Origin of the sequence: Paenibacillus sp. FSL R5-0766, assembly GCF_037971845.1 — a bacterium.
Lineage (GTDB): Bacteria > Bacillota > Bacilli > Paenibacillales > Paenibacillaceae > Paenibacillus.
Genome location: NZ_CP150227.1, coordinates 3402265 through 3632950, shown reverse-complemented (window position 1 = coordinate 3632950; position 230686 = coordinate 3402265). Strand labels below are relative to the sequence as shown.

Below are 230686 nucleotides of genomic sequence, written 5' to 3'. Positions count from 1 at the left end.
CTCTATTCGTCAGGAGCTGGAACAGAACCTCAGTTATATTGCTTCCGCAACCGAGGAAACTTCAGCCATGGCCGAGGAAGTCACGGCTAGTGCTGTGGAGCAGCAGCGATCGGCAAACGAACTGTCGAACATCTCCGGGGAACTCGCCGGTCTTGCAGGCAACCTCAAATCATATTCCGATCAATTTCAGATCGAAGTCACTAAATAAGTTCCCAATCCCAACATGAACCTGCCAATAAAAGATTCCTTATTCAAGATAACGGTGACATTGCTGCGGTGATGACCTATGTAATCTCGAGTCCAGAGCTATACATCATTGATCACACTTTGGTGGAAAATGCTTACCGAGGACAAGGGCTTGGCGATATGCCCGTTTGCCAAGGGACGTTTCGAACGTATCTCTGAATATGCGGATGTTCTCCATCAATAACGAATATTCATGTGGTTACACAACAATAAAAGGCGTCTATATCATTCAGACCATGATATAGACGCCTTTTTCCTTTTACGTATCCTACTTTACTTTATTGCTTAATCCAACAATGGTTTCAAACGGTCGCAACACCAGTGGCAGCAAGCCATTCTCATAGTTGGTAAGCCAGATCTCTGAGAAGTCGAGGCCAAGCTCATCTTCCTCAAGCTCCACCATGTGTTCAGTAAGGTTGATGACTACCAGCACCTGTTGGTCTGCCAGTGTACGTGTATATGCATATACACTCGGATGATCCGGCATATGAAGCTCATAGATACCATAAGTCAACGTATCGTGCTCTTTTCGCAGCTGAATCATTTGTTTATAAAATTGAAGAATGGAACCTGGTTCCTGGAGTTGTTTCTCTACATTAATATGGATGTAATTGTCATTCACCTTCAGCCATGGTGTACCACTGGTAAACCCCGCCTCTTTGGCCGAGGACCATTGCATCGGCGTTCTGGAGTTATCGCGACTCGAAGCCCAGATGATGTTCATGATCTCCTCATGTGACATCCCCTCTTCGCGTTTGATCTGATATAAATTCCGATCAGCGATATCGTTATAGTCCTCTATGGAAGGGAATGCCACGTTTGTCATGCCGATCTCTTGCCCCTGATATATGAAAGGTGTGCCTTGCATGAAAAAGTACATGGTTCCAAGTGCTGTGGCACTTTCATACCAATACTCTGTTTCATTTCCCCAAGATGAAACTTTGCGAGGCTGATCATGATTTTCAATAAACAATGCATTCCAACCGACGCCTTCCAGTGATTTTTGCCACTTGGTCAAGACGTTTTTCAGTTTGGGAACATCCAGTTGCCTGTCTGTGCTGTTTTTCCAAAGGTCCAGGTGTTCGAATTGAAAGACCATATTAAATTTCCCTCTGACTTCACAGATCCAATCCAGCAGATCTTCTTGGTCCTCTACCTTAACTCCATTTGCTTCCCCAACAGTCACGACGTCATATCTGGATAATGTGTTCTCTTTCATTTCTTGCAGATAACTCTGGATTCCCTTCACATTCATATGCTTTTCAAAAGAAGAGACGTATTTGACACCTTCTCGGATTGGCATATCCAAGAGGCCCTCTTCTTTGTGAATATGGCTGATTGCATCCACACGGAAACCATCAATCCCTTTATCCAGCCACCAATTCATCATTTCATATATGGATTTCCGAACTTCCTGATTTGCCCAATTCAAATCCGGTTGTTTCTTGGAGAACAGATGGAGATAGTACTGTCCGGAGACTTCATCATATTCCCATGCAGAACCGCCAAAGATGCTCTCCCAGTTATTCGGTTCGTCTCCATTCTTCCCATCTCTCCAGATGTACCAATCTCGTTTGGGATTATCCAGTGAAGCTCTGGATTCAATAAACCACGGGTGTTCGTCACTTGTATGATTGATCACCAAGTCCATAATGAGTTTCATGCCGCGAAGATGAACTTCATTCAGTAATTGATCAAAGTCCGCCATCGTGCCGAATTCATCCATAATGGAACAGTAATCACTGATGTCATACCCATTATCATCGTTGGGTGACTTATACATTGGGCAGATCCATATCAGATCAATACCGAGATCTTGAATATAATCCAGTTTAGATAGGATCCCCTTGATGTCACCAACCCCATCTCCGTTGGAATCCATAAAACTTCTCGGATAGATTTGATAAGCTACTGCTTCTTTCCACCATACTCTTTTCATTGAATACAATCCTTCTTTCTTGAGAACTGAACATTATATAACGTATTATGCTTTAATTATGAATAACGTACATTCTTGCTTCATATGGACGTAATTCACTCTCCGAGAGTTCACCTGTATAGTTAGCTATCAAAAGCTGATGGGACCCTGTCAATTGCTCCTGAAGCGGAAGTTCGGTCGTATATCCCTGGAAATTGCATACCACAAGAATTGTCGTACCATTCAGCGTTCGGGTATAAGCAAACACATCTGGGTTCTCTGGAAAGATCAGCTCATAATCGCCATATACAATGACTTCATGTTCTTTTCGTAAATGAATTAACTTCCGGTAATAATGAAATATGGATTCAGGGTTATTCAAACTTTCCTCGGCATGGATCTGCTTATAATTTGGATTCACCTTAATCCAAGGTTCGCCTTGTGTAAAACCCGCGTTATCGGAAGTATCCCATTGCATAGGTGTGCGTGCATTATCACGTCCCTTGGCGTAGATCGACTCCTTCACACTTTGTTCAGGATAACCTTTCCCCATTCTTTCCTTATAAAAATTGAGCAATTCAATATCCCGATAATCCTCGATCGCATATTGAACATTCGTCATCCCCAGCTCTTCACCTTGATATATGTAAGGCGTACCTTGCATGCCATGAAGAAGGGTAGCTAACATTTTAGCCGATTCAACTCTGAATTCTCCATCATTTCCCCAACGTGATACGATACGTGGCAAATCGTGGTTGTTCCAGAACAGACTGTTCCAGGCATCACCCTTGAGCTCCGTTTGCCACTTGGACAGCACTTTTTTTAATGCCATCACATCCAAAGGTTTAAGATCCCACTTTCCTTTGCCTTCTTGTTCATCCAAACTGATGTGTTCAAACTGGAATACCATTGAAAATTCACTGCCGTCCGGATTGCTGTACAGTTTGGCGATCTCCGGAGTGGCGCCCCATGTTTCTCCAACCGTTAGCAAGTCTTCTGCTTTTTGAAACGTCTCCTTGCTCAGTTCCCTGATGTATTTATGCAGATTAGGTCCGTTTCCCGTAATTTTCAAATCCGGTTCTTTACCAATTAAGTCGATCACGTCAAGTCGAAAACCACCCACACCCTTGTCGATCCACCAATTGATCATGTTATATATCTCCTGCCGGACTTTGGGGTTTTCCCAGTTGAGATCTGGCTGTTTTACGGAAAATAGATGCAAATAATATTGCCCGATCTCAGGCACCCATTCCCAGGCTGAACCACCAAAGGTGGACCCCAGGTCGTTTGGAGGCGTTCCTTCCACGCCATCTCTCCAGACGTAGTAGTCATGGTACGGATTGTCTTTGCCTTTTTTGGCTTCTTGGAACCAGGGGTGTTCATCCGAGGTATGGTTCAACACCAAATCCATAATGATCCGGATCTCTCGTTTCCCGGCTTCATCAATTAATGTTTCCATATCTTCCAAGGACCCAAACATCGGATCGATATCCTGATAATCTGAAATATCATATCCGTAATCATCTTGAGGAGACTTGCACACGGGTGATAACCAGATCGCACCGATGCCGAGTTGCTGCAAATAATCCAATCGTGACACAATGCCCTTCAAGTCTCCAATGCCATCCCCGTTTCGATCTTGAAAGCTGCGTGGATATATCTGATATACAACGGTTTCTTTCCACCATTTTTTATTTTCCATGTTCCATTCAACCTCTCTAATGTTATTCTTTGACCGATCCTACGACAATGCCCGTCACAAAGTATTTTTGCAGCAAGGGATAAATCAGCAATAGCGGGATAACAGCGACTACGATTTTGGCTGCATTCAGGTTTTTGTTCGAAATTTCAGTCAGGTTACTGAGTTCACTGGAATTGGTGCCGGCTTGAAGCAAATCAGCAATATTCACGTTAAGGGACTGAATATAGGTCATTAACGGATAATTACTCACTTTGGTCATATAGATCAACCCGCCGAAAAAGTCATTCCACGTACCCACGATACTGAATAAGGCGACTGTCGCCAGTGCAGGAATGGATACGGGAACATACACTTTGAACAAGACCTGGAGCGGATTGGCCCCATCGATGAATGCTGCTTCTTCAAGCGCTTTAGGTACAGCGGAGAAGAAATTCATCACGAGAATGACACTGAATATCGGGACAGCGCCTGGCAGAACAAGTGCCCAGATCGTATTCAGCATATCCAGGTTTTTGATCAGCAGGTAACTGGGAATCATGCCTCCACTGAACAACATGGCAAAAATCATGATATTCATATAAATGTTTCTGCCTTTAAAATCTCTTTTTGATTTGGATAGTGGATAAGCCATTAAAATAATCAGAATCATGTTGAGCACAAGAGCTAGCGCAACACGTAGAACGGATATACCAAAGGAGCGCCAGAACTGTGCATCTTCGATAATTTTGGTATACGCTGCTGTTGTGAAATTAACTGGAACGAGACCTACTGCGTTGGCGGATACCGCCTCGCTGCTGCTGAATGAAATGGCAACGATATTCCATAACGGAAGAAGGCAGACCAATGCCAGCATGATGACGATGGCATAGATGGCAAACCGGCCAATTCGATCTTTGAAGTTTGCAGAATAGGACACAGGTTTGGCCTCCTTAGAATATTTTTCGGTCCGTATATTTTTTGGCCAACTGGTTGGCAGACATGAGCAAAACAATACCGATAACGGACTTGAACAAACCAACAGCTGTACCGAAGCTATACTGTCGCCCAACGAGACCGATTCGATAGACATAGGTATCCAGAATGTCGCCCGACTCATAGACAACCGGGTTATACAGATTATAGACTTGATCGAAACCGGCGCTCAAAATGTTGGTCAGACTCATTACGCCCATGAGCAGAATAATAGGCAGCATGCCTGGCAATGTAATATGCCACACTTTTCTCCACCAACTTGCTCCATCCATTCCTGCTGCTTCATACAGACCGGGATCAATCGACGTAATCGCAGCCAAATAAACGATGGAACTGTAACCAAACTCTTTCCATACGTCTGTACCGATAATCAGTGGCTGGAACCAGGTGTTGCTGCCAAGGAAATTAATATTTTCGAGGCCAAAAAACGCCAACATTTGATTCACAATGCCATCCAAACTGAACATGTTGACAACAACCGATGCCAGTACAACCCAGGATAGAAAGTGTGGCAGATAAACAATCGTCTGCACGGATTTTTTAACGTATTTGATACGAATTTCATTTAATAAAACGGAAAAAATGATGGCCATCATCGTTCCGAGCAGAATCTTGCCAATCGCAATCACCAACGTATTGCTGACGACCTGCGCGATATCCGGCAGCTTGAACATATACATAAAATGTTTCAAGCCTACAAATTCAGAGCCGAACATGCCCTTGGCCGGTATATAATCCTGAAACGCTGTAATGATACCGACCATTGGAACATAGCTGAATACAAGCAAAAACAAAATGCCCGGAATCATCATCATATGGTACATGGCACCTGGGCCGAGCCGCCCTCTCGCTTTCCAATTCCCCTGTTTCATGGATGAACCCCTTTCGTTGAAGAAAGGCTGCGTATCGCAGCCCTGCTACTGTTCATGGATGTCTATTGTTTCGATGTGATCTCGTCTTCAATTTCCTGAATGACTTGATCACCACCTTGTTTCTTCCAATTGCTGACGAATGTATCGAAGTAATCGAGCGGTTCTGAACCCGTTATGATTTTGATAAACGATTCCTGCTCCAACTTTGTCAGATTGGCCCACGTCTGTTTCATGCTTGGCGTAGTGCCAGAGAAAGCAGGTGTCATCCATACAAATTTGTTTTCTTGTGTCAGTTTGTCGATCAGTCCAACTCCGTTGATCCGCGAATGATATTTTGACCAAGCAGTCACATCATCCGTATCCATGTCGCTCAAATACGTTTTGATGCTTCCGATGTTGTTTTTCGATTCGGTTGTGCGAACCTCATCTAGGCTGATCTCTCCTTTAATCCCGCGAACAACGTCAGAGTAATCATCCAGCAGCGATGTAGCCGAGTTGACTTCGATATTAAAAGGTCTCGTAGATCCGTCTACCCCGGTCTCCTGATATTTGGCAGCTTCCGGCATGGTTGTTGCGGCATCTTTATCATTGGCTAGTTTATCGTAGAACAGGTTAAGAATCTTAACGGCCAGTTCAGGGTGTTCATAACCCTTTCTCACCACGATAAACTGATTGGATGGATTGGCATGCGCCACGTTGACCTTGCCGTCTGCATCTTCCAGCGTATAAGCCGAGAATTTCGCATTTTTATCCATCTGTTTTGCACTGATCAGTCCCCAGTCAGGGATATGCCACGGTCCAAAGGCAATACCGCTTTGGCCATTGGCGTAGAGTGCGGTAATATCATCAAACGTGCGGGTTCCGAATTGCGGGTCGATAATGCCATTCTTGAACCAATCCGCCATGGTACCCAGCATTTTCTTCGTTTCTTCTGTTGTGGAACCATACACGATTTTGCCGTCTTCACCATTCATCCAATATTGCGGGAAGGCTCCCTCGGTTGAGGCCACACCCAGCATCGTATAAGCAGAGCCATTATAATCTGTTGTATTCATCGTGTTCACAAATGGAATACCTACCGGGTTCCCGGATTGACCAGGATCTCTTTTCAGGAATTCCAGTGCTGTTTGCTCCACCTCATTCAGCGAAATGGCACCGTCTCCGTCTGCATCCAGTTGAATCCCCAGCAGATCCAGCCAATCTTGACGAACCCAAACCATCGTTGGCGCGGAATCCAGGGAAGTCGCCGGAAGGCCCATCAAACGTCCATCGATTGTTGCATTTTCTAATGCACGTCCATCATAGGAATCGTACATCTGCTTGATATTATCCGTAGCATATTGATCGTAAATGGCAGTCAGATCCTCAATCAGGTCGTTATCCACCAGCTCTTTCAGTTCATCTTTGGAATCAACACGCATCATGTCAGGCAATTCCCCGGATGCGATGGCGAGCGAAACTTGACGACTATAATCTTCGCCATTGGCTTCAAATTGGTCTGTAATCTGAGCGTTAAACGTGTCTTTGACCAGCCGAGTATATGCATTGTTCTCATAGGTATCACCAGCCGGCAGTTTTGGATTGGCTGTGGTTACCCGTCCCATGGTTACGGTGATTTCGTCTTTATAGGCACTGAACGGATCTCCCGGCGTTACCTCATATTTGCCTGCTTCCTCTGCTGTAGGAGGGGTGGAAGTGCCTCCACATGCCGCTAGGGCTGCAACCATCAAGGCGGACATGGACAGCACGGCCAGACGCTTTGTCACCCGTTTGCTTTTCATAGACCATTTTGTTCTCATCTAGTTCGATTCCCCTTTATTCTGATGTTCAATATTTGTTTGCGCTTTCATTATAAAATGAAGTGAAGGCCAATCGAGATAGGGATTACACGTCCGTTTGGATAGAGAAATGGTTACAGTTTTCAGTCCGTATGATGAAGTATGGTTAACTTGTGATCATTTACCCTACCTACTGACCAACATTTGTCTATCTACCCCTCTTCTCGATCAAAAACAAAAGCCGGCAGCTCCTAAAACAGGAGACTGTCGGCTATTTATTTCCTCTACCTAGCTGCCGATATTCGCTTGGCAGAAGACCTGTCAGTTCGCGGAAAATCCGGCTGAAATATTTTTCATCCGTATAACCCACTCGCTCTGCAATCCAGAAAATCGTATTATTTGTATTGAGCAAATACTCTTTGGATTTCTCTACCCGGATGAAGCGGGAGTACTCATTAAAGGTTTTCCCCATCAAATCTTTGAAACATTGACTGAAATAACTTCGGCTGATGTTGAGTTGTTGGGAGAGACCTGAAGCTGTATAGGCCTGCTCCAAATCATGCTGCACGATCATCACTGCTTTTTTCACGGCATCAATGATTTCCTGTGAATATGAAGTCTGTTCATCAGCCTTTCGAATGCTTGCAGCAGTCTGTTTGATCCATTCTTCAACCTCGTACCAGGACTCGAAAGAATGGATCATCGAGATTCTTCCAAGCGTAGTTTGGGCAAAAAGGTGGTTCCATTCCATCACGATCGAGTACAGCAATCCCATCAACTGACCTTTATGTAATCGTAAGGATATAAACTGATCAATGAGTTGATTGTAGTAACTGTCGTGGTGGGTCCATGGGGTTTGGAACCAACTTTGCTTAATCCGATCAAGGTCCTCATCCTGCGGTTCTTTTGAACATGTATCTTCATCATTCATGGAAATGGTAATGACTTGGTTATTGGGATTGTACGCATAGAATAAAGTCGTCTCTGTATAATTCCTAATCCAGTTTTTGATTTGAGACCATGTTCGCTCTTGTACATCAGACAAAACCAACAACGTACTTTGGGGAACTTGATGCAAGCATTCCTTCAATTGATGAAATAGTTGATCCTCTTCGGACGAGGGTGCAGCCCACATGCAGCTATGACGCTCAACCTCCCACCTTATCTCATCTTCATGCGCAGTTAACTCCGTTGGCCACTTATGCTCTGATTTACGATCCTGTGAAACAAGTGCATACACATTTGGATAATGGACATTGATTTCATCCTGCGAAGGCATCTTTCTTATCGTGTTTGTCAACCCGCTAATTCGGGTATGTATCCGTTGCAGAACATGTTCGAACTGCTCTTTCTCCAGCTGCACTTTGGCTATATAATCGATGGCTCCGAGTCTTAGCGCTTCCTGGATATAATCGAAATCCTGATGCAGTGTTAACACAACGATATGAAGTTCGGGATAGAGCTGCCTCGCAGCTCGCATCAGTTCAATCCCTGACATGACGGGCATCGCAAGATCCGTTAGCATCAGATCGACCGGTTGGGATTTTAGAAAATCCAGTGCTTTCAACCCGTTGCTTGCTTCTCCTACAACCTCCATGTCGAACTCGTTCCATGGCATCGCAGAGCTAATGCCTTTGCGTACCAGCTTATCATCATCTACAATCAATACCTTAATCATGCCGAGATATCTTCTCCTTTAATAGGCAATACGAGCAGTATGCTTGTCCCTGTTCCCAATTCACTCTCGATCACCAGTTGTGCTTGGTCCCCGTACTGTGCTTTCAACATGCGGTGAACGTAATTGAGTCCGATGCCCATCCCTACTTTTTGTTGTTCAGCTTCACGATTGTTCAGCAGATTATGAATGGTTTCCTCCGTCATACCTGCGCCATTATCTTGTATCATAATGTTCAACGTTGAAGTGCATGTCACTTCAATCTGAATAAAACCTTCGTCACTCAATCCATGATATAACGAATTTTCAACCAGCGGTTGCAGAATAAAGCGGGGCACAGGAATTTGAAGTACTTGTTCATCTGCCGTAATGCGGACGTCAAATTCAAAGTCATAGCGAATTTGCTGCAAAATCAGATACTGTCTTAATGCATCGATCTCCTCTTCCATGGTGGATACTTGCCCTAATTTGCCTAGATTGTAATAGAGCAGCTTGTTTAATGACTGCACCAGCTTGTCGATCTCCCCTTGTCCGTTCATGACCGCCAGCCAGTGCACCGTATCCAGCGTATTCATCAGAAAGTGCGGATTGATCTGATAGAGCAGTTTTTCCACTTCCAGGTCTGCACGTATCTTCTCTTTCTGCTGAACTTCCTTGAAGAGGTCACCAATCTGATGCTGCATATTCGAAAATTCGCCCAACAGAAAATCAAATTCAGGAATCTGAGTGCGAGCTCGGTTCCCTTTTGTTTGTGGATTTTTGGACATCCCATTGATCTCCGAATGGAACAGACCGAGAGGCTTGTAGACCATCTTCCACAGGAGCCAAGCAAGAAACACGGTAAAGCCGAGGAAGAATAAAGCGACCAGCAAAATTTGAAGCAACCACTGGTTTTTCTCCTGTTGATATTGGGACTGCGAAATGACCGATACAACACTCCATTTCTGTGAGGAATCCTCTTTGAACCAGTGATACCCGCGGGATATTCCGTCCTTGGCAGGATCGACCGTTAAGCTGGAGAAATTTTCTCCTACCTTCATGGCTTCCGGTATTTCACTGTACACAATGTTTCCCTCACCATCCAGGATGAGATGAGATAATGCGCCGTTGTATTGATTGTAGCCCAAGATATCCTGTGTGAGGCGAAAGCCTGATTCTACGTAAATGAACACGTCGTTCCTCTCGGAAAGTTGTACTTTACGCATAGCAGACAGAACGAGTTGATCATCAAATCGGTTCATACTCATATGGGGGCTATAGTACTTAATGCCATAGGTTTGGAAGAGCACAGGCAGAGACTCAGGAGAGAAACGATCCTTGATTGGAAAGTTGCCGAACTGAGTAGTACCTTCTTTTTGAAAGTAATACAGGGTCAATCCGATATTAGGATTGGTGAAGGTGACAACACTTAACTCGTTCTTTAATTCGTCCCTGGCCTCAATCAGTTCGAAGATATCGGAGGACGGATTCAAGAATTCATCCATTCTTTTGCCTAAAGTCCCCCTGTAAGATAATTGTTGCGTAACATGATTCAGATTGGTGATGGAGTTCTCCAATGAGGATGTCACCTGTTGTAAATTGCTGCGGATGCCATCATCGATCTTATTTGCGAAAATGGAGTCGATCGTATAATAAGAAATCGCAAATATACTGATAAAGGGGATAAACGCACTGAGAAAGAACAGTAAAAAAATTCTTTTTTTAAGTGTCATGGGAACCTATTCTCCTTCTGAAAATGAAACAGCAAGCCTCCTGCGTATGGAAGCTTGCTCTGAATATACATTCAAGCGGACAGGCTGTCTGTATCCTGTCCAGGTCCAATTTCCTTTCATCATTATAGATTGATATTCAAATAAGTCAAACGCTTTCATACTGTGCGTATACAAAAAGTGCTACTCCTCAAAATGATGAGGAATAGCACTTTTATATGTGTACCTTACTTCAGTTGTAATCACTTCTTGTTCATGGAATGCTCAAACATTTCAGTCTACTCTCGTACCGTCACATTTAATTTGTGTGATCTGGTTTCCCCTGAGGAATTGCGAAGTACCGCTTCATACTCGTAGATTCCAGGTGCCCTTCCAGAGATTGCGGTAACTGCAGACTGTGCACTAGGCGTATTGGATTGAAGCGATTGTGTGTCGATCAATACACCATTTTCGTAAAGTTCATATTCGGTTGCGTTTATTCCCCACCATAGATTCATGGTGACATTAAAGTTGCCGTCACCGTCCCAGTTGTCATTCGACAGAACCGCTTGCCCTGGGGAAGCATCTGTGACGATGACTGTCAGTGGAACACTCATGGTTGAACCCAGTGCATTGATCAATTCTCCAGTATAGATATAGGTACCATTTTTCTGTCCAGTAATATCCACTTGAACAGACTGGGCGGACGGGGATTGATCGACCAGAGAAATTTCTTTAATCAATTCACCATTCTCATACAGCTTGAACTGATTGCCGTTATTCCCCCACCACAGATTCATCGTGATTGTATAGTCTCCGTCTTTGAGCCCCGTGTCATAACCATTATTATCAGATAACACCGGAGTGCCAGGGGCACCGTTTGCAAGTGGCGTAGTCTGATGGAGCCATTCCTCCCACTTAATCAGCACGCTTGCCTGCTCATCCGTAAATACGTTTCCTCTAGCTGCTTGAACGTCATTACCGTAGGATGCAAGCAATTGACGCGCTTTTGCTCCTTCACGATCGTTGGCTGCCTGTTTGGCCTGCTGTAACGTGTTTGTGAGCTGATCAGCAAGAATGCTGGCATTAGGATCGATCGATTCATCAGCAAAGGTGTTGGTCAGATTAATCAGGCTGTCGAATGTAGTAATAACTGCAAAACTATATTCTACCGTCTGTTCCCACCCAGCCAAATCGGAGACGGTTGCCGTAACCTGGTTCAGTCCGGGTTCCAGTGTATACGCAGGAGTGTCGAGAAGCACACCCTCTGGTTCTTCTACACCGGATACCGAATCGGAGGCTGTATAGCCAATTTCCACCTGCTGATCAATGGTGTATTCGGTTTGACCATGAATTTCAATGGTTGGAGGTACGAAATCAATGGATATGGACAAAGACTGTTCGCTCTCTTTGTTACCGTCAACATCGACGCTCCAGTAGGTGATGGTATGTGTTCCTTCTTCAGTTAGAGTCAACTGAGTGCCACTCACCGTTTCGCCACCATTAATTTGATAATAGGTCCCTTCGATATCGGAATCTTCATCGCTTGCTGTGAAGGTTACTTGTGCTGGAGAAGTATACCAGCCGTTCTGCGATTCTCCTTCTACAGTTGCCGTGGTATGAGGGGCTTCCTGCTCCGGAGTTTCCCCTTCCAGCGTAACAAAATCAGATAGCGGTACATTCAATTCCTTCACAAGACGTGCCACGATTTCAGACACCTTGATTGCACCGTTCATTTGCAAATGTGTATTGTCTTCCGTTGTGCCTACCCACATGAATATCGATTTGGTTCCTTCTGTGCCAAGCTCCTGGAAATGCTCCCAACTGGCTTGGTTCAGATCGATGATAAGCGTTTCCGTTTCCTGCGCCGTTTCTTTCATCGCCTGTACGTATTCCGGGAAGCTTTTGTTCAGCACCTCTCCGGTAAAATCACGGCGGTTCACTGGTGTGACCAGAACCGGAATAGCACCTCTCTGCACAGCACCGTTAATGTATTCTTTCAAATATACCTTAAACTGCTCGGGAGTAAGATAACGCTCCGGACGGGACGGCGTAGAATCGTTATGAGACCACTGCATGAACAGATAATCCCCTTCATGAATGTCGAGCAAAATATCGTTGAGATATCCGCCGACCAAGAAGGTTTTGCTGCTGAGCCCTCCAACTGCCCTGTTATCAATACTGACTTCATTTGGATCAAAATATCCATCCAACGTTTCGCCCCAGCCTGCTTGCGGACGATAGTTCTCCGCGTAATTGGCCACAGTGGAATCACTGGCCAAATAAATAACCGGTTTATCGCTTGCAGTATGATCTGGCAGTCGCTCCAGTTTCAGTGCATTGATTTTCGGTGAATTTCCTGTGAAGTTGAAGTTAAAGACCCCATCAATCAGGGCAACGTCATACGTGATTTCTTTGAATTCGCCCTTGGCAATGCTTGTAAGCGGCAGCTTTGTCATCTGCTCTACAACGACATTTGCGCTGGTCAATTCCTCCGCATCCCCGATGGTCATCGTTACCCGGTAATTCGCCGGCTCCATTTCCGTCAGGAAGGAGGTGCCGTTTACCCGTGTGAAATCCTCCTTGAGCAAATCTCCGGTTTCCCGGTTCTCATCTTTGGTCAGCGCAGTATCAGCAAAGCCGTACCCATTGCCTTCAATGTACGCTCTTTTGCCATCTACCTTGATGTATCCGTCGGCTGCGTCGCCAGAACCAAAGTCAAATTTGTATTCACTTATCTCTTCGCCTGGTTCACTTGTCAATGAATCCTTCGCTACAGTTAACATGTTAAACGTATGGTCAACTTTAGCCTGCGTGGCTTCCGTATTGAATATAGCTTCCGCAGCTGCCAAAGCCCGGTTCACCACGGCCTTCGATGCATCTGTATAATCCGACAGATTCAGTGCTTTGATCTCATCGTACAGAGCGATTAAGGCCGTCTGATCGCCGCCCTCTGAAGAGAGCTGAGTGCCTTCAATTCGCACGTTGTCGATCTGGGTAGTCCAGTTCAACGTGCCTCCACCGCCTTTTCTCGTGCCCAGGAATCGCATGGATCTGACGTTGTCCGCATATGCGGCGGAACTCAGCGAGATATCTGCAATCGTTTGTGTAACTGTCGGATCGGCTAGGTTCGTTAATGTCAGATCCAATGTTTTCTCGGCAAAATTAACAGTTGCATCCACATTGACCCACTGGTTCTTGGAAATATCTGTAGCCGTTCCCCCTTCGGGTATGGCTGTATCCCCTGTGCCGTAGTCCGGGTTATATGCACCGACAAAATAATGAATTTTGGTGCTTCCGGTTTTGGTATACAGCGTGAACAGGGCATTTTCGTTAGAATCCTGGACCGTGAGATGACCTTCTGATGGATAGGCACTCACATTACCGGATTGCCAGTCAAAGTTCACGTTCACCTGATCGCCGTTTACGGCATCGAACAGACGGAATACTTTGGCCCGATTGCCTGAACCTGACCCCGCGACGGACAGGACCTTATTTCCGGACTGTTCAACTACCGTTCCCGCCATGGTTCCTGCAATACCCGTGGCATTGACCATCGCATACTGGTAGTTGGCAGCGTCGCCTTCAAAATCCTCCTCATAGAGCTGGGCTTCCGGTTCTGGTTCTGGCTCGGAAATATCCGGGTCGATGACCAGTGATGAAATGCTCAGCTCCATGCCTTTGACTGCACCAGCAACGAGTCCGGCAATTTTCTGTGCACCGTAGCTGCTGAAATGCGTATTATCGTTGATGCCATTCGGGTATTTTGGATATTCACCCGGATTAGCATAGAGGAACACTTTCTCCGTAGCTGTATTACCAATTTTGTCGTAGTACGCAATGCTTAATTTGCTGAGATCAATAAGTGGCACATCAAGCTCCTCCGCCACTTCTTTGGCAGCCTGCACGTATGCCGGGAAGCTGACATTGAATTCCTGAGTCACCGTGTTAAAATCTCTGCGTCCAACCGGAGTGAGCAATACCGGTGTTGCGCCCCGCTGTTTGGCACCGTTTACATAACGAGCCAAGTAGATCTTATAGTCCTCCGGTGATGCGTAACGGTCCGGTATCCCTGCACTGGCGTCGTTATGACCAAAGGAAATGAAGAAGAAGTCCCCCGGCTTAATTCGTTGCAGGATTGTATCGAGACGACCGTCTACCATAAACGATTTGCTGCTTCGACCGCCGATCGCATCGTTCACTATCACTGCCCCATTGGAGAAATAACGTCCAAACTGCTGCCCCCATCCTTCTTGAGGAGCCTGCGCTTCACTGTACGATTGCATGGTTGAATCACCAGCCATATAGATCGTTGTTGCCGCACCAGCCGCTTTCTCTGGATATTTCTCAATGATGACGTCTTGGATGTCTATGGCTGTACCTGTGAAGAGAAGATCGAGCTGTCCATCCACTAATGCGACATTATAGGAATACTCCAGCGGTGCTCCTGCTGTCACATTGGTTAAGGCGAGCTTCTGGACGAATTCGGATTTGACTCCAACGTTCGAGTCATTTGCATCATTGCCCAATCGCAGCGTCACCTTATAGTTGGCATTTGGCAGGTCAACAGCAAATGTCGTACCTGTAGCGACCGAAACCTGGTTTGCCCCTACCGTAACACCACTTGTATCCTTGAAGCCGTATCCCGGATCTTGTGTGTAGAGCGTATCCTGTATGTTCGTACTTCCTGACTCAGTCTCTGTACCGAAATTAAAGCGGTAGACCGGCTCCAGCATTTCAGCTTCGAGAGTCAGCGCCAGATCGGCTTTAGGGAATGCTGTAGCTTCCGCTCCAAGATAAAACCCGGTATGAGGCGGCTGGTTGTAGGATACATTTTGCCAGGCTACGCCAAGTCGATACACAGGGTCCTGCATCAGCGTAGGGATGCGGTAGTCTGAAGGAATGGTCGTTGTGTAGAGACGATACTCCGAACTATCTTCGCTCCGCAGCAGAAGCTCCTCACGCCAGTCGCCCAGAATGTCCGCCTGGAGTGCTGGATTGCCTTTGGTATGGTTGTTCGTTAACGTACCGGTTGCCCGGAAGATTTCATTCAGCTTTTTGTTTTGGTAATCCCACTTATAGATGAGCGGAATTCCTTTGGCTGTGCTATTATCCCACTCATGGTCCAACAGCTCCCGCTGAAGATCTCCATCCCACCAGATGGCGAAATTGGCGGTTTTGGGCCCTTCGTCCACAGTGTAGATAGCCTCTCCGGCTGCTGAATAGGTATTGGTTACAGGTACACTTTGCCCGTTGGTAATAGTCGTGGCCCATGATTCGTAACCCGGATAGTTCGGATCAATGTCCGCCGACATCCCGCGACCGGTGTCAAAACCTGTTTTCTCACCCCAGAGGATTTCACCTGTTGCCGCATCGCGCATCTCCAGCCCGTATGCCGCATCGGAATGCTCATGCACACTTACGACCTGATAGCCCTCCCGGTTCGGATCGAGCTGGCCGGCGTGCATGGCGTCACCGTGGCCGAGTCCGGTGCTGTACATCAAGCTGCCGTCATCGTCAATGGCCAAGGCGCCAAACATAATTTCGTCCTTGCCGTCCTTGTCGACATCCAGCACACTTAGATTGTGGTTGCCCTGTGATTGATATTGTGATCCTGCTTCGTTTGTGTCGAACGTCCAGCGCTTGACGAGTTCCCCGCCAACATAATCATAAGCAACAAGCACTGTGCGGGTATAATAACCCCGGCTCATCACGACACTTGGCTTCGTACCGTCCAGATAAGCGATGCCGCCAAGGAAACGGTCTACACGGTTGCCATAGCCGTCACCCCAGTCACTGACGTTGCCTCTTGGCGGATCATAATTCACAGTGGATACAGCCGCGCCAGTCTCACCGTTAAACAGCGTGAGATATTCTGGACCTGAAAGTATGTATCCGCCGTCATTGCGATAATCCTTCGTGCCGTCACCAATGACCGCGCCTTGGCCGTCCTTCGTGCCGTCCGCCGTCTTGACAACAACCTCAGCCTTTCCATTGCCATCGAGGTCATACACCATTAACTGCGTATAATGCGCTCCGGCGCGGATGTTGACTCCCAGGTCAATCCTCCACAGCTTTGTGCCATCCAGTTTGATGGCATCGATATAGACATTCCCCGTATAGCCCGCCTGCGAATTGTCCTTGGAATTGCTTGGACTCCACAGGAAGACAATTTCATACTCGCCATCCCCGTCCAAGTCAGCTACGGAAGCATCTCCAGCATAATAGGAGTACGTTCCGCCATCCTTAGTCCGACCATCGGCCGGTTTATCGAGCGGAATAGGTAGATAATCGTTATGCCAGACCGATACAACCTCCGGTTGCATTTGCTCTTTGCCTGCAATAACGGTGGAGATCTGATATTGCGAGCTGTCGAAACCAGTGGTGTCCACGTAGTTTGTCACATCGCTTATGGGTGATGTGTTCACTTTGGTTCCATTTTTATATATATTGAAAGAGATATCATCTGGATCGTTGTTTAAATACCTCCAGCTTAAAAAAACGCCGTTGTCTACAAGAACCGCAACCAAACCCCGGTTAAGATACTCTCCTTGGCGACCCGGCAGGCTGCTTGATGACTCTGCACGTATCGGCGCCGGAGGAACAGCCAGTGAAATAACCATAAGGAGTGCTAAAAAAGAGACAAACATCGATTTCTGGATGGAAACAGTTCTTCGGATCATTCGATTAACTCCCCCTTATCTAAAAATTCATTTTTAGAATCATCAGTTCGACCCTGCCCAGATTGTTGTCATTTGAACACAATTTATAGCCACCTCCTTTATATGTTACCGCTTACATTTATCTTACAGGTCTAAAAAAAGACAGACAATCTAAAAAATGTGACGTATTATATAAGATAATTGACTTTTTTAGGAAGGAGATGAAACGATGGTTCATACGGTCTCTTATGCTTTTCGTAATGACGATACATCAATCATGACACTGGACTCTATTGGATGGCAGATCGTTTCTAGCGAGGAATATCGTTGTCCAAGTGATGATAGACCGGACCCGGGACACGTCGTTTTTCAATACACACTTAATGGTCAGGGTTATCTGGATATTGAAAATCAAACGATTCCTTTACCAAAGGGACATGCCCTACTTGTTAAAATCTCTGGAGAACATTGCTATTACTATAAACAAGAAAACAACGAGCCATGGGAATTTATATGGATCAACATTCGCGGGGATGAAGCTAACCGAATTTGGGATATGATGCATGATAATGAGGGACATGTCATTCGACGAAACGCGGACTCTCCCTTGATTCAAGAGTTATGGCAAATTATCCATTTGATTCATCAAGAGAAGGTTACGGACAAGTATCGCTTGTCCATGCAAGTCTATCGGTGGTTGCTTATCCTGGTACAGACGAGTCGGGATGCGGAGAAGGATATCGGTGCCCTATCCATAACAACGATTGAGAAATGCAAAAAGTTCATCCGAGAGAATTATGCATCTCCATTAACGTTGGATCTTCTAGCCAGCCATTGTGATATCAATAAACACTACTTGTGCAGATTGTTTCAGAAATCCGAGAAAACATCACCGCTAGCCTATCTCAAAGACAGACGCATTGAGGTTGCAATCCGACTACTCCGTACAACGGAACTTCCGATTTCCCAAATTGGTCAACAATGCGGTTTTGAGAGTCCCAGCTATTTCGGCAAAGTTTTCCGTCAATATATGTCCATGTCGCCCAAAGAATACCGCTTGAATAAGTTAGAGTTTCCTTATGAGGCCATCTATTATGAGTAGCTAAACTCGCTGTTTGCCAGTTGTCCTTGGCTTGGGAACAGCTCTTATACCAATACAATAAAAAAAGCCGCTGAAATAGCGACTTTTAATGGAACTATGTTCATTGTGTGCTTCGATAATTGCTGTACTTATTGAGCGGTGTATCCTCCATCTATGATCAGGCTATTTCCTGTCATATATGAAGAATCGTCACTAGCTAGGAACAGAACGGCTTTGGCCATCTCTTCTGCTTGACCCAGACGTTTCATTGGTGTTGCCGCAGAAAGTGCTTGTTTGCTCTCTTCCGGAATAATCGGTGTATCGATGAAGCCAGGGCAAAGGGAGTTCACCCGAATATTCTGCTCAGCATACTCCAGCGCGAGCGAACGAGTCAGGTTCACAACGCCGCCTTTAGCTGCATTATAGGCTGCTGAACCAGGCGAACCAACCCATCCGTACATGGACGCCGTGTTAACGATTGTACCTCCACCAATTTTGAGCATTTCGCGAATCGATTCACGTGCAACCAAGAAAACGCCGTCCAGATCAACATTGACCGTATTGCGCCATTCGGCATAATCAAGCTCATGCGTCGGATGAACACGTCCGATTCCCGCATTGTTGAATACGATATCGACTTGACCAAATGCTTCTACGGTTTGTTTGAAAATCTCAGAAACCTCTTCTTCACTTGTTATGTTTGCTTTAATAAAGAGAGCCTCTGCTTTAAGCGCTTTCAGTTCCTGCTCAAACGCCTTGCCTTTTTCTTCATTCAGATCCACCAAGACCACTTTAGCTCCTTCGGAAACGAATAAGCGAGCTGTTGCTGCACCAATCCCGGATGCTCCTCCTGTGATGACTGCAACTTTATCTTGAAGTTTGCCCATGAATAAATCCCCCAGTATAATATTTTGAATAGCGCCTATATAAATAGTGCTATATGATGTTTACAAAACTAATTCTATGCTTAAAATTGTAACAATCCAATCATTAAGATGTGACCAAGTGTCTACCTCGTAGACACTTTATAAAACTATGTCTATATTTATAGGAGTTTTTTTGAATGAATAATGAACTTACTGTGACATCTCAACATCGTAATCGAACCAAGGAGCACCTAAAAACCGCTCTGATTCAGCTCATTAAGAAAAAGGATTCCATGGTGTTTCTGTCAAAGACATCGTTGATCAGGCGGGTTATAATCGCAGCACGTTTTATTTACACTACCAGGATAAATATATTTTCGCCGAAGAGTTGTTGACTATGACACTCGAAGGATTGAGGGGCGCAGTAGGCAAACCCTATTGGCATGGTCAAAAGGTCTCAACAAACAAGCTGGATGCCGAATCTTTTCAAATCGTGGATTATATCTACGAGCACCGTGACTTCTTCGAACTGATTCAATACGATGATACGTTACCCGGTCTACACACAGGCTTTCCACAAACCATACTCAAAATCTATCAGGAGCAATTTGTCTTTGAGACGATCAACAACTCCCCAGTTAATATGGATTATTTCAAGTACTATACCGCCTACGGTTTTTTTGGACTATTAAACAATTGGATATTAAGCGGATATCGTGAATCACGCGAGGCATTTATCAAAAACGTAATTGAACTCACCAAAACGCATATTCACTCTTTTCATTATGTGGGTGACAAGTTTGAGGCGTGATTTCGCGTAAGTTGATTTAAATATCACGATGAACGATATGTCTGCTTTAGATAACAGGCCAGTTGCAGATGGAGCAGATGCTCCTGATTACTCAGGGTCATGCCCAGACACCAACGGGACGCAAAATCACAAGGGATTTACAGCACAAATAAAAAAACAGGCATGCATTTACACGAGAGGAATAAAATCCTCAAGGTAGATGCATGCCTAATTACGAACGAGACCATTACAACTGCGAAACAATCCAATTATGATGCAGAGTAAGTTTCTCTATGCCTTCGATTATAATTCCGATGGAGTCAATACCTTGTTTGGCAACCAGCCCTTCTCACCCTCTGCGGTATGAACAAAACTCCATTCATTTAGTTCAAATTCTTTTGTAACGATGATACCGGGTTTTACGGTTAATTCGTGTGCAGAATAGTCTGATAATGCAGTTGCGATCTCTTCTTCATTGGGAGTGCTTAATATTTGCTTCGGTACCCAGCCGCATTTTTTAGAATGCAAGGATTCACAGAAAATCCAGTTGGGGAATTCAGTATCTTCTCTCCCATATAGGATCGTATCTCCTTTAGCTAAAACGATGGGATCAGGATAGTTTGAATTATGGGGTTCAATAACTTTATATAAATTCATAATATACCTCCAACTATTATATTCGACCTGTTACCGACAAACATAATATCATATTATTATGTAGTTATTCATCCCTATTAGGATAAGCCAGAGCCCCCATCACAAGGGGCTCTGGCTTATCTCAATAAACTCACAGCATGCTATATTTCCTTATACATAAAATAGTCAAAATCGGCATGTTTTCGGGTTCCACCAAGATCCTGCACACAAAGACCGATATAGGTTCCCGTAAACCGGATATACTCCGGAGATTCATCGGACAGATGTGTGATATCAATCCACCCGCCTGCTGTATTCCAGGATGAATCGCTATTTAACGCATAATAAAAGCGGGCGCGATCTTGATCCACCACAGCCTTTAAACGAAGCGTGCTCACCAACTCTAGCGGAATATCCTCCAGCAGTTCGTCGTATACCCCGTATTTGGACTGAATAATCCCCAGGCAGAGCCCTTTCTCTTCATGATAAGTTACACGTAAGTAGAGATAGTCCTGGGTATCGTAGTACAAAATCAATCCGGCCATTTGCTGTGGATGGTCCGGCGCAAATTCCAGACACGTCTCGGCTTCACACTCCAAGGCCTGAAGTCTCCGTGCGATCATGCTTTGCCTGTGCGTTGAACTCATCGACTCCATGCCGTGCAAGCGTAAGTAACCGGGACGTTCCGTCAAGCTGAGCCAAGTCGAATCGGGTGGAATGCGAAGTGTATTCCAATCATGCCGAAGCTCAAAGTGATCGAAATGATCCATTTCAGCAATCGGCTCAAACGGATGGGACTGGATCATTGGTGCAGGCACCTGAACCTCCGGATATCGGTCACCGCTCGCAAGTCTCAGCCAGCCGTCCTCACTCCACGTACATAGCTGAAGTGCGGTCTCACGTCCAAGAATGCAATATTTGCGCTGAACGGGTCGTCCGACCAGATGAGCCATGTACCATTCGCCGGTATGCGTTTCGACCAGACTACCGTGGCCTGCCTTTTGCAGAGCTAAATCCGGTCTGCCGTATGAAGTGAGGATCGGATTGGCAGGATCGACCTCATAAGGACCTTGTAACGTACGGGAACGTGCTGAGGTAACCGCATGCTCATAACCGGTTCCACCTTCAGCCGTAATGAGATAATAATAGTCGTTGTGTTTGTACAGGTGGGGTGCTTCGGTCAGGCCTAGTTCTGTTCCCTTAAATATGTTCATGGCCGGTCCGATCAGCTTATGTTCCTGGACAGAATATTCCTGAAGAACGATGCCTGCAAACCGATTTTTGCCCTTACGGTGATCCCATATCATATTGACCAGCCACTTACGCCCGTCTTCATCATGAAACAGGGAAGGATCAAAACCGCTGCTGTTCAGATACACCGGATCGGACCAAGGGCCCTCGATATCCGTTGCTGTCACAAGGTAATTGTGGGTATCTTTAAAAGCGCCTACCCGGCTTTTGACATCGGTGTAGATCAGGTAAAACACACCGTTGTTGTAACTAAGACAGGGTGCCCATACGCCTCCGGAATTAATGTTGCCCTCCATGTTCAACTGCGTTACACGAGTCAGCGGAGAAGCGATGGGCCGCCAATGAACCAGATCCCGGGAATGGTGAATCCGTACACCAGGGAACCATTCAAAGGTGGAAGTGGCGATATAATAATCCTCCCCTGCTCGGCAGATGGACGGATCAGGATGGAAACCGGGAAGGATGGGATTGGTGATCATTTTCTGGATCTTATTCATGGAAGAAACCTCCGGTATGAAAGTAATGATCTGTACAACAACAGATACACAAAAGGTGGATATCAGTACCAGCCCAGCGCTTTTTTGCCGGCTTCCAGGGCGGTTATTATCCGCTCTACATCATATACATTCCCTCTCCAAGTCCCACCGCTGACCGATTGCAATGCAGCCCAGAGCTTTGTATCATCCGGCAAAGCTTCATCAGGCCTCATATCCGGATGGAAGGACCTTTGTGCCAGGATGAGAGCACCTTCTTCCGGCGAAAACGCCAGCTCTCCTTCTCCGACAAAGTTAATGCTGCCCTCCAGCGTGTTACGATCAACCACGATGTCAATCAGATCTCCGTTCCGCAGCTTGCCAATTGGTCCGCCTGCCAGCGCTTCAGGGCCAACATGACCAAAGCACGCTCCGGTGGAAACACCGGAGAACCGGGCATCCGTAATCAGTGACACGTATTTGCCAAAAGGCAAATGTTTAAGCGCAGATGTAAGCTGGTACGTCTCCTCCATCCCGGTTCCCGATGGACCTCGCCCAAGAAGCACAACAACGTCGCCAGCCAGAATACCTCCGGTCTTAATCGCATGGATTGCCTCACGTTCGGTGGTAAACACCTTTGCTCTGCCACGATGACGGTATACACCATGCTCATCCAGCACAGCAGGATCAATAGAGGTGGATTTGATGACAGAACCTTCCGGAGCGATATTCCCGGTTGGAAATGTTACGGTGGAAGAGATTCCAAGCCGCTGAGCGTGCTCTACACTCATGATGACACTGTCCGGATCAATGCCGTCCTGCTCTTTTAACTGCTTCCGCATGAGATGACGCCGTTCCGACGATTCCCACCAATCCAGTACCTGACCCAATGAAGTACCTGTAACGGTTGGTACAGACTCATCCAACAGACCAAGCTGTCTGAGGTGTAGCATGACCTCCGGTACACCTCCGGCCTGAAAGACACGTATGGTCGGATAAAAGATCGGTCCGTTTGGCAGAGCACTAACCAGCCTTGGAACATTTTTGTTAACCTGTATCCAGTCCTGTACCGTGGGTACGGTTAAACCGGCGGCATGGGCAATCGCCGGTATGTGAAGAAGCAGATTGGTCGATCCGCCAAACGCGGCATGAACGGTCATCGCATTGCGAATGGATGCATCCGTGACAATGTCTCCCATTCTCATCCCCTGAGACTCCATATGGATGAGTGCACGTGACGATTGGCGTGCCATTTCAAACCAGATGGGCTGACCGGAAGGGGCAAGCGCGGCATGTGGCACTGTCATACCCAGAGCCTCTGCTACAACCTGGGCCGTAGCCGCGGTACCTAAAAACTGACAGCCTCCTCCCGGTGTAGCACAAGCTCGGCATCCTAAATCGGACGCCATTTCCAGAGAAAGTTCCCCGTTGACGTAACGTGCACCGATGGTCTGAATTTTACCGGCGTCCTCTCCATCGGTAGGCGGAAGTGTGACGCCACCGGGAACGATTACACCAGGCAATTGCGGCATGCCGGCAAGCGCGAGCATCATCGCTGGAAGACCTTTGTCACAAGTGGCGACACCAAGAACACCTTTACGCGTTGGCAGCGAGCGAATCAGTCTGCGAAATACCATAGCGGCATCGTTCCGGTACGGAAGCGAGTCAAACATGCCGGTTGTCCCCTGTGATCTGCCGTCACACGGATCGCTGACATATCCAGCAAACGGGATTCCTCCCCGGCTTGAGAGTTCCTCTGCGGCAGCCTTCATCAGTAGGCCGACCTCCCAGTGGCCGGTATGGTAACCGAGCGCTGCCGGGCTGCCGTCTTCATTGCGTATGCCACCTTGTGTACTCAAGATCAGAAATTGTTTTCCGTTCAAATCCCCGGGCTTCCAGCCCATTCCAACATTCTGGGACATGCCAAACAAGTCGCCGCTTGGAGCATTCCGCAGCAAATCATCCGTTAGAGGCAGACGTCCTGCAGCCCCTGGAGCATGGGCTATGATATCGAAGCAGTTGGATGCGGTCTCTCCCATAATCGACGTAATCTGTTCGTACATGATAGCCTCCCACAGTTTATGACTTCACAAAGACCGTTTTGATGGCCGTGAAAAACTCGATAGCCGCTTGCCCCTGTTCTCTGGAGTGTGAACTTGACATCTTCATACCGCCAAACGGAGCCTGCAGCTCTACGCCGGCTGTTTCTGCATTAATTCTGACCAGTCCTGCATCCATGTCCCGGATGAAAGACAACATGGCTCCGACGTTCTGTGTATAGATGGAAGCACTCAAGCCATAATCGCTATCATTAGCCGCTTCGATCGCTTCCTCCAGGGAATCTACCGCAATCAAGGCCAGAACCGGGCCAAAGATTTCTTCCCGGGCGATGGACATATGGGATTCGACCCCTTCAAATACGGTCGGCTGCACATAGAATCCCTCTTCCAGTCCCGGACCGTCCCCTCTTTTTCCGCCAGTGAGCAGAACGGCACCTTCATCTTGGCCTTTTTGAATATAACTCAGCACGGTATTGAGCTGTCCTTCGCTTGCACATGGACCCATCCAGCTTCCAGAAGACATGCCGTCACCAAGCCGGATTTCCTGGATTTGCGAGAGCAGCTTTTCTTTGAAGGCATCGTATACTTTTCGTTCAATAATGACCTTGCTGGTGGCCGTACATTTTTGCCCGGTCGATTTCAACCCACCGCTGATTGTGGCTTCCACAGCCAAATCGAGGTCAGCGTCAGCCGCGATAATAATCGGGTTTTTCCCACCCATTTCAAGTTGATACTTGGCCCCACGTGCCAGTGCTGCGCCTCCGACCCGTTTGCCCACTTCATTGGAGCCTGTGAACGTTATTCCGCCCACATCCGGATGCTCAGCAAGTGCAGATCCGATCACTGAGCCTCTGCCGCATACCAGATTAAGAACGCCTGCCGGAATGCCCGCCTCTTCAAAACACTCCATTACTTTAGCTGCAGTGACCGCAGTTTCCTGAGCAGGCTTCAACACAACCGTATTGCCGTAAATTAAGGCCGGAGCCGTTTTCCAAATCGGAATGGCTACCGGGAAATTCCAAGGAGCAATAACCCCTACAACGCCAAGGGGTACGCGGGTCGTAAACATCAGTGCTTCGCTGTCCGTTGATGGAATGACATCACCGGTTTTTCGCATGCCTTCTCCAGCGTAATACCTTAAGATTGCTACACCGCGCAGTGTCTCTCCTTTAGCTTCTGGGAGTGTTTTGCCCATTTCCCTGGTCATCGCCTCTGCAACTTCATCGGCCCGGCGTTCCAGCACATTGGCTGCTTGAAATAGATAGTTTCCGCGTTCCGCGCCCGATAACCTCCGCCAATCTTTTGCTGCTTCCTTCGCGGCTGCAACAGCCCGGTTCAGATCCTCTACGCCTGAGGTGGGTACGTAGCCAACTACCTCCTTCCGATTCGCCGGGTTGATGCTCGGTTCGGTTTCGCCGGATGTCGCCTTCACCCATTCTCCGTTAATGTAATTGCTGTATGTCTGCTCTACCTGAAATGTGGTCATTGCATTCATCCTCCTTGTACATTAGTTTGAAATGACTGGATTAATAAGTGTCCCGATATCGCTAATGGATATTTCAATGCGGTCCCCGGGTGCAAGTGTAAAATCATTGGGTGGCACGATGCTTGTGCCTGTCAATAACACCGTACCGTCAAACAAATCGTTATCTCTGGCCAGAAAGGAGACCAGTTCATCGAGTTTTCGGTTTAACTCACTTGTGCTTGCCTCGCTTTTGACAACTATTTCACTTTCGCGATATATTTCGCAAACGATGCTGAACGCATATGGATCCTGCACCGTTTCCGCTAGACGAATGGATGGACCTATCGAGCAGGAATTGCGCCACATTTTTGCTTGCGGCAGATACAGCGGGTTTTCCCCTTCAATATCGCGGCAGCTCATGTCATTGCCAACAATGTATCCCACAATGCTGCCATCCGCGGCAAGCACTAACCCCAGCTCAGGCTCCGGGATCTGCCAATTGGAATCGCTGCGAAGTGTGACAGCCTCATTGGGCCCGACGGTGCGGGCAGCTGTAGATTTAAAAAAGATCTCCGGTCTTTCGGCATCATAAACTTTATCGTAAAAGGTCTTTGCATCCAGCTTGCCTTCGGTTGCTTCATAATTTCGCGCTTCGCGGCTGCGTTGATAAGTTACACCCGCCGCCCATACTTCCGGAGCTTCCAATGGAGTGATTAGATGCAGGGAAGTCCAATCGTCAGTTAACTTGTTCGACGGTTTAAAAGCGCTTTCAACAAGTTGAACTGGAGAAATCCCCTGCTTTCTTGCTTGATGGATCAAAGTCATAAAATCTGCTTGTGGCAAACGATACGCTTGTTCATCATCCGTAACGGCTGCCAGCCACTTCTGTTGTCCGTCCAGAAATCGAATAATTCTCATTCAAGCTTGCCTCCATTTTTCCCCATCGGGTTGATAATACTACCATAGCACCGGCTATGGTTCATGACGATGTTCTAATCACTCCGACGATTTACCCTTTTCACGCATTTTTTTTCTGTTAAGATGAGGTTATATCCGTTGAACTGAAAATAATTTACGAGGACACTCCGATGACAGGATGTTGGAATATAGAATCGTACAAGGGGGTTGGTTTGCTGTGACCAAGCTTTCGGATGCTGTGTATTTAGGTCGTCTACCCGATGTTCGCATGTCTTTTCAATTATTGGGGCTGCATGCAAGAAAAGTTGATTCCAGCTGGACTTATCCGTCTCATGAACATTCCATGTATGAAGTTCACTGGATGATGGACGGGCAGATGAACATGGTGGTCAACGGGCAGTCTTATCGTCAGTCGGTTGGCGACCTCCTGTTCATCCGACCGGGTATGACCCACTCTTGCACCGGAGCCGGACCGGAGGGGTTCACTTATTTTTCCGTGCATTTCAGCATACACGATACATCCTTTTGCAGAGAACTTAACCGTTGCAAAGACATCTATTATCCGGCAAATTCGAATTTGGCTCTGGGGCTCTCCTCTTCCCTGTCTACCTTGTATGGTCTGGCTACAGAGCATCTGTCTAACTCGTTATCTTCCTCCAAACAAATGAAGGTACATGCCGCAGTGTTTGAACTGCTTGGTTCCCTGGTTGGCCAGTTATCTCAGCAAGCTTCCGTTACGTTGTCGAGAAAAGAAACTATTGCCCATCAGATTGCTGAGCACATTGAGGATTCGGTAAGATATATCCATCTTCACGGGGAAATTCAGGAGAGTGAGCGAACCTGGATTCAGGACATTGCCAAATCGCTGAGCGTTAGCCCGTCACAGGTTAATCGAATTTTTCGGCAGGTATATGGCATCGCTCCACGCAAGTTTCTATCCGAAACCCTTCTGAACGAAGCGCAGCGGCTGTTAAAACAAACCGACCTGAACATAGACCATATTGCGATGATGCTTGGGTATAAGACCAATGCGCATTTCAGCCGCCAGTTCAAGCGGTGGACAGGCATCGCGCCAAGCGAATATCGTAGCCATTCGCAGCAGGCTGGAGAAGCCAACGTTGCGGATGACTAAAAGTTTAATCATAAAAAAACCAATTGTCTGAGCCGCATAGGCTGATCGGTCAACAAAACAGCTACTGGATGACCAGCAGCTGCTTTGTTTTGTCTGGATTGCTCAGATCATGTGTTTGAGGATTACGCTAAAATAAATGATGCAAGGCTTGCACTTCCCGAACCTCTGTACGTAAAATACAAAGCTTGTATACCATCCGGAATGGTCATCTCGACTGAATAGGGTTTCCAATGATTGGTGAAATGTACCGGGATTGTACCCAGGACAGGACCGTCCCATGCAGTTTTGACCTCAAATACCCCGTGACAATATCCCCGTACCTTGATCGAGACCTGGCGAATTCCTCGGCAATCAAAGAATTTAAAACCTGCCGTTGCGGATTCAACCATATTGGCGATATATCCGACTTCTTCATCACCGTCTCTACCATCCTGGGTGATCTTTGGAAAGCGGCTGTCCAGCCAGGCTCCTGCCCCGAAACCTCCAGTGTACTTCTGATCATCTTTGGTCAAAAGATTACATGCAATATATGCGGGGTACTCACCTTTTCCTTCAAGCGGTCTCCCACTTGGACCAGAGGAGGTCATTTCCACCTGAGGAATGCTGCCGTCCTCTGCAAAAGATATCTTCTCAATACAACCCTGCCGGTTGAATGCGTCCCCATTGGTATGACGGTGATAGAAGACATACCAGTCTCCGTTGATCTCCACAATGCTGCCATGGTTATTGCCTCCATAATACATGGGTTTGTCAGCAGGTTTGTAGGAGTCGATATGGAGATCACAGTTGCTTACGATGACGCCCTGATATGTAAATCCTTTATTTGGAAATCGACTGGTGGCATAACATAATTCATGCATAACGATGGAGGAATACACCAGATAGTAGGTATCACCTCTCTTCCGGATGGAAGGCGCCTCAAAAAATTCATGGCCCTCATAACCGCTGCCCTCACTGTAAGGCTCGCTCGGTGCTACGAATACGGGTTCTTCCACAATCGTCAGCATATCCGGACCTAGCATCGTGGCCATCGCGCCATGTCTTGATTGGTCTCCAGCCGCACAGAAGCCGGTATACAGATAAGTGTGCTGTCCTTCAGTCATCACGCCGGGATCGAACTGGGGCTCGTCCCCTTCTCTTTCGCCCAGACGAGTGCCGTCGTCATATTGTACATAACCATAGAATTCATATTTACCGGCAGGTGCATCACATACAGCCACCGAAACAACGGGTACCTTATCGAGCACATAATACAGATAATACCGCCCATCGGGACCCAGCGTAACATCTGGTGCATACAAGCACATATGGCCATTCGGATTCAACGGGTCATCTGTTTTTCGGTAGATCACCCCTTCATTTCTCCAATTCCCAAGGTCATTCACGGGTGCAGACCAGCATACATAATCGTTCAGACAGAAGGCATGTCCGTGAAAACGGTCATGTGAACCATACACATACACTCTTTCATTGAATACATAAGGCTCACTATCAGGTACGTACTCCCAGGATGGAAGATATGGGTTGAACCCCTGCTTGTTCATTCCAGCTACACTCCTCATATCATCGTAATAGTACATTCGTTCTATGAAATGAAAATAACTCTCGTATAATAGAAAATAGCTTAAGTAGTGTATTGACTATTCTTTTCTACAACTTAAAGATAAAGGGGAAGAACCATGACATCTATTTTTTACGTTGAATGTGACGCGGTACATCAGAATCATTTTGTTTTTGATATCCCTGAAGGGCATGATGCCTGGTTATTAGTCATTACACAGACCCCTGCCCAGTTTTGGGTTGATGGACAACTTAAGGAATACCCGGCTCATTGTGCTGTACTTTTCAAACCGTATCAAAAAATATATTATCGGGCTTGTTCAGAGCGCTATATAAATGATTGGATTCGTTTTGAAAGTGATGAACCGTTTGTAACCGATACCTCCCTTCCGCCAGGCAGACCTTTCCCACTGGATGATCCGGAATACTGTCATAAACTGTTCCAATTGCTTGTTGCAGAGCATTCTTTTCAGAACGATTACCGGGAATCATCCATCAATTGCTTGCTGCGAACCTTGTTCAATAAATTGCTTGAGTCTTGTGTCCAAGAGGATATTAGTCCTCAGCACTATCCTCTGTTGAAGCTTCGAACAGCAATTCATAACCATCCCAGCCATCCTTGGACAATATCAGAAATGGCGAAGATCATAAACGTCAGTCCGGGGTACTTGCAGTTGATGTACAAGAAATCGTTTGGCCTCTCGTGTATGGAGGATGTTATTCATAGCAGAATACGTTTGGCCAAAGAATATCTCAGACATCATTTGTATACGGTTGCAGAGATTGCCGATCGATGCGGTTACCGTAATGTTGAGCATTTTTGCAGGCAGTTCAAACAAATGACAGGTTCCTCGCCTAAACAGTTTCACAAACGACATGAAGGTGTCCCGGGACTTAACAGAGTTGGGATATAAATCTCACTTTTAAGGGGGATGTACTTAGATCAATGGAAAAATTCCCACTCTGTCCAATGGGCGTTTACACATACCTTAGCCATTCAATCGGTATAAACGTCATCGAGGTTGTTAGCGTTCTCTGCTTTCATTTTAAGTTAAGGTTTTAGACTGTATGATGCAATGACATATTCTCAAGCATGATTGATCAATTATCATATTGTGATACGCAAAACACACGTGATTCTCGTTATAACTTTGTTATACGCCAAAAAGATCTCTTGAGCAGTGAATGCTGAAGAGATCCTCTTTTTATTTTACTCATAAGCAAGAATTACCCATCATTGAAATTACACTGGATCTGGAGTTCCAGTTCTGCTTCTCGATTTCTTAAATAGCAGTATGGCAAGAAGTAAAGCAATTCCTACAGCTCCAAACCCCAACCAATTTAAGTACAGGACAGATGTACGACTGATCACAATCCCACCTAATCCAGATCCCAGTGCAAAACCAAATTGGATAAATGATGTATTTACGCTAAGGGCAATGTCAGGATTACGAGGTGCCAGTGTAACCAGATATAGTTGCTGGGCCGGAGATATGCTCCACGTTGCCAACATAAAAATCATTAAAACCAAGATTAACATCATAAGATTAACTCCAGCTAGAGCAAACAAAAGAAGAGTTATGCCTTGTAACAGAAGGCCTAGACAAATTGTAAACTTTGATCCCTTTGCATCTGCCAATTGTCCGCCCACTTTTGATCCGACAAAGCTGCAAATTCCTGCGAGAAACAGAACACCGCTTATCTCGGTCATGGAAAGAGAAGACGTAGCTTGTAAGAAAGGCGTAATGTACGTGAACAGTGTCGAATAGCCGCCGATATACAATAATGTAATAAGCAAGGCAGTCAGTATGAGTGGATTTTTTAAAATGGAGAGCTGCATTCTGAGGGTGATCTTTTCTTCCTCTTTGATTGCCGGAACCTTTTTGTAGATAATAAGTAATGGAAGAACACTTAACAATCCAATGAATATAAATAGAACCCTCCACCCAAACATTTCACTAAAAAATGTGCCCAATGGGACACCGAGCACTAGCGAACTGCTTAGCCCCATCAAAATGATGCCGATGGCATTGCCCCTTTTTTCTTTTTCAACCAGTCGTGTCGATACGGCCATTGCTACTACGGTAGCCACTCCTCCGCTAGCCCCTTGAATAATTCGCACCCATAGTAAAGTTTCGTAAGAAAGGTCAACAAGCATAAGTCCGTTGCTGGCAATAAACACACTGAGGGCGGACAACAGTAACTTCTTGCGATCCATATTTATTGTAATTGCAATGAGAATCGGAGCGATAATGGCCGCTGCCAGAGCGAATACAGTCACCAGTAAACCCACTTCGGAAGTAGATACACTCAAGTCTGAGGCGATCATTTCTATGACTCCTGTAATAATGTATTCAAGGGTTCCGATCAGAAAAACAGCCAATGCCAAGATATATATAATCCATTTATTTTTCAATTTACTCCACTCCGTCTTCTACAGTTATCTATTTAGTATGGGGATTTGTATTTCTATCAATTGTGCATCTTGTTCTTGAGATAAGGGTAAGTACAGTTCCCTACCAGACTCGTTTTCCTTAATCTGATAGTTATTCTTCTCAATCCATGTAGCTAGATGAACACAGGCTTTACAGGCAAAGGTGGCATTGGAACGATAAGCTATGGTGGCCATCATGGGCTCAGCAGGAAGAGTCCGCAGTTGAAATGGGTCGGGAGGTGATCGCAGCTCACAGCTTAAGAAGTAACCTATTTCAAACTCGAACGCTTCCTCTTGTCCTGCGATTTCTTTCCACAAAACAACTTGAGGTCCGTCGATCAGTTGGCGCATTTCTTTTGTTAATGACTGATCAAACTGACGAAATAAACTCGGGATCTCCTCTTCCCTCCCGCACCCTGTCTGAAAAAGAAACTGCCGAGCACCTTCCTCTTTGATTCGGATTTCTTGCCCGGTTTCAACGTGCCCCTCTTCCTCTAAAAGCTGCATGCGTTCCTCAATTCGGACGAGTTTGGCTTGTTCCGTATCGATAATCTGCTGAATTTCGCTTCTTTTTAGCTTAAACATGCCTTGAATATTCTCCAATGTAATATGTTCCTGTAACAGCTGTGTGATTTGTGGCAACGTGAACCCCAATTCTTTATAAATGAAGATTCGGTTGAGCTCGAGAAGCTGATCTGCGGAATAGTAACGGTAACCCGTATCGTGATCTACCTTTCTCGGCTTAAGTATGCCAATCTGGTCATAATAACGCAGTGTTTTTAATGAGACCCTACTTAGCCTGGAAAACGCACTGATTTTGAACAACATATCATCTCCAATCTTTTAACATAATGCGAGTATATAGTTTCCCGTACAGGGGAAAGTCAAGGGTGTATATGCTTCTCATTTGCCTAGCTAAAATCAACCACCGTCCTTGTCATCACTCTATGTTTCTGTTATGGGTAAGTCAAAGAACCGTTTCTGAATGAAACGTTCATTTTTTTTGAACAAAAAAATGCCACGCATGGTGGCATCTTCTCGGTACTCATTTAATTTAACTGTTCAGCATTACTAATTTTTAAATAAACAGATTATGATTGGCTTGTGATGCTTGTCCAAGATAGTAACCGACACCACCAATTTTGACTTGGTCTATTAGTTCTTCGCGCTGAATTCCCATTAAATCCATGGACATTTGGCAGGCAACGATCTCTACTCCTTGTGCAATTGCGCTCTCAATCAATTCTTCCAATGAAGGCACATGATGTTTTTTCATCAAACCACGGATCATCTTCGGGCCTGCTCCAAGCATATTCATTTTGGACATGCCAAGCTTCTGGCTACCGCGAGGTAACATCATATCAAACATACGGCCGATCATGGTTTTGGATAACTTCTGCGGCTGCTGCTTGCGAATAATGCTCAATCCCCAAAACGTGAAAAATAGGGTTACTTTCCGACCACTGGCTGCGGCCCCATTTGCAATAATGAGTGAAGCGATCGCTTTATCCAGATCACCACTGAAGACAACCATCGTGCTGGCAGGATTAGGATCGCTGATTGGGGCCTCCGATACGGGTTGTGCTGTATTTTTAGCAATGACAGACTCAATCGTACCGCCTTTCATTCTTTCCAACTGCAAGATTGTGGAACCCGACATCGTGGCCCATGCTTTGACATCTTCATAGAAGCCTGGATCGGAAGCTTTCACACGAAGGGTTTCTCCGTTTGAGAGTTGATCCATTTTCTGCTTAACCTGAATCAGGGGACCAGGACAACTTAATCCGCATACGTTCAACTCATGATCAATACGTTGCGGCTGTATTGAGTCAGTGGGAATAGACTCCTTATCGTTAGCGTCTATCCCAGGATCATGCTGCTCTTGTTTTGTAGCAGTAAATGGAGCAGGCTTAAACTGGGCTTGACGGTAAGTTTTATAACCACCACTCAGGTTTTTTACGCTAAAACCATGCTGACGCAAAATTTGCGAAGCTGTATAACCACGTAAGCCGACTTGACAGTATAGCCAGATCTCTTTGGATCGGTCTAATTCATCTAAACGTTGACGAAGCTCATCAACTGGAATAGAGAGTGAATCCGGAATATGACCATTTTGATGCTCGATTTCACTGCGAACATCCAGAAGTATGGACTGCCCCGCCTGACGATCAGCCAGTTGATTATAGGTGAACGTCTGAACACGTCCGGTGATCATATTCTCTGCCGCATATCCAGCCATATTCACGGGATCTTTGGCAGAAGAATAAGGTGGTGCGTAACTCAGTTCAAGCTCTGTCAAATCCCGGACATGCCCTCCAAAATGAATGGCTACAGCAATATCATCTATTCGTTTATCCACTCCGTCATAACCGACTGCTTGTGCGCCCAAAATTTTACCTTCCGGAGTAAACAGCAGTTTAAGAGTAATCGCGCTTGAACCCGGACAATAAGATGCATGAGAAGCAGGGTGTACAATAACGGTTTGATATTCCACGCCGAGACGTTGCAGTGTTTTTTCATTACTGCCTGTCGTGGCTGCGGTCATTCCAAATACTTTGATAATGGACGTACCTTGTGTTCCTTTATAGGTAGAAGGAAGCCCTGCGATACGGTCGGCAACAATACGACCTTGTTTGTTGGCAGGTCCGGCAAGTGGTATCGTTGCCTTCGTATCATGAATGGTTTCGGTTACTTCGATCGCATCCCCAACAGCATAGATATGTGGCACACTGCTTTCTAAAGCTTCATTTACGATAATATGTCCACGTGCACCCAGCGAAACGCCGCTATCCTTCAAAAAATAGGTGTCCGGTGTTACGCCTATCGCAAGAATAACCATGTCAGCAGTCAGCGTATGACCATCTGCAAGTTCAACTCCTATGCCCTGCTCTAGGGAATGGAATCCCTGAACACGCTTGGAAAACAGCAGGTTTACACCATGATTCTCCATTTCCTGTGCCAATGCGGCTGCTAACTCGGTATCATATGGTGTGAGTACTTGTGCGTTCCCCTCAATCAGCGTTACATCCAGACCAGCTTCCTTTAAATTCTCAGCCATTTCCACGCCAATAAATCCACCGCCTATGACGATCGAAGACTTGTTGTTAGAAGAACTTACCTGTTCTTTGATCCGATCAATATCTGGAATACTTCGTACGGTATAAATTAGTGGATTGTCCTTACCCGGCAGATCGGGAATCATCGGTTTTGCACCTGGTGACAATATCAACTCGTCATAGCTTTCTTCATATGCACCGCGCTCCTGAGACTGTATCTTAACCACTCGCTTCTGCGAATCAATAGCTACGACCTCACTTCTTGTACGCACATCGATACGAAAGCGATCTGCCATCCCTTTTGGCGTCTGCACCAGCAGACGCTCTCGATCATCGATTGTGCCACCTATATAATAAGGCAAGCCACAATTGGCAAATGAGATATAGGGTCCCTTCTCAAAGATAATAATTTCGGCATGTTCATCCAGACGGCGAAGACGTGCAGCTGCAGAAGCACCTCCAGCTACACCGCCAACAATAAGTACTTTTTTGCTCATGATTCACAATCATCCTTTTCAAATAAAGTTTTAATAATCTGTTCAACCCGTTGATCGGCAAGCACATAGTTCACTTCAAGTCCATTCCGCTCCGTAGCAACAATACCTGCACTACGAAGCTTCTGGAGGTGTTGTGAGACTGTTGATTGGGGAAGATCCAGACATTCCTGCATATAAGAGACATTACATTTTTTTTTCATCATCAGTCCCCGCACAATGCATAAACGAATGGGGTGAGACAAAGCTTTCAGCAGATTAGCTGGTTCATCGAACTGTTTAATGTTATTGCTGTCAAAAGCGGGAGTGTTCAAAAGTATTCCTCCTAAATCGTTATATCGTAATAATACGATTTATTGATTCTTATGTCAAATGTATTCTCGAATGAACGCGTTCAATATGTTTGATACCCGCTCAACCCTACGGCTTTGATTTGTTTCAGGTGGATGATAAAAATGCCTGCCAAAACCGCTAAAGCGATATTTGACAGGCATTTATGTTTGTATCAGGCCTTTATTATAGATAGCGATTCAATTGAACGGCTTATGTTAGAGTATAACAGGCTGAATCAGTCCGTCCTTACCAAAAAGAAGCGGGTCCATACATATTTCGCGGTGATACCCCTTTCCAGAGGAAAATCTGGACAGTGGTGTTACAAAACGATGATAGGCAATCTGGTATTGACCCGTTTCGGAATCATTAAATATACAGTGATGACCTGTGCCCAGCATGCCCTTCTCCACATTTTTGCTCAGGATTGGGTATCGATAGGTGATTGGACCATATAGCTGCTCTGCCGTACCGTAATTCACATGATAGTCTTCGCTGCCTGTATCATCACAGGACCATGTAAAGTGGTATAGTCCACCCTGCTTCAACACGGTTACAGCCTCACGAAAATCATGCAAGCCCGCCAGATTGCTCATTGTGTCCTCTACGACACTTATCATGTCTTCACCGAGCTCCACAATGGCAGCATGTCCATTGCCAAATAACAGATACGACTTTCCATTATCTTCGACATAGATAGAGGGATCAATAGCCTGGCCCATAGTAATGCCCAGACGTTTCAACTGCTCCATTGTGATTAAAGGCTGCGACTCGGCCAGGAATGGACCAATCGGTGTATCTGCTACAGCAACGCCAATGGCACTCTCTCCGTTCCGCATTTTACCACAGAAATAAAAATAGAACTTCGCGTTACGGCTGGCAATTGCCGGCGCCCAGGCATTACCGGTTGCCCAGGCTACATCCTCTGTTCCCAGATCAAGGATAACACCTTCATCTTGCCAATGCTTCAGGTCTGAAGAAGAAAACACCTTGAACTGTGTCCCCGACCACCCCTCGAAGCCATCTGTTGTTGGATACATATAGTAACGATCCCCAAACTGTGCGACATCAGGATCGGCATATTGTCCGGGAAGCACCTGATGACCATCCCCAAAAGCCGCAAGAAGCCGACTGCACTCCTCAGCTGTGATGGGCAGGACACTTCCATGCCGCTTCTGAGTCGTTCCCATATCGAATTCACCATCAGGGACGATTCGGAATTCTCCGCTTCCCAGATCTGTAGTCAGCAGAGGAAGATAACCCTTGCCTTCAGCAAATCGATCAACAATCAGGCACCATTCCTCCCGGTCATTGAATTTAAAGATTTGAGGTCCCTCCACACCTGCCATAGCCTCCAGTACCGGAGCTTGAAGCGTAACAAACGCCTCTTTGTCGAGAGAGTCTCCTTTTTCTACCCGTATGTTTTTGGTTGTTTCATCCTTGGAGTATCGATAGTAACAGCCAGCCGCAGGAAGAATCGTTGTATCAATAATATGATTATCCCGTTCAATGTATTTTTCCGATGCGGAGAACGTACGAAAGTCTTTTGTGCGAGCGGTGTATATTTTTTGCTTTCGTTCTTGCTCCTGAGGTTCCTGCGTCGCAGAAGCCCAGAATACAAGAAACTCATCTGCCATTTCATCATACACAGCTTCTGGTGCCCAGACACATCCAGCGCCCTCAACACCTAGTGTAACGTTCCATGGGGATGACCAGTTTACGAGATTGCTGGATTCCCATACAATTACGTCACGGCTCCCGGCATTAACGGCATGAGCCCATCCTTTGCCGCTTGCGATGCGGAGATCCGTAGCAATCAGATAAAATTTATTATCCTTAACTGAACGAACCAGAAACGGGTCCCGTACCCCCTTTTCTCCAAGGTCGGAAAACAGCACAGGCGAGCCGCCATTAAGGTCCTTCCAGTGAAGACCATCCTCGCTATATGAGAAATAAACCTGCTCTCCGTCTGGTTGTTCGCCAATAAAATGTACAAAGAGATACCCATCATAAGTTGGAGTTGTTTTGATCAATGGTCAAGAGCCTCCTGAAATGAAATTGACTTTATATTAACAGTAATATAAAAATGAAAGCGTTCTACTTATGTTGTATCATACTTCAAAAACAGCGGAATGAGTATATTTTTATAACCTCGTATGTTGCAGATCATGTGAATCTTTCGGCGGAAACATATTGCCCTGATTGGAATGTTTGACTTGCTCCTCATGCAAAGGAATAAAGTTATCGCCTTATTTATTTTACCTCAGGTATACAAAGTTCTTGGTTTTCATTTACAAATAAATGCTAACCTTTTTAATGATGAACAAATGAATATAGATTCATACATTCATTTTTGTTGTTGAGATATTATGAGGAGGAATCATTGTGAAATTATCCAAAAGAGTATTACCAGCGGTAGCGCTGACTCTGGCTGTATCGGCTTCTACTCTCTTGTCCGCCGGACAAGCAAGTGCCGTTCAAGCTGTAAGTGTGGAGAAAAAACAAATCAAGAATATCATCTTCCTCATTGGGGATGGAATGGGGACCTCTTATACTTCAGCCTACCGTTATATGAAAGATGATCCTTCGACGAAGGGCATGGATAAAACCGTATTCGACCCTTATCTTGTTGGAGCACAAATGACTTATCCTGATGATGATAAACAAAATGTGACGGATTCCGCTTCCGCAGCCACGGCCATGTCGGCAGGTGTAAAAACCTACAATGCGGCCATTGCGGTTGACCCTGAGCAGAAGGAAGTCAAAACCGTACTTGAGCAGGCCAAAGAAAACGGCAAAGCCACCGGACTCGTGGCTACGTCGGAGATCACTCATGCCACACCAGCTGCATTTGGTGCCCATGATATCAGTCGAAAAAATATGGATGCAATTGCGGACGATTATTATGATGAGTTGATTAATGGCAAGCATAAGGTGGATGTACTTCTGGGTGGAGGGAAATCCAATTTTGTACGCGAGGGTCGTGACCTGACGAAGGAGTTTCAGAAGGCCGGATTCAGCTATGTCACGGATCGTTCCTCTCTCCTTGCTGATAAGAATCAACAAGTGCTTGGACTGTTTGCGGACGGAGGTCTGGACAAGTTGATTGATCGTAGTGCTGCAACTCCATCATTGGCTGAGATGACCAATACAGCGATTGATCGTCTCAGTTCGAATGACAAAGGATTCTTTCTAATGGTCGAAGGCAGCCAGATCGACTGGGCTGGACATGATAATGATATCGTTGGTGCGATGAGTGAAATGGATGATTTCGCAGCAGCATTTCAGGCAGCTATTGATTTTGCCAAAAAAGACGGTGAAACACTTGTCGTTGCTACTGCCGACCACTCCACGGGCGGACTTACCCTGGGAAAAGACGGAGAATACAACTTCTTCGTAGACCCGATCAAAGCTGCACTGCGTACACCTGACTTCATGGCAGCACAAATTGCAAAAGGTGCTTCGGTTGAAGAAACACTAAAAAGTTATCTGAAACTGGAGTTGAAACCGGAAGAGATTCAATCGGTGAAAGAAGCAGCCCAAACCGCGGATGTAACAAAGATTGATAATGCCATTGAAGCGATTATTGATAACCGTTCATTTACGGGCTGGACAACAGGTGGACATACAGGTGAAGATGTTCCGGTCTATGCCTACGGCCCGGCAAGTCATCGCTTCGCTGGTTTGATCGACAACACAGATAATGCCAAGGTCATATTCGATATTCTCAGCAAACACCAATAATTCGATAATAATTCAATAGTTTACGATCATCCCTTCTCTTCTTTCATCCGAAGAGAAGGGATTTTTTTCATAAAATCCTTATTGATATGCCACTCTACCTTTTTATGAACAACCTCAACCGTAGCCGTTCTATACTTGGCTTTTTTCATGACCGAAACTTGTCCATTCACTTCGAGTAAGGCGTACGATGCCAGACGAATGCAAGAGCATGCCTGTTCCGAATTTGCTAATATGCATTATATCCCATGGAGTTGGTTACCTTATACAAAACCGCTCGCATTGAAGGGAGAGAAATCCGATAAATGCAGTTAACGAATGGTTAAGGCAGCTTGCCCACAACTATATTCTCATTGTCATTGCTGCGGTGCTCTTTTTTGCAGTCAAAGCAGTCATTGGGTTCTATACGTACAAGCATTATGACAAAAAATTGGATGCACTCACAGATAAGGTCGATCGTCTTCTGGAGGAAAAAACAACGGAGTGATGCAGCTTATTGTGAGCTATAGAAGTAACAAGCTTTGGAGGACAATTGCATGTTAGGAAACATTCTGCTGGGTATGGTCATTCCCATTATATTGGGTGTATGGATTCTGCGTCGGAACTTTACAATCCTTATTCTATATTATCCACTTGGTGTGGCTGTAGCAGCATCCATCAACAATATCGGGTTTAATTACTTCTGGAATATTCTTCCGAATACTCATAATCAATCCTTGGCTGCTCTTCCAATGGATCTTGGAATCTATCCGATTGCCGGCTGCTTGATGATGTATGCCATTATCGTCAAAGGTGCCAAGCCATGGTTGGCGATTCTTGTTGCATCATTGTCGCTGACATTAATCGAATGGGTTGCCAAAATGCTGGGGCATGTCATTTATTTTAATGGATGGAACATTCTTTGGACCTTTTTGTCATACCTCCTGCCATTTGTTCTTGCTTATGGTTACAGTAAACTTTTGAGGTATACCAAGTGATACACTTTTACTCCGGTATGGATAAATAACGCCCGTACTCTTTTAAAGATGAAAATTGAAATCAGCAAAAACCAGTGAATGAATTACATTTCACTGGTTTTTGCTTTGCCGAGTTTTTCTTTTATCATAGCATCTTGATATCAAATGCACTCTTCCAACATATCAGGTTCCACATGAACGTGAACGGTGTATACGTCATGCTCCTCCATTAACTCATTCTCCACGTCTGTACAGATATCGTGTGCTTGTTGAAGATCCAGCTCTGCATCAACTGTTATGACAACATCCACTACAACGTTATTGCCATAGTTCCGCGCTCTAACGTCTTTAACCGTCTCTACGCTGTCAATTCCGGCAATCGTCTTTTTGTACTCCTGAATCAGTTCAACATCAAAACCGTCCGTCAGATGATGCGTGGCTTCCTTGAAAATGTCCCAAGCGGTCTTGCAGATCAGGAAACCTACGATGACAGCCGTTACAGGGTCCAGCCACGGGAGACCGAACTGGGAACCCACGATCCCAATGACCGTACCGGTGCTCACCCAGGCATCGGAGATATTATCTCGAGCTGCAGCCATGACCGCCTGACTTTTAATACGGGAAGCAAGTCTCTTGTTATAGCGATAGACCAGATACATTATAATTGCGCAGAAAATGCCTGTGTACGCAGCGATGATATCCGGAGATTCATGTGTACCCTGAAACACAGAACCAATGGCTTCAAACAGTACTTGTAAACCTACTGCCATCATAATGAAAGAAGCAACAAGTGACGCAACGGTCTCTGCTCTCCAGTGACCATATGTATGATCTGTGTCGGCTGGACGTTGGGCAAGCTTCAAACCGATCAGTACAGCTATTGAGGCCACAATATCGGTGGCATTGTTTAATCCATCCGCCTTGAGCGCTTCTGATCCGGCCATATTGCCAACGATCAGTTTTAATACGGTCAAACATATGTAGGCGATAATGCTGATGATAGCTCCGCGCTCCCCCAGCTTTAGATTATCGTATTTAAGTTGATCCACATGATATCCTCCTGCAAACTTCAATTCAAGCACGTGTATGATGGTACCATTGAAGATTTGTGTGGGTCTAGAGAAACGTTTTGAGTGTGACGAAACATAATCTGAAAGCGGCAATTTTTTTACGAGCATCCAAAAAAGTTGGATTTGGCAAACTTAAGTGATTAATGGGTGGTAAGAGGAAGGTTGCCGACTGTATTTCCTTGTAAACACACTTTTTTGCACCTAGACATAAAGAGCCGAATGGATCGTCTTGATCCACTCGGCTCTTAGCGTTATTTTACACTCATTTGTATAACATCACTTACCGTTGTTCCACTTCCATTCATAATTCAGTGCCCTTATTCAGAAAGTGTCGGTTCACCTTGCACCTCATTGGCAAGCAGCTCCGAATCATCAGAATGCCGTTCGAACATAACTGCGTCAACCCTCGTATAGATCATATCCGCAGGAAGCGTTGGTGGGTCTACCGTTGTAGGCGTAACTCTGGTTAACCGGACATACTCGCTGCCGTCACCCGCAAAGTCGAACGTTCCCAGATTAACCCAACCCGATGAGCCGACCGTTGCATCCATATAGGTGACCTTGGTACCCGTTTTATGCTTCACTTCCACTTTGACATTGTTATCGTTTGCGGTCGTATGGACAAGTTTGTAGATCGAGACCGTATATTTCCCCTCTGGAAACTCGCCTTTCCACGTTGCTGATGAGCCTTGAACTGTTGAATAGCGGGATTTAACCCCAATTTTGTATCCGGCTAAATTGCTTTGGCTCCATGACCCTTCTGTGGTGTATAACCCCGTTGTATTTGTACTATCGACGATAACCGTTAGGTCCCTGATCGTGATATTCAAAGGGGCTGTGGTTAAGGTCACTCCGTCAATCGTGACAGTAGCCCATACCTCAATGTGATCCGTGTCCCCATCGAGATTAAGAAGAGTCAACAACCCACTGTTATTCACTTCGGCCAGATCCGTACGATCAACGAAATACTGCACATCGGCCTGTGTAAGATCACCGACCAAACCGTTATCCAAATAACCGGTTACGCTCAGTTGTGCGGTTTGAGTCATCTGCAGCTCGTTCCGATCGGACAGGATCACAGCAGACTCCAATTGCGGTATCCGGTTTGGATCCACCCACATGATTGCATCGGCAACGACTCTGGACTTATTGGCCTTATTGGTTAATTCCACGTACCCGCTATCGCCTGCAGCAAAAGGATAATCCCCCAGGTGAACCCAAGTACCATTCGCTGTTGTCTCATCAACTGTCACCGTCTCGGAGCCGCCGCTATGATAAACGGTAAATGAGGCATTTGTTGCCCAATTTTCACTCGCAGCCGTGATTTGCGGAATCTTGTAATACACACTGTAAGTGACACTTTCCGGCAGCTCAGGCCGCCATCTCATTTTGCTTGCCGCTGTGCCGGTCGTAGATTTGGCATACACATAGTTATCATAATAATAATCGTTAGCCGTCGTATCCCTTATCCAGACGCCATCTGTCTCCGCCTCCGTATTATCCACGATGATGGTTGAGCTATCCTGCCCATCGGGTTGGACTGGAGTTTCCGATACCTGATTCGGCAGATAGAGTGTCCGTTTACGGGTCTGTTTCCCCTCCGATTCCACATAATAAGTGAAGGTCTGGGATAAATCATTCACCCGTATCGACCATTCCATTGGGTATATCGTATCTGGCACGGTTGTGTACGTGGCCCCGCCATCCAGGGAATAATGGATTGTCGCTGGTTTCGTTGTTTTGGCCTGCACATAAGCATCATAAACTGTTTCGTCAGGCTTAACGATCAGCATGCCTTTAACCGCATCAATTGGACTGTGTGTATCAAAGAAATAACTTGCATCCGATGTATCTGCCGTTTTGACCTGATGCAGCGGTACATCAATATCGAGTCCCTCTACAATGATCGCTGTGATGCCCTTGCCTGAAACCGTGGCTTGAATGATTCCACCAGTCATAACTGCTTGTTCTGGTGTGCCATTGTCGCGGATGATCGTTACGGCGTAATCTTGTGCCGGGTTGAACCCAATAATTTGTTCGTTCAATTCAATTGGAGTCTGAACTTCTTCTGACGATGCGTTGCTTAACCCGATGTAGAATTTATCCCCGCTCTCACCGGTTATCCAGTTTAATTGAGGATGGTTGGTCTTAATAATCCCCTTGGGCATCCAAAGCCAAACGTCGGAGTTACCATAAAATTGACCTGGTTTATTCCCATAAAGGTGATATTTGAACCATAAAAAATTCGTTTCAAATACAGAAGGAAACGTAATGCTCCCGTTTGATTTCAATGATTGTTCGCTGATCAAATAATCCATCGTTTGCCCGAGTTGCCCCGGAATATGGTGATAATAGATGGAGGTAGCCCCGCTTGGGCCTTCCAGAGGAAAGTCCGGTTCAAGTTGGCTAACGGCGAAGCCTTTATAATAATAACCTGGATAACTGGAATATCGTCCAATAACCGAATTATGAGCAATATCCTGCAGCAGTTCATCCCCTGTATAAAGCGACAATCTCAGCATGAATGGAGCTTCCTGAGCATTCATCCGATAATAGCCGGTTGTACTTCCTGCTTCAAACGTCAATCCGCTTGGTGAAACAAGCCAACGCTCCGCTTGAACCCCTCCGGCAATATCTTCGGGAAGCTTAAGCCTAGGATATTGAAATTTACCACTTTCCGGCCAATGGAACGACTCCGCGTAATTATATGTCTCCGGCTGAGGAATCGTAACGTTACCTTCAGGAACTGGACGAGCAACAAACATGGTTGCATACCGTTTGGCTTCCTTATAGGCGGCATCCAAGTATTTGGGATCCTGAGTTTCCTCATATAGCTCCAAGATCTCCATCCACAGCTTGCTATAATAATAAATGAACTCATTTTTACTCACATCGATGGATGCTGGCGTATCGATATGTTGCGTGATATAACTGTCGGCTGCATCCTTCGCAGCCTGCAAATACTGCGCATCTCCCGTCATCCGATACATCATCAGGGGCTGAATGACAGGCCCACGGTCTTTCTGATCCGGGTCACGCACAAGGTACTCTTCCTGAGCGAGTGCACCAATGCCTGCCGAAGTGCCCATCATCTGATTAACAGCGGCTACGCTTGAAACATCAAACGGCAGAGTAGCCATTTTCCATAAGGAAGGCACACCGTATACTTTCTTCTGCGTTGGCGACCAACCGATACCATTTCGCGATACGCCATACTGGACAGACGGCAATGCTCTCGAATCGTAAAGTTGATCATCCCCCGTCAAATAGTAAGCCCCCAACAGAACCGCATTCGAGCTTGTTCGGACGCTATCCTCGTTTTCGATATCAATAAAGCCCTTGGCACGGCTCCACCACCCGCTGGGTGAAGGGACATAATCAACAGAGTCATCTCCTTGTGGCTCTATCTTAAGCAGATCGATCATATTGAACATTGCGTCAGTAAGTGACTGATCTGAAACATTTTCCCGGTATGCCGAATAATCGTACTCATTGCGAAGTATATCCGCGTAGGACTCATACAGATTGCTTTTTTGAGCGATTAGCCCCATATGAAATTGATAGGTGCTTTCTGCGGTCATTTGCGAATAAGTCCCTAATTGAGGGGCGTAAAGGATGGGCTGCACACTGCCTTCGTTGTTGACCAGGCTCATGCCAAGCCGTTGTTTCGTCACGCCTCCCGTCGGTTCAAATTCAACCGGAAGCTCTGCCGGAGGTACAAATACACCATACGTCAATGGATTTCCCGAACCATCATTTTTCTCAACCAGGCTCATCGGAGCGCTCAGCTCTCTTAAACTTGTTGATTCCACCGTACCTACCATTTTGGCATGTGACCTGAATCCATTTAACACTTCATTGATGCCCGAGACTGCCTCTGTTGTGAAGGACTGATATCCAATCACATAATTGCCGTCGCGGCGAGGCGTAAAAGCAAAGGAAACATCTGGTTTATCCCCTGCCATGGACCAGTTCACTTCAAAATCGTAATCACTGCCATGCGTAGAATCGGTTAATACCGCCGTCTGGCTGTCTGGAAAATGGACCCCGTCAAATGTAATCCAGCGTTTGTTCATCGTATCATAATAATTGGTTCGGCTCCCCGCATTCCCATCTAATAAAACCCATTGCTCCTCAAGTCGTTCTGATTCATTATTGATTGGCATCCAGTTTCCCGTGTCCGTGTTTTTGTAGAACATGTCACGAACGATGGATTTACCTTCATCCCATACTGCCTCATAGAAGGTTGCCTTGTAATTAGCATTTTCGATGCTGCCTTTCTCTGTGTAACTGAGATTAGCTAAAGTACGGCTTCTTAGCGGGGGCAGCGGTGGTGCTTGTTGACGGATATTCCCCTCGAACTTGACTGCATCAGCCCGCGTAATAATTGTACCCGTAGAAGGCTGCGTTCGAGTCAGCCTGACAAATTCGCTATCATCACCACTAAACTCATACTCCCCCAGATCCACCCATCCAACCGATGGACCTGACGAAGGTCTAAGATCCATAAACTTAACATCCGTAATCCCGTTATGAACAATCTCAATTTTCACATTACTGTCTGCTTTATCCGCCCAATCCAGCTTATAGAACGATATTCTCGTCGTCCCTGCTTCCAAGCGTGGATTCCAGGTGATGCTTCTACCTACAGCGTCTGTAAATTTGGAACTGGAATTATTGTATCCCTTCACTCCTGCACTTGTCGTCCAATAAGGAGCGGAGAACCCGTTACTGACGTTGCCTGAATCAACAGTGACGACATGATCAATTGTGAGGCTCCCATCATCAATGATGATTGTCTTTTGTGGCTCTTTCTGCCTTATATTCCCTTCGAACTTAACCGCATCCGCGCGCGTAAGGATCGTGTTTGTGGTGCCGGTAGACCGGGTCAATTGAACAAATTCTTCACCAACTCCAGAAAAATAGTACTCTCCCAAATCAACCCACCCTGCTGGAGCGCCAGATGAGGGTCTTAGATCCATAAAGACTACATCCGTTGTTCCATTATGAACAATTTCGATTTTTACATTGCTATCAGCCTTATCCGCCCAATCCAGCTTATAGAACGATATTTTCGCGGTTCCTTCTTCCAAGCGTGGATTCCATGTTATCGTTCTGCCTGCTGTACTCGTATATTTGGTGCTGGAAAGATCATACCCCTTCACCCCTGTGCTTGTAGTCCAATTTGGAGCCGCATATCCATTGTTCTCGTTACCCGCATCAGGTGTCACAACATCATTGATCTTGATACTCCCGTCATCGATGATAATCGTCTGATAAGGTAAGGTCTCCGCATAAGCGGTCCTTATTCCGATCAGGCTGGAAGGAACTACGACCGTCAACATGAAAACGATGAAAAAAAACAGCTTCCTTTTGAACATACAATTCACAGCCTCTCCTTAAAATGATAACGCTTCCAGAAATGAGTTGCCTTTTGCCTAATCCCGCTCTGTCGTTTTTATCTTAGCATGTTACATCACCGTGAAATTTCTTTGATTTTAAGAATTTCTTATACGATTTTAAGTAAAAAAAGAAACCTACATCCTAATTGATTGCTCAGTTGCAGTCAGATAGAATATAGGTCTTCCAAGTGTCCCAAGTGAATCCATCAATTATAATGGCGGCTGCACCAATAACAACTTTCCAAGCTGAATGACGGTTTGATCATACCAAGCTGAATGCTGCCGAACATGTTCCATACCTCGTTCATTGCCACTTGCCTCAAACACGGCAGCTTTGTCAGTTTTCTCGTGATCGATCTCGAAGCGAACTGTATGTTTCCCATTTGGTAGCTCCGGCAAGAAAATATATTGATTTCTATTATGATCGTTGTAGAGCGTGAATCGATCAATAAGGAAGGGTTCTCCTCCATCCACCGACACCTTCAATCGGCCAGAATCCGGCCCCCCGATATCAAATAAGCCGATGTGTGTTCCCTCAAATTCCACTGTGATCGCCTCTCCGGGATCAACTGCTCGCCATAGACCGGGGAACAACCAATCATATTCTCGCACTAAAGGAAAGTCATCGGGAGTCATGTAAGACCATCCTGCCGAAAAATGACTAAAACGATCCAGTGGCAGCATGGTTGCATACTCCCATGGATTGGCCGGGACCAAGGGGGCCAGCGGCAAGTGATGTTCGACTTTTCCCACGTGATCTCGAAGCTCGCTCATTTTCTCAAACGACCGGGTGATGGTATCCGTGTAGATCTGGTGTCCTTCGGGAATTGTCGGATGGATCGAATCATGCGTGAAAATAACGGCTCCGGGAATGGACACGTCTGCCCTTGAAGTAAAAATAAGTTTTCCTTCCGATACCAATTGACTGACCGCTACGCCCAGATGAATGGAAGGAATGCCGTAATAGTCGGCGACTTCCTCTTGCATAAGAGCGCCCTTCTGGTATTCGCCGGATTGAAATGAGGTCAAATCCCGCTCCTTAACCGTATATACAAACAGGATATCGGTAAATCGGCTCCGCTTGCGAATCTGACGGACAATGCCTTCGATCCGCGCCTTCGATTCGGGAACTCCGCCATCGTTACCAACAAATTCAACAAACACGAGATCAGGCTGATGACGAAGCACATCTGTCTCCAAACGGGCGCAGCCGAGGTCCGATCCTGTCCCATCAATGCCTGCGTTCACAGCGCGGATATCGGCATGGGGATATTGCCCTCGCAGCCAATCCGCCGTCATGACCCTGTATCCTTTTGAACGTGTATTACTGCCGCCGAAATAAACGATGGTCACGGTTTCTCCATTTTCCAACTTCTGAATGACATTAGGTAGCCCTCTTCGTGGGAAAAATTCCTTCATCACGACTTCACCCGCCCTCACTTAGCGTTATTAGGAGCATAAAGTTTTACAGCAAACACTTCATAATAAGGCGAACCATACGTTGCACAGAAATCAAACCGGATGTGGGTTACAGCTTGTGCATGCACCTGATGTTTGTTCAACGAAAGATAATTCCCACGGACTTTAATTGCACTCTCGGTTCCGTCTTCCAAAGTTAAAGTCACATCATAATCTTGAATCAACGACTCGATTGGATCGTCGAAATGCTCCAAATTCAGCTGCGAATTGAAAACAAGATGGATTTCATCCAGATTCTTGGGGCTTGCAAAACCAAATTCCAACCATTCCTGTCCTTCCGTACGTTCCGAAATCCAGACGTTTGGCAGACCATAAGGTCTGGAGAAACCGTTGACGACATTCGCGGGATTATACATATCCTGGGATGGTATCAGGTCTTTGAAGCAAATGCTCTTATTAAGTTTCTTCAACCTGGATGGCTCTTCTGGTCTATAAAGGAAGCTCACCGCTCCAGTCATTTTCTCTTCATTGCTGTGCACAGTAAGGCTCGCCGTACCTTCCAATACGATATAGATTTTGTCGTCTTCTGACTTCTTGCAGCTGAGGTCCAGTGTAATCCAGTCATCGTGACCCGCTGAAATCACCAAGTTGTAGCCTTTCAGCTCGCTGGTGGGAATATAGTTTTCCTTCCGCTCCCCGCCAAACAGCTTCACTTGCAACGTTTCCGAATGCTCGGATCTATTTTTAATTTTGATCTGCACACTCTCAACCACAGATGTCTTAATCGGCAAGACAAAACATAACGCTTTCTCCAAGGAGATCTCTTCGGTTGGATAAAGTTGTTCATAGCTTCGCTGAGAAGAGGCACGAATCGTTAATCCGTCTGCGAAATAAGGATCTAACGGCTCTTGAAGCCCTACAATCGTTTGCCCGTCTCGAAGCAGCTGCGCCTGAAGCTCATCCATATGTGCTTTGACGATGTCCGCAGGGTCTGTATCATATTTTACGCATAATGCAGCAGCCGTTCCTACCGCCTGCCCCATACAACCACAGGTTGCCATGACCCTTGTAGACCCAAAAGCCACATGAGTAGCGCTTATATTACGGCCAGCGAACATGAGATTAGGAATATTGCGTGAAAATAAGCTGCGAAAAGGGATATTATACAATCCCGGCACAAAATTCCACGCGGTAGCCGGACCCTCATCGTAGATGCCTTTATTCGCATGCAGATCCATATACCAGCCTCCGACGGATACCGCATCTTCGAAATGAGGCTTTGCTGTAAGATCGTTCTGAGACAGCATGTGTTCACCTATAAACCGTCTCGACTCTCGCTTTCCCGGAATCGGGCATACATAATCCAGGATGAGGTTGTCTACATCATCAAACTCACCGCTATTTTTGATATAATCCCATATCCCGTACACCAATTTCCGCAGTTCTAATGCAATGTCTTCATTATTCTTGATAATATCCATATGTCCGCCGTATTCCAGCCACCACAATCCGCCAAGCCCGTTGATTTTCCTTGGAAAAGACCGATGGTTTAATCCTTTTCTGATACTATCGAAAAATTCCAACTTCGTAATATCATACGCAAAGCCTGGCCTTTTGTAAGGAACTGGATAGTCTACGTCACGGGCTTGAAACAGAATCGTATCGCCCATGGTGTAATGATCCGCCACTTCTGGAGCGAGCTCCTCCTTGTATTCATGCTTCGCCTCTCTTCCCCATCGGAAGTGAGCACCTGATTGATATCCAACAATTCCATCGCCGGAGCAATCAATGTAGGTAGGGCTTTCAAAACGAAATTTTCTCTCTGAAGCCAATTGAAGGCCCTCCACCCATTTGATTCTGCCGTTCTCCATGCCCGTTTCATGCACACATGTATTCAGGAATAGAGAAATGTTAGGCTCATCATACGCCATGTCGAGCAAAACCGTATCCGAAAGTGAAAGCATAAGTTTTTTGTTGTATAACGGATTATAATGAAAGATCTTCAGCTTAAGTTCTTCCACTAACCCGCCTTCGCGAGCATAATAGGATGGACTGTTTCCAAGATATGCCGACCCGTTGATATGAACTCTGACCTCGCTGCTCGCATTTCCCCCAAGCACCGGCCGATCATTGATAAGTGAAACCTGTAGCCCTTGGCGTGCGGCAGCAATGGCAGCACATATCCCGGCAATTCCTCCGCCTATGACGGTTACATCTGCTTTCATAAGTTCCATTTTGATAACCTCCATGATTAGATGCTCCTATCATGGTAATGGTTTTAGCCCCTTTTTTTTTACAGGATTTCGCGAAAAAATCATACATTTTTAGCATCCTTATTTGGATTCCTACCGTGTCATTTTTATCCGATATTGCTTAGGTGTATCCCCCGTATATTCTTTAAACAGTTTGCAAAAGTACCCTTCATTGACGATGCCTACTTCCTCGCACAATTCCAATAAAGAATAATCCTGAACGTTTAACAACTCGAGGGCGAGATGGATTTTTTTACGGTTAATGTAGCTGATCACGCCTTCGTTCATTGTTTTTTTGAATAAGCTGCTAAAATACGATGGCGCTAGATTCACTTCCTCCGCAATTGCTTCCAGCGTTAAGCGCTGTTTCAGGTTTGTCTCTATATAATGCATAGCACTCATAATTTCTGCACGATGTAATAGTTGGCCCGCATGCACGTATTCGAATGTGAAGTCGCCAATATAAGCGAGCTGCTCCTGAAATGCCATAAATTCCATGGGGAACTCTGGAACTTCCGTGGCCATCTTGTTCCCTGATTTAAATTTCACCGTAATGTCTCTGTACAAGTCTCTAATCATTGGCACCATGATGGACTTGTGGATTTTATGGTCCGTAACAAATTGGTTCAAATCAGCAAGTGCATTATCCAGCTCTTCCTTGGAAATCTTCCTCTTCAGGCGTATAAGAAAATCAGCAAGCTTCTGCTGAACGTCTGCTTTTTTGTCATTATGGTATTGGAACCGATGCATCGGTGTTTTTACGACTTTTTCGGTATGATAATAGAAATCCTCACTCACATTTTTTGCTTCCGTATACGCCTGTTTGATCGATTCCCAGCCTCGATGCGGACTTCCAAAAGCGACAGATACCCTTTTATTCAAATATTGATGCAAATGAGAGATGATCTGCCCTCCCAAAGATAGGCAAGCATATTCCGTTTCCATATCACTGCGGTTATTTTCCCAGGATAAAAAGCCAATAAAACGATTATCCGACAGATCCGCAGCTACCCCACTACTACCATTCATCACTGTTTCTTCGATGATATTTGTTATCGCATACTTCAAGATGTTTTGATCTGCGGCCGCGTATTCGTTTCGGAAACTTTCGTACGTATTCATTTCAACGATGAAGCAGCAATAGTTGGATTGAAAGAAATGAAACTGCATGCGATTGGCAAAATCCGATGCCCGATGAGAAGGAATTTCACCTCGGATCAATTCGTTAAAAAATTGCTTGCGGACTCTGTATTTATTTTCAAGCACGGATACGTTTAACGAGTGAAATTCCGCTTCTTTTTTCTCAAACTCATTTAAAATTCCGGCTGCCTTATCCAACGCTCGATTCAAATCGGCTTCCCTCAGCGGAACCTTTACAATGTACTCCAATACGTTGGCTTGAATCGCTCGCTGAGCGTATTCGAAGGATGAATAGGCGGTCAGCAGTATGTATTGGGTATGGGGGAGCTCCGCCTTGAGCTGCTCAATCATGGAGATGCCATCCATACGCGGCATTACAATATCGGATATGACGATATCCGGTTTAAGTTTTATGATCTCCTCGATCCCATTCAGCCCATTATTTGCTTTGCCCACCAGAACAAATCGTCGATCCCTATGAGAGAGTTCATTAAAAAACAATTCCAATCGTTGAATGATCAGGTCTTCATCGTCAACAATGAAGCAGGTATAGTCTCTCCCCATTATGCATCTCCTTTTGGCAATTCTGCCGGGAATACAGCGCGTATACGGGTTATTTCCTTAGGTATGCTTATGATTTGCAGTCCGAATTGATCTCCGTAGTGGAGTCTTATTCGCCCATGAATATTGTTCAGCCCGATTCGTTTTCTTTTTACTTCCTCTTCACTCGGTTCTGAGATTAAAATATGCTTTATTTTATCAGCTGGAATTCCCTCGCCTTGATCAACAACTTCGATGATGACGATGCCGTCCTCCCTGTACGCATGAATCGTAATAGGCCCCTCAATTCCCCCTCCGTTATAACCATGGAAGATGCTATTCTCCACAAGAGGTTGCAGCAGCATTCGAAAAACTGGAAAATCCATTAACCCTGCTTCGATATGTTCAATCAAGTGGAAGTTACGGTTATACCGGATGTTCTGGATCTCGATATAGTCCGCTACATTGCGTAATTCCTGGCGTAGGGAAACCTTCTCGGAAGCATCGTCTATTCCGTACTCCAATAATGAAATGAGCGACCCGATCACCACATCTACTTTCTCTATTTGTCCGAGACGTATCACATTGCTGATTGAACCAAGCGTGTTATACAGAAAATGAGGGTTAATTTGAGACTGTAACACCTGGATTTCCAACTTGCGCTCTAGTTCATTATGAAGTTCAGCTCGGCGAATCAGTTCCACAATCTGCTGAAGCATACGATCGAATGCTCGTGAAAGATCGCCAAACTCATCGTTTCGATTAATCGTTACTGTCGTTGTGAGGATGCCTTGTTCCACCTGCTTCATTTTTGTTTTGAGCGTATAGAGTGGTTTTCTTATATATTTGGCAACCAAAAAAGAAATGAACAAACTTAAAAGAAGACCTGCAGCGAGAAGCTCGAGGTAATAGGTTTCCAATCTGGACAACGCTGCTTTTAAGCGTGATTCATCGTTGATCGAGATGATGGTCCAGTTGAATTTCTCCGTTGGTTTTTTCAAAAGGGAGACCGGAATACCATCGTTGGTAGACAGTTGAAGGTTTGTTTCCGTCGTATCCAGAATTTCTTCCGCTGACGTCTCTCCGATCGAAAAAGAATGATCTTGAATATTCAGAGGTCCTTTATTTTCAGAAAATCCGGCAATGATCTTACCTGACGCAGTGATCAGAGCCAGATTCATTTGTTCCTGTTTATTAATCTTGAACAAGGTTTCTTCAATGGCATTTAGATCCAAATCAACCGCAATGGCCATAGGAAACGGAGTACCATTCAGATATCGAACCATCGTAACGGTCCAGCCGGAATACTTCGATTTGTAAGGTTCACTAACAAAGGTAGTCCTTCTATTTTTGTCAGCCGCATCAAATAAAGGTGCTCTTTCAGATAAAGGTTCATCAAATATTCGAGTCGGTGTACTTCCACCCAGAATGGATAAATCGCTTTTGATCAAATAAATATTACTGACATAGATACTGTTGAGTTCATACAGCTCCCTTAATTGCTTTTTAATCACTTCGGTATTGTTAATGTTGGCTTTCACTGATGTTTCAACTGAGAAGAGAATCGTCTGGAAGGAGGAGAAATTAACAGTGAAATACTGGTCTACCTTGTCTAGTATTTGATTGGTGTAAAAAATGTCATTGGTTCTTATTTCCTTTTGCACATAGCGATAAGACAATTGGCTTATCAAGATGATGCACCCCAATACAAAGGCAAACACGATAAAAAATAATTTTAAAGGCAAGCTGATTCTTCTTCGCATCCATCATCTTCCTTTAGTTCCGTTTTAAACTAAGAATAACATATGCTAATAAAGAGAGGGGCTACGAATAGCCACTCTCTCTTCGTTTATTTTTACTTGATAAGGCCGGCTTCTTTAAATTGCTGGATTGCTGTTTCTTTATATTTCTGCATGTCAAACTTGGTATCCAGCGTCTGAAGGAAATTGTCCCAGTTGGAAAGAGGCTCTTTGCCCGTCATAAATTTAACCAAGCTTTCATTAATGAAACGTGTGCGGTCAGCATCCAAGGTATCGCTTGGATCAGGGGTCAATAAATTCCCGGGCAGCGTTGGCCCCACATATTGCTGATTGTCCTTGAAAGCTTCCGCCGTCTTCGGATTCTGGAAGCTGAAGTACTCTGCATCATCACCACGGCGTGGCATTCTATAATGATCGACCCACAGGTACTTTTCTTTCATTTCCTTCGATAATTCGGAGGTTTTATTTTTGATCTTGCCGTCTACAACATCCCAATGGATGCCTTTGATTCCGTATGCAAAGTTTGGATAAGCTTCTTCATCCGTAAAGAGATAATTCAGCATGGACAAGATCCGAATGATTTTATCCTCGTCCGCTTTTGCGGATATGGCCCATGAATTGCCCTGGAACGATTTTCTCTCTACAATTTGATCCCCGTAAGGACCTTTCATCGGAGGAATAACGATCCATTCCGGCACCTCGCCACTAATTTCTTTCATTTTCTGCTGATAGTCCGGCTCCAGTCTGCGAGCATCTCTGATCATGAAGCCAACTCTACCCTTAAACATCTTTTGGTCCAACAGATCAGGCGAATTCATCGTCACCCAGTCCGGGTCAACGACCTTGGCTGCCATCATTTTATTAATGTAAGCAAGCGCCTCTTTCATTTTGGGATCGATAAACAGAAATACCGGTTCATTATCTTTTATCTCAACGGCTGAAGGAGGATTGACGCCAAACATCCACATCAAGCTATCAAAGCCATAGGTTTGCAGATTGCCCTCTTTATTCATACCACCGATGAATCCGTACGTATCGTTTTTGCCATTTCCGTCCGGATCTTTCTCTGTAAAGGCTTTCATAACTTCGAACAACTCATCAGGTGTTGTTGGCACCTCCATATTCAGCTTTTTCAGCCAATCATTACGGATGAAGAAGCTTCGACTGATACCGTTTACATTATCATAGCCCGGAACTCCAATGGTCTTCCCTTGATAGGACATAGCCTCCCACGAGTCGGTGCCAAACCGTTTCTGTAGTTCAGGGAATTGGTCCATATACGGTGTCAAATCCGCAAGAACACCTTGGTCGTAATATTGCGCAAGATCAGCACGGCTCTTCAAGAAGATCAGGTCTGGAATATCCCCGCCTGCAATGAGTGTATTCAGTTTGGTTGTTGCTTGACCCGCTTGAGGAATCATCATCTCCAAGTCGATGTTCATCTCTTCTTCCAACATTTGGCGTTGAATATCTTCTTCACGTGGAGGTACCGGAGCAGCAGCATTAAAAGTGCCTTGGTTAAACATTGAGATTTTCATTTTGGTTGCAAACTGGCCAGACTGGCCTTGCGAATTACCCGAAGTTGTCGATGTAATTTCTTCATTTCCCCCACACCCTGACAATAGCGTTCCAAGTCCTAAGATTGCCGACAGAATAGCAAATGAAATCTTTTTACGCTGCATATTGACCTCTCCTTTGCTTGTATATTATCACGGTTTCCCCGTAATAAGTTAGGTTGGAACACTTTTTAACCTTTAACGGATCCCAGGAGTACACCTTTGGTAAAATGCTTTTGCAAAAATGGATAAACGATCAATATCGGGACTGTAGTTACAACAACTGTAGCCATCTGCACAGCGAACGTACTGACAGCCCCGGAATTGGCAAGCGAATCAGCGCTTTGAGTTGCAACGTTAAGCAGGATGTTGCGCAAAATCACTTGAAGTGGCATGTAGTTGGAATCATTGATATATACAATGGCATCAAAATAACTGTTCCAATGCCCGACTGCGTAAAATAAAGAAATGGTGGAAAGGACGGGTAAGGACAGGGGTAAAATGATCCGCCATAACGTCTGAAGTTCACTGGCACCGTCTACCCTCGCTGATTCCTCAATTTCACCAGGTAATTGCTCAAAAAAACCTTTGATAATCACCAGATTAAATGCACTAATGAGATTTGGAATAATCAATACCCAAGGACTGTTTAACAATCCCAGAGAGCGGATTAGTAAATATGTCGGAATTAATCCCCCACTGAACATCATGGTAAACACAATGAAGAGTAAAAACGGACTTCTTCCGGGCAAATATTTTTTGGATAACGGGTAGGCCGCGATTACCGTAAAAAACACATTTAACGCAGTGCCTACAATCGTTCGAAATAACGTAATTTTATACGCCTGCCAGATCCCATGCGAGATGAATACTTCCTTATAGGCCAGAAAGGTAAAGGATTCTGGTATAATGACAATCCCTCTTCTTAATACTTCCGATTCTGGCGTTACGGAAACAGCAACCACATATAGAAAGGGCAGCACGCACAGTAGGGATAACAAAATAAGAATTACATAAACGACGGTTTGCCAGACTTTTTCCCCGATTGTCATATGGATCATTCTAAAGACCACCTCACCAGATTTGCCCATCGAATTTTTTGGCGAGCTTATTCGCTGCCAACACTAAAGCAAATCCGATGACAGCTTTAAACAATCCTACAGCCGTAGCCAAGCCAATCTTAAGGCGCTCCAACCCTTCCCGGTATACCCATGTGTCGATAATATCGATCTTCTCCTGGTTAAAGGTGTTGGCAAACATGAATATTTGGTCAAATCCCGCATCCAGGATATGGCTTAATTTAAGAATCAGCATCAGAATAATGACTCCTCGAATACCAGGTAACGTGATATGCCAGAGCTGTCTCCATTTGGATGCACCATCCATTCGAGCCGCTTCATACAAGCTTGGATCGATTCCTGCCAAGGCGGCAAGGTACAAAATCGCCCCCCATCCAATATCCTTCCATACTTCAGATAAGATGATCAGCATTCTGCCCCAGGCAGGTTCGGTTAGAAACGAGATGGGTTCAACACCAAAATCCTTCAAAATCATGTTAAAGAGACCATCGCCTGGGGCTAGTAATGCTACCATAATTCCATACACGATGACCCATGATAGAAAATGAGGTAAATAAGTGATTGTCTGTACGATTTTCTTAAACCATTGGCTATACACTTCATTGAGGAGTAAAGCAAGTACGATAGGCGCGGAGAAACCGAACAATAACTTATACAGCGATATAACAATCGTATTTTTCATGATGTCCCAGAAATAAACGCCGTTCATAAAATCGGTAAAATTTTTGAATCCCACCCATGGGCTATCCCATAGTCCCAAAGCCAGGTTGTAGTTTTTAAAAGCAATCATGATTCCCGCCATAGGAATGTATTTGAATACCGCAAAGTAAATTAAAGCTGGTAATAAGAGAGCATACATCACTTTGTGCTTTTGTATCGTCCTTATCCATGTCTTTCGCTTTTTGGAGATGGGAATGGCGTCCGCTGCCAACTTTGCTTGCATTTCATCACCTCGTCTTTGTTTGTATTTGTATAATAGCACCCGCCTATCGGATAAATTTCTGATATATCAAGAATTTCTTATAAGATTTTAAGGAAGTGAATGGCTTAGAAATTGCTACATCTAAACGAGAACGCCCTAAAACGAAGTTTTGTAGTATGGTAGAAGAAATGGCTTACTTGCGAGAGGAGGTTGAGCAGCAAGTGAGGGAATATATTCTGTTCTATAACCAGAACCGATTCCAGAAAAGACTAAACGGGCGTTCCCCGGCGGATTACCGGGAAACACCCGTACGGAAAAAGGCAACCGAATCATTCGTGTTCGGTTGCCTTTGATTTAGTTATAAAACCTTTATATACATTACTTCTCCGATGGGAGTGGTGTAAAGAGCAGATTGACCGGCAGGTTGCTTCCTGGTGCGGCAGAGAATAGAATGGTCACGCTCTCTCCAGTTGAACCGGTGCGGTAAAGCACGCTTTGTTCACTTGAATTGGCAACCGCAACGTTACCTTCGGCAATCGATACCAACTGATTATTTACCAGAGCTACTCCGGAGTACTTCCCTCCACGAGGGTTAAAGGAGATAAGCGTACGCGGTGCAACATTGGTCAGCGTGATTTTGTACAATACGCCAAAATTACCCGCATTGGATGCGTCTGTGTATGCCATCGGATCTGTTCCTACCAGATTGGGATCGCTTGAATTGTCACCAAGTGGCAGACGGGCAGGTTTGATTCCCACGTGCTCATCGTACTTTATAACGCGAGTCGCATTCGGGTACGTACCACGGTTGTGCACTCCGTCACGATCAAGCACAGGTAGCAATGGCAGAGCCTCGAACGGATCTTTATTTTCTTCCACCAGGATAACGTTATAGTCTAAGGAATAATCGCTATAAGCGTCCGAATAGAGAGAGATGACTTGTCCTTCTTTCATCGGCGTTTTATTAAGTTCGGTCAAAATGAGTTTGCTTTCTCCAGGTTGAAGGTACTCTTTCTTTTGATCCGCTCCAGTCTGAATCGACTTGAACCATTTATCAATAGACAATTTCCCAGCTACGGTAGCATATGGTGTAGGGCCGGCAAAGCCCATATTCTGTTGTTCAAATACGGCCGGATTTGGGTTGTTATTGGTTGCAATCACATACATTTTTACTCTTTTGCCTGTATTGTTCACGTGGTGAATCATGAAACGGGTCTGCCCCGAAGATGATTCTTTATATACAATGCCTTCCGTATTCACAGTTTCCGGACTGTTGCTGCGGATCAGCAAACTTGGCTCATCCATGTACGTATAAGGCACTTTCTCCATCGTAGTCACTTCGCCGCCGTTAAAGGTGAATTTCTGTCCTACCGGCGTGAAGAGTAAATTAAAATCGGTAAATGAATATAAGGTCTCATTGGTTATGGTGATGACTTTGGAGTACGTGTTCGTAGCACCGTGATTGTCAGTAACCGTAAGAGTCACCGTTTTTGGACCCGGTTCAAAGAACGCAAGTGAATTGTTCTCCCACGCCGCTTTAACAATATTATTTTCATCATCTGTACTTTGGTCTGTGTATGTTATTTTTTCGCCCATTTTATACTGTTCTTTATCCGTGGCGAACATGGCTACAGGAGGAAGATTAGGAGCCAAAACTTCAATCGTAGTTGAATAGGGATCGCTCCATTGACCATTGGAATCCTGTACTTGATATGAAATCGTATATGTACCTGCTTGATCAAATGAATCCTGGCGACCTGTCCAGCGTTCGTCAACGATATCCAGTCCATTAGGTGAACTGGAAGAAGTCACGTAGTCCACTTGATCACCCGCAAAGATTTCCTTTTGGGAAATGGTGAAGCTTGCAACAGGTTTTGTATTCAGATTCAACACAACGGTTTTAGCCGACTGATTCACTTTATAGGTGATGTTCAGAGCTTGAGTAATGGAAGTTAACGGCACCATGAATGTACTTTTTTGCTGATAAGCAGGGCCTTTCATCGTTCTGGTCTCTCCATTTACCGTATAGTCCTTGCTGTTAGTTTTGAATCGGAGTTCATCCTCACCACTAATAATGATGGTTTCCTTGGTTTTGTTATCATATTTGACGCCGTATCCCACACGGTCAACCAGCGCACGGATTGCAACATAGGATACACCGTTTTTTACAGCCATTGGTTGTCCAGCAAGATACGTTTTTCCATCCTGCTCCATTTTGTTGCTATTCATGTACAACGTCAGATTTCCACCTGCTACTGCAGGAGACGTCCCATCAACGGATGGTTGCTCTATCTGAGCAGGCGTAGCTGGCGTTTCAACCGTCTCAGGGGTTTCCTCTTGAACTACAGGTTTTGTATCCGTTTCGTTTGTAGTGGTCTCTCCCACATCCAATGCAGGTTTCTCGCTATCTGTTTTGGGTGTTGCCTCAGTGCCGGTTGAGGTTTGAGTGTCCTTGGCTTCAGTGGGCGGAGTATTGGTAGATTTGTTGTTGCTCTCCGTCTTCACTTCACGCTCTGCAATCGGCTGCTCTTGCTGTAACACCTCAACTGATTCTACATTGGCCGTGTTTACTGACGCGGTGTCACCTTGCGGTGCTGATTGCGCATTCACAGAACCGACTGCAAATGCTTGAAAAACGGCTAAAGCGGTAAAAATGGATAATTTCTTCTTCATATTCATGTGTTGTCTTTGGCTCCTTCTACTCTCTAGTAATTTATAACCCCTCAAAAAGTCATAATATTAGACGCTAGATTTAGGAAAAAGTTTCTAATTGAATTGTAAATTATGGATTTTTGTGCAACTATTTTTTCAATGTTTGGTTATAAGTTCTTTGAATAAGGAACACCTATTGAATAATAGTCTTGATTTTGCACAAGATAATCCATGTCGCATTTTATAAAGAGGTGGATCAATGACCCCAACCAATCAGGCTTTCTCTGAATTAAAAATGAATATTTCTTATGTGGAACAGTCCCTCTACTGTACTGACGATTTGAAACAACAACAGCTTCTACTACATGGTGTACAGAGTGTACTTCTCTACATCGATTCACTTGTAGATCAGGAGATCATTCAAACACATGTCTTAACAGCACTGAATGGCCAAGCTCATTCGGAAATCTACCCATCGTTCACCACTTTAGAAAGTCGAAAAGATACGGATCTGCAACGTGGAATAGACTCACTTATTCAAGGGAAATGTCTTTACATAATCGACGGGTACCCGGAGTTTTACATTCTTTCTACCGAGAAAATGTATGTCCGTAGCACAACCGAACCTGAAAACGAAGGTGTTATTCGCGGTCCGCACAATGGATTCGTAGAGCAGCTTTCCGTTAATTTGAATCTGATCCGTAGACAAATTATCAGTCCATCCTTAATCGTTCGATATTTTAACGTCGGCGAGAAGACACATACCAAAATTGCAGTTGTATATCTTCAGGACTTGGCCAATCCGGAGTTGGTGAACGAAGTAGAAGAGCGAATCTCATCCATATCTTCAGATATGGTGCTGGCTCCAGGTTTTATTGAAGAGTTTATAGAGGATAACCCCTTCTCTCTGTTTCCCCAGCAGCTCAATACAGAAAGACCTGACCGGGTTATTGCCAACTTGATGGAAGGACGTGTCGCCATACTTGCCGAAGGGAGTCCTTCAGCTCTTATCGCTCCAGTTACGTTTTTTGCTTTTTATCAAAGTCCGGATGATTATCATGGTCGCTGGATCGTCAGTTCCTTTTTACGTTTAATTCGCATGATGAGTTTTGTCATTGCTTTTACATTACCTGCTGTTTATATTGCTACCATCTCCTTTCACTCCGCTATTTTACCGATCGAGCTGGCACACACAATCAAGAAATCATTGCAGAACATCCCCTTTCCTGCACTTGTAGAGGCAATGTTGCTTGAATTGATCTTTGAAGTATTAAGAGAAGCCGGGGTCCGACTTCCCAGCCGCGTGGGCCAGACTATCGGCATCGTTGGCGGTTTGGTTATCGGAGATGCTATCGTTCGTGCGGGGCTTGTATCCTACACAATGATTATTGTGGTTTCACTAACCGCTATCTCGTCATTTTTGGTGCCTTCGCATGAGATGAGTTCGGCAGTACGTATCCTCCGGTTTCCAATGATGATTGGAGCGGCACTTTTTGGATATATCGGCATCGCTTTTGGTCTGGTGATTCTAACCATTCACCTCAGTAAGATGGAAAACTTCGGATCGCCTTATTTTGCTCCAGTGGCCCCTTTCCGATTAGCTGACATGAAGGATGTATGGATTCGATTTCCCATTTGGGCGCTTCGCGGGCGTCCTCATGATGCCCGCCCGCAGCGGCTGAATCAGCAGAAGTTCTATAGGAGTGGGAAAAAACGTGAATAAGGAAACAACAATCACTCAGGGACAATTATTCTTGCTCATTCTGAAATTTGAGATCGGTGTAGATATTTTGTCTCTCCCTTACCGCATACACCTTCTCTCTAAGGGCGGCGGGTGGATCTCTGTTTTCCTTGGAGGGTTTCTGATTCAACTTGTCATACTGTTGTGCTGGCTTTTGATGCGAAGATTCCCGAGTTCGTCCATTTATCACATTTTAACGCTGATCACGGGTAAATGGATTGGCAAGTTGCTGATCATTGCCTATGTTGGATATTTCCTGTTAATGGGTACTTCTGTTCTGGTGAACGCTTACGGTGTGATTAACCGCTGGATGCTGCAGGATACGCCTCGATGGGCTATATTAGCCCTCTTCCTGTTCAGCAGTATCTATTTGGTTCGGCAAAAATTAAGAATCATTGCGCGAGTACTAGTGCTCATCTCCTTTTTGGTCTTGCCCATGATGGTATTGATCAGTTATGGACTCAAGGAAGTCAATCTGTTATATCTTTTGCCTTTAACCGAAGCAGGATGGCCCAATATCATTAGTGGATCAACCGAAACATTAATGGCTATGTTTGGATTCGAGTTTTTTCTCGTTGTGTTTCCTATGGTTGAAGGTAGCAGCGGTGGCAAACTTAAGTCTGTTGCTTCAGCAAGTGCTGTTGTTGTGTTGTTGTATGCGTTCACCGTGTTCATTTGTTCAACGGCTTTCAGCCCCCAGCAACTTGACTTAATGCCTGAACCGGTCATTTATCTGCTTCGTTCTATCCCACTCGGGACAATGGATCGGGCCGATTTCCTGTTCCTCCCCATCTGGTTAATATCCATTTTCGGGGCCATATGTGGCTATTACTATACGGCATCCTATGGGATAAGTTATCTCTTCAAACAAAAACACCATAAAAAAGCCGTACCGTATGTCGTTCTTGCTTCTTGCATAATTGCCTATCTGCCACAACAGAAGGAAAAATTGGAGTTGATTAGTACAATTGCCAACAGATCGGCATACTTTTTTCTCATGATCCTGCCTCTGCTCCTGTTGGTTCTATCTTATATAATGAAACGAAAAGAGAAGATGATATGAGTAAACGGGGGGAAATCCTCATCCTGCTGACCCTGCTCATGGTGATGACGGGATGTTGGGATCAGGATAGTTTAAAGGATGCCAGACTGGCTAGTGCTTCGGCGTTCGACATCACCTCAGAGGGTGAAATTAAACAGACGCTTGAAATTGTCGATGATTCTGAGAGTCAACAAGGGAGCAGCGGTAATGAAGTCCACTCAGGCACCGGGAGATCTGTCCGTCAAAGTACAGATAGAATTCGCGCTAAAGTGACTGGTGATATCCGGTTTTTCAAATATGGAATGATCTTATACGGCAACAAACTCGCACAAAATGATATCTACCCATACCTGGACGTCTTATATCGGGAACCCGATTACCCAACCTCACATGTGAAAATTGCGATTGTGGATGGCGATGCCGGAGATTTGTTACACCAAAAAAGAGTTGGCAGCATATTGATTGGTGAGTTTATCACGAAAAAAATTAAGAGTCTGGAGGAATTATGTATTTTTCCTGAGATGACGTTAGAGACCCTTCTCCCTCCCATGCTGGATCCGGGACAGGATTTTACGCTGCCTTATCTATATAAGGATGGAGAGGAAATTGATGCTCGGGGAATTGCCCTGTTTCATGGGCAAAGGTTCAGTGGCAGTCTTAATACCGAACAGGCTCCCCTATACATTATTATGAGTGGGAAATGGAATAAAACGGCGCGTTTTGTCAAAAAGGTCCACCCAGGGCCTTCCAACAACCCGCGGAACTATGTCACTTATGAAGCAAATATCGCACAAATTAAGCGCAAACTTGCAGTAAAGGTGGCAAATGATAGCCAAATTGATGTGAATCTCCGTATCGAACTTCCAGTAACGATCGTTGAGTATGCAATGAATCATCTTCAGGAAAAAGACACCATTGAACGTCTGAACCGCCAGTTATCCGATGACATGACTCAGGACGCAGAACAAATTATCAAGACACTTCAGCAAAGTGGTTGTGATTCCTTCGGTATTGGCAGACATGTAATTGCCCATTACCCGGACTTATGGAAAAGCCTAGACTGGAATAAAGAATATGCGCAAGTTCGTTTTCACCCGGAAGTAAAGGTTACAATAGTCGGAAGTGGCGTTTTAAATTAATAACATGCTGTCATGCAAGCTGTCGTGCAATTGGGAAAGCTCTCTTCCATTTGGAAGAGAGCTTTCTCCTTCATATTCAATTCAAAAGTCTTCAGATCTCCACTTCTTATCCATTCCTTACAACAGGAACCCACATTTCACCATATACCACGCCGTTTCTCTCTCCCATTTCAACCGTTGTGTTTGGGCCACCAACATAGGCATAATCCTTTTCTACGGGGAGGGCTTGACCAAAGGCAATGCCAGTAAGCATGTTACTGAGCGCATCAGCTGTCTCTGCTTCACCCTTCACAACCAGGTATTCTCCCTTAGGAAATTGGATTACTCTCGTTGCTTCTGGCAGAGATTGTTCTGTCATGACCCCAGCATAATGCATCATCTTGTTATTCACTGCTTCGTTCACAGCAAAAATGTAGTCATTCGTAGCTAGAGACTTTAATGTGTCCAGACTTCCATCCTCTTTCACAGCGGACCAAAAATCCGCCTTCTCTTTGCTGATCCCAGCATAGTCTGTGTAGTCGCTTTTTAGCTCTGTTCCAATACCCAAAACGATAAAGCTGTCTTTTTCTTCGAAATGATAATTACTCATGGTTTACACCGTCCTCTTTAAATTTTCAGTTGATTTGTGTTTTCACTTGATAGGTTTATAATAACCTTAAATCATGTCAGAATATGATACTGTTTAGGGGGCCCAATGAAAAAAGTTGAACGCATAAATACCATCACGCGGTATATCAATAACCGTGCCCACTTTACCATCTCTGAAATCATGCGAGAATTTAATATTTCTCGTTCAACAGCCATTCGAGATATCAGAGAAATTGAAGCCATGGGAATGCCACTTGTCGCTGAAGTTGGGCGTGACGGGGGTTATTTTGTCATGAACAACTCCCTCCTGCCCACGGTCCGGTTTACCGATAATGAAATCAAAGCGTTATTCATTGCCTTTATGGCGACAAGAAATCAACAGCTTCCTTATCTGAAGAGTCGTCATTCTTTGGCTGAAAAATTATTGGGCCTTATCTCAGAAAATCAGCAAGATGACCTTGTGCATTTGAATCAAATATTGCTTTTTGAAGGGACCAATCCCCATAATCCAGACTTGCTTGATCTGTCAGACTTGCCTCACCCTACCTTGGAAAAACTCATCCAAATTCTTCTCTTAGAAAATTATTTGTTAGTTACAGTCCAAGAAGAGAAGGAAACAAAGTCCTATCCCATTCTTCTCTTGCACCTTCATCATCAAAAAGGCCATTGGATCATTGAAGGTTTTGACTTGGAGGAAGAAAAAAGACGGATCGTATCCGTTGACAACCTCATCCATGTTGAAGCATACCCGGCGAAAAAAAGACGGAGTACAAAAAAGATTGTAGAACAACTCAAACGAAATACGCAGGAAGAAGTTATCAATCTTGTCCTGGAACTTGGTCCAAAGGCGATTGCGCAATTCAAAAAATACCATCCTTTAAAGTTTTCAATAGCCTATACGAATCCATACCAAACTACAGCCCTCCTAAAGGCATTTATGAATGTTCATAACTTGGAAGAGTTAACCGAAATCACCAATTGGTTGCTCTTTCTAGGTGAAGACATCAAGGTTAAGGAAATTCCGGAAGAAGTCCTGGATGCTGTACAAGAGAGATTAAGCCTATACCAAATGAAGCAGTGAGCAGCTCCTCCTCCCTAGTCTCTCCATTTTCTAACAATGCCTTACCGGAATTCAGGCTGAGGATTTAGTACGGAAAACCAAAAAAGCCGCTGTGTTAGCGACTTGTAATGGAATCATATTCATTCATGTCTCACGCCAATGCTTGGCGAGCTGTTCCTTCTATGCTAAAAGTCAGCATTAGACTGGGCATGATTAGGTGTATGCTGCGGGACGTTTTTAACGAGTAGGAAATAAGTAACAATCGCAATGATACTGGTCATTAGTAAAGTGAGTCCTAACGGGACGGCAGTGTCCTCACCCGCGATGCCGACCAGAGGAGCAACCAGTGCACCCAGAAGAAAAGGAACAACGCCGAGCAGTGCTGCTGCACTTCCGGCCATCTTAGCTTGACTCTCCATGGCAAGTGGGAATGCCGCTGTAGACGTAATGCCGATCGAGCATACGAAGAAGAACAATGGAATCACCAACGCGAAAAGTGGACCATGAGCCAGGGTTACGACCAAAGCAGCAACACTAGCTATTATAGCAAGCCATAGTCCCGATAATAGCAGCGTCTGCTCAGGGATACGTTTGGCCAATCGACCCACGATTTGAGATCCGATGATCAAGCTGATGCCGTTTGAAGCAAACAGTATAGCAAAAACTGTGGGTGTGACTCCATATATATTTTGGTAAATAAATGGTGTTCCCGCCACATAAGCAAAGACCCCTGCCGTCATGATTCCTTGTGCCAGCATGTAACCAACAAATTTGCGGTCACGCAGAAGCATTCTGTAATTACCCAATTGTTGTTTGAAGTCAGGAACCATACGTCTTTCGACGGGGTGTGTTTCTTTTAAGCTCCACTTTGTCATGATTAATAAGAAAATCCCCAAGAATGAAAGGCAGATAAATACGCCAATCCATGTTGTGAAGGAAAGAACCCCACTTCCCGCAATCGGTGCTGCCAGAGGCCCCAAATTCCCTACAAGCAACAGCAAAGAGAAAAATTTAGTGAGTTCATGTCCACTATATAGATCTCTAGCTATCGCACGGGAAATGACAATTCCAGCTGATGCCGCAAATCCTTGCGTGAAACGAAACAAAATCAATAGTCCGATATTCGGAGCAAAGGCACATGCCAAGGAACAAATAATATAGGCTGCCATACAGATCAACAATGGTCTTCGTCTACCGTACGCGTCACTCAAAGGACCCATAACGAGTTGTCCTACACCGAGTCCTAATAAACAAGCAGTAAGGCTAAATTGTACAAGTGATGCCGTTGTATTCATATTTTGTGCAATCTCCGGAAAAGCCGGTAAATACATATCAATCGTAAATGGACCTAATGTAGAAAATAAACCTAGTAGTATTGCCAGTCCAAAAACATTCCAATTTGTGCTCTTCGCCATAATAAATAAAATCTCCAATTCCACATATAATTTGCAAGCCTAATCGAGTATAAGACATAGAGTTAACTGTAGGTCAAGTCTTGAGACCATTAAAACCAAAAAAAAGCCGCTTATTAAGCGACTTTGAATGGAAAACCATTTAAATTGTGTAACTCCCCCGGCCTGAACCCATATGACTCATGATCATTTCGGCAGCTCGCTTGTAACCGCCTGCCTGCCTTAGAGATTCACCAATGAGGTAAGCCTGCCGTCTATAAAGTGAATTGTGTAGTACTTCTGTTAATGCCTCTCTCAAATTAGTTGCACTGAGGTTATGTTTATTTAAAGTAATACCTGCGCCGAGCTCCTGTACCCGATTGGCGACAAGAGGCTGATCCGATGTTAATGGAATCATCACCATCGGAACGTTGTAATATAACGCCTCACTTGTGCTGTTCATTCCAGCATGTGTAATAAAAACATCGGTATGCTGCAGCATGTCCAACTGGGCAATGTATGGCTTGACGATAAAATTAGGAGGTATTTGATCAGCCAGTGGCTCCATATCTGTGTATTTTCCTGAAGATAAAACAACATTCACGGGTAGATCCCCTAATGCTTCAAAGCAAAGCTGATAGAAATCCAAGTCTTTATTTAAAATCGTACCCATAGCAATGTACACGGTTTGCGGGTACCGTTCACGAAGCAACTCAAACGAGAAGCCCGGAGCATCTTGACGTGTTATGATCGAAGGACCCGTGAAAATAAAACGATCATCCAGCTTGTCGGCCTGCGGCTGAAAATAACGGCTGGTGTAAACGAGCTTTAACTGACCTGCATGTGCCGGAATCTCTTCCATGGCCGGAATACTCACTTGAAGCTCTTCAGCTAACTCCGTTGTGATCTTCATCGTAGCCTCATAAAGCTCCTTGGTCTCCGTCTCATTCAGAACTGAGCTAGACCCCAGAGGCTCCACAAAAGCAAAGGACGCAATCGAGCACACCGCAGGAATTCCCAGTTTTTCTGCAAGAATAGTCCCTCCCCATCCCATCAGGGAATCAAAGATCATATAATCGAACTTTTGATCCTCGATCACCTGCAGCACATTGGGGATGATCCTCCGGATAATACCGCTTACCATCATATAAATAAACTGATAAGAATGCTTGTATTCCTGGGGTTTCAACACCGGATCATGAGAAAAGGCATCTTGTGGAAACGGATAGGTAATGATCTGGGCACCGGTTTGTTCAATTCGGGAACGGTACTCCTCCGTGCATACATAGATGACTTCCTCACCATTGTCTATCAACTGAGTAACTAATCCTAACGATGGATTCACATGTCCTTCAGCTGGAGTAATGACTACTAATACACGTGCCATCTTATCCACCTCCCAATGCAATTAGTCCCCCCGTTCTTCATGATGTATTTAACGACGCGGTCGTCATCCGTTACATGGAGATGTTATCCTTCACTTGGTTGATTGGATGATGTTCTTGATGAACGAGTTTGGTAATTCGTAGTGATGCTAAGAAACTTAACAAGACCCATAATAATTGTAGTGTTAACACGATCAAAACACCTGTCGATATGCCCCACTGTAAAGTTTCGGACAAGGCAATCAAAGCGCCACCAACTCCAATGCTTACTCCCATATAGAAGGAATCCACAAATTGCAGATTCGCGGACATTTCTCCCTCTTTCCTGGGCAATGCATGTTGTAAAGCAATAGCTGCCGTTGTAGGGTTGGCCAATCCAACACCGAACCCTGTAATCATTTGTGAGAGAAGGATTAGTATAATCCCCCCATCCGTCAAAATAAGAGCCAGGATCACAAGTGCAGTTCCAACGATCATAATCCCAATGCCCGTCATGACCCTACCCTTTCGGGCACGACCTTGATCTCGTGCATCCAGCTTGGCTTGCAACCACGCTGCGGCGGACCAGCTCAGAGAACCTGCTGCTACAATGAGGCCAGCAAGGTCAGCTGATAACCCCTTCATTTCGGTTAGTGCCAAGATCACAAAACTTTCCGTTGTAAAATAACAAGCAACATATAGCCCTCTCGAAACCAAAGTAGCAGGCAATCCTTTTTGTACAGAGAAAGTGCCCACAGGCAGCAATTTACGCATTGGTGTGATCATGACGACTAATCCAGCCAAAGTGAGTACTATGCCTTTCCAATCGGTAATCATACCAAGGCCTGTGAGTAACAGCCCCGTTCCAACGGCAAGCAGAATCGCATACATAATCTTTGAGTCGGTTGCTCGCGCTGGACCTGACAGATCTTGCTGAAGCTGCAAATGACGGAAAGAACGGAATGTGAGACTGAGCGCTATTCCAATCAAGGGTAAAACGATCCAGAAAACATATCGCCACGAGATGTAGGAAGCAATAAGGCCTGCTGCATAAGGTCCGATTAAGGTTGGCAGGACAAATGCCAGGGAGAATGCGGCCAGGATTTGAGTACGAAGTGTATCTGGATAATGTAATGTCACACAGGTATAAACACATGTGATCAGGGCCCCCGCTCCAAAACCTTGAAGGGCTCTTCCAGCAATAAGCATGTGCATATCGAAAGAGATCGCGGAGACCACAGTTCCGAACACAAAAACACTAAAAGATATCAGCATGGATGTAAAAACACCGCGCTTGTCAATCTGCTGACCCATAACCAAGGTTCCAATAAGCTGAGATAACAAAAATGCGCTGAAGATCCAACCGTATAAATGAATGCCCTCTAAACTTTGTGCCATTTTCGCGGCAATCGTTGTAATAGCCAGTCCTTCGAAAGCGACGGTTGCCAAAACCAGCATAATCCCAATTGTAGGCGCCCTGTACTGAGCATCAAAGATCCCAATCTGATTGTTATTTGTCTTCTACACCTCCATAATTAGATGGATAATATGGTAAAATAAACCTTCAATTTCTTCCTGAATATACATCAAGTGTCATACTTTGTAAAGTTGAATGTTTAAAAAGTAGAATGATGGTCTAGAATAGAATCAACATTTTTTCACTTCACCACGATAATTGGCCATTCTAAAACTGGCCCCGCATCCACACGAAACTTTGGCATTTGGATTATTCATGGTGAATCCGCCTAACATTCCGCTCTCTTCATAGTCAATCTCAAGACCATCAATATATGGAATACTGTTTGTGTGAACCAATATCCTAAATTTCTTTTTATTTAACACAATGTCTTCTTCTGCCTGCTGTTCATCCACGATAAGGGTATAAGATAAACCACTGCATCCCCCTTCATCAACGCCTACTCTAAGGAAGGCATTTTGGATATCCGTACTTGATAAGATCTCAACGATTTTGTCCGATGCTGTATCACTGACCTCAATGATCATTTTTATTCCTCCCGGTGGTATCATTTTGAAATTTGGTATCCCAATCCATTAGACAGGGTATGAATGCTGCAAGAGCAGCACCTTTTGGCGTAAGTTCATAAATAATTTGTGTAGGGCGTGTCAGTATTGTTCTTTTGACCAAATGATCATGTTGAAGACCCTTTAAACGTCTGGAGAGGATCATTTCGGAAATGGAAGGAATGTTATCGAATATTTCACCGAATCTCTTCGGGCCTTGAGACAGAGCACATAAAATATGGATCGTCCATTTCGTTCCGATGATGCGATAAGCTGTAAATAGTTTATTCGGATCTTCAGTGAGCAATGGTCTGTACACCCACTTTCTTATTCATCTGCGTGGTGAGATCCGAGTGCTGGCAATGATACTCGTGACGATCAACAAGAGATGGAAACCCATGGCTACAATTAAGCCCGATTGAAGGGACATACCGCCAGCCTGACACACGACAAGAATGGAACCACCAATACCGATCACTACACCAGGTGTAAAAGAATCTGCAAATTGCAGATTTGCCGAGGTTTGGCCCACGCCTTCTTCCCCCGTTTGGGAAAATGCGACAACACCACTAATCGGATGCGCCAATCCAATACCAACTCCTGCAATGATCTGACCAATAACTGCAATGGTAACGGTCACAACAGGTACCCAAAATACGATGGCAATCCCTATGGCAAGTAACAATACGCCAAGAATAATTCTCATATGACGTCCACTGCCCTGATCTGCCGCATCCCACCGTCCTTGCAAATACGCAATGATACACCAACTTAATGCAGCACTCGCCACAATTAATCCGGCCTGAGAAGGTGTAATTCCTTTCACATCGATTAGAGCCAATACCAGGAAATTCTGTGTACTAGTATAGGCAGCGAAGAACAATCCACGTGTTGCCAAAATAGCTGGCATTCCTCTGCGCAACGTAAGTGTTCCCTTCGGTAGCAATTTACGGAGAGGAAATATCATCAATACGAAGCCAATTATGACTAAAACAAATCCCATAATGCTCGGAAGCCTACTTAGACCAACCAGGAAAACCCCTGTACCCAACGTTAAGAGTAAAGCCATCCAAGTGGATGAAGATCCGCTATCCCCTCCCGTCTTCTGCACTTTCAATTTCCTAAAGGCAGGTAAACTAAGCAATGCTGAAACCACCAGCACAGGTAAGATCCCCCAGAAAACAAAGCGCCAGGACCACTGATCTGCGATAACTCCTGCTACATATGGACCGAGCATGGACGGAAGAACATAGGCAGTACCAAATGCTCCAAGTATTTTGGCACGTAACTCATCCGGGTAACTTAACGATATAGCCGTATACACACAAGTCATCATAGCTCCGGCACCCAAACCCTGTAGAGCCCGTGATCCTATCATGGTATACATGTCGCCTGCGGTTGCGGCAGCGATCAGCCCTACGATAAACAACAGAAGTGCAAAAGTGAACGGTGCTGCAGGTCCTCTTTTATCAATGATCCGACCGACGACCAGCGTTCCGATAATCTGCGCAAGCAGATATGTACTGAATATCCACCCGAATAGGCTAAGACCGTTCAAGTCTCCAGCAATTGAAGGAGCAATGGTGGTGACGGATAAACCTTCGAATCCAACGGCCATCACTGACAAAATAATCCCTATGGTTAGTGCAAAATAACGCGGGCTGAAAATACTTTGATGATTAGACGACATGAAATGTGACCTCCAAGAAAATTGGTATGTATACATCGTATCCGGATACTTAGTAAACATTTTTGTTTATAATGTCTAAGCTACAGTTCGGCTTTGACTTTGTCAACATTTTTGTTTAAAATGTAGTTATTCATGAAGATTCAGTTGTTTCAAAAGGAGGTGCACCATGAGCGGAAATCAAACCAAAAAGGATGCCTCGACCAGTACCCGGAGAGCAATTATTAATCTGTTAAAAGAGCGCGGGGGAATGGATGTCGTGGCACTCTCCACTCAGTTTTCGTTATCTGGAATGGCTATTCGGCAACATCTGAATGCGCTAAAAGAAGAAGGATTGGTTACCACTGTGGAAGAGGCCCGTCCCATGGGTCGCCCCACCAAGCTATGGATATTAACTCCCGCGGCTAATCGTTTTTTCCCAAGTGGATATTCCGATTTATCCGTCAGTCTCATCCATTCGATGAAAGAGGCTTTTGGTACTGAAGGGCTGGACAAGCTGCTGGATGTTCGAAATAAAAATATGCAAGAACAATATCTTCAGCATCTTGGGGATGCATCAGGAGTTCGAGAGAAATTGGAGAAATTGGCCGAAATTCGCACCAATGAAGGTTATATGGCCGAGGTTAAGGAGCAGGATGATGGTAGTCTCCTACTCATTGAGAAACATTGTCCGATCTGTGAAGCGGCCGCGGTATGTACCGGGTTATGCAAGAATGAGCTACATTTATTCAAAACAGTTCTAGGTGATAATGTTCATATTGAACGGGGAGAATACATTCTAGCCGGAGGAAGAAACTGCGTATACACCGTTAGGCAAAATAAGCCATGACCAAAAGAGCAACCTCATTGGAGATTGCTCTTTTGGTTTGGGTTTTAAAGTAACTAGAACGATTCGGATAAATGAATGGTACTTCCCATAAACGGACGGCTGGATGTACGGAGCAGGATTTGCCACCTGGACGGTCACCTATTTCACAACGAGATTGGCATTTATCACATCGATACCTAATACTCATAACTCCTTGATAATAAGAGACTCCGTTGGCCTGCATTGAGTTTCCACAAACTGTTCATACTAAGCTCCGAATATATATAAGGGAGAGACTTGATATGGATCTGCAAAGCGGTAAACTATATTGGCCAACAACAATGGTGAATCCTCCCTCCTATCCCAAGCTTGAAGAGGACATATCCTGCGATGTACTAATCATAGGGGCTGGCAGTTCAGGTGCCCAGTGTGCAAATTTCCTAAGTGATCAGGGATTGTCCGTCGTTATCGTGGATAAGAGAAAAACTGGAGAAGGCAGTACCAGTACCAACACAGCTTTGATTCAATACGCGGGAGAAAAAAGTTTTGTATCGCTTAGTCACTCCTTTGGTGAAAAAGTGGCTGCTCGTCATCTTAAATTATGTGAAGAAGCTATTAATGAGATAGAGCGAGCATGTCAAAAGCTTCCGATTGATCCCGATTTCACAAGACGTGATAGCCTGTATTACGCAAGTTACCAAGCGGATGTGTCCGCTCTGAAGGATGAGCATGCTCTTCTTCAGAAACATGGATTCAAAGTCGATCTGTGGGACAAACAGCATATATCAAGGGCGTACCCTTTTCAGAAAGAAGCAGCGCTATACTATCATGATGATGGCGAGATGAATCCGTTAAAATATGTATACGGACTTCTTGAGAAAGTAAAAGCACAAGGAATAATGATATTCGAGAATACGGAAATAACCGGTAAGCGATTCGAAAAGGATTACGCTATATTCTATACCAAAGAACGCCGCGAGATCCGGGCAAAACACGTTATCATCGCAGCCGGCTATGAAGATGCGGACTTCAAAGTCGAGAGAAATGCTACACTCTCCAGCTCCTATGCAGTAATCACTAAACCCATTAATGATTTTTCAAGCTGGTATAAGAGGACATTGATATGGGAGACTGCTCGACCATATGTGTACATGCGTACAACCGCAGACAATCGGGTGATCATCGGAGGAATGGATAAGGACACAGCATACGCTGAAACCAGAGACTCCAAAATACGAGCAAGCAAAAACAAACTAATTGAGGAATTTAATAAGTTATTTACGGACATTCAGGTCGAACCGGAATACTACTTGGGCGCATTTTATGGAGGAACACATGACGGATTACCTGTGATAGGTCAATACGAATCTTATCCGCATTGTTATATCATTATGGCCTACGGAGATAACGGAACTGTATATAACAGTGTTTTAGCCAATATTGTATCGGAAAAGATACTCAAAGGATCGAGCCCAGATATGGAAATTTATCTTCAAAGTAGATCGACTGTTTCCAAATGATTTTCAATCAATATTGTCTGAATCCATGTCAAGTTATCACAAAAAAAGGACGATTTCCGAATGGGAATCGTCCTTAAGCATGAGCTGGTATACTTCTTTTCCTAGGTTGAGATGAATGGTCCGAAGCCATTACCATCATATATCTCCTGATGATCCTTTATTGATCAGCCTTGATCACTTGCTCAATCCCCGACAAAATCAACTTCACTCCAAACTCAAACGCTCCATCGGTTCCCATCACCTCAAACATACCGCTCTTATACATCCTACTGAAGATTCCAGCTTCCTTCTCACTCATGGAGTCCAGAAGTTGGATCATCTCCTCACCCTGAAGTGCTTCCTGATCCTTAAGAACAGCAGAGATATTGCGCTGATGCTGATAATCGTCCAGAACGAAATAGAATACATAATTGACAAGCGTAAGAACTGCCTGTAATTTCTGTTCTTGCTCCAATGGCGTTGATTCCATGCAGAGCAACATGCGGTTGGTGAAGCGGATCATGTCCGGTTCATGGGGCAACGTCATCATCATGAGCTGTGTGGAGCACGGGTATCTGCTGAGCACACTCCGTACCGTCACCGCAAGCCCCTCCATCTGCTCCTTCCAGTCCCCTTCAGTATGAAACTCGTCAAGAATAATTTTCGATATCTGGTTGGCCAGACGCTGGTAGAGCGTCTGCTTGCTCTTGAAGTACCAGTATAGAGATGGAGCCTGAATCCCCAACTTGTCTGCCAAGCGTCTCATGCTGAATTTCTCGATGCCCTCTTCCCCGAGAAGCTCCCACGAAATTTCCAAAATCTTATCTTCCGAAATCTGAGGCTGTTGTTTTTTCATCAGTATCCGCCCTTTTATCTAACAGTGTAAGTTTATGCTTTACAGGTTCATAAGTTCATGATAACATCTAACACTGTAAGGTTCAATCTAACGGTGTTAGATTAGATCAATATTAACGAAGAAAGTAGTGACCCACATGGATGCAGAAAACCTCCATTACTTTGAAAAAGCACCAATCGCTAAAGCCGTAGCTCATTTTGCTGTCCCAATGATGCTAGGCACGTCAATGAGTGTTATTTACTCCATCTTGAATGCCTATTTCCTTGGCACACTGGGTAATACGGCAATGTTAACCGCACTCGCATTAACTTTACCTTTATTCGCGGTCATCATGGCCCTTGGTAATTTAATTGGTATAGGCAGCGGCACATTCATCTCCCGTTTGCTGGGAGAGAAAAAAGTAGATGATCTGAAGCATGTATCTTCATTTGCCTTTTACAGCAGTTTAGTTCTCGGAATTATTGTGATGGCCGTTGGGCTCCCGCTGAGTGAACCAATCGTTCATGGGCTGGGGGCAACGCCAGAGTCCTTCGGATTTACGAAAGAGTATGTCACGATTATGCTTATGGGTTCACCCTTCGTCATCTTATTCTTCACCCTGGAGAATATCGTGCGCTCAGAAGGTTCAGCAATGACTTCTATGACCGGTATGATTCTCAGTGTTGTTATAAATATTATCCTTGATGCACTATTCATTTTTGTCTTCCATTGGGGCGTGATTGGCGTTGCATCTGCTACCGTCATCTCCAACTCGGTTGCGAGTGCATTTTACGCTTACCATATGAGTTATAAGAGTCAATTCTTAACCGTCTCCCTAAAATGGTTCAAGGTGACCAAGGACATCCTGAGCAATGTGTTCAAAATCGGTGTTCCCGTCTTTGTTATGAGTGTCTTCTTGGGTGCAATGTCCCTTATTCTTAACCTTTTTCTTGTCGAATATGGGGATCAGGCCGTTGCGGGGTATGGAATCTCATCACGTTTATTGCAATTTCCTGAGTTTATTCTGATGGGCTTGTGCGAGGGAGTTGTGCCATTGATTGCCTTCTCATTCACAGCGAACAAATTACGCATGAAACAAACGATTGGATTCACGATCAAAGCTATTTTGGGCTTAGCCGTCCTGTTTGGTGTTATCGTTTATCTGATCTCTGACCACTTGATTGGTTTATTTACGACGGACCCGCAATTAATTGAAATGGGTAGCTACATTCTTCATGTAACCTTTTTATCCTTGTTCATTACAGGAATGACTTCTTTGTTTATGGGGATCTTCCAAGCAACAGCCCAAGGAACAGCCGCGTTTGTTATGTCCATAATTCAAGGAGTTACGTTAATTCCTGTATTGTATATCGCTAATCAAATGAATGGCTTTCATGGAGTGATCTGGTCACTTGTTATTGCTGATGCCGCCGCGTTCCTAGTTGGGGCCATCATGTTATATGTTTTGCGGACCAAATTGCAGCCGGATCTGGAACATTTGGTACAGTAGTTATCCAAAAAAAAGAAAGAAGGCAGGATCAGGGTATCCCCTCAATCCTGCCTTCAATTATCACCGCAGTTCAATGATCAATCATCCTATTGGATTTGTTTCATGTAAGATTTGAATTCCTCGGCAATTTCTTTGTATTTCGTATGATGCAGGTAATGTGAACCTTCCATAGGGATCATTTTGCCCTGCGCGGATTGTTTGGCTTGTTCTTCATGTAGCGGAATCCACTGCGGGTTTTTCTCGTTATTGGAAAGTACAAAGAGAAGCACTGGCAGATCACGAGGATACGTGAGTTTTTCTCCATTTTTGAAATTGGAACCCAGATGTTTAAGCTCATTTACTAAAGTCGGATTTGTCGAGACTTGATTCGAAATCAACTTCATCTGTTCTTTGGTATGTTCATCATAGGCAAGTGATGCATATGAATCACCACTCACTTTATTGAGTACTCTCATTAAGCCTGATTTTTGAAGGAATTTCATTAAGTTCAAAGGTAATTTAACATCCATGCCAGGTTGATTCGGAACACTGCTATCGATCCCGACAAAAGCAGAGACTTCATCCGGATACGTGTTCACATACGTCGCTGCGTACAGTCCCGTGATGGAATGCCCCATCAGAATATAACGATCTATACCGAGCTGCTGTACAGCTTCATGAATTTCACTAACAATATTCTCGGTGGTTCTCTCCGTTTCGGTTTGATCACTTAACCCATAACCGAAAGGCTCAATCGCCACAACTTTGTAATCAGGCGTCAATTCATCGACTAACAATTTGAAATCTAGCACTGGTGACGGAGTTCCTTGTCCAGGAAGAAGCACAATGGTTTGTTCGCCGCTGCCTTGAATGGACACATTCATATTTTTCCCGTCGACATTGACATATTGGCCGTACGATTCGATTTTCTTTTTCTCTACCCCATTACTTATCGTATGAACGACAAACGTGATGCCCATGAACAGCACCAGCGCGCCGATAATACCACCTATTATTTTTAACCATAAGTTCCGTTTTTTACGGCCCTTAGTCCCCGTTGTTGTTACTTCCACTGTTTTTTCCAAATCCATCTTCTCCTGTCCATTATATCTGTAGAGCCGCTCTTGCGACATAGGTCTAGTGTAACCATCGAAGATGTCCCCTTCGTGACGGGAATATGAACGGAGTATGAACTACAAAAAAAAGAGAGCTGCTTGTTGAGAGCAGTTCTCCATAGGATAAGACAGTTTTAGTGGTCCAGGAACACAAGTTGAATGAAGAACAATACTGCAAAAATGTAGAAGATTGGATGAACATCTTTACCTTTTCCACGAAGCAGCTTGAGTACCGGATAAAAGATGAAACCTACGCCGATGCCTGTCGCAATACTATGCGTCAATGGAGTAAGGATGATAATCAGGAAGGCAGGAAATGCTTCTTCGAGATCATCCCATTTGATTTTGCTGATAACGTTAATCATAAAGTATCCAACAATGATCAGTGCCGGAGAAGTGATCGCCGGAATGCTTGATATTACACTTACGATTGGTGTGAAGAACAAGGTCAGCGCAAGCAGTACACTTACCGTTACCGCTGTCAGTCCCGTTCTTCCTCCTGCAGCTACCCCTGTGCTGGATTCGATATAAGCTGATGTTGGGCTTGTTCCGAGCAAAGCGCCACTGGTTGTTCCTACGGCATCTGCCAATAATGCGCCACGCGAGCGTGGGAATTTACCATCCTTAAGCAATCCTGCTTGTTCAGCAACGCCGAGCATCGTGCCTGTCGTATCAAACAGCGTGATCAACAAGAAGGTAAATATGATTGTATATAAGCCATTCGAGAATACCCCTGCCAGATCCAGTTGCAAAGCCGTTGACGCGAGGCCTTGCGGCATGGATACAATCGATTCCGGCATTTGGAATAGTCCCATGATCCAGGCAAGTATCGCTGTTACCACCATTCCAATGAAAAGGTAACCTTTCACATTATAAGCCATCAGCACAACGGTAATAATCAATCCGATAATAGTCAGATAAGCCATTGGCTCAGCCAAGTTTCCGATCGTAATCAAATTCGATTCTGAATCGGCAATAATCCCGGCATTTTGCAAACCTACCGTTGTAATAAACAATCCGATCCCTGCGGTTATGGCATGTTTTAAGCTAGCAGGAATTGCATCAAGCAACATGTAACGGAATGAAGTCAGTGATAAAATAATAAACAAAATCCCTGCTATAAATACGGCTCCCAGTGCAACCTGCCATGACACGCCATACCCGGCAACTACGCTATAGGCAAAGAATGCATTCAGGCCCATACCCGGCGCAATGACGATTGGATAATTGGACCATATTCCCATAATCAGAGTTCCCACAATACTTGCCAGCACCGTTGCTATGAATACTCCGTTAAAGTCCATGCCTGTGCTGCTGAGTATTCCTGGGTTTACGATAACTATGTATACCATTGTGAAAAATGTTGTAACCCCTGCGATAATTTCTGTGGGGATGCTCGTGCCTCGTTCTTTAAGTTTGAACCATTTGTCCATGGTAAAGCCAGCCTCCAACTTTCAAATTATACTCCAAAGCTAAAAACAAAAAATCCTAATCTTCATATAGGATTGTAATATTGTCGCTCCTATATTCGTTGTTAGGATTTAAAGATTCAACAGCTAAGCTCTAAACTAAACATAAAGATACTCATATCTGTTTTCAACCTGAAGTCCATTTCGTATTCTAATTAAAATTACATGCAATGTCAATGAATTAACGATTTGTTCACAGTTATTTACGAACTATCCAGGCATTATATCTTGCATTCATTCGTTTTTAGAATAGAGTAAGTACGTATCGCTCAATGTCTGCAATATATGAAGAAAAGACTGCCAGCAATGTTCACTGACAGTCTCTTGCTTAATTCGTAGTAGGTTTCTCTTCATATTCGCTGGATAATTCTTTAAGCGATTTGATTTTGCCATGGGGATGCTGTTCTTGCTTTCGTGACTTCCAGGCAGCTTCTTTTCTTTTCTTCTGGTCAGCCATACAAGATATCCTCCTCTGGAAACTGAGATGTATACTACTTCTTTATGATGTCATTCCTGGACAACTTTATTCTGCGTGCATAGGTAATAAGAGAATTAGGCAAGCATATAAGACAAATTATAGAGAATTCAGAAGTTAATTGGCAGGACCCAGATTAATCAAGCTGACCTCGGATAATGAGACGGTTGTGTTGCCATCTTGCTCACCATCAATGTTACCCAGATCAAATGAAATTCGAGTATTCGCATAGCTGTCTTCTGTTGCATCAAAAGTAAACGTGAACTCCTGTTCTTCTGGAGTCAAATCAACTCGTGCCCCAAAGAACCCATGCCATTCATAGTTGGCAGCTGCATCGACCCATCCAATCCCCAAACCCAATTTCCTGGACTTCTCCGCTTTGGCTTTAAACGTCAATTTATATTTAAAACCTTGCTGTATGCCAAATCCTTCATTGATGACTTGACGATCCCATGGATGCTGGCCTGCATGGCCAATCTTGGCTTGAAGCTGTTGATTGCTAACTTGCATCTCAAGGTCCGCTGCATTACCGTCCGCGTGGGTAAACCAACCTTCCTTACCTTTGGAGAAGTCTCCATTAGGAATAAGGTTAACATGAGCTGGCTGACCTCCTTGATCTGCATTCGGATTAACTTCATATAATTGCACGTTATGGATGTGAATCGAGTGTTCACCTGTAGAAAGCGGATATCCTAATCCAAATGCAAGCATAGCTGCCGAATCTGAGGTATCTCCCATGGTGAAGGTATAACTATACGACTTTTGATCTGTGGTTAATTCTACTTCTTCTTCAAAATACTTCACAAAATCCCCTGCATTCTGAGAAAGAACCGCTTGCATGGATTTAGGACTGGAAGTAGATGCCTCGAAGGTAAGTCGGTATGTTTTGTTTGCATCCAGTTTGATCTGACCTTGTTGCAGCAAAGCATCCCACCAATCCGTACTCGTGCCGGGCATGTCAATCGTCACGCCGGCATTTTCTGCATATGTGGCTGTCAGAACATCGGGAATCAGCTCCCAGTAGTTCAGGTCTGCTGCAAGTTTTCCATTTTGAACTTTATTTTGTGAAATGTCTATCCAGCGTGTATTATAATTCTCGCCTTCAAAGTCAACATAATATTGGCTTCCTGCATTTAAGGAAACTGGAGGGAAATAAACCGTTTTGTATTTCTGCCATCCACCTGTATCTCCGAGATTGAGGTCAGATTGTGCGACAATTATCCCTTGTTCGTCTTTGATGCTGAAACGAACGCTAGAGTCACTTTTTCCACTGGCCATTCGGGCAGACAGAACATATACTCCGTCGTGAGCTACATCGATTTTATATTGCAGCAGATCTCCCTGATCCATGTAACTGACATGTTTTCCTCCTTCTACGGAGTCCTCCAGTTGTAAACCCTGCATCATCCAGGCTTCGGTTGCAGGTACATGTGCGTAGCCATTCACTGACAGAGGTTTGCCGCGTTTCGTCAGACGAACATTGTCCACATATACCTTACCTTCAGTACTGCCGAATAACATTCTTAGCTCGGATTGTGCGATTGATGCTCCATCTCCAATGATGATTTCTCCAGTGAATGTTTTCATTTCTTGGTTCAAGGAGAGGTTTTGTCCTTGATGAGCCTGTACTGTATGCCCATTACTACTGACAACATCAATGTCGATGCTTCGCGTTGTATCTGCCTTGGCATCTAAGGAGAAACCATACGTTGTATTCGCTTCCAACTTCAAATCCGATTGGTTCACCGAAACTTGCTGTGGGTCACCATTCGTTTGAGTAACATCAACAACCAGCTGACGCTCCATAATCGGGAATTTCGAAAAGTTATTTACACTTATATTGGCTGCCGCACTGTCCTGAATGCTGCTTGACCAGAATCCCAGACGCTCCTTGCCTTGATCGAATGTGCCATTGTAAATAAAGTTGCCATCAGGTAGCGCGTTTCGTTCGACAGTTAACGGATCAGCCTCACCCACCTCGATCAGTCTGACATTGGCAAACGAAACGGTTGTATCATCCAACCCCAGATTAAATTCGAATCTGGCATTGTTATCCGTGCCATCCCGCATATTGAAGGTATAGTCATAGGATTGCCAATCTGTCGTGAGTTCAAAGGTGTTATCACCCGAATAATTGGTCCAGCTTTTTTCAAATTGGTTCAGTTTGGACATGATTGTACGGTTAGCAGATGCTTTCGCATCAAATTGTATTTTGTACTTTTTGTTTTTCTTGATGTACATCGGCATCTGAGTGAGTTGAACCGAGTAGTTTTCAGTACCCGATGCATCAATGGTAACTTCTGCTGCTTTCCCTTTCTGCTCATCCGTTACAACTTTGACACTGCCAGCTCCATCAGCATTTGTGATGAATTTCCACTGAAGAGGCACTCCATTGTCTGCAGACCCTTCCGCAAAACGATCATTGTATATTTGATTGCCATCGGCTTGTGGGTCACGCTGTTGTGCAGGCTCGATGGGATTTGTTGTTACATCAGGCCATGTGTCTAGATTTTTGTAAGAATATACTCGCACAAAATCAACATTCATCTTTTCGGAAGTGAAGTTGCTTTCAGGTGCCCCCGGCCAGTCTCCTCCAACTGCCAGATTCAGAATCAGATAGAATGGACGATCAAATGGTGCAGGGAACGTATAATACTCGGGTTGGCCCGCGGCCTTCGTTTGCCAGTTGGTCACTTCATGATGTAGCTTTCCATCCACATAGAAACGAATCATACCCGGCAACCATTCCACCTGGAAATCATGATAATCGTCAGTAAAAGTTTCTCCCTTCGGAAGAGTAAGGCTTCCCTGATCATGTCCATGGGAACCGACAGGCTTCACACTGTCATAATGCAATGTGCTATATACCTTGTTATTACTCTCTTTGCCACCAATTAGCTCCATAATATCGATTTCTCCAGAGGCAGGCCATCCACCATAATGTGCTTCATCTGTTGGCATCATCCATATGGCAGGCCACATGCCTTTTTCAATCGGAAGCTTCGCACGTACAACTACTTTACCGTAGGTCCAGTCGCCTTTTCCCATGGAGATCAGTTTGCCAGAGCTGTAATCTTTACCGTTTTTCGGACCCTTTTTTGCTTCAATCTGCAACACGCTTCGATTCTGATCTTTTGTAATGCGAGTGTTATCGGGGCTATAATATTGCATTTCATTGTTATAAACGAGTCCTGTATCCTGCACGGTCCATTTGGAAGCATCAATCGAAGGCCCGTTAAACTCATCATTCCAGACCAGCTCCCATTGATCATGCGGAATCGTTGTTGCTGGAACCGGTTTTTCGCCCGCAGGATTGCTTGGTGTTGATGGTGTAGACGGTGATTGCCCGTCTGGAGAAGATGGTGTAGGTGTACTTGTCACATTTGTTGAACCACCAGGCTGCGATGAAGCAGGTTGTTGGGCTTCACCCACCATGGATGTGCGCAATCCTTGTTTTACTTTCTCTCCGTTGATCACAACATCATCGGCATCTACACTCAATTTTTGGATCGTACCTTTGGTATCCATTCGAGTCTGACTCGCTTCTGCATGAATATTCATGGAATCAATCAGGCTGTTTGAAGAGATCTCCAGAATGGATTTCTGCTTTACATGCATCTCCTGAATGTTGCTTTCTTCCGTAATGGCAACTCTGACGGGTTCCCCACGTTTGTCAACGACTACTCGCTTCAGCTTGGAGTTGTTAATGTTGATGGAATGACTGCCTCCGCCTTTAATGATGACACTTCCTGTAACAGTTACGCCCTGAAGAACAACAGATCCCTCGCCTATGCCTTCTGCCAGCAGCAGATTTCCATTAACAATCATATTTTTCAACGTGACATCCGTCGATTTAATAATCAAGTTGCCATCTACCCGGGACTCATATGTTCCAGGAGTGCTTTTTACATCTGCAATCATCGCTGACAGTAACTCTGCCGTCTCCGCTCGTGTAATCGGGGCTTTGGGATTTAATTTGCCTTGGAAACCTTTAAGAATATTTTCGTTCACCAGATAGGTAAGCGCTTTCTTTGCATAACCGGAAATATCATCTGCATCCTGAAATTTCAATTGTTCACTATCTTCATTTGTAACCGCTGAAAGTTGAAAAGCTCGATCTACCATAACCGCTGCATCTTGGCGTGTAATCGGTTGTTGTGGTGACAGATGTTCACGGTCTGTCCCTTCGATGATGCCAGAACCATTCGCTCGTACCATCACGTCATAGTACCAATCGTCTGAAGTCATATCCGCATATGAACCAGTCGCCGCATTACCGGTGAAACCAAAGGCCCGATCCAGAATCATGACGAATTCAGCTCGGCTAATGACCTGACTGGGCTTGAACGTACCGTCCGTATAACCTTTCAATAAATTCAAGTCTTGCAAACGTGTAACTGCAGATTGTGACCAATGCCCCGTCAGGTCTGTATAGGGAACAGAGAAGTGCAGGCTTTTTGCCTGCACATTTCCCACCTCCGCTTGACCCTGTACACTTTCTGCTCCAGCAGTTGCTGGATAAACGAGAGAAGCCATTAAACTCCATGCCACCATACATGCCAGTCCTTTTCTCATCCTTCTTCCTCCCTCAGCTCAGTTATCCTTGCATTTGCATAACCTATTCCTTAACTGCTCCAATAACGATCCCCTTAACGAAGAAACGTTGTAAAAACGGGTATACCATCAGGATCGGAAGCGCGCCGATAAAGATCTGTGCTGCGCGTACGGTTCGCTGCGAGATATTCTCCAACATGGAAGGATCGACGTTGATTTTGCTGAGATCTTGCTGAACAATAATGGTCTGTAATAGAGAAGCAAGTGGATAATTTTTAATATCAGACATATAGATCATGCCGTCGAACCAGGAGTTCCACTGATACACCATCGTAAATAAGGACAAGGTTGCGATAGCTGGAAGTGAAAGCGGTACGTAGACCAGAATCAACGTTTTGATATGACCTGCTCCATCCAAATAAGCTGCTTCCTCAAGTTCTTTGGGCAGACCGCGGAAGAAGTTCATCATGAGAATAACGTTCCACACGGACAGTGCGCCAGGCAGAATAAGCGCCCAGATTGTATTCATCAAGCCAAGCTTCTGGATCAGAATGTAACTTGGAATCAAACCGCCGCTGAACAAAATGGTAAATACGAAAAACCATGTATATAAGGAGCGACCTTTAAAACTGATATCTTCCTTTGACAACGGAAATGCGGTTATGAGCATGATGACCATACCAATGATCGTTGCAATTACAGTCCGTTTAAGTGATACGATCAAGGAGTTGATGAAGTTTGAATTCCCGAATGTTTTCACATATGCGTCGGTTGTGAACCCGATGGGCCAGAAGGTAACCAGGTTTGATGATGCTGGCGCCATACTGCTGAATGAAACAGCCAATATATGAATAATTGGTAAAATGCAGAGTATCGATAATATCCCAAGAAAAGTATAGTTAGCGATGCTGAATATGCGGTATCCTTTTGTTTTATAATACAAGCCCTTTTCTCCTCTCTAGAAAACTCGATAATTAGCTAGTTTGTAAGCCATTCTGTAAGATATAACAATCAAAATGGTAGCAACCACAGATTTGAACAATCCTACTGCTGTGGCAAAACTCATCTTCCCGTTCAGAATCCCGAGTCGATATACAAAGGTGTCAATGATGTCGCCTTTGTCATACACAAGTGGATTGTACAAGTTGAACACCTGATCAAAACCGGCGTTCAAGATGTTGCCGATAGAGAGTGTCATCAGTACGATTGTAATCGGCATTAATGCCGGAATCGTAATGTGCAGCGTCTGTTTAAATCGGTTGGCCCCATCCACCTCGGCAGCCTCGTAGAGTGCGGGATTAATTCCTGAGAGAGAAGCCAGAAATACGATCGTACCAAAACCAAATTCTTTCCACACATCACTGAGGATCAGCGTTATTCGGAACCATGTACCGTCTCCCAGGAAGAAGATCGGTTCTCCTCCAAAGGCTACGACAAGCTGGTTGACCATGCCGCCCTGAGGAGACAGGATATCGAGCAGAATACCACCGAGAATAACCCATGATAGGAAATGCGGTAGATACACAAGCGTTTGACTTACTCTCTTGAATGCCGTCAAGCGTACTTCATTGAGCAAAATGGCAAACAGGAATGGAGCGAATAGTCCTGCTATGATTTTGAAAAATGCAATGACCAGCGTATTCCAGATCACCTGACCTACGTCCGGATATAAAAATAAATATCGGAAATTGTCCCAACCCACCCATTTGGATTCAGAAAATCCCAAGTATGGTTTGAAATCCTGAAAAGCAATTACAATGCCGCCCATCGGTATGTACTGAAACACCAGTGCCAGCAATACAGCTGGAATGAGCATCATATGCAAGGTCCAGTTCCGTTGCATATTCCAGCGCTGTTTAACCCTGGTGGAGCGCCGTTTATGCGGCGTTTCTAACGTATGTTCCTTCACTCCTGCATCCCCCATGTTCTAAATTTTGTATTTTACAAGTCATCGTGAACTTGTATATTAAAATTATAGCAATGGAAATTTGTGATCTATATCCTAATATTGCAACAACGATATCAATATTTTAATAAGATTAAGGAGGTTGGACTTTGTTCACACGCTTGAATGTCTTTACCAAAATTACACTGTTGTTTGTGATGCTGCTTATTCTGGTGCTGTTTCTCTATACATACTCGAACCGGGAAAGCGTGCGTGTTATCGAACACGAGATTCAGAACAATACGATGAATCATCTCTCAACATTTGCTGATTCAGTAGAATCCAACATTTACCAATTGTCATTGTATGGGATGTCTATTGGGCAAGATTCGAGTATTCAGGAATATCAACGCCCCGACTACAAGGACATTCCCTATGAACGTGTGAAAGTTGGAAGTGCCATTCTGGAGAAAATGAATCTGTACAACGCAGCAAGCAAATGGCATTCGACCATCACACTATACTTCCCAAGGATGCAAAAAGTGATATCAACGGATTATTATGCTTACATTCCTTACAGGGATGATGAATTTAAGGAGCCTCTCTCGCAATCCTGGACCTATGCCGACAATCAGTTTATCTGGTACACTACCGATCCAACGACAGCGATGGCGAGACCTAGCAAAGCCAGATTGATTACCAAAATCAGTTTTCCAGTTCATCACTTAACTGCACTTCTTAATCAAAACAAGTTAAATAATAAAGGTGACCCGTTTATGTTCCATCCCGATTATGGATTAATCAGCAATAGTTCTGGAAAAGAAACCTTGAACGCAATTCTCCCTTCTCTGAAAGAAGCAAAACTGCAGGCCAGCGGTGGATTCAGTACAACGTTGAACAAAACGGAATATTACGTCTCTTATATTCAATCCAAGAGCCTCGGCTGGTATTATGTTGACTATGTGCCTATGCAGCAAATTTTGAAACCGATTACGAGCAGCCGGAATCTTTTTTATGCTTCAATTGCCGTTCTGATCGTGATGAGCGTTGTTGTATTATATACACTCTACCGAAGTGTGCAGCTTCCACTCTTACAGTTGGTGAAAGGGACGAATCGCCTGTCCACCGGGGACTTTTCCGTTCGGCTTCATCATTCTGCACGCAATGAGTTCAGCTTGTTATTTGCACGTTTCAACATCATGGCTCAACGAATTCAAGAATTAATCGAGAATGTATATGAGGAGAAATTAAGAAGTCGGGAAGCCACGCTCAAACAGTTGCAATCGCAGATTAATCCGCATTTTCTATATAACTGTCTGTTCTATATCAAGAACATGGCCCGAATGAAAAATGAAAAGGCCGTGGTAGCCATGGCACTGAATCTGGGGGAGTATTACCGATACATAACCAGGTCCGAAAAGGATCAAGCCACGCTTCGTGAAGAGCTGACGATGGTCAAAAATTATTTGGAAATCCAGTCACTTCGTCTGGAACGAATGCATTTTACAATCGACGTGCCCCATGATATTTTAGATAAAACAGTTCCCAGACTAACCCTCCAGCCTATTATTGAGAACGCTATTATTCATGGTCTGGAGCCCAAATCGGTAGATGGTGAGATTAAAATCTATGCGGACTGCGAGGATGATGTGTACACGATTACCGTGGAGGACAGCGGGCTTGGCATGTCTGAGAAACAGCTTGATCATCTGAGAGATAATCTTCTTAAACCGCTGGATGAGAATATGGGATGTGGTACATGGAATGTCCATCAGCGTTTATCTTTTCTGTACGGTGAAGGATCTGGACTATCTTATGATCATTCTTCAATGGGTGGGATTAAAGTTAACATCACGTGGCACGACAATACAGACAAGTAGGTGAACGACCCATGCTGCAAATATTATTAGTTGACGATGAACGTTCCGTCGTGGAAACGCTGGCAGAGACCATTCCGTGGGAAAGCTGCGGGATCGGTACAGTCCATGAAGCATTATCCGGTGCAGTAGCGCTGGAAATTATGGACAACCACGACATTGACATTGTAATTACGGATATACGTATGCCCGAAATGTCAGGCATTGCACTGATTACAGCGATTCATGAAAAGTGGCCTCATGTGCAGACAATTCTTTTATCAGGTCACGCCGACTTTGAATATGCGAAACAGGCCATTGCGCAGGAAAGCTTTGATTACTTGCTGAAACCTGTTAGCGATGAAGATCTGATCGAATCCGTGCAGCGTCTTGTTCATCGAATTAAAGAAAAGTGGGAAACAGCAGCATCTCATCAAAGAGCCTTACACGCCTTTCAGGATCATCTGCCATTGCTTCAATCCACGATGCTGCATGAGTTGCTGACTGGAAAAGTCTATGATCAGAAGACGCTGGCAGACAAGCTTGATCTGCTGGAGCTTCCCTACTCCGTAGGAGAGGATCTCGGCATGCTGATTATCCGTATGGAGAAACATCTATCCGATATGGCACACGGCGACCTGGCTCTAATGGAATATGCGATATGTAATATCATAAGTGAAGTGATGCATAATCATTTTCATATCTGGCATACACGTGACGTGCACGATTACATTGTCGTTCTGGTAAGCATGAAACATTCCACAACGATGAGTTATAGCAGGAGCGAGACGCCTCAGACCCTGCTTGAGCAGTATGCGGCCCAGATTCAAACCAATGTTCAGTTATACCTGAAAGGTGCAATATCCATTTCCGTCTCCAGTTGGGGCAAGTTTCCCCACGAAATTGGAGAACTCTATGAGCGAACGGTTATGTCCATGCGTAAACGGATGGGTCAGGTGCAAGGTTTGTTTGTTACCGCTTCTGATGAAACGGATGCTAACCCTCTACATACGATTAGGTCGCTGTATCAGCCACCAACGTTGATTAGCCTGCTCGAAGCTGGTCGCTTTGAGGATGTGGAACAGAAAATCGAACACATTTTTGCGGAACTGCTGCATTCCAATGAACATCATGATATTGCCGAGTCAACCTTTGAGGTGTATTTTGCTATAGCGGGCGCGTTTGCGTACATCATTCATAAAAATGGCAAACAAATCTCTTCTTTGATTCCAGCAGAGTCCTATCGTTACTTTCAAGCTCCCAGCTATTCCACTGCGCAGCAGCTACAGGACTGGTCCGTGCGTACACTTCATTACATACGAGATGATGCTGAACAAGAGCTTAGAGACAATCACAGCACCATTGTGCGCAGCGTCAAAAGTTTTGTCGACCTTCATCTGGCTGGAGATGTATCACTGCCTGCAATTGCCGACCATGTGCATCTGCATCCAGTCTACTTGTCCAAGGTATACAAGGCGGAGACAGGTGAAGCACTTACTGCCTATGTGTACCGGTTAAGAATGGAGAAAGCAGCCTATCATTTGCGAACATCAACCGCCAAAGTGTTTGAGATTGCAGAACTTGTCGGTTACAACAATACCGCATATTTCATTCGAGTTTTCAAGAAATTTTATGATCTTACACCGCAGGAATATCGGGAAAATCTGCCGGTTTAAGAGAGTACACAGACCAGACTTGACGTTCTAGTAATCTCTCCGGTTTCCCCTTCTCCATATCAAATACAAAAAGGCATTGCCGGAGATCTTCTCCTGCAATGCCTTTTTGGTGCTTATGTGGCCGGGATGAATCATTTCAGCCAGCCCTTTGTCATCCTATTTTCCGCTTTTCACGGAATCATACCACTCGTTAACTTCTTTCGTAATCTGATCTCCACCTGAAGACTTCCACTTCTCAACAAATGAGTCGAACGCGTCCACAGAGGTTTTGCCATATACAATTTGAGAGAAGGTGTCTTTCTCCATCTTCGTCAAAATGTCATTGTTCATCTGCATCGTCATTGAAGGTGAACCGGTAAACATTTGATTGAACACGATATCCTTTTGATCCAAAACAATCTTGGCTGCATCAAGCATAGGTACTGGTACACCTGATTTGATTTTTTTCTCAAACGGTGTAGTTGCTTCTTCACCGCTTGCCAGCTTGGCAAGTGTTGTCATACTCAGATTCGGAATTCTCGCTCCATCAAAAGTCAACGTGTACTTCTCGGGAGCATAACCACCCGTAAGACTTGCATCGGTTGATGGTTTCCCATCTACCATAACCCAATCGTATCCTTCCGCAAATCCATGTTCAAACTCATCGCCCTCTTTAGGATTTGCATAGTGATCAAAGAGATAGTTCTGATAGGTGAAAAAGGCTTCCGGATTTTTCATGTCTTTGTTAATTAGAACTACGCCATTTCCGTTTGACGTACCATGTCTGCCTGCTTGACCGTTTGGACCAGAAGGAATTGGATACGCTTTGTATTCAGCCTCAGGATTGTTTTTCTTCACATCCTCCAGCGGCCAGGATGGCATCCAGTGAGGACCGACCACAATACCTGCTTTTCCGGCAGTAAATTCTTCAGCTGCTTTTGTCTCGTCATACACGCCAGCTTCTTCCGGGATATACCCTTTGCTCATCCAGCTCTGTAATTTGGCCAAAGCCTGTTTGGCACCAGGTGTAACGGAACCGTATTCAAGTTTTCCGTCTGCCGTCAGATTCCATTGGTTTGGCATTGTACCATAAGCGCCAAATACCCACCCAGCTTCAGACATCCATGTGTTCAGCCAGTTCTTGAAGCCAATGGTGAGTCCGTAAGTGTCCTGCTTCCCATTGCCATCCGGATCTTGATTCGTAAACGTTTCCATAATGACTTCAAGATCATCTATAGTTTTAGGTGCTTCCAGATTGAATTTCTTCATCCAGTCTTCACGGATCCACATGACAGGATCACCATTATAGGAATAGTCCAGAATCGGAATACCGATCTTTTTGCCATCTTGCATGTATGGATACCATACGGAAGGATCTTCGTTTACGGCTGCTTTCCATGTGTCGCTGGCATATTTGTCAAACAACTCCCCCGCATCGACAAATTTTCCGGACTCAATCAATTCACGCACTAGATTGAATTCGCCGCGATACGAAATAATGTCTGGCATGTCTGCATTGGAAGCAAGCGATAGACGCAGTTTTGTCTCAAATGCATTATTGGTGGATGGAGATATCCACTGGTTTTTCAACTCAATTCCGAGTTTCTCCTTGGCCCATTTTGTATGGACGTTGTTATCCTGATCCTCACCTGACTTAAACTTCACGTCTGGACCCCATGGTCGTAGATACGTAATGGATACTGGTGGATCATACTTCCCATTTTTGAGCTCCAACGTTGTCGCTGGTGTACTTGATTCAGTTTTCTTTTCGTTCCCGTTACTACACCCACTCAAGGCTGCAGATAGGGCCAATACTCCGATCATGACCAAACTGCCTACTCGTCTCTTTTTACTTGTGTCCAACTTCGTTCCCCCAGTCTATGTAATGTTGCTTACAGGTTAATCATAATGAATTTTTGATATTTATGCCCATACTAATATTGCAACATTTATTGCATTAATTTAGGATATTGGATATTGAATACATATATTGAATAAATACAATGCCAGAATATAGAAAAAAGCAGCCGCTAACGGCTGCTTCAGTCTGCTTAATTACTCGTATATTTGACCCAATCGTACTCTGCATAGAGCGGATTGGCCCCGTTGTAAGGACCGAGCCAGCTATCTACTCCTGTTCCATTCCACAGGTTCATCATGATTTTTCCGGGTGTTTTAGGAATATTGCTGGTTGCCGTATGTTTCAATACACCATCAACATACCATTTGATATGTCCCGGCTGCCAGTCAAATGCGTACGTATGGAAGCCCTGGGATGCATCAAACCCTAGATTGATAATCTTCTCATGATTACCAACCCCATTGGTATAATAATTAAACTGCACTTTGGTTGTGTCTTTTCCTAAAAATTCGATATCAATCTCATCCCATTGGGTGCCATGTGCAGGGCCTGTGTATGTGAAAAATGAGGAAACTACACCTGTGTTCTTGGCAGGTTTCATACTGACTTCATATAAGCCGTACCCATACGTATTCGTGGTACGATACTCTCCGCAATCAAACTTGTTCTGTGCAGAGCTGGTCAAACCAAGCTTAAGCTTGCCGTCACTTGTAAAATTAACATTGTTAGCCCTCCACGTACAGTTAAACATGTTCCCATTGGAATACCCATCCGCTTTTTGCCACGTACTTGCGTTAAAATAGGTTAGAGGTTCCCAGAACACATAACCCGCGAAAGCGCTTACCGAAAAAAACAAAGAGATGACACCAGTTACCGCCAAAGTATACCAAGACTTCCTCTTCATCATACACCTCCATGAATGATTCCAACATGTATAAGCAGTATAATAATAGATAACGCTTACATGGTTGGTATTTCCATTTTATCTGGAAGCAGAGCGGTACACTATAGCAAACTTCAAAGCAGAGATATTCAATTTTTAAGATCCTCGTTCTTGTATCTAATCATGTCATGTTAAGACTATGCCAGTTTCATACACGTAAGATTGATGGATTGAATGAAGCGCCTGCCCTTCAGCATAGAAGGAATCAGGCGCTCCATGTAAACCATTTTTGCATATATCTCAACATGTTTGTTTCTTTATTCAGCCTAAAAAGGTCTATTTCGTACCAGCTCGTATCAAAATATCTTCAATTTCCTTAAAGCCTTTATTCTTCGCATGACTGAGTGGTGATACCCCATCACGATCCGGTATGTTCACGTCTGCTCCGTAATCAATGAGTAATTGTATCGTCTCCTGCTGCTGAGCATTGCCATCGTTAAGAATGATCGCTTCGAGTAGTGCTGTCCATCCCAATTGATTCACATGGTCCACATCCACCGAAGTTTGAGTCAGTAATTCTTGCACTACATCCACATATCCATGCTCCGAAGCTGGAATAAGTGCTGTCCCTCCATATCGATTCGTTATCGCTGGGTCCGCTCCCGCCTCGATTGTCAGCTTCAAAATATCCAAGTATCCTTCAGCGCCAGCATACAGAAACGGGGTATTTTTCATATCGTCCTGTATATTCACATCTGCCCCCGCTTCAATTAACACTTTAGCCGATGTTAGATCATTATTGTAGGTTGCAATCATTGTAGCGGTTCGTCCACTCTGATCTTGAACATTGATATTGGCGCCTGCTTGAATCATTTGTTCGATGCGCTCAGTATCGCTGTCCTCGACTGCCTTGAACAGCTGTTCATCTGCTGAAGTCATGGCCTTTACCTCCACATTAGAGTCGTTTCTCATTTCAGGCACGCAGCCTTGGACGATCAACATACTACTTATCAGGACAACGATGATCAGCGATTTACTCATACTGCCTCCTTTACTCCAGTGTCAAGGTGACCGAAGAATCGATACTCCAATCCCCAACTGGGTTTATTGTATACGAAGTACCCGGAGTCAACTTCCCATCATTTGTTAGGTCGAATACACCCGTCGCACCTTTTCGACTTGAATATTTATAAGTAGCCGTCAGAACATCCCCGCTAGGTGAAGTTAACGTTACACTTCGACCAGAGAACAGTTCATCCCCAGGGTCCTGGTCAAGTGTAACTTCAATGGAGGTTTCGCTCACTGCTTGAGCACTTGCAACCACTAGTGCATCAAACGATTTCGCCGTAAATGAAGCATTTTCGATGTTGGCCCAATCCGAAGAAACCGTATATTTGACACCTGATTTCAGCGTTTGTCCCTCAGGCAAACGGAACTTCGGTTCTTGTTTGCCATCTGTGGATTGTGTGAACGGAACATATCTGGCAACGATAGGCTCGCCACCTTCTGGCGTAATTACAACTTGTCTTGCCTGCATGGAGGAGATAACTTGATACGTTTTGCCTCCTGCTTGCTCTTGATCATTCAGCACAAATGCATTAGCTCCTCGACCACCGCTGTAAGCCGAAATGATGTAACCATAATCCACGACACTGTTGACTTGCAATGCTTCAATCTCGAATGTATCATTCGTTACTTGATTAGCCGTTGTCATGTTTATTTTCGTACCGCTGCCTTCAAAGGAACCAGCGTCTTGGCCTTTGTAAGTCAGGTTGTACACTTCACCAGCATCTTGTACGGACGTTGGAACGATGTAAGTCGCAATTGACCCTGTTTTTAAACGGGGCATATTGGTCAACGTCAGCTCACCACTAAACGCAAAGTCCGTTTGTGCTTTGGCAAAAGCCTCATCCGCCGCTGTCAGCGGTTTGTCAAAAGTTACAATTAACGTAATGGCATTCAGTGATCTAACGCTCTTGATTTGAGCTTGCTCCGAAGGAATAGCTTGGTGTGCAGTTTGCAACAGCACTGCTGTTTCGCCGCGCGTTGCTGTACCATTCTCGGAGTAGAACTCGCTCATCCAATGGTGAACGGACTTTACATCACGTTGCATCGCTTTGGATACGACCTGTTCGAGTTCAGCATCCGACACTTGAGTTTGCGGATTGAATTGTCCATCGTTAGCCTGCATGATGCCAAGTTCAACAAGCTTTGACGCATATGGCGCATACCATGCATTCGGATTCACATCCGTCAATTCTACGGTTTCTCCCGTCTTGCTCTCCAAATTAAACGTTTTGAAAACCAATGAAGCTAACTCCGCACGGGTAATTGCTCGATGTTCACCCATAGATTGATCTGCATACCCGTTCATGATCCCCAAGCTATTCAGATCCTTGATAGCAGCTTCAATCTGTTGTTGGTTAAGCTGTGTGGTTGTTGCCGCAATGTTAGTAACGTATGTAGCTGCATGTACTTGATTCGCAGTTAACGGGAACACTGCTGTACCTAATGCAGTTATGGTTAGAAATGTAGCGATTTTGCGGGTTGTAGAATTCATAGTTGAATTCCTCCTCTATAGGTTGTAGTTGCCTGTATCTATAGAATAGAGGACAAAAAGAAACTCCCAAGGCTAAAGTTATTAACAAAATATAAACTGGCTCTAAATTTTCACGAAACTTATGCAGTAAACCGGTAGCCTGCACCCCAGACGGTTTCAATATACTCCGGATTTTTGGGGTCTGTCTCCAGCTTGCCGCGTAGTTTGCGAATATGGACAGTAACCGTTGCAATGTCTCCGGTGGAATCCATGCCCCAGATCCGCTCGAACAGATCGGATTTGCTAAATACACGGTTGGGATGACTCGCAAGAAATACAAGTAACTCGAACTCCTTGGTTGTAATCGCCACCTCTTCTCCATTAACAAAAACGCGGCGTGATCCTTTATCAATGTGAAGCCCGCGAATGTGGATTTCATCCTGCTCAGCTGGTTTGTTTTTGCCAAGTAGTCTCTCGTATCGGGTCAAATGAGCCTTTGCTCGTGCAACCAACTCACTTGGGCTAAACGGTTTTGTAATAAAATCATCCACTCCCAGATTGAACGTCCGGATCTTATCGATTTCTTCCTTTTTCGCGGAAACGACAAGGATGGGCACCTCTTTCACCTCGCGGATACGTCTGCAACATTCGAAGCCGTCGAGTCCCGGAAGCATCAGATCAACAATGATCAGATTATAGTCCCCCTCCAGTGCCTGCTTCAGGCCTTCATCTCCAGTATGGCAGAGATCCACGGAAAATCCGTTGAGCTCAAAATAATCCCGTTCCAGTTCCGCAATCGTTGTTTCATCTTCAATGATCAAAATGTTTGCCATTACTTATTAGTCCCTCTCTTCATTCAGCCGTTTCAGCTTGATATATATGCTCGTACCATCATTGGGCTGGCTTTCAGCCCAGATGAAGCCCCCATGTCCATCAATGATTTGGCGAGCAATTGCCAGCCCAAGTCCACTTCCGCCCGTTGAGGAATTGCGGGATTGTTCTGCACGATAGAAGCGTTCAAATATATAAGGCAGTGCCTCTTCAGGTATTCCCCTGCCATTATCTTTAAAGCCCATCGTAATCCAGTTCTCATCAGCTTGAAGTGTAATCTCGAATCGTTTATGTTCATTCTCCATGTATTTGAGTGCATTATCCACCACATTAACAACGGTACGTTTTAACTTCTCCGGATCCACAGCAGCCATGGCGGGACCAGACACCTGGTTAATCCAATCCAGGGCAACACCTTTATCCTCCAGATCATATCTCAGCTCTTCAATGCTATCTTCAAGGAAATCAGCGAGATCAACTGTTTTGAACAGGAAAGGTTCTTGGTTCAAGTCGAGCTTGGAATACAAAAACAGTTCATCCACCAGCTTATCCATGCTAACTGCTTTGGAGTGAATGATATTAACATAACTCTCCATTTTCTCCGGAGTATTAGCCACTCCGTCACGAATACCCTCAATATACCCTTTGATATTGGTAATGGGTGTACGGAGATCATGCGAAATGTTGGAGATAAGCTCTTTGCGGTTCACTTCGTCCTGCTGACGTAACGCATAGGAGAGCTGTAATTGATTCCGCATGCTCTCAAACGCTTCGCTGAGTTGGCCAACCTCGTCATTGGAGTTTAGCTGAAGTTCAAAGGATAGATTGCCATCCTTAATATGTTCGGCTGAACTTCGTAGTTGATTCAAGGGTTTAATGAAGCTGCGCGTGATCCAGCGGAACAAGAGTAGATTTGCAATGATGAGGACACCAATAAGCAGGAATGACATCACAGGCAGCAACTTACGAGTAAGCTCCGCAAAGGGGCTTCTCTCACGAATGACAAAGATACTCCCACGTTCCCCATCTGAATATTGAAAATCAAATTTTGCATACGCGTAAAATCGCTCACCAATATTGAAGGTGCTCCGAATCTGATAATTGTTAAGATCATAAGCAGGCAGTGCCTGCTTCAGTTCTGGCTGGTTGAAGGTCAGTGATTCGAAGATCTGACTATTCTCCCGTCTGACGTAGAGCCCTGACTTCTCAGCTCGAAGTTTCATATCATATTCACGCAGCAAAACCTTATTCTGCAGGTCGTCCGGGTCATTTTTGGCCAGAAACTTCATCTCTTGAAAGATCGATTCTCCCTGTTCAGTCAGGGGGTTGATCTGATAATGTACCTTGTATATATCGCGGAAACTCTGTAGATCCCCTGTGGCCGCAATCGTATACAGACTTGCGGTAAGCAAGATGAACAGCAGACTTATAACAAGCATGCCCGTGAAGGACAGCAGCATTTTTATTCGAATGGACATGGGTTCCCCTTCTCAAACAAACTATTGGATTAGTTAGTGCACATGTTAACACAAGATGGATTCTATTGCCCATATGGAACGCTGGTTTTTATTTAGCCGAAAGTAACCTTTTCATTATATATGTTGACAGTGATAATCGTTATCAATAATGTTGGAGTAAGGTGCACAACGATTTATCTTAGAATGACCGGCAAACACTTTTGAAATGAGGTACGTAATGTGAAAGTAGACGTTAATCAGTTAGCAGCCCATTTTGCACACATTCCTTTTCAAGTCGAAGGAGTATATCGATATGCTAAAAATCCAGGGGTTCCCCAGGCTGACTATACCGATTCTTTTCCTGGATTTGTATTTCCTCTTACAGGAAAAATACAATTTCAATTTGATGGTACGCCCTATATTTTTTCACCAGGAAAAGTTGTACATGGGGGCGCGAAAATGAAACTGGATCAAACCGTGTTTCATAGAACGGACTGGGAATACATCCTCGTTTTATACCGGATATGTAGTTCGGACCTCGAAGAGACAAGCTTTTCTCATCAGCATTTTGAATTATCAACGGGTCAGTCCCCACGTCTGATCGAATTAATCACGCGTCTTTGGCATGTGTATAACCAGCGTGGAGGTATTTCAAAGTTTCAGACCGAGATGCTGTTTCGCGATGTACTGAATGAGACTTTAATATGTGTTGATCATAGGCAAAATAGTTGTGAATCAGATGTTTTATTCGAACGCGTCTCTACCTATATCCAAGAATACTATGATCAAAATCTGACTGTCGCCTCACTTGCAGAACAAAATAAAGTTAATCGAAATCGACTTTCCTACGTGTTTAGAAGACATGCAGGTATGGGTCCAGCAGAATATGTATTGAAATATCGTATAAACATGGCACAGCAAATGTTATTGGCAAGTGATGTGTCTGTACAACAGATTGCCGAGACCGTTGGCATTGCTGACCCCTTTTATTTTAGCAGAGTGTTTAAGAAACAATGTGGTATTTCTCCTACGGAGTATCGTCTGAAGTTCATCAATAATCCATCCTGATTTCAATAGGCATCCATGTTATACCAAAGCTTAGATCAGTATACTGAACATATAGGATTAATACACAGGAGGAATGACGATGCACTATCAAGCTATTCAATTAAATGAGGAATTTTCGAAATTAAACGATCTTTGGTCTCCGAAACTCATTGGTGAAATGAATGACTATCAATTTAAGATCGTTAAGATTGCTGGAGATTTTGAGTGGCATGTTCATGAGGAGACTGACAAGTTATTTTTTGTGCTCGAAGGGGAAATGATAATTGATTTTCGTGATGGGCAAGTGAAGATTTCCAAGGGCGAGATGTATATTGTCCCTAAAGGAGTCGAGATCAAACCTTCCGCCGAAAAGGAATGTCATATCATGTTGATGGAACCTGGAAGCGAAGTAAACACTGGCGGGACTAAGGCCGAATAAGCGTCAGTTATTGGAACCAGAATGTCAATTTGTAATATCAGAGAGCCGATAACCGCGTAATAGGGGTTATCGGCTCTGCGTCTGTACGGCCAGCTCTTTGACATGCTTTAATTGACATGCATTAACCAGCAGTCTCTCGGTTATGTCACTTGTTGCCGGTCTTCTTGATCAATTCCACACCATCGTATGACAGACTTTCCACACTTGTTGCCTTCTGCAGTATGTAATGATCAAAAAAGTTCTTCGCATAGTCTGTAACAAGATTTCGCATCTCCATAACATCCCGTTTGCCTCTGAGTTCCTCATTAACACTGGTAAACACGATGTCACAGTAATCCAAATGCGCAACACGATCAACTGAGAAATAATAGGTTTCCATGCTATTGCTAGCGCCAATAATCGCATTCATATTATAGTTAGGTTCACAAAACAGGAGCAAGAAGGGTTTCTTAAGATCGCTGTCAAGAAGGCCAAACGCACTGCTATCCAAGCCAATCCCGCAGGTGAATCGGTCGTCATCCCGACAAACCATCGCCGTCGTAGGCCCTCCATAAGAATGTCCGACTATGCCCATGCCGATGTCAAGCAACAATCTGCCCTTAAAGATGGAATTCAGCTCTCCAGAATCCAGTTTGTAAAGATAATCGGCTACATACCTTACATCTTCTGCCTGTGATTCACTATACTCTGTTATCTTGGAAAGTATCGGTAGTGCAAGCACGTTACGGCACATCTCAATGGCAGTTTCATCGTCAGGACGCATCTCCATCTTACCAGCCAACGCCAGCATCTCAGGATCTTCACCAAACGCTGTAATGACATCCGAAAAATCCTTGGATACATTAAACAGTCGCCCATCTTTACGTTTATACATCGTGCTATTCTGATGGCCGATGCTTACCACAACATACCCCATGCTTGCCAAGTCTGTACAGAGCACTGTACCCCATTCTGGAGAACCGCCCCCGCCGCAAACATAGAATAACACTGGATAGCGCTTTTCCTTCCCGGAGAGAGCAAGGTCGTCGTAACACTGGGTCTTGATATCTATAGAGAAAACATCCTTCAACGCAGTGACAAGTGGCTGCTCTTTAAACATCTCGTAGACTTCAGGAAACATGTACGTTGATGTAGTCTTACCTTCGCTACTGTCAGACGGATAATACACAAAAGCGGTCAGTTCTCTTTTGGAGTAATCTGATGCCGTGTACTCAAAATCCATCTGGGTTCGACCGACAGTATAGCCGCCAGTTGGTTCTGGAAATGCATTATAGGTTTTCATTTTCTTTCCCCCTTGAGATCGCTAACCATTTCAGAATATTTATGATCTTCAAGCAGCCCATGACCCATAAATTCAGCAAAGTACTTGCTGATCTTATGTTGCAGCTCAGAGTCCTTAATATCGAATTCCCTAAAAAACAAGATTAAATTAAGCTGCATTGACTCAAACATAAAAGAAATCAGGTCGTCGTCAACATCCGGTCGGAGATATCCATCAACCCTCATTCGGCGTAAAATGTCCTTGATCATGGGGAATGACTCGCCCTTTAACACATTCACATATACTTTCAGCAAAATGTCCTCAGGAATATATGAAAATGTTTTAGTCAGTTTGATTTCCAACTCATTCAGTGGCTCGGTCACCATGCCATTAACGTTACCGAATAAACCAGTAAGGAAATAGCTGTAAAGGGAATCTTCATTACTGTTACTGAAATATGCAGCTCTTTTCTGGGTCACATTACGTATTAAGTGACAATAAAGGTCATCTTTGTCTTCAAAATACCGATAAAATGTTCCGGGGTGCATGGACAAACTATCCAAAACCATCTTCATAGTTATATCCTCGTAAAGATTATCAACAAAAAGATGCATAGCGCTATTCGATATTTCCTCACGCCTTGTTTCGTCTAAACGAAAGAAAGTATTTTTTGGCATAGATTACTCCTTGATGTAAAGTGTGAACTTATTCACACTATACCGATAATATATTCACAAGTCAAATCGTATTAAAATAGAGCGTTCACTCCATTCTCGCTATCATTCAGGCTGACCGGGAACAGCTTTAGACAGGAATTTGGTCCCTGATAACAAAAAAAGCCGCTAAAATAGCGACTTTTAATGGTACTATGTTTTTGTACTTGGCTTCATTACAACCCGAGATCATCAGCGAGTCCTTCTACACCTGTGAAGATGGAATCCCCGTAACCCCAGAAGTTGTTGAAATCAATAATGTAGATTTTTTTGTTTTTAACTGCGTTAATGTTTTGTACCTGTTTGTTGGCAAGCAGCTTTTCAATCGTCTGCTCAGGATCAATACCACCTGCATACCTCGAAATAATCATCGCATCCGGATTAATCTCGATTAACTTCTCCAGACTGAGTGTGCCGGTTTCATTAATCAGCATATTATGCATATTGATTAATGACATTGCACTTTCAATAAACGTATCACCATTTCCGTTGTAGATTCCAATAGTTCCATCACCATTATCCGAAAATGATGCATAATTGATCGTTTCAGCGCTAGCTCGGGCCGACAAGGCATTCTCGCGTGCTTTAAGTGTCTCAATATACGCCGCTGCATTCGCTTGTACGTTGAATATCTCACCTAATTCAGTAATATCCTGATACAGACTATCTAACGATGCATCAGGAACACTGGTGCTTTGTACATACGTTTTAATCCCCATATCATTCAAGCTGCTTACTGTACCAACACCCCAGTCCGCATCCTCAAACAATCCACCACGCCCCACAACCAGATCAGGCGAAGCACCTATTGTCACTTCCTTACCTACATAGCCTTCAGCAAGCACAGGAATTTTTTTAAACTCATCAGCAATATCTTCAGGTACACTACCAAACAACGCAGCTACACCTACAAGTTTGTCTGTCAAACCAAGGCGAATCATCAGCTCGGCTGCGCCTTGGGTATTGGCAACTACTCGTTCAGGTGCCTTGTCAAACGTTTGATCCTTCTTCACCCATGTGCCGTTCTCTGTTGTATAGTTTGAAACGGTTACCGGGTAAGTTGTTTCGGCAGGTGCTGAAGCGTCAGCGTCGGTTTGTTCCCCATTTGTTGTTGCATTCGTGGTGCTGCTCTCCGCAGCTTGCTGTGAACTGCCATTTGCATCTTCGCTGCCACCATTGTTGCCTGAACACGCTGCGAGCACCAGAATCATTGCAGTAATCAAACAAAGAAACATCCCTTTTTTAACGGATACCAACATGTAAATAATCTCTCCCTTTTCAATTCACTCTTGTCTTTTAGACCCATATGTAAAATAACTATTGTCAGTATACAGTAAATGTCGAAGTGTGTAAATGAGAACAATAATCAATATCATTCGTCTGATGAATAAAAAGAAACCAAGTTCATCTCCTTTGTACGGGATTGAACTTGGTTTTTCTTTTACTTAACTATTCATTACGTGCCTGGTTAACCTTGGCGATAAGTTCATTAATAATTTCATCAGGTGAACGTTCATTCATCCATTGTTGACCGAACATTTGGAATACTTTGATCATCGGGAAATCTGCCCAGAATCCTACAAACTCCTCGTTAAGATATACCTTGTCCGTAACGTGCTCGTTCATTTCATTCAGGCAATGCTCCAATTCCTTTTTCGCTGCAGGATCACTCATCCACTCACTGAGCAGACTGAATTTGTGGAACGTGATTTCTTCCTTACCAAAGTCACAATGCAGACGTTCCGTAATTCGGATATCTTTGGACGAGCTGCCAAGTGAAATTTGGAAAAACCCGGTCTCAGCCACCCAACGGTTATACTTGGTGTTGTAGTATGAAAAATCTCTCTCTTCCAGTTCAAAAGTAATCTTGCGTTTTTCACCCGGCTCTAGTTCAACTTTAGCAAAAGCTTTCAATTCTTTCTCTGGACGGGTCCATGTGCACTCTTCATCGTGAACATACAGTTGAACAACTTCTTTCCCCTTGCGCTTTCCGCTATTTTTCAATTGGAAGGAGACCGTAACACCGGTGTGGGTCTGAGACACTTCCAGATCCGTATAGGAGAACGATGTGTAAGACAATCCGTGTCCAAACGGGAATTGAGGTGCCAGTTCTTTCCGGTCATAATACCGATAACCCACGAACAGGCCTTCGCGATAATACAGCTTGCCGTTCTCTCCGCGAATTCGCATATGTGAAGGGTTGTCCGACAGTTTGACAGGGAATGTCTCAGACAGTTTACCCGAAGGATTTGTCTGTCCGAATAATACATCTGCAATCACTTTACCCATGCCTTGACCCGACAACCACGAATGAATCACACCAGGTACATGCTGCACCCATGGGCGCATCGCTAGTGCGGAGCCACTGCTCGTTACGACAATACACTTGGGTTGAACTGCGGCTACCGCAAGAACCAATTTCACTTGATGCTCGGGAAGATCAATGCCTTGCAAATCATGCATCTCCGATTCCGCATATTCCGGTTGGCCAACAAACAATACAGCAACATCGGAATTCATCGCTAATGAGACGCTTTCCTTAATTAGCTCATCATTGATGGAGTCATCCTCCGGGTACCCTTCTGCATAATTCAGGGTCATGGCATCGCCAGCCAGATTTTTTATCTCGTCCCATGGAATATCGACATTTGTAGGCGTTACCTTTGCACTGCCCGCTCCCTGAATTCTCGGTTTTTTGGCAAACCGTCCGATCACGGCAATCGACGAAATGGACCCCTGCACTAGCGGGAGAATCGCGTTCTCATTTTTCAGAAGCACAATACTCTCGGCCGCCGCTTTACGTGCGAGTGCATGATAGTCCGAATCTGGAGAAGAATCCATATTCTTCTTGCCCGTTACCCGCTCAACAAGCTTCAAAATCCGTCCCACGCTGCGATCCAACTGTTCTTCGGAAAGGCTTCCGTTCTGAACCGCTTCAATGATCGCTTTGGCATTGTAATTGGCGGGACCCGGCATCTCCAGATCAAGCCCAGCCTTCAGACCGCGTATGCGATCATTAACAGCTGTCCAGTCGGATAGAACAACACCTTCATAACCCCACTCTTCTCTCAAAATGTCATGCAGCAAATGTTCGTTCTCACTTGTATACGTTCCATTCAATAAATTATAAGAACACATCACCGTCCAAGGGTCGGATTTCTTAATAATTCGTTCAAAGGCGCTCAGGTAAATCTCGCGAAGCGTTCGCTCGTCGATTTCCGAACTGGTTACCATCTTTTCAAACTCCTGGTTATTTCCTGCAAAGTGTTTGACAGAAGCGCCCACGCCTTCGCTTTGGATCCCGTTTATAAACGCCGCCCCAAGTTCCCCCGTCAAGTATGGGTCTTCCGAGTAGTATTCGAAGTTTCTTCCGCCAAGCGGCGTTCTTTTCATATTGACACCCGGTCCAAGCAGCAGCTCAATATCCATGGTTTTTGATTCACGTCCCAGTGCCACACCAACTTCATATAACAATTCCGTATTCCACGAAGAACCGATGGCTGAACCCGTAGGGTAACAGGTTGCGGGTACATTTTCCGTTGTAATCCCCATTTCTTCATCGCTGTTTGTTTTACGGATGCCGTTTGTGCCATCGTACATATGAACTGGCGGAATGTTTAATCGCTCGATTCCTTTTGTCATCCACATATTCAATCCTGCGCAGAGTGAAGCTTTCTCGGCCAGCGTCAATGCCGACAACAATTCATTGATTGATTTATCCATAGTACTCACCCTTCTGATATCAATTTTGTTCTTGTTCTTTCTTCAGTTCCTGTGCATCATACAGTTTAAAAAACGGAAACCAGACAATAAATACAATCACCAGGACGACCGCCAGCAAGATAAGCCCATTGAGTCCGGACATAATGTAAGTGGACAGGCCGATCGGTGTGTACCATAACTGGAAGATCTGGCTCGGAATTCGCACCCAACCCCAGTCGAGAGCCAAGTACACAATCACCGGCGTGATAAGTGAGTTAATCCACATCGGTACCATGAGTAATGGATTAAAGGCGATCGGTGCTCCGTACACGACGGGTTCATTGATGTTGAACAGGGACGGGATAATAGTCGCCTTGCCGACAGATTTCAGTTTTTTCGAACGTGCCATCAGGAACCAAACAACTAACGGCAAGGTCGCACCCATACCGCCAATACCCAGCCATCCGGAGAAAAAGGTTTCAAATGTGTTGATATTGACTGGATCTTGTCCTGCTGCCACAAGAGCTGCATTTTCTTCGATTGCAGGTATCCAGATCGCGTACCAGATCGGTGTCATGACCCACGGGCTTACGCCGAAAGAATACAGTACAACACCAATGAAATTGAACAATAAAAATCCGGTTAAACTTTGCCCTACGGCATTGATCGGCTCAAATACGTTTACGATCAGTCCAAAAATATCAAAATGAAGCTGATATACAAGCAACCATCCTGTTGTTAATACCAGGGCGATCGGGACGAGAAAATCGAACCAGTCCATAATGAATTCGGGAAGTGAAGACCCCTTTTTGAAGAACGAAAATTTGTTGCACATGATCATTACAAGAGCGACAAATACACCTACCAGGAGTGCTGTAATCATACCCGAGGGTCCAAATCGTTCAAGGATGAACTGAATGGTACCGTCTTCGTTTACCGTCGGGTTAAGCAGCATAACGAACAGAGATATCCCCGTCATTCCCGCCAGCAACTTGATTTTATGTCGTTCTCTTTTTTCCATCACAACATAAGGCGTCAGAAAAGCAATAAACAACCCGAGCAAACCGAAACTGAATGTCGTGATAGGTGTCAGGTCCGGCATTCCCGGAATGAAATCCTGCAAAATCGAAATCAATGTAATAATCGAACCGATGAAAATCATCGGAATGGCGACCATGATGGCTTCTTGAATCGAAGAAACCCAAATATTGTTCGTAAACGCCTCCAATCTTGGCGCAAACGAATCTGTCATCCATTTCATGAAACGCTTCATCCAAAACTCCCCCTGTCTTCCTCTATGCTGCCACAACCATAGTATATCGATTTGTGTTAACGCTTTCTTGTTGGAACTTGCCGCATCATGGTTCGTTTTTTGCCCAATCCATCGCTATAGTTCTAGCTTGCCAGCCTGAACAAGAAATAAACAACAAAAAACATCCCTTCAATACTGAAAGGATGTCTTAAAAGCACTTTTTTTAATATTGTCTATCCAAAATGAGCAGCATTACCCCATGCGGTGGAAGCAAAATCTCTCTGCGCCAACTTTCATCTCTTACCATCTCTGTCCCCATCACGGGTCCACTCCTGCCGTTTAGATAGGCAATTTCTTCTTCCGTCAAGGAATAGGGCGATCCCATGCGGGTCCACTCATCAAATACCGAGCCATGCTCCCGATCCAGTTGATAAGTGGTGCATTTATAAGGTCCCTCGAGATTGCTCAGGGTAAGTTCATAAGTTTTGCTGCCTTTTTCCTCAAATACGTCATAGCGGGTTGAGCTGGATAATTCCGACCAATCTCCACTTGCAAACAGCTGGTCTACGTGAACATAGTGATAGAACAAAAACTGCATGCTTCCGTCCCTTTTTCGGGTTCCGACATAACCGTCCCCCTTGACCATCAGCTCATCCCCAAGCTTTTGCATAAGCTCAAATGCATAATAGCTGGGTTTCTTCAGCCCATCGCGGTTAATCAGGCCAAAACCTCCGTAGAAAGGAGAAGCGGGAACGATACTTTCTTCGAATACATCGGTAAAGGACCAGAAAGCCATCGCTTTCACGTCACCGAGTGTGTTCATGGTGTGGTAAATGACAAACGGAGCCATAAACATGGTATCGTGCAGCAAGTTCCGGTCATACAGCGAAAAGTTCCACTCGGTGACATGAAGTTCAACATGACCGTAAGATGACGTATTCATTTTTTGCCGCATAAGCTCAATACTTTCTTTATAAAAAGAAGGCGGCATGATCTGGGTTAAACGATCGTCTTCAACTTTTAGCTTGGGATACTCCGAATAGATATGAAACGAGAAAAAGTCGAGAGCCACTTCACGCTTGCGGCAATAGGACAAAAATTCCTCAGCCCAGGTATCATTCCAGAGAGATCCGTAACCCATAGCTGGGCCCCCCACCGTCAGTTCCGGCAAAATCGATTTGATGGCATGAACGGTCGATTCGTAAAACGCAAAGTATTCTTCCTTGCTTCCTGCCCAACAAACACCCGCCAGGTCGGGCTCGTTCCATACTTCGAAATACCACTGCCTCACTTCTTCCGCACCATAACGATTCAAACAATGGCGAACAAATTCACCAACAAGCGTCTGCCACTTGGCAGGGTCGGATGGCGGGCTAATATTCCCCCTCCACCAAAACAGCGTTTCTTTCGATCTCGCCAGTTGGCTCGGCATAAAACTTAATTCCACAAATGGCCGAACGCCCTGATCCAGCAGGAAATCATATAATTTGTCCACATAAGACCAATTATAGAGGGGGATGCCCTTTTCGTTCTCGCTGTACACCATCATCTCGTCATTGAAGATGCCATGAAATCGAATATATTGAAAAGGCACTTTTCCTTTCAGCGCGGAGAGCTGCTTCCGCCAATCTTCACGCAAACCTTCAATGGCTCTACCTGCCGTCATGGTCATATTCCAGTGCTTTTCATAGACAGACGACGTCTGATCCGCACGAATTTCAATATAAGTTTGGTCTGACAGATGTACAGACGGTATAGGAAGCGTGTCTTGATCAGCGTCAACCTTAACATCCAGATATCGATACAGTAAACCAATCGCATTCAACGTTTCCATCTCGTAATAATCTCCGCTTGAAGATTCCTCATATGTTTTGGGTTTGCGGTTTACATTCAACTGATGGAGTTCCGGTGTACGCGAAGCTTCCCGATAGGAACCAGGCGTACAGCCGTACTTTTCCTTGAAATATTTGTTAAACAGCTTCACATTGGCAAATCCGCAATCCAGCGCGATCTCCGAAATATTTTTATCGTTGGCTGCCAGCTGAGCCTGAGCCTTCTCCAAGCGAATGAGCGTCAAATACTTTTGAAAAGGTATCCCGATTTTGTCGGTGAAGAAATGGGAGAAATAATGCAAACTTAAATGTTCGGAATCCGCCATATCCTGCAGTGTAATCTTCTCATTGTAGTGTAAATCAATATATGTGAGGACCCTGTTCAGTCTTTTATAGTCATAATCCCTGCTACCGTCTTCCAATGCGGAATTCGTACCACTGGAAAAATACCTCTGCAGGCATCCGCATAACATCTGTAATCTGCCCATTGTGAAATTTTGATAACCCGGCGTTTTTTTGTTGATCTCCCATACCATCTGCGCAAGATATTGTTTAATACTTTGCAGGCGAGGAGCGTTTTGTTCCACATTCATAGCAGAGTTACAGGAGATAAATGCATTATTGTTCATCAACTCGGGACCGAACTGCAATGTTAATAACACATTGTCCTGATTGGTTCGTTCGATCTTGTGGACGGACATACTGTTAACCACGATCACATCATCTTCATGCAGTGTATATTGCTGCTGGTCCAGATACATGATGATTGAACCGTGGAGAACATATACAACTTCCACTTCCTTGTGCCAATGAAAATCAATATGTTTTACCGAGTTCACGAAGAGTTTCATAGGCAGATCGTCCTGATGTTGAATAAACTCATATAGATAGCGAATTGTCTGCACCTTCCTTCATACCGATTATTATAGGCACAGCATTTTGAAGATATCAACAAACTACATATTAAGAACAAAAAAGCCGATCAATTAAGGTTCAATTGATCGGCTCTTCTCTATATAAATGTTCAAACTACCTATTCAACTAGATGCCCTGTTATCTTACCAACCGCGGTTGGACATGCGCTCTTCTGGAGCCAATTTAGAAATTTCGATCCCTTTCATCGGGGCGCCCAAGTTTTTGGATACTTCAGCAATCAGTTTGTAATCGGTGTAATGTGTTGTAGCTTCAACGATTGCACGAGCGAATTTCTCAGGGCTATCGGATTTGAAGATACCTGATCCTACAAACACACCGTCTGCTCCCAGGTGCATCATTAATGCTGCGTCCGCCGGAGTAGCTACACCGCCTGCTGCAAAGTTAACGACAGGAAGTTTTCCGTTTTCATGAACTTCGCGCAGCAACTCATAAGCTACACCTAGATTTTTTGCTTCAGCGTACAGCTCGTCTTTGGACATGTTTTGCACTTTACGGAGCTGGCTGTTAATTAGACGCATATGACGAACTGCCTCAACAATGTTGCCCGTTCCAGGCTCACCTTTTGTACGAATCATCGATGCACCCTCACCAATACGGCGAAGAGCTTCTCCCAAATCTTTGGCTCCACATACAAATGGTACAGTAAACTCATGTTTATCGATATGGAACACTTCGTCTGCTGGAGTAAGAACTTCACTTTCATCGAGATAGTCCACACCTAGGGATTCAAGCACTTTGGCTTCTATGTAATGACCGATACGTGCTTTGGCCATAACTGGGATAGATACAACCTTCATAACCTCTTCAACGATGGTTGGATCTGCCATACGAGCTACACCGCCAGCTGCGCGAATATCGGAAGGTACCCGTTCAAGAGCCATAACAGCTGTTGCCCCTGCCGCCTCAGCGATTTTAGCTTGCTCTGCATTCATAACGTCCATGATGACGCCACCTTTTTGCATTTCAGCCATTCCTCTTTTTACACGATCTGTACCTGTTTGCATGATTGTAGTCCTCCTAAGTAACTTTTGGGTGATTTTCAATAAAGGCATCGCTCTAATCTATGATTTAGTATAGAATGAGAATGGTCATATAAAAAGATCCAATAATTTTGATTTTTATTGTACCACTTTAATGATAACTCTGGAGGTCCTATGCAATTTCATGTAGCTTACAGTTCATATTTGAACCGAAAATATACGAAGATGAAGGCTCTCTATCATGCCATTCGTGATGCAATTCATGAAGGTATTCTTATACATGGCGAGAAGTTACCCTCTACTCGAGAGTTAGCTGCAACGTATCACATTTCCAGAGGAACCGTGAATCAGGTCTATGATACGTTGACTGCACAAGGTTACATTCATTCAGAGCATGGAAGAGGAACCTTTGTTGCATATCAGTTGGACTTAAGCAATGATGCTTCCACCGAGAAAGCTTGTACGCATCACTTATCTGCCTGGGGGAACCGTATTCAGCAGTTTGAACAGCAGTCGATTCAAAGAAATACACCAGCCAATGCTCATACACATGATTCCAGAATGAATAGCGACGAAGTGATCGACTTTAGCAAATATCAACCTGACTTCTCCAAGTTTCCTTACGATGAATGGAATAATCGATTGTATGCAGAGATAAGGCAGCGTGAGCTTCACCTGAAAGCAACCTCTGCTATGGTTAGTTCAACCGGGGATCCAAAATTGAGAGAAGCCATTGCTGCCTATCTGCGGAGGATGCGGGGCATTCAAGTTGATCCGGATCATATTGCAGTAACTGCAGGCTCCATGCAAGCTATAGCTCTACTCACTCAATTACTTGCAGATCCTGGGGATTATGTCGTGACAGAGAGTCCTTGTTATGTCGGGATTTCTAAAGCCATATTGGCTGCGGGTGCAAAGTTGATTGAAGCTAATCTCGATGGTCAGGGCGTTGTGCCCCAGGACTGGGAAGCACGTATGTTGTTTGTCACGCCGTCACGACAATTTCCTACTGGTGAAATGCTCAGTCTGGAACGCAGACAAACCTTGCTGGACTGGGCACAGCGAAATGATGCCATGATTGTTGAAGATGATTATGATAGTGAATTCCGATATCGTGGAATGCATGTTGAACCACTGAAAACGCTCGATAAAGCAGGACGCGTAATCTACCTGGGTAGCTTTACCAAAACCTTGCCTTTAGAAGTACGACTTGGTTATGTGGTTCTTCCCCCTACCTTGGCTGATACTTTTAGAAAGGCACAGGCATTATACGAGCCAAGACCCGTTAACCTGATCGAACAACGGGCATTAGCTGCATTCATGACAAGTGGTCAATATGAGCGTCATCTGCGCAGAATGAATCGATTATACAGTCGCAAATTCCATCTGTTACTCAAACATTTGAACAAGCAACTCTCTACATGGTTTGATTGGGTGGAGAATGAAGCGGGTCTACACGTGTTTGGCTGGTGGCGAGGTAATGTGACCACTTATGAGGCCTTTCGGGAATCGGCTAGGTCACAAGGTGTGGTATACTCAGAAGTCAGCAGTTCAACGTCTGTTGGTACGAAGTATGGTATCTATTTGTCTTTTGCACATTTGTCAGATGAACAATTACAGGAAGGCGTATCCAGATTGAAAAATGCCGTTACAACTGTATTGTGACGTAAATCGTCTCCAAAGTGAGTACAAGAAGATCATCATTCGGAAGAGAGGCGATCGTTATGAATTGGTTAAATGAACTTTATAAAATAAATAAGCAGGAACCGGACAAGGAAATCGAACGTTCTTTGGTTAACGCCATCTTCCGAATATATGACCGGTTCCCCCGAATTGGCCTTAGAGAGCGGATCGGACAGCAAGAAATGTCTCTCGATATCGCCGATGCTTATATCCATGGACATAATGCCATGATTGAAGCTGGTGTCGGAATCGGTAAGTCTTTTGCGTACCTGATCCCAAGTCTGCTCACGAATCAAATGTCTCAGAAACCAGTCATTATAGCGACATCCTCCATTCAGCTCTCGGAACAGATACATAAAGATTTAAGGATTATTGGTAGTCGGTTGGGATTCTCAACGGTTCGCTCCGTGGTGGGAAAAGGCATGGGGCAGTATGCCTGCCGAAGTAGAGCAGCGGAATGGATCAGTCTTGATGATGCAAACTCCTCCGTATCTACCCTCGCACAGCGCATATTAGATTATGAAATTGATGAAAGAGCCGATATTAAAGCTGGAGTTAGTGATGCCGAATGGTCCCACGTTTCCGTGAATGATTGCAAATTTGAACGTTGTCATCACAAAAATGCATGTTTGTTTTACGATATGAGAGCGAAATTGAATGCAAAAGCTCACGAGATTGATTTTATTATCGTGAACCAGGACTTGCTCATACGGGATTTGATGAAGAAAAAAGAAGGAACCAAGAGCATCATCTCAGAACAGCCTGCTCTGATCGTCATTGATGAAGCGCATAATCTGGAAACAAAAGTTCGGGATGCCAGAACACTCGAGTTCACATATCGGGGAATCTGCCGCATTCTGGATACCACGGTGCAGCTTCTCACGAAGCAGTCCGGGGATAAAAGTCTCTTCTCACAATCCAAGTTCATCAAAAACTGCGCTGAGCGCATCTTCAAACAGGTAAACGCGGATTTGCTCCACCATGCCAAGCAGGATAACGACCGAATTAAAGTGTCAGAGATCAAAGGAATACCGTTGAACCAGGTCTCGAACGAATTAAAAGATCTCAGTCTACGCCTTTCCATTTTGACCTCACGCCACGAGCGGGAGATAGATGACGCTTTTGAAGCCATGAATGGGCTCATTACGCTCATCCATGTCTTGGCTGAAATAGAGGACAACTATCTCAGATGGGCAAGCAGTCCCCTTGGAGTAACCACAATCAGCATCTGTCCCAAAGATATAAGTCAATTTCTGAAATACGCTTTATTTAATGGCAAGGTACCTGTAGTCCTAACATCAGCAACGCTGTGCCAAGGCGGGGATACGCTGGAGGAACAATATTCTTATATGACGGACTCCCTCGGTTATAAGGGAGATTTCTTAGAGCGCCAACCCTCCCCTTTTGACTACACCAACCATGCCATGATGTATATTTCGAACAAAGTTCCCTATTACCACCACGATCAGCGCGAAAACTATCTTAAAGCAGCTTACAACGAAGTGGTTCAACTCTGTAATCTAACTCAGGGAAGAACAATCATCCTTTTTTCAGCAAAAGAGGACATGAAGTACATTCACAAAAAGTTGATCTCAAGGGCTAATGAATACACATGGGCAGTCCATGTTCAGAAAGAGGGGTCATCACAGGACAGTGTCATCGCCGAATTCAGGAAAAGCAAAGGTGTACTGCTGGGTACCGGTGTATTCTGGGAAGGCGTGAATATCGAGGGGTCTGACCTGTCACAGGTCATTATTTTCCGACTGCCCTTCCCTGTTCCATCGGATCCTGTGTATGAATATAAGTCATCTGTAACGGAGAATCCGTTCATGGAGGTGTTTGTACCGGACATGCTTCTTCGGTTGCGGCAAGGAACGGGACGCTTGATTCGTAGTGAAACCGACCTTGGCATACTCAGCATACTTGACTCCCGTCTCAGCGAAGCGGCTAAAAAGAGTTACCGGGCACAGGTGCTGGACACGTTGCCGTTCAAAAAAGTGACGGAGGATTTTGTGGTTTTGGAGAAGTTTGTTCAAACTAAGGGGATACGACGAACGGATTAGAAGTGGTACACCCAAACGCTATAAACTGTTCAAATCACATGAAACGGCCCTTCCACCTATCAAGCGGAAGGGCCAATTTTAATGCTGGAAGTAAGATTTATGCTACAATATATTCCAGATCTACGAATCCCAAAGGAGGTATTACCATGGTTGAAAGACCAACTACAGAGGAATATGCAGCTTATTATGAAGGGTACATCCAGCTTGTTCCTGAAGGGAACATCATCGAACGCTTAGAGCTGCAAGCCAACATCATACCAACTTTGCTCTCTTCATTGACAGAGGAGCAAGCAAATTATCGGTACGCCGAAGGCAAATGGAGCGTGAAGGAGGTCATCGGCCACCTTTTGGATAACGAACGCATCATGAGCAGCCGATTGCTTCGCATTGCCAGAGGTGACAAAGCGAATCATCCCGGCTACGATCAGGACGTGCTTATGCAGACCCACCCTTTTAATACGTATACCCTCGCCGATTTGAGCGAAGAATATGCCGTCACACGCCGCTCAACCATTCTTATGCTTCGTCGCCTCACGCCGGAAGCTTGGCTCTGTAGAGGGATCGTCAGTGAGAATCCTGCTTCAGCTCGATCGATTGCATTTGTTATGGCTGGACATGAGCTCCATCATTTATCAGTACTTCGCGATCACTATTCGCTGGATGTGCAATTATAAAATTCACTCAAAAAGACTTTGAACCTGCATTTTCTGTAGGATCAAAGTCTTTTCTCATCAGCCCATTTATCGATCAAAATGAATCAGAAGTGCATCCTCTCTCAAAGACAACGTGGAATAATGATTCAGAATCGGAATGTCCCCACTGAACTCAATGGGCAGTACCACATAGCTGGACTGAAAATAATCCGATCCGTTCCAGCGATCTGAAAAGTATAGGTACTCCTCTTCTGATCGCTTCAGCACAAATGCTGGTTGCGTTCGGTACGTCGTTTCATCGCCAAAATCGCTGAGCATCCCCCATGGTCCATCCATCGTATCAGCCATCGCGTACTTTCCTTGATTGGGTTCCCAACCCGTGCAAAAGGAGCTTATCATATAGTACTTCCCTTTTCGTTTAAAGACGGCTGGCGCCTCTCGATATTCCCCCTGCCACAACTTCCCAACAAGACTTTCGACATTAAGGTAATCTTCTTGAAGGCGATAGATGTGAAGATCCGCATTGTCTCGGGCAGCTGAAATAAAATATGCCGTACCGTCATCATCCTGAAAGAGTGTGCAGTCACGCGACATATAACCATACGGATTAAAGCTGCCATGATAAACGAAATGGCTATCTGGAAAATCAGAGGTGGCTATGGCGCACGCGGCATCATTGTAATTGTCACCATTCTCATAGTGGACCCAGAGTACGAACTTTTTTGTCACCGCGTTGAACAGCACTTTAGGTCGTTCGAGATTTACCTTTCCGCCTTTGTCATTCATTAATCTCAGATTCGTCCGAACTCGAATGGGTGCAGCTGGCGTAGAGGTCATCAGGATATGGTTCCGAAACTCCCAGTTGAATAGATCCTTGGAACGGTAACAACTAACATAAATATCGTCTCTCCGATCTTCACCATACCAGTAATAATAATCGTCATGGAATAACATATGTCCACCATGGGCATGAATCGGTTGACCACTGAGATCCTTCCAGATGGTACCATTGATTAGTTTATTATTCTGCACTTGTTCCAAATATCTTCACCTCCCATAGTCTTGGTGTGTACCAATTGTTGGGGTTGTTATGAAGTGCCGCATTTTGCATATTAATTCGTACATATCTGGCAGCATTACTCGATAGCGTATCTGATGTGAAACCGTAAGATGTATTATTGGTTCGATCCAATGCCACGGTCCAGTTCACATTATCCGTACTGGTCTCGATTTTGTATTTGTAAAAACCTTCGGAGCCTTTTTGCATCCACCAGGAGATTTGCACATTACTCAATTGTTGAACGGAGCCGAGGTCTACCTTCCACCAATGTGGCCAGGAACTGCCTGTGCCGATCCATTCGGTTTGATAGTTACCATCATTAGCATAACTTGCCGGGTACGTTCCGGTAGCCGTTTGCGCTGTTGCAGGTTTACCTTGCGACAGCAGTTTTCCATTCTGAACGGGAACGACAACATCATCACTTGTGTTGTACAGGACTTGATCAAAATAATCATAAAATGCGTAACCATCGGAGAACCAAACGGGAAGCAATCGTTCCTCCGTTGTTCCATTTTGCGAACCTGCCCAGCCGAACATCCAGCGATATGCAACCATAACCACGTTGTTGCCCGTATCTGGCTTCACCCGCATGACGGAACCCGACTGCGCCGAGAAGGTTGACGTGTTGCCAATCGTCCGTAATTCAGACCAATCGCCGTCTATGCTTGTTGCTGAAGAATACAAGGGTATGCTCGGATACCATCCTGCTGCTTGGGAAGAGAACAAATAATAAATGCCATCTTTTTTGATCATTTTGGGCAGTTCCCTGTGTTGATTTTGGTAAATAACTGAAACTTGATGATCCACATCCAGCCAATCGGAGGTCAATTTATACAAAATCGTGTCCGAATTATTATTGGCCGTAGAGATCAGATACGCCGAATCATCGTCATCTTTGAAAATGGAGATATCTCTGGACTCGTTTCCTTCCGGTCGAAAGCTTTTGTGAAATGTAAAGTTTTCTCCAGGCGTAGCCGAAGCTACAGATACCCTGGCAAGTGTGTAGTCTGTACTGTTTTCATAGTGAGCCCAAAAAACGAATTTGTTCGTGGGCGCATGGTATAGGATATTAATCCCCTCAAATTTAGAATTCGCCAGATCGGGATGATCCGTGTAGGAAAGAACCACTTTGTCGTTACCGTAAGTGATATCATCCGTTGAAGTCTGTTGAATCATTTCACCAAAACCGCCTGATGATTTTTGTACGAAATTGAATCTGTAGTAGGTATCCCCCACTTTTAGTTCATTCGGAAGCATGAGCGTTGATTGCGTTGTATTATCAAAAGTTGTGAGGTTTTCTGGAAGAGTGTAAGGGGTATATTCTGGTGAGACAGCGGAGGCAATGAAGGAAGTTCCCCCATATGCTTTCACTTGGTATTTGTACGTGCTACCTATGTTGAGGTCATAATCGTCCGTCGTTATACCGGTTAAGGTCTGTAATAAAGTATATGGCGCATTGTTCTCGGATCTGTACAACTCGTATGCTGTGGCTCCCGTTACAGGTGCCCAATGAATTTTGGCATTGGATACTTCGGATTCGTTCTTCAATACAAACAGTGTTGCAGCAATATGGGTCTCTTCGCCAGCGGCAGCGTGAACGGTCTGAGCTGAGGACGTTAATTGAAGTGTTAACAACATCAATCCAATGACGATAGCCATCCACGATTTACCTTTGATCATGTCTCATCATCTCCTTTTTTAGAAGACCAACCTTCCTGTTGTAGGAAGGCTGATCCAGGTGAAACTTGACTTTATTTCAAATTCATCAGTGTCATTACATCCGTCTCACTGGCTTGGTTGTACCATTCGTTAACTTCTTCGATCACGGTGTCTCCGCCTTTTTCATGCCACTGTTTCACAAAGGTATCAAATGCTTCAAGCGGCTCATTGCCATATATGATTTTGGTGAACGTCTCCTGTTCCATAGTGGTCAACTGTTCCCACACATTTTGCATCGTTGGCGTTGGTGGACCGTTAAACTCATTTGGTAATAAAACATCTCTGTTTTCATACGAAATACGATATCCGTCCTGCGTCGTTTGATCTTTTGAAGCACTCTGAATGAGGACGCCCGTGTCGGCTTTAACTCCATTCGCCAGATCGTAGTAGGATTGGCCGGGACCATCAACACTCGGTGTATTTTTGGTAAATGCCATTTTTCCAACGCCTTGTACAGCCTCTAATGGTGTATTGAATTTCGTTGGATCAAAAGTGACTTCATCGTTAACGATATCGTAATCGTATCCTTGAGCGTAGCCGTATTTGAACTCTCCCGTGCTGAACGCTGCGTCGTACATTTTATCGTAGTACAGGAAGAAGGCTTCCATGTTCTGAAAATCCTTGTTAAACATGAACACACCATCGTTCAACTGGGCGGATTGGTAGGTCTTATCACCGTTCACACCTTGAATGGTCGGATAAGCACTAATTTTTGCACCATCCACATTTTTCTCTACGTCCTTCACACTGTCGTACAGCCAAGGACGACCAATGATGATACCAGCTTTCCCCTCCGTAAAATCAGACAGTGCATCCCAGGCCCCTTGGGTGGCCAGTTCTTTGTTCAAGTACCCTTTTGCATACCAATCACGTAACTTGGCAAGTGCTTCTTTGTTGCCAGGAGCCACAGATCCATAGGTGAGTTTGCCGTTGTCGTTATGCCATTGTCTTGGAAGATGTTTGCCCGTGTATGCGCTGAATATCATGACCGGATCGCTGACCCAGCCCGTATTGTAGGAATCTTTACCTGAAAAAGTAAAGCCGTATGTGTCTTTCTTGCCGTTCCCATCCGGGTCCTCATTAGTGAACGCCGCGATGACTTGTTCAAACTCATCAATCGTTGTTGGCGCTTCCAAATTCAATCTGTCCAACCAGTCCTGGCGGATCAACATGACTTCGCCTTCCGTTAAATTCGGCGCAATCGCCATCCCGTAGACCTTGCCCTCCCTAACCACTGGATTGAAGGTGGTCGGGTATTGTTTGTATATTTCTTTTATCCGGTCAGGCATGTAGGTTGAGATGTCTTCCGTAATCTCCTTGACCTGCCCCGACTCGATCAGATCATTGACCAGCATGGTATCATAGACGGGCAGAACGTCTGGCAGCTTCTCGGAACCTGTCAGTGCCAGCCTCAGCTTGGTATTATATTGTGAAGCATCACCTCCCAGCAGGGTGGTTTGGATTTTGATACCCAGGTTTTGTTCGCCCCAGCGGGTCAATACATTGTCATTCAACGTCTCACCGTTGATGTACTTTCCAGCATTTTCATCCTGTTGTTTGGCGATGGTGATCGTAAACGGTGGATCATATTTTCCGTCCTTAAGCACCGATGCCGGTGCGGTCTCGGAAGCACTCTCCCCTTTGCTACAGCCAGCCACAAGAACAGCCGACAGCATAACCATACTTACCATTTTCCATAAATCAGTTCTTTTCTTCATGGAAACATGCCCCCTTCACTCATACTCAATTTGTTTTTCGTCATCCTAACTATTCTTTGACGGCTCCTAGTACAATTCCCTTTACGAAATATCGTTGTAAAAAAGGATAGACCAAAATGATCGGTAGCGTGCTGACAAAAATTTGCGCTGCTTTGATGCTCTGTTCAGACATGGCTGCCACCTCAGACTGGCTCATTGCCATATTCTGCATATTGCTCTGCACGACGACCGTCTGTAAAAACGAAGCTAACGGATACTTACTTGCATCCGACATGTACAATATCCCGTCAAACCAGGAATTCCAGTGCCCCACCATAATGAACAAGGATACGGTCGCTATGCCGGGCAGAGATAATGGTAAATATATTTTGCTGAGAATTACGAAAAAGGACGCTCCATCAATAAATGCTGCTTCTTCCAAGGCTTTGGGAATCGTTTTGAAAAAATTGACGAGAAGAATCAAATTATAAGCACCGAAAGCTCCCGGTAGCACAAGAGCCCAAATTGTGTCCTTTAAACCAAGGGCTGTGATCAATATATAAGAAGGTATCAATCCCCCCGAGAAGAGCATGGTAAAGATAAAAAACCACATGAGCACGTTGCGTCCCCTGAATTCCTTGGACAGGGCATATCCTGCACAGGTAAGAATAAACATACTGATGGTTGTACCCAATACGGTTCGAGTGATGGATGTCAGCATGGCACCGTTGAAATTAGAATTGTTGAACGTTTTTACATAGGCGTCCACATTGAACCCCACCGGCCAAAATGAAACCATATTACCGCTAATGGCCGCTTTGCTGCTGAGCGATTGCGCCAATAGATGAAGCAGTGGTAGGAAACACGCCAGCCCCGCCAGTATCATAAACGCGTAATTAAAATAGGAGAATACTCTATAACCTGTCGTCTTATGGTACATGAACCCTCTCCCTCCTTGTTAGAATATTTTGTAATTGGCATACTTATAGGCCAGCCTGTAAGAGACAACGATCAAGATCAAGCTAATCCCCGATTTGAACAATCCTACTGCTGTCCCGAACCCGTATTGCCCGTTTAACAAGGATGAACGGTAGACATAGGTGTCAATGATATCTCCCGTACTGTAGACAAGCGGATTGTACAGATTGAAGACCTGATCAAAGCCCGCGTCCAGAATATTGCCCAGACTCAGCGTAGAAATGACGATAATCATAGGCAACATGCTAGGCAAGGTGACGTATCGAATTTGCTGCCGACGTGTGGCACCATCAATCTCGGCCGCTTCGTAATAGGAAGGATTAATTCCCGCAATGGTCGCCAGATAAACAATCATGCCAAAGCCAAAGCTCTTCCACACATCGCTGATCACAACCGTAAATCGAAACAGATCAGGATCTCCCAAGAAGTAAATGGGATCGTTCCCAAAAATCTGGGTCAAGATGTGATTGATTCCTCCGTCTAATCCGAGAATGTCGATCATCAACCCCGCGACCGTTACCCAGGACAAGAAATGCGGCAGATACACCAGTGTCTGAACACTTTTCTTAATGCCCATATTTCGGATCTCGCTCAGCAGAATAGCCATGACGATTGGAACGATAATACCAACGATAATTTTAGAAACGGCGATAATTAACGTATTAACGATCGCTTGTGTGGCTTCTTTGTACTGGAAAATTCGTTCGAAATTATCTAACCCGATCCACCGTGAACCTGTGATGCCCAGCCATGGTTTGTAGTCCTGAAATGCCATGAGCAAACCTACCATCGGGCCATAAGAAAAGATGCAAACAAACACAAATGCGGGAATACACAGTACATACAAAGGCCAGCTTTTCTTGATTTCCTTTTTGAATGAAGTCCGCTGGGAAAGCTTTGTTTTTGTTTTTTTAGCGGATCTGACGGGCACAATCTCGTTAATGTTGCATACCTCCTCTATGATGGTTCTTCGAAAGCGATCCTTGCAGTTAAGCTTAACAAAAGCGCTTACACTCCAAAATGCCAAAATTTCAAGATCATCACCTCATCCTGAATCAATTTTAAAACGCTTTCATTTATAGCAGATGCTGCCCTTCCGCTTTTCGAAGGTTTGGCTTATATTAAAGTTAATCCGATCTGGATTTTAAACTTCTGCGTTTGACGATATGAAAGGAAACACATATGATCAGAAAAATGTATATGAAGCGATTCATCTATTTCTTTGTTTTTTTTCTGCTGCTGACGTTAAGTTTGTTTTTCGTGATGAACCGATTAAGCTCCAAGACACTTGAAGAAAATCTGATTGGCGCTTCCAAAAACCAGCTTGATTATGTGAAAGGCATTCTGGACGGGATTATATACGAGGCTAACATGTACGGAGTTCAATATGCAGCTGACAGTGATGTCCGATTTTATCAGAGGCATGTTATCGAGCTGAGCAATTACGATTCCCAAATGAAGAAAAACGATATTGTTGATCGCTTGCGGCAAACGCTCCTCTCCAGTCGATCGATTGAATCGATCGGCATTTACTGGAAGTCTGAAGAAACGTTTCTGTCCACTAACAGTACGCCGGAGGCGAGACTTCCGTTCAAGGATGTTCATCAACGGGGATGGCAGATCGTCGGCAATAGCTTGTATTATTTTGCCCTCTACCCTTACATCCAAAAATCCGGACAAAATGAACCGACTCAGTACGTCGTTGGTGTAAAGCTGAATACCGATTATTTGAAAAATCTGCTGAAAAAGGCTGTGAACAACGACAGCTCAAACGCTTTTTTTTGGTTTAATTCCCATCAGTTATGGAGTGAGAAAGAAGTCGACAATGATCTATTGAAAGCGGTTACCGAAATACTCTCTCCACAGCCGGAGATCACTTTGAAATATGATTATCACACTAATTCAGACGACTATTATGTTCTTTCCCGATATATTGAATCAATCGACGCCTACCTGATTACATATACACAGACGAATGATTTTCTGCAACCAATTGACCGCAACCGCAAAGTTTTTTTTGCCAGCATTTTAGCCATTTTCACGCTTGGTCTGGTTGTGATCTTTACGTTTTACCGGAACTATTACCGTAATATTCGTTTGTTGGAGCGGAAGTTTTCACAGGTAGAACAAGGCAATCATAATACTCGTATTACCGAAAATACGGATAGAGAGTTTTACAGCCTGTTCAGAAGTTTTAATCATATGGTTACCGAGATCCAGGATCTGTTTATATCCTTGAAAACCGAAACGGAACTAAGACGAAGTGCGGAACTTCAACAACTCCAAGCTCAGATCAATCCTCATTTTTTGTACAACAGTTTGTTTTTCATCATGTCGGTGGCTCAGTTTTCACCTGATTCTGTCATGCGCATGAGCAAACATCTAGCTGAATATTATCGTTATTTAACCAAGTTGGACCGGCATGAAGTCACGCTGGAAAGCGAGCTTCAGTTTGCGGAACATTTCCTGATTATTATGGCTCTTAGCAAAAAAATGGAGTATAGCATTGATCTGCCTCCAGAACTGTCCTCCCTTCCCCTGATGCCGCTGATCATCCAGCCAGTGGTTGAAAATGCGATTCAACATGGCATTGAAGGACAACAAGGTGCCCATCGGGTCTCGATTGATGTAAAACAGACGGAGGCTGCAATAACGATTAAGGTCTCCGATGACGGCAAAGGTCTTTCACTGGATGATATTCGTAGCCTGGAGGCTCGGCTTGAGAGTGATACCCCGCCTGAAGGAATTAAAGGCGTAGGGCTCTGGAATGTAAATCAACGTCTGAAAAATACGTACGGTGAACGTAGCGGGTTACATTTTACTACCAATTATTGGGGCGGCTTGTCCGTCCTGCTGCTCATCAGCATTCCCGAGGTGAAAGGAGATAACTAATGCGATTATTAATTGTGGATGACGGACATTATGTCGTTGAATATATGAAGCACTTGCTCGATTGGAACACCTTTGGCATTGATCAGATCGAGACGATGACCAATTCGATTGAAGCCCGAGAGATGTTGACTCAAAACCATATCGATATTCTAATCACTGACATCCGAATGCCTGAGGTGTCGGGTATTGATCTGCTTCAACATATCCACCAACATAACTTGCCAACCAAAGTGATCATCCTTTCCGGCTACTCTGAGTTCGAATACGCGCAACAAGGAATTCGTTTAGGTGCGCTCGACTATTTACTCAAACCTGTCGACAAAGATGATGTGGAGAAAGCCATGTCCAAAGCCATAAATAATATTACAAAGACACGGCCCGCTCAATCTGTCGCATGGGAGAACTTCAATGGATTGGGGTATCTACTTTCACTTCTTGGTCATAACGAGACATTAAGGAAGGAATATGATGCTTATACTGAATTTTTAGGGGAACGCCGTATGTGCTGCTTCAAGCTAGAGGGTTTCACACAGGAACATGAGGATGTTATAAAACATGCTGTCGGAGACAAATTGGATCGTCTCGTTTGGAATGCGGGAACGGGACTGTTCGGTCTTGTTCCGGAAGAAACTGCTGGGGAACTGACCATCAAACTGGAGCAATCAGTCGCGTCTCCTCCCTTTTCATTGACCGATCGAAACGTGACCCGACAGATGTTCTACCGATTCTTTCTTAATGAGGAAGTACACTCAGCCGACTTCAGCAGCATATTCAACCATTCTCCGTCATGCGGTGATTGGGAGTCTGCCGGAAATATCATTAAAAAATATGATCAAATCCACCTCCATAAGCAAAAAATAATCTTTCTCATGGAGACCATTCTATATGTATATCTGACGGACAAGGATCGGGATGACTCTGAAACTGTGGATTGGATATTCAACCTGTTACGGCATCCTGATGAACTATCCTCAACTCTCATGGATCGTGTCAGTCGGATCAGAAACAACAAACAGATGTCCATTCAAACCATCGTTGACAAAGTACAAACGTATATCGAAGACCATCTGTCACATGGCCTTAGCCTGGATGAACTGGGGAAAGTTGCACATCTCCATCCCGTCTACTTTTCCAAACTGTTTAAACAGGAGACAGGAGAAAATGTGTCAAACTACATTTCCAGGAAGAGGTTGGAGAAGGCTTCTCAACTGCTTCAAGATTCGGAACTCCGTGTAGCCGATATAGCGCAGATGGTTGGTTACCGAAAAAATCAATATTTTATCCAGTTGTTCAAAGTGGAATATGGAGTTACGCCCTACCAGTACCGCAGAAATATGATCCATCAATGAGAACGAATAAATAACTTCATCAAATTGATATAAAACGGGTTGACCATGTAGCCATTCGGACTTACGGAATATCTCTTACCCTTGTCCAACCGTCGTATTTGTTCCATTTCCTTCTCATTTAACTCAAAGTCGAATATATTGTTATTCTCTTTTATCCTTTGAGGATTCGATGATTTGGGGATGACAATAATTCCGCGTTGCAGATGCCAGCGCAAAATGACTTGCGCAACCGACTTCTGATGGCAAAGGGCAATTGCCGCCAGCTCCGGATGCTCCAGCAGCGCTTTGTTTCCCTGCCCCAACGGTCCCCAAGCCTCATGCAGAATCCGATGCCGAACCATATAATCGTGCAATTCGTTTTGCGGGAATTCCGGATGGGTCTCGATCTGATTTACCATCGGCGAAATCCGGGAATGTTTCTTCAAATGCTCCAGATGCCGGATCTCGAAATTGGCTACACCTATAACTTTGATTTTACCTGCGTCGTATAACTCTTCCATCGCCTTCCAGGCATTCACGTATTGAGGACCAGCAAAATGAATCAAATACATATCGAGATATGTTACGTTCAGCTTCTGGCAAGTCTGCTCAAACGCCTTTTTCGTCGCACGGTACCCCAGGTCTGTCGTCCATACCTTGGAGGTAACGAAGAACTCCTCCCTGGGAATGCCGCTGTTTTGGATGACCCGACCTAACACCGCTTCATTACCGTAAATTTTGGCCGTATCGAAATGGCGATAACCCATTCGAATAGCCTCCTGGACAGTCCTCTCGAAGGTCTCCCCGTTTTTGATCTTATATAGGCCGAACCCGAGTTGAGGAATGTCCACTCCGTTTGCCGCTGCGACTGTCTGATTCATTCGCAACTCCCCCTCCCCGTGTTTCCTATTTGTTGTTCCGATGCTTGTTCTTCGCATTGTGCTAGCAACTTTTCTATCTCGTTCACCAGGTTTTTCAACAATTTCAACTTGCTACCAGAGTCAAGGCTGTAATAGTTGAGAGTTCCTTCTTTACGAACACTTATTATCTGTGATTCTTTCAATATTTTCAGATGATGTGATACGGTCGGTCGGGAAAGGTGAGTCTTCATCCTGATCTCTCCTACGCGCATGCCGGGTTTTTGCGGCCCTTGAATCAAGGCAATGAGGATGGCTTGCCGGGTCTCGTCTCCGATCGCACTCAACACCTTCTGATTGTTCTTAAATTCGATAGCAATCGTGGTCGCAAGTTCCTGATCCAGGTAAATCATCCCCTTCCATTTAGAATGTGTAATACTTTTGTAGATACAGCCTATCACAATCTCGGATTCGGCTGTACATCGGGAAAGAAATTCAAGAACCTATTTTTCCCATGTCTTAAGACAAAGGATATATGTCCAGAGGATTACCTGGTCACAAATCGAGATGATGGCCTCTACCTTGTAAACAATTAAAATCGTGCTATCCTTATGATGAGGTGGATCAGATGGCAAATATTCAAGAGATTGCACGCCTTGCAGGCGTTTCTACAGCAACCGTTTCAAGGGTAATTAATCGACATCCTTATGTAAGCGATTTAACAAGAGAAAAAGTCTTGAACATCATTGAGCAATTGGATTATGTCCCTAATTCGAATGCAAAGTCCTTAAAAAATGGAGCGACAAAAGTCATCGGTGTTATGGGTGTTACTTACAATCCCCTTTTGATGTCACTTGTCCGTTCATTCCACATGATATCCCAAAAATACGGATTCAACATTATGCTTTTTATGACAGACGGAGATCGTGATAAGGAGCTTGTAGCGCTTGAGATGTTACGCAGTAAACAGGTGGATGCCCTTCTTTGTCTGGTTCGGACAATTGAGTGGGATATCATCGAATCCTACACGAAATATGGGCCAATTGTAACATGGCAGCGTCTTACCAGCGACACCATACCATCCGTATTTATGGACCAATATCAAGGTTATACGCTGGGTCTCGAATATCTGTATACCAGAGGTTATCGTAGAATTTTGAACGTATATTCGTCCAAAGGACAGAATACCTTGGAGCGAATAAGAGCTTATGAGGATTTTGTGCAGAAGCATGGGTTGAAGGACACCGGCTTTCCGCAATTTCATAATAAAGTCACCATTCATGATGGCGAAGAAATAGCGCGATGGTGGATAGAACAAACGGACAAGCCAGATGCCATTTCCTGTTCGACTGATGAGGTAGCAGCAGGTATTTTAACGGAGATTCAACGCTCGGGATTTTCGGTTCCTGATGATGTGGGTATCATGGGATTTGATAATACAGACAGCGCTCACCTGCTCGACCTGACAACCATCCATTACCCCGTGGATAAACAAGCGGAGAATGCTTTTAATATTATTATGAGTATGCTGGAAAATTCAGCATCCAATCTTCATCCTCTTCAGTTTAGACTGATTGAACGAAAATCTACATAAAACAACATCCCGTTAAACTTCATGAACGAACAACATTCAGGCCTGTCCCTATATGAGGGACAGGCCTGAATGGCTTCAATCTCTAAATAAATTAATTGTGAAATTGCGGAAGATGTTCTTTATGCGCTTCCAACATTTCATCTAAAACTACCTTAGCAATGTCACCGCTGGTAACGAGCGGATTAAGTGTGAATGCTTGTAGAGCGGTTGCATAATCTCCTGTGACCGCTGCTTCGATCGTCAGTTCCTCCATTGCCTTCATGACCTGCAATAGCCCTTTTTGTGCGGACGGGAATGCGCCAAAGTGAACAGGCTCTGCACCATGGGCTGTAATGATACTTGTAACTTCGATGGCACTGTTATACGGCAGGTCGCTTATGGCCCCGCGATTCTGTGTGTTGACTACCATATGCGTTCCCTTGTTGTTATATACGGAATTAATAACTTCACAAGCTGCGTCGCTGTAATAAGCCCCTCCGCGTTTTTCCAATTCCTTAGGCTTGTAATTCAGGTTAGGATCTTTATAAAGTTCAAACAAACTTTCCTCCAGGCGTTTCACAACCTGCCCGCGAGTTCCTTCGCCATTGACCGCTTCTACTTCCTCTTCAAGCATGCTGTCGGTCATGTAATAGTACCTGTGATAAGGACAAGGCAGCATACCCAGTTGGAGAATTTGCTCATACAAGAAACGCATGCTTTTTATATTTTCCACCATTTTTTCTGGCTCGGCATCAGGACCGTAGAGCTTTTCGATGGCCTGTTTAGTAAGCTCTTTACCATCTCGGTCATAAATTTTGTGCCAGTGAAGGTGATTAATACCGGCGAATTTGAAGAACAGTTCCTCTTCATTTTTTTCCAGAACAGCTGCTTCATTCTTGGAGGAAATAATCGGAACATTGCACAAACCAATGACCTTCTCCCATTTACCATATTGGAGCACAGCTTCCGTTACCATTCCCGCAGGGTTCGTGAAATTAATTAACCAAGCATCTGGGCAAAGTTCCTTCATGTCCTCAACAATTCCAAGAACGACCGGAATGGTACGGAATGCTTTGAACATCCCACCTGCTCCGTTGGTTTCCTGACCAATCATCCCATGGCTAATCGGAATCGTTTCGTCCTTAATGCGAGCTTCCAAAAGACCGACCCGGAATTGGGTGGTGACAAAATCGGCATCGGCCAACGCTTCTCTTCGATTAAGCGTCAAGTGAATATCACAATCGATTCCCGCCGCTTTTACCATCCGTTTAGCCATGGCTCCTACAATTTCAAGTTTCTCTCTTCCTGCTTCGATATCCACAAGCCACAATTCACGTATTGGAAGTTCATGATGCCGTTTGATAAAACCTTCGATCAATTCTGGGGTGTAACTCGATCCGCCGCCAATCGTCACAATTTTTAATCCCTTTTTCATTTTGAAGTCCTCCTTGTTCTATTGTGTTCTCAATTTGGACTCTATCTTGTGTAATGCATTACATGTCAAGAACTTTTTTAATGGAATTAAATGGTATTAATTTGTAACTTGAAACCGCTTTATCACTTGTGCTATAGTTACCTCAAATAAGGATTGTGACCGTTGATTCGGGCAATACCTAAGAAAGTTTGAATGCCGTTAACCAATTGGCGGCGTTTGAACTATCTTAGGTTTTTTTTATGCATATTGCAGAAAACAAGGAGCCGATGCACATGATTATTGAAAAAGTATTAAACAATAACCTTCTGCTGACCCGCAATACAAAGGGGAAGGAAGTCATCGTTATGGGTAAAGGCATCTCCTTTCAAAAAAGTGCAGGTGATGAGGTCGATGAACACAAGATCGATAAAATCTTCCATTTAGCCGAGCATGCATTTGCTGTAAAAATGGCTGAACTGATTCATGAATTACCCGCCGTTCATTTCGAAGTTGTGAACGAAATCGTAAAACACGCCAACCATGTCCTTGGTACTGAACTCAGCGACAATATTTATCTGTCCTTAACCGACCATATTAGTTTTGCCATCCAACGTAAGAACAAAGGTATGGTGATTAAAAATGCCATGCTGTTCGAAATTAAACGTTTCTATAAAACGGAATTCAGTATCGGATTGGATGCTCTCCAGTTAATCAGCGACATGATTGGAGTTTCGCTCGGGGAAGATGAGGCTGGGTTTATCGCCTTACATGTAGTCAATGCCCGACTTGACGGCACTGAAATGAAATTGACGATAAAGATGACTGAAATTGTCAACGAAATTTTGAAAATCGTCACGTACCATTACGGCACTGTTCTTGATGAATCGAGCTTAAATTATTCGCGTTTTTTAACACACCTTCAATATTTCGCCATGCGCTTATTGCGCCACGAGATTCACCAAAGCGGCGAAGATTTTTTATATCAGCAGGTGAAAAAGACTTATGTCAGAGCCTTTTCCTGCACTTGCAAGATCAACGAGTACTTAGAAAAAACGTATGTACAGTCCTTAAACAAAGATGAATTCGTTTACTTAACCATTCATATCCAGCGGCTTACTGAACGAAGCATTTTATAGCCCTATTTCTTTCAAGCTAAAACTTCATATACAACACATTAGGATAAAGGATTGTGACTGGTAAAGCAGGCAAAACCTGGACTGATGGCAAAATGATTTTTCTTTTTATTTTGCCACGAGTTCAGGTTTTGCTGCTTTTTGGAAGTGAAACGATGTAAGCCGGCACATCAGGAACGAACAGCTCACAACCTGAGATCAATTACCCATCATGAAGGAGGCAATATGCTATGAGTAATAAAGACAAAGAACTGTCCATACGTGTTATTGAACTTGTTGGCGGTGAATCTAATGTGAATGATGTATATCACTGTGCAACCAGGCTTAGATTCACCCTGAAAGATCATACAAAAGCGAATGAACAGGCGTTGAAAAATACAGCTGGAGTCATCACCGTTGTGAAAAGCGGCGGTCAATTTCAAGTCGTCATCGGCAATAACGTGTCCAAAGTTTATGAAGGAATCATGGAGCACACCAACCTTCAAGATGGCGGCAGCAAAACGGATACTAAAGAGAATGCAGAAAAAACAGGAATATTCGGAAAAACCGTAGATCTTATTTCCAGTGTTTTTTCCCCGCTGCTCAGTGCGCTAGCTGGAGCTGGATTGCTCAAAGGTCTGGTTGTTTTGTCTGTGGCGTTCGGCTGGCTAGATGACACCTCAGGAACTTATCTAATTTTAAACGCGGCATCAAGCAGTGTATTCACCTTTTTGCCCATATTTTTGGCAGTTACTGCCGCAAGGAAATTCAAAGCTAATATGAACGTATCCTTGGCTATTGCAGGAGCCCTGGTCTTTCCGACCATTTCCGCTGCGTTTAATAGCGGTCAAACTTATGATTTCTTAGGCATCCCCATTGTGCTTGTGATGTACACTTCCACCGTGTTTCCAATCCTTCTGGCGGTGTGGGTTCAATCTCATATAGAAAAATGGTTCAACTCGATTATTCACCAGTCTATCCGCAATATTCTTGTGCCGATGCTGTCGCTTCTAATTGTCGTCCCGCTTACCATTCTTGCTTTTGGACCGATCGGCAACAGTGTTAGTCAGGGGTTAGCTAGCGGTTTTACCTCACTCATGCAATTCAGCCCAATGTTGGCAGGAGCGGTCACCGGTGGTTTCTGGCAGGTCATTGTTATCTTCGGACTTCACTGGGCTTTCCTTCCAATTACTCTCAATAATCTGGCGACACTAGGCTATGACCTAATGCGGCCCATGTTGACCGCAGCCGTGCTGGCTCAAGCCGGTGCTTTGCTCGCCGTTATGCTGAAAACCCGCAATTCACAGCTTAAAACCCTTTCCGGATCTGCTACGATTACTGCGATTTTCGGAATTACGGAACCAGGCATTTACGGGGTTACTTTACGATTGAAAAAACCGTTCATTTACGCATGTATTTCCGCAGCGATCGGGGGCGCAATTATCGGAGTCGGGGGTGGTCGGGCAGTCGCTTACTCACTTCCCAGCCTGCTCGCTTTTCCTACTTACGTAACAACGGGGTTCGCCTCGGTTGTGATCGGTGTTTCCGTATCTTTTGTCCTGGCTTTTCTACTCACGTTGCTGCTTGGATTCAAGGATCTTAAGGCTACTGTTGAGGAGCAGCAGATTGAAACTTCTGGACAGGAAAAACAAGCGATTGAGCCAAGTGAATCTCGGTTAAACAAGGAAATCATTGTGAGTCCGCTGAAAGGCAGTGTTCAGCTACTTGAAGTTTTGCCTGATCCCGCCTTCTCTTCAGGTGCCATGGGACAGGGGCTTGTCATTGAACCCACTGATGGAATTTTGGTATCGCCAATCAATGGTGTCGTAACCACCGTATTCCCTACCGGTCATGCGCTCGGTCTGACCACGGACAGTGGCATGGAGCTTCTTATCCATATTGGAGTGAATACGGTAAAGCTAAAAGGACAATTTTTTGAGAAAAAAGTTAAAGAGGGCGATCGGGTTTCTTGCGGGCAACTGCTTGTAGAGTTTGACGCGGAACAAATCCGGACAGCGGGTTACATCACTGCCACCTCAGTCATCGTTACCAACTCCGCCAACTACTTGGACGTGTTAAAAACTACTGAACAGGAAGTGAAGCAAGGCGATTATCTAATGTCGGCGGTAGTCTAACGATTGGAGATGGATTACCTGTCGGTAATCGAACTATTTTCGGGTTATATAACTGTCTACTAATTCACTCATCCCGTATGATTAAAAAGAATCCACTCCGACAAAGGAGTGGTTCTTATTAGGGATAAAACTTTCAGTTTACTTACTAGCGACAATTGTAAATTCCCATGGAATGTTCTCATTTTCCCAACCACGATGCTCATCAAATTTCTTTATATTAAAGCCAGATGTAATAACAGAATTTATTATTTCGCTAAGGGTATACAGCCTAATCGAAACATCTGGAAAGTCTTGTTGTTCATCTTGAGAGAAATAATGTTTATATGCTACATCACCACTATGTAATTCTTCGTCAAAGTAGTTTTGTTGGATTGGGTATTCGATTTTAGAATTAGAGGAAACGATACATCTTCTTAAAGGATGAAAGTCACTCAAAATCATTACACCATCATCTTTTAGTAATGAGAACAGTAGAGACATGAATTTTTCAATGTCATTGAAATAGTGTAAAATTCCTCCTTCCAAATATAACATGTCAAAATGAGCACTATACTTTTCTAAGTCTATATCATAAATATCAGTAACAACATATTGTATAGACACATTGGCGGAATGTGCCAGTTCTAGAGCATATTTTTTATTTTCTTCAGATATATCAAATACGGTTACATCTGCGCCTAACAGCGCTATTGGGACTGCTTTTCTTCCATTTGAACCACAAAGGTTAGCAATCCTTTTTCCTGCAATCTGTTCAAAATACTGCTTATGTTTTTTTAGCTGTACTAGGGGATTAGCTAATATTTGTTGTGCTTTTTCCTTAGGTGATCCATCTCGTTTGTTCCAAAATTCATATGCCCGATGTTCCCATGCCACCTTATTTTTAGCACTTTGTTCATTCATACTAAGTCAAATCTCCCTTCTATTACCCTATTGTGAAAACGTATACAATTCTATAGTAGAATATGGGCTGACGCCCTAGCCTATATAAACAACTATACTCAACACTCCACCGAATTCCTTAAAATAAGAATATTCTCTTGAAGGAACGTATGATTTTTTTCAATGCCTCTATTTTTACACCAAACAACTGCGCTGAACGCATCGTAAAAATCGTAAAATGGCAGCACTCTTTCCAGAGGCAACATAGGTCGAATCGATTGATAACCTTTAATGAACGGTATCTTTGTTCTCGGATTGGCTTTCCAAATATATCGATTAACTTTTGTAAAATCTATTTCCGAGGAACCACTACGAGCACTCTCGAAATCAATAATGCCAGCAACCTCGCTACCATTCACCAATATATTACCTGGTCTAAAATCCATGTGAACAATGCATGGTCCGTCAGGATGCGGTAAAGCAGAGAAAACTCCATCAAAGTGATGAATACATCTCTTATACAATTCAGAGTCGAGAATTTCTTTACATGGCTCTTTCCACTTTTCAAAATTACTTTTGATATGTAATCTCCAATTATTTTGGTCAAGTAACTTAAAACCATCGCTTACATGGTAACCATACCCAGGAGTATTAACCTCATGGAGCATAGCATGATACACGCCAATCTGAAAAGAAAGATTCTCATCAATCTCTCCTGTACTAGGAATACCTTTAATTGCTGAAAGGAGCAATGCTCCAGCAGCACTTTCATCCCCGTACCAGATGTCCAATACCTTAGGAACCGGTATTACACCCTTTAATTGTTCAAGCATCTGAAATTCACGGAATAGTTTATCCTTATTAAATGGGATTTTCACAAACACGTTTTCTCCACTGACAAGAGTAAGTTTGTATACATCAGAACTAAATGACTCTGGAACATCTTCGATATTTAAGACATTCAAATTTAGCTTTTCTATAACTTTTAGAATGGTATTCATATGTCGCCTCCTGTTTTGGAAGATTTCTTCCGATTTTATTACGAGGTCGCGAAAAGAATACATGGGTCAAGGCAGAGTATTCTATGAAAAATATTTTCCTGAGTGTAAATCTTCTATTTCTTGAGAAAGTCTTTTAGTATGTAACTTCATATAACATTGAGCTTTTTGGAAAATATCTGTATGCCCGCCTAGATCATACAAGATTGTAGTAGATAACACTTGTACAATATAAAGGCTCGTTTGAGTTGCCATCCATTCAAAAAAATTGAAAAACTTCTCAATTTGTTCTGTATCATCATTTTCACGAAGCAATCCTTCAACATAAGTAGCCACTTCATCACCAAAAAACACATGTCCTAGAAACTCTTGATATAAATCCAAATGTTCTATATAACAATCGTGGAATTCAGGAAAAAGTTCTAAGAATTGATTGATTAAAATACCTTTGTCCATTCTCCAAGCTCCCTACTTCTTACCTACACATACTCACTGTTCTTTTCGTTTAAAAAACATCTTGCCAACCATAAGTCCCATAGCAGATGAGCAGATCAGATACCCAAAGAACAAGAAAAGTAAATAAACACCATGAAGATCTGCAGGAATCTGTTTCAAACCTTCAAACCAAGCAAAACGAAAAGGATAAAAGATGACTACCCAAATGATCAGCAAGAAAAGAAGAAAGTTAATTATTTTTAGCACAATAATGATCCTTTCAAGCTTGATTGGACACAGTTGAATGTATATGCTTCATCTTTCATTTCGCATTACCTTACCACTGCCCGCACTATAATAGTTAGCTTATGTATTAGGGTTGATATGTTGAATCTATAAATAATTACTAATTATAACAGGAAACATTAGGAAGATGATCGTTACGGCATAAAGAAGCCCTTTCTTTTGGAGAACGAGCTTCTTTTTGCGTTTCACGATAACACTTTATGCTTAATGGACACCAGGCGCGTTTTCATGCGAAGATAAGTTCGATCTTTTCTTCTTTCTTGGCTGCCCTTTCCAGGACAGATATGTCCAAATCCGTAGCAGGTACTCGACAGGCCCAGTGCTAAATTTCTTAAGATATAGCGGACTGAGCCACAATTGAATGCCGTAGACTGCAAGTGCAATAATCGCTCCGATAAACACGCCAACACTTCCAAACAGTCCCAGGCCATATCCATAGAAAATTGTCGTACAGATTACGCTCTGCATCAGGTAATTCGTCAACGAGAGACGGCCGACCGCCTCGAACCTGTCCATCAGGCTGGAACGGCGGTTTCCAGCATACAACAGCGCAAATGCGTATATGTATCCCAGCGCAAGCAACGATCCTCCAACCGTCCCCCCGATACCGATACCGAGCCAACCTTCCGCACCCAATTGTGGCGCCAATACGCCGTATGCTTTGAGTATCAAACCAACTGGGATCAATAACGATGCCCGGCGAAGATACATAGTCCGCATCGATTGTGGATCGCTAAACGTGCCGGTTCTGGCAGCGTGCATGCCGAGCAGGAACATCGGCACTGTCATGAGTGGCGCTAACATCAGGGCTATCAGGGCGTATGACAGCTCCAAATCCCCGCCGTATGGATCGCCGTTATTACTGAAATTCCTTATTTCCGCGTATGTGCCGCTACCGTATACATCCTGACTTTGAATGATGTAGTTCTCCATATGAATGGACTCAATCGCCAGCGGGTTCATCGGATTAGATGCCGGGAGACCAAGTATCCCCGCTCCCATGAGTAGCAGTACCGCCCAAATGAGCAGCGTTATAGGCTTCCGATTAAGGAACATGAGCAGGAAGAAACCGAGTACGCCATAAAAAGTCAGGATATCCCCTTCCCACAGATAGATGATGTGCAATAATCCGATTCCAAACAGTAGTAGAAAACGGCGTGCCAGATGACACTTTGGTCGTAAATCTCGTGATTTTAGGCTTTCCGAGAGCTTAACCATTCCAAAGCCAAACATAAATGCAAAAATCGGCATAAAACTGCCCACCACAGTGATCAGCAGGAAGGAGAGGAAAGCCTGATCTGCTCCACCGATCCCGAACAGTTGGGGTTTGCTCTGGCCATAGATTCCATATTGGAAAGCCAGCATATTCGCCAGCACAATGCCGGCCAGACTGAATCCGCGCAGTCCATCAATGACTTGAACGCGCTTTTTTGATGTGCTCAATTAATCACCTCTGTCTATAACATAAAGATCAGATCTAAATATACGTTAAATCCTTCCATAATTTCAACATAAATTAATAAGTGAACGTTTATATTTGACAGATTGTCAAACCAAGTGCGACAGTTCCTCTGTGAAAGATTCGTGAGCGGTTCTCCAGCCCAAGCATTTTCGGGGTCTGTGGTTAATCAGATCCAGTGAGTGGCCGAGATCTTCATCCTCTACTTGAGCGAAGTCGGTGCCCTTGGGATGAAACTCCCGCAGTAGTCCATTCCCATTTTCGTTGGAACCGCGTTGCCAGGAAGAATACGGGTCAGCAAAATAGACGTGAAAGCCATGTGTGTCTTCCAGGTTTGCATAGCAAGCAAATTCCTTGCCTCTGTCAGCCGTGGCTGTAAGGAAGGTGCCTTTAGGGTACTGGGAGATGGCTACACCAAGCGCAATTTCCATGGACAAAGCGGTACGATCCGGCATGAGAATGGCGGTATACAGCCGGGTTTTGCGTTCAATGAGCGTGGCTACGCATCCTTTACTTTTCCCACGACCTGATACGACGGTATCCAGTTCCCAGTGCCCAAACGTTTCTCGGGAACGAACCTCATTGGGGCGATCCGAAATGGATCTGCCGATAGCGAATTTACCGCGAGTTTCTGTGGGTTTCTGACGCTTCCCTTTGTGTCGAAGGACCTGTAACACGCCTCGAACTAGACGTCCGGCATAGAGCCAACGATAGATGGTTTTAAAGGAGACCGACGGCAGGCCTTGGATGCGGAAACGTTCCGTGATCTGTTCCGGAGACCACGTTGCCTGCAGTTTTTCCTCCAAGGAAATAGCTAAGACTTCGGACCATTTACCAGGTGAGACAGAAGCCTTACGACGCTCCTCATACGCGCTCTGAGCCTGTTCTGCCTGATAGGCTTGCGATGAAGTAGCACGATTCAATTCACGACAAATCGTCGAAGGATGTCTTCCTAATTCTTTTGCGATGCCTCTTGAACTTTGACCTTGCCGATGGAGGATTTCTAGCTTGCTGCGCTCGATTATGCTAAGATGTCTGTAGCTCATGGTGGATTCTCCTTGTGTGAATGGTTGTTGTGGTGACTTCATTCTACACGAATCCGGCCATGGGCCATTTTTTATTTATTTCCAGCGGGTGTCGCACTTCATATTACAATCTGTCATTTTGATTTACTTTGACGTACCAATAAAACAAAATCAAAAAAAGTCGCTAAATTTAGCGACTTTCAGTTTGAACACCTTAAAGAGTGACAATAATTGGACCATTTTTAGTAAGAATAATGGTATGTTCTATTTGAGCTACATAGCTGTTTTTAGTAACAAAGGTCCAGCCATCTCCAGTTTGGACTACTTCTTCTTCTGAAGTTGAGATAAATGGCTCGAAAGCAATAACCATGCCTTCTTTTAACAATTCATCATCCGATGGATCATTATAATTATAGATGTGGTCAGGTGCTTCGTGTATTCCACGTCCAACACCATGTCCTGTAAGGTTTTTAATAACCGTTAATTCATGCTGTCTGGCAGTTTGGAATACGGTTTTCCCGATTCCGCTTTTTTTGGAGCCCGGTTTTGCTTTTTTAAGGCCTGCTTCAAATGCCAGTTTAACAACGTCGCATATTTTCGTTAACACTTCTGCACCTTCGCCTACGACAAACGAGATTCCCGTATCTGCAAAATAACTGTTCTTGGAGCCAGACACATCAATATTGACGATGTCCCCTTCTTGAATAACCCGATCTCCCGGAATACCATGTGCCACTTCTTCATTAACACTAATACAAGTAAATCCCGGGAAATTATATTCACTTTTTGGAGCAGAAACTGCGCCAGCTTTCTCAAAAAGCTCTCCTGCCAAATCATCAAGTTCTTTAGTGGTTATGCCTGGGATGGTTCTTTGAACCAATTCATCTCTAATAGAAGCTACAATTTTGCCAATTTCCTTCAAGCCATTAAAATCTTCTTCTGTTCTTGCGATCATTTTTTTCTACCTCACTATCTTTTATCATTAAATGATTACATAAGTATTTTTTTGATTGAACATTAGATAATCATATCCAAAGCAGCAAAGCTTCGCAACTTTTTTATCAAGTTCACAGATCAAAATTCGATGAGTTCCAATACTGTCAGTGAAGTTGTTAAAGTTGATAGTATTCCATTAACTCGGATACCACAGCAACAAGTTTGTCCTTCAAGCGCCGTGGTTCGATGACTTGAATGGATTTCCCATAGGAGAGGAGAAAATAGGGGACGTATGTATCAATTGATTTTTCATCAAATAAAAAGATGGCTTGATTAGAAGTCCGTTCTTTCAGATAATGTCCCATAAACCAATGCAGCCCCAAGTCGTCCAATGCCTCTGATCGGCCTTCGATAACCAAGGAAATTAACCCCTCTTCCCCTCCTACATCAGGCAATAAATTTTGCAGGAAAAATTCACGAGCAGAAAAAGCTTCCGAACGCTTAAAGCGGAGCGGAGTATGCTTGATTCGCAGAATCCGATCTGCCCGAAAGCTGCGGAATTCATTTCTCAAGTGGCAAAACGCAATGGTATACCATTTATTATTCCAGTAAACCATTCCATACGGGTCTATTACTCTATTCTTGGGTTGTTCATCTCGGCTTCTGAGATAATCAATTTCGACAGAACAATCATTAGCCACGGCTTGCTCCAATTCCGCCAAGATTGACTGAACGGATGGATCTCCCATGCGATTGATAACGTTAAACCCGGCTAAATGACGGCGAAGTGTGTTTTCCTGATCCTGATTTGAATACATTCTCAATTTGGATGTCGCATTGTCCAATGCCTCACTCAAAGGGTATCCAGCTTCTTTTGCAAAAACAGCAGCTTGGAGAAGTGCCTTTTTTTCATCAATATCAAATAATAGAGGTGCTTTGATATGCTGATTCAGCAAGCTATACCCGCCGTTGTGACCTGTATCGGAAATAATCGGTACTCCACTGGTGCATAATGCATCAATATAGCGATATACGGTTCTTATATTGATTTCTAACTTTTCGGACATCTGTTTTGCAGTTACTTTGCTGCCTGAATTCAGCATCCATAGCATGGCTAACATATTATCGTTCTTTGGCATAACCTACATCCTCATCTTCAATTCGTTATTGGATATCACTACATTATATCAGTACGGCATATTTTACATAAAACAACTGCATTGGGCGATACTACCTAGAAATATATTCTCCGGTTTGGAACGAAGGCCAATGAAGCAATCCACAACTAATATTAATACCTCTGAGGTCATTATTGTAGTTATCAATTCAATACTCGGAGCTGGAATTCTAACACTCCCTCGCACAATTAGTAAAGCAGTAGGAACACCAGATGTATGGATTGCTGTCATTTTATCAGGATTAATTGTAACCACAATCAGCATTCTTCTTGTAACCTTGTGTCGTAGATTCCCCGGTAAAACGGTGTTCGAATTTATACCCGAAATCACAGGTCAATGGATTGCTTATCTATTGGGACTTTTAATTATCGTGTATTTTGTTGTTCTTTGTTCATTCGAAGTTAGAGTCATGGCCGAAATTACTAGTATGTATATCCTTGAGCGTACGCCTACTTGGGTCACCATTATGGTCAGTCTGTGGATTGGTATTTATATGTTAACGGGTGGCAGCAAGATGTTTGAACTGAATAACCTCAGACCACTCCTGGGCGCTGGATTCATGCCTGTGTTGAAGGGTCTTAAACCTTCGTGTCTCTCCTATTCTGGATATGAAGTTTTGAAATTGAGGGGTTTCTTTTTGAGCGATATGAATCGTTGTACATTGTATTTTGGCTGATGCAGATCTTTGCAACCTATGCTTTTAAACACTATTTTGCGGCAATCGGGATCCGAGATTTGTTTTGTCTCAAAAATATTACGAGCATACAATTCGCGATGTTGCTAGTCTTATATGTAATTGCTTACTTGCCTAAAAACTGGAGGAAACGTTAGCTTTAGGTGATTTTCTTGGCAATATATCCATTTTTTTGTTTGGCTTGTTACTGCTGCTGCTGATCATTAGTTTTGTTCGTAAAAAAAGCGGGAAGCAGGCTTCTAGTGAAGCCATAAAAGCAGGCTAAATGGTTAGTCCTTCTTGTAGGTGCACAGGAGAACCTTGTCGTTCTCCTGGCTTCATGAATATACAATTAGTCTCGGCTTCAACTTGTTTCATTAGCCAAACGAAAGGATCTTTCCCGAACATCAAATTTTTGTAATATGACTTGCTGTGGCTTCATCCGTAATGAGCATATTAATATATCCACCCCGCAAAGCAGCCAGTATGCAGTCTATTTTGTGCAAACCAAAGGCCATGCCTACCACCGTTTTAGTCTTCTTTAACTGCTCCAGTCCAAGGCCAATGACTCTATGATTAATGGGATGCTCGGTGATTGTACCTTCACGAGTAATAAACACAGAATTAATATCCGCTACCGTGTGAAGTGCTTCTAATTCAGTTAACACTTGCTCATTCAGATAACCCGATCGTTCCATCGTTGACATGGAATACGGATTTCCGATCCCAACCAGCGCGAGATTAATATTCTCCCCCTCTTTAAGAACGGCCGAAATATTAGGCATGCCAATAATTTGCTCCCTTAACTCTTCTGTTTCCACAACGGCCGGAGCATATAACGTATCACAGGTTACGCCCATTTTTTTGGATAACTCATAGGCGATCTGATTAGAGTGCATTTCATTGCGCGAATTCCCTGTTCCACCCACCAGTGGAATGATTTTGACATTCTCTTTTTTCTCCAAAGGGAACTCTCGCACCATATGATAGAGCGTATTGCCCCATGAGACACCCACACGGTCACCGTTTTTAATTAATTTTTGGACAAATTGAGCGGCAGCCTTGCCTACAGCACTCGACAACAACTCTTTATTCAGATCCTTGGTTGGAACGACCAAGACCTGTTTGAGGTTAAATAAGTCTTCCAGTTTTTTCTCCAATTTGGACGTTTCGTAATCATCATCATGAATGACAATCTCAATAATGCCTTCTTCCTTCGCACGTTGCAGCATCTTGGAGATGACTGGCCTCGATACACCTAACTTCTCCGCAATCTTCTCCTGTGTCCAGGATTCATAATAATACATCTTACAGACTCTTATCATATTTTTGCGTTCGTCTATATTCACATATAAGTCCGCCTTTGACGTTTAAATTTCCCTTCTAACACATTTCCCACTATAAAATGGGATTCGCGGCGGAGTCAAGCCAGGATAACTTTGCCAAAAGCAGTTTTACAAAAGATTGACTTTCGGTTGACACGAGAGAAACAAACCCTTTTTACAATTGTAACTGTGCGGAACATTTGTAAAGAATGCAGATCAAGACAGACAGAGGTGCAAAGATGAATGTGAAGATATTAGGTTACTGGGGTGGTTATCCCGCCGCTGGCGGAGCAACTGCGGGATACCTTGTAACCACAGATGAAGGGCAGATTTTGTTGGACTGTGGTAGCGGCGTTATGAGTAAGCTCCCCACCGAGACATGCGTGGAAGATCTATCAGGTGTTATTTTGTCTCACTTGCATCATGATCATATCGCGGATTTGGGAGTCCTCCAATATGCTGCAGCGGGTGCGATCCGCAATGGTCGCATGTTGAATAAACTGAAGCTGTATGCTCCGGATAATCCAGTGGATATTCTGAATGGTCTATATGGTGAACATACCGAGGTCATCTCGATTGATCCTTCATCCAAAATTCAGCTTGCTGGCGCAGAAATCGAATTTGTACAGGTGCAGCATACCATTACATGTTATGCCGTTAAGATCACATATCAAGGCAAGGTGCTGGTGTATTCCGGTGATACCTCGTACTGTGATTCTCTTATCGAACTCGCTCGGGATGCAGACATCTTTCTATGTGAGGCTACCATCTGTGAAGGCAGTGTACACACAACTGGCCAAGGACATATGAATGCTCTTCAGGCAGGCATGATTGCTGGTCAGGCTAACGTCAAGCAGCTCGTCCTTGTCCATCTTCCCGGAGATGGCGATCTGGAGTTCATGCGGGATGAAGCAAGTCGCTCTTTCCAAGGACCTGTGGATATACCCGAACCACTTCGTATGTATGTTGTGTAAGTTAATCAATCCGGGAGGAATATGTTCATGTACAGATTGTTAGCCCTTGATCTGGACGGTACGATGCTCAATCCAGATAAAATGATAACACCTATGACACGAAGTTCCATTCAACAATTAATCTCAGCGGAAGTGAATGTCACGATTGCATCTGGGCGATTTCCCGCTTCCGTATGGTCACACGCTAGGGAAGTCTCCATGAATTTCCCACTGGTTGCACTAAACGGTGCCGTGACGGTAGATCCCTTGACAGGACAACTGCTTGATTGCGTTGCGCTGAAAATAGAAGATATGCTGTTCATGTTGGATGTCATCCAGCAAGAAGGAGCCTACATCCATTTCTATGGATACAATGTCCTCTATGTTCAAGAGATTAATGATATCAATAGGAACTGGGCCATCAACAATAGGGTCAACAGACCGGAATTGGATTCTTTCGAAGAACGTGATGAACTTGATGCTATAGAGGCTGATTTTATTCGCTTCGTTGAAGTCGGAAAGGATTTCAGAACCTTTGTAAACCAGATGCCAGGCATGCTGTTCAAAGCAGCCGTGATCTGTACAGACCACGACTCACGCGAAAACCTGTTTCGTACCCTTGAAGAATCAGGGTTATTCCAATGTACACGAACAGGAAGTTTGCGGTTTGATGTTAATTCAGCCGGAGTTAGTAAACGAGGCGCACTGGAACGTTTATGTCATGCACATCAGATCGAACGCGAACAGGTAGCTGCAGCCGGGGATTATGATAATGATCTGGACATGCTGCAATGGGCAGGATTAGGAATCGCCATGGGAAATGCAGAGCTTCATGTGAAGGAAATCGCTAATGTTGTCACTGGCAGCAACGCTGAAGATGGCGTTGCACAGGCAATCCATACGTTTTTACTCTAATCTATCAGTTAGACACCAAAGGAGAGATTATCTGTGATTCCATTCAAAAAGTCGTTACTACTGCCCCTTTTGGCAGGCATGATTGTATTCAGCGGTTGTTCTGCACAGGGACAAGCCACGACAGATCAAGATAGTTCAGGCGCAGCTTCGAGCACAGTCTCAGGTAAGCTTTCATTCTATACATCCCAACCAGAAGAAGATGCAGGCAAACTGGTAAAGGCGTTTAACGATAAATATCCTGATGTTCAAGTCAGCATCTTCCGTTCCGGAACCGAAGAAGTCACTGCCAAGCTTCAGGCAGAGCGTCAAGCGGGTAAAACACAGGCGGATGTACTCCTGCTGGCCGATGCCGTTACCTTTGAAAATCTGAAAAAAGATGACCTTCTACAATCGTACAAGTCCCCAGAGCTAAGTGAAATCCCGACAGATCTGGTTGATCCGGACGGTATGTACGCCGGTACGAAGGTTATGGCAACGGTACTCGCTACCAACACCCAAAAAGTCACTACTCAACCGACATCTTGGCAAGTGCTGACCCTGCCGGACAGTAAGGACGCAAGTATTATGCCGAGTCCCTTATACTCTGGTGCAGCAGCATACAACATCGGTGTGTTTAGTCGAACAGATGGGTTTGGATGGGATTTTCTACAGGAAACCAAGATGAATGGCATGGCCGTAATTAAAGGAAATGGTGCCGTTATGAAAGCTGTAGCCAGCGGTGAAAAATCATATGGCGTCGTTGTTGATTACCTCGTAGCACGTGAAAAAGCGAAAGGTTCTCCAGTTGAACTGATCTATCCAGAAGAAGGTGTTCCCATCATTACAGAACCGATCGGGATTATGAAAGAAGCTGCCAACGTACCGGCTTCTCAAGCCTTTGTAGATTTCATTCTCTCTGAAGAGGGCCAGAAGTTGTCTGCCGAGATCGGTTACTCCCCTATTCGTGAAGGTATTGCCCCACCTGAAGGATTGAAAGGTGTATCAGAAATGAAGATTTTGCCTGGCGATGCGGCCAAACTTGCAGCGGATCGTGAAACAGATAAACAGCAATTCATTAATGTGTTTGGCGAGTAAGGATTGGAGCTGTCTGAATGGAGAAATTGAAGAGAAACATGATCATTCTTAGGGGGCAAGCTAACGGGCGCAAGTCCGTTTTCTCCCTCCCCGGCCTGTTTCGTTGGAATCGATTGATCGCCCTGTTGGGTGCTATAGCTGTTCTATTATTCTTTGTATACCCCATCCTGAAGCTGGTTCTTCTCAGTTTTCAGGGTGAGCAAGGGTTAACGTTAGCACATTATAACGAATTGCTTCAGCAGGAGCGCTTCTGGTCCACATTACGCAATACTGTATATATCGTCATCGGTTCAACTGTGTTCTCGCTCGTGATTGGAACTGCACTGGCCTGGGTCGTCGCCTATACGGATATACGACACAAATCGGCCCTTCATATGGGAATCATGCTTTGTTTTATTCTTCCCTCTTATGTTCTCACGTTATCTTGGTCTTCATTTACCGGGTCACAGAGCTGGCTCGCACATCTGCTGCAATGGATTCATCCCGATCTGGCTCCTTGGAGCATGTACAGTATGGGGGGCATCGTGTTTGTGATGGGTATTCATCATTTTCCGTTGGTGTATATGTTCACTTTGGATGTACTCCGCAAAATCCCGCCTGATCTGGAGTGGGCAGCCAGAGCCGGTGGTGCCAGCAGGATCGAGGTCTTCCGTCGTATTACACTGCCGCTTGCTCTTCCGGGTCTAACGGCAGGCGGATTGCTGGTTTTCCTGGCTTCGCTGGACAATTTCGGAATACCTGCTTTCCTTGGCACACCTGTAAATATTTCCGTTCTCAGTACACTTATATATGAAGAGATTATTGGATTCGGCCCTTCGGCATTTGCCCGTGGTGCATCGTTATCTGTACTACTCGGTGCTGCTGCGGTAGTCGGCAGTCTGTTGCAATGGATTCTTTTACGTAAAAGTCATGCTTCGGATACGATGCAACCTGATCTTACCCCAAGGTATAATTTGGGTCGCATGCGCAAGCCGCTGACCTTGGCCATATGGGCAGGTCTCGCACTGATTACAATTATTCCGTTGTCTTCGATGATATCGATGTCTTTAAAAAGAGCGTATGGTCTCGGTCTGACTCCTGCCAATATGACCCTGGACAATTATAAATATATTCTCTTCGAGAATGAGCGTGTATGGCAGGCGATCCAGAACAGCCTGGTCCTCTCCCTTGTCACGATGCTGGCTTGTCTGATTATTGGTTCAGGATTTGCTTATATACGAGTTCGCAAGCCTAATCAATTCAATAAAATGGCCGAACTGGCCACTGCTGTTCCCTATACATTACCCGGCATTGTGTTCGCACTGTCCATGATTCTGGTATGGATGGAGCCGGTTCCCGGTTGGAACCCTGGCATCTATGGGACCATGACCATTTTGTTTATTGCCTACATCTGCCGATTCCTTATTCTTCAGATCCGTTCAAGTGTCACTTCATTCATGCAGTTGGATGCATCCATGGAAGAAGCCGCGCGGATATCCGGAGCCGGTTTCTGGCGTAAATGGACTGCTGTTCTGCTGCCCTTACTGCTGCCAGGTATTCTGACCGGAGGTATGTTGGTCTTCCTGACTGCACTGACCGAGCTTACTGTATCGGCATTGTTATATTCATCAGGTTCACAGACCATTGGTGTTACCATATTTAGTTTTGAACAGGCAGGAGATACCCTCTATTCAACTGCATTGTCCAGTCTGATTGTCGCACTTATTGCGGCAGGCGGAGTTATTTTGCTCATCGCTCAACGTTGGGCAACTCGTAAGGGAGTGAAGTCATGAGTATCCAGATTCAACAGGTCAGCAAATCCTTCGGAAGTTACCAGGCACTTCATTCCATTGATTTAACGATTAAGGATGGCGAATTCGTGGCGATTCTTGGACCGTCGGGCTGTGGAAAAACCACATTGCTGCGCATTCTTGCCGGATTTGAGCAGCCAAGCAGCGGTAATGTTCTGATGGATGGCAAGGTAGTTGCAGGTTCAGGGACATTACTACCTCCGGAGAAACGGAGAATTGGCATGGTGTTCCAGTCCTTCGCACTTTGGCCGCATATGAATGTTTCCGAACATGTCCGTTTTCCCATTAGAACACATAAATCAACACCTCCTCATATTAAAAATAACGAGCAGAACCGCATTCAGGAAGTCCTGAATATGTCGGGGTTGTCCCATCTGGCTGAACGTATGCCGCATGAGCTATCTGGAGGACAAAAACAACGCGTCGCTATTGCACGCGCCATCGCTCCCCAGCCCTCATTACTGCTGATGGATGAACCCCTCAGCAGTCTGGATGCCATGCTTCGCATGGATATGCGGCGTGAGATTCAACAAGTACATCGGAATACGAAATCAGCCGTAGTTTATGTGACGCATGATCAAGGCGAAGCCCTTGCCATGGCTGACCGAATTATCGTGATGAAGGATGGTCGTATTGAACAAGCTGGCACACCCCAGGAGATTTATTTGCGGCCAGAGACCGAATTCGTGGCGAGGTTTGTATCGAAGTCGAATTTGGTCAAAGGTCACTGGGATGCAGATATGTTCGTCCCTGAAGACAGTACAAATATTGCTTGGCCTGGCAAGCATGTTGCTAACTATTTTAAATCCAACGGTTTGTATCCCGTTAGACCCGATGAGTTCCATTTACAACCTTCCAGTGAAGCTGGAATAATGGGCGAGATCGCCAATGTACAGTTTCAAGGGAAAGAATTCCACTATGATATTCGTAGTGATACGAAACGTTGGGAAGTCATCTCCCCTCTTCCTTTCGCCCTGAATGAACAAGTAAGTTTGAGTCTTTCTTCCGTCGGCGGTGAAGGAGTGTGACGTTATGACTCAGACCCCGAAACTGATTTTCTTTGACATTGATGGTACGCTGCTCGACCGCCATAATCGAATTCCCGCTTCCGCCAAGCAAGCTGTTCTTTCATTAAAGGAAGCCGGACATGTGGTCGCTTTAGCTTCAGGACGATCTCCGTTTATGTTGGAACAGGTTCGGCTTGAACTGGAGCTGGAGTCTTATGTTAGTTTCAATGGACAATATGTGATGCATCAAGGAGAACTCATTCACAGTAATCCCATCTGTTCGGAAGCTTTGGAGCAATTGTCTGCATTTGCTGAGTTGTCGGGACATCCTCTCGTTTATCTGGATCATTCACAGATGAGTTGCAGTCAGGAATATCATCCGCATGTAGACCTTTGTCTAACTTCGCTTGGTGTCACGCATCCTGGGTTTAGCAAAAGCTTTCGTATAAATAGACTCATCTATCAGACGATGTTATTCTGCTCACCAGAAGAGGAAACGGTATACCGTGAAAGGTTTCGTGATCTCCACTTTGTACGCTGGCATCCGTTGTCCATGGACGTTCTACCCGCCGGAGGCTCCAAAGCCGAAGGGGTTTCCCGACTCTCAGACCGAACAGGGTTTTCCCCTGAAGATGTGTATGCTTTTGGCGATAACTTCAATGATCTGGAGATGTTCCGTTATGCAGGCTGCAGCATTGCCATGGGCAACGCCCCGCATTCTCTACAACAACTGGCGTCTCATGTTACAGCAAGTGCGGAGCAGGACGGAATCTGGCATGGTCTGAAATGGGCTGGATTGTTGTAAAGAAAAAACAAGTAGCAGATCTCTTCTCCTTGTAGCAAAAATATGAGTACACAAAGACCTCCTCTATTAACATAGGGAGGTCTTTGCAAGTTGTCTGTTGATACCTTTCATGTTCCATATAAAATACATTGTATGGGCCAGGCAGTATAACAGGTGATTACGCAAAAAAAGCCGCTTAAATAGCGACTTTTAATGGGATTCGTTCTTCTTCATTATTTATTAAAAGTAACCTTTTCTGTACCGCCCTCAAAAATGATAGATGTGTCCCGCGGCTTCGATTCCGCAATTTTACGACCGCCTCTGTAGGAATAAAGTACGCCGGCTTGTTTGCGAACAGCCTCATATTCATTCTCTGCTTCAAGTACGATGAAGTTAGCAGGTTTACCTTCTTCAATGCCGTATACTTCCTCAATGTGTAACGTTCTTGCGCTGTTTTTTGTAATGAGGTCAATTGAATTCACGATCTGGTCATAACCAAGCAACTGCGAAGCATGAATCCCCATGTGCAGTACTTGCAGCATATTGCCTGTACCGAGCGGATACCAAGGATCGAAGATGTCATCGTGACCAAAGCACACATTCAGACCTGCTTCCTGCAACTCTTTGACACGTGTCAGCCCTCTTCTTTTCGGATATGTGTCGAATCGTCCTTGCAGGTGAATGTTGACCAGCGGATTAGAGACAAAGTTCAAATCAGCCATCTTCAGCAAACGGAACAATTTGTACGTATAAGCGTCATTATAGGACCCCATTGCTGTCGTGTGGCTTGCCGTTGTTCGTGAACCCAGTCCACGTTCGTAAGCTTCCTTGGCAACAACTTCAACAAAACGGGATTGCTCGTCATCGATTTCATCACAATGGATGTCGATCAGACGGTCGTATTTTTCGGCCAGATCAAACGCAACTTTCATTGAATCAACGCCATATTCCCGCGTGAATTCGAAGTGTGGAATGCCGCCGACCACGTCAACGCCCATTTTCAGTGACTCTTCCAGCAATTCTGCCCCGTTTGGATAAGAGTGAATGCCTTCCTGTGGAAAAGCAACAAGCTGGATGTCCATATATGGAGCCATCTCTTCTTTTACTTCAAGCATTGCTTTAACAGCAATCAAGCTTGGATCGGTAACGTCGACATGTGTTCGTACATGCTGGATGCCCTGTGCCAATTGCCACTTGAGTGCCGTTTTGGAACGTGTTTTCACATCCTCATGTGTTAAGAAAGCCTTGCGCTCTGACCAGCGCTGGATGCCTTCAAACAGCGTTCCGCTTAGATTCCATTCCGGCTCACCTGCGGTGAGCGTTGTATCGAGGTGAATATGCGGCTCAATGAAAGGTGGCAGCACAAGCGATCCGTTGACATCCAGGATTTCCTCATTTTCAGTCACTTCCAACGATTGTGTAATTCGTTCAAACTTTCCGTCTTTCACAACGATATTCCATAGTCCTTCTTTACCCCGCAATTTTGCGTTCTGTATAATCATTTATTTTCCCCATTTCTTTGGTTTCTCTCGCAGGAACAATCAGCATCAAGACGATATAGGCCACTGCTGTACCAAGCAGTGCGTTCAATGGTGTTACGCCAGGAGCCAGTTGAGCAAATGCCACGCCGATGGCCCAAGCCACCATTGCTACCCAGTTTACATTTTTGAATGACATGTCGGCAAATGGCTTATAGTTTCTACGTTTCACAATGAAGTAATCTGCGATAATAATAGCCCCGATGGACGGTACCGCCGCGCCCAGTACGTTCAGGAAACTGACAAAGTTGTTGTACATCCACATGGCGAATATGGTACCCACGATGCCGTTAACGATGACGAAGAATTTCTTTGAAATTTTGGTGATGTTCGCAAAACCAAGACCCGAAGCGTACAGTGCATTATCATTCGTTGTCCAGATATTCAGGCCCAGAACAATAATTGCCGGGATCATTAACCCTTGCAGGAACATGACCTCTGAGATATCGGCCAGGTTATAGGCCATCGCACCAACTGCACCGAACAGAAACATGAGTGAGTTACCCAGGAAGAATGCAATCACTGTTGCGGTAACTGCCTGTTTCGATGTCCGGGAAAACCGCGCAAAATCGGGTGTCAGTGTTCCGCCGCTTATGAATGATCCGATACAGATGGTTAATGCTGCCGCCGTGGTGAGCGACTGAGTCGGCGTGTATTCAAGCAACCCTTGCAGACCACCCAGCGAACCTGCCCCTTCGAACATGGAGTAACCACCGAGAATGGCAATCGCAGGAACTGCGATATATCCGAGAATGACGAGTGACTTCATGCCGAAGATGGCTGATGCTGTCATGGCAAGTCCGAACACGATGATGAGCAGGTACACGTTCCAGTCCATGGCTTTGGCAACCGGGATTGCGAACATGGCCACACCAACACCGAACCATCCAACCTGAGTGAAGCCTAACAGGAACGAAGGCAGATACGACCCTTTTGCACCGAACGCATATTTAGCGAGCAAATGCGTGGACAGGCCCGTTTTGGCGGCGATATGTGCCAGTGCCCCTGTGTAGATACCAAGCACCAGATTTCCTACAAGTACGATGCCAATGAACTCCATGAACGTCAAGCTGACGCCCAATGTCCCTCCTGCCAGCATGCTTGCAGAGAAAAATGTGAAACCGAGCATGACGGATAACGTCTTCCAAAATTGGTTTCTTTGTGCTTTCGGCACCGCTTGCCATGAAAATTCTTGATCTTGTTTGCTCATCAGAATACCCCCAACATAAAGTGTATCTGATACCAAAAAAGCAGAAAAAAAGAGGCTACTCGTCAAGTTATGCACTGACAAGTAGCCTCTTTTTGCATCATAATCCGCGCGAAGACACAGAGCATCCTATTACGGAATATGCCCTGATTCTCGCGTGATTATGAAATCCGCTGCCCTTGCCAGCCTCTCTGGACTGAATTAAAGGTACCAGTATTCAATTACATTCTATTATTTTGGAAAAACCTGCAGTTGTCAATGTAATTATTATCCAACGGTTATTAATTCCTTCGTTTTTCGTTAGACGTATTCCTTTCAGAACATGTCTCTAGATAGCACTTAATAGTTCTTCAAAAGCTTTAATATTCGTGTCAAAATCAGGAACGGTTTGCGTTTCTTCAGCAGATTTGACCAGTTTTACAACTAAATCATTATAAGGTGTCGCAATTCCGGTACCTTCTGCTCTGCTTGAAACAACCCCGTTAATATAATCAATCTCTGTTTTGCGGTTTTTCTCCAGATCTTGAAGCATACTTGCTTTGAGGAGTCTGGAAGGCTCCATCACGTAACGTAATGTTTTCACCCGTTCAGGGATATCTTCTTCGCTGTTCAGTTCGAGTGAAGCGATGTCGAATCCATTCATTTTAACCAAGGTAACCCCATTGGCGCGAGCAACTTTAATCGTCTCGTCCGCAATATGAGCTGCACTCACAATGCCGGCTTCATGATCGATAATGTCTCCGTATTCCCCATTCAATGCAGCGGACAAACCACTGAATGCATTGTTAATCAACAATTTGGACCATTTGGTTCCAACCAGGTTATCGGAAATATGTGTTCCACCCACAAGATCCAACACCGATTTCACACGTTGAATTCGTTCGGTGATTTCACCATTTAATTCGCCAATCTGAAAAGCATACTGCTTAAATTGAGTGTACTCGGTAGTCAGACTTGATACACCTGGTTCAATGAACGTAGCGCCAAATTCAACGGAGCCTGCAATGACACGTTTTTCACCCACGATGGACGCCACTTTTTCTTCCGGAATCCCGTTCTGCAAGGAACACACCATACTGTCTTCCTTCAAGAATGGAAGTAATTCCTGAAGAATGGAATCGTTATAAAGTTGTTTAGTTAAAAGTAAGACAAGGTCATATTGTCCTGATTTCTGATCAGGAGTAATGGCTTTTACTTTGGCCTGAAACTCCGTGGTTCCGGTCACTTTAGCACCCGTCTGATTTAAAGCATTTACATGTTCCTGATATGCATCAATTAACTCAACGTCCAGTCCACCATCCGCAAGGTATGCACCTACGATGGTTCCCAAAGATCCTGCGCCTACAATTGCAATTCTCATTTTATTTTTCCTCCTTATTTCTCTTCCAGGTAGTTATATACAGGTTGTGCAGCGTTTAAGGTTAGGTTGGTAAGGATATGAGAAGCGGACACCACTTCCAACACAGGCAGATCTGCAAGAGGTGCCAACGCATGTTCGAACAATTGAAGCCGGGCAGGTCCTGTCCAAGCTTCCTTCACTTCGATGTCCGTAATTTGAGTACGGATTAGATCACATATTCTTAAATTCCCGGTATAGTCAGTAGCAATCTTAATCATAAAATTAGGTGCGCATATTTCACGTTTGGCGATATCCTTATCCATTTCTACGTGTTTATAGCCCATCGTTGCTGTGGCTACACGCAGCGTTCCATAATCAAGTGTGCCGACAAGTGTATCTGAATCGGTATACAACTTGGGCGCACCCAGCTTTTTCGGATAGGCTGTAAGCTCTCGACCACTCGCAATCGCGGGGAAATTGTCTACGTACATTGAATGCACATAATCGCCTTCCTCTCCATTAAATTGCACAGGAATGACTTGTCCAGCTTCTGTATAAGCACCCAGTCCAGAAACATCCGGCATCCACATCACTTCGAATTTAACCAGTGGTTCAGTAATTTCGAGAGGTTCTGGTACGGCTGCCCGTAAAGCTTTTTCATCGGTCCGGTAAATAATATTCAAATATTCACGATTCACGAATTTGTACGGTGGCATCGGGTATGCCGGAGCCGTTAGGGGTGTATTCAGATTTTTAGCTATGTTATTCACATCGATTTTCATCAAAGACACCTACCTCATAAATTTAGTTAAGTTTTGTTATATAAAAATTTGAACTGTATCTCATAAAAAAATTCTACATCAATATTTAAATTTAATATAATACATAATAAGTACTATATATATTTATCAGAATAAATAAGGAGTGCGAATGAATGGAATTGCTTCAGCTCAAATACTTTCAGACCGTTGCCTATACTGAACATATCTCTAAGGCAGCTGCACAATTGAATATTGCTCAACCTTCCCTAAGCTTGACGATTAAAAGACTTGAGGATGAATTGGGTACCCCCCTATTTCATAGGAGAGGACGAAACATTCAATTGAATTCCTCAGGTGAAATTTTATTGAAACATGTGAACCGGATTTTTATTGAAATTGAAAATGCAGAGATGGAAATTAAAGCGGAGGAACAGCAAATATCCAATACGATCAGGATCTCGATTACCAATACCCGATTCCTCACAGGTCTCATTAGTAACTATATCAACGGTACCCCCGAGACCAAGCTTCATCAGGGTATTGGGACACGCAGTGAAATTATTACAGGATTGAAGAAAGGCGACATGCATCTGGGCATTACGGGGCATCCGATTCAGGATGAGGAGATTGAGAGTGTTGTCCTTGTTGAGGAGGATATTGTTCTGGTTGTGCCAACAAATCATCAATACGGCGGAGAGACAAGAATTTCATTAAATGTTGTTGCAAATGAGCCCTTTATTTCCCTTGCCGATAATAAGGAGTACAGCCGATTTACCACTATGCTCTGTGAAAAAGCAGGCTTCCTGCCCAATCTTGCATTCGAGGTCGATTCTCATACCCTGCTTGAAATTATCAGGCTTAATCAGGGTGTTGCATTACTTCCGATCTCCGTATGTAGAGCACTGGGGTTACGTTATGTAAAAATTGCTGATGATTCAGCGATATATCCAATTAGCCTCTCCTGGGTCAAACAAAAATGGTTATCTCCTGCTGTTGGAGAATTTCGTGATTTTATTACTTCGTACTATGAAGATAATGCTGGCCTGTTTAAAGTAGAGTAGGAAGTCTGGATAAATGACAAATGATAAAAAATAAAGACCAACGTTAGCCCTTTGAAGGAGCCAACGTGGTCTTTATCTTTATCATTCTCCCTTCTTAGCTATACTGCAGTCTGTCCTTATACCAAACGTCCGGAATCATCTTACGCTCCAGTTCCAACAATTCATGGATGATCTTGTCCGCGTCACTGATGGAACTCACGAGCGGGTCAGTGAGCATCGCCCTTCTCAGCTTCTCGTAGCTCTGTTCCAGAACAGCTTCAACCGTAAGCTCATGCGTATCCAGTACAAGTTCTTGCATCCCTCTAATTCCGCGTGGCATCTCGCCTACATGGAGTGGCTTCGCCCCATCCATATCTACATCGCATAGGAGTTCCAGGAACGAATCCGCATTCATATTGGTTACCGCACCTTGATTGAGCGTATTGATGAAGAATTTTTTGCCCAAGTTCCCCACCATATTTTCGATGATATCTGTCGCATGATCCGGTCCAAAGGTGCTCATGTAATCGGCAATCGGGATGTTTCCTGCAAGGAAGTCATCGACTTGCTGCCACATTTCATCGTGACGCTCATATCTGTCCTCTGTCTCCCAGATTGATAATGGAGGAATCGTGTCCGCAGTTTTGCCAAGACCCTGCCAATACCGCACGTATTCCTTCGTATGCGCCGTACAAGTAGGAATGATTCCGAAAATATCATACAGTTCATAGGTAATTGCATCGTTAAAAAGAGCTTTTGCGCCGCGATCACCTCCGTTATTCTCATCACCTGCCAGTTTACGCATGGCTTCTGCAATTGTGGGCATCACATTTTTTCCTTCATATTCTGCTTTGAGCAGCCAAGTGAAATGATTGACACCCGCGATACGAAAATCGAATTTCTGGTCTATTTCTGCGGTGAACTGGCTCGTATTTTCGATGATTCCGGCTCGTACGGCATAATAGGCTTTCTTATGCGGCATATGATGACTATCGCACAGCGCAAACGATTTAAGCTTCGGAGCATATCGATGTAATGCGATGCCATGCACGGTAGACGGGTTAATATAATTGATCACCCAAGCATCCGGACACAACTCCTCAATGTCTTTGGCGCATTCCATAATAACTGGCAGTTCCCTCATCGCACGAAAGATTCCGCCCGGGCCAATCGTATCGCCAGAACACATCCGAATCCCATACTTTAGAGAAACCTGGCAGTCGATGCCCCGATATTTCACCGATTCTTCCGCAAAGCTGAGCACAACGAAGTCGGCTTCCGGAAGTACCTGTCTTCGGTCCACTGAACCCTCAATCTTTAGGGATACGTTGTTCTCCTTGGCGACCATTTCCGCTAGTTTTACCATTTTCGAGAGCCGTTCCTCGTCCGTATCCACCAAAGCCAACGTTCCCTGATTCAAATATGGGGAGTGTACCATCTGCCAGATGGACTGACGACCAAAAAAAAGGCTGCCCGCCCCAATAACAACCACCTTTGGATGTTGTGTACTTGTAGCATTCATCAATAACCCCTCCTCGTAACGATATAAGTTCATTATAGGTGAGTGGGCTGGAATCGGAATGCGTCATAGTTTTCAATACATGTCATATGGTACGATAATTAATAAAAGATAATTCCTTGTATATGATAGTGAAAAATAAAGGATGTCATAAAGTAGAGAGGAATGAATTGGGTTAGATGCATGCAGGAACTGTAAATATGAGTATAATCGACGAACTTTCGGAGTACATCACACTTCGCATGAGCTCTTATTTGGAACAAACGCACGACAGTAATTGGACGGAGCACAAGTCTCATTCCGATTATGATCTGTGGTTCATTACAGCAGGCTCCGTGCAGATTACCATCGATGGAATCGAGCATATGGCAGAACCGGGGGACGTGGTGTTTTTTTATCCGGATATACCCTATATGGCTTGCACGACCGGAGAGTTGTGCCGATTCATATACATGCACTTTGATTTCAGCATCGCTGAGCAAAAGCGAATACTCGGCGAGTTTCAACTTCCGGGCATTGTACCTGGCAATCTCATTCAAGAGGAATCAACGCTGTTCACTTCGTCCTATCGAAGATTCAAGCAGAGTAGCGGCACTTCCGCCAGTCCACTTTACTTGAAAGCCTCTCTGCTTCTTGTCATCGCCAAAATTTTGGAATTACATAGGCAAGGGCTGTATCACGGTGAGTTCCTGAAAGACCGAAAACCGAGGAAGATCGAAGGAAGTCTGGAAGTTCTGCAGAATGTCTTCCCCTACGTGGATGCGAATCTGCATCGTGCCATCCGAGTTAACGAACTTGCAGATATTGCTGGCGTCTCTGAGAAATATTTTATTTCTTTGTTCAAAAAAATTCTCGGCATAACACCCGGACAGTACATCAATCAGATCAAAATGAATCGGGCAAGAGACTATCTGTACGAGAAAAAATATACGATCCAGCAAATTGCCGAATTTCTGGGTTATCCCGATCCCTTTACGTTCTCCAAAGCATTCAAAAAATTTTACAATGTGCCTCCTTCCAAATTCGAATAACATGTCACAGACAAACAAAGAGGCAACCGGTCGATCCGGCTGCCTCCCCACTTGATGAATCCTTGGTTATTCAGGGTTTAGTTTACGTACAGGTCCCTTCAGCGTCCCTCATACTCAAAAGGAGCTTCAGTGGAATACATCTCATGGAAAAATCCTTTATACGGTATATCCTCTTCCAGACATTTAATGAGATACAACAGTGCTTCGTCAGCTTCCGGTTCTTCGCCAGCACGCTGCATTTCCTCAAATTGACCTAGAATGTTCTCCAAGAGAGTAACTTGAATAAATAAAGACAGCTTCTCCAACATCGAATCTTCGATCTTGGTCTCGGAAGTATATCCAGCGAGGGCATTTTGAAAATAGTCATCCATGAACTGTCTGCGTTTATCCGCATCCGGCTCAAATTGAACCCAGCCGACGCCGTGTGTCCATAGATCGGCCAGATCATACATATACCAACCAAAGCATGAATTATCAAAATCATACACGGTGATCTGACCGGTATCAAAATCGATCGAGTAATTCCCATCGTTATAATCAAAATGGATCATGCCGAATGTTTCCTTATTTGTATCCAAAGCTCTTAAAGTATTCAGGAGTTCGACCATCTTCCCCTTAAGCAGAGGGAATGATTCAGGTACCAGGTTATCGATATATTCACCGCTGTAATTGTCAATCAAATGATGCCGGCGATGGACGGGAGTGTACCCTTTCGATAGCTGATGCATTCTGCCCAGAACTTTACCGCTATTATAATAGTATTCGCTAAGTGGAACGCCTTCCCGGTACTGATAATGGTTCTCTACCAGCAACTTCCCTGTGGCCTTCACAAACATACAGATAAAGAACGTATGCTCACCATAAGTGACCTCTTCTAACAGATCGCCCTTTTTCGAGCTGACTACATTCGAGACACTTGCACCGTGCTCAAACAGATACCGGACATATTCCAGTTCGGCAATGTAATCTTCCCGCTTTCTGTCAGGCAAAAAAGACACCCGTAGAATTAGCGATTCACGCCCCTCTTGCTCGCAAGTGTAAACGACATTACGTCCACCCTCATGAGGCGGAATAAGCTGAATATTGTAACCCTCCAGATGAAACAACTCGGGTACCAGCGTCAGTACATGTGTATTGCTGATGTTAACAGCTTCGTTAAAATTAATAATAATCTCCTCCAGTAAACATTGTTTGGACGGTTTCCCGCACTGGAATGTCCACAAAAGGAATCTCTGTAACGCAAATATCCTTCTGTGAACCTAAAGCAAAATCACCTTGTTAGACATTGAATTCACTCCTCTTGTTTGAATATCACAAGTTTACATAATTATCCCTGATTTTACTAGTGTAAAATAAAGAACCGCCCATACGGGCGGCGTGTAAGAATTTTGTATAATTACAGGATTTCTCCGTTCGTTTCAATAACTTGTTTGTACCAGTAGAAGGAATCCTTGCGGGTTCTTTCTAATGAACCATTGCCAGCATTGTCTTGATCTACATAAATGAAACCATAACGTTTGCCCATTTCAGAAGTGGAGCAGCTAATGATATCGATAGGTCCCCAGCTAGTGAAACCCATCAATTCAACGCCGTCAGCGACAGCTTCTTTCATCTGTTCGATGTGGCTGCGCAAGTACTTGATGCGATAAGGGTCATGCACTGCCCCGTCCTCTTCCGGTGTGTCGATAGCACCCAGCCCGTTTTCAACGATGAAGAGCGGCATCCGGTAGCGGTCATACAATCGGTTCAGCGCGACGCGAAGACCAATCGGATCGATAGGCCATCCCCATTCGCTAGCTTTCAGATGAGGGTTTTTGATCTGACTTACCAGCATACCTGAGTTGCTGTTGTCATTCGGGTCATACTTTCCGATATACGTCATGTAATAACTGAAAGCAATAAAGTCCACGGTATTATCCCGGATAATGGCATCGTCGTTAGGAGCTTTAACCAGTTCAATGCCGTTTTCCTCAAAATATCTTTGCATATAGGATGGGTATTCGCCCCGTGCCTGTACCTCTGGGTAGAACAGGTTCATCTGATCTTCCTTCATCGTCTGCAACACATCTTCCGGTTTACTAGAAGCAGCATACGTTTCCAGACGGCAGATCATGCAGCCAATCTGAGCATTTGGCATCTTCTCTTTACCACTTTTGACAGCCAGCGCACTAGCTACAAACTGATGATGCGTTGCCTGATAAGCCACTTGCTCCGGGTTTCCCTTGATTTTATCTTCCAGAATGCCGCCGCCAGTATACAGACTTGTCAGCATCATGTTCATTTCATTGAAGGTGATCCAGTATTTCACTTTGTCTTTGTAACGGTCAAACAGCGTATTGGCAAATTTCAGATACAGATCGATCATTTCGCGGCTTTCCCAGCCGTTGTATTTGCGGGTTAACTCTACGGGCATCTCGTAGTGAGAGATCGTTACGAGCGGCTCAATGCCGTATTTCAAGAGTTCGTCGAGCACGTTATCATAGAAGGCAAGACCAGCTTCATTGGGAACTGCTTCTTCTCCTGTTGGGAAGATCCGTGTCCACGCGATTGAAAGACGAAACACTTTGAAACCCATCTCTGCAAACAAGGCAATGTCTTCTTTGTAGCGATGGTAGAAATCCACGCCGTTCCGTTTCGGGAAATATACGTCGGTGTTACCGCTCAGATATTCTTCCAATTGAACAGAATCGACGTCGAAGGTGAAATCCTTGCCATTGCGCTCCTCATGAGGAACGAATGGAGCCATGTCTGAGGTAGAGAGTCCTTTGCCGTCTGCGTCATATGCACCTTCGAGCTGATTGGCAGCGGTAGCTCCGCCCCATAAAAATCCTTCAGGAAATGAGTGTTTAATTGTTTTTGTCATGTTGTTTCTCTCCTTTTGTTGTATATGGTATTTATGAAGCTGTTAACGAACGGTGAGGAGAAGCAATTCATTCATTGGAATCACCCCCTTCACCTGAACAGGTACTACATCGAGGTAATCCGGCGTATTGGTTACGATGACTGGTGTCACAAGGTCAATACCCGCACCCTGAATGCCATCCATATCAAATTCCAGAAGCAAGTCACCCTTCTTCACTTCTTGTCCTGCAACAACCTTCACGTCAAAAAATTTCCCTTTGAGCGACACACTGTTTAGTCCAACATGAATGAGAATGTCGATTCCACTGGATGAGGTCAGCATAATCGCATGTTTACTTTTGGCAACCAACGTGACGGTTCCGTCAAAAGGAGCTGTAACACGGCCATCCTGCGGACGAATGGCAATACCTTTCCCGGTCAATTCCTCGGCAAACGTTTGATCCGGAAGCTCTGCGAGCGGCACCAATTCACCAGTGAGCGGGCTGAACACCTCCCCTTTTTTATCCTCAATGGAATGTACTGTGACAGGTGCCACCGTTTCTTCAGAAAAGGCAGTGGTTGTATCCTGTTCCTGTTCGGTTATTGTTTGTGCTGAGTCGGACATGGCAGAATTGTGTGCATTTGGCTCATCCCACTTGAGCAGCAAAGTCACCACGAAGGAAACGCTAAAGCTGATGCCAATTCCGATTAATGCATACCAGAAATTGGACATGCCACCATTCGGGCCAATGTATAACGGAAGTGACAGCAATCCTGGTACAGCAAAACCGAAGCATTTCAGACCCACTGCGGTAATAAAGCCACCCCCTGCTGCTCCACCGATGAGTGAAGCGTAAAATGGTTTTTTCAGCTTCAAGGTGACACCGTACAGTGCAGGTTCAGTAATGCCAAGCAAGGCAGATATGCCACTGGATAAAGCAATGGATTTCATTCTTTTATCTTTGGTCTTGAGGAAAACAGCCGTGACTGCACCAGCCTGGCTCATATTGGTTATCAGGTTGATCGGCAGCAAAAGCACGTCATATCCGAGTTTGCTCAGATTCTGCAAGGTGCCTGGGAAGAACGCATAATGCATTCCCGTCATAACAATCAGAGGCATGAGGCCGCCAAGAATAATGCCGGTTAACGGACCCGAATGGGCAAAGAGCCAAGAAGTGCCCATTTCCAGATAGATGCCCATGTAATTCCCTAGGGGGCCAATCGCAATTAATAGAATCGGCACCGTGATGACTAGTACAATCATCGAGGTAAAGATGACTTTGACCGGACCGGGAATAAAACGATCCACCCAGCGATGTACATAACTCAGAAGCCACACGCCCAGAATAATGGGAATAACGGACTGGGTGTAATTCACAATGGACACGGGCAGCGAGAGAAAACGAATCGGTTCAAGCTGGTTTGCCAGATACGCATTCAGCATCGTAGGATACAATAAAGTACCTGCAAGCGTCAGGGCGATATATTCATTCACTTTGAACTTTCGGGCTGATGATAGAGCCAGAAGAAAAGGCAAGAAATAAAAGGCCGCGTTTGCGATGGAAGACAGAACTTGATACTCACCGCTTTTCTCCTGTATCGCTCCAAGTGTAACGAGCAATGCCAGAATCCCCTTTAACATCCCGGTACCTACGATGGCAGGCAGAATCGGAGTGAAAATGCCGGAGATCGTATCCAAAACAGCATTAATCCCTTTAGAGCGTGGCGCGTCTGTTTCGGGCTTCGATATACCACTCTGCTTCATCTGATCCTCGATCTGCTCATATACGGCTGCAACCTGGTTGCCAATGACCACCTGAAACTGATCGTTCTGAAACTGTGCGCCGAGCACACCATGAAGCGCTTTGATCTGTTCCAATTGAACTTTGTTTTGCTCTCGAACGTTGAAACGAAGCCGTGTAATGCAATGCCAGGCTTGGGTAATATTCTCTTGCCCTCCTGTTAACTGGATAATTTCTTTGGACAACTCCCGATGATTCATGTTGCTTCCTCCTTTTTTGGCGAAAAAAAAACCAAATGTAATACCGGCCCGCCGCAGATGCGGAGTCGGAAACATTTGGTGGTGCCTGATCGAATCAGTAACACTCCATATTCAATTCATATTGATGATGGTATAACTTCAAACAGGTTGTATGGAGATCAATCCGTATCGGTACGGGATGTCACTCTCTCGATGTGGATCATGAGATATACCATCTCATCGGGAGTAATCACGAATCCGCGTTGCTGCTCCATCGCCTCCTTTATTTTGAGTGCGCATTGGAAGCTGACAGGATATCGCTCCGACAATACATCATATAGAAATTGCTGATCTTTAAACGAGAGCACTTCCCGGTTCAACTGACGAACAATGAAGTATCTCAGATGGGTGATGAACCTGGAAAAATCAGCAGATTCCTGATTCAGTGCCATTCCAAAATGTTCTGTCATGATACCTAAAATCTCATTAATCATCTGTGTAATTTTAATCGTTTGGTTCATACTGCCCGAGTCGAATTGTGAGTTCACGAAATGAAGGGCAATAGAGCTTGATTCACCAGATGGCAACGAGACTTGAAAAGCATCATTGATTTTTCGAACTGCCCATTCTCCGGCACGGTATTCGGCAGGATATAGATGGCGAATGTCCCAATGAAGCGGATTTTGCACAACCACGCCTTTTTTGAAACGATCCAGCGCAAAATGAATATGGTCCGCAAGTGTTAACAGGATCGAGTCATTCAGCTTTTTTCCGATCATCGTCTTGCCTTCTTCAATAATCTGATCCGTAATATCGATGACTTGCAGTGGGATATCACTGAGAAATTGTTCAACTCGCTGATATTTATCATTCGAGCCAATTCGGAACATTTTCTGGATCTGGCTCTGCTCAATCGGCTGTCCTTTTACTTTTTTGAAGCCAACACCCGTTCCGATGACAATGACTTCGCAGCCTTCGGCGTCTTCCGCCAGTGCGATGTTGTTATTTAACGATTTTTTAAACCTCATGATGCAATCACCCCCAGTATGCAAAAAGCACCACCAATGTCCAATTCACAAGTAATAAACAAACTTGTGGAATCCAGACTCTGGTGGTGCCTGATCGAATCAGTGACACTCCTTATATAGCTGTATCTTATATCAGCTATGTAATCGTTGTCAATACCATTACTCTGGAATTGTTCTGCAGGTGGTTCATCGTGGAACTTTCCCTCTATAAACTGACATCAAAACGAAAATCCTATTCGTCTGGAGTTTTATTTTCCTGAGCATCATAATAGTATCGAATCAGAATATCCTGATCATAGTTGCCAAAACCTTTGCCAAACAGGGTAAGCCCGCCTCGACCATCTACTCCCTCTTCCGGCTTCAATCCAAAGGTCCAATAGGTGGATGCACCCAGATTCAGGTCTTGAACGCGCACGTCCGAGATGCGCTGACCATCCATAAACGTGCCTTCCCCGTTAATACGCAGCATTTTCAATACACCATACTGATTGACATCCAGCTTCCACCATTGTGGCGTATGTTTACCTTTCCGATCCCCGAAATCGCCAGGGCTTGTCCAAGTACCGAGATCACTGCCGTTAAGGGTAAAGCGAATATCAGACGGCCAGTTTTCGTTTACCTTTGGCGCTTCCGAGCTTAGTTCAAGGGAAATTTCAATCTCTCGAAGATGCTGATCATTATACAGATAATTGGGAATCTTATATTCAAGAAAACCTCGTGCCATCCAAAGGATTCCCGCGTTCACCCGATCCGGGTCCATAAAGCAGGCAGGTGTGTCGTACTGTCCAATCATCTGCGTAGTTGTCGCAATCCCGCAGGTCGGCCATGCTTCATAATCTGTATATTGACCTACCGGTATGGATATTTCATGGTAAGGAGCGTCAACAGGCTCTGGTGACAGGTTAATAGTCATGAACTCTCGTACGATAAAACAGTACTTATAGGTTCCGCCGTTCTCCCGTTTCATTCGGCTACCGACAATTCCGGCTTTTTGCAGCTTGCTGACATGTGTACTTACAATAGCTTTGCTCAGAAAAAGCTCTTGGGCAAGCGCATTGATATGCATTTCTCTGTTTTGTAGCAGCAGGCGCACTATGTTTAATCGGGCTTCACTTGCCAGTGCCTCGTAAATTAGCAATGAAGCTGCATCTGTCCCAAGCATCATGATGTCCACTTCCTTTTTGAGTAAAATCGATCTATTTCAATTTCAGGATTCGTTATTTAGCGAACTCACGAAAATGAACTTGCTCAATATATAAGCATTATGATACATATTAGATAACAAATCAATGATTTGATTTTGCTTTTAAGCGAATTCAATATCACGATAATTCAAAATATGAATTCATTCAATGGAGGTACTTACCATGCTTACATCCAAAATGCTTATCGATAAAGACTTTCAGATTGCTGAAGTTGATCCGCGTGTCTATGGTTCATTTATAGAACATCTGGGACGGGCCGTATACGGCGGTATTTATGATCCAGGTCATCCTACGGCAGATGCTCAAGGTTTCCGTCAGGATGCCATTGAAGCGATTAAAGCTTTGAATGTGCCAATTGTTCGTTATCCGGGCGGCAATTTTGTATCCGGTTATAACTGGGAAGACGGTGTGGGCCCGGTAGCGGAGCGCAAACGCAGACTTGAACTCGCTTGGTGGACGATTGAAACAAATGCAGTGGGAACAAACGAATTTGCAGACTGGGCCAAACTGGTTGGAACCGAAGTCATGATGGCTGTAAATCTGGGTACTCGCGGCATTGATGCGGCCAGAAACCTGATCGAATACTGCAACCACCCATCTGGCACATACTGGAGTGATCTGCGTATCTCTCACGGTTACAAGGACCCGCATAAATTCAAAACCTGGTGTCTAGGCAACGAAATGGACGGCCCTTGGCAGATTGGTGCAATGACTGCATATGAATATGGCCGTATTGCCAATGAGACCGCTAAAGCGATGAAATGGGTTGATCCGGATATTGAACTCGTCGCGTGCGGCAGCTCCAGCCGTGACATGAGTACATTTGCAGATTGGGAAGCAACCGTGCTGGATCTCACCTATGAAAATGTGGACTACTTGTCCCTGCATCAGTATTACAACAACAATAAAGACAACACGTATGACTTCCTGGCGACTTCGCTGGATCTGGATCAATTTATTGATAGTGTGGCTTCAATCTGTGATTTTGTACAAGCCAAGAAACGCAGCAAAAAGAAATTAATGCTGTCTCTGGATGAATGGAATGTCTGGAAATCCATCGGCACGAGCCGTATGGAAGAACGGTGGCAGATTGCGCCTCCAGAGTTTGAAGATGTGTATACACATGAAGATGCACTAGCTGTGGGCTGTTATCTGATTACCATACTCAAGCACGCCGACCGTGTAAAAATGGCTTGCCTTGCTCAGTTGATTAACACCATTGCACCAATCATGACCGAGAATAACGGAGCAATCTGGTTCCAGACGACGTATTTCCCATTCATGCACGCATCCAACTTCGGTCGTGGTACGGTGTTGCGATCCATCACAACTTCACCTAAATATGATTCCAAAGACTTTACAGATGTGCCTTATCTCGAAGCGATCAGTGTGCATGATGAAGAAAACGGCACGATCACAATCTTTGCGGTGAACAGACATCTGGATGAGAAGTTGGAACTGAATGTGGATCTGCGTTCCTTCGGAGAAACCACATTTGTGGAGCATATTGTATTAGAGAACAACGACTTGAAAGCCACCAATACCAAAGAAAACCCACGTAACGTTGTTCCTCACAACGGCGGATATACAACGGTTGACCAAGGTAAAGTGCAAGCAGTCTTGAACAAAGCATCATGGAACGTGATTCGCCTCAAAACCAAACAGGCATAAAGGCTTAATAACAGCGGAATAGAATCAGTTTCTACTCTGCAACATCAGCATTGTTTTTTACACCCCGTACAATTTCTTTGTACGGGGTGTATTTAGGTGTATTTGTTTCTCTCACCGTTTCTTTCTCGTATGCAGCATAAGCAAATAAGCCACCCTCCGTTTGGCGTACGGAGAGCAGCTTGCAGTGAAGCATCTAGCGGAGAAGATAAGGAACAGAACAGATCAGAAAGCGATCAGATCACCCAACACACTAGCAATGCTTTCTTCCCAAATGCAACGAAGGTTGTGTTCTATTTCACGATTTTCATTTCAAGTATTATCCTTGTTGTGCTTCCTCTTCAACTTCGGTTTCAGCCTGAGCTGCTTGGCTTGCTGGAGTCATCAGCCCTTGAACTGCCCCCATAAATGGCTGAATCTGCTTAATCATGCCATACCCCATTTTGACCACAGGTGTAAACCGCTGGATCATGCCAAACAACCGCATACCGCCGCCTAACATCCCTCCAATCGACCCTGCACCGCCAAAGCCACCTAACAGTGAGCCTAGCATAGGCATGAAAGAGGATACCTGGGCTTGCCTAGACGTTGAACGAGACATCGACCGGAATCGTACTTGCGACTTACAAGTGCTGTTCACCCGTTTACGGTTCCGAGAGGAGTCTGTTTTTCTCTTAACCCCTGCTTTAGGTTTGGTTTTGCGAGCACTGCCTTCAGATGAGGTTGCTGTGATTGCAGCCTGAGTAAGCTTCCCGCCCCCGGTAAGCACTACGCCTTCGTTGTTAACGCCAGAGATGTACCCGACGTACGTTTCGCCATTATGAAGAGTCACGCAGACTGGGCGATCCTTGAGCCGTTTCACCCTGACGTGTATTTCATTGGTTTTAGCCATGGAATTCACCTCACTTGACTTGATCTACTTCAGTCTACGCAATGGGTGGACGACTTGCCTGTGCGAATAACACATCCGTGTGCCGAAAGCAGGAAGATTCTTACATGGCTCCTGTCTCAGATATGTTCAATATACATCTCATTCAAAATATGACCCATACGATATGTGTGCTCTGCCAATTCAGATTTCACATATGATTCAATATCACTCTTTTCGATATTGTACAAGACCTCCATTTCTTTAGAAAAAAGAAGATGTCCCTCATTGATTTTCTGCTCCAACGAGGTTATCTGTTTGGGTTTCAGATCACCACCGAGCACCTGCTGAAGTGCTTGCACATATGTTTCAAGAGAACGCGCTCCGACAATTTTCATACCCTGGTTCTCTTCATTCACAATGATAATTGATGGGAAACCTCTAACTCCCAAACTAGCGACACTCTCAAAGTCTTCCTCTAATAACTCTTGTGCTGATTGCTGTGCAGCCGCCTCAACCACTTCTTTTCCATTCAAGCCCAATTGATTTACGATATCCGTCAGCACATCATCTTCTCCAATATTTCGATTAAATGCAAACACGGCTTCACGCGCACGTCTTAAAAAGTCCTGCTCTTTCCCGGGGTGTGTACTCTGAATGACCTTAAATACGCGAGATGGCGGATAGGAAGAAAGTATTGGATTATCGTGCCATAAGGAACCGTCGATGGGCATGCGTGAATGTTCACCCACTTCCTTCCAATGCTCTGCAACGTCCGAAGGTTTCTGAATCCCGTTAGCGCCATCCGAGAAACCATTCCAGTTAGCCAATAGCCCACCCATTTTGATTTGCAGCGTAAAATAATGGCCGTATTCCTCAATAAACCGATGAAGCACAGGCTCAAGCGCCCAGCAGTGAGAGCAGATCGGATCTGTTGCGTAATAAAGAGTTATCCTTTTCTCAACGTGATTCAGATTGATTTCTTGCATCGCCTCTTCTTCGTTCACACCACATACGCCTGTTTCCAGATCACACATCATAGATTCGTTACTCACGTTATCCCGCCTTTATATTGTCTTATGAATTGATTTTCTTGTGTTAGTTTGATTATAATGTCTACAATCTTCTGAACAAGTACGATTCTTTTTCTGACTTAGTATCAAAAAGTATACTATTGGAGGGTATCAAGTGAAATACGAGTTTAATTTTGATCAGTTATGTCCAGCGACTTATGCATTTCAGGTCATTGGAGGCAAGTGGAATCTTCCGATTCTGGCAATCCTCAGTGAAAATGACTGTATACGTTACAATGAATTAAAAAGAAGACTGCCTGGCATTACCGGAACGATGTTAACGAACTGTTTGAAAGATTTGATTCATTCCGGCATCGTGCACCGGGAGCAATATAACGAGGTGCCACCGAGAGTGGAGTATTCGCTCACAGAATCAGGCAAGGAATTGGTTCCTTTAATTGAATCCATGGTAATATGGGGTCAGAAAAATATGACAGCAGGCGTGAAGCAACAAGAACTATAACTCCTGGCCTAGTGTAACCCCTTATCATAGATGTTCTTTTTTGAATCGCTCTGTACACTTTGTTCAACGACAAAAAGGCTATTTCACTGGATCATCGTGTCCTTTGAAATAGCCTTTCCTTTATAAATACAAGACGGGCGCTTGTTTACGACGTGTACACATCTAACTATTCAGGTCGTCATCTTCCTCATTTCCTAAATACATAACCGTTTTTTCTCCCTCAACCAATCTAATGATCTGCTTTCGTAATTTTGAAGGAAATAAAGGTAGTTCGTATATATCTTTAATTTCAAGCCATTCAAATTCCACTTGGTTTTCGTCACTTGGCAGAATAGAACTATCTTGGTCCATCAAACCTATGTACTCGCATAAAAAAACAAAATCTACACGATGAAGAGCTTCACCGTATACCCCTTCAATGACAAATTCCAGTGATAATGGTTCTACATCTATTCCGATTTCTTCCGCAACTTCACGCTTCACAGCATCCGTCAGGGTTTCACCTGCATTCTGGCTCCCACCAGGCAGGATGTAGATGACTTCATCATTATCATCCTGCTTCATTGCAAGCATCCTCCCGTCTTTAATGATCAATGCTTTTGCAGAATTTCTAATCTTTCTCTCCATTGCTAATCCCCCATATTTATATCTGTATCATGTTGTTGAAGGTTGATTCCATTTAACCTCACGATCTCCATGAAGAATATTTTAACACATACATCTAAACAAATTCTGAACAATCAAATCAACTCACTCTTGGCGACCTCCATGAAAGCAGCCATAGACGGAGAGATCCATTTTTCCCGATGCCAGAGCATTTGCGCAGAAAAGGATATATCTGATAAATCCCACGGCAGAGCAACCACTTCCCCATCGCTCAACTCTTTCTTCAAAGCCATTTCAGGTAATAAAGCGATCCCTAGACCAGCCACAACACATTGTTTAATGGCTTCTACACTATGAAACTCCAGCTCTGTCAGAGCATCTGCACCTTTCTTTGTTATGGATTGGTCAAAATAAGTGCGATACGAACAGTTCTTTTCGGTCAGTAGAAAATGCTGTTTGTGGAAGTCATCAATGACCAACTCGGAACGCGATGCTAACATATGATCGGGAGAAACCACCATTTGAAAGGTCTCATCCTTTAAAAACTCTGAATGAAGGTCTTTGGAATTAATTGGCTCATCCAATACAAAAACGACATCGGCATGCCCTTCTCTCAGACTTGATTTAAGCTCTTGCCCAGACAAGGGGCGGAACAATAACCGCACACCAGGATAGTCCGTTCGGAAGCGTTTGAACAAGGCTGGAAGAAGATATGCACAAAGCACTTCGTCTGCTCCGATCACAACCGTTCCCGCCAATTCTCCGTGCTGACTGGATATACACTTTGCTTCCTCTACATCGTTTAAAATCTTAGTGGCGTAAGGTAGAAACTGTTGGCCAGCATCCGTTAACACGACCTTTTTTCCTAATCGATCCAGCAATTTCACCCCAAGCTCTTCTTCCAGCGATTTGATTTGCATGGTTATGGTAGAGGGTACATAGCTCAATAATTCAGCAGTTTGATTAAAGCTGCAGGTCGATGCAAGTGTCCAAAAGGTTTTTAGCTGGCGTATTTCCATGAGTTAGGCACCTCCTAAGTTCAAAATAAATGAATGATATGTTCGATAACGTTTCGTTGAATTGATAATAGACGTATTGTAGAGTGAAATCAAGTTATTACTATTTTATAAGGAGAATCAATCTATGAACGATTATGAAACATATAACCTTGGAGTTACATTACTTCAATCGGGACAACAGCTCCCTCAAGCCTTTATCGCTTACAAAACCTATGGAAACTTAAATGCGGCAAAGGACAATGTTATTGTTGTCCCAACATGGTTTGCTGGAATTCACACAGATAATGAATGGTTAATTGGAACGGACAAAGCACTGGACCCCAGTCGTTATTTTATCATTGTGCCCAATATGTTGGGTAACGGATTATCGTCTTCTCCAAGTAATACCCCTGCCCCATATGATAAGGACAACTTTCCCCTCATCTCCATGTATGACAATGTGCGTGCCCAACATCAACTCATCACTCAAAAATTCGGTATCTCCAAAATCAAACTTGTTGTGGGCTGGTCTCTGGGAGCCATGCAGGTTTATCAATGGGGAACCAGTTATCCTGAGATGGTCGAGCGTATTGCCCCCTTTGGCGGAACGGCAAAGAGCAGACCCCATACTCAGTTGGTATTCGAAGCAATGATCGCGGCGTTACAGGCAGATTCAAATTATAAAAATGGTAGATATGAGCGCCCTCCGGTTGCCGGTCTCGCAGCGATGGGAAGAGCGTATGCTCCATGGGGGTTCTCGCAGGCGTATTATTTGGAGAAATTGTACCAATCTGAGGGTTACGACTCCTTGAAATCTTATGTAGAAGATTACTGGGATCAAGTATTTCTTCCCTTCGATGCTAACGACTTGATTACCATGTTGCGTACAGGAATCTATGGAGACATTAGCGATAATCCCGTAGATGATGGCAACTTCGAACAGGCGTTAAGCAAGATCACTGCTCCTGCACTCGTTATGCCAGGATCAAGTGACTTGTTTTTCACGCCAGAAGACAGTTCGTATGATGCTCAGCATATGCCAAACGCGGTGTATCAACCTGTAGAGTCCAAGTGGGGACACTGCTTTGGAATCGGAGCAAACGAAGAGGATTCACTCGTTATCGATCGTCATCTAAAGCAATTTTTGGAGACATGAGTAAAAAAAGAAGGAGTACAAAGTAAAAAAAGTGCACAAAGCTCATTATTCTTTTCTCCGCTACAACTCAAAAGTAAAAATAGATACCGGTTCTCGTCAATAACCTTTATATCACATTCCCCCCTTTCTCGTTTAGAATATTTTCAAGTAAGCGTTATTGAAATACGACTGATAAGGGGGAAAAGAAATGAACAAGAAAACGAAAGCCTTAGTCTTGTCTGTGTGCATGTCAACCTTATTACTCGCAGCCTGTAGCAATGGAAGCGGTGCTGATAAAGGTTCAACAACGGACACGGATTCCAACGAGGCTGGAACAACAACCATTCATACCGTAACATCAGAATACTCTTCTGCAAAATATCCAAAGGGCGACGATATCACCAACAATGTATGGATTAAGCGATACAAAGAGAAGTTTAATATCAACGTCAAAACAGACTGGGTTAGCGATGAGTACGATACAAAACTCAATTTGGCTATCGCATCGAACGATCTTCCTGACGTATTCAGAGTTAATCCTTCACAACTGAGACAGTTAGTCGAAGCAGATATGGTCATGGACCTTTCCGAGGTCTTTGATCAACACGCTTCAGATCGTCTCAAAGGTTACATGGAAGCAGATGCAGACAGTTACGAATCTGGAAAGAAAGACGGTAAGCTATACGGGATACCACAGATGCACTGGGGATTAATTGAACAACCAGACTTCATCTGGATTCGGAACGACTGGAAAGAAGAATTGGGAGTCCAAGATCCGAAATCTGTGGAAGACATCAAAAATATCGCACTAAAATTCATGGAAAAGCACGGTGGTTATGGTATAGCGGTAGACCAATCGTTGGATTACCTCAACCTGCTGGCCATTGCATGGAATGCGCATCCGGATATGTGGATGGAGGATAGCACTGGAAAACTCGTGTACGGCTCCGTGCAGCCTGAGATGAAAAATGCGCTGGCTGAGTGGTCAGAATGGTACAAGCGAGGCATCATTGATCCGGAATTTGCAATCAAAGACTTTAATGCGATGAACGCGGACATTGTAGCCGGCAAAGTGGGAATGCAGCCTTATTACCAATGGTGGGGTTATAATCCGGGTGTCGACACAGTATCCAATCTGGGTAAGGACGCCATCTTCTACCCTTATATCATCCCTACCGTTGATGGGAAAGAAGCCAAACAATCCATTTTCTTCGCCAACAACAATTATATCGTTATGAAAAAGGGATTTAAGAGCCCTGAAGAAGTGATCAAAATTTTGAACGACTATGCTTATATTGTGGATGAAGGCAATGGCAAGGAATCGACAGAAACGTTATCCGCCTTGCTGGACAACGATATTGCCCATGTGGTTGGAGCGTTCCGTGTACTTAATCCGAATTCTGATTACGAGCAATTTGAGGCGGTATCCGCTGCCCTTCAATCCAAGGATACCAGTGGGCTCACGACTTCGGGAATGTGGCAAAAATATAACAACAGTGTGGAATTCATGGAGAATGCAACCCCAGGAGCAGTTGGTGATTATTTGCAACAAGGGGCTCCAAAGAATGCGTATGGTCTTGCCAAGAAAGTACTGGACAGCGAGAACTATACAAAGACGGCCTTATGGGGTGTTACGCCAGAAATACTTTCAAGCTACGGTACAACCTTGGATGATATCCTCACCGAAGGTTTCACCAAGATCATTATGGGTAGCGAAAGTATCGATTATTTCGATGTTATTGTCCAGAATTGGCTTGCAGCCGGGGGCGATGACGCAACTCAGGCAGTTAATGAAGCCTACGGGAAGAAATAATCTCGTTTGTCACAAAGAGGGGATGAGGGTCATCTCTCCCCTTTATTTGATAGCGATTACATTTGGCGTACAAGGAACGGAGGAATATGTATGTTGAGAAAATGGAAGCAGCAGAGTCCTTACCATCTCATGTTGATCCCAAGCCTGGTCTTGGTCTTCATCTTTTGTTACATCCCTTTCTACGGACTTATTATTGCGTTTCAGAAGTACAATCCGGGCCTCGGCTTCAACTCGCCATGGGTAGGATGGGATAATTTTACCCACATATTTAATCAGCCGAACTTCGTAAGAACGATCTGGAATACATTGTACATGTCTGTCTTTAAGATTATCGGTGGTATAATCGTACCCGTAATTTTTGCATTACTGCTCAACGAGGTACTGCATAGTGGAATCAAACGTACATTTCAAACCCTTGTCTACATTCCGAACTTCCTCTCTTGGGTCATTATGGCCGGCATCATGCTGGATATCCTTAGCTCCGACGGCATTATCAATACATTTCTAAGTGTATTTGGGATTGCACCGATCTCCTTTCTTGGCACACCCTCTATTTTTCCTTGGACGATGATTGTGAGTGAAATATGGAAAGGTTTCGGGTTTGGCACGGTTGTTTATTTGGCAGCCCTGACCAGTATTGATCCGGGACTTTACGAAGCCGCAGTGATCGACGGAGCGAAACGGTGGAAGCAGACCATCTACATTACGTTGCCTCTCCTCATGCCAACCATTGTTTTAATGACCGTACTTTCACTTGGAAACGTACTCAATGCTGGCTTTGACCAAATCTATAATCTCTACTCCCCTGTTGTCTATCAGACGGGTGATATTATTGATACCTATGTCTACCGTTTAGGAATTCAACAAGCACAGTATTCAATTGGTACCGCTGTCGGGTTATTCAAATCGATCATTTCCAGTGTTCTCGTTGCTGTATCATACATCCTGGCTTACAGAGTGGCTGGCTATCGTATCTTCTAAGAAGGAGGAACTCACATTATGATCTATGATAAAAGTATGAGCAGACGTGTATTTCTTATCATAAACTACACCATATTGCTTCTAATCTCTCTCCTATGTATTCTGCCGTTTATCAACCTGCTGGCTGTTTCATTCAGCAGCAGCGCGGCTGTATCTGCGGGGAGTGTTACGTTCTGGCCTGTGGAATTTACGACAAAAGCCTATGAATTTGCATTAACGGGAGGATCGTTTTTCTCCTCTCTCTGGGTAGCCATTCAACGAACCGTTATCGGAACGGTGGTGAATCTGGTTCTGATCGTACTCACCGCTTATCCCCTCTCCAAATCCAAACAAAAATTGATGGGGCGTAATATCTATATGGGATTTTTCATCGTAACCATGTTATTCAGTGGAGGTCTAATTCCAACCTATCTCGTGGTCGTCAAAATGGGACTGATCGATTCCATCTGGTCTCTGATCCTGCCTGGGGCCCTCCCCGTATTCAGTATGATTATCCTCATGAATTTCATTCGGGGGCTGCCCGAGGAGATTGAAGAATCAGCAATTATCGATGGTGCTGGGCCTGTACAGGTATTGCTTCGTATTTTACTTCCACTTCTCAAGCCCGCTCTCGCTACGGTTGGTTTGTTCAGTATCGTTGCCCACTGGAATTCGTGGTTCGATGGCATTATCTATATGAACAATCCAGACAATTATCCATTACAAAGTTACCTCCAGACCCTCCTGCAAAGTTTTGAGCAAATCATGCTGAAATCCGGGTCAGATTATACACAACTGTTGTCCATGATGAACGCCAGAACGGGGCGCGCCGCTCAGATGTTCCTGGGTGCCATTCCGATTTTGCTCGTGTATCCGTTTTTACAGAAATATTTCACTAAAGGTTTGGTGTTAGGTAGCGTCAAAGGGTAAACAAAGGGCTTGCAGTCCATACTGCGAGCCCTTTGTTTATATCTAAACTTATTTTTATGATCGCTGTATCGCATTATGAGATACATAAATGAAAGCATCTATGACTATTTGGCATCTAGGATGGCAGGCAGCAGAATGGAGAAAATGGTACCTTCACCTATTTTACTCTCCACCTGTATTCCATAGGGTTTCCCAAAATGAAGTTGAATCCGCCGTTGCACATTATGCAATCCAATCCCATTCGTTCCCGTACTTGCACCGGGCTTCTCTTCCAATAGATTCTGCATCGTATGATGATCCATACCCACGCCATTATCGCAGACCTCGATCACAACTTCATCCAGCTGTGATTGAATCCGAATGGTGATGATTCCGTCTTCTTCCAGTTCGGCCAGACCATGAAAAATCGCATTCTCCACAATCGGCTGCAGGATCATTTTGGGCATGCGATAATTCAGCAGTCTATCCTCAATCTCGTATCTCATCTGAATACAATCGTAGTACCTGACATTCTGGATCGTTACGTAATTCGTTATATTATCAAGTTCCTCACGAATGGTTACGAGGGTTCCATCAGATTTTGTTGCATAGCGGAGCATCGAGATTAGTGCATCGGTCATTTCCACGATTTTATCAGCCTGCTGCATTGAGGCAATCCATTTCACCGACCCAAGGGTGTTATACAGAAAATGAGGCTTGATCTGATCATGGAGCGCACGCATCTCGGCCTTGGCTTTCTCTATTTCTTCCTGCTGCATCCGTTCGACCAACCGCTTCAATTCATGCGACATTCTGTTAAATCGAATGGATAAATGGCCAATCTCGTCTCTTGATCCAATAGGTTCAACTTGTTCAAACTGACCTTTCTCGACTAGAGCAATATTCCGTAGCAGTTTTTTAATGGGAGTTGTAATGACATGAGATAGAAAGATGGAAATGACGGCAGCAAAAAGAACAATGACAATGGCAAGCGTCACCAGATTACGGCCCAATATTTTGCCATCAGCAGTCAGCTCATCCAAAGGCATATATAAGTAAGTTGTCCATTTTTGCTGACTAAGGGGACTGGTCACCACGACATTTAGTGCTTCAGGCGGACGAACGTTGTCCCGGAACAGTGTCCCGATTAATCGTTCATTCACGTTATATACGATCTTGTCATCCTCATCAACAATCATGAATCTGGAGCGCAGCCCTTCCTGCAAGTTGCGGTTGACGATTTCAATGAATTTGATATCAATGCTGACAACAATCACGCCAAGCAGTTTTCCACTAGTCACATCATGAATTTTGCGAGCGTGTGACACTGCCAGTATTTTATTCTCCAATTGCTCGTCGATTCGTGTTGTGAGGGTAATGGTTCGATCTTTATCATGCATGAACTTTTTAAACCACAATTCGTTTGCTACTTTGAAGTTTGGATCAATGGGTTGATGTGGACTGACAAAAAGGTCTTGCCCCCCGTTCATATTGTAGAGGTAGATGGAGAATACGCGATCTTTCATCATGATATAATTCATCAGAATATTGTATGCGGCAATCTCATGTTGTTCATCACCCTCTCGCAGGAAATCCTGGATCGGAAAACTCCCTTCATGAGTCGCAGACAAATTGTCACTAAGCCCATTGCTGGCTAGCAGCGAAATTTTCTCAATCTCCTTGAGGAACTCGTCAATGCGAATATTTGTTTGTTTGGCCAGATCGTTTAGCAACGTTGTATAGTTCTGTGCCAATAACCGCTCTGAGGAGTAATACGAATTGATGGTCATCACCAATACCGGAAGGATAATGACCGTCATACAGATCACCATAATTTTGTACTTGATTCGGAAGGGCCGAACATGCTTCATATGCTGCACCTCTATTCACCGATTACATTCATCCCTGCTGTAATTCTCGATATTCCTCAGGAGTGACACCTACCGATTTTTTGAAAATCTTGCTGAAGTACGTGTAATTATGGTAGCCCACCTTTTCTGCGATTTCATACACTCTCATTCCTCTGCTCAATAGATACGCCTTCGCATGTTCAATTCGAACTCGGGTCAAGTACGTAATAAAGTTCTCTCCTCGTTCCTGTTTGAACACGCGGCTGAGATATGACGGATTCACACTGATTTGGCTAGCGATACTTTGCAATGAGATATCTTCCGCATAATACTTGTCGATCAATTCAGTAGCGAGATCGGTGTAAGTGCTTTCCTGTTTGATTTGGGAATCGGTTTGGAAGTAATACGCAATATGAGCAAGCATATCTTGGTGGATATCCTCCCAATACTCCCCCTTGAGAACGATTTCATAGGGCGATTTTTCTGTTAAAGAAGGGGCACCTCTTTCCGAAGCGCGGGATAGATGGGAATGTATCGTTTCCATCACCATGATATATTGCTTGCGAATGCTATTCTCATCTGCTCGTAACTGTTCCAGATTGGATCGGATTCCTTCCAGGAACTCTTCCGCCTTTTGGTTGTCTTTGCTTACCCACAACTTCAACAAATCTCGTTCTTGTTGCGGGCTTAAAGCCCCCTTAACTTCATGTCGATCTGGGGATTGAACCATATCATCGTAATACAACACCTGGTTGCTTCCTGTGAAGAAACTCTGTTGTAGAGCCGTTTCTGCCTCTTGGCAGGCCTTCTTGATTTGAAGGAAACCGGAAGTCATTCTACTTACCCCAGCCGTGAGCGATAGATTCATAAAATCCTTGATTGAAGACAGCAATTTATTACATAGTTTATTCAAGTCGGCGTGTACAGATTGGCTCTCAGGAAGTACATTGACGATCACCCAATATTCTGAGGAACTTTCAACAAAAATCTCTTTCTCCCATTTCGAAGGAATAATCTCTTCCATAATATTAAGAATCGAAAATCGGAGCAGCTTTTCCCCCTTCTCTACATATTTCCGCTTCGCATCCTCGTAATAATTCACGATGAACTTAATAACGACCAACTGGTCGGAACGTATACGAAAATGCAGTTCTTCCGCTTTGGTGACGATATCCTCCTCACTAATGAATCCGCTTACAATATCTTGGAAGAAACTATCCTTCAGATATCTTAGGCTCTTGGAATAGTCCTGTGTCATAGAGGGTGTGTTGGTTGGGTGAACATGTTCACTTTGCAGTTTCTGTCCAACCGTGCTCAGTAGGTCAATAAGGGAGGATTCGGTGATCTCACTTTTAATCAAGTAATCTGAAGCACCAAGTTTTAGCGCCTCTTTCACATAATGAAACTCGTCAAAATTACTCAGGATGACATACTTACAGGTTTTCAGTACGCAGGAGGCCTCTTGTATAAGCTGCAGCCCATCCATAATTGGCATCTTAATATCTGTAATGATTAGATCAGGCATCACTTCAAGCGCAAGGCTTAATGCCTCTTTTCCATTTCCCGCTTCACCAACAACATAGAAATTGTACTCTTCCCAATTCAGCATGGAACGAATTCCAACCCGCATGAGCAATTCATCATCTACGATCATCAGTTTATACATGCGTATCCCCCAACATGAACCATTTTTAGATATTTTACCATTAAACGAACTGTTGCAAAGATGTCTAGCGAACCTTATTACATTGCGGGTATCATAAATAACACTTTTATAGAACGTATGTTCCTGTTATAATCAGATTATCGTATTTGGCGTAACATAACATGCCCGTCTGGAAAGGATACATATCATGAATTTATACAAGTTTGAATTAACGGTGAACGGATATCTACTACGTGTTCATTTCAGTGCATCAGAAGAAAGTGGATTGAAATGGTGCAAACGAGTTGCTTCTGAATTCCAGAATAACGTTGCCAATCTGGAGATCAAGGTTGATATACATAAAAAGCAGAAACAAAAGCATGCACGGGAATATCACGGTAAGCCGTATCTATATGATAGGACACTAAGGAAAAAACCGCTTGCGAAGAAAAATAAAACGGCTGAGTCATCTGCTGTTATGTAAAGGTGTTTTACAAGATGTAAGAAAAGACAAGTGAACCGGAACACATTCAATCGTTGTTTGATTTTCATGTTAATTACAATTATGAGGTTTTCTTCTGATGTACCGCATAAGTACCAAGCTTCTTAAAACAAAAAAAGTCGCACTCTATTTATGCGACTTTTTCAAGGAATATTCTATTTTATAGTTCTCCAGTTTCTCTATGTTTCCTTTCTCAATGCCTCAACGATGCTCGTTTGGTTTAATCGATACATCGGCCAAGCTGTAGCAACGAGTGTTGTTGCTATGGCGCCTGCACAAGCAAGAACAATACTAGACCATGGAATGGCCCAACCTACATCGAGAGCACCTTTGAAGAGATGATGTATCCCATAGCTCAGTATTGTTCCGAGTATACTACCGTATAATGCAGCGTACAGGCCGTATAAAACACCTTCTAATAGGATCATTTTCCCAACATTACGCTGTGTCATGCCGATAGCTTTGAGCACCGCAAATTCTTTGGTGCGTAGAATGAGATTGGTGCTGACGGTGTTCAGTATATTCAGGAATGCAATAAGGACAATTACACCGATAAAACCATACAAAAAGATGCTTGCTGTGGTGGCGTCGTTTTTGGCCTTTGCTTGCGCCATCACATTGTCCATATAGCTGTAACCAGCATCTTTTTCGGTTAGGGACTTGAGGTAATCCGTGATCGGTTTGTTTGATATATCGGTTTTCGCAAGAATAAAGATCCTTGAATATGCATCGTTACCTGTAACTTTCTCTATGACTTCAGGTGTCGTAATGAGTTCAAGCATCGCGCTCTCATTATAATCTTTCGATAACACCCCTTGTTCAACGATCCCCGTCACCGTCAGTGTCTTGTATTTTTGATTCCCCCCCTCTAAAGTACGTACTTGGATGTGATCCCCAACCTTAAACTGGGTTTGGTCGATGATAATCTGTTTGCCTTCCTCCGTCGTTATAATTCGTATCTTCTGATTGAGAATGACGCCATTCTCCTGGTTCATCTTATCTTTGTCGATCGTACCCGCCGTTAGTTTGGATTTCAGAGCATCGAGTCCGTTATCTCCGTAGGATTCGAGGAAATTGTTGTCTGTTCGATACCCCTCTCCTTCTTCAACAGAATACATTCCCTTCCTGAGTTCATAATATTTGGGATTGACTTTATCCTTCGGAAGAATTGCCATCACTTGATGGCTATATAACTTATAAGCATGTTCTACTGCGTCAATTTTGACAATGTCTGAATATACGGAATCATCGATCTGCTTGGAATCCCCTTCATATTGAACTGAATAGGAATACTCGATCCCCGATTGAGACGTCTGTCCTAAGAATCCGGCCAAGCCGCTAAAGACAATAAATAAAAGGATACTGACAACCATGGAAAAGGCTGTGATGCGGAAGCGTTTTTTATTTCGTCGTATGTTTCGACTAGCAAACTGGCCTTCCATACCAAACAGCTTTTTCACCAGCATTGATTTTCGGATGGACGTTACGTTGTCCACCTTTGTACTTCCCGAGCCATTTATTGCTTCAAGTGGGGATACTTTCGCTGCCAGTCTAGCCGGTCCGATGGCAGAAAGATACACAGTCAGCAGTCCAAGTACACCAGCAATAATCAGAATCGGTAGGGAAATGACCATTTGCATATCATTCAGAAAACCTAGTGCCAAAAAGCTAATGTTGTAAAACAGAAGCTTCATAAAGACCGTTCCCGTGAATAGTCCTACGGGAATGCCAATCAGACTGAGAATTGTCGCCTCTTTGAGAACTAATTTGCGTATTTGTGATGGGGTTGCTCCTATGCAACGCAGCATACCGAATTGGGAAGTGCGCTCCAAAACAGAAATATGAAACGTGTTATAAATTACCGCACTCGTACAACCCATAATAATGATGATGATTGCAGCGAATGCGTATAGTAGGCTATGGTTTACACCTTCGTAGGTGCTTTTGCCATATAACTTGAGCAGTTCATTATTGTAATCGATCCGAACATTTTTAATGTCGATAGCCCTATCTAGTTTTACGGCAGAACCTTGATCCACTTTCTCAACATTTATTGATGATATGATAGCTTTTGTCTTTGGCTCGATTTGATCCATCGATTTCATTTTGACGTAAATGAAGTATTTTTTATCCGGTTTGATCGTTTGGTTATCATCATAAGTGATGGCCGGTAAAATGAAGTTAGCCGACCAGGAACCCTTAGTGCCTGGGTTACTAAACCCGACGACGGTAAATTCCCTCTCTGTTTGGGGGCGGAAATCCTCATCCTGATCCCAGCCGAGATCTCCCAAACCATTAATTTTTTTCATTTCCCCTGTTGATGCAACAATCCGATCTCCCAGATTTAACTTAATCGAATCACCCAGTTTCGGTTTCGTTGGAAAGCTATCCAGACTCAACGTAGGTAGGATAATTTCGTGAGAATTCTTGGGAAGTCTGCCCGCATCCAATTGAATCTGGAGTTTGCTCATTGCATCGATGTTATAATTTTTGAGATTCAAATACCGATAAGGCGCAGCAAATGGATTTTCTCGCTTCTCTTTCTCACTCGTTTTACTAAGGACTGAATATCCTTCCCTACTAATAATTCCGGCACTCTCCACCGATGCATTATTGACAACTTTAGAGATGGCTTCTCCGGGTAATCCGTTAAAAGAAACATGGTAATCCCCGTACTCTTGAACGGTTTGCCGAACCACCTTGTCTCTGAAGCTGAGGCCAATGGTTCCCATGGCTGTAAGTAGAGTCACAGACAAAATAATGCCAACGATCGTTAGTATTGATCTTTTTTTCTGCCCTAGCAAATATTTTTGAGTAAGACTAGTATACCTATTCACGATCTTTCACCCCTGTTTGTTGCAAGAGTGTGCCATCTTTTATATTTACAACACGGTCCGCTCGCTGGGCCACATTCAAATCATGTGTGATCATAATCAAGGTTTGATTGTACTTTCTGACGGAGAAGGTAAGAAGATCCACGATTTCTTTACTGTTCTTGCTATCCAGATTGCCGGTTGGTTCATCCGCCAGAATAATCGATGGTTTATTAATCAATGCGCGTCCAATTGCAGTCCGCTGCTGTTGCCCGCCTGATAGTTGGGACGGAAGGTGCTGCCTTCGATCGCTGAGTCCCAGCACGCTCAATAATTCCTCAAGATAATCCTCGTCCACATGTTTATTCTCAAGCAGCATCGGCAATTTAATGTTCTCTTCCGCAGTTAACACCGGGATCAGATTGTATGATTGGAAAATAAAACCGATTTTGCGTCTTCTGAACACAGCCAGTTCATTTTCACTTTGAGAATACAGGTCCATACCGTCAATAATGACTTGGCCACTTGTCGGTTGATCCACTCCCCCGAGCAGATGCAGCAATGAGCTTTTACCAGATCCGCTGGCGCCCACGATCGCAACGAATTCTCCTTGATTGACGGACAGATTAACATCTCTCAATGCTTCCACCTTAGCCTCAGCACTTCCGTATATTTTCCATAAATGATCGGTCTTCAAAATTTCCACCCTGTTGTACCTCCAGTTGTATGATTAACATTGCTTACTTGTTATTATAGGTGTGGAAGCTTACGTTGAAGTGAAGAAGAAGCTTACATTTTCGTAAGCTTCTTCTTAAGTCCACTCTTTTTTGAAAAACGAAATTCTGAATGTCGTCCCTTCTTGAGGCACACTCTCCACCGTAATGATCCCTTGTTGTTCCTCAATGATCGATTTGGTCAAAGCCAGACCAATGCCTATACTGTTGGGCTTGTTATGGTTCTTGCCTTTATAGAATCGTTTGAAAATATGAGGCATATCATCGGGATGAATGCCTTCGCCGTTGTCCTGAATAATGATTGTATCAAACAGTGCGTTTTCTTCCAAATGGATTTGAACCTCACCCTCTGGCGGGGTGTGTTCCAGTGCATTTTTTATCAAATTCATAACAGCTTCCTTAAGCCATTCTTCATCTGCCTGCACAAACGCATTTTCACTACCGAGGATGGAGATCGTCTGCCGTTTCTGGTCTGCTACCGTCCGAAGTGAATAGACAGCGCTCTCCACCATCTCCCTTAGCTCGATCCTTTCTTTTCGAAATTCAATAGCTCCCGCTTCGACCCGTGCCAGCTTCAGCAGGCTGATGATGAGCCATTCCATTCGATCAAGCTGCTGCCGACTTCGTTCCAGAAACGTCATTCTCATTTCTTCTTTCATCCCGGGTTCATTCAGCAGATTCTCATTGAACACAATCAGAGAGGCCAGGGGTGTCTTGAGCTGGTGAGAAATGTCGGATAACAGATTGCGCAGAAAGGTTTTTTCCTGCTGGAGTAGCTCCAGGCTGTTAGTTAGTCTTCCAGCCATCGCATTGAAGCTCCGGCCAAGTGAGCCGAAGTCTCCATCCTCCGTCTCAGGCAGTTTTTTATCGAATTGCTGTTCCACAACCTGCTCCGCTGCATGAGAAATCGTTCTGATTTTTACGAAAAATTTACGATACTCCCACAGAAGCAATACCATGAGTGGGATCAGGAACAACAATACTTGAGTCGCTGTTTTTAAGGGTAATGCTAGTCCTGAAAGAGCCGGCTGATCTTCTAAAGACATACCCGCCTGATATCCGTATTGTGCAAGGATACGTTGCCCCTCAGCAAGTTCATCGGCCTGGGCACCTTGGGTAACAAAGTGAATCACCTCATTCTCCAACTGGGGATCTTTCATCAACAGATGTCCGATCAGGGCGCTATTCTGATTCACTATAGTTGTGTTGATGCTATCAACTTGATGGTGCATGTATAAAAACATCAAAAACGACAAAAGAACTTGCATAGCAAGTACTTTAATGGCGATGGATTTCCACTCTGGATTTCGCAAAACTTCGATCATGTTCATTTCCCTATAACTTCCACGTTCCATTTATATCCGATCCCCCGAACAGTTACGATATATTGTGGTTCTGCAGGAATATCTTCGACTTTCTCTCTTAACCTGCGGATATGGACAGAGAGCGTATTATCATCAATGAAGTCGCCCGAGAGATCCCAGAGATGATTCAGAATCGAACTTCTGCTGCATATCTGCTTCGGATGAGAGATCAACATCAATAGTAGTCGATATTCAAGCGCCGTCAGTGTAATTTCACTATTGTTTTTGAGTACAGTTCCTTCTAAAATACGCACCTGGATGTTATCGGATATCCATAAGCTTACTTCTTGTTTTCCCTTGTTGTTACGTCGTAATACGGCTTTAATTCGTGAAATAAGTTCTTTGGTTCGAACAGGCTTGGTTACATAGTCATCTGCTCCGAGATCAAGCCCTGCGACTACGTTTGCTTCCTCATCCAAAGCTGTCAAAAAGATAATGGGCACTTGCGACGTTACCCGAATCTCACCGCATAGTTGATATCCCGATCCATCAGGCAAAGTGACATCCAACAGAATCAGATCGATCGAATTTGCCTGCAGTGCCTGTCTGGCTTCTTCCAAGCTACCCGCCACCACAACCTCATATCCTTCATTGGACAGTGTATACTGCATACCAAACACCAGATTTTCATCATCTTCGACAAGTAATAAGCAATTCATCGTACACCTCAGCTCATGCTATTTTGAATTTGTATTTATTTCAATTTGATTATAGAGTTCCTGCGTCATTATACATCATTCGAGTTTCTACGCTATAACATTATGATTAATTGGATGTTCAATGAGGCTATCTTCACCAGTATACAAGTTTAAGATTTTCCTTAAACAGGCTAACTGGTTAGGGTACATTTTAATTCGGGTGTTCTCCGTTCAGCCGAACAGTTTAGCGCCTCAGTATACTCTTGTCCTTCCTGTCCTTCCTTTAATACCAAAGATAAAAGCCTGCTCCTATGTGGAACAAGCTTTTATCCGTGTCAGTTGTACTATATGCCAAGAAAGATTGTTGTTCACCGTTTAGTATCTCTCTGATTCCTTAAATATCATATAACGATGGACACCTCTGACAGCATGCATTGCTTCTTGTATTAGCTGAATCGCAGTTTCGCGTTGTCCCGCTTTTAGTTCAATCGCTGCAAGAAGCGAAGATCTCATCCAGACCTTGTTAATGGATTTCAAGTGTTCCCTCGCCTGCTCACTTCTTCCTTCTTCCATAAGCAAATACGTTTCATAATATGTACGATAATCCGATCTACGCATATTCTGCACCGCAGTACGAACAGCTACCAAGTCGTTGCGATAGGAGCCGTAAGCTGCATTATATACTGCTTGTGTCCTTTTATTGGTGTCCTCATTTCTGATGCGCTCTATTGTGTGTTCCAATTCATCATCAAGTCTGTTTGCAAGAGCGTAATAGATATAAAGCTTTGGGGTATTCTCCTGTCTGCGTAGAAAAGCCTCGACGCGGTCCATGCGTGTTTCCCAACCCAGAGGATAAAAAATACGAATGGTTAACATGATCAGAGTCGCGGTGAGAACAACCCCAAGTATCCAAAACAGAGATTGGTCATTCATCTTCATGTACACAACAAATAAAAATATGGCCAAATAAAAAACAATATCCCACTTATTTTTTCCCATCATCCACCTCCTTCATAGACACAAAAAAACTATTATATCAAAACAAACCCCAAGGAGTCTATGCTCTGCATCCTTTGGGGTTTAGTTAAATTTATAAAAATTGATTCATTGAAATTTTCTTTATTAACGACAACCGACAGCATTGTCTACTCAATAGACTAGATTCTCACGCCCCGGCGTCTCCAATCATTTGTCGTTCAATTTGTTTCATCTCATAAAAGTATCCTTTTTGCTCCATCAGCTCGGAGAAAGAACCCGATTCCACAATCTTGCCTTGGTCCATGACCACAATCCGATCCATCTCTTCCAATCCCGTCAACCGATGGCAGATCAGGAGAAATGTATCTTCGGATGCTTGTGCAAGAAGATGCTGGAGCACATGTTTCTCTGTGACGTAATCCAGCGAAGAAGTTGGTTCGTCCAGAAGCCATAACCGTCCTTTGCGCAGCATGGCCCGTGCGAGAGCCAGCCGCTGCTTCTCACCATCCGACAGGTTTTCCCCTTTTTCATACACCATGTCGGTCAACAACTTATTCGGCAGTTGGACTTTATCCAGCACAGCCGACAGTTGTTCATCTGAATGTTCTTCTCCATTCAGCAACAGGTTGTCCCGGATGGTTCCCCGGAAGAAATGGCTTTGCTGCAACACAACATTTGCCCTTTGCCAAATACTCTCCTCATTCAGTTCCTGCACCGGAACATCGTTTAACCGTATATCGCCAGACGTTGGTACACGCAGCTTGAGTAACAAATCGATAATCGTTGACTTACCTGACCCGCTCGGCCCTACAATCGCTGTTTTGGAGCCTGCTGCAAGTTGCAGGGAGAGCTCCCTCAGCGCCGGTCTCCACTCCCCTTCATATTGAAAGCTAACACCGGATAGTTCAATCGAAACCGCCTGATCGGCTGACACGTCACCGCTTGGCTGAACAGGTTGCACATCAGAGGTCGGCACCGTTTCCGCCAGTCTCTGAGCAGCGTGTTCACTATCCTGCTTATATAGAGGTAATATAGCCATTGCGGCAGCTTCTTCGAACACGGTCTGCGTGGCCAGGATCAGCATGGCGAGGAATACACCGGCAAACGCTCCATTCACAATTAAGAAGGCACTGAGTGCTAGCACACCCCATGTAACAAGATACGTCACAAAAACGTGCATGGATTGCCCGCGCAGCAGATGGGAAGCGGCTTGTTTCTGTTCCGTTGCCAATGCAGCGGAAGCCTGCTGAAGCTGTTGCTCACGCTGTTCCAATTGGCCGTATACTTTCAAATCCCTGAAACCATACAACACTTCGGTTACTTCCGTGGACAGCAAGGCCCGTTGCTGGCGGACACGTCCGTTTATTTTTCGCTGACCTAACAAGACAATACCTGGTACAACAAATGCCGTAATCAGCATACCTAGTACTAACAAACACGCAATCCAGATCGAAAAGGCCGAAGTGAACAGCATGGTAGCCAAAAACACCATAACGACCATGATGGGTGGATACGCGACCCGCAAAAAGTAATTTTGCAAACTTTCCACATCACCAACGATCCGCGCAAGCAGATCCCCGCTTCGGTTTTTGTTCAATATACCTGGCGTTACCGGGATCAGTTTGGCAAAAAAGGACGTCCGCAAACGGCTCAGCATGGAGAATGTTGCCCTGTGCGAATACAAGCGTTCCCCGTAGCGACTTGCCGCTCGAAGGAAACCAAGTAGTTTGACCATGGAGGTGAGTACAATTAAGGTGTACAGCGGTGGCGCAAATACTGTTTGAGATATCATATAACCACTCGCGGAAAAGAGAGCTACCCCTGCTATGCCGGCGATAAATCCGCCCAATATCGAAAGCAAGATATCCTTGCGCTCCTGAATCATCGCTTTTGACAGAATCGTCAGCTCATTCATGCTAACCCTCCTTTCCGTTGTACATCAACCATCTCCGCATATTGAGGCAGGCGCGCCAGAAGTGCTTCATGATGTCCTGAATCCACTAATACCCCACTATCCATAAACAAAATGTTGTCCGCATGTTGAATTGTATATAAACGGTGTGCCACCGTAATCATCGTTGCCGTTTTGGCTAATGCCGCAATGGATTGTTGCAATACCCGCTCGGTGTGTAGATCCAGTCCTACGGTGGGTTCGTCGAACAAAATGACGGATGGTCTCTTCAGAAAAGCACGTGCTAAGGCAAGTCGTTGCTTTTCCCCACCAGACAGCCCCCGGCCACCTTCACCAACAAACGTATCCAAGCCCTGCTCCAATTGTGCAACAACGCCAGCAAGTCCTGCTTCCTCTGCCGCCTGCTCAATTTCAGCTCTGGAGACGTTCCGACCCGCGCCAATCGCGATATTTTCGGCAAATGTACCTGCAAAAATATACGGATGCTGTGTAATATAGCTAACACGTTCAAACCATGCAGCCTCATCATGCTGCGAAAGCTGGCTTCCGTTAACCAGAACCGCTCCCGAATCTGGTTTCAGTAAACCGGCAATGAGATGAAGCAGCGTGGTTTTACCTGAGCCGCTTTTGCCTACAATAGCAATCTGTTCTCCCGGTCCAATCGAGATCTGTCCTGTCTCAAGTCCAAAGGAATCAGGTGTGTACTGGAATCGGACATCGTTCAGTTCAATGGTTGGTGGCATTGGAATCAACTCGGCACGAGCTGTACGAAGCTCCTCCGTTTGTGCCATTGCATCGACATCGGTTAATTCGCTTTGATCCGGTCCTTCTTCAGGCTTCGTTTGTGTGCTCTTGACACTAGTTTCCTCAAGCATTTGTTCCACCTTACGAATGGCCCCCATACTGGTTCGACCGCTGTGAAAAGCCGTTCCCGTATTCTTCAACAGACTGTAAAACTCGGGCACGAGTAACAACACAAGAAAGGCTGTATGAAAGCTCATCGATTTGAACACAAGTAACTGAATAGCCAATTCAAGCGCAACAATACCAATGCTTAACATCACGATCGATTCCAGCATAAACGTATTTGTAAATGCAATCTTCAAAATGCCCATGGTGGCATCACGATACCCCAGACTGCTGCGTTCAATCTCCTGCTGCTGACGTTTAGCCCGTCCGAATATTTTCAACGTAACCAGCCCTTGAAGCGAATCCAGAAACGTACCGGAAAACTCGGCAAGTTGCGCATATTTTTCTTCTGATTTGTTCTTCGTCTGGAGCCCAACCAAAATCATGAACAGCGGGATAAACGGTGCCGTGAATAGCATAATCCAGCCTGTGTTGGCGTGCTGCGTAAATGTAACAACCAGAATCAGAATCGGGATCATCGCGGCTTCCATCATTCGAGGCATATATTGACTGAAATAACTGTCAGCCTCATCCACAGCATCCAAAGCAACACTGACCTTTCCTCCCGTCTGTCCACTCAGGGTTGAAGGCATGGAAGCGCGGGTCAGGTTCTGCAACACAGATGCTCGCATATTCGTCTTGGCGCGTGCTGCCATATGCAAGCCCACTTTCCCATTACCATACGACAACAGTGAGCGTACAGCCATGACAGCCAGCAATAGGCCAAGCAACAGCATCACTGATGAAAAGGAAGCTTTCTCTACAAAGATTCGCTGGACCGCTTCAGCTACCAAGGTGGCCTGGCTTACAATAGCTACACCAAGGGCCAGCGAAATGACCGCAAGGAGAAGTCTGTTTTTTCGTTGTAAAGACATTTGCTGCGAGATCAGATTGGATTTGGCTCTCCTCTTCATTGAACGCTCCTCCTTTATTTTTTCCCTTTCACATAATCCGCATCAAACAGGAACAGTTTGAAGACCAGAATCAGAGAAGGAATTAACAGGCACAGACCACCGATAAACACTACGACGAGTGCAAATCCCATTGCAGGTGGTGTGGCGCTGCTCTGAATGGTGATGTATGGATCAAGAATGTAAGGATATTGCCCAATCCCGTAAGCGAAAAAGGCTGTGAAAAATTGCAGCATGATGCATATAAAAGCTAATCCGTAACGCCGTCCGTTATATAACAGCCACATGGCAATCATGAAAAACGCAACAGAAAGCGCCAGCAGCCACCATAAATCCATCATATTTTGAAAATGACGCTCATTGTGTTGACCCAAATATATAAATGCAGTCAGCGCGAGAATAATGGTCGGTGTGCTCCAGAACAAAGCATAATTCCGCATCAGCTTCAATGCCGAATGGTCCTCTGCGCGAGAAGCGTAAAATGTGAGAAATGACCCGCTAATGAACAATACGGACACGATGGCTAGTCCAACGATGCTCCACGATAATGGATTCGTAAATAGTGCCCAGTAATCGAGGGAAACGGTATCTCCCTGCTTCAAAATAAAGCCACCTTCAGACAGGGTCAGTGCCACTGACAATGACGCTGGAATAAGTAGACCCGTAGCTCCGTATAAGAACAAATACACGATACTTTTTTTGGAACCATAATTTTCGAAAGCATAGAATGAACCACGAATGGCAAGTAAAATGACGGCAATACTTCCCGGAACAAGCAGCGCGGAGCCATAATAATAGGCCGTGTCCGGGAAAAATCCGACGATGCCAATATAGAAAAAGACAAAAAATACATTGGTGATCTCCCAGACAGGTGATAGATAACGGGAGATCAGACGATTAATCAGGTGATCCTGCTTCGTCAGGCGTGCATAAAAGGCAAAGAAACCTGCTCCAAAATCAATGGAAGCTACAATAAGATAGCCGTACAAGAACAGCCAGAGTACCGAAATACCAATTAATTCATAACTCATCAGGCCTGGCCCCCTTTCTCGGCTGTTTGATCATGCTTCTCCTTCAACCATTTCTCCATCTCGAGTTCAGCAGGATTATTATTGAACAACCGTCTCAGTACGACGACACACATAACGCCTAGCAGGATGTAGAGAAGCAAGAAGACGAAAAATAAAATTCTCACACTCGGTGAAGAAGTAGCGGCCTCTTCTACCCGCATATAACCTCGGATGATCCATGGCTGCCGCCCGATCTCTGCATAGAACCAACCCATCTCAACGGCTAGAAAAGCAAGCGGTGCACTGAGTGCAACCATACGAAGCATCCACTTGTTAAACTGATTACGTTTCTTCCAGAATACAAACAGGAAGTACAGACTTGATATAGCAAGCAGAGCGAATCCAATACCAGCCATTAGATCAAACAAATAATGCACAAGTAAGGGCGGGTGTTCATCTGGTGGAAATTCGTTCAGCCCGGTTACCTCGGCGTTAAAGTCTCCAAAGGCAAGGAAACTGAGCAGTTTCGGCAAATGAAGAGCGCCTATAATTTCATGTTCTGCATTCAGCCATCCCAAAAAAATCAAATCCGCTCCGCTTTCCGTCTCGAAATGCCACTCGGCAGCTGCGAGCTTCTCCGGCTGATGCTCAGCCAAAAACTTGGCAGACACATCTCCAGCTAAAGAATTTAACAAACTGAATACCAGCACAACGGCCATCATGAGATTCAAGCCTTTTTTGTGGTACGCGGACACTCCTTTTCTCAGCATCGCAAAGGCTGCTATTCCTGCTAACAGGGCAGCTCCTGTCAGATAAGCCGAGCTTAATACATGGAACACTTTGGAGAACGTCGCCGTATTCAGCATCGCTTGCACTGGGTTCACTGCCATGAATTGGCCTGCTTCCATGACAAAGCCTTCAGGCTGGTTCATGAACCCGTTCACTGTAGTAATAAAAACAGCAGACATACCTGCCCCGGCGACAATTGGAATGGTCAGCAACCAGTGGATATACGGACTTTTGAACCGATCCCACGTGTACAGGTAAATGCCCAGGAAGATGGCTTCAAAAAAGAACGCGAATACTTCCATAAATAGTGGCAGTGCAATGACATTCCCGGCCAGCTTCATAAAATTCGGCCATACCAGGGCCAATTGCAGCGATATCGCTGTGCCTGTCACGACACCAACTGCGACAGAAATAACAAACCCTCGTGACCATCTCTTCGCCATAAGTATGTAATGGTGATCTTTCTTCCGAATGCCGATGAATTCTGCAATAGCGATCATCAAAGGTACACCGACACCAAGTGTTGCAAAAATCACGTGGAACCCGAGCGTCAAACCAGTCACCAGCCTGCTCCATAACACCGTATCAATAACCATTCGTTATAATGCCTCCCTTCAAACTCTGTTCAATTTTGAAACATTCAATATCAGCTTCGGCCAAGCTCAATGCATAGTTGCGAAATATTTCACAAAGTTAGGTACGACGATATCTTGCCACACCTTTAATGCGTTTACTCCTGTTGGCTCCCGATTATAACAAGCGCTGGATGCCTATGAAAATCTGATATTGATGCACTTCAAGTACTGACCAAGCCTATTAATCAAAATTATTATATCTTTATTTTTACCTAATTCAATCAAAGACACGTCTTCTACCCTAAACGTTCAAGAAAGGATCAACTCTTTCTGACAACTTGGTGAAAAACAAAAAATACACCCAATGGAGCTATTGATTCATTGGGTGTAAACGTGCTATTGCACGGCAGATTCGCTATTTTACTTGCTTACTTGCTCCGGACTCACCGCACCTGCCTCGCGACGTACACTCATGATGATCAGTGATGCAGCTAATACCGTAAGGATGATTCCAAGCATGTGAAATCCTGTCACATTAAATGTATCTCCCATAACAATTCCAATGAATAACGACGATAAGATGGTCCCCAGGTAGCGTGATGTATTAAAAATACCCGATGCGACTCCAATCATTTCTTTGGGTGTGCTTTTGAACAGAGCAGCTTGCATGCCAACCGCGTTTAGGCCGTTACTTATTCCAAATAAAGCTAAGGCAACAATGATGATGAAGATTGGAGAAGTTTCATTCATAACAACGATCAATATAGAGCCAAATGTCATTAAAGAAGCGGATACGATCAGCGCTGGCCGTGTTCCTGATCTGTCAATCCAGCGCCCTGCGATCGGAGCAATAATGACTGAACATAACCCCAAAGCTAGCATGCTCATTCCTGTATGAACTTCATTGAGATGTCGTATCTGCTTCAAATACGTAGGAACTCCAAAAAATAGTGCGTAAAACAGGATATTTACCAGCATGTATTGCACATTCACCCAAGTCATCTCGGGATATGTGGCAAAGGTTCGCAGAGGGATGAAAGGCGTGTCTGCTTTTAATTCATGTCGAATGAACATAACGAGTGCGATTAACCCGATCGCTCCTGTCAGCAGATGCCATGTTGAAATATCTCCTGTGGAATATACTGAAAGTAAACCGATGAGGAGAGTGACCAAGGCTACCGTAAACATCAGGATGCCTGGTGCGTCAATTAACGCAAGCCATTTCCGAATGGACATGTGACCAGAGATAGACGGGGATTGCTCGTCCTTCGGGATTGTTTTCCAGGCGAACCAAAAGCTTGCCATGACAAACGGAATATTAACGATGAATATGCTATGCCAGTCCCACCAATGAATCAATACTCCACCAATAAAGGGCCCGATCGCAGCCGCTCCAGAAAGGAATATAGCCAAGGTGGACAAGGCGGAGGCTTGCTTGTCAGTCACGTTAATTCTGACAATCGCCATTCCGACGGCCACCATCATGCTTGTGCCAATCGATTGAACGATCCGGAATACGATGAGCCACGAAAAACTGGGAGACCACGGAGCTAGCATGGACGATACAAAAACAATAATAAGACCCATGAGGAAAATCTTCCTGCGGCCAAACAAATCACTACACTTGCCCATGACGGGTTGAGCGACAGCACTAGCAATGTAAAATGATAAAATAATCCACGAGACGGCTGTAAAATTAAGTTGATACACTTGTTGTAACCTGGAGATTGCCACAGAAATCATGGAGGAATTCAACGGATTCAACATAATTCCGAGTCCAACAGCTAACATCAATCCTTTATTTCGAATGTTCATCGGTGCATCACTCCTTCTTCTGCTGTCATCTTACTTGAAAATATTCATTTATTCCAACGCATTATATGTTATGATTTGATGAACTAGAAGGAATGAAGGAATGGTGCAAATGGAACTTCTTCAACTAAAATATTTCCTGACGGTGGCCCGATGCGAACATGTTACGGAAGCTGCAGGAAAGCTGCATGTCACGCAATCCTCCCTGAGCAAAACGATACAACGATTAGAGGATGACCTGGGAGTCCCTTTATTTGATCGTATCGGGAGAAAGCTGCGATTAAATGACTTTGGAAGAACATTTCTTCAGCGAACTGAAAAAGCTTTATTTGAATTGGAACAAGGAAAGCGGGAAATCGCTGACCTCTCCAACCCGGATCAGGGTACACTGCAATTGGCGGTGACTACGGCAAGTACTTTGCCAGGTATACTGCGGGAATTCCGGAAAAACAAACCGGACATTCAATTTCATGTGCAAATGGTTTCGTTAGAAAACATGTCCAGACTTCTACATCGGGGCGAGGTGGACTTTTGTCTCTCCTCCCCTCCGATTCAAGGTGACGATATCGAATGTCAGATCCTATATGACGATCCGATTGTAGTCGCTGTTCCTATGGGTCATCGATATGCAGATCGAAGCAGCATTCAATTAACCGAGCTTAAGGACGAGCGGTTTGTTGGGGTGAAGCAAGGGTATGGGGTTCGTGATATGGTAGATTCCGTATGTCAATCCGTTGGTTTTGTACCGAAGTATGTATATGAAGGTGATGAGCCTGCAAGATTAACAGCCCTTGTTGAAGCGGAGATCGGTCTCGCGTTTATACCTAGCACAGCCAGAAACCCGCATGAGCGCATTAGATATCTTCAGGTAGAGGAACACAAGCTCGTTCGGGAAATCGCTCTACTTTCGCACAAAAACAGATATATTTCCAAAGCCGCTTTAGAGTTTCGCAGCGTAGTTATGGACTATTTCAATGCTATGCCATGAGCATACATTCAATACAGAGGAGAGGTCATTTTGATATTAAAAGCAGAAAAATTTGATTATATTTCAGAGACAGAACGGCTAGTCATCCGACCATTACAGAAAGAAGACTATGAAAATTGGTTATATGAATTCGAAAACCGTCATCCATCCCAACACCGTCATGATAAAGGCAAAATGGATATGAGTGAATGCACACTGGATTGGTTTCGTGATCTGGTAGATCGACATCAAGAGTTAGCGCGTACAGATGCCGTTTATGTATTTGGTGTGTTTAGAAAGCATGATGGTACACATCTGGGTATGATTGATATTGCTACCTTGGCGAGAGATGATTTTCAATGGGGAAGCTTCGGATACACGATCCATAATCAGTATTGGCGAAAAGGTTATGGGAAAGAAGCAGTGAATGAAGCTCTTCATATTGCATTTGAACATCTGAAATTCCACCGCATAGAAGCTCATATTAATGTGGATAATACCCCTTCCATGAAACTAGCAGAGAGTGTTGGTATGGAATTTGAATGTCTACGTAAAGGGTTTATACACGAAAATAATGAATGGACCGATCACTTGGTGTATTACAAAAATTCTAATTAATCTAACCCCACCGATAATCAAAAGAGCGAACAAAGCACTTGCGTGCCATGTTCGCTCTTCTTCATGAATCTATATTACGTCTTAGCCTTACTCGCTCAAGCTGTTCCAGAATGATTGAAATGCGCCTTTCTCCACTTCCAGGAATGCCGGAACATTACCGTAACGAACCAGCCCTTCACCAAATAGAACCAGTGGGACCTGCGTTTTATCTTCCAGCGTGAGATAGATGATCTTGCGATCTTCCTTGCCGTAGAGGTTCTCTTCCAATTCCGGGCTCGTTGCGATCGGTTTGGCAGCAGATAACGCCGAGATAAAGCTGTCCAGTGCTTCATCCGCTGCTAACGGTTGAAGCTGCTGCAATCCGTTATTCCAGCTGTCGAACGTCTCCCATTGCGCAGAAGTGATGTTGCCTTCGAGATGAAGCTTTCCGATCAAGTCTGCTCCGCTACTGATGGTGATCCCGTTATTTTTGTCGAATAGTTGAGCATACACCTGACCATCGATCTCGGTGTAAGACATGATACGGAAGTCCTTATCGTAGCCATTGACCGCATAGATGTCTGCTTCGCCAATGTTGGAAGCAAGCTCCGTGTATTTATCCTGGCCGCTCAGCTCATTGATGCCACCAGTTGTAGTGCCAAGCTTCTCACCCCGCAGGTTGAGTGCATTTGCGCCTTCAAGCAAAGTTGGGGACTGTGTATAGACATTTCCTCCATACACGACCAATTGCACCATATCAGCCATCGCGCCTTTGCCCTGTGAATCCGGCAACTCCATCTTTGGAATCACAACCGGATCGAACGACGCGACTGGAGTCACCTCTGCAACCTGTGGAGTTGGTGTTGGTGCGGTTGGTCCATTGAATTCTTGCCATACACTCGGCGCAGCCAAGCCAATGCTGGCAGCGATAACGACACTTGCTGCAATGTATAATGGTTTACGTTGACGTTTTGGTCCCTGATGTTGTGAGTTTAAGGATTTCTCTACTCGTTTCTTCATTTGTTCGTTTGCTTTCATATGATCCACCGCTTTCTTGTAGTTTTGTTTGAATTGCTCTTCGTTCATTACAGTTCCTCTCCTTCCAGCTCCAGTTTTAACAGCTGTCTGCCACGTTTCAATCTCATTTTCACCGCTGATTCGCTAATCTCCAGGATCTCGCTGATTTCTCGGATCGGATAATCTTCGTAATAATACAGATGAACCACTGATCTATACTTGACAGGCAGTGACAGCACGAGTTCGATCAGCGCGTGATCTTCAGGGTTGTCTGTTGTAAGAGGATCGACTCCCTCCAGCTTGACCTCCCGTTTACGCCAGCCTCTGCCTAATAAGGATTTGCAATGATTGGTGATGACCCGAATCAACCATGCTTTCTGATGCTCCGCATCGTTGAACGTAGGGGCTTTTTCTATTAGTTTGATGAAGGTATCCTGAGTGGCTTCCTCCGCGTCTTCCCGTCTGCCGAGGTGCACCATGGCAATCCGGAACAGCGTATCTGCGTATGTCTCATAAACTTTCATCACATGATCGCCCAGCTGGGGCACTGATCGCTGCATGGTTGTTATGCCCTCCTTTATACCTCTAACACTCTTACGGACGGCATTTGGTCACATTTTGTTTTAGGATTTTTTTGCGTTCATTCTTTTCGTTCCAAATAAAAAAAGAAAGCAGCCCCGTTTAGGAGTTGCTTTCTTCATGTTCATCCACAATTGATATGGGTTCACCAACTAGAATTCTTTCTGTAAAAGCTCGATATTGTCTTCCAAACTGCTGTCCAAGCTTAAGCCTACCTTCTGCAGTTTGTTTTCGTAATATGTCTTCACATCTTCCCATTTATAGTACGGATAGGTCTTTGTTTCAATCGGGAAGGCAATCTCTTCTTCATTTCTAAGCATTTTTACGAGAATATCCTTACCATTGGAATACAGAATCCATTGGATATTTGCCCCCATCGGTGAGATAACCGAGCCATTCCAGTTTTGGGTCACGTCCTGCGGTTTATCAATACTCACATTAGCTCCGGCGATATCCAGGAATGAAGATAATGGAATGATGGTTTCTGCGTGAGCAAAACGAAATATACCAGCCGTGTCTTTCTGCTGAATGGACTGTTCGGTAGACACGATCAACTCTTTGACCAGAGGTGCAATGATATTCTGCGGCAGATCTGTTGACGTTAAAGATGGACCTTTTTCATAAAAGTCATTGATATTATCAACGCTCTCGTACCAACTTAACTGATTGGTCGTAAAATACCGCCCGAATTCAAAGTCACCTTCTCCTTTAATATTTGAAGAAATGATGTACAGTTCGTATAAATTAGAAGCAGCCTCGCTAGGGTTGCTGAGCTTCACTTTTCCTTTCTCATCCTTCAATTCAAACTCTCCAGAATTCAATCTCTCATAAAAGTCTTCAGAGAAAAATTGCAGAAGGACCTCTTTTGCATAACGCGTTCCCGTGCTCTGTGTGACATAATCCTCGTATAACTTAACCCAGTCTCCATCTTCTACGTACTCGTTATACTTCGTAGCTAGGTCGTAGGGCCGTAGATAGGGGTCTTTCCCTTCTTCAAAGGCTGAAGCCAGAATGTCTACCTTGTTATCTCCCAAGCTTTCCTCTAACCCGTCAATAAACTGATCTCTGCTCTGGGGCGTTCGATCTTTGAAGGTCGCTTGAGCGATTACTTTTTTATCTGATGTAAATAGTTCTCTGAAATTCTGCCCAACTCTGGTTCCTATTCCTTTCAGTTCTTCTCCACCCGTAGTGGATAACAATCCATAATGGTCTTTTTCAACCTTCATCAGTTTGCCAATTTCCTTCTTCAACTCTTTGCCGAGATTGGTAGCCTGCCCATCCTTCTCAGCGATGTCAAGCAGTTCAAAGAGCGTCTTGTCGTATTTGGAACTGGATAGATGTCTGGAACCGTGTCTCCCTATGTAGTTAATAAATACGGGTTCATATCCATTAGGAGCTTTTGTATAACTTGTTGCCTTAAAAGGATATGGCGTTTTGGTGCCGCGGTATCCCTGCTGATCGTTCATTTTTGCTCCAACAAATACCGATTGGGTGTTGTTATCCCAGTCTACATCTTGCCCCAGGGCCTCTCCAACAGCTCTTGCCGGTACATAAGTAACTCCATTGTAGAGAAACGACTCTCCTTCCACCCTTTGTCCGTTCACGACCACATTAGCCGATTGTTCGGAAACTTCGATCATGCGTTTGGAGCCTGCACCATATACGTCAAACACACTTACAGACGTTAACATGGCGAGTGATGCTACTGAAATCCCGATTTTTTTGATCATCATATTGAATCGTTTTCTCCCTTGATATGCTCGTATTAGTTTTATTTTCGCTCATCATACTATAGGTGAGAAGTGTCTGCGCAGTATCCATCCTATGTTAATTGATTGTAAAAAAATACATATAAAAATTGACGTAAAGTCTCATACACAAAAAGAGCCGCATTATTTAGCGACTCTGACTTTTCATTATAAAAAGCTATCTTCTCTGCCATACAATAAACAAATAATTGCTATTTATCCCGCATTACAGCGGTTTTCTATATATTTTTATATCTACTCCGGACTCCGTCGGATGACCTTCTCCAACAAGTGTCTCACGATTCAAGAAGGATAAGGCTTTGCTGTCTGTAATCATCTTGGGGGAAGTACGAAATAAAGCAGTTTTCAGCGTTTTATCGATGATTCCGTTATTTTCGATATAAATTTTGCATGTATGCCCTGTGTAGTCCTTGCCTTGGAGCATGTATCTTGCCGATAGAGTATGCGGACCACCATTCTTCCCGATGATCTGCGTATCCACTCCTCCACCCAGCACGATTCCTTCAAAGTACTTTCCGGTTACGCTGCCTGTAAAAGTAATCATGACAACCGAATCATCTTCGCTATTCTGCAAATCAAATGATTCTTCGATGTTCACATGTACCGTAAACAATTCCTCTAATTTCACGTGTTCCCACCTCCATATGAATTCAATTATAACTCTACTCATCAGACTGCTTCATTAAAAAAAAGATTTACATATTTCCTTCAAATCATTTAAAATGGTTTACACGATGTAAAGGTTAACAAGTTGTAAACGAAGGGGTTAATGACGTACATGAGTACATTACCAAAATCAGTTCGCTTTCCACTGTTCATTCTGATGTTAAATCTGTTTATCGCTTTATTGGGGCAAGGCATGATCATCCCCATATTGCCAGAGTATTTGAAGCTTTTTCATGCGGGAGGCACAGTAGCAGGATTTTTAGTTGCCGCCTTTGGTGCGGCTCAATTCTTCTTTTCACCTCTCGGGGGACAACTGTCTGATCGATTTGGACGCAAAAAGTTGATCATCGCAGGTATGTTTCTGTCTGTCATCTCAGATATCATATTTGCGCTGTCGACGTCATTACCGTTCCTCTATGTCGCACGCTTTATCGGTGGAATCAGTCTTGGTTTAATGGTTCCTGCCAACCTCGCATATGTCGCCGATATTACAACGCCAGAAACACGTGCAAAAGGCATGGGCTATTTCGGCGCAGCTATGAACTTGGGGATGGTTCTGGGACCTGGTCTGGGCGGTCTCATCGCCGAGATGGGCATTCGCATGCCCTATTTCTTCGCAGCGGGGCTGGGACTGATTGCGGCCCTAATGACGTTGCTATTGCCTGAGACACTTCCCCCGGAGAAAAGAACGGTCTCCATCCGTCTTCAAAAAGGAGATCACTTGGGCAAAAAAATCTGGAGTTCTTTTAAAGTCCCCTATTTCAAATATTTGATTGTATTGCTTGTCATGACCTTTGGCCTCATGAGTTATGAGACGGTATTCGCTCTTTTTGCAGAGCAAAAATATGGATTTGATGCTGCAACAATCTCCATCATTATTACCTTGGGCGCGATTATCGGTATCGTTGTTCAGATCTGGCTTTTGGATTGGTTCGTACAGAGAATCGGTGAAATTAAGTTGATCCGTCTCTCCTTGATAATCACACCTATAGCTTTATTGTTAATGTTAATTAAAGTCAACCTTGTGTTTCTGTTGTTCGCTTCTGCGTTATTCTTTGCCTTTAATTCGTTTTTGCGACCTTCGGTCAGCACGTTAATATCCAAGAATGCGGGAGATCGGCAAGGTTATGCATCCGGTCTGAACACCACATTTTCCAGTCTCGGAACGGTGATTGGGCCGCTGATCGCAGGACTATTGTTTGACAAAAACATAAACTTCCCGTATATTTTTGGTGCAATTATGCTGCTCGCTTCTCTCGGACTGACCTTGAACGCATTTCGTTCGAAGAAAGGACAATTGTATACAAGTGAATGAAAACTGGCATCAACAATTGGGAAATAAACATCGTGATGATTTGATTGCAGCAGGTAAGGAGCTTTTTTTGAAATATGGATTGCTCCAGGTGAAGATTAAGGATGTATGTACGAAAGCTGAACTTAGTAGAGTGACCTTTTATAAACATTTTCAGTCTATGGCTGAGCTTCTTCTAGCCATTCAGATGCAACTGATCGAACATTTAACAGATGAGATTAGTCGTACATCAACGAAGGACATGAACGGGCGAGAACAACTTAAGGTCATGTTGAATGTATGGGTTGTGTTTGCCCAGGATCATCCAGACTACATCCGGTTTATTCAATTATTTGATATCAACTATGAGATGTATGATTTTAGTCCTGAATTAAGAGAAAAGTATGATAAGTTCAACCAGCACGGGAAAGAAGACCATTTCCTCTTGCATGCTTTAACTACAGGCGTTGCTGACGGCAGTATCAAGAATCCGTCCCCCCCACTCGAGCTTGCTCAATTCATCTTCACAACGATGATGGGTATGCTACAGAGGATCGTTAAGATCGATCCGTCCAAATCCGATGAAATGGATACACGGATCAGGGAGCAGTTTGTGAAGATGCTGCTCCATTTTGTCTGTAGCGAGGAAATACATGAGTGACGGCATATCCAGAAAGTGCAAAAGACTGATTCCAGCAGATGGATCAGTCTTTTGCATCTTTTCTGCCTTCGGGTTGGTGCACTCAAGAGTAAACGAACTTATGTACATACCAAAAAAACCGCTATGACAGCGGCTTTATATGGGATATGCTATTGCACTCTATATTAGTAAATTTAAACTTCGGCATGTAGTTGCAGGATTTGTTCGCCGATAATTACTTTTTTATATTCGTTTTTTTCAATCTGAGAGTAGTTCGAACTATTCGTAATAATTATCGGTGTAGTTACTTCATACCCACTCTGCTTTATCATGTTTAAATCAAATTCAATAAGTAAATCTCCAGCTTTTATCTGTTGTCCTACATGAACCAGAACATTGAAATGCTCTCCTTTAAGCTTAACCGTATCTATCCCAACATGAATTAATATTTCTGCGCCATTCTTACTATTGATAAATAATGAATGTTTGGATTTAGGCGTATTCATAATAACACCATCTACTGGTGATAAAACCTTTCCTTCCATGGGTTCAATAGCGATTCCATCCCCCATAGCCCCCATAGCAAAAGCAGGATCTTTTACATCACTCAATGGAATTAATTGCCCGATCATAGGACTAAGCAGTATTTCGTCAGAAATAGATGGTTGAACTTCATCTGCAACAACTGTTGTACTTTGTTGCTCTTGTGGTTGTTTCTCAGTTCTAAATAATGCACTCATTTTCTTAAACAAAAGCCATTCCTCCTGTTTCACTTCGTACCCCATGTTAATAATTTAATAACTTATACTTGTAATCTCAACATGGGGTTTATCCGATTTTTTGGACTGAAGTAACCGATTACATATCATATTTTAGTTACTTTTTCATAACAAAGATTGCATTTTACCTACTAATTACTCCTACAATCTTGATGATGTTAATTTCTCTAAGACTTGATGGTTAATTTAGAGCAATTACTTATATACATACAACCTAATGATTAGAAAATATAGTTCTCAATACATTCGCTCCAACGTAATACAGAGTATCTGTTGAGGCTCAATCTTAATATCCATTTCCAGAGTTCCCCCACGAGCCTGGATATGTCTCAAGTAAGTTACCGGGGTACTCCGGACTTTTAAGTAATCTATAGTCTCCATGTCGAATGAATTCAGACTGGTCATCTTTAAAGCCTCATCTAACGCATTTCCATCGTTGAAGCTTATTTTTTTTACGACAGCTCTGTAGTTACGGCAGTCTGCAGGCAGGTTATATAGTTGTAATATCATATTTTTGGATGCAGGATTGTGAAAGATGAATTTGTTACTGTTCATATCGTATTTTTCGAACGAGCTAAAATATGATGGGTCTACCGGAGCGTATAAATAAGCCAAAATTGTAATATCCTCATCTTCGTTTTTGGTGATGAACAAGGATGAATCCCGAAAAAGCAATGTATTTCCAAGTTTGTTCAGGAATTCATAGGCATAAAAGCCGATTTTGGGAATGCCACTCACGGTTAGAAGTCCGGGACCACCACTAAACTCAATGGTTTCCTCCGCAATTTCATTTGGGTAAGCAAAATCTGACACCAACCAATATCCAATGCCTTTGTAGAGGTCAGTGAGACCCAGATGTTGGTGAAATATATATAATCCTTTGAATGCCATATCGTTCAACTGATCGCGACTCGATGACGTAATGTTGAATTCGGTGAGATAGAGGTCTGGTACGTTCAGATTATCCTCCAGATACGTAATCAGGCTTTGGGTCATCATCAATAAATAGTTTTCTTTGGTTGACTTGACGATTGCAGATTTACCGTTAGTGGTACTGTTCTTTTTGGAATACGGCAGTGCGGAAATTCCACAGAAGTCTGGTTCGATACCCTCATGCACAAGATGAGCCAGAAAGCCATGCTGATGAGTCTCCTTATTCTCTAACACAATGCCTCCGATCCCAACCTGTAAACCGGGTTCCACCTTTTTGAGTAATTTCCGTACTTCATCGTAGTACTTAACAAATTCTTCATCCAGGGATAAGTCATAACTGCGAAGTTTTCCCTTGAAACGTTCACAACCATGATTAATACCCGTCTCATAATGCCATGGGCTAGGTCTGACCACTTCGATTTTCCATTGGACCAACGCTGATTTTCCGTATTGATTAAGTAACAGACGGAACAATTCTTGAATTTCCTTTAGCCAGTTTTCCAAGGAGTATGTTCTATGGTTATGACCAACACTCGTAACGACTTCGGCAGCTTCGGGAGGATTAAGTACAATAAACGGCTTCCAGCCTCTGGCCACAAGCTTTCCGATCGCTTTTGCAACCAGTGCGTAATCAGGAGTATTTCCTTCTACGCGAAGCATGTTTCTGTTCAGGAGTCCACTTACTCTTGAGAATTCAAATATCTTGTACTTTTCAAATACAGCAAGTTGATCGTTCAACTCAGTCATCAGCAGTTTTGAAGCTTGTCCTACATTCAAGATTGCGGACGAGATCCTTATATCTTCGCTATTCTGAGCTTCTATTCGAATTTTACGCTTCTTCTCCTGATTCACATGCTGCAGAACGGCTTCTAATTCTTTTTGATCGCATTCCTCTGATTCAATATTCCGAATAACCGGATTAGGCGTCTTCGTTTTACGGAATGTGCTCGGACTTATGCCATGTTTCTTTTTGAAAAGTCTGTTGAAGGAATTGATATTCGTAAACCCCGCCTCGTATCCAATAGAGGTTACCGGATCGTTTGTCTCGAGCAGTTGTCTTTCCACGTTGCGCATTCGATGCCCCAGCAGATAGTCGCTTAACGATTGTCCAACGATTTCAGAGAATATTCGTGACAAATACTGTTCTGATACGAAGAACTTCTTGGCGATTTCCTTCAACTTGATATCTTTCTCGAAGTTGTTACCCAGGTAGAATTTAATCTCTTCAATTCGGCTGCGCATATTTTTATTACTGCGAATGGGAACTTCCTTATAATACTTTCTCTCCAGCAAGCTCAACATTGAGAAGTAGAGGTTAAATACCTCGACGTCAGACATGCTGTTTTTCTCCAAGTAAAATCCGGACAGTAGCTTATTGGCAAGATGACTCATCTCCTCGTCACTACCATTCCCGCCTTTTCTCGAATCGCCACGAAACTCGAACTGGTATCCGTTGTCTCCCTGATTCTTATCATAGTTATAATAGAGTGCGATATCGTAGGAAAGAGTCTGTGTTGACGTCAACTGAAAGGAGTCGGATCTCGGTAAAATATAAAACCCTGGCGACTCGACCTTGATCGATTCCTCTTCACTTTCAACTTCGATAGAGCCCTTCAACACATAAAGGATATGAACTTTCCCATCAAAATTATGGATGCTGCTTCCAGGGATGATTTGTTGAATCGCGATATTTTCCCACGGGTTTACAAGTTTCATAACAAGCCTCCAAAAAAGCCATAAACGCAAAAACATTTCGCGTTCATGGCTACCTTTAATTCTTCTTTAGATTCATTTAGTAATTATACGCACCATACTCAAGTGGTTGTTTGTTATCTAACTACCAAGATGCCATGTTTCTAACAATACGTCAATTTTTCAGCGTTTCCATACCTATGCCAGGCGAAAACCATTCATTAGAATTGCTACAACAGGTTTGCCGGCGGCTTTCATCTTGCAAATCTGATACAGGATACGAGACTTTCGTCTAGTCTTTCCGATACTTTTCCCCGTCTGGCATCTCCTGATACATTCATCTTAGATGCAAAATATCGTTTGTTTCTTTTCTTTGGATCAGAGACCATACATCAAAGAGGCCACTCGTTAGACGAGCCGACCTCATGAGATTTAGTTACAGAACCTTACTTACAAGTTTTCACCGTTTGACCTAACAACCTCTTGGTACCAGTCGAAAGATTTCTTTTTGAAGCGGTCACCCGTTCCTTGCCCTTTATCATCCAGATCGACATAGACCAAGCCATATCGCTTGCTCATTTCTCCGCTGCTGGCACTAACGATATCTATCGTCCCCCACGTGGTATAGCCTATGATATCGACTCCGTCGGACATGGCGTCTTGCATTGCCTTGATATGGGAACGGAAATAGGCAATACGGTAATCGTCTTCCAGATAGTTATTCTCGTCCGGAGTTTCTCTAACTGCGAAACCATTCTCGACAATAAAGAGCGGCTGGTCATATCGGTCATACAGCTCATTCAACGTGATTCTAAATCCTGTCGGATCGATCTGCCAGCCCCATTCGTTAGCCTCCAGATATGGGTTTTTCAATGTACCATTAATGTTGCCGCCAGTCTTCTCTTTGTCTTCTTTATCCGAGGATACGAGCCGCGTAGAATAGTAGCTCAACGCTACGAAATCACTGGTATATTTACGCAGAATGTCCATTTCTTCTTCAGTAGCTTTCAAATCGATCTCGTTTCTTCTAAAGTAACTCAGCATATAGTCGGAATATTTCCCTTTGGCTTGTACGTCTACTAGTGAGAACTCATTCTGATCCGCTTGATAAGCTGCCCAGACATCCTCTGGGTTACATGTGTAGGCATAGTTCTTACCTGCTCCGATCATGCATCCGATCTCAAAATCAGGATTGATCTCATGTCCAACCTTTGTAGCGAGTGCTCCAGATACAAGCTGATTGTGAGCGGCTTGGAATTTGGCTTCCAGAATGTTCTCTTCCTTATTAGGATCGATCAAACCACCAACTGCTGGAATACCCAGGACCATATTGATTTCATTGAATGTGATCCAATACTTGACGTGATTTTTATATCTTCGGAATACCGTTTCACAATAGGTGACGAAGTAATCAATGACCTTCTTGTTTTTCCAACCGCCTTTGTGAATCAGAGCAAGCGGAGTATCGAAGTGGTTTAATGTAACTACAGGAGTGATTCCATACTTCGCACATTCTGCGAATAATCGATCGTAGAAAGCCAACCCTTCTTCATTTGGCTCAGGATCGTCCCCGTTCGGGAAAATTCTAGCCCAGTTAATTGAAGTACGAAGAAAATTAATCCCCAGCTCCGCCAGCAACTTGATATCTTCCGGGTAACGATGATAGAAATCGATCGCGTTATGACTTGGATAGTAATCGTATTTTGTGTTCATCGCCTTTTCGATATTATAGATCGCATCCCAACGACCTTCGCTGATTGCGGGGAAAAGATCAGCTAGCGTGAGACCCTTTCCACCTTCGAGATAGCCGCCCTCACTCTGAGTCGCACACATCGCTGCACCCCATAAAAAATCTTTTTTCATCATGGTTTCTCTCTCCCTATTGAATCTATTTGTTTGAAATATTTTCTTTTTTACCACGATACATCAGTAATGTAAGAGCAAAAGGTATAACGAATGACAGGATCATAACAACCAGTACAACGATAAACCCTACCTGTGTTCCAGTGTTTTGAGTATCAATAAATCCTGGCAGAGCGAAGATTCCACTCGGCGTTAGTTGCAAAAGTTTGGCTCCGAAATATCCAATGGCTCCCCCACCAATACCGGAAACAATACAAACCATCGTTAAAATCTTTCTCTCAGCAAGCAGGAAGCCATACAAGGCTGGTTCAATGACTCCCATAAGCCCCGAGTTAAATCCGGCGGAATAAGCAAGTCCTTTTTGCTTTTTGTTGGTATTTTTCATGCCCATAGCCACAATTGCACCAGCAATCGCAAACGAATGACCTGTAATCATTGGGAAGATGACATCATAACCGTTAGTGAAGAAGTTCGTCAGGGCGATCGGTACAATAGCACCATGCAAACCCACAGCAACCATTGGAATCCACAATCCACCTAAAAGCGCGCTAATTAATGTTGGACTCAAGCCGTACACACTGAGAATACCTTTAGCGATCATCTGGCTTAACAGCATGGCTAGTGGTCCAATTACAATCAATGTAACTGGAATAGAGATTAACAGAACCACCAGTGGAACTCCGAAGCTTGAGATAACCGAAGGTATATATTTTTTAGCTACATGCTCGACCTTGGAAGCAAAATACACGGCCAGAATTGCAGGAATAATTGTCGCTGAATAACTGGCTAACAAAACAGGGATTCCCGCAAATGTCGTATAAACGGGGGCTTCCAGTAGGGAGCCTGACATTAGTACGCTGATCGGGTCAGCCTTAAGCAATTCTGCCAGTGTTGGATAGAATAATGCTGCACCGATCGCCATACCTACCAGTTCGTTCATTTTGAAACGTTTAGCTGCGGAGAAGCCAACAAAGACTGGCATAAAGTAGAAGATTACGTCCGCGACGACATAGAGTACTTTGTAAGTTCCACTCGAATCCATAATCCATCCTAGTGACAGGAACAACGCCAAGAATCCTTTGACAATACCAGTTGCTGCCATAACTCCAATCAAAGGTCCCATAATGCTGATGACCGTCTCCAGCAGTTTACTGATCGGATTTTTCCTTTTTGCAGGTTTAACTTCATCTGATTGCTTTTCCTGCGGCGTGGATGTTACTTCTTCGTCGTCTCCGGAATCACTGTTAAATGAATAAAGACGCTGTATGTCATCAAAGACCTTTGATACTTGACTACCGATGACGACGTGATACTGACCAGTTGCCTCCAAGGCCTGAATCACCCCGTCTAGCTCCATCAATTTGTTTTTGTTTGCCTTGTCCGGGTCCTTCAAAACGAATCTTAACCGTGTTGCACAGTGCATCAAAGAAGTTACATTCTTCTCTCCACCAATGTTTTTCACGATTTGTTTGGACAGTTCTTTATAATCCATATCACTTCACCTCTAGTCGGTTATTAACCACAGCATTTTTTGAACGTTCGTTTTCAAATAAGCGGTTACATTCGTTATTTTATTGACTTCTGGTGTATATAGATTGCTTAAATCATACCTCCTATACGTACAATTATGATGAGAATATGTATTCGCTTTCAATTGCGGTTAAAATTGAGCAATCTTTTTTTAACATCAGGGGTGCAATACGTTCTAGTATGCCATCTGAGATCGGGTCAAGTTCTTCTACCTAAGAATAATGACCTGTAAATCAAAAAAAAAGCCGCTATAAAAGCGACTTTAAGGGAGTTTTTTCGAGACAACCCAGTTTCTCTTTTTCACTGGGTTACATTAATGTTCTATAAAGTATCATTTAATCCGTTAGTACCGGCAACTGTCCTCCAGCTTTCAGTTGACCAAGCAATACTTTGATCCCGGCAGACGTATTTGGCTCCTGCTTTCCATACACAGCAAGCCCTGAGCGCACGTTCTGTAAATAGATCATCTCGTAAGGGTTACCGAGTGAGAACAGCGTATATCGCTGATTACTCTTGTTCATCGCATTAATCAAGGTTTGATAATCACCCCAACCGAACTGGCTGGCCACATTGCGGAACTGGTAAGAAACAAGAATGACATAATTGGCTTTGCCAATTGCTTGGAGCGTTTCATTCATGTTGCCTTGACCAACAAGTACAATTTCAGTTTTTAACGACAGATTATTAGCGGCCTGCAACAGTTGCTTCTCAAGCTGTTTCGCCTGTTCCTGCTCGGCTGCGACAATAACAACCCGGTCGCCTTGCTTCATTGGATCAGGAAGCACACCTTCGCGACTGCTGAGTACAGTGACCGCCCGCTCTGCGATTGTCTGCTCCACTGCTCGGTGCGCCTTCGATCCGATGATACCGTTAAGTTTAGTTAGCTTTTGCGCGAGAGTTTGACTGCGTTCAAATAAACCATATTTCGCTTTCATCTCCAAGATTCGTTTCACAGATGCATGTATGGTTTCATCCTTGATCGTTTCATTGTTCACCGCGTTCACCAGCGTTTGATGGGCCGCTGCTGAATCTTTTGGCATAAGGATGATATCAACACCTGCGGAAACGGCGCGTTCTACTGATTGATTCTCCCCAAAATGCTCCGCAATTGCATTCATGGTAAAGGCATCCGACACGATGAGACCTTTGTATCCCAACTCTCCTCGAAGAAGTCCTGTCAGTACCTTTTTCGATAAGGTGGCAGGAATCGGCACACGTTCACCGTCTTTGAGCGAAGTGACATGTTCGTTGTCTATGGCAGGGAAAGCAATATGCGCGGTCATAATCATCTCTACCCCATTTTTAATCGCAGCCCGAAACGGTTTTAATTCTACCGCATCAAGCCGTTCTCGGTTATGGGCAAGCACAGGCATACCAAGATGGGAATCTACCGTTGTATCTCCATGTCCCGGAAAATGCTTAACTGCCGCCATCACCCCTGATTGCTGTAGCCCTTTTATCGTTGCCAGACCAAGCCGTGTCACCAAATCCGCATCCGAGCCAAACGAACGTATACCAATGATGGGGTTATCTGGATTACTGTTGATGTCCAGCACTGGCGCAAAATTGATCTGCAATCCTAATGCCTTCAGCTCCTCCCCTGTCAGCTGACCAGCTGCTTCGGCTAGCGTTGCATCTCCAGTTGCGCCAAGCGCCATCTGCCCGGGAAGGTTCGTGCCTCCTGGTATTCGCTTAATAACGCCTCCTTCTTGGTCGATGCTAAGAAATAGAGGAATGTCACCTGCTTCTCTTTGGATATCATGTGTGAACGTTGTAAGCTGCGTCACGTCTACAATATTTTTGTCAAAAAGAATAAGTCCGCCCAAGTCCTGATCATGGATCGTGCGTTTCAGTCCTTCATTCACGGTCGTCGTCGCTTTACCATTCCATTGCCTAATGTCGGGCATAAGCATCTGACCAACTTGCTCGCTTACCGTCATATAGGATATCAGCTTATCCCAATCTTGTGTCCGAATGGCCGCTTCACGTTCGAAGCGAATTACTCTCGCCATAAATACGGCATATTCAGCACGCGTGACAGCTTGATTCGGACGGAAGGTGGCATCTGAATAACCGCCGACCAAGCCGTTTGAACTCATAATAAGAATCGGTGCTGCAGCCCAATGCCTGTCCGTATCAGTCCATTTAGCAGGATTCTTACCTTCCGCTAGTGAATAAGCCCGTGTAAGGAAGGCCGCAGTCTCTGCGCGGCTAAGCGGTGCGTCCGGACGGAAGGTTCCGTTAGGAAAACCACTTGCAAGTCCATTTTTAGCAGCTATCATGATTTCTCGATGGAACGGGTGTGTAGTTGGCACATCCGAATAGGTTGTGCCTTCCACTGCTCTTTGAAGTTGATCTGGATAAAGCTCCCGCACCATAAAAGTGACAGCTTGTGCTCTTGTCACAAGTGCCTCTGGCTTGAAGATCCCATTGCCATATCCGGCTACTGTTCCCCGTTTCGCCATATACGTGATGCCATCCTCTGCCCACTTGGAATACTTTAGATCAACAAACGTTTCTTCCGCAGCTGCCGTTCCCACCCCTATAAGCATAGAGCCGACAACAGCACCAATAATCGTCTTCCATTTTACATGCATTTGTTTCACTCCTGTTGTATTCTATGGATGAATAGACGCTACTACGGTACAGTTTGTTGCGTTTTCATACTTCTATGAAATTATATTCAGGGAATTGACTATCCCTTCACGCCTCCAATCGTCATGCCCTGTACAAAGTATTTCTGTAAGAACGGATACACCATCAGAATAGGAACACTTGCAATAATGGTCATGGTCGCCCGAATCGAGGTTGGTGTGACAGCCGTTGCATTACTCTCGGCAGACTGATAAGCATCACTAGCTGATGATGTCGCTGAGGTCGTCGAAGTTTGCAGAATCTTCATCAACTCGTATTGCAATGTGCTTAATTCTTTATTGGAAGAGTTGTACAAGAATACATCGAACCAGGAATTCCATTGTCCCACGGCTACAAAGAGTGATACGGTTGCCATTGCGGGAATCGTTAGGGGCAGGACAACGCGGATAAATGTCGTGAACTCCCCTGCCCCGTCAATGCGTGCTGACTCCAGAATGCCTTCAGGAAGACCTTCAATAAATGAACGGATGACAATCATATTGAAGACACCGATTACACCCGGAATGATATATACCCAGAAGGAACCAATCAATCCAAGGTCTCGAATCAGCAGATAACCGGGGATCAACCCCCCGCTGAAGTACATGGTGAAGACAAAAAACATCGTAACAAACTTGCGAAGCACAAATTCCTGACGACTAACCGTATACGCGAGCATGGCTGTACAGAAGACGGACACCACGGTTCCAATGACCGTACGCAGCGCCGAGATCAGAGTTGCGTGATAGATATCGGATTCGCCAAAAATGTATTTGTAGTTGTCCAGTGTCCATACACGAGGCCATAGATATATTCCACCCCGAATGGCATCATTTGCATTATTGAAGGATACAGCAATCATATTAACAAAGGGATAAATCGTCACAATCATCAGACATACCATGAAGACGATGTTAATGGTGTCAAACGCTCGATCCCCGGTGCTGCTATTCCGAAAGCGGGATGTGTTTCCTTTACGCATGGCTTAGGCCTCCTTTTAGAATAGTCTGCTCTCTCCCATTTTTTTTGCTATATAGTTCGCGGAGAAAAGGAAGATGAAGCTGACCACAGTTTTGAATATGCCGCCTGCTGTACCTAAGGAAAAGTTCCCCATCCCTAATCCATATTTCAATACAAAGATGTCCAGATTCTCCGAATAGTCCATATTCATCCCGTTACCCAGCAGATATTGGGGTTCGAATCCGGATTCAAGAATACTTCCCATGTTCATGATCAACAAGATCACAATAACCGGTTTCAAGCCAGGCAGGGTGATATATAACATCCGTTTGAAGCGACTGGCTCCATCAATCTCGGCAGCCTCATATTGCGCCGGATCAATTGCCGTAATCGCTGCCAGATAGATAATGGTGTTCCAACCGACATCTTTCCAGACCTCAGTTGCCCCTAGAATACCCCAGAAGTATTCACCTTTCCCCATCCATAATACCGGACTGTCAATCAGGTGAAGCTTCATCAGCAGCAGATTGATAATTCCGTCTGGTGAGAGGACTGTTAATACAATGCTGGAAGCAACAACCCACGAGATAAAGTGAGGCAGATAACTGACGGTTTGCACAAAACGCTTAAATATGACATTTTTCAGCTCATTCAACAAGAGGGCCAGTGTAATTGCTGTCACAAATCCTAACACCAGTTTAATGGAACTCATAACGAGTGTATTTCGCAGCACCCGGTAGAAGGTATTGTCCTCAAACAAGATACTAAAATGATGCCAGCCTACCCACTGCTGATCGGAGAAGGACCTCGCCGGTTTGAAATTCTGAAAAGCCATGGTCCATCCCCATAACGGCAGGTACTTGAAGATAAAAGCCCAGATGACAAAAGGAATACACATCCAGGCAAGCGTTCGTTGCTGCACAAGTCGCTTAAAAAACGAGTGTGCTCTGGTTCCCTTTGGACTCGAGGCTGGAGGCATCGAGTTAAGGGAGACATTAGGTTTCTCCACGGTGAACCTGCTCCTTTCCTGTGCTGTTATTCATGCGAGAAGAAGCCGGAGTTTATGCTCTGTCATCTTCTCCTGCGCATGTAACAGTTTATTTTAAAGAGGTTGTTCAAAAAGTCCGCTTTTGATTACGAAAGACGCCTTGCGGCATCATCAGCATCGAATATGGAATTTAGCCGAAATGTCCGTTGCTCACGTAGTTTTCCCTACGCTCCGCTACTCCATTTCTAGCTTCATCCCATCTTCTTGGTACTGAAAACCGGTCTTATTGAACACGCATTTAAAGCGTTTGTATTACCATTTTCCTGCAACACGATCCTTCACAACTTTGGTAATGGTCGCTTCATAACCAGCTTTGTCCAATTTGTTCAATTCAGCCATGTAGGCATCCCACAGCTTATCAAAATTCGATGGTGCTCCCAAGATCATTTCCGGTAAGTATTTACGTTGCAGATCATCCGATTTGGTGGTGAAGATCTGTTCAGGTGATCCTTGCTCAAGGGCGATGGACCATGCGGGGAACCATGGCCGCTCTTCCGGTTTGTTAAACAATTCACTAAAGGTTTGGATACCGTAGGCTTCAAGGAATTTCTTATCTCCCTCGGTGTAAGATGCAGCGGCCACTTCCGGCTGGTTGCCAGGGCTATAAGCGTTACCATCGGTTAGTGTAGATTCACCGCCATATTTCGGCCAGTCTGTCCCAAAGTAGGTGAACCCGAATTTACGGCTGAGCTCCAGATCATCATGAGCCTTGCGTTGATCTTCATTTGCATAATAGAATCGGCCCTTTTCATCCACACTGTACGTCTCATCCTTGATTCCCCATTGCACCAGAACCTGATTCTCTTCCTTCAGCAAATTATCAAAATATTTGATGATACGAACAGGGTCTTTGGCATTCACCGAGATACCTGTTGCATAGTTGTTGACAAAGCCGGGAGGATCCACATACTGATCCTTGATTCCTTCATCAAACACAATCGGAAGTGGAGCGTAGCGCTTCTCATCAATGCCTGCCGAGAGCAGGTTCTTGGACGCATCTCCAACCTGCCAGCCATAATTGAAGTATCCTAACACACGACCCGAAGTCAGCTTGGCCAAATACTGGTCTTTGTTCATCGTAAAGGATTCCGGATCTAGCATGCCTTGGGCATTGATCTCATTTAACTTCTGAATCCATTTTTTCTGGGCATCTGTTCCGGCGACAACTTTTGCTTCATGGGTTGTCATGTCCACCATGACACTGCCATCGTTCGGATAACCGGCAAGATGCATCGCTGGATTTTGCAGCGTGAAGAAGTTATTAGCCACACCTGCAAGTGACACAAATCCAATCGTCTCTGCACCGTCGACAGTTGGATGTTTTTCCTTATAATCCTGAATTAGATCAAAATATTCATCCAGTGTAGTGATCTTGGGATAATCAAACTCTTTGAGCACAGATCGTTGAATCCAGAAAGCTCCTCCGCCCACATTTGGACTACCTGAATACTCACCCTGATTAGCCGTATAAGGCAGAGCATAGATTTTTCCGTCTTCAGCATTTTTCATTTTATCGAAGTATGGTCCATACACCCTTTTGATATTAGGGCCGTATTCCTCAATCAGATCATCCAGCGGAATATAGGCCCCGGCATCCAGTAACTTGGACATCTCACCACTGGAGCTAATGACATCAGGATAGTCTCCACTGGCAATCATGACACCGGCTTTTGTAGCACTATCACCTACCAGATATTCCATCTTCCAGTCCACACCCGTCTGCTCTTGCAACGCTTTACCGATGGTAGTTTCGCTTGCCAGAACATCCTTCTTGCCTGGAGAGAACATGTAATACGAGAACGTGACTGGACTGTTCTCATCATCACCTGTGGCTGAAGGTGATGATGACGAGTTGTTCTGACTGCACCCTGCCAGCAAAACTGTTAGTACTACAGCTAAACCCGCTGTTCTAAATTTTGGTTTTAACATGTGAATATTCCCCCGTTCCGTGTTTTCTCTCATGGATTACACTCACCATTTGCCAGCTACACGATCCTTAACTGCCTGGGTTATCGTAGCTTCGTATGTTTTCTTGTCGAGTTGATTCAATTGACTCATATATTCATTCCATGTGTTCTCGAAAGTGGAAGGTGAGTCCATAATCATTTTGGGTAAATATTTCTTCTGGAGATCTTCTGCCTTGGTGATAAAAATCTGTTCAGGAGAGCCCTGCTCCAATGCAATGGACCAAGCAGGAGACCAAGGACGCTCATCCGGTGTGCTGAATAATTCTGTGAATGTCTCCACACCATATTTCTCTAACAACAGCTTGTCTCCGTCCGTGTAACTAAAGGTAGCCACTTCTGGTTGATTGCCTGGTCCATAGGCGTTACCATCCTCCAGCACGGAATTATTCCCGTAACGAGGCCAGCTGTAATTAAAATAGTCAAAGCCGAATTTACGACTTAATTCCGGATCTTCATGTGCTTTGCGTTGGTCATCATTTTCAAAGTAAAAGCGGCCCTCATCATTCACACTATACGTCTCGTTCTCAACACCCCATTGAACCAGAATCTGGTTTTCTTCCTTGAGCAAATTATCAAAATATTTAATAATTCGCACGGGATCTTTGGCATTTACGGTAATTCCGACACCGTAGTTGTTCACAAAACCTGGCGGGTCCACATACTGGTCTTTGACACTGTCATCAAATACGATCGGTAGAGATACGTATCGTTTATCGTCAATACCAGCCTTCTTGAGATTGTTCGTTGCGTCTCCAACCTGCCAGGAGTAACTGAAATATCCCAGCACCCGACCGGACGTCAACTTGGCGAGATACTGATCCTGGTTCATTGTGAAGGATTCAGGATCAAACATCCCCTGTGCGTTAACCTCGCTCAGCTTCTGAATCCATTGTTTCTGATAGTCAGATCCGGCTACCAGTTTGGCTTCATGACTCTGCATATCCACCATCACACTGCCATCGTTTGGATAACCTGCCAGATGCATAGCCGGATTTAGCAGGGTGAAAAAGCTGCCCGATTCACCCGCAAGTGTGGCGAAGCCGATGGTTTCTTTTCCATCGATCTGCGGATGTTTTTGCTTGTATTGCTCAATCAAGTCAAAATATTCGTCCAGCGTTTTGATCTTGGGGTAGTTAAACTCTTTTAACACAGCACGCTGAATATAAAAGCCGGTCTGAAAATTAGGCTCTGACACATAACCGATGTTGGCAGTGTATGGCAAGAAATAGATCTTTCCATCCTCCTGTCTGAATTTGTCCATATAAGGCCCGTATACCCGCTTGATGTTAGGCCCGTATTGATCGATCAGTTCATCCAGCGGGATAAAAGATCCTGCATCCATCAATTTGGCCATTTCACCACTGGAGTCGATGATGTCGGGGTAATCCCCACTCGCAATCATTACACCTGCCTTGGTTGCACCGTCACCGACCAGATATTCCATCTTCCAGTCAACGCCTGTTTGTTCCTGTAACTTCTTGCCAATGGTCGTGCTGCTTGCCAGAATGTCCTTCTTGCCACCGCCAAACGTGAAATATTTAAAGGTGACCGGGGTGTTGTCATTACTGTCAGGATAAGAGGCTTCCGGGCTGGCTTTATTACAACCTGCCAGGGTTACAGCCAGTAAAATGGCCAGACCTGTTATAATGTTTTTTTTTCTAAACATGTAGCAAATGCCCCCTTAAAGTATTGTTTGTGTCTTTAAGCCTTCTCAATATATCAAGATAGCGCTTTCAAAGTTACCCATGAAAGTGTACCTCCTACTTTGAAAAGTATATCCCTCGTATTTAGTCGCCTGGCATGGCTGATGGTTCAAGTGGAAGCTTAATTTGGATACGCGTACCTTCTCCTTCCCATGTCTGGATGTCGAATGTAAAGTGATTTTTATAACAAAGTTTTAAGCGACTATACGCATTTTTCATGCCAACATGCTCTCCCATATCGGTGTTTTGATCCAGGTAACTTAACAACTCTTCCAATTTTGCTTGAGACATCCCTATACCGTTATCCGTTAGTCTGATATGGAGCTGGTCATTTTCCATTGAAACAAAGAGTTGAATGATGCCTACACCCGGAGATGACTCAATTCCATGAATACTTGCATTTTCAACAAAGGGAAGGATAACCATCTTGGGGATTCGGTACATCAGTACCGCAGGATCTGCCTCAATGGTATATTGGAGTTTTTCTCCAAAGCGGTATTTTTGAATTTGCAAAAAACTCTCAATGAGTTCCAATTCTTCCTTCACTGTCACATCATTCTGATTCCAACTAATCGACTTGCGAAACATCTTGGCCATGTTATGCACGATTTTGGCAGTCTCTTTCTCGCCTTTGATGAGGCTCCGCATACGTACCGACTCCAGCGTATTAAACAAAAAATGTGGGTTGATCTGACTATGGAGCGCATGAAGCTGTGCTTGCTGCTGCTTTAACTCCAGGTCTTTCTTTTGGATGTCGGCGAGATATACCTCATGAATCAGGTTATGGATCGTCTCGGTCATTCGATTAAATTCCATCGTGAGTTGACCTATTTCATCTCTTGCATCTTCAGGCGGAATCGTCTGGAAATTCTGTGTTTTTACTTTTTTCATATGTTTCAGAATGCGCACCAGCCTGACATGGATGGATCTGGACATAGCCGCGATAATAATAGAAGGCAGGACAAAATTAATGCAAGCCAGCCATACGACGAAGGAACGGGACTTCCGCACCTCCTTCAGCACAATTTCTTCATCCATCACTCCATGCAGGGACCACCCTTCCAGATAGTTAATACCTGTATACGTATTTTCAAAGGGAATCATTTTGTTCGGAAACTGGATTTCGCTGTAACGTTTCTCTGTCTGAGCTTCTTCTGCTGTAGGATCATTTGAAAATTGGATATGTCCCCCCGGATCAAGAAGATACACTTTTCCATCAAATCCGCTGTTGTGAAAATACTGCTTGATCATATCCATATTCAGGTCAATTTTAAGTAACTGCTCTCTCCCCCCAGTGTCCAGATTGTCGAGCCTTTGAACCAGACTTAACATCTGATCCGATGAGATCAGTGCCGGATAAGGGGCGGAGTACGCCTGAAATTGAACGTACCAGTCCGAGTTGCGGACATCGTCAGTTAAACGATCAATATAACCGGAAGATAAAATGGTAGAATTATCGGTATACACTTGATACCAGCGAATTCCCTGATTCATTTGACCGGAGAATTTCCCTTTTAGATAGGAATTATAAGCGTCAATATACTCAAAATGACTTTGAAATGAACGGGAGATGGTGTCATTGAATACAGGGTCAGTATATAACGAATAAGAGAGACCGACGCCCTGATCAATGGTTACCCGCAGGTCGTTCTTCAGATTGTTCAGTGCCATGCCGGCATCACGAGTTTTCTGACTACGAATATTGGTGGATGTGACATTATAGAACACCACATTGGTAACAACGATGGGAATAAACACGGACAGGACATACATCAGTAGTAGTTTATCTCGAAGCTTCATGTAATTCAGGTTCCATCTTGGCATTGTGCACCTCGCTGCTCATTTCCCATAAGGAGATTGCGATATTCTGTAGGCGATAACTTAACAAGTTTCTCAAACTGGGTTACAAAATAATCCGCATTCTGAAATCCTACGCGTGCAGCAACCTCGTACATTCTCAGATCCGTCTGGCGCAATAACTTCTTCGCCTCATGAATCCGCAGGTTCAGCAGATAGTCATTGAAATATTGATTGTAGCTTTTGCGGAATAATCGCCCAAGATAAACGGGATTCATGTAGAAGAGTGCAGCAATGCTTTTGAGATTGATGTTCTCGGTATAATTTGCATCAATATATCGTTTGATCTTGCTGATATCTCCTTTGGATCGTTCCATCCGCAGATGAGAGACATAATCCTCGGCTTCCTCCAGCGCGGTGAGAAAAGCATTTTTCATTAGTCGTAAATTCCAACCTTCATGACTTTGTTGTGCTAGCTCTTTCAGCTGCTGCAACCCTTCATCATTACCACCCATTTCGTTGACTACAGCGAGAATACCCGTTATATAACGCAAAAGAGAACCCGATACAGCTTGAGGAGAAAATCGATTCATATGAAACAATTTGAATTTCTCTTCTACAATCTTGTGGTACGCAGGTCTATTCCCCTCTTCCAGGCTCAAAATTAAGTGATCCACCTCGTCCTGGTATACATTGAAAACAAACAGCGGTTTGTCCTTGATCTCCGTATAACGTACGACACCACCAGTTTCAGCATATTTATGCTTGGCTGCTTCTTCAGCCGCCATAAGGGATTGTGGGACATCACCAATTTCTTTGACGAGTGTTCCTGCGTAAAGACCGATATCCAGGTTAAACCTTTTGCTCAGTGTTATATGAATATTGTGCAGTTTATCCTGTAACGCCGGACCCCCTTGATGATGATCAGGCCACAACAGTAATAATGCAAACGTGCCACGTTGTTGCTCACTGATGAACATTTTGCATAAATTACTCTCCAGAGAATGTACTGCTTCACGTAGCTGTTCAATGGTAATTTTAATTTCATCTAATCCGGTCTGAAGTTCAATCAAAGTCATGAGCAGACTGGAGTTACGATTGATCCCAAGCATCTCGGCATATCGGTGTTCATCCTCCTTCTGTACATGGCCTTTGATCACATCCTCCAGCATGATGTTACTGGCCTGTCCCTCAGCCAAAAAAATATGTTTTCTTTTATTGCAAATCAGATTAGCCGACTTCTGCAACGTCGTCGTCAGTTCTTCATCATCAATAGGCTTCAGGATATAGTCATGAACACCGTACCTGATTGCCTGCTGTGCATATTTGAAGTCATGATAACCACTGATGATAATGAACACAGGTTCCAGAAGTGGCATTTTCTCTACGGCACGTATCAGTTCCAATCCATCCAGGATTGGCATGCGGATATCTGTTATAATCACGTCTGGTTGCAGGCTTTCAATCAGATTTAATGCCTCTGCACCGTTCTCTGCCTCTCCGATAATCTCCATATTAAGATCCATCCAATCTATGAGTTCATACAGTCCCTTTCGTACATACATCTCGTCATCTACCAGTAATACTTTTAACATCCGTGTGTCCCCTTTCCTCCAACGAAAATAAACCGCCGGTAGCATCTCTCCCTATCGGCGGAATGAATCTAATATGGTGACTTTTATAGTTATTGCAATTCATTCATGTCGCGCATATTCCCAATAGTCGCCAACGAGGCCTTCGATGATCGATCCACTGGCCCATGGCATCAGGCAAAACCAGGTGCTGGCTGGCGTACCATCCGCATATTTTTCAGTGACCAGTCCTTCCGAATGACAGAAGCGTTCAGACATCCATCCTTTTTTGCCATAGCCGAATTCTTGTTCATAACGATTATAGGTCTGACAACCCCACCCGATGGTATCCATCATACGTTGACGAACATAATTCTCTTCCCGCTGTCCAACATAATACAATAGCTCATCCACTAGATTGCTGGACATGGGATGAATATGCGGATTAGCTACTGAAGTAACACTTCCCCCGGAACTGGACCAGCCTAACGTACTGAGTGGCGGAATCTTAATAGGTGAGTTGTAACAAAATTTGAAGCTGAATTCATAACTGATTGCATCTCTCATGTGATCTAGAAACAGCTCGTCACCGGTCAACGCATGCAGAAACCGAACAGCTTTGATGTAAGCCAGGATGCCTTCCGAATCCACTGCCTTGTCCGCATCCAGTGGAGCGCCGTAACATTCCATGTGTTGCACATAGGTGTTGTAATAGTGGGCTTCACTTCGTCTGAGCTCTTCCAGAGAAGATTCATCATGGGTTAACCAACAGTAATATGCCTTGGCAGCAAGACACCAGACCCCACTAAAGGCATCATATTCAAGACCTGCTCCTGTACGCTCTGACAAAATGGTGGGATATTCTCCATCCGTATTCTTCGTGCACTCCAGACGATCGAGTATTTGTTTGACGTAAGCAAGCCAATCATCGTGTCTCACATTTCGAATGCGCTTCTCATAATCGTAGCTTTTCAGAATGTAGAACATCGCTTGAGCTACAAGGTAAGAGGAATGTCCTGGGGTACGCATGCCGTCGAACCACCAGCCTTTAACACTCCAGATCCCATCCTGATAAGCGTCATACGGAAGTCCGGATTCGGGATTCATGGCATTCTCGATAATATTGGTAATACAGGATAACGCCTGCTGTCGCATGAGCTCATTATTCAGGCGCAGTGCGGCCATAAGCATTGGTGCAGCGATGGTCATACCATTGGTCCAACTGATTGAGATAATTTTGTTGTATCGGTAGCCACCGGTTTCAGCAGCATCTTCATATACAAATGTAGAGTAATGACGATCCTCCGGAAGCCAGGCATACTCATAGATGGCATTGGACAAATCCGTTACCGTTGTCTGAGTGTCACTTCCTTCTCTTGGTTTTTCGTGATACCTCTTATAGATTGTTTCCAGTGCTGGATTGATGCCCAGTTCTGATTCAGACTCGTAGTTATATAGTTCAAGTGTGAGCCCAATCGATTCACCTGCAGCAAGTTCAAAACAATTTTCTCCAAGGGCAGCTCGCTCATGGACAAGTCTGGATTTGATAAATAACAACGGAGCATTCTCATATCCCAGCGTATATCCGACCGTACCCTTTTCAATAGAACATGTGAATCCCCCATATTGCACGAACGTTCCTTCCATTCCTGGATACCATTGCTGCTTCTGGTTTCCTGTATTGATCCAGTAGGGACTTGCGCTTAGACCAACAATCCGACCTTCATCATAGATAAGTGCAGCTGGATGAGACAGACGATCACTTCGGACCATCCACCAAGGTGATGAAGGGCGAGAAGGACTGCCCTCCCTTAGTCTGGGGAACTCATTTGGAACATTCTGGGGTGCTTCGCCCCTGTTGTGGCCATACATAAATGCAGGCAAAAAAAACCTCGGATTCTGTTTGTCCAACGGCATTTCCACATGAATAACCCCTGCCCAGGCATTCTGTCCCTCGTTGTAAATCTGAATGTCGGCTTGCCATGGAGCTTCTGCACTGCCGTTTCCGCTTATTACTTTTACGCTAGCTTTGAGAGCATGCTTGTCCAGTGCCGTGTATTCTACGGTGTCCTGCACTTTACTTCTAGCCGTGAAAATCAGATCCATCTTTTCCTCCAATCGCGTTGTACACACCTGAGTGGAAACGCTTGCAATTATGTATCCATCATGCTAGGATGGTTACATTTTATAGGTTCACGTCTGCAATTTCATTGCACAAACGGCTATATTTATTGCGCGAAACGACAAGGAGGTCATATATCTGATATGAATGAGACTTCAGAATACCTGTTTGATCCAATCCAGAATGAGCTGTTGTACCTTCATCGCACCACCACGTATAATATGGGAACGTTTTATCATCGACATAATGCATATGAACTTTACATATTTCTTCGTGGCAATGTAAACTTCTATATTGAGAACCGTTGTTACCATTTGGAACGTGGCGATCTGCTCGTTCTTAGCCCGGAGGAGATGCACCGTTCCTTTGCCTTGGACAAAAACGAATATGAGAGAATTACCATAAATCTGAAAAAGTCATATCTGAACCGCTTGTCTACTTCAAGCACCAACTTATCCGCATGTTTCGACTACCGTCCCAAGGGTAAGGGTAATATCGTACATCTTGAAGAGGAAGAGCTTCAACGAGTGCTGCAATTAACTGGCGAGCTTGAACAGTGTCTCTCATCAAGTGACTATGGAGCGGATATTCTGGGGAATATTTTGATTACACAGCTACTCCTTCTAACAAATCTAACTTTTCAAAATACGGATTTTGTTGCAACGGATATTATGCCTGAACTAGTTCGAAACACGATGGATTACATTGAATGTAATCTGACGAGGCAACTGACGCTCCAACAATTGTCAGAGGCTATGTTCACGAATAGCAGCTATATTAGTCGACAATTCAAAAAGCATACCGGACTCACGATTCGAGCATACATTCTTAGTCGCCGTATAGAGCTGTCGAAATCTTATTTAATCGAAGGTTTAAGTATTACAGAGGCCTGTTATCAATCCGGTTTTGGAGATTATGCCAATTTTATTCGCAGCTTCACCAAGCAGGTCGGCACTTCACCTGGTAAATTTGTTAAATATAGAAGTCTTCTTTAAACATTGTATTGAGCAAAAACACGCCAACTTTTGCCTATATCTTATTTCAGCAAAAAAAAGAGCGAATTTACCCGGCAATTTTGTCAGCCGGTATTCGCTCAGGTAATCGGTAAATTCTTATTGATTATTCCAGTCGTATCCTTTTAGTTCAATCATAGCATTGGGGCCAGGAAAGGTTAATTCTATTTTTTGGTCCAGATAGGACACGGTTACTCTTGTTTCTTCAATAGAACGAATTCTGGTATTTAACAGACGACCATTTTCCCATTCCAGATCTATTTCAAATCCGCCCCGAGCCCGAATACCACGAATATATCCTTTTGGCCACGCTGCCGGCAAAGCAGGTAACAATCTGATTACTTCGTTATGGCTCTGGAGAAGCATCTCTGCTATACCTGCAGTACCTCCAAAGTTCCCATCAATTTGAAATGGAGGATGGTCACAAAACAGATTGGGTAACGTGGAGGATCGTAGAAGTTCCACGATGTTATCGTGTGCAAGTTCCGACTCCTCTAATCGTGCCCACATGTTGAGAATCCACGCCCTGCTCCATCCTGTGTGTCCACCACCGTGTTCCAGTCTTCTGTCGAGTGTTACTCGAGCTGCCTTGGCCAGGTCAGGCGTTGATTGCAACGTAATTTGCGTTCCAGGATGCAAAGCGAATAAATGGGAAATATGTCTGTGACCAGGTTCCAATTCATCATAATCGTTACTCCACTCTTGGATCTGGCCATGTTTGCCAATGGAGGTCTCCGGTATTTTGGTTAAAGCACTACGAAGTAATTCTCCAAATTCCTGATCTTCTTGCAATATTCGGGTACTTTCAATGCAACGCGTGAAGAGTTCTCTAATAATCTGATTGTCCATTGAAGCACCAAAACATAAAGCCCCCGACTCTCCATTATCTAATATATAGCGATTTTCCGGTGAGGACGAAGGACATATCACCCAATTGCCGGAAGGATCCTCGATTAGATAATCCAGAATAAACATAGCCGCATCTTTCATCGTGGCGTAAGCTTTTTTGAGAAATTGAACATCTTTATTGTATTCGTAGTGGTCCCATAGATGTAATGAAAGCCATGCTCCTCCCATAGTCCAAAACGTCGATGTCATGCATACATCCTGCGGAGCAGCGTCTGCCCAGATATCCGAATTGTGATGAGCAACGAACCCCTTGCATCCATACATGGTTCTAGCGGTTTCCTTTCCCCGGACTTGCAGTCGATCTATAAAATCAAACAATGGAACGTGACATTCAGACAGATTGCAGCTTTCTGCAGGCCAGTAGTTCATCTGTGTATTAATATTAATCGTATATTTGCTATCCCATACAGGAAGCATGTCTTTATTCCATATCCCTTGAAGGTTTGCCGGTAAAGAACCTGGACGACTGCTTGAGATAAGCAGATAACGACCAAATTGAAAGTATAGACTCATCAGTTCCGGATCATGCTGACCAGCTCTAAGCCGCTCAAGGCGCTGATCGATTGGAAGTTCGGAACATATCACATCTTTATTTTCATCTTCGAGATGTATATCCATCTTTTCGAATAAGGATTGATAGTCCGAGACATAATCGGCGAGCAGTTCGCTATATGACTTTGCGGAAGCAGCATCAATTCTGCGGAGGCACTCCACTTCGAGTTGTTCCTTGGGTACTCGGAAATCCGTGCACGCCGTGATTAGAATAGTCGCTGAATTACCATCCTTCAGAGAAAGCTGACCGCTTGAATAATGAACCTGCCCTCCTTCAGATATAAGGCGAATCGCACAACAAAATCGGATTCCTTCTTCTCCCCCACTTCTTCCCCGGATGATCAAGTTATTCGTTCCACGCCTCTCGATCCGGTCCAGATAGGATTGGAAACCAACAGGATGCTTAAGAATATCTGAATAGGATGTTGATTGCAGAACGGTTCCCCTGCCAAAAATAGTGGAGAAAGTTAACTTTCCAGGTACGCTAGATTTGAGATGAACAACGAGTACTTGATCCGGGTAGCTGGCAAAATAATCACGGCTGTAAATGGATTGATCTGCGGTATAATTCACGTTTACCTTGCCATGTTCCAGATCGAGATGTCTTTGATAATCATTCGGTTCATGTTCACTGTGGTCCATAGCGATATAGAAGTCCCCTAATGGCTCATAATGTCTTTGCCCGTCAGGAACACCTACCAGAGTATCTGCTGCGAGTTCTTCTGCTTCCCTAATCTTACCGTCAAAAATCAGGTTTCTGATCTGAGATAAAGATTCAAGTGCTTGAGGATTATTCCGCTGCATCGGTCCACCATACCACAGACTATCTTCATTAAGCTGAATTCTCTCGATCTGTGTTTTCCCAAAAATCATGCCTCCAAGAGTTCCATTTCCGATAGGCAATGCCTCTTCCCATGTTCCAGCAGGTTGATTAAACCAGATATTTTTGGTCTTCACGTTAAAACCTCCAACGAATTATAATTCCTCACATTTTCATGTTTAGTGTGTTCCGTTTGTATGTTCTTTCAGTGTACTGTAATCTCTTAAACATCTAAATGAACAAAATTAACTTGAATTATCACAATCTTATCCCAGCATTAGAGGTGTAATCGTAAATTCCGAAACTGACAGTACAAATTCTTTGTTCTGGCAAGGATGTATAGCTATTGGCAATAAAAAAAGCCGCTATAATAGCGGCTCAGTTTCGTTCATTTCATTTAGCTTGCGTAAGCTTGGCATAAGTTATAAGATATTTCGCTCCATTTGTTGCATGAATTGCCTCAATATCAGCCGATCTTCCGAAGAAATGGATTGAAGTAGTTTCTCTTGCTGCTCTCTCCATTTATACTCAACCGGTTTTTCTAATTCTTTGCCCTTATCGGTTAAAAAGATACGCATAATCCTTGCATCCTGTACATCACGTTTGCGATATATAAATCCGTTCTGCTCCAGTGATTTGACCATGTTTGTAATCGTTGGTGGTTCGCATTTCATATGTTCACTTAGTTGCATCTGGGTTACCCCATCACCCAACCACAGCCGATACAACAGATTATCTTGTCCTACATAGAGATTAAGTTCCCGTAGAGATTCACTATAATTTCGTCGCATTTGGGAGGAAATTCGATCTAAAGACTGTCGAATTTCACAATCTACTGTATCTGTCATAAACGATCCCTCCCTAACATCCGAATTATATTTAGCAGACTAAATGTATCATGGAGATATACAGGTGTCAATTTACCTTAGTGTCGTCTTTAAGGGCCTTTTCCTATCCAAGTTTCACCCGAAAGATTGGTTTAGTCCTTATTTTTTGGCAAAACCTTGCTTGTTCAAATAGGTCATCATTTGCGGTTGAATACTTCTCTCGAGGTGATCCTGGATATGGTCACTCCATCCTTTTACTTTTTTTACGGTGAAAGGAGCTCTCGTCGGACGATTTTCATAATACTTCAGCATGGTCTCATCATAAATTGCTAATTTCTCTTGATCCATTGGTTGGTATTGATTATCAAGCAATACCATGGATTGAGGGAGCCGAGGTTTCAGTTCCGGCTTATCTCCAGCTGGATTACCGATACATAATCCCACCAGAGGGATAACATATTTAGGTAAATTCAATGCGTCAGATAGTTCGCTAATATTAGCTCTGACCCCACCAATGAACACTCCGCCAAGTCCCAACGATTCAGCCGCGGTTAACGCATTTTGTGCCATCAGGCCAGCATCGAATGAACCAATCAACAGAAATTCAATATATTCAATATCCACATCCGGAGCGATTTCATGATTTCGGTTGAAATCTGCACAGAAGACCCAGAATTCGGCCGCTTCTTCAATATAGGGTTGATCGACACACAGATGTCTGACTTTTTTTCGAAGTACTGGATCTGTGATGCGTATAATGGATACCGCCTGCAGAAGACTGAACGATGAAGTCTGATTTGCTGCCTGAAATATTGCATCTATTTGTTCATCAGTTAGGGGTTGAGATGTGTAAGAACGAAACGATGTATGGTTTTGAAGCAATTCGAGTGTGTTATTCATTAAAAAACCTCTCCTTTATTCGTTGATTCCATGTTCCTGCAATCCGTATTCGTAAGGAACGCCCATATTCTCGCGTAGTGTTTTTCCTTCATATTCCTTATGGAACAAACCGCGTTCCTGCAAGATAGGTACTACCTGATTCACAAAATCTGCAACGCCATCAAAAGATACATCGGGCACAACTGAGAATCCGTCACAGGCTTCAGCCAAAAACCATTCTTCCAAGAAGTCAGCAACCTGTGTCGGGGTGCCTGCAACAACCGGATGATAGTTGATGACCCCGTGAGCGAGAACATCCCTTACAGAGAGTCCTTCTTTTAATAACTTTAAGGCTCTCGGAGAACGTGGGTCCATGGGGTTGGCATATGCATTTTTCAACAAGTCTGCCGCTAAAGGTTGATCTATATCTACGGAGTTTACCGATAAGGGTAAACCAACCATGGAGCCGAGGTAACTTACCCTGCTGGGGATTTCCTGGGGATTAAAACTCATAAGCTGTTTCCGACGATCCAGAGCTTCTTCCTCCGTTGAAGCCAGAGAAAACATAAAACCTGCAAACATTTTAATATCATCGGGGTTTCGACCAAAACGGGCAGCACTTTGCCTTATGGCTTGTCTGTGTTCACGAGCAGACGTAATATCATAAGGATTGGCGTACACTCCGGAAGCATATTTCCCAGCTAATTCTAATCCTTCTCCTCCTCCCCCTGCCTGGAAAATTACTGGCTGCCCTTGCTCAGAGGGGGGAATGGGCAAAGGACCACGAGATGCATAATATTGACCCTGAAGGTTAATAGGCTGGATTTTGTCCATATCAGCATATTCCCCTCCTTCTACATCTAACGTCCAAGCGTCTGGCTCCCAACTCCCCCACAAGGCCTGAACAATTTGTATGCTTTCATGTGCCTTGTCATAGCGTTCTTGGCGATTTTCAACCCGGGCACCGAAATTAGCCGCCGCTAGGGGATCGGATGTGGTAACCGCATTCCATCCGACACGTCCATGACTGATAACATCCAGTGCTTTGAACTGACGTGCAATGTTGTAGGGATAATTGAATGTTGTAGATAGGGTAGCAACAAGCCCGATGTGTTGTGTCTCTCTTGCTACTGCCATAAGTGCCAACATGGGGTCCATAGGAAACATAGGCGTCTGTGGGCCTAAATTATTGGATAATGCTGGAGTATCAGCGATGAAAATCATTTGAAATTTTCCTTGTTCAGCTAATTTAGCCCGTTCTACATAACTATCCATATTGGTGTAAGCTGCAGGATCCGTGCCAGGCATTCTCCATGCGCTAAATTCGGCTCCATAACCCGAAACCATCTGTAAAGCCAGTTGCATTTCACTTCTTTTTTTCATAACGATTTTCTCCTTCGTTCTGGAAAGGCACAATGTGTGCCCTTACTATAGCGCGAATATATTTAGCATGCTAAGTATATGGATGGATCCGATTTTGTTCCCGTTGAGGCAGGGTTATAGATATTGACGTTCACCGGTCTGGGCTGATTTCTCGACGGCATCCAGTAACTGATGTAGTTTCACCGCATCCTCGAAAGTAGGTGCTAAGGTAGTGCCTTCTTGAATATCTTTGGCAAACTTGCGATAAGCCTGAGCCATGTTTAGAACAAATCCGGAGTCGTTATATAGAGAATTTGGAGCCGAGTAATAGGCATCGGGAATGGTTAGTTCACGAAGCTCGTTGTCCGTAGATCCTGCACCGCGTAATTGATGTGATCCGAATTGAATGGATGCAGGGGCGCTCAGAACAATCGTGCCGTTTTCTCCGAAGATTTCAAGTGTGAGTCCTGTCTGATGTTTGACTCCACCTTGAATATGGACACTGGCTGCTGCCCCATTAGTCAATTTTCCTGTAATCATGATCTGATCATCCGTTGTTTTCTTGATGACTTTCTGAATATCTACCAATTCAACTTCTGGAAACTGTTGAGCTGTGGTGGCAGACAATTCTGTAAAGTCCCCAAGCATGAAAGTGAAGGCATCCAGATTATGGCCCCCTACAATGGTCAGCAAGTTCCCTCCAACTTTCCGGTCATACAAGTACGCAGTCGACTTGTCACCAACACCACCCATGCCATCTATGGAGATCTTCAGGTTGGCAGATAACACTTTACCGACATAACCGTCTGCCAATAAATCTTTTACGTATTGAAGGGCCGGGGCTTGTCTAGCCTGTAATCCAATTGCATTTGGCAGTTGTGCGGATGCTACCCATTCCTGCATTTCAAGCGCTTCCTCTGTATTAGAACCCAGTGGCCATTCACAATAGATTGGTTTGCCAGCAGGAGCGATGGCTTTGACTGCATTATAATGTTCCTTGACGTTAATACTGACAACAACCATATCCACATCAGGGTGCTGAGCCAACTCCTCCATATTATCAAAGCCATGATCTGCCCGGAAAGCTTCTGCGCTTTTCTTTGCACTCACCATATTACTTGTCCCAACCGCTGTAAGCTCGAATTCATCCAAATGCTGAATAGCTGGAATATGGGTTCCGCTCGCCCACCCGTTATTAATGGATGCTCCTATGATACCTGTACGAATTTTTTTACTCATTGTTAAACATCTCCCTTGTTAATATTTACAGTATGATTGAATATTGATTTGTCTCCAGCCCTTATAAGTCACTCATTTCTATGATATATTTTATTTAGCTTGCTAACTATTCAATCGAGATAACATTATTATTCTTTCACATTTTAGGTAAACTAAAATTGTTTTGGTGTTGACACCATCATAGGTGTATTTGTTTTGTTTGCAAAGAGGGCAATTTAAATGAACATAGTACATCTTTTTGTACCTTTGGATCAGGAGTGATATGAATGAGAGTTTGCAATGAAGGATTTGAACAAGAGTTTATAGATGGAAAAAGTGACATGTACGCCATTGCTTTTACTCAGAATGTCCTTTCTGGGCGTTGGAAATATTTTATCTTATGGTACCTAAAAGACGAAACACGGCGATATACGGATATCAAAAAATTCCTTGGAGATCTGTCTCAAGGCTCCCTCACAAAGCAGCTTAAAGAGTTAGAGAATGATGGTGTTATTCAACGTGATGTATATCCGGAAGTTCCTCCGCGAGTTGAGTATTCGTTAACAGACAAGGGAATGAAGTTACTACCGATCCTTGAAAAGATGGAGGACTTTGGCAAAGAATACGGCTAAGCAACTTAATTAAAATGGATAGCTTAACCCAAAAAAGCCGCAAATTTAGCGGCTCTTTTACTCTGGAAAATTTCTATTCTACTTTATAATCAGTAACTACATCAAATTCTCCAATAATATTGTCTCCTTCTACACCATACAAATGAATCGTTCGAACAGTACCATTCACTTGTGTTTGTGCTAAGGCTTCTTCGATGGTAGTGATTTTAGGTGTAAGATCTTCAGCTTTTAGATAACCCTCGATTCCATTGGTGCCAATTGCAGCAATCAAATCGGGTTCAACCCCAATGATTGGTTCAGATAATGCTGAGCCATAGGTATCGCCGTGTGAATTGACATCATATTTAGTTTGAAGCAATAATTCGTGAATCGTTTCCGATGTTTCAGTGTTGTTTTCAAATAAAACATTTGATGAATTTACGTTCGATAACTTTAAGTGTGGCGACTTGTATCCAGTATACCGAGTGTATCCATTCCCATTATAGAATTCACCAACGTTCTGAGCATAATACGTCGTTTTAGTCGTTATTCTTGGAGAGTAGACAAAAAAACTAGAGGTTTTCGACGTATTATATGTCATGGAACTTGAAGCTTTTAAGCTTCCGCCAGATGTGTACAATCTAGCCATAGCTCCCATATATCCATTTGGAACACTTGCTGAAGCCTTCACTGATGCAACGGCTTCAGCAGTCGTACCTGTAGTAAAATTTCGAGTCCATACTTCAGATGTGAAAGTGTACGTGTGTCCCTTAATTTTGGGTGTACTATACGGTGAAGATGCAGTATTAGCCAGGACTGTTGAAGATGCCAAAAATAACGATAGAATACAAATCATTACCGTACTAACTTTCTTCGTTTTTCTCTTATTCATAGTTTATCCTCCTCATAATAAAAAATATTTGGATTATAGTTTCAATCTTTAATCCCTCTCTGTAAATATATTAAATTTATTGTAATAATTAGATTTATTTTCCTTTTATATCATAACACTGTTCCAGTTTTTTTGAAATAGATTCGCTAGTTTTCTTACCTTAACATCAAAGACATATTTATAAGATGTATTTCAGTCAACAATAGTGAAACCATCCACAAGGGAGTGATTAATTCTATGTTGTTGAATGTGATATTGGGTTTTGTGATCCCTATTGTTGTGTTGACTATCGCCTCTTTCAGACTTCTACTTATTTAAAATCCAAAAAAGCCGCTAATATAGCGGCCTCAATCGGGCCATACTCTGGTCCCTCTCAATATTGTGGTAGCAACATTAATCCTATGGTTTAATATTAGCTTGCTGACCATCAGGAGCCACCGACTCGTTCGTCTTCACACCCCTGCGCTTCTTGTAACCTTTGAATATAAAATACCCCACTATGATTAAGATAATCGGCATTCCGTACAGTAATAGAGGAGAAAACGTATTTTTTCTTATGTTAATTGTATAGAGAAATAAAGTTGCTATTATAGCAACTTTATTAAAAGACATTTTTAGATTTCTTAAGCATTTTCAGGTTCATAGATTCCGTAACCATTCTTGCCATTCTTTTTAATCTTGTACATGGCTCCATCCGCATGTCTCAGAAGTTCGGAAGGCTCCTGTCCATGCTTGGGAAATAGGCTGATACCAATACTCATCGAAAGGTTGATATAGTTTCCGGCAATTTTGAAATGAGTACTGAATGCAGCTTCCAATCTTTTGGCGATGACTTCAGCATCGTGATCATCTTTTAGATGGCTTAAAATGATGAATTCGTCCCCGCCAAGCCGAGCTACAGTGTCCGCACTTGGAATTGTTTCGCTTAATCGCTTTGCCATTTCCAGCAACACTTGATCCCCAACATGGTGTCCATATGTATCATTCACTTGTTTAAACCCATCAGCATCCACAAACATGACAGCTAGTTTGTTATGGTTTCTTTTGGCATTACTGATGGCCCAGGCAAGACGGTCATTATAAGCAAGACGATTAGGCAGACCTGTAAGTGGATCATGCAAAGACAAATGCTTGCTGATTTTTTCGGAGATTTTGATTTTGGCGTACTCCGTCTCCAGTTCTTTGATCAGATTTTTAAGTTTATATACCCTGGTATTGGTGTGTGTCATGTCAGTAATCTGAATGAGGGCATAACTCCGATCTTCATGATAGAGCGGTTCAACATGCATATTTTGTCTGAATAATTGTTCATCCTCTCCTTCATTAGGAAGAATGAATGCCTTATGTAACGCGCTTGAGCAAAATCTGCTCTGTCCATGATACAGCGCATTTTGCAAGATATTTAGATAGATATTTGACTTAAACCGCGGGCAGACCTCAAGCAGATTCAAGCCTAGTACCTCTTCTACACTCTTGCCAGTAAAGCGCTCCAACCAGGCATTCCACACAACAACTTTCAAATGCCTGTCCACGATCATTATTCCCATATGGGCTTTGTTCAAAGCTTGTGAAATAAGATTATCCATTGTCCGCCTCCAACAAAGCGTCCATTTTGGCCAGCAGGCTTGATATGGAGTTCATACTTAATGCTATGACAATGATACCTGTCACATCCGTATCGGCAAGTAAAAACGAGGTATGTAAAACCAGGACATAGACTTCATTCTGAAGCAATATTTGTTGATCGGAATTGGTGACATAGATCAGTTCAATATCAGGCAGGACGTATTCCAGTTTGATCTCCAAGAAATTACCGAATTCTCCAATAATGGCGTTAAGCAGGACATTGCTAACTTCCTTCAAAACGTCCAAATCCGTATCCATCAGGTTCGGATCGTTCGGTATAACGCTCTCACCCAGTTCTCCAAGACAGATGTTTGCCAATACTTTAGCCTGCTCAACAGGAAACATCAGAAATGCTTTTCCCTGAAATTCGTATCCAAACTGTAAGGATGACCTAAACAGGTGACCTTCACTGAAGAAAATGTTGTATCTTCGATCTCCAGGATCAACATCGGATATGGAGATTAGTTCCACTTCCGGAATATTCAAAACGATACGCTTGTCTACAATCTCTGACAACATGTTAGCCGCTTGTCCCACGTAAACGTTTACTAGTTCAGTAAGCAAATCCTTC

General features: G+C 44.2%; 171 protein-coding genes and 2 pseudogenes (2 of these 173 running past the window's edge). 49 read left to right on the top strand and 124 right to left on the bottom strand.

Annotated elements, in window-relative coordinates; genetic code table 11:
* Positions 1-208: the 3' portion of a methyl-accepting chemotaxis protein gene (locus MKY66_RS15680; RefSeq protein ID WP_076210552.1), read on the top strand. The gene continues 1547 nt to the left of window position 1, outside the view; the window shows 208 of its 1755 coding nt (coding positions 1548-1755); its start codon lies off the left edge, out of view; it ends in the stop codon at positions 206-208.
* Between the two features lie 71 nt (positions 209-279).
* The gene (locus MKY66_RS15675) at positions 280-405 is read left to right on the top strand and encodes a hypothetical protein (RefSeq protein ID WP_339807179.1); all 126 of its coding nucleotides are present in this window, start codon (positions 280-282) and stop codon (positions 403-405) included.
* Positions 406-514: 109 nt separating this feature from the next.
* Here MKY66_RS15675 and MKY66_RS15670 read toward each other — a convergent pair whose 3' ends face one another.
* From MKY66_RS15670 to MKY66_RS15635, 8 genes are all read right to left on the bottom strand, one after another.
* Positions 515-2185, bottom strand: coding sequence for an alpha-glucosidase (locus MKY66_RS15670; RefSeq protein ID WP_076210554.1), 1671 nt, complete (start codon positions 2183-2185; stop codon positions 515-517).
* Between the two features lie 52 nt (positions 2186-2237).
* On the bottom strand, positions 2238-3866 hold the full coding sequence (locus tag MKY66_RS15665; protein ID WP_076210557.1) for an alpha-glucosidase: 1629 nt from the start codon (positions 3864-3866) through the stop codon (positions 2238-2240).
* Positions 3867-3888: 22 nt separating this feature from the next.
* Positions 3889-4782 (bottom strand): carbohydrate ABC transporter permease, encoded by an 894-nt coding sequence (locus MKY66_RS15660; protein WP_076210560.1) that lies wholly within the window; start codon positions 4780-4782, stop codon positions 3889-3891.
* Positions 4783-4795: 13 nt separating this feature from the next.
* The gene (locus MKY66_RS15655; RefSeq protein ID WP_076210563.1) at positions 4796-5710 is read right to left on the bottom strand and encodes an ABC transporter permease subunit; all 915 of its coding nucleotides are present in this window, start codon (positions 5708-5710) and stop codon (positions 4796-4798) included.
* 62 nt (positions 5711-5772) lie between these two features.
* Positions 5773-7509: an extracellular solute-binding protein gene (locus MKY66_RS15650; RefSeq protein ID WP_076210564.1), complete on the bottom strand. Its 1737-nt coding sequence runs from the start codon at positions 7507-7509 to the stop codon at positions 5773-5775.
* A gap of 250 nt (positions 7510-7759) precedes the next feature.
* The gene (locus MKY66_RS15645; RefSeq protein WP_076210566.1) at positions 7760-9166 is read right to left on the bottom strand and encodes a response regulator; all 1407 of its coding nucleotides are present in this window, start codon (positions 9164-9166) and stop codon (positions 7760-7762) included.
* On the bottom strand, positions 9163-10875 hold the full coding sequence (locus tag MKY66_RS15640) for a histidine kinase (protein ID WP_076210569.1): 1713 nt from the start codon (positions 10873-10875) through the stop codon (positions 9163-9165). The genes MKY66_RS15645 and MKY66_RS15640 overlap by 4 nt, the downstream gene beginning before the upstream one ends.
* Positions 10876-11150: 275 nt before the next feature.
* Positions 11151-17534: a GDSL-type esterase/lipase family protein gene (locus tag MKY66_RS15635; RefSeq protein WP_076210571.1), complete on the bottom strand. Its 6384-nt coding sequence runs from the start codon at positions 17532-17534 to the stop codon at positions 11151-11153.
* Positions 17535-17742: 208 nt separating this feature from the next.
* Here MKY66_RS15635 and MKY66_RS15630 point away from each other — a divergent pair, with 208 nt between their 5' ends.
* Positions 17743-18615 carry an AraC family transcriptional regulator gene (locus tag MKY66_RS15630; protein WP_076210573.1) on the top strand — a complete coding sequence of 291 codons (873 nt, stop codon included), beginning with the start codon at positions 17743-17745 and terminating at the stop codon, positions 18613-18615.
* A gap of 128 nt (positions 18616-18743) precedes the next feature.
* Here the strand turns inward: MKY66_RS15630 and MKY66_RS15625 are convergent, their stop codons facing one another.
* A complete protein-coding gene (locus tag MKY66_RS15625) occupies positions 18744-19481 on the bottom strand; it encodes an SDR family NAD(P)-dependent oxidoreductase (protein ID WP_076210575.1) in 738 nt (245 codons plus the stop codon).
* A 176-nt stretch (positions 19482-19657) separates the two neighbouring features.
* Here MKY66_RS15625 and MKY66_RS15620 point away from each other — a divergent pair.
* Positions 19658-20271 (top strand): annotated as a pseudogene (locus tag MKY66_RS15620) (TetR/AcrR family transcriptional regulator).
* A gap of 282 nt (positions 20272-20553) precedes the next feature.
* Here MKY66_RS15620 and MKY66_RS15615 read toward each other — a convergent pair.
* From MKY66_RS15615 to MKY66_RS15595, 5 genes are all read right to left on the bottom strand, one after another.
* Entirely contained in the window at positions 20554-20907 is a 354-nt protein-coding gene (locus MKY66_RS15615; RefSeq protein ID WP_076210576.1) for an SH3 domain-containing protein, read from the bottom strand.
* A 140-nt stretch (positions 20908-21047) separates the two neighbouring features.
* Entirely contained in the window at positions 21048-22634 is a 1587-nt protein-coding gene (locus MKY66_RS15610; RefSeq protein WP_076210578.1) for a glycoside hydrolase family 43 protein, read from the bottom strand.
* A 62-nt stretch (positions 22635-22696) separates the two neighbouring features.
* Complete coding sequence (locus MKY66_RS15605) at positions 22697-24673, bottom strand: YjhG/YagF family D-xylonate dehydratase (protein ID WP_076210580.1); 1977 nt, start codon at positions 24671-24673, stop codon at positions 22697-22699.
* 16 nt (positions 24674-24689) lie between these two features.
* Complete coding sequence (gene gucD, locus MKY66_RS15600) at positions 24690-26156, bottom strand: alpha-ketoglutaric semialdehyde dehydrogenase GucD (protein ID WP_036671416.1); 1467 nt, start codon at positions 26154-26156, stop codon at positions 24690-24692.
* Positions 26157-26177: 21 nt separating this feature from the next.
* On the bottom strand, positions 26178-27053 hold the full coding sequence (locus MKY66_RS15595; RefSeq protein ID WP_076210582.1) for a fumarylacetoacetate hydrolase family protein: 876 nt from the start codon (positions 27051-27053) through the stop codon (positions 26178-26180).
* Positions 27054-27270: 217 nt separating this feature from the next.
* Here MKY66_RS15595 and MKY66_RS15590 point away from each other — a divergent pair, with 217 nt between their 5' ends.
* On the top strand, positions 27271-28185 hold the full coding sequence (locus MKY66_RS15590) for an AraC family transcriptional regulator (protein ID WP_076210584.1): 915 nt from the start codon (positions 27271-27273) through the stop codon (positions 28183-28185).
* Between the two features lie 122 nt (positions 28186-28307).
* On the opposite strand, the gene MKY66_RS15585 is transcribed toward MKY66_RS15590, so the two are convergent.
* A complete protein-coding gene (locus MKY66_RS15585) occupies positions 28308-29729 on the bottom strand; it encodes a family 43 glycosylhydrolase (RefSeq protein WP_076210586.1) in 1422 nt (473 codons plus the stop codon).
* 135 nt (positions 29730-29864) lie between these two features.
* On the opposite strand from MKY66_RS15585, the gene MKY66_RS15580 reads away from it, so the two are divergent.
* The gene (locus MKY66_RS15580; RefSeq protein ID WP_076210589.1) at positions 29865-30659 is read left to right on the top strand and encodes an AraC family transcriptional regulator; all 795 of its coding nucleotides are present in this window, start codon (positions 29865-29867) and stop codon (positions 30657-30659) included.
* A 329-nt stretch (positions 30660-30988) separates the two neighbouring features.
* Here MKY66_RS15580 and MKY66_RS15575 read toward each other — a convergent pair whose 3' ends face one another.
* From MKY66_RS15575 to MKY66_RS15555, 5 genes are all read right to left on the bottom strand, one after another.
* Complete coding sequence (locus MKY66_RS15575) at positions 30989-32161, bottom strand: MFS transporter (protein WP_076210591.1); 1173 nt, start codon at positions 32159-32161, stop codon at positions 30989-30991.
* A 24-nt stretch (positions 32162-32185) separates the two neighbouring features.
* On the bottom strand, positions 32186-33004 hold the full coding sequence (locus MKY66_RS15570) for a helix-turn-helix domain-containing protein (protein WP_076210884.1): 819 nt from the start codon (positions 33002-33004) through the stop codon (positions 32186-32188).
* 253 nt (positions 33005-33257) lie between these two features.
* Positions 33258-35732 (bottom strand): FAD-dependent oxidoreductase, encoded by a 2475-nt coding sequence (locus MKY66_RS15565; RefSeq protein ID WP_076210593.1) that lies wholly within the window; start codon positions 35730-35732, stop codon positions 33258-33260.
* Entirely contained in the window at positions 35729-36043 is a 315-nt protein-coding gene (locus MKY66_RS15560) for a metalloregulator ArsR/SmtB family transcription factor (protein ID WP_036615511.1), read from the bottom strand. The genes MKY66_RS15565 and MKY66_RS15560 overlap by 4 nt, the downstream gene beginning before the upstream one ends.
* A gap of 234 nt (positions 36044-36277) precedes the next feature.
* Positions 36278-38092: a family 43 glycosylhydrolase gene (locus tag MKY66_RS15555; RefSeq protein WP_076210595.1), complete on the bottom strand. Its 1815-nt coding sequence runs from the start codon at positions 38090-38092 to the stop codon at positions 36278-36280.
* Positions 38093-38444: 352 nt separating this feature from the next.
* Here MKY66_RS15555 and MKY66_RS15550 point away from each other — a divergent pair, with 352 nt between their 5' ends.
* On the top strand, positions 38445-39803 hold the full coding sequence (locus tag MKY66_RS15550) for an alkaline phosphatase (protein ID WP_305956055.1): 1359 nt from the start codon (positions 38445-38447) through the stop codon (positions 39801-39803).
* A 26-nt stretch (positions 39804-39829) separates the two neighbouring features.
* On the opposite strand, the gene MKY66_RS15545 is transcribed toward MKY66_RS15550, so the two are convergent.
* A complete protein-coding gene (locus MKY66_RS15545; RefSeq protein WP_339805156.1) occupies positions 39830-39952 on the bottom strand; it encodes a hypothetical protein in 123 nt (40 codons plus the stop codon).
* 384 nt (positions 39953-40336) lie between these two features.
* Here MKY66_RS15545 and MKY66_RS15540 point away from each other — a divergent pair, with 384 nt between their 5' ends.
* A complete protein-coding gene (locus tag MKY66_RS15540; protein ID WP_076210601.1) occupies positions 40337-40777 on the top strand; it encodes a hypothetical protein in 441 nt (146 codons plus the stop codon).
* Between the two features lie 140 nt (positions 40778-40917).
* Here the strand turns inward: MKY66_RS15540 and MKY66_RS15535 are convergent, their stop codons facing one another.
* The 10 genes from MKY66_RS15535 to MKY66_RS15490 all read right to left on the bottom strand — a co-directional run bounded on the left by MKY66_RS15535 (position 40918) and on the right by MKY66_RS15490 (position 60575).
* The gene (locus MKY66_RS15535) at positions 40918-41805 is read right to left on the bottom strand and encodes a cation diffusion facilitator family transporter (RefSeq protein ID WP_076210603.1); all 888 of its coding nucleotides are present in this window, start codon (positions 41803-41805) and stop codon (positions 40918-40920) included.
* Positions 41806-42143: 338 nt separating this feature from the next.
* Positions 42144-47171 carry a hypothetical protein gene (locus MKY66_RS15530; RefSeq protein ID WP_339805150.1) on the bottom strand — a complete coding sequence of 1676 codons (5028 nt, stop codon included), beginning with the start codon at positions 47169-47171 and terminating at the stop codon, positions 42144-42146.
* A 267-nt stretch (positions 47172-47438) separates the two neighbouring features.
* Complete coding sequence (locus tag MKY66_RS15525; protein ID WP_076210607.1) at positions 47439-48647, bottom strand: SGNH/GDSL hydrolase family protein; 1209 nt, start codon at positions 48645-48647, stop codon at positions 47439-47441.
* A gap of 17 nt (positions 48648-48664) precedes the next feature.
* On the bottom strand, positions 48665-50896 hold the full coding sequence (locus tag MKY66_RS15520; protein WP_076210609.1) for an FAD-dependent oxidoreductase: 2232 nt from the start codon (positions 50894-50896) through the stop codon (positions 48665-48667).
* 96 nt (positions 50897-50992) lie between these two features.
* Positions 50993-52603, bottom strand: a complete 1611-nt coding sequence (locus tag MKY66_RS15515) for a response regulator (RefSeq protein WP_076210611.1) — start codon at positions 52601-52603, stop codon at positions 50993-50995.
* Complete coding sequence (locus MKY66_RS15510) at positions 52603-54342, bottom strand: histidine kinase (RefSeq protein ID WP_076210613.1); 1740 nt, start codon at positions 54340-54342, stop codon at positions 52603-52605. The genes MKY66_RS15515 and MKY66_RS15510 overlap by 1 nt, the downstream gene beginning before the upstream one ends.
* A 92-nt stretch (positions 54343-54434) precedes the next feature.
* On the bottom strand, positions 54435-56021 hold the full coding sequence (locus tag MKY66_RS15505; RefSeq protein WP_076210615.1) for an extracellular solute-binding protein: 1587 nt from the start codon (positions 56019-56021) through the stop codon (positions 54435-54437).
* Positions 56022-56086: 65 nt separating this feature from the next.
* On the bottom strand, positions 56087-56956 hold the full coding sequence (locus tag MKY66_RS15500) for a carbohydrate ABC transporter permease (RefSeq protein WP_076210617.1): 870 nt from the start codon (positions 56954-56956) through the stop codon (positions 56087-56089).
* Positions 56957-56969: 13 nt separating this feature from the next.
* Positions 56970-57917: an ABC transporter permease subunit gene (locus MKY66_RS15495; RefSeq protein ID WP_036671347.1), complete on the bottom strand. Its 948-nt coding sequence runs from the start codon at positions 57915-57917 to the stop codon at positions 56970-56972.
* Between the two features lie 357 nt (positions 57918-58274).
* Positions 58275-60575: a stalk domain-containing protein gene (locus MKY66_RS15490; RefSeq protein ID WP_076210619.1), complete on the bottom strand. Its 2301-nt coding sequence runs from the start codon at positions 60573-60575 to the stop codon at positions 58275-58277.
* 232 nt (positions 60576-60807) lie between these two features.
* Between MKY66_RS15490 and MKY66_RS15485 the strand changes: the two genes are divergently transcribed.
* The 3 genes from MKY66_RS15485 to MKY66_RS15475 are packed head-to-tail and all read left to right on the top strand — an operon-like array spanning position 60808 to position 64470.
* Positions 60808-62271, top strand: a complete 1464-nt coding sequence (locus MKY66_RS15485) for a spore germination protein (RefSeq protein ID WP_076210620.1) — start codon at positions 60808-60810, stop codon at positions 62269-62271.
* Positions 62264-63352, top strand: a complete 1089-nt coding sequence (locus MKY66_RS15480) for an endospore germination permease (protein WP_076210622.1) — start codon at positions 62264-62266, stop codon at positions 63350-63352. The genes MKY66_RS15485 and MKY66_RS15480 overlap by 8 nt, the downstream gene beginning before the upstream one ends.
* Entirely contained in the window at positions 63349-64470 is a 1122-nt protein-coding gene (locus MKY66_RS15475; protein WP_076210624.1) for a Ger(x)C family spore germination protein, read from the top strand. The genes MKY66_RS15480 and MKY66_RS15475 overlap by 4 nt, the downstream gene beginning before the upstream one ends.
* Before the next feature lie 106 nt (positions 64471-64576).
* Here MKY66_RS15475 and MKY66_RS15470 read toward each other — a convergent pair whose 3' ends face one another.
* Positions 64577-65059 (bottom strand): GyrI-like domain-containing protein, encoded by a 483-nt coding sequence (locus MKY66_RS15470; RefSeq protein WP_076210626.1) that lies wholly within the window; start codon positions 65057-65059, stop codon positions 64577-64579.
* Positions 65060-65164: 105 nt separating this feature from the next.
* Between MKY66_RS15470 and MKY66_RS15465 the strand changes: the two genes are divergently transcribed.
* A complete protein-coding gene (locus tag MKY66_RS15465; protein WP_076210628.1) occupies positions 65165-66139 on the top strand; it encodes an HTH domain-containing protein in 975 nt (324 codons plus the stop codon).
* Between the two features lie 164 nt (positions 66140-66303).
* Here the strand turns inward: MKY66_RS15465 and MKY66_RS15460 are convergent, their stop codons facing one another.
* The 6 genes from MKY66_RS15460 to MKY66_RS15435 all read right to left on the bottom strand — a co-directional run bounded on the left by MKY66_RS15460 (position 66304) and on the right by MKY66_RS15435 (position 72585).
* Complete coding sequence (locus tag MKY66_RS15460; RefSeq protein ID WP_047843067.1) at positions 66304-67533, bottom strand: multidrug effflux MFS transporter; 1230 nt, start codon at positions 67531-67533, stop codon at positions 66304-66306.
* 139 nt (positions 67534-67672) lie between these two features.
* Positions 67673-68896 carry a macrolide family glycosyltransferase gene (locus tag MKY66_RS15455; protein WP_076210630.1) on the bottom strand — a complete coding sequence of 408 codons (1224 nt, stop codon included), beginning with the start codon at positions 68894-68896 and terminating at the stop codon, positions 67673-67675.
* Between the two features lie 70 nt (positions 68897-68966).
* Entirely contained in the window at positions 68967-70331 is a 1365-nt protein-coding gene (locus tag MKY66_RS15450; protein WP_076210631.1) for an MFS transporter, read from the bottom strand.
* 189 nt (positions 70332-70520) lie between these two features.
* Positions 70521-70877 (bottom strand): iron-sulfur cluster assembly accessory protein, encoded by a 357-nt coding sequence (locus tag MKY66_RS15445; protein WP_083657024.1) that lies wholly within the window; start codon positions 70875-70877, stop codon positions 70521-70523.
* Complete coding sequence (locus MKY66_RS15440; RefSeq protein WP_076210633.1) at positions 70867-71202, bottom strand: winged helix-turn-helix transcriptional regulator; 336 nt, start codon at positions 71200-71202, stop codon at positions 70867-70869. The genes MKY66_RS15445 and MKY66_RS15440 overlap by 11 nt, the downstream gene beginning before the upstream one ends.
* A gap of 24 nt (positions 71203-71226) precedes the next feature.
* Positions 71227-72585, bottom strand: coding sequence for an MFS transporter (locus MKY66_RS15435; protein ID WP_076210634.1), 1359 nt, complete (start codon positions 72583-72585; stop codon positions 71227-71229).
* Positions 72586-72751: 166 nt separating this feature from the next.
* Here MKY66_RS15435 and MKY66_RS15430 point away from each other — a divergent pair, with 166 nt between their 5' ends.
* Together MKY66_RS15430 and MKY66_RS15425 are read left to right on the top strand one after the other, a co-directional pair.
* Positions 72752-73411 carry a metalloregulator ArsR/SmtB family transcription factor gene (locus MKY66_RS15430; protein WP_076210636.1) on the top strand — a complete coding sequence of 220 codons (660 nt, stop codon included), beginning with the start codon at positions 72752-72754 and terminating at the stop codon, positions 73409-73411.
* A gap of 281 nt (positions 73412-73692) precedes the next feature.
* Entirely contained in the window at positions 73693-74910 is a 1218-nt protein-coding gene (locus MKY66_RS15425) for an FAD-dependent oxidoreductase (protein WP_076210638.1), read from the top strand.
* 157 nt (positions 74911-75067) lie between these two features.
* On the opposite strand, the gene MKY66_RS15420 is transcribed toward MKY66_RS15425, so the two are convergent.
* Positions 75068-75745, bottom strand: coding sequence for a TetR/AcrR family transcriptional regulator C-terminal domain-containing protein (locus MKY66_RS15420; protein ID WP_076210640.1), 678 nt, complete (start codon positions 75743-75745; stop codon positions 75068-75070).
* 136 nt (positions 75746-75881) lie between these two features.
* Between MKY66_RS15420 and MKY66_RS15415 the strand changes: the two genes are divergently transcribed.
* Positions 75882-77234: an MATE family efflux transporter gene (locus tag MKY66_RS15415; protein ID WP_076210642.1), complete on the top strand. Its 1353-nt coding sequence runs from the start codon at positions 75882-75884 to the stop codon at positions 77232-77234.
* A gap of 86 nt (positions 77235-77320) precedes the next feature.
* On the opposite strand, the gene MKY66_RS15410 is transcribed toward MKY66_RS15415, so the two are convergent.
* From MKY66_RS15410 to MKY66_RS15385, 6 genes are all read right to left on the bottom strand, one after another.
* Positions 77321-78298 carry an alpha/beta hydrolase gene (locus MKY66_RS15410; protein ID WP_179088515.1) on the bottom strand — a complete coding sequence of 326 codons (978 nt, stop codon included), beginning with the start codon at positions 78296-78298 and terminating at the stop codon, positions 77321-77323.
* A gap of 164 nt (positions 78299-78462) precedes the next feature.
* On the bottom strand, positions 78463-79761 hold the full coding sequence (locus tag MKY66_RS15405; protein ID WP_076210644.1) for an NCS2 family permease: 1299 nt from the start codon (positions 79759-79761) through the stop codon (positions 78463-78465).
* Positions 79762-80125: 364 nt separating this feature from the next.
* Positions 80126-80254 carry a DUF6254 family protein gene (locus MKY66_RS15400; RefSeq protein WP_219845137.1) on the bottom strand — a complete coding sequence of 43 codons (129 nt, stop codon included), beginning with the start codon at positions 80252-80254 and terminating at the stop codon, positions 80126-80128.
* 135 nt (positions 80255-80389) lie between these two features.
* Positions 80390-84847, bottom strand: coding sequence for a carbohydrate binding domain-containing protein (locus MKY66_RS15395; protein WP_076210646.1), 4458 nt, complete (start codon positions 84845-84847; stop codon positions 80390-80392).
* Positions 84848-84890: 43 nt separating this feature from the next.
* On the bottom strand, positions 84891-85769 hold the full coding sequence (locus MKY66_RS15390; RefSeq protein WP_076210648.1) for a carbohydrate ABC transporter permease: 879 nt from the start codon (positions 85767-85769) through the stop codon (positions 84891-84893).
* 15 nt (positions 85770-85784) lie between these two features.
* A complete protein-coding gene (locus MKY66_RS15385; protein WP_100527900.1) occupies positions 85785-86669 on the bottom strand; it encodes an ABC transporter permease subunit in 885 nt (294 codons plus the stop codon).
* Between the two features lie 212 nt (positions 86670-86881).
* Here MKY66_RS15385 and MKY66_RS15380 point away from each other — a divergent pair, with 212 nt between their 5' ends.
* Entirely contained in the window at positions 86882-88591 is a 1710-nt protein-coding gene (locus tag MKY66_RS15380) for a histidine kinase (protein ID WP_083657026.1), read from the top strand.
* On the top strand, positions 88567-90243 hold the full coding sequence (locus MKY66_RS15375; RefSeq protein ID WP_339805118.1) for a response regulator: 1677 nt from the start codon (positions 88567-88569) through the stop codon (positions 90241-90243). Before MKY66_RS15380 ends, MKY66_RS15375 begins: the two co-directional genes overlap by 25 nt.
* Positions 90244-90399: 156 nt before the next feature.
* On the opposite strand, the gene MKY66_RS15370 is transcribed toward MKY66_RS15375, so the two are convergent.
* The 6 genes from MKY66_RS15370 to MKY66_RS15345 all read right to left on the bottom strand — a co-directional run bounded on the left by MKY66_RS15370 (position 90400) and on the right by MKY66_RS15345 (position 97814).
* Positions 90400-92085, bottom strand: a complete 1686-nt coding sequence (locus MKY66_RS15370) for an extracellular solute-binding protein (protein ID WP_083657027.1) — start codon at positions 92083-92085, stop codon at positions 90400-90402.
* 188 nt (positions 92086-92273) lie between these two features.
* On the bottom strand, positions 92274-92987 hold the full coding sequence (locus MKY66_RS15365) for a glycoside hydrolase family 16 protein (protein ID WP_036615630.1): 714 nt from the start codon (positions 92985-92987) through the stop codon (positions 92274-92276).
* A gap of 315 nt (positions 92988-93302) precedes the next feature.
* Positions 93303-94007: an ankyrin repeat domain-containing protein gene (locus tag MKY66_RS15360; protein WP_076210650.1), complete on the bottom strand. Its 705-nt coding sequence runs from the start codon at positions 94005-94007 to the stop codon at positions 93303-93305.
* 10 nt (positions 94008-94017) lie between these two features.
* The gene (locus MKY66_RS15355) at positions 94018-95526 is read right to left on the bottom strand and encodes an S-layer homology domain-containing protein (RefSeq protein ID WP_076210652.1); all 1509 of its coding nucleotides are present in this window, start codon (positions 95524-95526) and stop codon (positions 94018-94020) included.
* A gap of 119 nt (positions 95527-95645) precedes the next feature.
* The gene (locus MKY66_RS15350; RefSeq protein WP_047843050.1) at positions 95646-96338 is read right to left on the bottom strand and encodes a response regulator transcription factor; all 693 of its coding nucleotides are present in this window, start codon (positions 96336-96338) and stop codon (positions 95646-95648) included.
* Between the two features lie 6 nt (positions 96339-96344).
* Positions 96345-97814 (bottom strand): HAMP domain-containing sensor histidine kinase, encoded by a 1470-nt coding sequence (locus MKY66_RS15345; RefSeq protein ID WP_076210653.1) that lies wholly within the window; start codon positions 97812-97814, stop codon positions 96345-96347.
* A gap of 219 nt (positions 97815-98033) precedes the next feature.
* Between MKY66_RS15345 and MKY66_RS15340 the strand changes: the two genes are divergently transcribed.
* Positions 98034-98861, top strand: a complete 828-nt coding sequence (locus MKY66_RS15340) for an AraC family transcriptional regulator (protein WP_076210655.1) — start codon at positions 98034-98036, stop codon at positions 98859-98861.
* A 79-nt stretch (positions 98862-98940) separates the two neighbouring features.
* Positions 98941-99279: a cupin domain-containing protein gene (locus tag MKY66_RS15335; protein ID WP_047843047.1), complete on the top strand. Its 339-nt coding sequence runs from the start codon at positions 98941-98943 to the stop codon at positions 99277-99279.
* A gap of 145 nt (positions 99280-99424) precedes the next feature.
* Here the strand turns inward: MKY66_RS15335 and MKY66_RS15330 are convergent, their stop codons facing one another.
* The 7 genes from MKY66_RS15330 to pdxS all read right to left on the bottom strand — a co-directional run bounded on the left by MKY66_RS15330 (position 99425) and on the right by pdxS (position 109982).
* Entirely contained in the window at positions 99425-100561 is a 1137-nt protein-coding gene (locus MKY66_RS15330; RefSeq protein WP_076210657.1) for a choline esterase, read from the bottom strand.
* Positions 100558-101217 (bottom strand): TetR/AcrR family transcriptional regulator, encoded by a 660-nt coding sequence (locus MKY66_RS15325; protein ID WP_076210658.1) that lies wholly within the window; start codon positions 101215-101217, stop codon positions 100558-100560. The genes MKY66_RS15330 and MKY66_RS15325 overlap by 4 nt, the downstream gene beginning before the upstream one ends.
* 212 nt (positions 101218-101429) lie before the next feature.
* Positions 101430-102512: an ABC transporter substrate-binding protein gene (locus tag MKY66_RS15320; protein ID WP_076210660.1), complete on the bottom strand. Its 1083-nt coding sequence runs from the start codon at positions 102510-102512 to the stop codon at positions 101430-101432.
* 190 nt (positions 102513-102702) lie between these two features.
* The gene (locus tag MKY66_RS15315) at positions 102703-104976 is read right to left on the bottom strand and encodes a glycoside hydrolase family 3 C-terminal domain-containing protein (protein WP_076210661.1); all 2274 of its coding nucleotides are present in this window, start codon (positions 104974-104976) and stop codon (positions 102703-102705) included.
* Between the two features lie 19 nt (positions 104977-104995).
* Entirely contained in the window at positions 104996-106228 is a 1233-nt protein-coding gene (locus MKY66_RS15310; RefSeq protein ID WP_062834547.1) for a PTS transporter subunit EIIC, read from the bottom strand.
* 202 nt (positions 106229-106430) lie between these two features.
* Positions 106431-108944 (bottom strand): helix-turn-helix domain-containing protein, encoded by a 2514-nt coding sequence (locus tag MKY66_RS15305; protein WP_339805107.1) that lies wholly within the window; start codon positions 108942-108944, stop codon positions 106431-106433.
* A 153-nt stretch (positions 108945-109097) separates the two neighbouring features.
* Positions 109098-109982 (bottom strand): pyridoxal 5'-phosphate synthase lyase subunit PdxS, encoded by an 885-nt coding sequence (gene pdxS / locus MKY66_RS15300; RefSeq protein ID WP_200869424.1) that lies wholly within the window; start codon positions 109980-109982, stop codon positions 109098-109100.
* 147 nt (positions 109983-110129) lie between these two features.
* On the opposite strand from pdxS, the gene MKY66_RS15295 reads away from it, so the two are divergent.
* From MKY66_RS15295 to MKY66_RS15285, 3 genes are all read left to right on the top strand, one after another.
* The gene (locus MKY66_RS15295; protein WP_076210664.1) at positions 110130-111620 is read left to right on the top strand and encodes a PLP-dependent aminotransferase family protein; all 1491 of its coding nucleotides are present in this window, start codon (positions 110130-110132) and stop codon (positions 111618-111620) included.
* A 59-nt stretch (positions 111621-111679) separates the two neighbouring features.
* A complete protein-coding gene (locus MKY66_RS15290; RefSeq protein WP_076210665.1) occupies positions 111680-113701 on the top strand; it encodes an ATP-dependent DNA helicase in 2022 nt (673 codons plus the stop codon).
* Positions 113702-113847: 146 nt separating this feature from the next.
* Positions 113848-114375: a DinB family protein gene (locus MKY66_RS15285; RefSeq protein ID WP_076210667.1), complete on the top strand. Its 528-nt coding sequence runs from the start codon at positions 113848-113850 to the stop codon at positions 114373-114375.
* Positions 114376-114441: 66 nt separating this feature from the next.
* On the opposite strand, the gene MKY66_RS15280 is transcribed toward MKY66_RS15285, so the two are convergent.
* From MKY66_RS15280 to MKY66_RS15260, 5 genes are all read right to left on the bottom strand, one after another.
* The gene (locus MKY66_RS15280) at positions 114442-115386 is read right to left on the bottom strand and encodes a family 43 glycosylhydrolase (RefSeq protein WP_256704218.1); all 945 of its coding nucleotides are present in this window, start codon (positions 115384-115386) and stop codon (positions 114442-114444) included.
* Complete coding sequence (locus tag MKY66_RS15275; protein WP_076210671.1) at positions 115376-117094, bottom strand: discoidin domain-containing protein; 1719 nt, start codon at positions 117092-117094, stop codon at positions 115376-115378. Before MKY66_RS15275 ends, MKY66_RS15280 begins: the two co-directional genes overlap by 11 nt.
* Before the next feature lie 71 nt (positions 117095-117165).
* Complete coding sequence (locus MKY66_RS15270) at positions 117166-118851, bottom strand: hypothetical protein (RefSeq protein ID WP_076210673.1); 1686 nt, start codon at positions 118849-118851, stop codon at positions 117166-117168.
* A 49-nt stretch (positions 118852-118900) separates the two neighbouring features.
* The gene (locus MKY66_RS15265) at positions 118901-119770 is read right to left on the bottom strand and encodes a carbohydrate ABC transporter permease (protein WP_017688372.1); all 870 of its coding nucleotides are present in this window, start codon (positions 119768-119770) and stop codon (positions 118901-118903) included.
* Between the two features lie 18 nt (positions 119771-119788).
* Positions 119789-120673 carry an ABC transporter permease subunit gene (locus tag MKY66_RS15260; RefSeq protein ID WP_026081071.1) on the bottom strand — a complete coding sequence of 295 codons (885 nt, stop codon included), beginning with the start codon at positions 120671-120673 and terminating at the stop codon, positions 119789-119791.
* Positions 120674-120990: 317 nt separating this feature from the next.
* On the opposite strand from MKY66_RS15260, the gene MKY66_RS15255 reads away from it, so the two are divergent.
* Together MKY66_RS15255 and MKY66_RS15250 are read left to right on the top strand one after the other, a co-directional pair.
* Positions 120991-122700: a histidine kinase gene (locus tag MKY66_RS15255; RefSeq protein ID WP_076210675.1), complete on the top strand. Its 1710-nt coding sequence runs from the start codon at positions 120991-120993 to the stop codon at positions 122698-122700.
* Positions 122700-124049 carry a response regulator gene (locus MKY66_RS15250; RefSeq protein WP_076210677.1) on the top strand — a complete coding sequence of 450 codons (1350 nt, stop codon included), beginning with the start codon at positions 122700-122702 and terminating at the stop codon, positions 124047-124049. The genes MKY66_RS15255 and MKY66_RS15250 overlap by 1 nt, the downstream gene beginning before the upstream one ends.
* Here MKY66_RS15250 and MKY66_RS15245 read toward each other — a convergent pair.
* Together MKY66_RS15245 and MKY66_RS15240 are read right to left on the bottom strand one after the other, a co-directional pair.
* A complete protein-coding gene (locus MKY66_RS15245) occupies positions 124043-124909 on the bottom strand; it encodes an aldo/keto reductase (protein WP_076210680.1) in 867 nt (288 codons plus the stop codon). The genes MKY66_RS15250 and MKY66_RS15245 overlap by 7 nt on opposite strands.
* Positions 124906-125298 (bottom strand): metalloregulator ArsR/SmtB family transcription factor, encoded by a 393-nt coding sequence (locus tag MKY66_RS15240; RefSeq protein ID WP_076210682.1) that lies wholly within the window; start codon positions 125296-125298, stop codon positions 124906-124908. The genes MKY66_RS15245 and MKY66_RS15240 overlap by 4 nt, the downstream gene beginning before the upstream one ends.
* 215 nt (positions 125299-125513) lie before the next feature.
* Here MKY66_RS15240 and MKY66_RS15235 point away from each other — a divergent pair, with 215 nt between their 5' ends.
* Positions 125514-126479: a LacI family DNA-binding transcriptional regulator gene (locus MKY66_RS15235; RefSeq protein ID WP_076210684.1), complete on the top strand. Its 966-nt coding sequence runs from the start codon at positions 125514-125516 to the stop codon at positions 126477-126479.
* A gap of 91 nt (positions 126480-126570) precedes the next feature.
* On the opposite strand, the gene MKY66_RS15230 is transcribed toward MKY66_RS15235, so the two are convergent.
* A complete protein-coding gene (locus MKY66_RS15230; protein WP_076210686.1) occupies positions 126571-127893 on the bottom strand; it encodes a 6-phospho-beta-glucosidase in 1323 nt (440 codons plus the stop codon).
* A 272-nt stretch (positions 127894-128165) separates the two neighbouring features.
* On the opposite strand from MKY66_RS15230, the gene MKY66_RS15225 reads away from it, so the two are divergent.
* Together MKY66_RS15225 and MKY66_RS15220 are read left to right on the top strand one after the other, a co-directional pair.
* Positions 128166-129008 (top strand): PRD domain-containing protein, encoded by an 843-nt coding sequence (locus MKY66_RS15225; RefSeq protein WP_076210688.1) that lies wholly within the window; start codon positions 128166-128168, stop codon positions 129006-129008.
* Positions 129009-129235: 227 nt separating this feature from the next.
* Positions 129236-131119, top strand: coding sequence for a beta-glucoside-specific PTS transporter subunit IIABC (locus tag MKY66_RS15220; RefSeq protein WP_076210690.1), 1884 nt, complete (start codon positions 129236-129238; stop codon positions 131117-131119).
* A 138-nt stretch (positions 131120-131257) separates the two neighbouring features.
* Here MKY66_RS15220 and MKY66_RS15215 read toward each other — a convergent pair whose 3' ends face one another.
* From MKY66_RS15215 to MKY66_RS15185, 7 genes are all read right to left on the bottom strand, one after another.
* Positions 131258-132019, bottom strand: a complete 762-nt coding sequence (locus MKY66_RS15215) for a methyltransferase domain-containing protein (protein WP_076210692.1) — start codon at positions 132017-132019, stop codon at positions 131258-131260.
* Between the two features lie 98 nt (positions 132020-132117).
* Entirely contained in the window at positions 132118-132999 is an 882-nt protein-coding gene (locus MKY66_RS15210; RefSeq protein WP_076210693.1) for an aminoglycoside phosphotransferase family protein, read from the bottom strand.
* A gap of 81 nt (positions 133000-133080) precedes the next feature.
* Positions 133081-133452: a hypothetical protein gene (locus tag MKY66_RS15205; RefSeq protein ID WP_076210695.1), complete on the bottom strand. Its 372-nt coding sequence runs from the start codon at positions 133450-133452 to the stop codon at positions 133081-133083.
* 489 nt (positions 133453-133941) lie between these two features.
* Positions 133942-135180 carry a DUF418 domain-containing protein gene (locus tag MKY66_RS15200; RefSeq protein WP_076210698.1) on the bottom strand — a complete coding sequence of 413 codons (1239 nt, stop codon included), beginning with the start codon at positions 135178-135180 and terminating at the stop codon, positions 133942-133944.
* A 105-nt stretch (positions 135181-135285) separates the two neighbouring features.
* A complete protein-coding gene (locus MKY66_RS15195) occupies positions 135286-136242 on the bottom strand; it encodes an IS30 family transposase (RefSeq protein ID WP_076210700.1) in 957 nt (318 codons plus the stop codon).
* 193 nt (positions 136243-136435) lie between these two features.
* Positions 136436-137176: a type I methionyl aminopeptidase gene (gene map, locus MKY66_RS15190; RefSeq protein WP_076210702.1), complete on the bottom strand. Its 741-nt coding sequence runs from the start codon at positions 137174-137176 to the stop codon at positions 136436-136438.
* A 157-nt stretch (positions 137177-137333) separates the two neighbouring features.
* Positions 137334-138296 (bottom strand): WYL domain-containing protein, encoded by a 963-nt coding sequence (locus MKY66_RS15185; protein WP_076210704.1) that lies wholly within the window; start codon positions 138294-138296, stop codon positions 137334-137336.
* Between the two features lie 130 nt (positions 138297-138426).
* Between MKY66_RS15185 and MKY66_RS15180 the strand changes: the two are divergent.
* Positions 138427-139294 (top strand): annotated as a pseudogene (locus tag MKY66_RS15180) (GerAB/ArcD/ProY family transporter).
* Between the two features lie 121 nt (positions 139295-139415).
* Here MKY66_RS15180 and MKY66_RS15175 read toward each other — a convergent pair.
* Positions 139416-140315, bottom strand: coding sequence for a sugar-binding transcriptional regulator (locus MKY66_RS15175; RefSeq protein ID WP_256704212.1), 900 nt, complete (start codon positions 140313-140315; stop codon positions 139416-139418).
* 227 nt (positions 140316-140542) lie between these two features.
* Between MKY66_RS15175 and MKY66_RS15170 the strand changes: the two genes are divergently transcribed.
* Genes MKY66_RS15170 through MKY66_RS15145 form a run of 6 tightly spaced genes read left to right on the top strand, consistent with a single transcriptional unit; the run spans position 140543 to position 146877 of the window.
* On the top strand, positions 140543-141307 hold the full coding sequence (locus tag MKY66_RS15170) for an MBL fold metallo-hydrolase (RefSeq protein ID WP_339807173.1): 765 nt from the start codon (positions 140543-140545) through the stop codon (positions 141305-141307).
* 27 nt (positions 141308-141334) lie between these two features.
* Entirely contained in the window at positions 141335-142201 is an 867-nt protein-coding gene (locus MKY66_RS15165) for a Cof-type HAD-IIB family hydrolase (protein ID WP_076210706.1), read from the top strand.
* A gap of 33 nt (positions 142202-142234) precedes the next feature.
* A complete protein-coding gene (locus MKY66_RS15160) occupies positions 142235-143275 on the top strand; it encodes an ABC transporter substrate-binding protein (RefSeq protein WP_256704213.1) in 1041 nt (346 codons plus the stop codon).
* 17 nt (positions 143276-143292) lie between these two features.
* Complete coding sequence (locus MKY66_RS15155; protein ID WP_143760307.1) at positions 143293-145047, top strand: iron ABC transporter permease; 1755 nt, start codon at positions 143293-143295, stop codon at positions 145045-145047.
* Positions 145044-146093, top strand: a complete 1050-nt coding sequence (locus tag MKY66_RS15150) for an ABC transporter ATP-binding protein (RefSeq protein WP_076210707.1) — start codon at positions 145044-145046, stop codon at positions 146091-146093. Before MKY66_RS15155 ends, MKY66_RS15150 begins: the two co-directional genes overlap by 4 nt.
* A 4-nt stretch (positions 146094-146097) precedes the next feature.
* Positions 146098-146877: a Cof-type HAD-IIB family hydrolase gene (locus MKY66_RS15145; RefSeq protein WP_076210709.1), complete on the top strand. Its 780-nt coding sequence runs from the start codon at positions 146098-146100 to the stop codon at positions 146875-146877.
* Between the two features lie 212 nt (positions 146878-147089).
* Here the strand turns inward: MKY66_RS15145 and MKY66_RS15140 are convergent, their stop codons facing one another.
* The 4 genes from MKY66_RS15140 to MKY66_RS15125 form a co-directional block, all read right to left on the bottom strand.
* A complete protein-coding gene (locus MKY66_RS15140; protein WP_076210711.1) occupies positions 147090-148358 on the bottom strand; it encodes a cytosine deaminase in 1269 nt (422 codons plus the stop codon).
* The gene (gene codB / locus MKY66_RS15135; protein WP_076210713.1) at positions 148327-149604 is read right to left on the bottom strand and encodes a cytosine permease; all 1278 of its coding nucleotides are present in this window, start codon (positions 149602-149604) and stop codon (positions 148327-148329) included. Before codB ends, MKY66_RS15140 begins: the two co-directional genes overlap by 32 nt.
* A gap of 325 nt (positions 149605-149929) precedes the next feature.
* Positions 149930-150961 carry a ketopantoate reductase family protein gene (locus tag MKY66_RS15130; RefSeq protein WP_076210715.1) on the bottom strand — a complete coding sequence of 344 codons (1032 nt, stop codon included), beginning with the start codon at positions 150959-150961 and terminating at the stop codon, positions 149930-149932.
* A 14-nt stretch (positions 150962-150975) separates the two neighbouring features.
* Positions 150976-151722, bottom strand: coding sequence for an acetoacetate decarboxylase (locus MKY66_RS15125; RefSeq protein WP_083657029.1), 747 nt, complete (start codon positions 151720-151722; stop codon positions 150976-150978).
* Positions 151723-151874: 152 nt separating this feature from the next.
* Here MKY66_RS15125 and MKY66_RS15120 point away from each other — a divergent pair, with 152 nt between their 5' ends.
* On the top strand, positions 151875-152762 hold the full coding sequence (locus tag MKY66_RS15120; protein ID WP_076210719.1) for a LysR family transcriptional regulator: 888 nt from the start codon (positions 151875-151877) through the stop codon (positions 152760-152762).
* A 94-nt stretch (positions 152763-152856) separates the two neighbouring features.
* Here the strand turns inward: MKY66_RS15120 and MKY66_RS15115 are convergent, their stop codons facing one another.
* Positions 152857-154263, bottom strand: coding sequence for a glycoside hydrolase family 4 (locus MKY66_RS15115; protein WP_076210721.1), 1407 nt, complete (start codon positions 154261-154263; stop codon positions 152857-152859).
* 197 nt (positions 154264-154460) lie between these two features.
* On the opposite strand from MKY66_RS15115, the gene MKY66_RS15110 reads away from it, so the two are divergent.
* On the top strand, positions 154461-155291 hold the full coding sequence (locus MKY66_RS15110; protein WP_256704214.1) for an AraC family transcriptional regulator: 831 nt from the start codon (positions 154461-154463) through the stop codon (positions 155289-155291).
* A gap of 98 nt (positions 155292-155389) precedes the next feature.
* Here the strand turns inward: MKY66_RS15110 and MKY66_RS15105 are convergent, their stop codons facing one another.
* The 5 genes from MKY66_RS15105 to MKY66_RS15085 all read right to left on the bottom strand — a co-directional run bounded on the left by MKY66_RS15105 (position 155390) and on the right by MKY66_RS15085 (position 162306).
* On the bottom strand, positions 155390-156514 hold the full coding sequence (locus tag MKY66_RS15105) for a phosphotransferase (protein WP_256704215.1): 1125 nt from the start codon (positions 156512-156514) through the stop codon (positions 155390-155392).
* 173 nt (positions 156515-156687) lie between these two features.
* On the bottom strand, positions 156688-158154 hold the full coding sequence (gene ascB, locus MKY66_RS15100) for a 6-phospho-beta-glucosidase (RefSeq protein ID WP_076210725.1): 1467 nt from the start codon (positions 158152-158154) through the stop codon (positions 156688-156690).
* A gap of 42 nt (positions 158155-158196) precedes the next feature.
* The gene (locus tag MKY66_RS15095; RefSeq protein WP_076210727.1) at positions 158197-160134 is read right to left on the bottom strand and encodes a beta-glucoside-specific PTS transporter subunit IIABC; all 1938 of its coding nucleotides are present in this window, start codon (positions 160132-160134) and stop codon (positions 158197-158199) included.
* A gap of 158 nt (positions 160135-160292) precedes the next feature.
* Entirely contained in the window at positions 160293-161141 is an 849-nt protein-coding gene (locus tag MKY66_RS15090) for a PRD domain-containing protein (RefSeq protein ID WP_083657030.1), read from the bottom strand.
* Positions 161142-161373: 232 nt separating this feature from the next.
* Positions 161374-162306 carry an ArsR family transcriptional regulator gene (locus MKY66_RS15085; RefSeq protein ID WP_076210729.1) on the bottom strand — a complete coding sequence of 311 codons (933 nt, stop codon included), beginning with the start codon at positions 162304-162306 and terminating at the stop codon, positions 161374-161376.
* A 202-nt stretch (positions 162307-162508) separates the two neighbouring features.
* Between MKY66_RS15085 and MKY66_RS15080 the strand changes: the two genes are divergently transcribed.
* Entirely contained in the window at positions 162509-164017 is a 1509-nt protein-coding gene (locus MKY66_RS15080) for an alpha-N-arabinofuranosidase (protein ID WP_047843004.1), read from the top strand.
* 316 nt (positions 164018-164333) lie between these two features.
* Here MKY66_RS15080 and MKY66_RS15075 read toward each other — a convergent pair whose 3' ends face one another.
* A complete protein-coding gene (locus MKY66_RS15075) occupies positions 164334-164906 on the bottom strand; it encodes a hypothetical protein (protein ID WP_076210738.1) in 573 nt (190 codons plus the stop codon).
* A 116-nt stretch (positions 164907-165022) separates the two neighbouring features.
* Positions 165023-165937 carry a DsbA family protein gene (locus MKY66_RS15070; RefSeq protein ID WP_076210741.1) on the bottom strand — a complete coding sequence of 305 codons (915 nt, stop codon included), beginning with the start codon at positions 165935-165937 and terminating at the stop codon, positions 165023-165025.
* A 133-nt stretch (positions 165938-166070) separates the two neighbouring features.
* Between MKY66_RS15070 and MKY66_RS15065 the strand changes: the two genes are divergently transcribed.
* The gene (locus tag MKY66_RS15065; RefSeq protein ID WP_076210744.1) at positions 166071-166418 is read left to right on the top strand and encodes a helix-turn-helix domain-containing protein; all 348 of its coding nucleotides are present in this window, start codon (positions 166071-166073) and stop codon (positions 166416-166418) included.
* 162 nt (positions 166419-166580) lie between these two features.
* On the opposite strand, the gene MKY66_RS15060 is transcribed toward MKY66_RS15065, so the two are convergent.
* Positions 166581-167045 carry an NUDIX domain-containing protein gene (locus MKY66_RS15060; RefSeq protein WP_076210746.1) on the bottom strand — a complete coding sequence of 155 codons (465 nt, stop codon included), beginning with the start codon at positions 167043-167045 and terminating at the stop codon, positions 166581-166583.
* A gap of 113 nt (positions 167046-167158) precedes the next feature.
* Positions 167159-168043: a LysR family transcriptional regulator gene (locus MKY66_RS15055; protein ID WP_076210748.1), complete on the bottom strand. Its 885-nt coding sequence runs from the start codon at positions 168041-168043 to the stop codon at positions 167159-167161.
* 124 nt (positions 168044-168167) lie between these two features.
* Between MKY66_RS15055 and MKY66_RS15050 the strand changes: the two genes are divergently transcribed.
* The 4 genes from MKY66_RS15050 to MKY66_RS15035 all read left to right on the top strand — a co-directional run bounded on the left by MKY66_RS15050 (position 168168) and on the right by MKY66_RS15035 (position 172860).
* Positions 168168-169178: an alpha/beta fold hydrolase gene (locus MKY66_RS15050; protein ID WP_076210750.1), complete on the top strand. Its 1011-nt coding sequence runs from the start codon at positions 168168-168170 to the stop codon at positions 169176-169178.
* A gap of 187 nt (positions 169179-169365) precedes the next feature.
* On the top strand, positions 169366-170970 hold the full coding sequence (locus MKY66_RS15045) for an extracellular solute-binding protein (protein ID WP_076210752.1): 1605 nt from the start codon (positions 169366-169368) through the stop codon (positions 170968-170970).
* A 90-nt stretch (positions 170971-171060) separates the two neighbouring features.
* Entirely contained in the window at positions 171061-171951 is an 891-nt protein-coding gene (locus tag MKY66_RS15040; protein WP_076210754.1) for an ABC transporter permease subunit, read from the top strand.
* Positions 171952-171969: 18 nt separating this feature from the next.
* On the top strand, positions 171970-172860 hold the full coding sequence (locus MKY66_RS15035) for a carbohydrate ABC transporter permease (protein ID WP_076210755.1): 891 nt from the start codon (positions 171970-171972) through the stop codon (positions 172858-172860).
* A 104-nt stretch (positions 172861-172964) separates the two neighbouring features.
* Here the strand turns inward: MKY66_RS15035 and MKY66_RS15030 are convergent, their stop codons facing one another.
* Both MKY66_RS15030 and MKY66_RS15025 read right to left on the bottom strand, forming a co-directional pair.
* Complete coding sequence (locus MKY66_RS15030) at positions 172965-174710, bottom strand: sensor histidine kinase (RefSeq protein ID WP_076210757.1); 1746 nt, start codon at positions 174708-174710, stop codon at positions 172965-172967.
* Positions 174711-174738: 28 nt separating this feature from the next.
* On the bottom strand, positions 174739-176355 hold the full coding sequence (locus MKY66_RS15025; protein ID WP_076210759.1) for a helix-turn-helix domain-containing protein: 1617 nt from the start codon (positions 176353-176355) through the stop codon (positions 174739-174741).
* 187 nt (positions 176356-176542) lie between these two features.
* Here MKY66_RS15025 and MKY66_RS15020 point away from each other — a divergent pair, with 187 nt between their 5' ends.
* A complete protein-coding gene (locus MKY66_RS15020) occupies positions 176543-176818 on the top strand; it encodes a hypothetical protein (RefSeq protein WP_047842994.1) in 276 nt (91 codons plus the stop codon).
* A gap of 197 nt (positions 176819-177015) precedes the next feature.
* On the opposite strand, the gene MKY66_RS15015 is transcribed toward MKY66_RS15020, so the two are convergent.
* The 10 genes from MKY66_RS15015 to MKY66_RS14970 all read right to left on the bottom strand — a co-directional run bounded on the left by MKY66_RS15015 (position 177016) and on the right by MKY66_RS14970 (position 191284).
* Positions 177016-179673: an ABC transporter permease gene (locus tag MKY66_RS15015; RefSeq protein WP_076210761.1), complete on the bottom strand. Its 2658-nt coding sequence runs from the start codon at positions 179671-179673 to the stop codon at positions 177016-177018.
* Positions 179666-180355: an ABC transporter ATP-binding protein gene (locus MKY66_RS15010; RefSeq protein WP_076210763.1), complete on the bottom strand. Its 690-nt coding sequence runs from the start codon at positions 180353-180355 to the stop codon at positions 179666-179668. Before MKY66_RS15010 ends, MKY66_RS15015 begins: the two co-directional genes overlap by 8 nt.
* Before the next feature lie 105 nt (positions 180356-180460).
* Entirely contained in the window at positions 180461-181714 is a 1254-nt protein-coding gene (locus tag MKY66_RS15005) for a HAMP domain-containing sensor histidine kinase (protein WP_339807172.1), read from the bottom strand.
* Positions 181711-182406 carry a response regulator transcription factor gene (locus tag MKY66_RS15000; RefSeq protein ID WP_076210765.1) on the bottom strand — a complete coding sequence of 232 codons (696 nt, stop codon included), beginning with the start codon at positions 182404-182406 and terminating at the stop codon, positions 181711-181713. The genes MKY66_RS15005 and MKY66_RS15000 overlap by 4 nt, the downstream gene beginning before the upstream one ends.
* A 354-nt stretch (positions 182407-182760) precedes the next feature.
* Positions 182761-183387, bottom strand: coding sequence for a hypothetical protein (locus MKY66_RS14995; protein ID WP_143760308.1), 627 nt, complete (start codon positions 183385-183387; stop codon positions 182761-182763).
* 163 nt (positions 183388-183550) lie between these two features.
* On the bottom strand, positions 183551-185278 hold the full coding sequence (gene cydC / locus MKY66_RS14990; RefSeq protein WP_076210770.1) for a thiol reductant ABC exporter subunit CydC: 1728 nt from the start codon (positions 185276-185278) through the stop codon (positions 183551-183553).
* On the bottom strand, positions 185275-187098 hold the full coding sequence (gene cydD / locus MKY66_RS14985; RefSeq protein WP_076210771.1) for a thiol reductant ABC exporter subunit CydD: 1824 nt from the start codon (positions 187096-187098) through the stop codon (positions 185275-185277). The genes cydC and cydD overlap by 4 nt, the downstream gene beginning before the upstream one ends.
* A 14-nt stretch (positions 187099-187112) precedes the next feature.
* Entirely contained in the window at positions 187113-188126 is a 1014-nt protein-coding gene (locus tag MKY66_RS14980; RefSeq protein WP_179088516.1) for a cytochrome d ubiquinol oxidase subunit II, read from the bottom strand.
* Positions 188126-189490, bottom strand: a complete 1365-nt coding sequence (locus tag MKY66_RS14975) for a cytochrome ubiquinol oxidase subunit I (protein ID WP_076210775.1) — start codon at positions 189488-189490, stop codon at positions 188126-188128. Before MKY66_RS14975 ends, MKY66_RS14980 begins: the two co-directional genes overlap by 1 nt.
* Positions 189491-189889: 399 nt before the next feature.
* A complete protein-coding gene (locus MKY66_RS14970; RefSeq protein ID WP_076210777.1) occupies positions 189890-191284 on the bottom strand; it encodes an MFS transporter in 1395 nt (464 codons plus the stop codon).
* Between the two features lie 109 nt (positions 191285-191393).
* Here MKY66_RS14970 and MKY66_RS14965 point away from each other — a divergent pair, with 109 nt between their 5' ends.
* Together MKY66_RS14965 and MKY66_RS14960 are read left to right on the top strand one after the other, a co-directional pair.
* Entirely contained in the window at positions 191394-192269 is an 876-nt protein-coding gene (locus MKY66_RS14965; protein ID WP_076210910.1) for a LysR family transcriptional regulator, read from the top strand.
* A gap of 30 nt (positions 192270-192299) precedes the next feature.
* The gene (locus tag MKY66_RS14960) at positions 192300-192866 is read left to right on the top strand and encodes a GNAT family N-acetyltransferase (protein WP_076210779.1); all 567 of its coding nucleotides are present in this window, start codon (positions 192300-192302) and stop codon (positions 192864-192866) included.
* Positions 192867-192953: 87 nt separating this feature from the next.
* Here the strand turns inward: MKY66_RS14960 and MKY66_RS14955 are convergent, their stop codons facing one another.
* The 4 genes from MKY66_RS14955 to MKY66_RS14940 all read right to left on the bottom strand — a co-directional run bounded on the left by MKY66_RS14955 (position 192954) and on the right by MKY66_RS14940 (position 196838).
* The gene (locus MKY66_RS14955) at positions 192954-193931 is read right to left on the bottom strand and encodes a hypothetical protein (protein ID WP_076210781.1); all 978 of its coding nucleotides are present in this window, start codon (positions 193929-193931) and stop codon (positions 192954-192956) included.
* Entirely contained in the window at positions 193931-194422 is a 492-nt protein-coding gene (locus MKY66_RS14950; protein WP_036615805.1) for a sigma-70 family RNA polymerase sigma factor, read from the bottom strand. The genes MKY66_RS14955 and MKY66_RS14950 overlap by 1 nt, the downstream gene beginning before the upstream one ends.
* Positions 194423-194593: 171 nt before the next feature.
* Positions 194594-196174: a histidine-type phosphatase gene (locus MKY66_RS14945; protein ID WP_076210783.1), complete on the bottom strand. Its 1581-nt coding sequence runs from the start codon at positions 196172-196174 to the stop codon at positions 194594-194596.
* A 241-nt stretch (positions 196175-196415) separates the two neighbouring features.
* Positions 196416-196838 (bottom strand): DUF3237 domain-containing protein, encoded by a 423-nt coding sequence (locus MKY66_RS14940; RefSeq protein WP_143760309.1) that lies wholly within the window; start codon positions 196836-196838, stop codon positions 196416-196418.
* A gap of 150 nt (positions 196839-196988) precedes the next feature.
* On the opposite strand from MKY66_RS14940, the gene MKY66_RS14935 reads away from it, so the two are divergent.
* Positions 196989-198191 (top strand): MFS transporter, encoded by a 1203-nt coding sequence (locus MKY66_RS14935; protein WP_076210787.1) that lies wholly within the window; start codon positions 196989-196991, stop codon positions 198189-198191.
* Between the two features lie 16 nt (positions 198192-198207).
* Complete coding sequence (locus MKY66_RS14930; protein WP_260632783.1) at positions 198208-198828, top strand: TetR/AcrR family transcriptional regulator; 621 nt, start codon at positions 198208-198210, stop codon at positions 198826-198828.
* A gap of 173 nt (positions 198829-199001) precedes the next feature.
* On the opposite strand, the gene MKY66_RS14925 is transcribed toward MKY66_RS14930, so the two are convergent.
* From MKY66_RS14925 to MKY66_RS14870, 12 genes are all read right to left on the bottom strand, one after another.
* A complete protein-coding gene (locus tag MKY66_RS14925) occupies positions 199002-199559 on the bottom strand; it encodes a PTS glucose transporter subunit IIA (RefSeq protein ID WP_076210790.1) in 558 nt (185 codons plus the stop codon).
* Between the two features lie 264 nt (positions 199560-199823).
* Entirely contained in the window at positions 199824-202235 is a 2412-nt protein-coding gene (locus tag MKY66_RS14920) for a helix-turn-helix domain-containing protein (RefSeq protein ID WP_076210792.1), read from the bottom strand.
* 426 nt (positions 202236-202661) lie between these two features.
* Positions 202662-204077 (bottom strand): family 1 glycosylhydrolase, encoded by a 1416-nt coding sequence (locus tag MKY66_RS14915; protein ID WP_218639188.1) that lies wholly within the window; start codon positions 204075-204077, stop codon positions 202662-202664.
* A 22-nt stretch (positions 204078-204099) separates the two neighbouring features.
* On the bottom strand, positions 204100-205566 hold the full coding sequence (locus tag MKY66_RS14910; protein WP_076210794.1) for a PTS transporter subunit EIIC: 1467 nt from the start codon (positions 205564-205566) through the stop codon (positions 204100-204102).
* Between the two features lie 373 nt (positions 205567-205939).
* Positions 205940-208201, bottom strand: coding sequence for a glycoside hydrolase family 3 N-terminal domain-containing protein (locus MKY66_RS14905; protein WP_076210796.1), 2262 nt, complete (start codon positions 208199-208201; stop codon positions 205940-205942).
* Between the two features lie 98 nt (positions 208202-208299).
* On the bottom strand, positions 208300-209220 hold the full coding sequence (locus MKY66_RS14900) for a carbohydrate ABC transporter permease (protein ID WP_076210798.1): 921 nt from the start codon (positions 209218-209220) through the stop codon (positions 208300-208302).
* A gap of 15 nt (positions 209221-209235) precedes the next feature.
* Entirely contained in the window at positions 209236-210177 is a 942-nt protein-coding gene (locus MKY66_RS14895) for an ABC transporter permease subunit (protein WP_076210914.1), read from the bottom strand.
* A 321-nt stretch (positions 210178-210498) separates the two neighbouring features.
* Positions 210499-212175 carry an ABC transporter substrate-binding protein gene (locus tag MKY66_RS14890; protein ID WP_076210800.1) on the bottom strand — a complete coding sequence of 559 codons (1677 nt, stop codon included), beginning with the start codon at positions 212173-212175 and terminating at the stop codon, positions 210499-210501.
* 42 nt (positions 212176-212217) lie between these two features.
* A complete protein-coding gene (locus tag MKY66_RS14885; RefSeq protein ID WP_076210802.1) occupies positions 212218-213879 on the bottom strand; it encodes an ABC transporter substrate-binding protein in 1662 nt (553 codons plus the stop codon).
* Positions 213880-214000: 121 nt separating this feature from the next.
* Positions 214001-215740 (bottom strand): sensor histidine kinase, encoded by a 1740-nt coding sequence (locus MKY66_RS14880; RefSeq protein ID WP_076210804.1) that lies wholly within the window; start codon positions 215738-215740, stop codon positions 214001-214003.
* Positions 215722-217308 carry a response regulator gene (locus tag MKY66_RS14875; RefSeq protein WP_076210806.1) on the bottom strand — a complete coding sequence of 529 codons (1587 nt, stop codon included), beginning with the start codon at positions 217306-217308 and terminating at the stop codon, positions 215722-215724. The genes MKY66_RS14880 and MKY66_RS14875 overlap by 19 nt, the downstream gene beginning before the upstream one ends.
* Positions 217309-217407: 99 nt before the next feature.
* Entirely contained in the window at positions 217408-219390 is a 1983-nt protein-coding gene (locus tag MKY66_RS14870; RefSeq protein WP_076210808.1) for a hypothetical protein, read from the bottom strand.
* Positions 219391-219549: 159 nt separating this feature from the next.
* On the opposite strand from MKY66_RS14870, the gene MKY66_RS14865 reads away from it, so the two are divergent.
* On the top strand, positions 219550-220401 hold the full coding sequence (locus MKY66_RS14865; protein ID WP_076210810.1) for an AraC family transcriptional regulator: 852 nt from the start codon (positions 219550-219552) through the stop codon (positions 220399-220401).
* A gap of 117 nt (positions 220402-220518) precedes the next feature.
* Here the strand turns inward: MKY66_RS14865 and MKY66_RS14860 are convergent, their stop codons facing one another.
* From MKY66_RS14860 to MKY66_RS14840, 5 genes are all read right to left on the bottom strand, one after another.
* The gene (locus MKY66_RS14860) at positions 220519-222837 is read right to left on the bottom strand and encodes a glycoside hydrolase family 95 protein (protein ID WP_076210812.1); all 2319 of its coding nucleotides are present in this window, start codon (positions 222835-222837) and stop codon (positions 220519-220521) included.
* Positions 222838-223122: 285 nt separating this feature from the next.
* Positions 223123-223548, bottom strand: a complete 426-nt coding sequence (locus MKY66_RS14855) for a MarR family transcriptional regulator (protein WP_076210814.1) — start codon at positions 223546-223548, stop codon at positions 223123-223125.
* 138 nt (positions 223549-223686) lie between these two features.
* Positions 223687-224427 (bottom strand): oxygen-insensitive NADPH nitroreductase, encoded by a 741-nt coding sequence (nfsA, locus tag MKY66_RS14850; RefSeq protein WP_076210817.1) that lies wholly within the window; start codon positions 224425-224427, stop codon positions 223687-223689.
* A gap of 15 nt (positions 224428-224442) precedes the next feature.
* On the bottom strand, positions 224443-225789 hold the full coding sequence (locus MKY66_RS14845; protein WP_076210818.1) for an NtaA/DmoA family FMN-dependent monooxygenase: 1347 nt from the start codon (positions 225787-225789) through the stop codon (positions 224443-224445).
* Between the two features lie 114 nt (positions 225790-225903).
* The gene (locus tag MKY66_RS14840) at positions 225904-227007 is read right to left on the bottom strand and encodes a Gfo/Idh/MocA family oxidoreductase (RefSeq protein ID WP_076210820.1); all 1104 of its coding nucleotides are present in this window, start codon (positions 227005-227007) and stop codon (positions 225904-225906) included.
* Positions 227008-227273: 266 nt separating this feature from the next.
* Here MKY66_RS14840 and MKY66_RS14835 point away from each other — a divergent pair, with 266 nt between their 5' ends.
* Complete coding sequence (locus MKY66_RS14835) at positions 227274-227618, top strand: helix-turn-helix domain-containing protein (RefSeq protein WP_074095086.1); 345 nt, start codon at positions 227274-227276, stop codon at positions 227616-227618.
* 73 nt (positions 227619-227691) lie between these two features.
* Here MKY66_RS14835 and MKY66_RS14830 read toward each other — a convergent pair whose 3' ends face one another.
* The 3 genes from MKY66_RS14830 to MKY66_RS14820 form a co-directional block, all read right to left on the bottom strand.
* Complete coding sequence (locus MKY66_RS14830; protein WP_076210822.1) at positions 227692-228489, bottom strand: peptidase; 798 nt, start codon at positions 228487-228489, stop codon at positions 227692-227694.
* Positions 228490-229112: 623 nt separating this feature from the next.
* A complete protein-coding gene (locus MKY66_RS14825; protein WP_076210826.1) occupies positions 229113-230075 on the bottom strand; it encodes a sensor domain-containing diguanylate cyclase in 963 nt (320 codons plus the stop codon).
* Positions 230068-230686, bottom strand: the 3' portion of a protein-coding gene (locus tag MKY66_RS14820) for a hypothetical protein (RefSeq protein WP_017688455.1). Its footprint extends 17 nt past the window's final position; only the last 619 of its 636 coding nucleotides appear in the window; its start codon lies off the right edge, out of view — the gene reads right to left on this strand; it ends in the stop codon at positions 230068-230070. The genes MKY66_RS14825 and MKY66_RS14820 overlap by 8 nt, the downstream gene beginning before the upstream one ends.

Excerpts from the sequence above, each read along its gene's own strand:
- MKY66_RS15385 (WP_100527900.1), bottom strand. The coding sequence starts at position 86,669 with ATGCAACGGAACTGGACCTTGCATATGATGCTCATTCCAGCTGTATTG.
- MKY66_RS14910 (WP_076210794.1), bottom strand. The coding sequence starts at position 205,566 with ATGGATTATAAAGAACTGTCCAAACAAATCGTGAAAAACATTGGTGGA.
- MKY66_RS14865 (WP_076210810.1), top strand. The coding sequence starts at position 219,550 with ATGAATGAGACTTCAGAATACCTGTTTGATCCAATCCAGAATGAGCTG.
- MKY66_RS15235 (WP_076210684.1), top strand. The coding sequence starts at position 125,514 with ATGGCAAATATTCAAGAGATTGCACGCCTTGCAGGCGTTTCTACAGCA.
- MKY66_RS15320 (WP_076210660.1), bottom strand. The coding sequence starts at position 102,512 with ATGTTGGTATCCGTTAAAAAAGGGATGTTTCTTTGTTTGATTACTGCA.
- MKY66_RS15295 (WP_076210664.1), top strand. The coding sequence starts at position 110,130 with ATGCAATTTCATGTAGCTTACAGTTCATATTTGAACCGAAAATATACG.
- MKY66_RS15315 (WP_076210661.1), bottom strand. The coding sequence starts at position 104,976 with ATGGATAAATCAATCAATGAATTGTTGTCGGCATTGACGCTGGCCGAG.
- MKY66_RS15640 (WP_076210569.1), bottom strand. The coding sequence starts at position 10,875 with ATGACACTTAAAAAAAGAATTTTTTTACTGTTCTTTCTCAGTGCGTTT.
- MKY66_RS15175 (WP_256704212.1), bottom strand. The coding sequence starts at position 140,315 with ATGTATTATTATGAATCCTGGACACAGGAGAAGATTGCGGAGAAGTTA.
- MKY66_RS15525 (WP_076210607.1), bottom strand. The coding sequence starts at position 48,647 with ATGAAGGAATTTTTCCCACGAAGAGGGCTACCTAATGTCATTCAGAAG.
- MKY66_RS14885 (WP_076210802.1), bottom strand. The coding sequence starts at position 213,879 with ATGTTTAGAAAAAAAAACATTATAACAGGTCTGGCCATTTTACTGGCT.
- nfsA (WP_076210817.1), bottom strand. The coding sequence starts at position 224,427 with ATGAATAACACACTCGAATTGCTTCAAAACCATACATCGTTTCGTTCT.
- MKY66_RS14905 (WP_076210796.1), bottom strand. The coding sequence starts at position 208,201 with ATGCATGTAAAATGGAAGACGATTATTGGTGCTGTTGTCGGCTCTATG.
- MKY66_RS15250 (WP_076210677.1), top strand. The coding sequence starts at position 122,700 with ATGCGATTATTAATTGTGGATGACGGACATTATGTCGTTGAATATATG.
- MKY66_RS14840 (WP_076210820.1), bottom strand. The coding sequence starts at position 227,007 with ATGAGTAAAAAAATTCGTACAGGTATCATAGGAGCATCCATTAATAAC.
- MKY66_RS15595 (WP_076210582.1), bottom strand. The coding sequence starts at position 27,053 with ATGAGAATTATTCGATTTCTGGACGGACAACAGAAGTGGCTGGCAGCC.
- MKY66_RS15145 (WP_076210709.1), top strand. The coding sequence starts at position 146,098 with ATGACTCAGACCCCGAAACTGATTTTCTTTGACATTGATGGTACGCTG.
- MKY66_RS15635 (WP_076210571.1), bottom strand. The coding sequence starts at position 17,534 with ATGATCCGAAGAACTGTTTCCATCCAGAAATCGATGTTTGTCTCTTTT.
- MKY66_RS14890 (WP_076210800.1), bottom strand. The coding sequence starts at position 212,175 with ATGTTAAAACCAAAATTTAGAACAGCGGGTTTAGCTGTAGTACTAACA.
- MKY66_RS15090 (WP_083657030.1), bottom strand. The coding sequence starts at position 161,141 with ATGAGGTTTAAAAAATCGTTAAATAACAACATCGCACTGGCGGAAGAC.
- MKY66_RS14900 (WP_076210798.1), bottom strand. The coding sequence starts at position 209,220 with ATGCGTAAAGGAAACACATCCCGCTTTCGGAATAGCAGCACCGGGGAT.
- MKY66_RS15290 (WP_076210665.1), top strand. The coding sequence starts at position 111,680 with ATGAATTGGTTAAATGAACTTTATAAAATAAATAAGCAGGAACCGGAC.
- MKY66_RS15170 (WP_339807173.1), top strand. The coding sequence starts at position 140,543 with ATGCAGATCAAGACAGACAGAGGTGCAAAGATGAATGTGAAGATATTA.
- MKY66_RS14880 (WP_076210804.1), bottom strand. The coding sequence starts at position 215,740 with ATGCCAAGATGGAACCTGAATTACATGAAGCTTCGAGATAAACTACTA.
- MKY66_RS15540 (WP_076210601.1), top strand. The coding sequence starts at position 40,337 with ATGTTAGGAAACATTCTGCTGGGTATGGTCATTCCCATTATATTGGGT.
- MKY66_RS14935 (WP_076210787.1), top strand. The coding sequence starts at position 196,989 with ATGAGTACATTACCAAAATCAGTTCGCTTTCCACTGTTCATTCTGATG.
- MKY66_RS15165 (WP_076210706.1), top strand. The coding sequence starts at position 141,335 with ATGTACAGATTGTTAGCCCTTGATCTGGACGGTACGATGCTCAATCCA.
- MKY66_RS14915 (WP_218639188.1), bottom strand. The coding sequence starts at position 204,077 with ATGATGAAAAAAGATTTTTTATGGGGTGCAGCGATGTGTGCGACTCAG.
- MKY66_RS15210 (WP_076210693.1), bottom strand. The coding sequence starts at position 132,999 with ATGAATACCATTCTAAAAGTTATAGAAAAGCTAAATTTGAATGTCTTA.
- MKY66_RS15365 (WP_036615630.1), bottom strand. The coding sequence starts at position 92,987 with ATGAAGAGGAAGTCTTGGTATACTTTGGCGGTAACTGGTGTCATCTCT.
- MKY66_RS15460 (WP_047843067.1), bottom strand. The coding sequence starts at position 67,533 with ATGGCGAAGAGCACAAATTGGAATGTTTTTGGACTGGCAATACTACTA.
- MKY66_RS15610 (WP_076210578.1), bottom strand. The coding sequence starts at position 22,634 with ATGAATAAGATCCAGAAAATGATCACCAATCCCATCCTTCCCGGTTTC.
- MKY66_RS15395 (WP_076210646.1), bottom strand. The coding sequence starts at position 84,847 with ATGAGAAAAGGACTGGCATGTATGGTGGCATGGAGTTTAATGGCTTCT.
- MKY66_RS15185 (WP_076210704.1), bottom strand. The coding sequence starts at position 138,296 with ATGCCAAAGAACGATAATATGTTAGCCATGCTATGGATGCTGAATTCA.
- MKY66_RS15110 (WP_256704214.1), top strand. The coding sequence starts at position 154,461 with ATGAGTATAATCGACGAACTTTCGGAGTACATCACACTTCGCATGAGC.
- MKY66_RS14995 (WP_143760308.1), bottom strand. The coding sequence starts at position 183,387 with ATGATGGGAAAAAATAAGTGGGATATTGTTTTTTATTTGGCCATATTT.
- codB (WP_076210713.1), bottom strand. The coding sequence starts at position 149,604 with ATGAGCAAACAAGATCAAGAATTTTCATGGCAAGCGGTGCCGAAAGCA.
- MKY66_RS15580 (WP_076210589.1), top strand. The coding sequence starts at position 29,865 with ATGACATCTATTTTTTACGTTGAATGTGACGCGGTACATCAGAATCAT.
- MKY66_RS15645 (WP_076210566.1), bottom strand. The coding sequence starts at position 9,166 with ATGATTAAGGTATTGATTGTAGATGATGATAAGCTGGTACGCAAAGGC.
- MKY66_RS15475 (WP_076210624.1), top strand. The coding sequence starts at position 63,349 with ATGAGTAAACGGGGGGAAATCCTCATCCTGCTGACCCTGCTCATGGTG.
- MKY66_RS15530 (WP_339805150.1), bottom strand. The coding sequence starts at position 47,171 with ATGTTGACGGTCGTAGTTCCTTCCAGCCTGATCGGAATAAGGACCGCT.
- MKY66_RS15005 (WP_339807172.1), bottom strand. The coding sequence starts at position 181,714 with ATGAACATGATCGAAGTTTTGCGAAATCCAGAGTGGAAATCCATCGCC.
- MKY66_RS15150 (WP_076210707.1), top strand. The coding sequence starts at position 145,044 with ATGAGTATCCAGATTCAACAGGTCAGCAAATCCTTCGGAAGTTACCAG.
- MKY66_RS15450 (WP_076210631.1), bottom strand. The coding sequence starts at position 70,331 with ATGCTGGTTTTGGCAACCGTCGCTTTCGAAGGACTGGCTATTACAACG.
- MKY66_RS15630 (WP_076210573.1), top strand. The coding sequence starts at position 17,743 with ATGGTTCATACGGTCTCTTATGCTTTTCGTAATGACGATACATCAATC.
- MKY66_RS15020 (WP_047842994.1), top strand. The coding sequence starts at position 176,543 with ATGAATTTATACAAGTTTGAATTAACGGTGAACGGATATCTACTACGT.
- MKY66_RS15240 (WP_076210682.1), bottom strand. The coding sequence starts at position 125,298 with ATGATTTACCTGGATCAGGAACTTGCGACCACGATTGCTATCGAATTT.
- MKY66_RS15330 (WP_076210657.1), bottom strand. The coding sequence starts at position 100,561 with ATGAAAACCTATAATGCATTTCCAGAACCAACTGGCGGCTATACTGTC.
- MKY66_RS14875 (WP_076210806.1), bottom strand. The coding sequence starts at position 217,308 with ATGTTAAAAGTATTACTGGTAGATGACGAGATGTATGTACGAAAGGGA.
- MKY66_RS15675 (WP_339807179.1), top strand. The coding sequence starts at position 280 with ATGACCTATGTAATCTCGAGTCCAGAGCTATACATCATTGATCACACT.
- MKY66_RS15095 (WP_076210727.1), bottom strand. The coding sequence starts at position 160,134 with ATGAATCATCGGGAGTTGTCCAAAGAAATTATCCAGTTAACAGGAGGG.
- MKY66_RS15360 (WP_076210650.1), bottom strand. The coding sequence starts at position 94,007 with ATGAGTAAATCGCTGATCATCGTTGTCCTGATAAGTAGTATGTTGATC.
- MKY66_RS15275 (WP_076210671.1), bottom strand. The coding sequence starts at position 117,094 with ATGATCAAAGGTAAATCGTGGATGGCTATCGTCATTGGATTGATGTTG.
- MKY66_RS15455 (WP_076210630.1), bottom strand. The coding sequence starts at position 68,896 with ATGGCACGTGTATTAGTAGTCATTACTCCAGCTGAAGGACATGTGAAT.
- MKY66_RS15665 (WP_076210557.1), bottom strand. The coding sequence starts at position 3,866 with ATGGAAAATAAAAAATGGTGGAAAGAAACCGTTGTATATCAGATATAT.
- MKY66_RS15650 (WP_076210564.1), bottom strand. The coding sequence starts at position 7,509 with ATGAGAACAAAATGGTCTATGAAAAGCAAACGGGTGACAAAGCGTCTG.
- MKY66_RS15030 (WP_076210757.1), bottom strand. The coding sequence starts at position 174,710 with ATGAAGCATGTTCGGCCCTTCCGAATCAAGTACAAAATTATGGTGATC.
- MKY66_RS15045 (WP_076210752.1), top strand. The coding sequence starts at position 169,366 with ATGAACAAGAAAACGAAAGCCTTAGTCTTGTCTGTGTGCATGTCAACC.
- MKY66_RS15285 (WP_076210667.1), top strand. The coding sequence starts at position 113,848 with ATGGTTGAAAGACCAACTACAGAGGAATATGCAGCTTATTATGAAGGG.
- MKY66_RS15060 (WP_076210746.1), bottom strand. The coding sequence starts at position 167,045 with ATGGAGAGAAAGATTAGAAATTCTGCAAAAGCATTGATCATTAAAGAC.
- MKY66_RS15000 (WP_076210765.1), bottom strand. The coding sequence starts at position 182,406 with ATGAATTGCTTATTACTTGTCGAAGATGATGAAAATCTGGTGTTTGGT.
- MKY66_RS15055 (WP_076210748.1), bottom strand. The coding sequence starts at position 168,043 with ATGGAAATACGCCAGCTAAAAACCTTTTGGACACTTGCATCGACCTGC.
- MKY66_RS15420 (WP_076210640.1), bottom strand. The coding sequence starts at position 75,745 with ATGAAAAAACAACAGCCTCAGATTTCGGAAGATAAGATTTTGGAAATT.
- MKY66_RS15195 (WP_076210700.1), bottom strand. The coding sequence starts at position 136,242 with ATGAGCTACAGACATCTTAGCATAATCGAGCGCAGCAAGCTAGAAATC.
- MKY66_RS15140 (WP_076210711.1), bottom strand. The coding sequence starts at position 148,358 with ATGATTATACAGAACGCAAAATTGCGGGGTAAAGAAGGACTATGGAAT.
- MKY66_RS14855 (WP_076210814.1), bottom strand. The coding sequence starts at position 223,548 with ATGACAGATACAGTAGATTGTGAAATTCGACAGTCTTTAGATCGAATT.
- MKY66_RS15050 (WP_076210750.1), top strand. The coding sequence starts at position 168,168 with ATGAACGATTATGAAACATATAACCTTGGAGTTACATTACTTCAATCG.
- MKY66_RS14980 (WP_179088516.1), bottom strand. The coding sequence starts at position 188,126 with ATGAGTTATGAATTAATTGGTATTTCGGTACTCTGGCTGTTCTTGTAC.
- MKY66_RS15515 (WP_076210611.1), bottom strand. The coding sequence starts at position 52,603 with ATGGGGAGAGACTATACCTGCTTCATTGTTGACGATGAAGACCTGATC.
- MKY66_RS15400 (WP_219845137.1), bottom strand. The coding sequence starts at position 80,254 with ATGGCTGACCAGAAGAAAAGAAAAGAAGCTGCCTGGAAGTCACGAAAG.
- MKY66_RS14845 (WP_076210818.1), bottom strand. The coding sequence starts at position 225,789 with ATGAAAAAAAGAAGTGAAATGCAACTGGCTTTACAGATGGTTTCGGGT.
- MKY66_RS15470 (WP_076210626.1), bottom strand. The coding sequence starts at position 65,059 with ATGAGTAATTATCATTTCGAAGAAAAAGACAGCTTTATCGTTTTGGGT.
- MKY66_RS15080 (WP_047843004.1), top strand. The coding sequence starts at position 162,509 with ATGCTTACATCCAAAATGCTTATCGATAAAGACTTTCAGATTGCTGAA.
- MKY66_RS15035 (WP_076210755.1), top strand. The coding sequence starts at position 171,970 with ATGATCTATGATAAAAGTATGAGCAGACGTGTATTTCTTATCATAAAC.
- MKY66_RS15520 (WP_076210609.1), bottom strand. The coding sequence starts at position 50,896 with ATGGAGGTTATCAAAATGGAACTTATGAAAGCAGATGTAACCGTCATA.
- MKY66_RS14945 (WP_076210783.1), bottom strand. The coding sequence starts at position 196,174 with ATGATGATCAAAAAAATCGGGATTTCAGTAGCATCACTCGCCATGTTA.
- MKY66_RS14970 (WP_076210777.1), bottom strand. The coding sequence starts at position 191,284 with ATGAACATTCGAAATAAAGGATTGATGTTAGCTGTTGGACTCGGAATT.
- MKY66_RS15500 (WP_076210617.1), bottom strand. The coding sequence starts at position 56,956 with ATGATCCATATGACAATCGGGGAAAAAGTCTGGCAAACCGTCGTTTAT.
- MKY66_RS15625 (WP_076210575.1), bottom strand. The coding sequence starts at position 19,481 with ATGGGCAAACTTCAAGATAAAGTTGCAGTCATCACAGGAGGAGCATCC.
- MKY66_RS15325 (WP_076210658.1), bottom strand. The coding sequence starts at position 101,217 with ATGCCAAAAAATACTTTCTTTCGTTTAGACGAAACAAGGCGTGAGGAA.
- MKY66_RS14825 (WP_076210826.1), bottom strand. The coding sequence starts at position 230,075 with ATGGATAATCTTATTTCACAAGCTTTGAACAAAGCCCATATGGGAATA.
- MKY66_RS15495 (WP_036671347.1), bottom strand. The coding sequence starts at position 57,917 with ATGCAAGCAAAGTTGGCAGCGGACGCCATTCCCATCTCCAAAAAGCGA.
- gucD (WP_036671416.1), bottom strand. The coding sequence starts at position 26,156 with ATGACCACATTTCAGGTAGAGCAGACATACAGCAATTACATTAACGGA.
- MKY66_RS15310 (WP_062834547.1), bottom strand. The coding sequence starts at position 106,228 with ATGAAGCGTTTCATGAAATGGATGACAGATTCGTTTGCGCCAAGATTG.
- MKY66_RS14965 (WP_076210910.1), top strand. The coding sequence starts at position 191,394 with ATGGAACTTCTTCAACTAAAATATTTCCTGACGGTGGCCCGATGCGAA.
- MKY66_RS15405 (WP_076210644.1), bottom strand. The coding sequence starts at position 79,761 with ATGGACAAATGGTTCAAACTTAAAGAACGAGGCACGAGCATCCCCACA.
- MKY66_RS15255 (WP_076210675.1), top strand. The coding sequence starts at position 120,991 with ATGATCAGAAAAATGTATATGAAGCGATTCATCTATTTCTTTGTTTTT.
- MKY66_RS15205 (WP_076210695.1), bottom strand. The coding sequence starts at position 133,452 with ATGGACAAAGGTATTTTAATCAATCAATTCTTAGAACTTTTTCCTGAA.
- MKY66_RS15155 (WP_143760307.1), top strand. The coding sequence starts at position 143,293 with ATGGAGAAATTGAAGAGAAACATGATCATTCTTAGGGGGCAAGCTAAC.
- MKY66_RS15505 (WP_076210615.1), bottom strand. The coding sequence starts at position 56,021 with ATGCAGCGTAAAAAGATTTCATTTGCTATTCTGTCGGCAATCTTAGGA.
- ascB (WP_076210725.1), bottom strand. The coding sequence starts at position 158,154 with ATGACAAAAACAATTAAACACTCATTTCCTGAAGGATTTTTATGGGGC.
- MKY66_RS15230 (WP_076210686.1), bottom strand. The coding sequence starts at position 127,893 with ATGAAAAAGGGATTAAAAATTGTGACGATTGGCGGCGGATCGAGTTAC.
- MKY66_RS15075 (WP_076210738.1), bottom strand. The coding sequence starts at position 164,906 with ATGGCTAAAACCAATGAAATACACGTCAGGGTGAAACGGCTCAAGGAT.
- MKY66_RS15415 (WP_076210642.1), top strand. The coding sequence starts at position 75,882 with ATGGATGCAGAAAACCTCCATTACTTTGAAAAAGCACCAATCGCTAAA.
- MKY66_RS15425 (WP_076210638.1), top strand. The coding sequence starts at position 73,693 with ATGGATCTGCAAAGCGGTAAACTATATTGGCCAACAACAATGGTGAAT.
- MKY66_RS15445 (WP_083657024.1), bottom strand. The coding sequence starts at position 70,877 with ATGATCATTGAGGTCAGTGATACAGCATCGGACAAAATCGTTGAGATC.
- MKY66_RS15225 (WP_076210688.1), top strand. The coding sequence starts at position 128,166 with ATGATTATTGAAAAAGTATTAAACAATAACCTTCTGCTGACCCGCAAT.
- MKY66_RS15215 (WP_076210692.1), bottom strand. The coding sequence starts at position 132,019 with ATGAATGAACAAAGTGCTAAAAATAAGGTGGCATGGGAACATCGGGCA.
- cydC (WP_076210770.1), bottom strand. The coding sequence starts at position 185,278 with ATGAATGAGCTGACGATTCTGTCAAAAGCGATGATTCAGGAGCGCAAG.
- MKY66_RS15245 (WP_076210680.1), bottom strand. The coding sequence starts at position 124,909 with ATGAATCAGACAGTCGCAGCGGCAAACGGAGTGGACATTCCTCAACTC.
- MKY66_RS15430 (WP_076210636.1), top strand. The coding sequence starts at position 72,752 with ATGAGCGGAAATCAAACCAAAAAGGATGCCTCGACCAGTACCCGGAGA.
- MKY66_RS15585 (WP_076210586.1), bottom strand. The coding sequence starts at position 29,729 with ATGAACAAGCAGGGGTTCAACCCATATCTTCCATCCTGGGAGTACGTA.
- MKY66_RS15355 (WP_076210652.1), bottom strand. The coding sequence starts at position 95,526 with ATGAATTCTACAACCCGCAAAATCGCTACATTTCTAACCATAACTGCA.
- MKY66_RS14835 (WP_074095086.1), top strand. The coding sequence starts at position 227,274 with ATGAGAGTTTGCAATGAAGGATTTGAACAAGAGTTTATAGATGGAAAA.
- MKY66_RS15265 (WP_017688372.1), bottom strand. The coding sequence starts at position 119,770 with ATGTACCATAAGACGACAGGTTATAGAGTATTCTCCTATTTTAATTAC.
- MKY66_RS15220 (WP_076210690.1), top strand. The coding sequence starts at position 129,236 with ATGAGTAATAAAGACAAAGAACTGTCCATACGTGTTATTGAACTTGTT.
- MKY66_RS14870 (WP_076210808.1), bottom strand. The coding sequence starts at position 219,390 with ATGGATCTGATTTTCACGGCTAGAAGTAAAGTGCAGGACACCGTAGAA.
- cydD (WP_076210771.1), bottom strand. The coding sequence starts at position 187,098 with ATGAAGAGGAGAGCCAAATCCAATCTGATCTCGCAGCAAATGTCTTTA.
- MKY66_RS14955 (WP_076210781.1), bottom strand. The coding sequence starts at position 193,931 with ATGAACGAAGAGCAATTCAAACAAAACTACAAGAAAGCGGTGGATCAT.
- MKY66_RS15130 (WP_076210715.1), bottom strand. The coding sequence starts at position 150,961 with ATGAGAATTGCAATTGTAGGCGCAGGATCTTTGGGAACCATCGTAGGT.
- MKY66_RS15565 (WP_076210593.1), bottom strand. The coding sequence starts at position 35,732 with ATGAGCAAAAAAGTACTTATTGTTGGCGGTGTAGCTGGAGGTGCTTCT.
- MKY66_RS15615 (WP_076210576.1), bottom strand. The coding sequence starts at position 20,907 with ATGAATTTATATAAAGTTATTGAACCCCATAATTCAAACTATCCTGAT.
- MKY66_RS15490 (WP_076210619.1), bottom strand. The coding sequence starts at position 60,575 with ATGAATATGAAGAAGAAATTATCCATTTTTACCGCTTTAGCCGTTTTT.
- MKY66_RS15120 (WP_076210719.1), top strand. The coding sequence starts at position 151,875 with ATGGAATTGCTTCAGCTCAAATACTTTCAGACCGTTGCCTATACTGAA.
- MKY66_RS15125 (WP_083657029.1), bottom strand. The coding sequence starts at position 151,722 with ATGAAAATCGATGTGAATAACATAGCTAAAAATCTGAATACACCCCTA.
- MKY66_RS15435 (WP_076210634.1), bottom strand. The coding sequence starts at position 72,585 with ATGTCGTCTAATCATCAAAGTATTTTCAGCCCGCGTTATTTTGCACTA.
- MKY66_RS14830 (WP_076210822.1), bottom strand. The coding sequence starts at position 228,489 with ATGAATAAGAGAAAAACGAAGAAAGTTAGTACGGTAATGATTTGTATT.
- MKY66_RS15350 (WP_047843050.1), bottom strand. The coding sequence starts at position 96,338 with ATGGCAAACATTTTGATCATTGAAGATGAAACAACGATTGCGGAACTG.
- MKY66_RS15465 (WP_076210628.1), top strand. The coding sequence starts at position 65,165 with ATGAAAAAAGTTGAACGCATAAATACCATCACGCGGTATATCAATAAC.
- MKY66_RS15040 (WP_076210754.1), top strand. The coding sequence starts at position 171,061 with ATGTTGAGAAAATGGAAGCAGCAGAGTCCTTACCATCTCATGTTGATC.
- MKY66_RS15545 (WP_339805156.1), bottom strand. The coding sequence starts at position 39,952 with ATGAAAAAAGCCAAGTATAGAACGGCTACGGTTGAGGTTGTTCATAAA.
- MKY66_RS15655 (WP_076210563.1), bottom strand. The coding sequence starts at position 5,710 with ATGAAACAGGGGAATTGGAAAGCGAGAGGGCGGCTCGGCCCAGGTGCC.
- MKY66_RS15510 (WP_076210613.1), bottom strand. The coding sequence starts at position 54,342 with ATGCGAAGAAGAATCAGCTTGCCTTTAAAATTATTTTTTATCGTGTTT.
- MKY66_RS14950 (WP_036615805.1), bottom strand. The coding sequence starts at position 194,422 with ATGCAGCGATCAGTGCCCCAGCTGGGCGATCATGTGATGAAAGTTTAT.
- MKY66_RS15115 (WP_076210721.1), bottom strand. The coding sequence starts at position 154,263 with ATGAATGCTACAAGTACACAACATCCAAAGGTGGTTGTTATTGGGGCG.
- MKY66_RS15670 (WP_076210554.1), bottom strand. The coding sequence starts at position 2,185 with ATGAAAAGAGTATGGTGGAAAGAAGCAGTAGCTTATCAAATCTATCCG.
- MKY66_RS15025 (WP_076210759.1), bottom strand. The coding sequence starts at position 176,355 with ATGTATAAACTGATGATCGTAGATGATGAATTGCTCATGCGGGTTGGA.
- MKY66_RS14895 (WP_076210914.1), bottom strand. The coding sequence starts at position 210,177 with ATGCCTCCAGCCTCGAGTCCAAAGGGAACCAGAGCACACTCGTTTTTT.
- MKY66_RS15605 (WP_076210580.1), bottom strand. The coding sequence starts at position 24,673 with ATGTACGAACAGATTACGTCGATTATGGGAGAGACCGCATCCAACTGC.
- MKY66_RS14975 (WP_076210775.1), bottom strand. The coding sequence starts at position 189,490 with ATGGTTATTGATACGGTGTTATGGAGCAGGCTGGTGACTGGTTTGACG.
- MKY66_RS15485 (WP_076210620.1), top strand. The coding sequence starts at position 60,808 with ATGACCCCAACCAATCAGGCTTTCTCTGAATTAAAAATGAATATTTCT.
- MKY66_RS14920 (WP_076210792.1), bottom strand. The coding sequence starts at position 202,235 with ATGAAACTTGTAAACCCGTGGGAAAATATCGCGATTCAACAAATCATC.
- MKY66_RS15345 (WP_076210653.1), bottom strand. The coding sequence starts at position 97,814 with ATGTCCATTCGAATAAAAATGCTGCTGTCCTTCACGGGCATGCTTGTT.
- MKY66_RS15085 (WP_076210729.1), bottom strand. The coding sequence starts at position 162,306 with ATGATGCTTGGGACAGATGCAGCTTCATTGCTAATTTACGAGGCACTG.
- MKY66_RS15335 (WP_047843047.1), top strand. The coding sequence starts at position 98,941 with ATGCACTATCAAGCTATTCAATTAAATGAGGAATTTTCGAAATTAAAC.
- MKY66_RS15270 (WP_076210673.1), bottom strand. The coding sequence starts at position 118,851 with ATGAAGAAAAGAACTGATTTATGGAAAATGGTAAGTATGGTTATGCTG.
- map (WP_076210702.1), bottom strand. The coding sequence starts at position 137,176 with ATGATCGCAAGAACAGAAGAAGATTTTAATGGCTTGAAGGAAATTGGC.